This is a genomic window from Streptomyces radiopugnans (assembly GCF_900110735.1).
GTDB classification, from domain to species: domain Bacteria; phylum Actinomycetota; class Actinomycetes; order Streptomycetales; family Streptomycetaceae; genus Streptomyces; species Streptomyces radiopugnans.
Window position 1 is genome coordinate 799,129 of the sequence record NZ_FOET01000001.1, and the last position, 230,686, is coordinate 1,029,814.

At 73.4% G+C, this 230,686-nt stretch carries 194 protein-coding genes, 1 tRNA gene, 3 pseudogenes and 1 riboswitch (2 of these 199 running past the window's edge); of the genes and pseudogenes, 129 read left to right on the forward strand and 69 right to left on the reverse strand.

Annotated elements, in window-relative coordinates:
* From macS to BMY40_RS03500, 3 genes and pseudogenes are all read left to right on the forward strand, one after another.
* Positions 1–446: pseudogene (gene macS, locus BMY40_RS28400) on the forward strand (MacS family sensor histidine kinase); it begins 785 nt to the left of the window's first position.
* A complete protein-coding gene (locus BMY40_RS03495) occupies positions 427–1,140 on the forward strand; it encodes a response regulator (RefSeq protein ID WP_093655163.1) in 714 nt (237 codons plus the stop codon). The pseudogene macS and the gene BMY40_RS03495 overlap by 20 nt, the downstream one beginning before the upstream one ends.
* Positions 1,141–1,305: 165 nt before the next feature.
* Positions 1,306–2,343 carry a 6-phosphofructokinase gene (locus tag BMY40_RS03500; RefSeq protein WP_093655165.1) on the forward strand — a complete coding sequence of 346 codons (1,038 nt, stop codon included), beginning with the start codon at positions 1,306–1,308 and terminating at the stop codon, positions 2,341–2,343.
* Between the two features lie 58 nt (positions 2,344–2,401).
* On the opposite strand, the gene BMY40_RS03505 is transcribed toward BMY40_RS03500, so the two are convergent.
* Positions 2,402–4,384 carry an anthranilate synthase family protein gene (locus tag BMY40_RS03505; protein WP_177213849.1) on the reverse strand — a complete coding sequence of 661 codons (1,983 nt, stop codon included), beginning with the start codon at positions 4,382–4,384 and terminating at the stop codon, positions 2,402–2,404.
* Between the two features lie 288 nt (positions 4,385–4,672).
* On the opposite strand from BMY40_RS03505, the gene BMY40_RS03510 reads away from it, so the two are divergent.
* Both BMY40_RS03510 and BMY40_RS03515 read left to right on the forward strand, forming a co-directional pair.
* Positions 4,673–6,022, forward strand: coding sequence for a class II 3-deoxy-7-phosphoheptulonate synthase (locus tag BMY40_RS03510; protein WP_093655167.1), 1,350 nt, complete (start codon positions 4,673–4,675; stop codon positions 6,020–6,022).
* Positions 6,023–6,241: 219 nt separating this feature from the next.
* A complete protein-coding gene (locus BMY40_RS03515; RefSeq protein WP_245769809.1) occupies positions 6,242–6,496 on the forward strand; it encodes a (2Fe-2S)-binding protein in 255 nt (84 codons plus the stop codon).
* 39 nt (positions 6,497–6,535) lie between these two features.
* Here BMY40_RS03515 and bfr read toward each other — a convergent pair whose 3' ends face one another.
* Positions 6,536–7,054 carry a bacterioferritin gene (gene bfr / locus BMY40_RS03520; RefSeq protein ID WP_093655171.1) on the reverse strand — a complete coding sequence of 173 codons (519 nt, stop codon included), beginning with the start codon at positions 7,052–7,054 and terminating at the stop codon, positions 6,536–6,538.
* A gap of 170 nt (positions 7,055–7,224) precedes the next feature.
* Here bfr and BMY40_RS03525 point away from each other — a divergent pair, with 170 nt between their 5' ends.
* A complete protein-coding gene (locus BMY40_RS03525) occupies positions 7,225–7,848 on the forward strand; it encodes a sulfite oxidase-like oxidoreductase (protein ID WP_093655173.1) in 624 nt (207 codons plus the stop codon).
* 74 nt (positions 7,849–7,922) lie between these two features.
* On the opposite strand, the gene BMY40_RS03530 is transcribed toward BMY40_RS03525, so the two are convergent.
* From BMY40_RS03530 to thiO, 6 genes are all read right to left on the reverse strand, one after another.
* Positions 7,923–8,855 carry a deoxyribonuclease IV gene (locus BMY40_RS03530; RefSeq protein WP_093655175.1) on the reverse strand — a complete coding sequence of 311 codons (933 nt, stop codon included), beginning with the start codon at positions 8,853–8,855 and terminating at the stop codon, positions 7,923–7,925.
* Positions 8,856–8,954: 99 nt separating this feature from the next.
* A complete protein-coding gene (locus BMY40_RS03535) occupies positions 8,955–9,794 on the reverse strand; it encodes a transglycosylase SLT domain-containing protein (protein WP_245769810.1) in 840 nt (279 codons plus the stop codon).
* Between the two features lie 354 nt (positions 9,795–10,148).
* Complete coding sequence (pknB, locus tag BMY40_RS03540) at positions 10,149–12,131, reverse strand: Stk1 family PASTA domain-containing Ser/Thr kinase (protein ID WP_177213850.1); 1,983 nt, start codon at positions 12,129–12,131, stop codon at positions 10,149–10,151.
* A gap of 153 nt (positions 12,132–12,284) precedes the next feature.
* Positions 12,285–13,082 (reverse strand): thiazole synthase, encoded by a 798-nt coding sequence (locus tag BMY40_RS03545; protein WP_093655177.1) that lies wholly within the window; start codon positions 13,080–13,082, stop codon positions 12,285–12,287.
* A gap of 8 nt (positions 13,083–13,090) precedes the next feature.
* Positions 13,091–13,324, reverse strand: a complete 234-nt coding sequence (thiS, locus tag BMY40_RS03550; protein WP_093655179.1) for a sulfur carrier protein ThiS — start codon at positions 13,322–13,324, stop codon at positions 13,091–13,093.
* On the reverse strand, positions 13,321–14,466 hold the full coding sequence (thiO, locus tag BMY40_RS03555) for a glycine oxidase ThiO (protein ID WP_093655181.1): 1,146 nt from the start codon (positions 14,464–14,466) through the stop codon (positions 13,321–13,323). The genes thiS and thiO overlap by 4 nt, the downstream gene beginning before the upstream one ends.
* Positions 14,463–14,575, reverse strand: a riboswitch (TPP riboswitch). It overlaps the preceding gene by 4 nt.
* 244 nt (positions 14,576–14,819) lie before the next feature.
* Here thiO and BMY40_RS03560 point away from each other — a divergent pair.
* The 5 genes from BMY40_RS03560 (at position 14,820) to BMY40_RS03580 (ending at position 19,295) form a co-directional block, all read left to right on the forward strand.
* The gene (locus tag BMY40_RS03560) at positions 14,820–16,013 is read left to right on the forward strand and encodes an NAD(P)/FAD-dependent oxidoreductase (RefSeq protein ID WP_245769857.1); all 1,194 of its coding nucleotides are present in this window, start codon (positions 14,820–14,822) and stop codon (positions 16,011–16,013) included.
* Positions 16,014–16,046: 33 nt separating this feature from the next.
* Positions 16,047–16,412, forward strand: coding sequence for an Rv2175c family DNA-binding protein (locus BMY40_RS03565; RefSeq protein WP_093655183.1), 366 nt, complete (start codon positions 16,047–16,049; stop codon positions 16,410–16,412).
* Between the two features lie 136 nt (positions 16,413–16,548).
* Positions 16,549–17,196 (forward strand): thiamine phosphate synthase, encoded by a 648-nt coding sequence (thiE, locus tag BMY40_RS03570; protein ID WP_093655185.1) that lies wholly within the window; start codon positions 16,549–16,551, stop codon positions 17,194–17,196.
* Positions 17,197–17,305: 109 nt separating this feature from the next.
* Positions 17,306–18,223 (forward strand): methylenetetrahydrofolate reductase [NAD(P)H], encoded by a 918-nt coding sequence (gene metF / locus BMY40_RS03575; RefSeq protein ID WP_093655187.1) that lies wholly within the window; start codon positions 17,306–17,308, stop codon positions 18,221–18,223.
* Positions 18,224–18,245: 22 nt separating this feature from the next.
* A complete protein-coding gene (locus BMY40_RS03580; RefSeq protein ID WP_245769811.1) occupies positions 18,246–19,295 on the forward strand; it encodes a hypothetical protein in 1,050 nt (349 codons plus the stop codon).
* Positions 19,296–19,353: 58 nt separating this feature from the next.
* On the opposite strand, the gene BMY40_RS03585 is transcribed toward BMY40_RS03580, so the two are convergent.
* Positions 19,354–20,865, reverse strand: a complete 1,512-nt coding sequence (locus tag BMY40_RS03585) for a phytoene desaturase family protein (protein WP_093655189.1) — start codon at positions 20,863–20,865, stop codon at positions 19,354–19,356.
* Between the two features lie 246 nt (positions 20,866–21,111).
* A complete protein-coding gene (locus BMY40_RS03590; RefSeq protein WP_093655191.1) occupies positions 21,112–21,762 on the reverse strand; it encodes a TetR/AcrR family transcriptional regulator in 651 nt (216 codons plus the stop codon).
* Positions 21,763–22,092: 330 nt separating this feature from the next.
* Here BMY40_RS03590 and BMY40_RS03595 point away from each other — a divergent pair, with 330 nt between their 5' ends.
* From BMY40_RS03595 to BMY40_RS03605, 3 genes are all read left to right on the forward strand, one after another.
* A complete protein-coding gene (locus tag BMY40_RS03595; protein WP_245769812.1) occupies positions 22,093–22,602 on the forward strand; it encodes an SAV_6107 family HEPN domain-containing protein in 510 nt (169 codons plus the stop codon).
* A gap of 103 nt (positions 22,603–22,705) precedes the next feature.
* Positions 22,706–23,488 carry a methyltransferase gene (locus tag BMY40_RS03600; RefSeq protein ID WP_093655193.1) on the forward strand — a complete coding sequence of 261 codons (783 nt, stop codon included), beginning with the start codon at positions 22,706–22,708 and terminating at the stop codon, positions 23,486–23,488.
* Positions 23,489–23,710: 222 nt separating this feature from the next.
* Positions 23,711–24,121, forward strand: a complete 411-nt coding sequence (locus tag BMY40_RS03605; protein WP_093655195.1) for a DUF3040 domain-containing protein — start codon at positions 23,711–23,713, stop codon at positions 24,119–24,121.
* A 258-nt stretch (positions 24,122–24,379) separates the two neighbouring features.
* On the opposite strand, the gene BMY40_RS03610 is transcribed toward BMY40_RS03605, so the two are convergent.
* The 4 genes from BMY40_RS03610 to BMY40_RS03625 all read right to left on the reverse strand — a co-directional run bounded on the left by BMY40_RS03610 (position 24,380) and on the right by BMY40_RS03625 (position 29,816).
* Entirely contained in the window at positions 24,380–26,749 is a 2,370-nt protein-coding gene (locus tag BMY40_RS03610; RefSeq protein ID WP_093655778.1) for a transglutaminaseTgpA domain-containing protein, read from the reverse strand.
* On the reverse strand, positions 26,749–28,119 hold the full coding sequence (locus tag BMY40_RS03615; RefSeq protein WP_093655197.1) for a DUF58 domain-containing protein: 1,371 nt from the start codon (positions 28,117–28,119) through the stop codon (positions 26,749–26,751). Before BMY40_RS03615 ends, BMY40_RS03610 begins: the two co-directional genes overlap by 1 nt.
* Entirely contained in the window at positions 28,119–29,144 is a 1,026-nt protein-coding gene (locus BMY40_RS03620; protein ID WP_093655780.1) for an AAA family ATPase, read from the reverse strand. Before BMY40_RS03620 ends, BMY40_RS03615 begins: the two co-directional genes overlap by 1 nt.
* Before the next feature lie 141 nt (positions 29,145–29,285).
* Positions 29,286–29,816, reverse strand: coding sequence for a beta-class carbonic anhydrase (locus BMY40_RS03625; protein WP_093655199.1), 531 nt, complete (start codon positions 29,814–29,816; stop codon positions 29,286–29,288).
* A gap of 420 nt (positions 29,817–30,236) precedes the next feature.
* Between BMY40_RS03625 and rsmH the strand changes: the two genes are divergently transcribed.
* From rsmH to BMY40_RS03705, 16 genes are all read left to right on the forward strand, one after another.
* Positions 30,237–31,193, forward strand: a complete 957-nt coding sequence (gene rsmH, locus BMY40_RS03630; RefSeq protein WP_093655201.1) for a 16S rRNA (cytosine(1402)-N(4))-methyltransferase RsmH — start codon at positions 30,237–30,239, stop codon at positions 31,191–31,193.
* A gap of 74 nt (positions 31,194–31,267) precedes the next feature.
* Positions 31,268–31,624 (forward strand): cell division protein FtsL, encoded by a 357-nt coding sequence (gene ftsL, locus BMY40_RS03635; RefSeq protein ID WP_245769813.1) that lies wholly within the window; start codon positions 31,268–31,270, stop codon positions 31,622–31,624.
* Positions 31,621–33,564 (forward strand): peptidoglycan D,D-transpeptidase FtsI family protein, encoded by a 1,944-nt coding sequence (locus BMY40_RS03640; RefSeq protein ID WP_093655205.1) that lies wholly within the window; start codon positions 31,621–31,623, stop codon positions 33,562–33,564. Before ftsL ends, BMY40_RS03640 begins: the two co-directional genes overlap by 4 nt.
* A 34-nt stretch (positions 33,565–33,598) precedes the next feature.
* Entirely contained in the window at positions 33,599–35,332 is a 1,734-nt protein-coding gene (locus tag BMY40_RS03645) for a UDP-N-acetylmuramoyl-L-alanyl-D-glutamate--2,6-diaminopimelate ligase (RefSeq protein ID WP_093655782.1), read from the forward strand.
* Complete coding sequence (locus tag BMY40_RS03650; protein WP_093655207.1) at positions 35,329–36,732, forward strand: UDP-N-acetylmuramoyl-tripeptide--D-alanyl-D-alanine ligase; 1,404 nt, start codon at positions 35,329–35,331, stop codon at positions 36,730–36,732. The genes BMY40_RS03645 and BMY40_RS03650 overlap by 4 nt, the downstream gene beginning before the upstream one ends.
* A complete protein-coding gene (gene mraY, locus BMY40_RS03655) occupies positions 36,732–37,790 on the forward strand; it encodes a phospho-N-acetylmuramoyl-pentapeptide-transferase (protein WP_093655209.1) in 1,059 nt (352 codons plus the stop codon). Before BMY40_RS03650 ends, mraY begins: the two co-directional genes overlap by 1 nt.
* Positions 37,787–39,232, forward strand: a complete 1,446-nt coding sequence (gene murD, locus BMY40_RS03660) for a UDP-N-acetylmuramoyl-L-alanine--D-glutamate ligase (RefSeq protein WP_093655211.1) — start codon at positions 37,787–37,789, stop codon at positions 39,230–39,232. Before mraY ends, murD begins: the two co-directional genes overlap by 4 nt.
* Positions 39,233–39,284: 52 nt before the next feature.
* Positions 39,285–40,883 carry a putative lipid II flippase FtsW gene (gene ftsW, locus BMY40_RS03665; protein WP_245769815.1) on the forward strand — a complete coding sequence of 533 codons (1,599 nt, stop codon included), beginning with the start codon at positions 39,285–39,287 and terminating at the stop codon, positions 40,881–40,883.
* A 6-nt stretch (positions 40,884–40,889) separates the two neighbouring features.
* Positions 40,890–41,984, forward strand: a complete 1,095-nt coding sequence (murG, locus tag BMY40_RS03670; protein WP_093655213.1) for an undecaprenyldiphospho-muramoylpentapeptide beta-N-acetylglucosaminyltransferase — start codon at positions 40,890–40,892, stop codon at positions 41,982–41,984.
* Between the two features lie 32 nt (positions 41,985–42,016).
* On the forward strand, positions 42,017–42,913 hold the full coding sequence (locus BMY40_RS03675; protein ID WP_093655215.1) for a cell division protein FtsQ/DivIB: 897 nt from the start codon (positions 42,017–42,019) through the stop codon (positions 42,911–42,913).
* Positions 42,914–43,189: 276 nt separating this feature from the next.
* Positions 43,190–44,449, forward strand: a complete 1,260-nt coding sequence (gene ftsZ, locus BMY40_RS03680) for a cell division protein FtsZ (protein ID WP_093655217.1) — start codon at positions 43,190–43,192, stop codon at positions 44,447–44,449.
* A gap of 11 nt (positions 44,450–44,460) precedes the next feature.
* A complete protein-coding gene (gene pgeF, locus BMY40_RS03685) occupies positions 44,461–45,234 on the forward strand; it encodes a peptidoglycan editing factor PgeF (protein ID WP_093655219.1) in 774 nt (257 codons plus the stop codon).
* Positions 45,231–45,977, forward strand: a complete 747-nt coding sequence (locus BMY40_RS03690; RefSeq protein WP_093655221.1) for a YggS family pyridoxal phosphate-dependent enzyme — start codon at positions 45,231–45,233, stop codon at positions 45,975–45,977. The genes pgeF and BMY40_RS03690 overlap by 4 nt, the downstream gene beginning before the upstream one ends.
* A 213-nt stretch (positions 45,978–46,190) precedes the next feature.
* A complete protein-coding gene (locus tag BMY40_RS03695) occupies positions 46,191–46,835 on the forward strand; it encodes a cell division protein SepF (protein ID WP_093655223.1) in 645 nt (214 codons plus the stop codon).
* Positions 46,836–46,902: 67 nt separating this feature from the next.
* On the forward strand, positions 46,903–47,187 hold the full coding sequence (locus BMY40_RS03700; protein WP_093655225.1) for a YggT family protein: 285 nt from the start codon (positions 46,903–46,905) through the stop codon (positions 47,185–47,187).
* A gap of 48 nt (positions 47,188–47,235) precedes the next feature.
* On the forward strand, positions 47,236–48,345 hold the full coding sequence (locus BMY40_RS03705; RefSeq protein ID WP_093655227.1) for a DivIVA domain-containing protein: 1,110 nt from the start codon (positions 47,236–47,238) through the stop codon (positions 48,343–48,345).
* Between the two features lie 183 nt (positions 48,346–48,528).
* Here the strand turns inward: BMY40_RS03705 and ileS are convergent, their stop codons facing one another.
* On the reverse strand, positions 48,529–51,678 hold the full coding sequence (gene ileS / locus BMY40_RS03710) for an isoleucine--tRNA ligase (RefSeq protein ID WP_093655229.1): 3,150 nt from the start codon (positions 51,676–51,678) through the stop codon (positions 48,529–48,531).
* A gap of 525 nt (positions 51,679–52,203) precedes the next feature.
* On the opposite strand from ileS, the gene BMY40_RS03715 reads away from it, so the two are divergent.
* The 3 genes from BMY40_RS03715 to BMY40_RS03725 all read left to right on the forward strand — a co-directional run bounded on the left by BMY40_RS03715 (position 52,204) and on the right by BMY40_RS03725 (position 54,651).
* A complete protein-coding gene (locus tag BMY40_RS03715; RefSeq protein WP_093655231.1) occupies positions 52,204–52,926 on the forward strand; it encodes a TraR/DksA family transcriptional regulator in 723 nt (240 codons plus the stop codon).
* Positions 52,927–52,975: 49 nt separating this feature from the next.
* Entirely contained in the window at positions 52,976–53,596 is a 621-nt protein-coding gene (gene lspA, locus BMY40_RS03720) for a signal peptidase II (protein ID WP_425443065.1), read from the forward strand.
* Positions 53,597–53,709: 113 nt separating this feature from the next.
* A complete protein-coding gene (locus BMY40_RS03725; protein ID WP_093655233.1) occupies positions 53,710–54,651 on the forward strand; it encodes an RluA family pseudouridine synthase in 942 nt (313 codons plus the stop codon).
* Positions 54,652–54,733: 82 nt separating this feature from the next.
* Here BMY40_RS03725 and BMY40_RS03730 read toward each other — a convergent pair whose 3' ends face one another.
* On the reverse strand, positions 54,734–55,876 hold the full coding sequence (locus BMY40_RS03730) for a mechanosensitive ion channel family protein (RefSeq protein ID WP_093655235.1): 1,143 nt from the start codon (positions 55,874–55,876) through the stop codon (positions 54,734–54,736).
* 139 nt (positions 55,877–56,015) lie between these two features.
* Here BMY40_RS03730 and BMY40_RS03735 point away from each other — a divergent pair, with 139 nt between their 5' ends.
* Entirely contained in the window at positions 56,016–56,606 is a 591-nt protein-coding gene (locus tag BMY40_RS03735) for a dienelactone hydrolase family protein (RefSeq protein ID WP_281250720.1), read from the forward strand.
* 52 nt (positions 56,607–56,658) lie between these two features.
* On the opposite strand, the gene BMY40_RS03740 is transcribed toward BMY40_RS03735, so the two are convergent.
* The 3 genes from BMY40_RS03740 to BMY40_RS03750 form a co-directional block, all read right to left on the reverse strand.
* Entirely contained in the window at positions 56,659–58,317 is a 1,659-nt protein-coding gene (locus BMY40_RS03740; RefSeq protein WP_093655239.1) for an alkaline phosphatase D family protein, read from the reverse strand.
* A gap of 217 nt (positions 58,318–58,534) precedes the next feature.
* Positions 58,535–59,326 carry a DsbA family protein gene (locus tag BMY40_RS03745; protein WP_093655241.1) on the reverse strand — a complete coding sequence of 264 codons (792 nt, stop codon included), beginning with the start codon at positions 59,324–59,326 and terminating at the stop codon, positions 58,535–58,537.
* 49 nt (positions 59,327–59,375) lie between these two features.
* Entirely contained in the window at positions 59,376–60,068 is a 693-nt protein-coding gene (locus tag BMY40_RS03750; RefSeq protein ID WP_177213851.1) for a hypothetical protein, read from the reverse strand.
* A gap of 306 nt (positions 60,069–60,374) precedes the next feature.
* On the opposite strand from BMY40_RS03750, the gene dnaE reads away from it, so the two are divergent.
* Complete coding sequence (gene dnaE, locus BMY40_RS03755; protein ID WP_093655243.1) at positions 60,375–63,917, forward strand: DNA polymerase III subunit alpha; 3,543 nt, start codon at positions 60,375–60,377, stop codon at positions 63,915–63,917.
* Positions 63,918–64,003: 86 nt separating this feature from the next.
* On the opposite strand, the gene BMY40_RS27895 is transcribed toward dnaE, so the two are convergent.
* A complete protein-coding gene (locus tag BMY40_RS27895) occupies positions 64,004–64,177 on the reverse strand; it encodes a hypothetical protein (protein ID WP_177213852.1) in 174 nt (57 codons plus the stop codon).
* Positions 64,178–64,484: 307 nt separating this feature from the next.
* Here BMY40_RS27895 and BMY40_RS03760 point away from each other — a divergent pair, with 307 nt between their 5' ends.
* The 4 genes from BMY40_RS03760 to BMY40_RS03775 all read left to right on the forward strand — a co-directional run bounded on the left by BMY40_RS03760 (position 64,485) and on the right by BMY40_RS03775 (position 68,597).
* Entirely contained in the window at positions 64,485–65,873 is a 1,389-nt protein-coding gene (locus tag BMY40_RS03760; protein ID WP_093655245.1) for an NYN domain-containing protein, read from the forward strand.
* 30 nt (positions 65,874–65,903) lie between these two features.
* Positions 65,904–66,941 (forward strand): ABC transporter ATP-binding protein, encoded by a 1,038-nt coding sequence (locus BMY40_RS03765; RefSeq protein ID WP_412698413.1) that lies wholly within the window; start codon positions 65,904–65,906, stop codon positions 66,939–66,941.
* An 8-nt stretch (positions 66,942–66,949) separates the two neighbouring features.
* Positions 66,950–67,795 carry an ABC transporter permease gene (locus tag BMY40_RS03770; RefSeq protein ID WP_093655791.1) on the forward strand — a complete coding sequence of 282 codons (846 nt, stop codon included), beginning with the start codon at positions 66,950–66,952 and terminating at the stop codon, positions 67,793–67,795.
* Positions 67,796–67,919: 124 nt separating this feature from the next.
* Positions 67,920–68,597 carry a DUF2567 domain-containing protein gene (locus BMY40_RS03775; protein WP_177213853.1) on the forward strand — a complete coding sequence of 226 codons (678 nt, stop codon included), beginning with the start codon at positions 67,920–67,922 and terminating at the stop codon, positions 68,595–68,597.
* Positions 68,598–68,660: 63 nt separating this feature from the next.
* Here the strand turns inward: BMY40_RS03775 and ybaK are convergent, their stop codons facing one another.
* From ybaK to BMY40_RS03790, 3 genes are all read right to left on the reverse strand, one after another.
* Positions 68,661–69,164 (reverse strand): Cys-tRNA(Pro) deacylase, encoded by a 504-nt coding sequence (gene ybaK, locus BMY40_RS03780; protein WP_093655247.1) that lies wholly within the window; start codon positions 69,162–69,164, stop codon positions 68,661–68,663.
* 79 nt (positions 69,165–69,243) lie between these two features.
* A complete protein-coding gene (locus tag BMY40_RS03785; RefSeq protein ID WP_093655249.1) occupies positions 69,244–70,041 on the reverse strand; it encodes an LON peptidase substrate-binding domain-containing protein in 798 nt (265 codons plus the stop codon).
* A gap of 93 nt (positions 70,042–70,134) precedes the next feature.
* Positions 70,135–71,754 (reverse strand): oxidoreductase, encoded by a 1,620-nt coding sequence (locus BMY40_RS03790; RefSeq protein WP_093655251.1) that lies wholly within the window; start codon positions 71,752–71,754, stop codon positions 70,135–70,137.
* Positions 71,755–71,928: 174 nt separating this feature from the next.
* Between BMY40_RS03790 and hisD the strand changes: the two genes are divergently transcribed.
* From hisD to hisF, 8 genes are all read left to right on the forward strand, one after another.
* Positions 71,929–73,263, forward strand: coding sequence for a histidinol dehydrogenase (hisD, locus tag BMY40_RS03795; RefSeq protein WP_093655253.1), 1,335 nt, complete (start codon positions 71,929–71,931; stop codon positions 73,261–73,263).
* Positions 73,260–74,375 (forward strand): histidinol-phosphate transaminase, encoded by a 1,116-nt coding sequence (locus tag BMY40_RS03800; RefSeq protein ID WP_093655255.1) that lies wholly within the window; start codon positions 73,260–73,262, stop codon positions 74,373–74,375. The genes hisD and BMY40_RS03800 overlap by 4 nt, the downstream gene beginning before the upstream one ends.
* On the forward strand, positions 74,372–74,962 hold the full coding sequence (gene hisB, locus BMY40_RS03805; protein ID WP_093655257.1) for an imidazoleglycerol-phosphate dehydratase HisB: 591 nt from the start codon (positions 74,372–74,374) through the stop codon (positions 74,960–74,962). The genes BMY40_RS03800 and hisB overlap by 4 nt, the downstream gene beginning before the upstream one ends.
* Positions 74,963–75,137: 175 nt before the next feature.
* A complete protein-coding gene (locus BMY40_RS27900) occupies positions 75,138–75,302 on the forward strand; it encodes a hypothetical protein (RefSeq protein WP_177213854.1) in 165 nt (54 codons plus the stop codon).
* On the forward strand, positions 75,299–75,940 hold the full coding sequence (gene hisH / locus BMY40_RS03810) for an imidazole glycerol phosphate synthase subunit HisH (protein WP_093655259.1): 642 nt from the start codon (positions 75,299–75,301) through the stop codon (positions 75,938–75,940). Before BMY40_RS27900 ends, hisH begins: the two co-directional genes overlap by 4 nt.
* 45 nt (positions 75,941–75,985) lie before the next feature.
* Entirely contained in the window at positions 75,986–76,717 is a 732-nt protein-coding gene (gene priA / locus BMY40_RS03815) for a bifunctional 1-(5-phosphoribosyl)-5-((5-phosphoribosylamino)methylideneamino)imidazole-4-carboxamide isomerase/phosphoribosylanthranilate isomerase PriA (RefSeq protein ID WP_093655261.1), read from the forward strand.
* Positions 76,714–77,163 carry a RidA family protein gene (locus BMY40_RS03820; RefSeq protein WP_093655263.1) on the forward strand — a complete coding sequence of 150 codons (450 nt, stop codon included), beginning with the start codon at positions 76,714–76,716 and terminating at the stop codon, positions 77,161–77,163. The genes priA and BMY40_RS03820 overlap by 4 nt, the downstream gene beginning before the upstream one ends.
* On the forward strand, positions 77,164–77,934 hold the full coding sequence (hisF, locus tag BMY40_RS03825; RefSeq protein ID WP_093655265.1) for an imidazole glycerol phosphate synthase subunit HisF: 771 nt from the start codon (positions 77,164–77,166) through the stop codon (positions 77,932–77,934). It begins immediately after the preceding gene.
* Between the two features lie 36 nt (positions 77,935–77,970).
* Here the strand turns inward: hisF and BMY40_RS03830 are convergent, their stop codons facing one another.
* The 3 genes from BMY40_RS03830 to BMY40_RS27905 form a co-directional block, all read right to left on the reverse strand.
* Entirely contained in the window at positions 77,971–78,684 is a 714-nt protein-coding gene (locus tag BMY40_RS03830; RefSeq protein WP_177213856.1) for an MBL fold metallo-hydrolase, read from the reverse strand.
* A 93-nt stretch (positions 78,685–78,777) separates the two neighbouring features.
* A complete protein-coding gene (locus BMY40_RS03835; RefSeq protein WP_093655267.1) occupies positions 78,778–79,410 on the reverse strand; it encodes a TIGR03085 family metal-binding protein in 633 nt (210 codons plus the stop codon).
* A 50-nt stretch (positions 79,411–79,460) separates the two neighbouring features.
* The gene (locus tag BMY40_RS27905) at positions 79,461–80,309 is read right to left on the reverse strand and encodes a hypothetical protein (protein ID WP_177213857.1); all 849 of its coding nucleotides are present in this window, start codon (positions 80,307–80,309) and stop codon (positions 79,461–79,463) included.
* A 149-nt stretch (positions 80,310–80,458) separates the two neighbouring features.
* Between BMY40_RS27905 and hisI the strand changes: the two genes are divergently transcribed.
* From hisI to trpA, 8 genes are all read left to right on the forward strand, one after another.
* Complete coding sequence (gene hisI, locus BMY40_RS03845) at positions 80,459–80,842, forward strand: phosphoribosyl-AMP cyclohydrolase (RefSeq protein WP_093655268.1); 384 nt, start codon at positions 80,459–80,461, stop codon at positions 80,840–80,842.
* The gene (locus BMY40_RS03850) at positions 80,839–82,392 is read left to right on the forward strand and encodes an anthranilate synthase component I (RefSeq protein ID WP_093655270.1); all 1,554 of its coding nucleotides are present in this window, start codon (positions 80,839–80,841) and stop codon (positions 82,390–82,392) included. Before hisI ends, BMY40_RS03850 begins: the two co-directional genes overlap by 4 nt.
* Positions 82,389–83,108 carry a TIGR02234 family membrane protein gene (locus BMY40_RS03855; protein WP_425443066.1) on the forward strand — a complete coding sequence of 240 codons (720 nt, stop codon included), beginning with the start codon at positions 82,389–82,391 and terminating at the stop codon, positions 83,106–83,108. The genes BMY40_RS03850 and BMY40_RS03855 overlap by 4 nt, the downstream gene beginning before the upstream one ends.
* A gap of 48 nt (positions 83,109–83,156) precedes the next feature.
* Positions 83,157–83,399 carry an HGxxPAAW family protein gene (locus BMY40_RS03860; protein WP_093655272.1) on the forward strand — a complete coding sequence of 81 codons (243 nt, stop codon included), beginning with the start codon at positions 83,157–83,159 and terminating at the stop codon, positions 83,397–83,399.
* 236 nt (positions 83,400–83,635) lie between these two features.
* Positions 83,636–84,442 carry an indole-3-glycerol phosphate synthase TrpC gene (trpC, locus tag BMY40_RS03865; protein ID WP_093655274.1) on the forward strand — a complete coding sequence of 269 codons (807 nt, stop codon included), beginning with the start codon at positions 83,636–83,638 and terminating at the stop codon, positions 84,440–84,442.
* A 16-nt stretch (positions 84,443–84,458) separates the two neighbouring features.
* Positions 84,459–84,611: a tryptophan biosynthesis modulator TrpM gene (gene trpM / locus BMY40_RS27910; RefSeq protein ID WP_177213858.1), complete on the forward strand. Its 153-nt coding sequence runs from the start codon at positions 84,459–84,461 to the stop codon at positions 84,609–84,611.
* A 163-nt stretch (positions 84,612–84,774) separates the two neighbouring features.
* Positions 84,775–86,025 carry a tryptophan synthase subunit beta gene (gene trpB, locus BMY40_RS03870; protein WP_093655276.1) on the forward strand — a complete coding sequence of 417 codons (1,251 nt, stop codon included), beginning with the start codon at positions 84,775–84,777 and terminating at the stop codon, positions 86,023–86,025.
* Positions 86,025–86,843 (forward strand): tryptophan synthase subunit alpha, encoded by an 819-nt coding sequence (gene trpA, locus BMY40_RS03875; RefSeq protein WP_093655278.1) that lies wholly within the window; start codon positions 86,025–86,027, stop codon positions 86,841–86,843. The genes trpB and trpA overlap by 1 nt, the downstream gene beginning before the upstream one ends.
* 159 nt (positions 86,844–87,002) lie before the next feature.
* Here trpA and BMY40_RS03880 read toward each other — a convergent pair whose 3' ends face one another.
* The 6 genes from BMY40_RS03880 to BMY40_RS03905 all read right to left on the reverse strand — a co-directional run bounded on the left by BMY40_RS03880 (position 87,003) and on the right by BMY40_RS03905 (position 93,051).
* Positions 87,003–88,475 (reverse strand): sodium/solute symporter, encoded by a 1,473-nt coding sequence (locus tag BMY40_RS03880; RefSeq protein ID WP_093655280.1) that lies wholly within the window; start codon positions 88,473–88,475, stop codon positions 87,003–87,005.
* Entirely contained in the window at positions 88,472–88,897 is a 426-nt protein-coding gene (locus BMY40_RS03885; protein ID WP_093655282.1) for a hypothetical protein, read from the reverse strand. Before BMY40_RS03885 ends, BMY40_RS03880 begins: the two co-directional genes overlap by 4 nt.
* Complete coding sequence (locus tag BMY40_RS03890) at positions 88,894–89,679, reverse strand: LytR/AlgR family response regulator transcription factor (RefSeq protein ID WP_093655284.1); 786 nt, start codon at positions 89,677–89,679, stop codon at positions 88,894–88,896. Before BMY40_RS03890 ends, BMY40_RS03885 begins: the two co-directional genes overlap by 4 nt.
* Positions 89,676–90,782 (reverse strand): sensor histidine kinase, encoded by a 1,107-nt coding sequence (locus tag BMY40_RS03895; protein ID WP_245769817.1) that lies wholly within the window; start codon positions 90,780–90,782, stop codon positions 89,676–89,678. The genes BMY40_RS03890 and BMY40_RS03895 overlap by 4 nt, the downstream gene beginning before the upstream one ends.
* Before the next feature lie 182 nt (positions 90,783–90,964).
* Entirely contained in the window at positions 90,965–92,665 is a 1,701-nt protein-coding gene (locus BMY40_RS03900; RefSeq protein WP_218158221.1) for a solute symporter family protein, read from the reverse strand.
* Positions 92,662–93,051: a DUF485 domain-containing protein gene (locus tag BMY40_RS03905; protein WP_245769818.1), complete on the reverse strand. Its 390-nt coding sequence runs from the start codon at positions 93,049–93,051 to the stop codon at positions 92,662–92,664. The genes BMY40_RS03900 and BMY40_RS03905 overlap by 4 nt, the downstream gene beginning before the upstream one ends.
* Positions 93,052–93,477: 426 nt before the next feature.
* Between BMY40_RS03905 and lgt the strand changes: the two genes are divergently transcribed.
* From lgt to BMY40_RS03925, 4 genes are all read left to right on the forward strand, one after another.
* Positions 93,478–94,473: a prolipoprotein diacylglyceryl transferase gene (gene lgt, locus BMY40_RS03910; RefSeq protein ID WP_093655286.1), complete on the forward strand. Its 996-nt coding sequence runs from the start codon at positions 93,478–93,480 to the stop codon at positions 94,471–94,473.
* Between the two features lie 196 nt (positions 94,474–94,669).
* A complete protein-coding gene (locus BMY40_RS03915) occupies positions 94,670–95,416 on the forward strand; it encodes a VIT1/CCC1 transporter family protein (protein ID WP_093655801.1) in 747 nt (248 codons plus the stop codon).
* A gap of 362 nt (positions 95,417–95,778) precedes the next feature.
* Entirely contained in the window at positions 95,779–100,347 is a 4,569-nt protein-coding gene (gltB, locus tag BMY40_RS03920; RefSeq protein ID WP_093655287.1) for a glutamate synthase large subunit, read from the forward strand.
* Positions 100,340–101,803 (forward strand): glutamate synthase subunit beta, encoded by a 1,464-nt coding sequence (locus BMY40_RS03925; RefSeq protein ID WP_093655288.1) that lies wholly within the window; start codon positions 100,340–100,342, stop codon positions 101,801–101,803. Before gltB ends, BMY40_RS03925 begins: the two co-directional genes overlap by 8 nt.
* Before the next feature lie 133 nt (positions 101,804–101,936).
* Here the strand turns inward: BMY40_RS03925 and BMY40_RS03930 are convergent, their stop codons facing one another.
* Positions 101,937–102,407, reverse strand: coding sequence for a PPOX class F420-dependent oxidoreductase (locus BMY40_RS03930; RefSeq protein WP_093655290.1), 471 nt, complete (start codon positions 102,405–102,407; stop codon positions 101,937–101,939).
* Positions 102,408–102,558: 151 nt separating this feature from the next.
* On the opposite strand from BMY40_RS03930, the gene BMY40_RS03935 reads away from it, so the two are divergent.
* Both BMY40_RS03935 and pepN read left to right on the forward strand, forming a co-directional pair.
* On the forward strand, positions 102,559–102,864 hold the full coding sequence (locus tag BMY40_RS03935) for a chorismate mutase (protein ID WP_093655292.1): 306 nt from the start codon (positions 102,559–102,561) through the stop codon (positions 102,862–102,864).
* Positions 102,865–102,984: 120 nt separating this feature from the next.
* On the forward strand, positions 102,985–105,519 hold the full coding sequence (pepN, locus tag BMY40_RS03940; RefSeq protein ID WP_093655294.1) for an aminopeptidase N: 2,535 nt from the start codon (positions 102,985–102,987) through the stop codon (positions 105,517–105,519).
* A gap of 77 nt (positions 105,520–105,596) precedes the next feature.
* Here pepN and BMY40_RS03945 read toward each other — a convergent pair whose 3' ends face one another.
* Together BMY40_RS03945 and BMY40_RS03950 are read right to left on the reverse strand one after the other, a co-directional pair.
* Complete coding sequence (locus BMY40_RS03945) at positions 105,597–106,022, reverse strand: hypothetical protein (RefSeq protein WP_093655296.1); 426 nt, start codon at positions 106,020–106,022, stop codon at positions 105,597–105,599.
* A gap of 302 nt (positions 106,023–106,324) precedes the next feature.
* Positions 106,325–108,130 (reverse strand): bifunctional metallophosphatase/5'-nucleotidase, encoded by a 1,806-nt coding sequence (locus BMY40_RS03950; protein WP_093655298.1) that lies wholly within the window; start codon positions 108,128–108,130, stop codon positions 106,325–106,327.
* A 403-nt stretch (positions 108,131–108,533) separates the two neighbouring features.
* Between BMY40_RS03950 and pyk the strand changes: the two genes are divergently transcribed.
* On the forward strand, positions 108,534–109,967 hold the full coding sequence (gene pyk / locus BMY40_RS03955) for a pyruvate kinase (protein WP_093655300.1): 1,434 nt from the start codon (positions 108,534–108,536) through the stop codon (positions 109,965–109,967).
* Between the two features lie 113 nt (positions 109,968–110,080).
* Here the strand turns inward: pyk and BMY40_RS03960 are convergent, their stop codons facing one another.
* Both BMY40_RS03960 and BMY40_RS03965 read right to left on the reverse strand, forming a co-directional pair.
* Positions 110,081–110,863 (reverse strand): helix-turn-helix domain-containing protein, encoded by a 783-nt coding sequence (locus tag BMY40_RS03960; RefSeq protein WP_093655302.1) that lies wholly within the window; start codon positions 110,861–110,863, stop codon positions 110,081–110,083.
* A gap of 110 nt (positions 110,864–110,973) precedes the next feature.
* Positions 110,974–111,048 (reverse strand) — tRNA-Leu (locus BMY40_RS03965).
* Positions 111,049–111,171: 123 nt separating this feature from the next.
* Between BMY40_RS03965 and BMY40_RS03970 the strand changes: the two genes are divergently transcribed.
* The 6 genes from BMY40_RS03970 (at position 111,172) to BMY40_RS03995 (ending at position 117,694) form a co-directional block, all read left to right on the forward strand.
* A complete protein-coding gene (locus tag BMY40_RS03970; RefSeq protein WP_093655803.1) occupies positions 111,172–111,825 on the forward strand; it encodes an ANTAR domain-containing response regulator in 654 nt (217 codons plus the stop codon).
* Positions 111,826–112,295: 470 nt separating this feature from the next.
* The gene (locus BMY40_RS03975; RefSeq protein WP_093655304.1) at positions 112,296–113,456 is read left to right on the forward strand and encodes a branched-chain amino acid ABC transporter substrate-binding protein; all 1,161 of its coding nucleotides are present in this window, start codon (positions 112,296–112,298) and stop codon (positions 113,454–113,456) included.
* A 176-nt stretch (positions 113,457–113,632) separates the two neighbouring features.
* Positions 113,633–114,556 (forward strand): branched-chain amino acid ABC transporter permease, encoded by a 924-nt coding sequence (locus BMY40_RS03980; RefSeq protein ID WP_093655306.1) that lies wholly within the window; start codon positions 113,633–113,635, stop codon positions 114,554–114,556.
* The gene (locus BMY40_RS03985) at positions 114,553–115,953 is read left to right on the forward strand and encodes a branched-chain amino acid ABC transporter permease (protein WP_245769819.1); all 1,401 of its coding nucleotides are present in this window, start codon (positions 114,553–114,555) and stop codon (positions 115,951–115,953) included. Before BMY40_RS03980 ends, BMY40_RS03985 begins: the two co-directional genes overlap by 4 nt.
* The gene (locus tag BMY40_RS03990) at positions 115,950–116,933 is read left to right on the forward strand and encodes an ABC transporter ATP-binding protein (protein WP_245769820.1); all 984 of its coding nucleotides are present in this window, start codon (positions 115,950–115,952) and stop codon (positions 116,931–116,933) included. The genes BMY40_RS03985 and BMY40_RS03990 overlap by 4 nt, the downstream gene beginning before the upstream one ends.
* On the forward strand, positions 116,930–117,694 hold the full coding sequence (locus BMY40_RS03995) for an ABC transporter ATP-binding protein (RefSeq protein ID WP_093655308.1): 765 nt from the start codon (positions 116,930–116,932) through the stop codon (positions 117,692–117,694). The genes BMY40_RS03990 and BMY40_RS03995 overlap by 4 nt, the downstream gene beginning before the upstream one ends.
* Positions 117,695–117,805: 111 nt before the next feature.
* Here the strand turns inward: BMY40_RS03995 and BMY40_RS04000 are convergent, their stop codons facing one another.
* From BMY40_RS04000 to BMY40_RS04010, 3 genes are all read right to left on the reverse strand, one after another.
* The gene (locus BMY40_RS04000; RefSeq protein WP_245769821.1) at positions 117,806–118,699 is read right to left on the reverse strand and encodes a trypsin-like serine protease; all 894 of its coding nucleotides are present in this window, start codon (positions 118,697–118,699) and stop codon (positions 117,806–117,808) included.
* A 112-nt stretch (positions 118,700–118,811) separates the two neighbouring features.
* Complete coding sequence (locus BMY40_RS04005) at positions 118,812–119,285, reverse strand: PaaI family thioesterase (protein WP_093655310.1); 474 nt, start codon at positions 119,283–119,285, stop codon at positions 118,812–118,814.
* A 79-nt stretch (positions 119,286–119,364) separates the two neighbouring features.
* The gene (locus BMY40_RS04010) at positions 119,365–121,665 is read right to left on the reverse strand and encodes an FdhF/YdeP family oxidoreductase (RefSeq protein ID WP_093655312.1); all 2,301 of its coding nucleotides are present in this window, start codon (positions 121,663–121,665) and stop codon (positions 119,365–119,367) included.
* 92 nt (positions 121,666–121,757) lie between these two features.
* Here BMY40_RS04010 and polA point away from each other — a divergent pair, with 92 nt between their 5' ends.
* Entirely contained in the window at positions 121,758–124,502 is a 2,745-nt protein-coding gene (gene polA / locus BMY40_RS04015; protein ID WP_093655314.1) for a DNA polymerase I, read from the forward strand.
* A 501-nt stretch (positions 124,503–125,003) separates the two neighbouring features.
* Entirely contained in the window at positions 125,004–126,416 is a 1,413-nt protein-coding gene (locus BMY40_RS04020; RefSeq protein ID WP_425443067.1) for a lytic transglycosylase domain-containing protein, read from the forward strand.
* Between the two features lie 49 nt (positions 126,417–126,465).
* On the opposite strand, the gene hrpB is transcribed toward BMY40_RS04020, so the two are convergent.
* Both hrpB and BMY40_RS04030 read right to left on the reverse strand, forming a co-directional pair.
* Positions 126,466–129,045 carry an ATP-dependent helicase HrpB gene (gene hrpB, locus BMY40_RS04025; protein WP_093655318.1) on the reverse strand — a complete coding sequence of 860 codons (2,580 nt, stop codon included), beginning with the start codon at positions 129,043–129,045 and terminating at the stop codon, positions 126,466–126,468.
* An 80-nt stretch (positions 129,046–129,125) separates the two neighbouring features.
* Positions 129,126–129,944 (reverse strand): class I SAM-dependent methyltransferase, encoded by an 819-nt coding sequence (locus BMY40_RS04030; RefSeq protein WP_093655320.1) that lies wholly within the window; start codon positions 129,942–129,944, stop codon positions 129,126–129,128.
* A gap of 430 nt (positions 129,945–130,374) precedes the next feature.
* Between BMY40_RS04030 and rpsA the strand changes: the two genes are divergently transcribed.
* From rpsA to BMY40_RS04050, 4 genes are all read left to right on the forward strand, one after another.
* The gene (rpsA, locus tag BMY40_RS04035; protein ID WP_093655322.1) at positions 130,375–131,880 is read left to right on the forward strand and encodes a 30S ribosomal protein S1; all 1,506 of its coding nucleotides are present in this window, start codon (positions 130,375–130,377) and stop codon (positions 131,878–131,880) included.
* Positions 131,881–132,127: 247 nt separating this feature from the next.
* Entirely contained in the window at positions 132,128–133,105 is a 978-nt protein-coding gene (locus tag BMY40_RS04040; protein ID WP_093655324.1) for a PAC2 family protein, read from the forward strand.
* 124 nt (positions 133,106–133,229) lie between these two features.
* Complete coding sequence (gene coaE / locus BMY40_RS04045) at positions 133,230–133,835, forward strand: dephospho-CoA kinase (protein ID WP_093655326.1); 606 nt, start codon at positions 133,230–133,232, stop codon at positions 133,833–133,835.
* Positions 133,836–134,112: 277 nt separating this feature from the next.
* Positions 134,113–134,484, forward strand: coding sequence for a tetratricopeptide repeat protein (locus BMY40_RS04050; RefSeq protein ID WP_093655328.1), 372 nt, complete (start codon positions 134,113–134,115; stop codon positions 134,482–134,484).
* 102 nt (positions 134,485–134,586) lie between these two features.
* Here BMY40_RS04050 and BMY40_RS04055 read toward each other — a convergent pair whose 3' ends face one another.
* Positions 134,587–135,375, reverse strand: coding sequence for a hypothetical protein (locus BMY40_RS04055; protein ID WP_093655330.1), 789 nt, complete (start codon positions 135,373–135,375; stop codon positions 134,587–134,589).
* Positions 135,376–135,544: 169 nt separating this feature from the next.
* Between BMY40_RS04055 and BMY40_RS04060 the strand changes: the two genes are divergently transcribed.
* The 4 genes from BMY40_RS04060 (at position 135,545) to BMY40_RS04075 (ending at position 139,121) form a co-directional block, all read left to right on the forward strand.
* The gene (locus BMY40_RS04060) at positions 135,545–136,306 is read left to right on the forward strand and encodes an HNH endonuclease family protein (protein WP_245769822.1); all 762 of its coding nucleotides are present in this window, start codon (positions 135,545–135,547) and stop codon (positions 136,304–136,306) included.
* 113 nt (positions 136,307–136,419) lie between these two features.
* Positions 136,420–137,115 carry a S1 family peptidase gene (locus BMY40_RS04065; RefSeq protein ID WP_093655334.1) on the forward strand — a complete coding sequence of 232 codons (696 nt, stop codon included), beginning with the start codon at positions 136,420–136,422 and terminating at the stop codon, positions 137,113–137,115.
* Positions 137,116–137,279: 164 nt separating this feature from the next.
* Positions 137,280–138,536, forward strand: a complete 1,257-nt coding sequence (locus BMY40_RS04070; RefSeq protein WP_218158222.1) for a hypothetical protein — start codon at positions 137,280–137,282, stop codon at positions 138,534–138,536.
* 219 nt (positions 138,537–138,755) lie between these two features.
* Complete coding sequence (locus tag BMY40_RS04075) at positions 138,756–139,121, forward strand: hypothetical protein (protein ID WP_093655336.1); 366 nt, start codon at positions 138,756–138,758, stop codon at positions 139,119–139,121.
* Positions 139,122–139,534: 413 nt separating this feature from the next.
* Here the strand turns inward: BMY40_RS04075 and BMY40_RS04080 are convergent, their stop codons facing one another.
* Positions 139,535–140,212 carry an AIM24 family protein gene (locus BMY40_RS04080; protein WP_093655338.1) on the reverse strand — a complete coding sequence of 226 codons (678 nt, stop codon included), beginning with the start codon at positions 140,210–140,212 and terminating at the stop codon, positions 139,535–139,537.
* Between the two features lie 98 nt (positions 140,213–140,310).
* On the opposite strand from BMY40_RS04080, the gene BMY40_RS04085 reads away from it, so the two are divergent.
* Positions 140,311–140,769, forward strand: a complete 459-nt coding sequence (locus tag BMY40_RS04085) for a type II toxin-antitoxin system PemK/MazF family toxin (RefSeq protein WP_093655813.1) — start codon at positions 140,311–140,313, stop codon at positions 140,767–140,769.
* A 97-nt stretch (positions 140,770–140,866) separates the two neighbouring features.
* Positions 140,867–141,583 carry a PIG-L deacetylase family protein gene (locus BMY40_RS04090; RefSeq protein WP_093655815.1) on the forward strand — a complete coding sequence of 239 codons (717 nt, stop codon included), beginning with the start codon at positions 140,867–140,869 and terminating at the stop codon, positions 141,581–141,583.
* Between the two features lie 36 nt (positions 141,584–141,619).
* On the opposite strand, the gene BMY40_RS04095 is transcribed toward BMY40_RS04090, so the two are convergent.
* From BMY40_RS04095 to BMY40_RS04105, 3 genes are all read right to left on the reverse strand, one after another.
* Positions 141,620–142,918: an MFS transporter gene (locus tag BMY40_RS04095; protein WP_425443075.1), complete on the reverse strand. Its 1,299-nt coding sequence runs from the start codon at positions 142,916–142,918 to the stop codon at positions 141,620–141,622.
* A gap of 180 nt (positions 142,919–143,098) precedes the next feature.
* Positions 143,099–143,668 (reverse strand): methylated-DNA--[protein]-cysteine S-methyltransferase, encoded by a 570-nt coding sequence (locus BMY40_RS04100; protein ID WP_093655340.1) that lies wholly within the window; start codon positions 143,666–143,668, stop codon positions 143,099–143,101.
* A 101-nt stretch (positions 143,669–143,769) separates the two neighbouring features.
* Positions 143,770–144,810: a glycerophosphodiester phosphodiesterase gene (locus BMY40_RS04105; RefSeq protein ID WP_425443068.1), complete on the reverse strand. Its 1,041-nt coding sequence runs from the start codon at positions 144,808–144,810 to the stop codon at positions 143,770–143,772.
* Between the two features lie 227 nt (positions 144,811–145,037).
* Here BMY40_RS04105 and uvrB point away from each other — a divergent pair, with 227 nt between their 5' ends.
* From uvrB to BMY40_RS04125, 4 genes are all read left to right on the forward strand, one after another.
* Complete coding sequence (gene uvrB / locus BMY40_RS04110) at positions 145,038–147,194, forward strand: excinuclease ABC subunit UvrB (protein ID WP_093655819.1); 2,157 nt, start codon at positions 145,038–145,040, stop codon at positions 147,192–147,194.
* Positions 147,195–147,351: 157 nt separating this feature from the next.
* The gene (locus BMY40_RS04115) at positions 147,352–147,930 is read left to right on the forward strand and encodes a TerD family protein (RefSeq protein WP_093655344.1); all 579 of its coding nucleotides are present in this window, start codon (positions 147,352–147,354) and stop codon (positions 147,928–147,930) included.
* Positions 147,931–148,047: 117 nt separating this feature from the next.
* Positions 148,048–150,027 carry a TerD family protein gene (locus BMY40_RS04120; RefSeq protein WP_093655346.1) on the forward strand — a complete coding sequence of 660 codons (1,980 nt, stop codon included), beginning with the start codon at positions 148,048–148,050 and terminating at the stop codon, positions 150,025–150,027.
* 196 nt (positions 150,028–150,223) lie between these two features.
* Complete coding sequence (locus tag BMY40_RS04125; protein ID WP_093655348.1) at positions 150,224–151,210, forward strand: TerC family protein; 987 nt, start codon at positions 150,224–150,226, stop codon at positions 151,208–151,210.
* 62 nt (positions 151,211–151,272) lie between these two features.
* Here the strand turns inward: BMY40_RS04125 and BMY40_RS04130 are convergent, their stop codons facing one another.
* From BMY40_RS04130 to uvrA, 3 genes and pseudogenes are all read right to left on the reverse strand, one after another.
* Positions 151,273–154,542, reverse strand: coding sequence for a phosphodiester glycosidase family protein (locus BMY40_RS04130; protein ID WP_093655350.1), 3,270 nt, complete (start codon positions 154,540–154,542; stop codon positions 151,273–151,275).
* A gap of 387 nt (positions 154,543–154,929) precedes the next feature.
* Positions 154,930–155,361, reverse strand: a complete 432-nt coding sequence (locus tag BMY40_RS04140) for a Rieske (2Fe-2S) protein (RefSeq protein WP_093655352.1) — start codon at positions 155,359–155,361, stop codon at positions 154,930–154,932.
* Positions 155,362–155,399: 38 nt separating this feature from the next.
* A pseudogene (gene uvrA, locus BMY40_RS04145) lies at positions 155,400–158,231 on the reverse strand (excinuclease ABC subunit UvrA); the annotation flags it as partial.
* Between the two features lie 189 nt (positions 158,232–158,420).
* Here uvrA and BMY40_RS04150 point away from each other — a divergent pair.
* The 12 genes from BMY40_RS04150 to pgi all read left to right on the forward strand — a co-directional run bounded on the left by BMY40_RS04150 (position 158,421) and on the right by pgi (position 171,245).
* The gene (locus BMY40_RS04150) at positions 158,421–159,155 is read left to right on the forward strand and encodes a maleylpyruvate isomerase family mycothiol-dependent enzyme (protein WP_093655356.1); all 735 of its coding nucleotides are present in this window, start codon (positions 158,421–158,423) and stop codon (positions 159,153–159,155) included.
* A 48-nt stretch (positions 159,156–159,203) separates the two neighbouring features.
* Positions 159,204–159,860, forward strand: coding sequence for an MBL fold metallo-hydrolase (locus tag BMY40_RS04155; RefSeq protein WP_093655358.1), 657 nt, complete (start codon positions 159,204–159,206; stop codon positions 159,858–159,860).
* Positions 159,861–159,939: 79 nt separating this feature from the next.
* On the forward strand, positions 159,940–161,997 hold the full coding sequence (gene uvrC / locus BMY40_RS04160) for an excinuclease ABC subunit UvrC (RefSeq protein WP_093655360.1): 2,058 nt from the start codon (positions 159,940–159,942) through the stop codon (positions 161,995–161,997).
* A 51-nt stretch (positions 161,998–162,048) separates the two neighbouring features.
* Positions 162,049–162,999, forward strand: a complete 951-nt coding sequence (gene rapZ / locus BMY40_RS04165; RefSeq protein WP_093655362.1) for an RNase adapter RapZ — start codon at positions 162,049–162,051, stop codon at positions 162,997–162,999.
* Entirely contained in the window at positions 162,996–164,015 is a 1,020-nt protein-coding gene (locus tag BMY40_RS04170; protein WP_093655364.1) for a gluconeogenesis factor YvcK family protein, read from the forward strand. The genes rapZ and BMY40_RS04170 overlap by 4 nt, the downstream gene beginning before the upstream one ends.
* Positions 164,006–164,983 (forward strand): DNA-binding protein WhiA, encoded by a 978-nt coding sequence (gene whiA / locus BMY40_RS04175; protein WP_093655366.1) that lies wholly within the window; start codon positions 164,006–164,008, stop codon positions 164,981–164,983. The genes BMY40_RS04170 and whiA overlap by 10 nt, the downstream gene beginning before the upstream one ends.
* 256 nt (positions 164,984–165,239) lie before the next feature.
* Positions 165,240–166,244, forward strand: coding sequence for a type I glyceraldehyde-3-phosphate dehydrogenase (gene gap, locus BMY40_RS04180; RefSeq protein ID WP_093655368.1), 1,005 nt, complete (start codon positions 165,240–165,242; stop codon positions 166,242–166,244).
* 145 nt (positions 166,245–166,389) lie between these two features.
* Complete coding sequence (locus BMY40_RS04185) at positions 166,390–167,592, forward strand: phosphoglycerate kinase (protein WP_093655369.1); 1,203 nt, start codon at positions 166,390–166,392, stop codon at positions 167,590–167,592.
* A gap of 144 nt (positions 167,593–167,736) precedes the next feature.
* A complete protein-coding gene (gene tpiA / locus BMY40_RS04190) occupies positions 167,737–168,513 on the forward strand; it encodes a triose-phosphate isomerase (RefSeq protein WP_093655371.1) in 777 nt (258 codons plus the stop codon).
* A 150-nt stretch (positions 168,514–168,663) separates the two neighbouring features.
* On the forward strand, positions 168,664–168,900 hold the full coding sequence (gene secG, locus BMY40_RS04195) for a preprotein translocase subunit SecG (protein ID WP_093655373.1): 237 nt from the start codon (positions 168,664–168,666) through the stop codon (positions 168,898–168,900).
* Positions 168,901–169,110: 210 nt separating this feature from the next.
* Entirely contained in the window at positions 169,111–169,446 is a 336-nt protein-coding gene (locus BMY40_RS04200; RefSeq protein ID WP_076971064.1) for an RNA polymerase-binding protein RbpA, read from the forward strand.
* Between the two features lie 134 nt (positions 169,447–169,580).
* The gene (gene pgi / locus BMY40_RS04205) at positions 169,581–171,245 is read left to right on the forward strand and encodes a glucose-6-phosphate isomerase (protein WP_093655375.1); all 1,665 of its coding nucleotides are present in this window, start codon (positions 169,581–169,583) and stop codon (positions 171,243–171,245) included.
* 205 nt (positions 171,246–171,450) lie between these two features.
* On the opposite strand, the gene opcA is transcribed toward pgi, so the two are convergent.
* From opcA to tkt, 4 genes are read right to left on the reverse strand one after another with little or no spacing between them, the layout of a single operon-like run.
* Entirely contained in the window at positions 171,451–173,241 is a 1,791-nt protein-coding gene (gene opcA / locus BMY40_RS29115) for a glucose-6-phosphate dehydrogenase assembly protein OpcA (RefSeq protein ID WP_093655376.1), read from the reverse strand.
* The gene (gene zwf / locus BMY40_RS04215; RefSeq protein WP_093655378.1) at positions 173,238–174,764 is read right to left on the reverse strand and encodes a glucose-6-phosphate dehydrogenase; all 1,527 of its coding nucleotides are present in this window, start codon (positions 174,762–174,764) and stop codon (positions 173,238–173,240) included. The genes opcA and zwf overlap by 4 nt, the downstream gene beginning before the upstream one ends.
* Positions 174,765–174,769: 5 nt before the next feature.
* On the reverse strand, positions 174,770–175,888 hold the full coding sequence (tal, locus tag BMY40_RS04220; protein ID WP_093655380.1) for a transaldolase: 1,119 nt from the start codon (positions 175,886–175,888) through the stop codon (positions 174,770–174,772).
* A 36-nt stretch (positions 175,889–175,924) separates the two neighbouring features.
* Entirely contained in the window at positions 175,925–178,018 is a 2,094-nt protein-coding gene (tkt, locus tag BMY40_RS04225) for a transketolase (RefSeq protein WP_093655382.1), read from the reverse strand.
* A 422-nt stretch (positions 178,019–178,440) separates the two neighbouring features.
* On the opposite strand from tkt, the gene BMY40_RS04230 reads away from it, so the two are divergent.
* Positions 178,441–179,415, forward strand: coding sequence for a heme o synthase (locus BMY40_RS04230; RefSeq protein WP_093655821.1), 975 nt, complete (start codon positions 178,441–178,443; stop codon positions 179,413–179,415).
* Positions 179,416–179,533: 118 nt separating this feature from the next.
* The gene (locus tag BMY40_RS04235; RefSeq protein WP_093655384.1) at positions 179,534–179,884 is read left to right on the forward strand and encodes a hypothetical protein; all 351 of its coding nucleotides are present in this window, start codon (positions 179,534–179,536) and stop codon (positions 179,882–179,884) included.
* Between the two features lie 269 nt (positions 179,885–180,153).
* On the opposite strand, the gene BMY40_RS04240 is transcribed toward BMY40_RS04235, so the two are convergent.
* The 3 genes from BMY40_RS04240 to BMY40_RS04250 form a co-directional block, all read right to left on the reverse strand.
* The gene (locus tag BMY40_RS04240) at positions 180,154–181,164 is read right to left on the reverse strand and encodes a COX15/CtaA family protein (protein ID WP_093655386.1); all 1,011 of its coding nucleotides are present in this window, start codon (positions 181,162–181,164) and stop codon (positions 180,154–180,156) included.
* Positions 181,165–181,263: 99 nt separating this feature from the next.
* Positions 181,264–181,995 carry an ABC transporter permease gene (locus BMY40_RS04245; protein ID WP_093655823.1) on the reverse strand — a complete coding sequence of 244 codons (732 nt, stop codon included), beginning with the start codon at positions 181,993–181,995 and terminating at the stop codon, positions 181,264–181,266.
* 151 nt (positions 181,996–182,146) lie between these two features.
* On the reverse strand, positions 182,147–183,073 hold the full coding sequence (locus BMY40_RS04250; protein WP_093655388.1) for an ABC transporter ATP-binding protein: 927 nt from the start codon (positions 183,071–183,073) through the stop codon (positions 182,147–182,149).
* A 259-nt stretch (positions 183,074–183,332) separates the two neighbouring features.
* On the opposite strand from BMY40_RS04250, the gene BMY40_RS04255 reads away from it, so the two are divergent.
* From BMY40_RS04255 to BMY40_RS04310, 12 genes are all read left to right on the forward strand, one after another.
* Positions 183,333–184,124, forward strand: coding sequence for a helix-turn-helix transcriptional regulator (locus BMY40_RS04255; RefSeq protein WP_093655390.1), 792 nt, complete (start codon positions 183,333–183,335; stop codon positions 184,122–184,124).
* On the forward strand, positions 184,121–185,542 hold the full coding sequence (sufB, locus tag BMY40_RS04260; RefSeq protein ID WP_093655392.1) for a Fe-S cluster assembly protein SufB: 1,422 nt from the start codon (positions 184,121–184,123) through the stop codon (positions 185,540–185,542). Before BMY40_RS04255 ends, sufB begins: the two co-directional genes overlap by 4 nt.
* A 111-nt stretch (positions 185,543–185,653) precedes the next feature.
* Complete coding sequence (sufD, locus tag BMY40_RS04265; RefSeq protein ID WP_093655395.1) at positions 185,654–186,835, forward strand: Fe-S cluster assembly protein SufD; 1,182 nt, start codon at positions 185,654–185,656, stop codon at positions 186,833–186,835.
* Positions 186,832–187,191 (forward strand): non-heme iron oxygenase ferredoxin subunit, encoded by a 360-nt coding sequence (locus BMY40_RS04270; protein WP_093655397.1) that lies wholly within the window; start codon positions 186,832–186,834, stop codon positions 187,189–187,191. Before sufD ends, BMY40_RS04270 begins: the two co-directional genes overlap by 4 nt.
* 6 nt (positions 187,192–187,197) lie before the next feature.
* Positions 187,198–187,962, forward strand: coding sequence for a Fe-S cluster assembly ATPase SufC (sufC, locus tag BMY40_RS04275; protein WP_093655399.1), 765 nt, complete (start codon positions 187,198–187,200; stop codon positions 187,960–187,962).
* A 124-nt stretch (positions 187,963–188,086) separates the two neighbouring features.
* A complete protein-coding gene (locus tag BMY40_RS04280; RefSeq protein WP_093655401.1) occupies positions 188,087–189,343 on the forward strand; it encodes a cysteine desulfurase in 1,257 nt (418 codons plus the stop codon).
* 46 nt (positions 189,344–189,389) lie between these two features.
* Positions 189,390–189,881 (forward strand): Fe-S cluster assembly sulfur transfer protein SufU, encoded by a 492-nt coding sequence (gene sufU, locus BMY40_RS04285; RefSeq protein WP_093655403.1) that lies wholly within the window; start codon positions 189,390–189,392, stop codon positions 189,879–189,881.
* Positions 189,878–190,213, forward strand: a complete 336-nt coding sequence (locus tag BMY40_RS04290) for a metal-sulfur cluster assembly factor (protein WP_093655405.1) — start codon at positions 189,878–189,880, stop codon at positions 190,211–190,213. Before sufU ends, BMY40_RS04290 begins: the two co-directional genes overlap by 4 nt.
* A gap of 145 nt (positions 190,214–190,358) precedes the next feature.
* Positions 190,359–190,682 (forward strand): DMT family transporter, encoded by a 324-nt coding sequence (locus BMY40_RS04295; RefSeq protein WP_093655407.1) that lies wholly within the window; start codon positions 190,359–190,361, stop codon positions 190,680–190,682.
* A 92-nt stretch (positions 190,683–190,774) separates the two neighbouring features.
* Positions 190,775–191,158, forward strand: coding sequence for a hypothetical protein (locus BMY40_RS29120; protein ID WP_425443069.1), 384 nt, complete (start codon positions 190,775–190,777; stop codon positions 191,156–191,158).
* Positions 191,159–191,356: 198 nt separating this feature from the next.
* The gene (dapD, locus tag BMY40_RS04305) at positions 191,357–192,355 is read left to right on the forward strand and encodes a 2,3,4,5-tetrahydropyridine-2,6-dicarboxylate N-succinyltransferase (protein WP_093655409.1); all 999 of its coding nucleotides are present in this window, start codon (positions 191,357–191,359) and stop codon (positions 192,353–192,355) included.
* Between the two features lie 84 nt (positions 192,356–192,439).
* The gene (locus BMY40_RS04310; RefSeq protein ID WP_093655411.1) at positions 192,440–193,279 is read left to right on the forward strand and encodes an EI24 domain-containing protein; all 840 of its coding nucleotides are present in this window, start codon (positions 192,440–192,442) and stop codon (positions 193,277–193,279) included.
* 58 nt (positions 193,280–193,337) lie between these two features.
* On the opposite strand, the gene dapA is transcribed toward BMY40_RS04310, so the two are convergent.
* Complete coding sequence (dapA, locus tag BMY40_RS04315) at positions 193,338–194,231, reverse strand: 4-hydroxy-tetrahydrodipicolinate synthase (protein WP_093655825.1); 894 nt, start codon at positions 194,229–194,231, stop codon at positions 193,338–193,340.
* Positions 194,232–194,581: 350 nt separating this feature from the next.
* Positions 194,582–196,408 carry an endonuclease/exonuclease/phosphatase family protein gene (locus BMY40_RS04320; RefSeq protein ID WP_093655413.1) on the reverse strand — a complete coding sequence of 609 codons (1,827 nt, stop codon included), beginning with the start codon at positions 196,406–196,408 and terminating at the stop codon, positions 194,582–194,584.
* A gap of 270 nt (positions 196,409–196,678) precedes the next feature.
* Between BMY40_RS04320 and BMY40_RS04325 the strand changes: the two genes are divergently transcribed.
* Together BMY40_RS04325 and BMY40_RS04330 are read left to right on the forward strand one after the other, a co-directional pair.
* Positions 196,679–198,241 carry a hypothetical protein gene (locus tag BMY40_RS04325; protein WP_093655415.1) on the forward strand — a complete coding sequence of 521 codons (1,563 nt, stop codon included), beginning with the start codon at positions 196,679–196,681 and terminating at the stop codon, positions 198,239–198,241.
* Between the two features lie 93 nt (positions 198,242–198,334).
* Positions 198,335–199,819 (forward strand): alkaline phosphatase PhoX, encoded by a 1,485-nt coding sequence (locus BMY40_RS04330; RefSeq protein ID WP_093655417.1) that lies wholly within the window; start codon positions 198,335–198,337, stop codon positions 199,817–199,819.
* 237 nt (positions 199,820–200,056) lie between these two features.
* On the opposite strand, the gene BMY40_RS04335 is transcribed toward BMY40_RS04330, so the two are convergent.
* From BMY40_RS04335 to BMY40_RS04345, 3 genes are all read right to left on the reverse strand, one after another.
* On the reverse strand, positions 200,057–200,248 hold the full coding sequence (locus BMY40_RS04335) for a hypothetical protein (RefSeq protein ID WP_093655419.1): 192 nt from the start codon (positions 200,246–200,248) through the stop codon (positions 200,057–200,059).
* A 308-nt stretch (positions 200,249–200,556) separates the two neighbouring features.
* On the reverse strand, positions 200,557–201,750 hold the full coding sequence (locus tag BMY40_RS04340; protein ID WP_093655421.1) for a TerD family protein: 1,194 nt from the start codon (positions 201,748–201,750) through the stop codon (positions 200,557–200,559).
* Between the two features lie 105 nt (positions 201,751–201,855).
* Positions 201,856–202,128, reverse strand: a complete 273-nt coding sequence (locus BMY40_RS04345; RefSeq protein WP_093655423.1) for a GlsB/YeaQ/YmgE family stress response membrane protein — start codon at positions 202,126–202,128, stop codon at positions 201,856–201,858.
* A 539-nt stretch (positions 202,129–202,667) separates the two neighbouring features.
* On the opposite strand from BMY40_RS04345, the gene BMY40_RS04350 reads away from it, so the two are divergent.
* The 13 genes from BMY40_RS04350 to BMY40_RS04410 all read left to right on the forward strand — a co-directional run bounded on the left by BMY40_RS04350 (position 202,668) and on the right by BMY40_RS04410 (position 218,231).
* Positions 202,668–203,897, forward strand: coding sequence for a hypothetical protein (locus BMY40_RS04350; RefSeq protein ID WP_093655425.1), 1,230 nt, complete (start codon positions 202,668–202,670; stop codon positions 203,895–203,897).
* A gap of 284 nt (positions 203,898–204,181) precedes the next feature.
* Positions 204,182–204,859 carry a GntR family transcriptional regulator gene (locus BMY40_RS04355; protein WP_093655827.1) on the forward strand — a complete coding sequence of 226 codons (678 nt, stop codon included), beginning with the start codon at positions 204,182–204,184 and terminating at the stop codon, positions 204,857–204,859.
* Positions 204,856–205,773 carry a dihydrodipicolinate synthase family protein gene (locus BMY40_RS04360; protein WP_093655427.1) on the forward strand — a complete coding sequence of 306 codons (918 nt, stop codon included), beginning with the start codon at positions 204,856–204,858 and terminating at the stop codon, positions 205,771–205,773. Before BMY40_RS04355 ends, BMY40_RS04360 begins: the two co-directional genes overlap by 4 nt.
* Positions 205,770–207,542 (forward strand): L-arabinonate dehydratase, encoded by a 1,773-nt coding sequence (gene araD, locus BMY40_RS04365; protein WP_093655829.1) that lies wholly within the window; start codon positions 205,770–205,772, stop codon positions 207,540–207,542. The genes BMY40_RS04360 and araD overlap by 4 nt, the downstream gene beginning before the upstream one ends.
* Before the next feature lie 113 nt (positions 207,543–207,655).
* On the forward strand, positions 207,656–208,630 hold the full coding sequence (locus BMY40_RS04370) for a carbohydrate ABC transporter permease (RefSeq protein ID WP_245769823.1): 975 nt from the start codon (positions 207,656–207,658) through the stop codon (positions 208,628–208,630).
* Positions 208,627–209,535 carry a carbohydrate ABC transporter permease gene (locus BMY40_RS04375; protein ID WP_093655429.1) on the forward strand — a complete coding sequence of 303 codons (909 nt, stop codon included), beginning with the start codon at positions 208,627–208,629 and terminating at the stop codon, positions 209,533–209,535. The genes BMY40_RS04370 and BMY40_RS04375 overlap by 4 nt, the downstream gene beginning before the upstream one ends.
* Positions 209,535–210,818, forward strand: coding sequence for a Gfo/Idh/MocA family protein (locus BMY40_RS04380; protein ID WP_093655431.1), 1,284 nt, complete (start codon positions 209,535–209,537; stop codon positions 210,816–210,818). The genes BMY40_RS04375 and BMY40_RS04380 overlap by 1 nt, the downstream gene beginning before the upstream one ends.
* A 62-nt stretch (positions 210,819–210,880) precedes the next feature.
* Positions 210,881–211,714 carry a DUF6807 domain-containing protein gene (locus tag BMY40_RS04385; protein ID WP_093655833.1) on the forward strand — a complete coding sequence of 278 codons (834 nt, stop codon included), beginning with the start codon at positions 210,881–210,883 and terminating at the stop codon, positions 211,712–211,714.
* On the forward strand, positions 211,711–213,261 hold the full coding sequence (locus BMY40_RS04390) for a glycoside hydrolase family 43 protein (RefSeq protein ID WP_093655433.1): 1,551 nt from the start codon (positions 211,711–211,713) through the stop codon (positions 213,259–213,261). The genes BMY40_RS04385 and BMY40_RS04390 overlap by 4 nt, the downstream gene beginning before the upstream one ends.
* Positions 213,262–213,405: 144 nt before the next feature.
* Positions 213,406–214,752 carry an ABC transporter substrate-binding protein gene (locus BMY40_RS04395; protein WP_093655435.1) on the forward strand — a complete coding sequence of 449 codons (1,347 nt, stop codon included), beginning with the start codon at positions 213,406–213,408 and terminating at the stop codon, positions 214,750–214,752.
* Between the two features lie 99 nt (positions 214,753–214,851).
* Complete coding sequence (locus tag BMY40_RS04400; RefSeq protein WP_093655437.1) at positions 214,852–215,691, forward strand: rhamnogalacturonan acetylesterase; 840 nt, start codon at positions 214,852–214,854, stop codon at positions 215,689–215,691.
* 147 nt (positions 215,692–215,838) lie between these two features.
* Entirely contained in the window at positions 215,839–217,155 is a 1,317-nt protein-coding gene (locus BMY40_RS04405; protein ID WP_093655439.1) for a pectate lyase family protein, read from the forward strand.
* Positions 217,152–218,231: a pectinesterase family protein gene (locus BMY40_RS04410; RefSeq protein ID WP_093655440.1), complete on the forward strand. Its 1,080-nt coding sequence runs from the start codon at positions 217,152–217,154 to the stop codon at positions 218,229–218,231. The genes BMY40_RS04405 and BMY40_RS04410 overlap by 4 nt, the downstream gene beginning before the upstream one ends.
* Before the next feature lie 82 nt (positions 218,232–218,313).
* Here the strand turns inward: BMY40_RS04410 and BMY40_RS04415 are convergent.
* Together BMY40_RS04415 and BMY40_RS04420 are read right to left on the reverse strand one after the other, a co-directional pair.
* A pseudogene (locus tag BMY40_RS04415) lies at positions 218,314–218,520 on the reverse strand (response regulator transcription factor); the annotation flags it as partial.
* Positions 218,521–218,807: 287 nt separating this feature from the next.
* Positions 218,808–219,605 (reverse strand): IclR family transcriptional regulator, encoded by a 798-nt coding sequence (locus tag BMY40_RS04420; RefSeq protein WP_093655442.1) that lies wholly within the window; start codon positions 219,603–219,605, stop codon positions 218,808–218,810.
* A 194-nt stretch (positions 219,606–219,799) separates the two neighbouring features.
* On the opposite strand from BMY40_RS04420, the gene BMY40_RS04425 reads away from it, so the two are divergent.
* Together BMY40_RS04425 and BMY40_RS04430 are read left to right on the forward strand one after the other, a co-directional pair.
* On the forward strand, positions 219,800–221,329 hold the full coding sequence (locus BMY40_RS04425) for an aldehyde dehydrogenase (NADP(+)) (protein WP_245769824.1): 1,530 nt from the start codon (positions 219,800–219,802) through the stop codon (positions 221,327–221,329).
* Between the two features lie 267 nt (positions 221,330–221,596).
* Entirely contained in the window at positions 221,597–222,631 is a 1,035-nt protein-coding gene (locus BMY40_RS04430) for an aminotransferase class V-fold PLP-dependent enzyme (RefSeq protein WP_093655834.1), read from the forward strand.
* Between the two features lie 89 nt (positions 222,632–222,720).
* Here the strand turns inward: BMY40_RS04430 and BMY40_RS04435 are convergent, their stop codons facing one another.
* The 4 genes from BMY40_RS04435 to BMY40_RS04450 all read right to left on the reverse strand — a co-directional run bounded on the left by BMY40_RS04435 (position 222,721) and on the right by BMY40_RS04450 (position 227,026).
* Complete coding sequence (locus BMY40_RS04435) at positions 222,721–223,752, reverse strand: LacI family DNA-binding transcriptional regulator (protein ID WP_093655446.1); 1,032 nt, start codon at positions 223,750–223,752, stop codon at positions 222,721–222,723.
* A gap of 81 nt (positions 223,753–223,833) precedes the next feature.
* Positions 223,834–224,721 (reverse strand): carbohydrate ABC transporter permease, encoded by an 888-nt coding sequence (locus BMY40_RS04440; RefSeq protein WP_093655448.1) that lies wholly within the window; start codon positions 224,719–224,721, stop codon positions 223,834–223,836.
* On the reverse strand, positions 224,718–225,587 hold the full coding sequence (locus tag BMY40_RS04445; protein ID WP_245769864.1) for a carbohydrate ABC transporter permease: 870 nt from the start codon (positions 225,585–225,587) through the stop codon (positions 224,718–224,720). Before BMY40_RS04445 ends, BMY40_RS04440 begins: the two co-directional genes overlap by 4 nt.
* Positions 225,588–225,730: 143 nt before the next feature.
* Positions 225,731–227,026, reverse strand: a complete 1,296-nt coding sequence (locus tag BMY40_RS04450) for an extracellular solute-binding protein (protein WP_093655452.1) — start codon at positions 227,024–227,026, stop codon at positions 225,731–225,733.
* A gap of 186 nt (positions 227,027–227,212) precedes the next feature.
* On the opposite strand from BMY40_RS04450, the gene BMY40_RS04455 reads away from it, so the two are divergent.
* Both BMY40_RS04455 and BMY40_RS04460 read left to right on the forward strand, forming a co-directional pair.
* Positions 227,213–229,219 (forward strand): beta-galactosidase, encoded by a 2,007-nt coding sequence (locus BMY40_RS04455; protein WP_093655454.1) that lies wholly within the window; start codon positions 227,213–227,215, stop codon positions 229,217–229,219.
* 135 nt (positions 229,220–229,354) lie between these two features.
* Positions 229,355–230,476 (forward strand): glycoside hydrolase family 53 protein, encoded by a 1,122-nt coding sequence (locus tag BMY40_RS04460; RefSeq protein ID WP_093655456.1) that lies wholly within the window; start codon positions 229,355–229,357, stop codon positions 230,474–230,476.
* 158 nt (positions 230,477–230,634) lie between these two features.
* Here the strand turns inward: BMY40_RS04460 and thpD are convergent, their stop codons facing one another.
* Positions 230,635–230,686, reverse strand: the 3' portion of a protein-coding gene (gene thpD / locus BMY40_RS04465; protein ID WP_093655457.1) for an ectoine hydroxylase. It continues 848 nt past the right edge of the window; the window shows 52 of its 900 coding nt (coding positions 849–900); its start codon lies off the right edge, out of view — the gene reads right to left on this strand; it ends in the stop codon at positions 230,635–230,637.

The following is a 230,686-nucleotide window of genomic DNA, read 5'->3' on the forward strand; positions in this document are numbered from 1 at the left end:
GGAGGGGCGGAGAGGACGGGGAGGGCGGGGAGGTCTGCGATGTGCGCGCGCTGCTGTCCGCGTACGCCGGGAGCAGGGTCTCCTTCGCCGAGCCCGGCGCCCCGGTGCCGCTGCCCTCGGCGGCGGCCGGGGAACTGGCGGCGGCGGTCGGCGCGGCCCTGGACAATGTGCGCAGGCACGCGCGGGGACCGTCGGGCGAGGAGGCGCAGGCGTGGATCCTGCTGGAGGACGAGCCGGACGCCGTGGTGGTGACCGTCCGGGACGACGGGCCCGGCATCCCGCCGGGGCGCCTGGAGGACGCGGAGGCCGAGGGCCGCATGGGCGTGGCGCTCTCCATCCGCGGGCGCCTGCGCGATCTGGGCGGCAGCGCGGAGCTGCTGTCGGTGCCGGGGCAGGGAACGGAAGTCGAGCTGAGGGTGCCCAAGGATGACCAGCACAACAGGTGAGAGCGGCGCGGGGAGCGGCGGGGCCGTACGGGTGATGGTCGTCGACGACCACCCGATGTGGCGGGACGCGGTCGCCCGGGACCTCGCCGAGGCGGGCTTCGACGTGGTGGCCACCGCCGGGGACGGGCCCCAGGCGGTGCGCCGGGCCAGGGCCGTCGAGCCGGACGTACTCGTCCTCGACCTCAACCTGCCCGGACTGCCGGGCGTCGAGGTGTGCCGGCAGCTCGTCGGCTCCGGTCCCGGCGGCGGGCCCACCGGCCCCCGGGTACTGGTGCTCTCCGCGAGCGGCGAGCACGCGGACGTGCTGGAGGCGGTGAAGTCCGGGGCGACGGGCTATCTGGTGAAGTCGGCGAGCACGCAGGAGCTGCTGGAGGCCGTGCGCCGCACCGCGGAGGGGGATCCGGTGTTCACGCCGGGGCTGGCCGGGCTGGTGCTCGGCGAGTACCGGCGGCTGGCCGGCGACCCCGCGCCGCGCAGGCCCGATGAGCCCGGCGCGCCCCGGCTGACCGAGCGGGAGACCGAGGTGCTGCGGCTGGTGGCCAAGGGGCTGTCGTACAAGCAGATCGCCGAGCGGCTGGTCATCTCGCACCGCACCGTGCAGAACCACGTGCAGAACACGCTCGGCAAGCTCCAGCTCCACAACCGGGTGGAGCTGGTGCGCTACGCGATCGAACGCGGCCTGGACGACGCCTGAGTCATCCGCCGCCCCGCCGTCCACCGCCCGCCGCGGTGTTCCGCCGCACCCGCCGCCCGTACCGCCGCTAGCGTGGCCGGGGCGGGCGGCCGGTGGTTCCGCCGGATCGGGGGAACCCGCCGAAGGAGGCCGGAAACCGGGAAACCGGGCGGAGAAGGGAGACTCATGCGGGTCGGAGTGCTGACCGGCGGCAGCGACTGCCCCGGACTCAACGCGGTGCTGCGCGCGATCGTCCGCAAGGGGGTGCAGGAGTACGGCGACGAGTTCACCGGGTTCCGCGACGGCTGGCGCGGTGTGCTGCGGGACGAGACCGTGCCGCTCGACATCCGGGCCGTGCGCGGCACCCTGCCGCGCGGCGGCACCATCCTCGGCTCCTCGCGCACCAACCCCCTGGCGGAGGACGACGGGACCGACAGGGTGCTGGGCACCCTCGCCCGCCACCGGCTGGACGCCCTGATCGTGGTCGGCGGGACCGCCACGCTCGGCATCGCGGCCCGGCTCGCCGAGGACCACGGCGTCCCCCTGGTGGGCGTGCCCAAGACCATCGACAACGACATCCCCCTCACCGACTACACCGTCGGTTTCGACACCGCCGTCGGCGTCGCCACCGCGGCCATCGACCGGCTGCACACCACCGCCGAGTCCCACAAGCGGGTGCTGGTGGTGGAGGTGATGGGGCGCAGCGCCGGGTGGATCGCCCTCCACTCGGGCCTGGCGGGCGGGGCCAACTGCATCCTCATCCCCGAGCAGCCCTTCGACGTGGACCAGGTGTGCGGGTGGGTCGAGTCCCGCTTCCGGGCCACCTACGCCCCGATCGTCGTCATCGCCGACAGCGCCCTGCCCGAGTCGGGCGAGGTCACCCTGCGCCGCGGCACCACGCCGCTGCCGGGCGCGGACCCCCGCGCCCGCCTCTCCGGAGTGGGCGAGTGGCTGGGCAGGGAGATCGAGCGGCGCACCGGCAAGGAGTCCCGCACCACCGTGCTCGGCCACCTCCAGCGCGGTGGCGCACCCAGTCCGTTCGACCGCTGGCTGGCCACCCGCTTCGGCCTGCACGCGATCGACGCGGTGCACCAGGGCGACTGGGGGGCGATGACGGCATTGCAGGGCACCCGGATCACCCGCGTACGGCTGGCGGAGGCGTCCTCCACGCTGAAGACGGTCGATCCCTCGCTGTACGAGGAGGCGGGCGTCTTCTTCGGCTGACCTTCCGTCCGGGGCGCCGCCGGGCCGGCCCCGGACGGAAGGCCGGCCCGGCGGGCCCTCAGACCAGGACGGCGGCCAGCAGATCGGCCGTGATCCGCGCCCCCTCCAGCGTCAGCACCGACTCGGGGTGGAACTGCACCCCGGCGAAGTGCGGCCCGCGCAGCGCGTGGACGTCCCCGCGGACCGGGTCGCGGCTCAGCTCCACCCCGTCCGCGGCCAGCTCCCGCTCCCGCGCCGCGTCGCAGCGGGCGGTGTAGGAGTTGTAGAAGCCGACGGTCCGCTCGGTGCCGAACAGGTCGATCCGCTCCTGCGCGCCCTGGTACGGCTCGTCCTTGCGGACCAGCTCCAGGCCCAGCGCGGCGGCGATCAGCTCGTGCCCCAGGCAGACCCCCAGCAGCCCGTGCCGGTGGCCGTGCAGCAGTTCGGCGGCGAGCGGGCGCAGCACCCGCATCTTCGGGTCGGCGGCGTCGCGCGGATCGCCCGGGCCGGGGCCGAGCACCACCGGGCCCGGATGCGCGAGCGCCGCCTCGCGCAGACCCGGCTCGTCGTACCGCCGCACCGCCACCTCCAGCCCGGTGGAGCGCAGCAGGTGGGCCAGCATCGCGGTGAAGGAATCCTCGCCGTCCACCACCAGCGCCCGGCCGCGCACCGGGCCGGTGCCGGTGCCGGGGGAGGGCGTCCGCATCCGCAGCCAGAACGGGGCCAGGTCCGCGCGCCGCGCGTCGAGCGCGGCCCGCACCCGCGGGTCGTCCGCCAGGCGCGGCCGTACGGCCTCCCCGGCCGCGCCCCCGGCTGTGATCCCAGCCTCCCCCTCCGGACCCGCGGTCCCGGCAGTCCCGGCCGGTCCGGTCCGCACACCCAGCGCGGCCAGCACCCCGGCGGCCTTGGCATGGGTCTCGGCGACCTCGCCCGCCGGGTCCGAGGCGCGCACCAGCGTGGCGCCCACCGGGACCCGCACCTCGCCGGTGGCCGCGTCGATGTCGGCGGTGCGGATGAGGATGGGGGAGTCCAGCGTCTGGGCGCCGCCGCCGTCCCGGCCGATCAGCGCCAGCGCGCCCGCGTAGTAGCCGCGCCCGCCCTCCTCGTGGCGCCGGATCACCCGGCAGGCGTTCTCCACCGGGCTGCCGGTGACGGTCGCGGCGAACATCGTCTCGCGCAGCACCTCGCGGACGTCCCAGGTGCTGCGGCCGCGCAGCTCGTACTCGGTGTGCGCCAGGTGGGCCATCTCCCGCAGCCGCGGCCCGACCACCACGCCGCCCATGTCGCCGACGGCGCACATCATCTTCAGCTCCTCGTCGACCACCATCGACAGCTCCTCGGTCTCCTTGCGGTCGCCGAGGAACTCCAGCAGGCCCTCCGCGGACGGGCCGCCGGCCGGATAGCGGTAGGTGCCGCTGATCGGGTTCATCACCACCGTCCCGCCGCTCATCCGGACGTGGACCTCGGGGCTGGCCCCCACCAGGGTGCGCTCGCCGGTGTGCACGGCGTACGTCCAGTACGCGCCGCGCTCCCCGGCCAGCAGCCGCCGGAACAGCGCCAGCGCGTCGGCCCTGCCGTAGCCCTCGATCACGCCCCGGTAGGTGCGGCGGACGACGAAGTTGGCGCCCTCGCCGGCGCCGATCTCGTCCTCGACCACCCGGCGCACGATCTCCTCGTACGCGCCGTCGCTCACGTCGAAGCCCCCGCCGGTGACGTGGACCGCGTGGCCGGGCAGCGCGGCCGCCAGCGCGTCCAGGGGCACCTCGTGGATCTCGTCGGGGACGAGCACCGACAGCGGAGTGCCGTCGTCGGCCGCCTCGAAGCCGCGCTCGCGGATCTGCCGGAACGGCACCAGGGCGAGGGTGCCCGGCCCGTCGGCGGGGATGTCGGCCAGCCGCTCCGCCTCGCCGACCTGTCCGAGCAGCACCTCGACGGTGCGCCCGTCCCGGCCGGGGGTGCGGCGCAGCAGCAGGGCGAAGGGCGGGCAGTCGTCGGCCAGCAGGCGCTCCACCAGGGCGCTCGCGGTGACGCCGGCGCCGGGGGCGTTCGTGCGGTCTCTCACAGCGGGTCGTTCCTTCCTGTCGGGGGAGGGAACGGCCCGCGCGCCGGCTGCCGGCGAAAACGGTGAAGGCCGCCCCCTCGGGCGGCCTTCGCGTCGTACGGATCAGTGCGCGCGTCGGTGGGCCGCCGGAGAGGCGGGCCACCACCAGGCTGCGGCCGTCACGGCCGGCACTGTCGTCTGCGCGGACATGCTCCGCACTCTATCCCCGCCCGGCCCGCCCCCGCAGACTCCGTCTCACCCATCGGTCAGGAACGGGGAGGGGCGGAGCCCACCCCGTAATCTGGACGCGTGACCGTGAACGCCAAACCCGACGCCGGTGCCCGCACCTGGCGAGACCTACCCGCGGCGCAGCAGCCCGACTGGCCGGACTCCGAGGCTCTGCGCGATGTGATCGCCGAGCTCGAGTCCTATCCGCCGCTCGTCTTCGCCGGCGAGTGCGACCAGCTGCGCGCCCGCCTGGCGTCCGTCGCCAAGGGCGAGGCGTTCCTGCTCCAGGGGGGCGACTGCGCCGAGGCCTTCGACGCCGTCTCCGCCGAGCAGATCAGGAACAAGCTCAAGACGCTGCTCCAGATGGGGGCCGTGCTCACCTACGCCGGGTCCGTCCCGGTGGTGAAGGTGGGCCGGATCGCCGGGCAGTACAGCAAGCCGCGCTCGAAGCCGACCGAGACCCGCGACGGGGTGACCCTGCCCTCCTACCGGGGCGACTCGGTCAACGGCTTCGAGTTCACCCCCGAGGCCCGCACCCCGGACCCGCAGCGGCTCAAGCGGATGTACCACGCCTCCTCGGCGACGCTGAACCTGGTGCGCGCCTTCACCACCGGCGGCTACGCCGACCTGCGCCAGGTGCACGCCTGGAACCAGGACTTCGTGAAGAACTCCCCCTCCGGCCAGCGCTACGAGGCGCTGGCCCGGGAGATCGACCGGGCGCTGAACTTCATGAACGCCTGCGGGGTGGACCCGGAGGAGTTCAAGACGGTGGAGTTCTACGCCTCGCACGAGGCGCTGATCCTCGACTACGAGTCCGCGCTGACCCGGGTGGACTCCCGCACGGGGGACCTGTACGACGTCTCCGGCCACATGGTGTGGATCGGCGAGCGGACCCGCCAGCTGGACGGCGCGCACATCGAGTTCGCCTCCCGCATCCGCAACCCGATCGGGGTCAAGCTCGGGCCCGCCACCACGCCCGAGGACGCCCTGACGCTGATCGACCGGCTGGACCCGGACCGCGAGCCGGGCCGGCTGACCTTCATCACCCGGATGGGGGCCGACAAGATCCGCGACAGGCTCCCCACCCTGGTGGAGAAGGTCACGGCCTCCGGCGCGCAGCCGGTGTGGGTGTGCGACCCGATGCACGGCAACACCTTCGAGGCGGCCAGTGGGCACAAGACGCGGCGCTTCGACGACGTGCTGGACGAGGTCAAGGGCTTCTTCGAGGTCCACAAGAGCCTGGGCACCCACCCTGGCGGCATCCATGTGGAGCTGACCGGCGACGACGTCACCGAGTGCGTGGGCGGCGGCGACGAGATCTTCGTCGACGACCTGCACCAGCGCTACGAGACCGCCTGCGACCCGCGGCTGAACCGCAGTCAGTCGCTGGACCTGGCGTTCCTGGTGGCGGAGATGTACCGCGACCAGTGAGCGGCGGGCACCGGGCGCACCGGTAGGCACCAGCCGGTAGGCACCGGAACGCGCCGAGGCGCACCGAAACACAGCAGTGCCGTGGGGCGCGGATCACAGCGATCCGCGCCCCACGGCACTGTCGTGCCGGCGACCCGCAGGTTAGGTTAGGGTTACCTCACCCTCCCGGCCGGGATGTCCGGCCGGGGCGTTCGACCCGTCTTCCGTGGAGGTGACCGCGTGTACGTCTGCTCGTGCTTCGGTGTCACTGAGGAGCAGATCCGCGAACACGCGGCCTCCGGGGCCTGCACCCCGCGCCAGATAGCCTCCGCCAGCAGGGCGGGCACCGACTGCGGCTCGTGCGTGCGCCGCATCCAGGGGCTGCTGGGCCGCGGCGGGTGCCCGCGGCGCGAGGCGGCCGGCGCCTCCTCCCGCGCCGGAGCCGCGCTCTCCGCCGTACCGGCCGCGCCCGAGCGGGCCGCGGCCGCGGCCTGAGGCCGCACGGAAGGCGCGAGCAGGTCGCGCGGGGAGCCGTCAGTACGAGCTCGCCGCCGAGCCCGCGCCCGTGTGCGAGTCCGGGTCCGGCTGCTCGATCTGCTGGGCGAGGTACAGCGGCTCGCCGAGCTTCTCGACGAGCTGGAGCTGGGTGTCGAGGTAGTCGACGTGCTCCTCCTCGTCCGCCAGGATGTCCTCGAAGATGTTGGCCGAGGTGATGTCGTCCTTGGCCCGCATCACCTGGATCCCGCGCCGGAGCCGGTCGATCGCCTCGACCTCGATCTGGCGGTCGGCCTGGAACATCTCGGTGACGGTCTGGCCCACCCGCACGTGGAAGAGCCGCTGGTAGTTGGGCAGCGCCTCCAGGAAGACGATGCGGTCGGTCAGCCGCTCCGCGTGCCGCATCTCGTCGAAGGACTCGGCCCGGGTGTACCTGGCGAGCCTCGTCCACCCGTTGTGCTCCTGCAGCTTGGCGTGGAGGAAGTACTGGTTGATCGCGGTCAGTTCGGCGGTGAGCTGCTCGTTGAGGAACTCGATGATCTCGGGGTCGCCCTGCATGCCGACGTGTCCTTACCTAGAGGTCCCGGCCGGATGGGCGCATCCTCGCACTATCGACCGTTTTGATCCAGTAGGCGGGCATTCGCCGATATCGTAACGGTTCGCCCCCTTGCCGGGTCGCGGTGCGGGCGCGGTCACGGGCATCCCCGGCGGTCTGTCACCATGGAGGCATGGTTCAGCCGGAAAGCCGCGAAGGGGAGCGTGTCCAGCTTCCGCCGGGGCAGCGGGTCCAGCGCGGCTGGCCGGTGACGCACTACGGCCCGGTCCCCAGGTTCCGGCCCGAGCGCTGGGAGTTCCGTGTCTTCGGGGCCACCGCCGACGGGGGCACGTACCGCTGGAGGCACGAGGAGTTCTCCGCGCTGCCCCATGAGACCGTGGTCGCCGACCTGCACTGCGTCACCCGGTTCAGCATGCTGGGCGTCGAGTGGGGCGGGGTGCGCACCCGCACGCTCCTCGGCCTCGCGCCGCCCGCGCCGGAGGTCACCCATGTGATGGTGTGGGCCGAGTACGGCTACAGCGCCAACCTTCGGCTGGCGGACTTCACCGCCGACCACACGCTCTTCGCCACCCACCGCGCCGGTGAGCCGCTCACGGCCGAGCACGGCTTCCCGCTGCGGCTGGTCGTACCCCATCTGTACGCCTGGAAGGGCCCCAAGTGGGTGCGGGGCGTGGAGTACATGACCACCGACCGCCGGGGCTTCTGGGAGGAGCGCGGCTACCACAACATCGGCGACCCCTGGCGCGAGCAGCGCTACTCGTACCAGGAGGAGCCGGGCGACGGCCCAGAGCCGTAGCCGTCCGCCACCCGTCCCCGCGGCCCTCTTCCGCGCCCTCCCCGCGGCCCTCCTCCCGCCCTCCGGGCGCCGCGTCAGCCCCTGAGTTCCTTCAGCCGGGCCACGTCCGCCGCGTGCCCCTCCCTGCCGCCCGGGGTCTCGATGACCAGGGGCACGCCCTCGGTCGCCGGATGGCGGAACAGCTCGCGGAAGGGCTCGGCGCCGATGTGGCCCGCGCCGATGTTCGCGTGGCGGTCCTTGCGGGCGCCGGCGACGTCCTTGGAGTCGTTGGCGTGGATCAGCCGCAGCCGCCCCTCGCCTGCCACCGCCACCACCTCGTCCAGCAGCGCCTTCATGCCGCCCCCGGCCGCCGTGTCGTGCCCGGCGGCGAAGGCGTGGCAGGTGTCCAGGCAGACCCCGAGCCGGGGGTGCCGCTCCAGGGCGTCGAAATAGGGGCCCAGGTCCTCGGCCCGCGCGCACAGCGAGGCGCCCTGGCCCGCCGTCGGCTCCAGCAGCAGCCACGGGTCCTGCGAGTCCTCGCCCGGATCCAGCTCCTCCAGCAGCGGCAGCATCCGCTCGCGCACCTGGGCCAGCGCCGTGGCGCGGTCGCGTCCGCCGGTGGCCGAGCCGGTGTGGACGACCACGCCCAGGGCGCCGATCCGCCGGGCGCGCCGCAGCGAGTGGCGCAGGGAGGTCGCGGACAGCTCGGCCGTGGCCTCGGTGTGCGAACCGAAGTTGATCAGGTAGGGCGCGTGGACGTAGGCCGGGATCCCCTCGTCCGCGCAGGCCGTGCGGAAGGCCTCGTCCTGCCGCGGGTCGCCTGCCGGGGTGGCCCAGCCGCGCGGGTTGGCGACGAAGACCTGCACGGTCTCGGCGCTGATCTCACGGGCGTACGCCAGGCCCTTGGCGGCGAGTCCGCCGGCGACGGCGACATGGCTGCCGACGGGGTTGCGGGCGCGGCGGGACGCGGGGGCGGGCGTGGAGGAGGGGGAGGGGAGGGCGTCGTGCGGGGAAGGTGCGGTGCTCACACATCGAGGGTGCCAGGCCCCCGCGGCGGACGGCCCGGCGGCCCGCTCGTGGTGAGCGGGCCGCCGGGCCGTCCGCGAAGGCCCTCGGCCGGCAGCCGGTCAGTAGGCCGAGTCGACGTTGTCCATGGAGCCGTACCGGTCGGCGGCGTAGTTGCACGCGGCGACGATGTTGGCCACCGGGTCGTACAGGTCGTACTTGGTGCCCTCGACGTGGTAGGCGTCGAAGGTGGGCTGGATCACCTGGAGCAGTCCCTTGGAGGGCACGCCGTTGCGGGCGTTGACGTCCCAGTTGTTGATGGCCCGCGGGTTGCCGCTGGACTCGCGCATGATGTTGCGGTGGATGCCCTCGTAGGTGCCGGGGATGCCCTCGCGCTCCATGATGGCCAGGGCCTCGCGGATCCAGCCGTCCAGGTTGTCCGGGTAGGAGGCGGCGCCGCGCTGCTCGCGCTCGTACGCCCGCTCCAGGGACTTCCTGTCGCGCTCGCCCCAGTTGCCGCCGTCGCCCCAGCCGCCGCGGTCGTGCGAGCGGTCGGCGGCCCTCTCGCGGGTGGAGTCGCGGTCGGCGGCGGCCTCGCGCTCGGCCTTCTCCTCGGCCCGGGCGGCCTTCTCCCCGGCTCGGCGCTCCTTCTCGGCGGCGGCCTCGCGGGCCTCGGCCTGGGCCTGCTGGTAGGAGCCGGAGAACTGCGCCCGCAGGCCGCCCTGCCCGGTGGCGAGCTCCTCGGCCTGGGCGGCCTGCTCCCCCGGGAGCGATACCGGCGCGGACGCGGGCTTCCCGCCGGGCGAGGGGGTGGCCTGCTCGGCGCCCGCCGGGGCGAGGCCGAGCGCCAGGGTGGCGGCGCCGGTGGCCGCGGCGACGCCGATGGCGGAGAACCTGTGGGTGCCGGTCATGCGGGCGGCGCCGGACACGCGGAACTGTTCGAGAACGCGGAACACGGACATGGGGGAGGAGGACCTCTTCCGATCGCTTGCGTCGCGGAGCCGGATCAGCCGGGCCGGCCATGGGGCCGAGCGGGGTTGCGCCGGGTTGCTCCCTCGGCGCTGGCGACCGTTGCATTGTTAGCGGCCGGAACTTATGAGGACAAAAACGCGAAGTACTACCCGGAGTCGTGGATATCCGGCGGAACGGGCCCGCGAGGGCCGATCTCGGCAGTTCAGGCGGTCGCAGTGTCCACTATGCGGCTTCGTAAGTGATCTGGGTCCTATGGGACGGTTCACAACGGCTGCCCGTTCAAGCAACCCTCCGTGCCCGGACGGCTGCGCTCGGGTCGGCCCGGCCGGGCCGGTGCGCTCCGCTCAGCGCACCCAGACGGTGATCTCCGAGCCGCGCGGGGCCCGCTCGCCGGCGGCGACGGACTGGTCGAAGACGGTGCCGGTGAAGAAGACCCTGCGGACCCTCACCTCGAAGCCCGCCTTCTCCAGGGACCGCCGGGCCTCGTCCTCCTCCAGCCCCTCCACGTCCGGGACCTCGATCATCTCCGGCCCCTTGGAGACGGTCAGCGTCACGGTGTCGCCCTCGGCCGCGACCGCGCCCTCGCGGGGCGACTGCCGGGCGACCGTGCCCTCGTCCTCCTCGGAGAACACCCGTTCCGGGGCCGTCCGCACCTTCAGCCCGGCCTCCTCCAGCCGCTGCCGGGCCGTGCCCTCGTCCTCGCCGACGACGCCGGGCACCTCGACCCGCGCGCCCTTGGAGAGGACGAGCGCCACGGCCGTGCCCGGACGGCGCACACTGCCCGCCCCGGGATCGGTGCGGGCCACCGAGCCCCGCTCCACCTTCCCGGAGAACTCCCTGGTCACCATGCCGGGCTCCAGCCCGGCGGCCTTGATCTTCCGGCGCGCCTCGTCCGGCGTGTCGCCCGTCACATCGGGGACCTCGACCCGTTCCGGGCCCTGGGAGACGGTGATGGTCACCGTGCCGTTCCCGCGGATGCGCTCACCGCGGCCGGGATCGGTGCCGATGACATGGCCCCGCTCCACGGTGTCGCTGTAGTCCCGGACGATCCGCCACTCCAGCCCGGCCTCCTCGACCGTCCGCTTGGCCTGGGCCTCGGTCATGTCGAGCACCCCGGGAGTCCTGGTGAACTGCCCGGAGTTGATGTACCAGACGCCCAGCACCGCGCCGACGACCAGCAGGACGGCGGTGACCAGCGCGGGCACCGAACGTCCGGATCCGCGGCCCGCACCCCGCCGGCGGCGCGCGCCCGGTCCGGGCCCCCCGGGCTCCCCCGGCTCCGTCCGTACGGCGGCCGGCCGGGGCAGGACGGCGGTGCGGTTCAGCGCCTCCCCGGCGCCCCCGGTCTCCTCCGGACCGGCGCCGGCGGCGGCCTCCGGCGCGCGGCGCGGGAGGACGGCGGTGCTGTCCTCGGAGCCGGCGGGAGGGCGGGAGCCGCCCCGGCCGGCGGCGGCCGGGGGCAGCGCGTCCAGCTCCTCGCCGGTCAGCGCCTCCTTCACGGCCCCGACCTCGGCGAGCAGCTCCACGGCGTCGGCCGGCCGCCGCCCGGGGTCGCGGGCGGTGGTACGGGCCACCAGGCCGTCCAGGGCGGGGGCGAGGCCGGGCACGGCGGCCGAGGGGGCCGGGACGTCCTCCTGGAGGTGCTGGTAGAGCACCTGGGCCGGAGTGCCGCCGGCGTGCGGCTTGGAGCCGGTCAGCATCTCGTACAGCACCACGCCGCAGGCGTAGACGTCCGCGCGGGCGTCGGCGGTGCCGTTCTCGATCTGCTCGGGCGCCAGGTAGGAGACGGTGCCCAGCACCGAGCCGGTGGAGGCGGACGTCTGGGAGCCCACGGCCCGCACCAGGCCGAAGTCGGCGACCTTCACCCGCCCGTCGTCCCCTATCAGGACGTTCTCCGGCTTCACGTCGCGGTGCACCAGGCCGGCCAGATGGGCGGCGCCCAGCGCGGCGAGCACGGCCTCCAGGACGTCCAGGGCGGCGCGCGGCTGGAGCGCCCCGCGCTCGCGCAGCACGTCGCGCAGCGTGCAGCCCTGGACGTACTCCATGGCCAGGTAGACGTAGCCCCCGTCCTCGCCCTGGTCGAAGACCCCCACCACGTTGGGGTGGGCCAGACGGGCCGCGGACTTGGCCTCCTGGATGAACCGGCCGACGAACGAGGCGTCGGCCGCGAGGGAGGGGTGCATCACCTTCAGGGCGAGCACCCGGTCCAGCCGGGTGTCCACCGCCCGGTAGACCGTGGCCATGCCGCCGACGGCGATCCGCGCCTCCACGCGGTACCGGCCGTCGAGCACGTGCCCGATCAACGGGTCCCGAAGGGTCGTGTCCACGGCGCAGAGTCTACGAGCCGCCGCCCGCACGGCCGACCGAACCGGCGCAGGCGCACCGGAGTGCGGCGGAACGGTGACGAAACCGCCGCCGCGCCGCGATGTCGGGAGGGGAACCGCGGACGGCCGCCCGCGGGCCGGTCAGCCGAAGACCGGTCACCCGAAGGCCGGCCGCTCCGGATCGAGGTCCGCCATCCCCTCCGCCGGCGAGGACGCCAGCGCGAAGTGGCGGCGCGGGATCCGGCCCGCCCGGTACGCCAGCCGCCCCGCCTCCACCGCGTGCCGCATCGCCTCGGCCATCAGCACCGGCTCCTGGGCGCGGGTGACGGCGGAGGCCAGCATCACCGCCGCGCAGCCCAGCTCCATGGCGAGGGCGGCGTCCGAGGCGGTGCCCGCGCCCGCGTCCAGGATGACCGGCACGGACGCCCGCTCGGTGATGAGCCGGAAGTTGTGCGGGTTGCGGATGCCCAGACCGGAGCCGATGGGCGAGCCCAGCGGCATGACCGCCGCACAGCCCACGTCCTCCAGCCGCCGCGCCAGCACCGGATCGTCGCTGGTGTACGGCAGGACGGTGAAGCCGTCGTCGACCAGCGTCTCGGCGGCCTCCAGCAGCTCCACCGGGTCGGGCAGCAGGGTGCGCTCGTCGGCGACGACCTCCAGCTTGACCCAGTCGGTGCCCAGCGCCTCGCGGGCCAGCCGGGCGGTGAGCACGGCCTCCCCGGCGGTGAAGCAGCCGGCGGTGTTGGGCAGCACGCGGATGCCGTGCCGCTTGAGCACCGACAGCACCGAGCCGGAGACGGTCGGGTCCAGGCGCCGCATCGCCACGGTGGTCAGCTCGGTGCCCGAGGCGAGCAGCGCCCGCTCCAGCACGTCCAGGCTGGGCGCGCCGCCCGTGCCCATGATGAGGCGGGAGGTGAAGGCGGTGCCGCCGATGGTGAGGATGTCGTCCGCCATGGTTCTCCTCAGCCTCCCTGCACAGCGGTCAGGACCTCGACCCGGTCGCCCTCGCCCAGCGGGGTCGACGGCCACTGCCCGCGCGGCACGACGGTCTCGTTGACGGCCGCGGCGACGCCTGCGGACGCGGTGGTCAGGGACGCCACGACCGCGTCGAGGGCGAGACCGGCCGCGATCTCGCGCGGCTCGCCGTTGACGGTGACGGTGACGGTGGCGGCGGTACGGGGTGCGCCGGTGTTCATACGGGGCTCTCCTGAAGCGTGCGGTCGAAGCGCCGGGGGGTGAACGGGCGTGCCTCCTCGGGGAGTTCGCCGGTGGTCAGGACCTGGGCCAGGGCGTCGCCGGTGACCGGGGCGAGCAGCACCCCGTTGCGGTGGTGGCCGGTGGCCAGGTGCAGGCCGGGCAGGGCGGTCGGGCCGAGCAGCGGGGCGTTGTCGGGGGAGCCGGGGCGCAGCCCCGCGCGGGTCTCCACCAGTGGCAGCTCGGTGATGCCGGGCACCAGCTCGTGCGCGTCGCGCAGCAGCTCGTAGACGCCGCCGGCCGTCACGGTGGTGTCCCAGCCCTGCTCCTCGCTGGTCGCGCCCAGCACCAGCTCGCCGTCGGCCCGCGGCACCAGGTAGACGTGCCCGCCGCGCACCAGGGCCCGCACGGTGCGCGAGAGGAAGGGGGCGTACGGACCGGGGATCCGCAGCCGCAGGACCTGGCCCTTGACCGGGCGCACCGGCGGCAGCACCTCCCGGGGCACCCCCGCCAGCCGGCCGCTTTCGCTGCCCGCCGCCAGTACCACCTGGTCGGCCTCCAGCGCGGTGCCGTCGGCCAGCACCACCCCGGCCGCCCGGTCGCCGGACAGGGACAGCCGCTCGGCCCGCTGCCGCACGAAACGGACCCCGGCCCGCTCGCAGGCGGCCAGCAGGGCGGCCGTCAGCCGGCGCGGATCGGTCTGGTGGTCGCCGTCCACGCGCAGCCCGCCGCGCACACCGGGAGCGAGCATCGGCTCCAGACGGCGGCACTCGCGGCCGGTCAGCCACGCCGACTCCAGCCCGCAGCGCCGGTGCAGCGCGTGCAGCTCCCGCAGATGGGCCCGGTCGTCGGCGTCCAGGGCGACGGCCAGCGTGCCGCAGGCGCGGTAGCCGGTCCCCAGGCCCGAGGCATCCTCCAACTCGGCGGTGAAGGCCGGATAGCGGCGCGCCGAGGCCAGGTTGAGGGCGAGCAGGGACTCCTCGCCGTAGTGCAGCTCGGTGACGGCCGCCAGCATCCCGGCCGCCACCTGGGCGGCGCCGCCGCCCGGCGCCGGGTCGACGACCGCGACCCGCGCCCCCCGCAGGGCGGTCCGCCAGGCCGTGGCCAGCCCGATGACGCCACCGCCGATGATCAGCACGTGCATGGTGCAGTGCCCCTCCCTTCGCCGGAATGACCCGGATCAGGTTCGTACGGTCGGAGGCCGCGCAAGCCTCCCTCTCAGCCCGGTGCGCCGGGCTCCCGCGCTTCTTCTGGTTCGCCGGTCCGCTGGTTCGGTCCGGGGGCCTTCCCGTCTCCCCGGACGCCGGCCACCCTATCCGCGCGCCCGCCGGGGCTGAAGGGCGGTACGGGCGCCGGCGGCGCGGCGGCTGTGGCAGGGGTCTCACCGGGCCCCGCCGCGCGGCTGCCCGGCGGCCCGCCCCGACCTCCTACAGTGATCGCGTGAGCGTGCGAACCGAGCAGCAGAGCAGGCAGCGGATCCTCGTCGTCGGCGCCGGGATGGCCGGGGTGCAGACCGCCGTACAGCTGCGTGAGCAGGGCTGGCCGGGAGGGATCACCCTGGTCGGCGCCGAGCCCCACCGGCCGTACGACCGGCCGCCGCTGTCCAAGGCCGTGCTGCTGGGCAGGGCGCCCGGGTCCGCCTTCGACGTCGACTTCGGCGCGCTGGAGGTGGATCTGCGCCTGGGCACGGCCGTCACCGGGCTGCGCACCGGCGACCGGGAGGCGGACACCGACGCCGGCCCGGTGCCCTACGACGGCCTGGTCGTCGCCACCGGCGCCGAGCCGATCCCCCTGCCCGGCGCCGAGGGCGTCCCCGGGGTGTACCTGCTGCGCACCCTCGACGACGCCGAGCGGCTGCGGCCGGTGCTCGCCGGGCGCCGGGAGGTGGTGGTCGTCGGGGCCGGCTGGATCGGCGCCGAGTTCGCCACCGCGGCCCGCGAGGCCGGCTGCCGGGTGACCGTGGTGGAGGCCGCGGACCAGCCGCTGGCCGGGGCGCTGCCGCCGCCCGTCGCGGCCCGGATGCGCGCCTGGTACGGCGAGGCGGGTGCCGAACTGCGCACCGGGTGCGCCGTCACCGGCGTCGCCGCGTCCGGCACGCCGGACGACCCGGTGTGCGAGGTGGAGCTGTCCGACGGCTCGGTGCTGACCGCGGGCGCGGTCGTCGTCGGGATCGGCGCGCGCCCGGCCACCGGCTGGCTGGCGGGTTCCGGCGTGGCGCTGGGCGAGGACGGCTCGGTCCTCGCCGACGAGCGGCTGCGCGCCTCCGCCCCCGGCGTCCACGCCGTCGGGGACTGCGCCTCCTACCCGTCGGCCCGCTACGGCCGCCGCCTGCTGGTCCACCACTGGGACAACGCGCTCCAGGGGCCGCGCACGGTCGCCTCGGGCCTGGTCTCCGGACAGGCCGAGACGCCGGTGTACGACCCGGTGCCGTACTTCTGGTCCGAGCAGTTCGGCCGCTTCGTCCAGTACGCGGGCCACCACACCGGCGACGACGAGATGCTGTGGCGCGGCGATCCGGCGGACGCGGCCTGGTCGGTGTGCTGGCTGCGCGGCGGTGTGCTGCGCGCCCTGCTGGCCGTGGGCCGCCCGCGCGACCTGGCCCAGGGGCGGAAGCTGATCGAACGCGGCACAGCCCTGGACCCGGTGCGGGCCGCCGACCCGTCCGTCCCCCTTAAGAGCGCGGCCCGCTAGTGGCTGTCGGTGGCAGATGGCAGGCTGGTTCTCGTGAACGAGATTGACGCGAAGACCGATGCTCTCGTCCCGGCCTGGCTCACCCTCCCCGACGTCGCCGAGAGGCTCGGCGTCGAGGTGACGCGCGTGCGGCAGCTGGTCAGGGAGGGCCAGCTCATCGCGGTGCGCCGCGGTGAGAACCGGGTGCTCCAGGTGCCCGCCGACTTCATCGGCGAGGGCCGGGTGGTGAAGGGCCTGACCGGGACCATCACGCTGCTCAGGGACGACGGCTTCAGTGACGAGGAGATGCTGGAGTGGCTGTTCACGCCCGATGACACCCTGCCCGGCACCCCGGCGCAGGCCCTGCGCGAGAATCGCGGCACCGAGGTGAAGCGGCGCGCCCAGGCGCTGGCCGTCTGAGCGGCGCGGCCACCGCGGACGACCCGGCCCGGCAGGGCCGGACACGGCGAACCGTACGACCGATCACCGGCGTGCGGGTCCCGGCGCCCACCCGGGCGCCGAGGCCCGCACGCCTCGTTCCGGGGGGGATTCCCGCATGGCAGCGACCGCACGCGAGCGGCTCGGCGACGCCCGTCTGTACCTGTGCACGGACGCGCGCAGGGAGCGCGGCGACCTGGCTGAGTTCCTGGACGCCGCGCTCTCCGGCGGCGTCGACATCGTGCAGCTGCGCGACAAGTCCCTGGAGGCCGCCGAGGAGCTGGAGCACCTGGCCGTCCTCGCCGAGGCCTGCCGCCGCCACGGGAAGCTGATGGCGGTCAACGACCGGGCGGACGTCGCCCACGCCGCCGGCCCGGACGTGCTGCACCTGGGGCAGGGCGACCTGCCGGTGCCGGCCGCCCGCGCGATCCTGGGCGACGGCGTCCTGATCGGCCGCTCCACCCACGCCGAGGCCGAGGTGGACGCGGCGCTGTCCGAGTCGGGCGTGGACTACTTCTGCACCGGCCCCTGCTGGCCCACCCCCACCAAGCCCGGCCGCCCCGCCCCGGGGCTCTCCCTGGTGCGGTACACCGCGCGGCTGCGGCCGGAGCGGCCCTGGTTCGCCATCGGCGGGATCGACGCCTCCAACCTGGACCGGGTGCTGGAGGCCGGGGCGCGGCGGGTGGTGGTGGTCCGCGCGATCACCGAGGCGGACGACCCGGGAGCCGCCGCCGCGGACCTCGCCGCGCGGCTGCGGTCGGCCTGAGGCGGCCCCGCCCGGGGCGGGTGTCCACCCACTGGACGGCAAGCGGGCCAAAAAGACATATCGCCCCGGGGATGCGGTGTGCGGCCGGGGCGCCGGTTAGCCTGCCGACATGGCCCTCGGTACCCCTTCCACCAGGACGGATCGCGCGCGAACCGTCCGCGAGCTGCTCGCCTCCGGTGAGCGCTCGTACTCCTTCGAGTTCTACGCGCCCAAGACGGAGAAGGGCGAGCGCACCCTCTGGAACGCCATCCGCCGTGTCGAGGCCGTCGCCCCCACCTTCGTGTCGGTGACCTACGGCGCCGGAGGCTCCTCCCGGGAGGGCACGGTGCGGGCCACCGAGCGGATCGCCACCGAGACGACCCTCACCCCGGTCGCCCACCTCACCGCGGTGGACCACTCGGTGGCCGAGCTGCGCAACGTCATCGGCCAGTACGCGGACGCCGGCATCCGCAACATGTTCGCCGTCCGCGGCGACCCGCCCGGCGACCCCACCGGCGAGTGGGTACCGCATCCGCAGGGCATCACCTACGCCGCCGAGCTCGTCCGGCTCATCAAGGAGTCGGGGGACTTCTGCGTCGGTGTGGCAGCCTTCCCCGAGATGCACCCGCGCTCGGCGGACTGGGACAGTGACATCCGCCACTTCGTGGCCAAGTGCCGGGCCGGCGCCGACTACGCCATCACGCAGATGTTCTTCTACGCGGACGACTACCTGCGGCTGCGCGACCGGGTGGCCGCCGCGGGTTGCGACGTCCCGATCATTCCGGAGATCATGCCCGTCACGAGCGTGCGGCAGATCGAGCGGTTCGCGAAGCTGAGCAACGCCGCCTTCCCTCCGGACCTGGCCGAACGCATCCTCGCGGTGGAGCACGATCCGGCCGCTGTACGCTCGTTGGGAATCGAGTACGCCACGGAGCTGTGCGCGAGGCTGATGTCCGAGGACGTCCCCGGACTCCACTTCATCACGCTCAACCACTCCACGGCGACGCTGGAGATCTACGAGAATCTGGGCCTGCACCGGCGGGGCTAGAAGACGGGGTGGGAGGACGCACATGGGGTGGACGCTCCTCTACATCGCGTTCGGCATCGTCGCGGTCTGGCTGCTGGCCGAGGTGCTGCTGCAGTACAAGGCGAGGCTGCGCTGGCGGCTGCTGGCCTTCGGCGGCTTCTCGCTGGTGGTGCTGGGGGTGGTGGCGATCTCCTCGGTGCCGGTGTCGCTGACGGTCATCTCGCTCGGCGGAGCGGCCTTCGCCGTCGGCCAGACCTTCGTCACCCTCTCCTACCGGCGCGGCTTCACCGCGGGCTGGGCGCTGGGCGGCATGCCCGGCACCAGCAGGCGCCGCCGCGAGGTGCGGCCCATGCCGCCCCAGGACGCCGACCCGCACCTGGAGGTCTCCGGACTGGAGGTCCACGAGCCGAAGCCCCCCGCGTACAGCCCGGAGCCGCTGCCCGACGACACCGGCGGCTACGGCGTCTACGAGCGGGACGCCTCCTCCGGGCAGCCGGGGGAGCGGTACGAGGAGCAGGAGCGGTACGGCGGGCAGGAGCAGTACGGCGGGCAGGAGCAGTACGGGGAGCAGGAGCGGTACGGCGGGCAGGAGCAGTACGGGGAGCAGGAGCGGTACGGCGGGCAGGAGCAGTACGGGGGTCAGGAGCAGTACGAGGCCCCGTACACGACCGGTGACTACACGGGCCACCCCGGCTACGACCAGGGCGGCCAGTACGCCGGGTCGTACGACTACGGCTACGGCGCGGGCGGCGAGCAGCAGCAGTACGCCGCCTACTCCGACCCGTACGCCGACGCCTCCGGCCGGCCCGCCTACGACACGCAGAGCGACCAGGCCGCCCAGGGCTCCCAGGGTTACGCCTTCGACTCCTCCTACGACTCCTACGGCGGCGGATACGGCACCGGCCACCCCGCCGACCCGTACGCCGGCCAGACCCCGCCCGGCGGGGTCTGGGTGCCGCAGCAGCGCGGTTCCGAGCCGCAGCCCGGCCAGTACGGCGAGGACGGCGGGTACGGAGGGTACGGATACGGCGAGGGCGGCCACGACCCGGCCCCGGGAGCCGCCCACCCCTACGGCGAGCAGCCCCGCTACTGAGCCGCGCGGCCGCCCGTCCCGCCCCGGCGGCACCCCGCTCCGGCCTCGCCCGGCCCGGTCACCGGGAGCCGCGCCAGTCGTCGCCCTCGACGATCAGCCCGGCGGCCAGCGCCCCCGACATCCCGGCGTGCGCCAGCCCGCCACCGGGGTGGGCCGAACCGCCCACCCGGTACAGCCCGGCCGTACCCGTCGAGTTGGCCGCACGCAGAAAGGCTCCGTCCGCCCCCGCCAGAGCGGGGGCGGGCACCGCGCCACCGGGGGCCCCGGTCTCCCGCTCGGTGTCGGCGGGGGTGCGCACCTCGCGCCACAGCACCCGCCCGCCCAGGCCGAGCCCGGCGGCGTCCGCGGCGGCCAGTGCCTCGTCCGCGGCCCGCTCGGCCGCGCCCGGCGCCGTCCAGTCCACGGCCCCGCCGTCCTCGCCCCCGGCGCCGGTCCGGCCGGCCGGCGGTCCGGCCGCCCCCGCGCGGTGCGGCGGCACGGTCACCGACAGCACCGCCGACTCGTGCTCCGCGTCGGGAACCAGTGCCGGATCGCCGGGCCGCAGCACGGTGACGACGCGCGTCGTGCCGCCCGGCCCCCCGGTGTGCACCACCGTGCGGTGGACGGTGCCCTCGGGCCGGGCGCCGCGCAGCGCGAGCAGCACGGTGAGCCGTCCCGTCGCGTAGCCGGGGCCGCCGTCCGCCGCGCTGGCCCGGCCGCCGTACATCGGCCGGGGATCGATTCCGCAGACCACGGCGTCGGCCTCCGCCCGCCTGCCGTCGGCCAGCTCCACCCCGGTGGCCCGGCCGCCCTCCACGGTGATCCCGGACACCGCCGTGCCGAACCGGAACTCCACCCCGCGCGCCAGGCAGCGCTCGTACACCGCGTCCGCCAGCGCGCGCATCCCGCCGCCGACGTACCAGGTGCCGAAGGTCTGCTCCAGATACGGCAGGACGGCGGCGCTCGCCGGGGTGCGGCGCGGGTCGAGGCCGTGGGCGAGCGCATGGCTCTCCAGCAGTGCCACCAGCCGCGGGTCGCGCAGCTCGGAGCGGGCGATCTCGGACAGGAAGGGGGCGCGGCGGCGCAGCAGCCCGCGCCGCGGCGCCGGATACGGATCGCGGCCGAGCGGCGCGCGGTCGCCGGCGGCTGTCAGCGGCTCCTCCAGCAGCGGGCGCCGGGTGGCCTCCCACGTCCGGCGGCCCCTGCCCAGCAGCTCGCTCCACCGCTCTCCCGCCCCCGCGCCGATGGCCGCGTCCAGGGCGTCGACCGTACCCGCCCGGGACCCGCCGGGCAGGCGGACGGACGTGCCGTCGGCGAAGACGTGGCGGACGGCCGGGTCCACCTCGGTCAGCGCGACGCACTCCTCCAGCGGCTCGCGGCCGGTCTTGACGAAGAGGTCCCGCCAGACGGCGGGCAGGTACAGCAGTCCGGGACCGGTGTCGAAACCGAATCCGTCCCGCTCCAGGCGGCGCACCGCGCCGCCGTGGGTCCCCGCCCGCTCGTACACCGTCACCCGGTGGCCCGCCACGGCCAGCCGGGCGGCGGCGGCCATGGCGCCCATACCGGCGCCGATCACCACAGTCCGTGCCATGACCAGGCACTCTAACCGGGGCGCGGTAACACCTTCGAAGGGCCGTACGCAGTAGATGAGTAGAAGTACCTGAGTCCGGTTCTGAGTAGCCGTACGGATGGGCTTCACCAGGCGTGGACGGCAGAGTCGGAGACGACGGGAAACGCGGCGTCGCACCGCCGGCACGGGGCGGCGGAACGGCGCGGCGGCCGTCTGTAGGGGGAACGCTCGGGGGACACGGGGGACGGGAGCGGGCGGTACGGCCGATCAGCCGGACCGCCCGCTCCCGCCGATCCGGCCCCGCAGCAGCCGCGACAGCGCGCCGTGCACCTCCTCCAGCGGCCGCTCCGGCTGGAACGCCTTCCAGTCCAGCGCCGTCGTCAGCAGCGTCCCGACCACGGCCGAGGCCGTCAGGGACACGTCCGCGTCCTCGTCCGGCCAGCCGGATCCCGGCCCGCCGGGCCACTCGGGGCCGCCGGGGCCCGCCCCGCCGCGCAGCGCCTCCTCCACCACGGCCACGACCTGCCGCCGCACGGCCGTCAGGGTGGCGTGCCAGGGTCGGCTGGTGCGCCACAGCTCGGCGACGTAGAGCTGGGCGAAGGCCGGGCAGCGGTCGGCGAAGACCAGACCGGCCCGGATCATCGCGTCCAGGACCTCCGGGCGCCCGCCACCGCGTCCGGCCGCGTCGGCGGCGGCCTGCTCCAGCGAGGCGGACAGCAGCCCGACGCCGTGCCGCAGCAGGGCCTCCAGCAGTCCGGTCTTGCTGCTGAAGTTGTAGTAGACCGTGCCCTTGGCGACTCCGGCGCGCTCGGCGATCTCCTCCACCGTGGTGGCGGAGAAGCCCTGCTCGGCCATGAGCGACACGGCCGCGTCGTAGAGCCTCTGCCGGGTGGCGTTCCATCGCGTGCCGCTGTCCATGGGCCGAATTTTCACAGAAACCGGGCAGAGGGGCGGGAGGGGAGGCGCGGGCGGAGGGGGAGGAGCGGCGCGGGCGGAGGCGGGGACCGGACCGGGCCCCGGGGAGCAGCCGGTCCGCCACCGGTCCGCGCGGCTCGCCGGACACTGTCCCCGTACGCCGGACGAGCCCGGACAGGGGGCGTTTGCCCAGGTCGGGGCCGATTGTCAGTGGCATGCGCAACGATGTTCCCATCGCGATCGCCGGTCGCGATCCGCGCGTGCGGACAGCACGGCGGAGAGCACGCGAACAGCACAGCCGTGACGGTCATGACGATGACAGGAGGTTCGCAGATGAACGGGCCCCCGGAGGATGTCCACCCCGTGCTGCGCAGGGCGTCGGCCCCGCCCGCCGCACTCGACCTGCTCGCCCAGGCGCGGCGCGGCCTCGAGGAGGCGGCGGAGCTGGAGCACCCCAACGACCGGTACGCCACCGCACACCTCGCCGCCCTGCGCACCGCCGCCGCGGTGCTCGCGGTGCGCGGCCGCCCCGAGTCCACCGCACGCGCCAGACGGCGCATACGCAGCGCCTGGGAGGTGCTGCCCGAGGTGGCGCCCGAGCTGGACGAGTGGTGCAGGCTGTTCGCCGCCGGGGCGGCCAAGCGCGCCCGTGCCGAGGCCGGCATCGCCGGCGCGGCCTGCCGGCGCGACAGTGACGACCTGATACGCGACGCGGGGATGTTCCTGCGCATCGTCGAGCAGATGCTGGTGCGGCAGCCCGTGCTGCCGCTCCCCAGGGCCACCGAGGAGCCGGGGGAGCGCGGCCGCCCGGGGGGTGAGGGCCCGCGGCTGCGAGCGGGCTGAGGCCGGGGCGCGGGGCGTCTCCCGGCCGCCCGGCCGGCCGTGCCGCCGCGGCGACGCAATAGGCTTGGGCCAGCCACGTCCGAGCCGCCTAGGAGCGTCCGCCATGTCCCGCCCCCACGCACACTTCCGCACCGCCGTGGTCTGGGAGGTCCTGCGGGAAGCACTCGACGACCGGGCCAAGGCCGCGGGCCGGGAGACGCTCGACGTCCTGGACACCGGCGGCGGCACCGGCAACTTCGCCGTGCCCGTCGCCCGGCTCGGCCACCGGGTCACCGTGGTGGATCCCAGCCCCGACGCGCTGTTCGCCCTGGAGCGCCGCGCGACCGAGGAGGGCGTGGCCGGCCGGGTGCGGGGTGTCCAGGGCGACGCGCACGGGCTGTTCGACGTGGCCGAGCGCGGCGGCTACGACGTGGTGCTCTGCCACGGGGTCCTGGAGTACGTCGACGACCCGGCGGAGGGGCTGCGCAACGTCGCGGCCGCGCTGCGCCCCGGGGGCGGCACCCTGAGCGTGCTCACCGCCGGGCTGGGCGGCGCGGTGCTCTCCCGCGCCCTGGCGGGGCACTTCACCGAGGCCCGCCGGGCGCTGACCGACCCCGACGGCCGGTGGGGCGGCGGGGACCCGGTGCCCCGGCGCTTCACCCCCGAGCGGCTCGCGTCCCTGGTCGCCGCCAACGGGCTGGAGGTCGGCGCGGTCCACGGCGTGCGGGTCTTCGCTGACCTGGTGCCCGGTGCGCTGGTGGACGCCGAGCCCGGCGCCACCGAGGCCCTGGCCCGGCTGGAGGAGGCGGTGGCGGAGCTGCCCGCCTTCCAGTCCGTCGCGGCGCACCTCCACGTACTCGCGCGTACCCGGGAGGGCTCCGCGCCGTTCGCCGACGAGGTGCGGTAGGCCACAGGCGACCCGAACGGCGGCTACCCGCCGTATGATCGAAGCACACCGATCGGCATGACGGTGCGGCGGCGGGGGAATGAGAAGCCCGACACCGCCGCCCGGCTCCCGGTCCCGGTGGCAGAACTGGCGTAGAGGGGCGGGTTTCACGGGGGCGAATCCCTGCCTATCCTTGAAGGGTCGCATCCGGTCGCCCCCGCGACCGACGAGTAGGAGGACTCCGTGCCGCTCTCTGAGCACGAGCAGCGGATGCTCGAGCAGATGGAGCGAGCGCTGTACGCCGAAGACCCCAAGTTCGCGACAGCGCTCGAGGGAAGCGAGCTGCGCACGTACACCCGGCGACGGGTCTACCAGGCGGTCGCGGGCTTTCTGGTGGGCGTCGCGCTCCTCATGGCCGGGATGGTCGCGAAGCTGGTCATCGTCAGTGTGCTGGGCTTCCTGGTGATGCTCGGCTGCGCCGTCCTCGCGGTGACGGGCTGGCGCAAGGCGCCCAAGCCCGGTGAGCAGCCCCCCGCCGGCCAGGGCCACGACGGAGGGGGCCGTCCGCACTCGCGAAGGCAGGGCAGGCCGCGCCGCTCGATGATGAACCGCATCGAGGACCGCTGGCAGCGCCGCCGGGACGAACAGCAGTAACGGTCCGCTCGCGCACCGCCACGGCCGACCGCCGCCGGTGGGCGGCGCGTACGGCCACCGCGACCCGATGACGCCGTCGCACCGTCCTCGTGCGGCCGGCGAGTCAGGACCGACGACAGCGGACGGCTGGGGACCCGGAGGATTTCCGGGTCCCCAGCCGTCCGCTGTCGCGTCTCCCTCGGCCATCTTCCCCGGCCCGGCCCGCCGGGCCGGAGGGCGCCGTTCCCCCCGGCCCCCTGGCTCCCGTTCCCCCGGCCCTCAGGCCCGCTGCCCCGACGGCCTGATCCGCGCGCGCACCCGCCGTACCGCGCCGCTCCACCGCCCGGCCACCGCCGACCAGCGCTCCGAGACGGCCCACACCGCGCGTACGGCCGACCGCGGCAGCAGCAGGGCCCGCAGCCGCGCGCCGCGCCCGGCGGCCGCCCGCAGCCCGGCCCGCACCCGCCGCACGTCCTCGGCCAGCCCCTGCGCCGGCCGCGGCCGGGGTGCGTAGAGCGCCTCCTCGACCGCCGTGGCCAACCGGTGCACGGCCTCGGCGGCCTCGCCCTCCAGCCTTCCCAGCCGTACGACGCGCGCAGCGGCCGTCCGCGGCGTGGCGGACTCCTGGGGGGAGATGCCCAGGTCCCAGGCGGAGTCGGTCGTCTCCCGCCATGCGGCGAACGCGAGGGCGCCGGGGTCGCCGCCGCCCGCCAGCCGCCGGGACCGGGCCCTGCCGCGCCACAGGGCCGGCAGCGCCAGGATCCCCGCGGCGAGCAGCACCGGCGCCGCCACCAGCAGCGCCCTGCCCACCGGGAAGCCGCCGGCGGCCCCGTCGTCCTGCGGGACGGCCGCCGCGCCGCAGTCCTCCGTGCCCTGCCCCGGAACGCACTCCTCGGAATCCGAAGGCTCCGGAAGCGGCTGCGCGCTGTCGTCCGGCCGTGGCTCGGGGACGTCCGGCTGCTCGGGGGAGGGCAGGTCGGGCCGGGTGTACTCCGGCACGCTGCCCCGGCTCGGGGTGGGCTCGAAGCGGGTCCAGCCCACGCCCTCGAAGTACAGCTCGGGCCAGGCGTGCGCGTCCTGCAGGCCCACCGCCATCCCGCCGCCGCCGTCGGAGGCCCCGGCCGTGAAGCCCACCGCGACCCGCGCCGGGATGTCCAGGGTGCGGGCCATGGCGGCCATGGAGAAGGCGAAGTGGACGCAGAAGCCCTCCCGGTCCTCCAGGAAGCGGGCGATGGCCGCGCTGCCGCTGCCGGCCTTCACCTGGGTGTCGTATCGGAAGCCGCCCTGGGAGGAGAACCAGTCCTGGAGCCTCACGGCCCGCTCGTAGTCGCTGGAGGCCCCCTCGGTGACGTTCCGCGCCGTCTCGGCCACCACGGACGGCAGCGACTCCGGTACGCCGGTGTACTCCTCGATGATCTGCGGTGAGGGCGCCGGGGCGTCCGACAGCTGCCGTGCGGTCGGCCGCACCAGCAGGCTGTCCACCTCGTACCGCACGCCCCGGGTGGTCTGCCCGCGGTCGCCGACGAGCGTGCGGCCCTCCGGCTCGAAGCGCCACCGGCCGTCGATGCGCACCTCGGCGGCCGGATACGGCATGGGCAGCCAGTTCTGGGCGTACCAGCCGGCGGCCCGGAAGGAGGTGGTGACGCGCTCGGTGCCGACGGACGGCGACAGCCCGGGCACCGGCGGGAGCGGACGCGGCAGATCGGTGATCCGGCGCTCCGACGGCCGCCAGGACGTGCCGTCGAACCGGTCCAGCGCCACGATCCGCAGATACATGTCCGAGGTGCTCTCGGCGTCGGTGGTGTACGTCAGCACCGTGCGGTTGTCCGGCTGGTTCAGGCTGTCCTGGAGCGCGACCAGCGGATTGACCGCCGAGACCGTGCCGCCGCCGCCCCCCGTGCCCCGCCCCTGGCGCGCGGCGTCCAGCAGCCCGCCGCCCAGTGACGGCAGCACCGCGGGCACCACCAGGGCGATGCCCAGCGCCACCGCGCCGATCCGCCGTCCGTTGCGCACCGGCGGCGGGGCCGCACCGCCGGACCGCGCGGTACCGGGCCCGCCGCCGAACACCCGGCCCCACCGCGACAGCCGGTCCCGGCCCTCCGCCAGGAGCAGCAGCAGGTAGCCGCCCGCCGCGCACAGGAACCACAGCCGGCTGCCCCCTTCCGGGGACAGTCCGGCCGCGACCGAGTACAGAGCCAGCAGCGGCAGCCCGGCGGGGGCCGCGGCACGGTACGTCACCGCCAGCACGTCCACCAGCAGGCCGATGACGACCACACCGCCGACCAGCAGCAGCCGGATGCCGTCGGTGACGGGTGCCGGGATGGAGAACCGGCCGACGTCCGCGGTGCCCTGTGCCAGCAGCGCGCCGAAGGCCTCGACGGCGTCCGGGCCCGGCAGCACACCGAGCACGGCGTGGCCGCGGACGAAGACGAAGGTCAGCAGCAGCAGCGACACCACCGCCTGCGCCGCCACCGCCGGCGGTCCGGCCGGTGTCATCCGCCGCACCACCGCGCCCACCGCGCTCTGGACGCCCAGCAGCAGGGCGGCCTGGAACAGCCAGCCCGCCGGGGCGACCAGCGGCAGCAGCGCGCACGCCGCCGCCAGGGTGGCCGCCCAGGCGCAGAACGCCAGCCGGGCCTGTCCGCTCATCACCGTCCACTCCTCGCCGTCCGCCCGGGCACCCCGCCCGCGGACCGGTCCGCCTGCCGCCACAGATCGGGCAGCGCCTCCCCGGGCGCGTACGGCAGCACCGTCCAGCCCGCCTCGCGCAGCGGCCGTTCCCTCTCCTCCTGCGCGGCCGGCTCGCGGAACCCGCGGGGCAGGAGGGCCACCGCGCCCCCCGCGCGCTGCCGCATCCGGCCGGCCAGCACCGTCTGCTCGTCGTCCAGCGAGCCGAGGAAGGCCACCAGCAGCCCCTCCTGCCCGCCACCGCCGCTGCCGCCGCTGCCGCCGCGCAGCGCCTCGTACGCCCGCGCCAGGCCCGGCTCGCCGGAGTGCTCCACCACCGCGAGGGTGTCCAGGATCAGCCCGGCGGTGTCGGCGGCGGCGGTGTCCGTACCGCCGCCGTCCGGCCCGGGCACCGGCGCGCCGGCGTCGGTCAGCAGCCGTACCGCGTAGCCGCGCTCCAGCAGGTGCAAGGCGACCGAGGCGGCCCCCGAGACCGCCCACTCGAACGCCGACTCCGGACCGGAGCCGGCCCAGGCCGCCCGGCGGGTGTCCAGCAGCACGGTGCAGCGCGGCCGCTGCGGCTGCTCCTCGCGGCGCACCATCAGCTCCCCGTGGCGCGCGGTGGAGCGCCAGTGCACCCGGCGCAGGTCGTCACCGTGGCGGTAGCCGCGCGGGATCACGTCGTCGTCGCCGGCCATGGCCGGGGAGCGGTGCCGTCCCTCGCCCAGGCCGGCCGCCTCCCCGGCCAGCCGTACGGGGGGCAGCTCCTCGGTCCGCGGCACGACGGTGAGGGTGTCGTGGGAGCTGAAGGACCGGGTCAGCTCCACCATGCCGAACGGGTCCGTCAGCCGCAGTTGCAGCGGGCCTATCGGATAGCGCCCCCGCAGGTCGGAGCGGACCCGGTAGGAGACCTCGCGCCGGCCGCCCGGCTCCACCCGCTCCAGGACGAAGCGCGGGCGCGGGCCCAGGACGTAGGGGACCTGGTCCTGGAGCATCAGCAGGGAGGTCGGCAGCCGCGAGACGTTGTCCAGCCGCAGGTGCACGCGGGCCTCCTCCCGGGCGGGCACGCGGACGGGGGACAGCCGCCGGGAGGCCGCCACGCGGTGGCGGGTGCGGTGCAGCACGACCACGCAGACCAGGGGCAGCGCGGCCAGCAGCACCCCCACCCGCAGCAGGTCGCCCTGGCCCAGCACGTAGGCGCACACCATCGCGGCCGCCCCCGCGGCCAGGAACGAGCGCCCCCGGGTGGTGAGCCCGGCGAGGGCGGCGCGCAGCGAACCCCGGCGCTCCTCCGTCCGAACGCTCCCGTCCGCGCCGCCGGTGTCCCGGACGGCTGTGCCGGGGCCGTCCATCACAGCCCCCGGTGGGAGGGCCGGCCGTACAGCGGGGGCTGCGAGGTCGCCTCCCGGTAGTTGGACGCGGGCACGGGAACGCGCCGCACGATGTCGAGGACGATCTGCTCGGAGGTGCGCCCGCCGAGCTGGACCTGGGCGGTGGGCAGCAGCCGGTGCGCCAGCACGGGCACGGCCAGCGCCTGCACGTCGTCGGGCAGCACGAAGTTCCGGCCGGCCAGGGCCGCCGCCGCCTTCGACGCCCGCAGCAGGTGCAGGGTGGCCCGGGGCGAGGCGCCCAGGCGCAGCTCGGGATGGCTGCGGGTGCCGGCGACCAGGTCGACGGCGTACCGGCGGACCGGCTCGGAGACGTGTACGCCGCGCACCGCCTCCACCAGCTTGGCGATCTCGTGGGCGTGGGCGACCGGCTGGAGGTCGTCCAGCGGCGAGGGCCCGCCGTGCACGTCGAGCATCCGCAGTTCGGCCTCGGGGCTGGGGTAGCCGATCGACACCCGCACCATGAAGCGGTCGCGCTGCGCCTCGGGCAGCGGGTAGGTGCCCTCCATCTCGACCGGGTTCTGGGTGGCCACCACCATGAACGGGTCGGGCAGTTCGTAGCTGCGCCCGTCGACGGTGACCTGCCGCTCCTCCATCGACTCCAGCAGGGCCGACTGGGTCTTGGGGGATGCGCGGTTGATCTCGTCGCCGATCACGACCTGGGCGAAGATGGCGCCCGGCTTGAACTCGAACTCCTGGTGCTGCTGGTCGTAGACGCTCACCCCCGTGATGTCGGAGGGCAGCAGATCGGGGGTGAACTGGATTCTGCGCACCGAGCAGTCCACGGATCTGGCCAGCGCCTTGGCGAGCATGGTCTTCCCCACGCCCGGCACGTCCTCGATCAGCAGGTGCCCCTCGGCCAGCAGCACGGTCAGCGAGAGCCGTACGACCTCCGGCTTGCCCTCGATCACGCTCTCCACCGACCGGCGCACCCGGTCCGCCGTGGCGGTCAGATCGCTGAGATCAGCTCGTTCGTCATAGGTCGTCACCCGGCCCTCCTCGGCCCGCTCACGGGCCGGTCCGCCCCGCGGCGGGCCGGCCATCCCCGAACAACCGGCGCCTCCCCCGCAGCAGGTACCCGCGAGGGAGGGCCGTCACTCAGGCATTCTTCACTTACACAGCCTCACGCGTCACGATTCCGGGCCGTTCGCCGGATCGATCTCCCGGAGCAGACCGGTGGTGACGTCGAAGACGAAGCCGCGTACGTCGTCGGTGTGCAGCAGGAACGGTGAGGTACGTACCCGCTCCATCGACTGCCGCACGTCCTGGTCGGCGTCCTTGAAGGACTCGACGGCCCACGACGGCCGCTGGCCGACCTCCATCTCCAGCTCGTGCCGGAAGTCCTCGGTCAGGTTCAGCAGGCCGCACCCGGTGTGGTGGATCAGCACGACGGAGCGCGTGCCCAGGGCGCGCTGGCTGATGGTCAGCGAGCGGATGACGTCGTCGGTGACCACGCCGCCGGCGTTGCGGATGGTGTGGCAGTCGCCGAGTTCGAGGCCGAGGGCGGCGTGGAGGTCCAGCCGGGCGTCCATACAGGCGACGACGGCGACCTTCAGCACCGGCCGGGCGTCCATCCCCGGGTCGGTGAACTCGGCTGCGTAACGCTGGTTGGCTGCGACGAGGCGGTCGATGACCGGCCCCTCGGATGAAGACGATGACATGCCTACGACCGTAACCGTCCCGTCTCCGCCCGGCTCGGCGCGGGGCGGGGCAAAGCCGGTCAACGCGCATGGCGTGTGAGGTAACCCACACCGGTGACGCGCGGTCCTCCGCGCGGGTGGAACCGGCCGCGGGGTTCCGGGGCGAACCCGCGCGGGCAAGCGGCCGTGACGCGCCTGACCAGTTGGTTGACCGGGGGGACGAGTGGACTAAAGTGACGCGAAGCGGGAGCCGGGCGAGCGCCGGGCTCCCTCTGCCGAATCCCGAGATCCCCATGTGCGCGGGCGCGCGTACGGCCGCGTGCGGCCCGGCCTCCTCCCGCTCCCGGCCGGCCGGTGCCCCTTCCCCGGTGCCGACCGCCGCTCTTCCCCTTCGCGAGCGGGCGGGGACCAGGCCGTACGGGCCCGCTCAAGGAGAGTCCAGTGAGCACCAACGAGCGGCACGTCCCGGTCATGCTCCGGCGCTGCCTGGACCTGCTCGCCCCCGCCCTGGGCGAGCCCGGCGCCACCGTCGTGGACTGCACCCTCGGGCTGGGCGGCCACAGTGAGGCGATGCTGTCGGAGTTCCCGGACGTCCGGCTGATCGGCCTGGACCGCGACCCGGCCGCGCTGGAACTGGCCGGCGAGCGCCTGGCCCGCTTCGGCGACCGCGCCACCCTGGTGCACGCCGTCTACGACGAACTGCCCGAGGTGCTGGAGCGGCTCGGCGTGCCGCGCGTCCGGGGAGTCCTGTTCGACCTCGGCGTGTCCTCCATGCAGCTCGACGAGGCCGAGCGCGGCTTCGCGTACTCCAGGGACGCGCCGCTGGACATGCGCATGGACCAGAGCAGGGGGGTCAGCGCCGCGGAGGTCCTCAACACCTACCCGCCCGGTGAACTGGTGCGCATCCTGCGCGCCTACGGCGAGGAGAAGCAGGCCAGGCGGATCGTCTCCGCGATCGTGCGCGAGCGCGAGAAGGAGCCCTTCACCGGCAGCGCCCGGCTGGTCGAGCTGATCCGCGAGGCGCTGCCGCAGGCCGCCAAGCGGACCGGAGGCAACCCCGCCAAGCGCACCTTCCAGGCGCTGCGCATCGAGGTCAACGGCGAACTGGCCGTGCTGGAGCGGGCGTTGCCGGCCGCCGTCGCCGCGCTGGAGGTGGGCGGCCGGATCGCGGTCCTGTCCTACCACTCGCTGGAGGACCGCCTGGTCAAGCAGGTCCTGGCCGCGGGCGCCACCAGCACCGCGCCGCCGGGGCTGCCGGTGGTCCCCGAGCGCTACCAGCCCCGGCTGAGGCTGCTGACCCGGGGGGCGGAACTGCCCACCGAGGAAGAGGTCGCCGAGAACCGCCGTGCCGCCCCCGCCCGGCTGCGCGGCGCCGAGCGCATCCGGGAGGAGCCCTGAAGGACGCACCGAAGGCCGCACCCGGGACCGCCGGGAAACCGGCCTCACCGACGCCCCAGCAGCGGCTGGCCAGATTGGCGCGGCTGGTTCCCGCAGGCGCCCCCTCCGCACCGGCCCGCGCCCCCTTCGTGCTGCTGGTGGTCCTGCTGCTCGGTTCCGGGCTGCTGGCCCTGCTGCTGCTCAACGCGGCCGTCAACCAGGGATCCTTCGAACTTCGGGAGCTGGAGAAGCGGGCCGGGGAACTGGCGGACGAGGAGCAGGCGCTCCAGCAGGAGCTGGACTCCTTCTCCGCTCCGGACGCGCTGGCCGAACGGGCCGGTGAGCTGGGCATGGTGCCCGGCGGGAACCCCGCGTTCATCCTCCCGGACGGCACCGTCCGGGGCGTGCCCGAACCGGCCCCCGCCGCGCCCGGGGGGGAGGAGGCCCCGTGAGCGAGCGCCCCCAGCGCCCCCAGCGGCCCCGCCGTACGCAGCCCGCCCCGCGTTCCGCCGCGTCCCGTTCCGCCCGTGCCCCCCGGCCCGCCGCCCGCGCGCCCCGCCCGGGGCCGGGCACCGTACGGCTGGGCAACCCCCGGCCCCGGCTGAGGCTGTTCGGCGTCCTGCTGACCCTGGTGATGCTGGCCTTCACCGTGCGCCTGCTCCAGGTGCAGGCCGTGGACGCGAGCACCTACGCCGCCAAGGCCGACGTCAACCGCTACATCACCGTCCCGCTCGCCGCCGAGCGCGGCACCGTCACCGACCGCGACGGCGTCGCCCTGGCCACCACGGTCGACGCGTACGACATCACGGCCGACCCCTATCTGTTCACCCCCGACCAGACGAAGGTCCCCGACGCGCCCGCCCAGGCGGCCGAACTGCTCGCCCCCATCCTCGGGGTGGACGAGGAGACGCTCACCGAGCGGCTCTCCCGCAAGGAGACCCGCTACGTCCTCCTGGCCCGGCAGCAGTCCCCGCAGGTCTGGAGGCAGATCACCGACCTCAAGCGCGTGCTGGCCGGCCGGCAGCGCGCCGGCGGGGGCCACCACGTGCTGGCCGGGGTGTACTCCGAGGAGCACGCCAAACGGGTCTACCCGGGAGGGGACCTCGCGGCCGCCGTGCTCGGCTTCGTCAACTCCGAGGGCAAGGGCAGCGGCGGCCTGGAGGCGAAGTTCGACAAGGTGCTGGCCGGGAAGGACGGCAAGATCACCTACGCCCAGTCCGGCGGCCGCCAGGTGCCCACCGCGGGCGAGCACGAACAGCCCGCGCGCCCCGGTTCCGACGTGGAGCTGACCCTCGACCGCGACATCCAGTGGGCCGCGCAGAGCGCCATCGAGGAGCGGGTCGAGAAGTCCGACGCCGACAGCGGCTACGTGATCGTCCAGGACGTCCGCACCGGCGAGATCCTCGCCATGGCCAACGCGCCCGGTTACGACCCCGGCGACCTGTCCACGGCGAGCGCCTCCGCACTGCGCAACGGCGCCGTGGAGGACGCCTACGAGCCGGGCTCCACCAGCAAGGTGATGTCCATGGCCGCGGTCCTGGAGGAAGGCGTGGCCACTCCGGGCACCCATGTCGTGGTGCCCAACCGGCTGCCGCGCGCGGACCGCAGCTTCGCCGACGACATCGACCACCCCACCTGGCACCTCACCCTCAACGGGGTGCTCGCCAAGTCCAGCAACATCGGCACCATCCTGGCCGTCGAGCAGCTCGGCGACACCCAGACGGAGGCCAACCGGGTGCTCCACTCCTACCTGCGCAAGTTCGGCCTCGGGCAGAGGAGCGGGCTGGACTTCCCCGGCGAGACCCCCGGCATCCTCGCCGACCCCGGGGACTGGAACGCCTCGCAGCAGTACACCATCCCCTTCGGCCAGGGCCTGTCGATCAACGCCGTCCAGGCGGCCTCGGTCTACTCCACCATCGCCAACGGGGGCGTGCGCGTCGAACCGTCCCTGGTGCGCGGCACCACCGGGCCCGACGGGGAGTGGAAGCCCGCGCCGGAGCCGCAGCGCACCCGCGTCGTCGGCGAGAAGACCGCCACGACGCTCGCCGCCATGCTGGAGTCGGTGGTGGCGGACATGGAGGGCACCGGCACCACCGCGCGGATCCCCGGCTACCGGGTGGCGGGCAAGACCGGTACGGCCAACCGGGTGGACCCCGAGACGGGCCGCTACAACGGCTACACCTCCTCCTTCGCCGGGTTCGCCCCCGCCGACGAGCCCCGCGTCACCGTCTACTGCGCCGTGCAGAACCCCAAGAAGGGCAGCTACTTCGGCAGCGAGGTGTGCGGCCCGGTGTACCAGCAGGTCATGAAGTACGCGCTCAAGGCCCTGCGGATCCCCCCGACCGGCGCCGAGCCCCCGCGTCTGCCCGTCACCTTCGACCCCGGGGACTGACCCGGGAACCGACCGGAAAGCGACCGTGAGAACCATCGACGACCTCCCCCGCAACAGCCCCGGCGCCACCGGCGGCGCGCCCGGCACACCCGGCCCCTCGCTTCGCGGCGGGCCCGGCACGGCGGGTACGCTCACCGCCGTGCCACACGCTGATCAGACCCCATCCCTGCCCCCGGCCCCGCCCCGCCCGGAGCGGGTCCGTCCCGTGCCGCTGGCGGAGCTGGCCCGGCGGCTGGGGGTCGCGGCCCCCGAGGGCGACGCGGCCGTCACCGGCATCACCCACGACTCGCGCGCCGTACGTCCCGGCGACGTCTACATCGCACGTCCGGGGGCCCGCTTCCACGGCGCGGACTTCGCCGTCCAGGCGGCCCGTCTGGGCGCCGTCGCGGTGCTCACCGACCCCACGGGCACCGAGCGGGCCGCCGCCACCGGTCTGCCGGTGCTGACGGTGACCGAGCCGCGCGAGGTGACGGGCGACCTGGCCGCCGCCATCTACGGCGACCCGGGCCGGGACCTGCTGCAGATCGGCATCACCGGCACCTCCGGCAAGACCACCACCGCCTACCTCGTCGAGGGCGGGCTGCGGGCCGCGGCGAAGGAGGGGGAGCAGACCGGGCTGATCGGCACGGTCGAGTCCCGCATCGGCGACGAGCGGATCAAGTCCGAGCGCACCACCCCCGAGGCCACCGAGCTCCAGGCGCTGTTCGCGGTGATGCGCGAGCGCGGGGTGCGCTCCGTGGCCATGGAGGTCTCCAGCCACGCGCTGGTGCTGGGCCGGGTGGACGGCTGCGTCTTCGACGTCGCGGTCTTCAACAACCTCAGCCCCGAGCACCTGGACTTCCACCCGGACATGGAGGACTACTTCCGGGCCAAGGCGCAGCTGTTCACGAAGGCCCGCTCCCGCACCGGAGTGGTCAACATCGACGACGAGTACGGGCAGCGGCTGGCCGCCGGGGTCAGCGAGGTCCCCGTCACCACCTTCTCCGCCGAGGGCCACCCGGACGCCGACTGGCGCGCGAGCGACGTGGAGATCGGCCCGCTCGGCTCCACCTTCACCGTCATCGGCCCGGACGGCGAGACGGTGCGCGCCGCCGCCCCCCTGCCCGGCCCGTTCAACGTCGCCAACGCACTCGCGGCCATCACCGCCCTGGTCACCGCCGGGATCGATCTGAAGACCGCGGCCGAGGGCGTCGCCGCCGTGCCCGGCGTACCGGGCCGCCTGGAGCGCGTGGACGCCGGCCAGCCGTACCTGGCGGTCGTGGACTACGCGCACAAGCCCGACGCCGTCGACTCCGTGCTGCGCGCCCTGCGCAAGGTCACCGAGGGCCGGGTGCACGCGGTGCTCGGCTGCGGCGGCGACCGCGACCCGCACAAGCGCCCCGCCATGGGCGCCGCGCTGGCCCGGCTGGCCGACACCGCCGTCCTGACCTCCGACAACCCGCGCTCGGAGGACCCGCTGGCCATTCTCGCCTCCATGCTCGCGGGCGCGGCCGAGGTCCCGATCCACGAGCGCGGCACCGTGCTGGTGGAGGAGGACCGGGCCGCCGCCATCGCGGCGGCCGTCGCCCGGGCCGAGCCCGGGGACACGGTGCTGGTGGCCGGCAAGGGCCACGAGCTGGGCCAGGACATCGCCGGGGTGGTCCGCCCCTTCGACGACCGCGAGGTGCTGCGCGAGGCCGTCGAGCGCGCCATGGCCGCCCGGCGGGACGCGGGACGGCACGCCGCGGGCGCCGCGGGCGACGGGGACACCGGGGAGAGCGCGTCGTGATCCCGCTGACCCTCGCAGAGATCGCCGACGTCGTCTCCGGCCGGGTCCACGACATACCGGACCCGGAGTCGACCGTCACCGGCCCCGTGGTCAAGGACTCCCGGGAGGTGCGCCCCGGCGCGCTCTTCGTCGCCTTCGCCGGGGCCCGGGTGGACGGCCACGACTTCGCCGCCCGCGCCGTCGCCGACGGCGCGACGGCCGTGCTGGCCGCCCGGCCCGTCGGCGTGCCCGCGATCGTCGTCGACGACGTGGAGGCCGCCCTGGGAGCCCTGGCCCGCCATGTGGTGCGGCGGCTGGGCACCACCGTCGTCGCCCTCACCGGCTCCGCCGGCAAGACCAGCACCAAGGACCTGATCGCCCAGCTCCTGCGGCGGCTGGGCCCGACCGTCTTCACCCCCGGCTCGCTCAACAACGAGATCGGTCTGCCGCTGACCGCGCTGAGCGCCGAGGAGGGCACCCGCCACCTCGTGCTGGAGATGGGCGCCCGCGGCATCGGCCACATCCGCTACCTGACCGAGCTGACCCCGCCGCGCATCGGCGTGGTCCTCAACGTCGGGTCCGCGCACATCGGCGAGTTCGGCGGCCGGGAGCAGATCGCCCTGGCCAAGGGCGAGCTGGTGGAGTCCCTCCCCCCGGCGGACGAGGGCGGCGTCGCCGTCCTCAACGCCGACGACCCCCTGGTGCGCGACATGCGCGCCCGCACCGAGGCACGCGTCCTCTTCTTCGGCGAGGCCGAGGAGGCGGACATCCGTGCCGAGAATGTCCGTCTCACCCCGAAGGGGCAGCCCGCCTTCACCCTCCACACCCCCACCGGGTGCAGCGATGTGACCATGCGCCTGTACGGTGAGCACCACGTGTCGAACGCGCTCGCCGCGGCCGCCGTAGCCCACGAGTTGGGCATGCCCGCCGAAGGGATCGCCACCGCGCTCTCCGAGGCCGGCACGCTCTCCCGCTGGCGGATGGAGGTCACCGAGCGCTCGGACGGCGTGACCGTCGTCAACGACGCCTACAACGCGAACCCCGAGTCCGTGCGGGCCGCTCTCCGCGCGCTCGCCGCCATGGGCAAGGGGCGTCGCACGTGGGCGGTGCTCGGCGAGATGGCCGAGCTCGGCGAGGAGTCGCTCGCCGAGCACGACGCGGTCGGACGGATGGCCGTCCGGCTCAACGTCAGCAAGCTCGTGGCGGTCGGCGGCCGGGAGGCCCGCTGGATCGACATGGGCGCCAAGAACGAGGGTTCGTGGGGTGAGGAGTCGGTGCACGTGTCCGACGCGCAGGCGGCAATCGACCTGTTGCGCGACGATCTGCGGCCGGGGGATGTCGTGCTGGTGAAGGCCTCCAGGTCGGCCGGCCTGGAGAAGGTGGCGCTCGCGCTGGTCGAGGGCGAGGTCGCCGGCCGATGATGAGGCAGATCCTCTTCTCCGGGGTCATCGGGCTCTTCCTGACCCTGATCGGCACTCCGCTGCTGATCAAACTGCTGGCCCGCAAGGGCTACGGGCAGTACATCCGCGACGACGGCCCGCGGGACCACCACAGCAAGCGCGGCACCCCCACCATGGGCGGCATCGCCTTCATCCTGGCGACGCTGATCGCCTACGCGCTCACCAAGGTCATCACCGGCGAGCAGCCGTCGTTCTCCGGCGTGCTGGTGCTCTTCCTGATGGCGGGCATGGGCCTGGTCGGCTTCCTCGACGACTACATCAAGATCGTCAAGCAGCGCAGCCTGGGCCTGCGGGCCAAGGCCAAGATGCTCGGCCAGCTCATCGTCGGCATCGCCTTCGCGGTCCTGTCTCTCAACTTCGCCGACTCCCGCGGTCAGACCCCGGCCTCCACCAAGCTCTCCTTCACCCAGGACTTCGGCTGGTCGATCGGCCCGGTGCTCTTCGTGATCTGGGCGCTGTTCATGATCCTGGCGATGTCCAACGGCGTGAACCTCACCGACGGCCTCGACGGCCTGGCCACCGGCGCCTCGGTGATGGTCTTCGGCGCCTACACCTTCATCGGGGTGTGGCAGTACCAGGACTCCTGCGCCCTCACCGGCAGTCCGAGCTGCTTCGAGGTGCGCGATCCGCTGGACCTCGCGGTCGTCGCCTCGGCCCTGATGGGGGCCTGCTTCGGCTTCCTGTGGTGGAACACCTCGCCCGCCAAGATCTTCATGGGTGACACCGGCTCGCTGGCCCTGGGCGGCGCGCTGGCCGGCCTGGCCATCGTCTCCCGCACCGAGCTGCTGCTCGCCCTGCTCGGCGGCCTGTTCGTCCTCATCACCATGTCCGTCGTCATCCAGGTCGGCTCGTTCCGGCTGACGGGCAAGCGGGTCTTCAGAATGGCGCCGCTCCAGCACCACTTCGAGCTCAAGGGCTGGAGCGAGGTGCTGGTCGTGGTCCGCTTCTGGATCATCCAGGGCATGTGCGTGATCGTCGGAATCGGCCTGTTCTACGCCGGTTGGGCGGCCGGGAAATGACGCGCGGCCCCGTCGGCGAGGAGTTCGCCGGGAAGCGCGTCACCGTCGCCGGCCTCGGCGTCTCCGGGATCCCCGCCGCGCGCGTGCTGCGGTCCCTGGGTGCCCGGGTGACGGTCGTCAACGACGGCGACGACGAGCGCGCCCGGCGGCAGGCCGCCGAACTGGAGGAGCTGGGGGCCGCGGTGCGCCTCGGCGACGGGGCCACCCTGCCCGAGGGCACCGAACTGGTCGTCACCACGCCCGGCTGGCGGCCGGACAAGCCGCTGTTCGCGGCGGCCGCGGCCGCCGGGGTGCCGGTGTGGGGCGATGTCGAGCTGGCCTGGCGGCTGCGCGGCCCCGGCGCCGCACCCTGGCTGGCCGTCACCGGCACCAACGGCAAGACCACCACCGTGCGGATGCTCGCCTCCGTCCTGGAGGCCGCCGGGCTGCGCACCGCGGCGGTCGGCAACATCGGCGTCTCGCTGCTGGACGCGGTCCTGGGCGGCGAACCGTACGACGTGCTCGCGGTGGAGCTGTCCAGCTACCAGCTCCACTGGTCCTCCTCGGTGCGCCCCCACTCGGCCGCGGTGCTCAACCTGGCGCCCGACCACCTCGACTGGCACGGTTCGATGGAGGCGTACGCCGCCGACAAGGGCCGGATCTACGAGGGCAACCAGGTCGCCTGTGTCTACAACACGGCCGACCCCCTCACCGAGGAACTGGTGCGCCGCGCCGACGTGGTGGAGGGCTGCCGGGCGATCGGCTTCACCCTCGGCACCCCCGCACCGTCCCAACTCGGCGTCGTGGACGGCGTACTGGTGGACCGGGCCTTCGTCCCCGACAGGCGGAGGCAGGCGCAGGAGCTTGCCGAGGTGGCGGACGTCGACCCGCCCGCCCCGCACAACATCGCCAACGCCCTGGCCGCCGCGGCCCTGGCCCGCGCCTTCGGCGTGGAGCCGGGAGCGGTGCGCGACGGCCTGCGCGCCTTCCGGCCCGACCCGCACCGCATCGAGCACGTCGCCGACGTGGGCGAGGTGGCCTACGTCGACGACTCCAAGGCCACCAACACCCATGCCGCCGAGGCTTCCCTGAAGGCCTACGACCCGGTGGTGTGGATCGCCGGAGGACTGGCCAAGGGGGCCGTCTTCGACGAGCTGGTCGCCGGGGCCGCCAAGCGGCTGCGCGCGGCGGTCCTGATCGGCGCGGACCGCTGGCTGATCCGTGAAGCGCTGGCGCGACACGCCCCGGATGTCCCGGTCGTCGACCTCGACCGGACCGACACTGGGGCGATGGCGGCGGCGGTCGGCGAGGCCGCCCGGCTGGCCCGCCCCGGGGACACCGTCCTGCTGGCTCCGGCCTGCGCCTCGATGGACATGTTCACCGACTACCACGCGCGCGGGGAGGCCTTCGCCGCCGCGGTCCGCGACCTGGCCGCGGACCGTCCCGCGGCGCGGGAGCGATAACCCGCCGGTCCCCGCGCCGCGGACCGGCGGCCGGGGAGACAGGAGGGGACGGATGACGGCCGAGCGACCCGTACCGCCCGCGGCGGTGGCCGCAGCCGGTCTGGCGGGCCGCGTCCTGGCGGCCGTCGCCGCGGCAGTACCGGGCTTGTCGGCCGCGCCCGCCCGGCCCGTCCCGGCGGCGGGTACGGCCGGGCCGGTGCCGCCGGTGCCGCCGGTGCGCCCCGGGCGCGGCACCGTGCTGCGCGAGACCCAGCGCTCCCGTCCCGGCCCCCGCACGGCGCGTCCGGGCACTGTGCGCGCCCCGCGTCCCGCCGCCGCGCCCCGGGCGTCCGGCGCCGGACGGCCCGCGCCCGGGAGCGCCCCCAAGCGCCCCCCGCGAGGCCCGCGCCGTGCCGTGGACGGGGTCCGCGGGCTCTACCTGAGGGCGAAGCGCGCCTGGGACCGGCCGCTGACCGCCTACTACCTGATCCTCGGCGGCAGCCTGATGATCCTCGGCCTCGGCCTGGTGATGGTCTTCTCCGCCTCGCAGATCGAGGCGCTGGGCTCCGGGCTGCCCTCCGCCTACTACTTCCGCAAACAGCTGCTGGCCGCCGTCCTGGGCGGCGTTCTGCTGGTGGCGGCCGCCCGGATGCCGGTGGCCCTCCAGCGCGGCCTGGCGTACCCGCTGCTGGCCGTCTCCGTCTTCCTGCTCTGCCTGGTCCAGGTGCCGGGGATCGGGCAGGAGGTCAAGGGCAACCAGAACTGGATCCAGCTCGGCGGCCCCTTCCAGTTCCAGCCCAGCGAGTTCGCCAAGCTCGCCCTGGTGCTGTGGGGGGCGGACCTGCTGGCGCGCAAGGGCGACAGGCGGCTGCTGAACCAGTGGAAGCACATGCTGGTGCCGCTCGTCCCGGTGACCTTCCTGCTGCTCGGCCTGATCATGCTGGGCCGGGACATGGGCACCTCGCTCATCCTCGCCGCGATCCTCGTCGGACTGCTCTGGCTGGCCGGTGCGCCGGTGCGGCTGTTCGCCGGGGTCCTCGCCGTCGCCGGGGTGCTGGGAGCCCTTCTGATCGCGACCAGCGGCAACCGGATGGCCCGGTTCGCCTGCCTGGGCGCCACCGACCCCGGCCCGAACGACCAGTGCTGGCAGGCCGTCCACGGCATCTACGCCCTGGCGTCGGGCGGATGGTTCGGTTCCGGACTGGGCGACAGCATGGAGAAATGGGGACAACTGCCCGAACCGCACACCGACTTCATCTTCGCCGTGACCGGGGAGGAACTCGGCCTGGCGGGGACGCTGCCGGTGCTCGCCCTTTTCGCCGCTCTAGGCTATGCGGGTATCCGCGTGGCAGGACGCACGGAGGACCCCTTCGTCAGGTACGCCGCGGGAGGTGTGACCACCTGGATCACGGCCCAGGCCGTGGTCAACATCGGTGCGGTGCTCGGCCTGCTGCCGATCGCCGGTGTCCCGCTCCCGCTGTTCTCCTACGGAGGTTCCGCCCTGCTGCCGACGATGTTCGCCGTCGGGCTGCTGATCTCCGCCGCGAGATCGGAACCCGCCGCGAAGGCGGCACTGGCCATGCGGCAGCCTGCTGTGAGAAAGAAGCTGGCTGGGGTGAGACGGAAGACGATGGGACGGAGTGCCGTACGGCGCCCGTCCGGAGAGCGGTGAAATTCGGTGCATGTCGTACTCGCCGGTGGGGGGACCGCCGGCCACATCGAGCCCGCGCTCGCCCTCGCGGACGCCCTGCGCAGGCAGGACCCGACCGTGGGGATCACGGCACTCGGCACGGAGCGCGGACTCGAGACCCGGCTCGTCCCGGAGAGGGGCTACGACCTGGAGCTGATCCCGGCCGTGCCCCTGCCGCGCAAACCCACTCCCGAGCTGATCACCGTGCCGGGAAGGCTGCGCGGCACCATCAAGGCCGCGGAGCAGGTCCTGGAGCGGACCAAGGCCGACTGCGTGGTCGGCTTCGGCGGCTATGTGGCGCTGCCCGGCTACCTCGCGGCCAAGCGGCTCGGGGTGCCGATCGTCATCCACGAGGCCAACGCCCGCCCGGGCCTGGCCAACAAGATCGGCTCCCGTTACACCGACTACGTCGCGGTCTCCACCCCGGACAGCAAGCTGCGGCACGCCCGCTACGTCGGCATCCCGCTGCGCCGCTCGATCGCCACCCTGGACCGGGCGGCGATGCGCACCGAGGGGCGGGCCGCCTTCGGCCTCGACCCGGGTCTGCCCACCCTGCTGGTCACCGGCGGCTCCCAGGGGGCCCGGCGGCTCAACGAGGTCGTCCAGGCCGTCGCCCCCGGCCTCCAGCGCTCCGGCGTCCAGATCCTGCACGCGGTCGGCCCGAAGAACGAGCTGCCGCAGGTGGACAACATGCCCGGGATGCCGCCCTACGTCCCGGTGTCGTACCTGGACCGGATGGACCTGGCGTACGCCGCGGCCGACATGATGCTCTGCCGCGCGGGCGCGATGACGGTCGCCGAACTGTCCGCCGTCGGACTGCCGGCCGCCTACGTCCCGCTGCCGATCGGCAACGGCGAACAGCGGCTGAACGCCCAGCCGGTGGTCAAGGCGGGCGGCGGACTCCTCGTCGACGACGCCGAACTGTCGCCGGAGTGGATCCAGTCCAACGTCCTGCCGGTGCTCACCGATCCGCACCGGCTGTACGACATGTCGCGGGCCGCCGCCGAGTTCGGACGCAGGGACGCCGACGAACTGCTGGTCGGCATGGTGTACGAGGCGATCGCGGCACACCGCCGGGGCTGAGGCCGCAGGCGGGGCGCGGGAGAGCAGGGAGCGTGGCCGGACGGACGGCGGCCGCCGGGCGAGGCGGCCGCGACCAGCGTGACCCCCGCGGGCCGGGTGCGGGCTCGGGGACGCCCCCGGCCCCGCCGCCGGACCGGTGGCTCCGGCGTCGCCGCGCGCCCCGCCTTCCGGAGGGCCGCGGACGCCGCCGGCTGCTGCTCGCCCTCGCCCTCGGCCCGGCGCTGCTGATCGGCGGCCTGGCCCTGTGGCTGCTCTACGGCTCCGCGTGGCTGCGGGTGGAGAGCGTCACGGTCACCGGCCAGAGGGTCCTGACGGAGCGGCAGGTCCTCGACGCCGCCGACGTCCCCCTCGGCGAGCCCCTCGTCTCGGTCGATCCCGGCGAGGTGGAGCGGCGGCTGCTGGAGGCGCTGCCGCGGATCGGCTCGGTGGAGGCGGCCCGCTCCTGGCCGCACGGCGTGGAGTTGACGGTCACGGAGAGAAAAGCCGTGGTCGTGATGGTGCAGGACGCGGAGAACGGGGAAGGCGGGGGAGACGAGGACGGCACGAGGGGGCGGCGCTATGCCGAGGTGGACGGTGAGGGGGTGCTGTTCGGCACGGTCGCCGAACGGCCCGCGGGCGTCCCCCTCCTCGCCCTGGACCTCGCCGGATCCCCCAGCGGGCACCGTTTCGGACCCGAGACGATGCGCGAGGAGGCGGTCGGGGTCGCCGCGGCCCTCCCCGAGCGGGTGCGCCGCGACACCCGGACCATCCGGGTCCGCTCCTACGACTCCATCACCCTGGAGATGAGCGGCGGGCGCACGGTGGTGTGGGGGAGCGGCGAGGACAGCGACGCGAAGGCCAGATCGCTCACCCTGCTGATGAAAGCCGCCGACGGTGCGGAGAGATTCGACGTGAGCGTCCCCGGCACACCGGCGGCGTCGGGGAGTTGACGTACGTACGTGCAGGCCAGCACCCTGGCTGGCTACCGCGTTGCCTGATCACATAGGGTGAGAAGAAAAACGGGAGGTTCGGCGTGTTCATTGAACGCGAACCGCTTGTCGACCTAGTGTCCGTTCCAAAGAATCCGAGGAACGACAGACATTGGTAACCCTAAACTTGAACGTTAGGGTTCGGGTCGGCGTCCGGACCGTCCCACTCGGCATAGGTCGGCGCACCGCAACCATCGTGGGGCGGCGACACGTAACTCGAGGCGAGAGGCCTTCGACGTGGCAGCACCGCAGAACTACCTCGCAGTCATCAAGGTCGTCGGTATCGGCGGCGGTGGCGTCAACGCCATCAACAGGATGATCGAGGTCGGTCTCAAGGGCGTCGAGTTCATCGCGATCAACACCGACGCACAGGCCCTGCTGATGAGCGACGCCGACGTCAAGCTCGACGTCGGCCGCGAGCTCACCCGCGGCCTCGGCGCCGGCGCCAACCCCGATGTCGGCCGCAAGGCAGCCGAGGACCACCGGGAGGAGATCGAGGAGGTCCTCAAGGGGGCCGACATGGTCTTCGTCACCGCCGGCGAGGGCGGCGGCACCGGCACCGGGGGCGCGCCCGTCGTCGCGAACATCGCACGTTCTCTCGGCGCCCTCACCATCGGCGTCGTCACCCGCCCGTTCACCTTCGAGGGCCGCCGCCGGGCCAACCAGGCCGAGGACGGCATCGCGGCCCTGCGCGACGAGGTCGACACCCTCATCGTCATCCCCAACGACCGGCTGCTTTCCATCTCGGACCGTCAGGTGAGCGTGCTCGACGCGTTCAAGTCCGCGGACCAGGTGCTGCTGTCGGGTGTCCAGGGCATCACCGACCTCATCACCACCCCCGGCCTGATCAACCTGGACTTCGCGGACGTCAAGTCCGTGATGTCCGAGGCCGGCTCGGCGCTCATGGGCATCGGCTCGGCGCGCGGCGACGACCGCGCGGTGGCCGCGGCCGAGATGGCGATCTCCTCGCCGCTGCTGGAGGCGTCCATCGACGGCGCCCGCGGTGTGCTGCTCTCCATCTCCGGCGGCTCCGACCTCGGCCTGTTCGAGATCAACGAGGCCGCCCAGCTGGTGAGCGAGGCCGCGCATCCGGAGGCGAACATCATCTTCGGCGCGGTCATCGACGACGCCCTCGGCGACGAGGTCCGGGTCACCGTCATCGCGGCGGGCTTCGACGGCGGGCAGCCGCCGGCCAAGAACCGCGACAAGGTGCTCGGTTCGTACGCCGGCGGCAAGGAGGAGGCGCCGGCCGCCCCGCGCCCGGTGCCCTCCGAGCCCGACCGCCCGTCCTTCGGCGGGCTCGGCTCGGTCACCCCGCGCGAGGACGAGCCGTCCCCGGCCGTCCCGCTGGCGGACTCCCCGTCCGCCTACGGCGCGGGCTCCTCCTCGCCGCGGTCCGGCGAGACCGGCCCGTCCCCGGCCCCGCAGGTCCCGCCGGCCCGTCCCTACCAGGACGGTTCGGCCGAGGAACTCGACGTGCCCGACTTCCTCAAGTAGGCACCACGAGCGTGATAGCACAGCACGACATCGTGAGCGGCGCGCACTTCGCCACCACCGACAGGTGGGGCGGGGTGAGCGCCGCTCCGTATGACGAACTCAACCTCGGCGGCGCGGTCGGGGACGACCCCGGCGCCGTGAGGGCCAACCGGGAGCTGGCGGCGAGGGCGCTCGGCCTGGACCCGGCCGCGGTGGTCTGGATGAACCAGGTGCACGGGCGCGACGCGGCCGTCGTCACCGGGCCGTGGCGCGACGGCCACGTGCCGTGCGTGGACGCGGTCGTGACCGCCCGTCGGGGCCTGGCGCTGGCCGTGCTGACCGCCGACTGCGTCCCCGTCCTCCTCGCCGACCCCGTCGCCGGGGTGGCCGGAGCCGCGCACGCCGGGCGGCCCGGACTGGTCGCCGGGGTGGTCCCGGCGGTGGTCGAGGCCATGGGATCCCTCGGCGCGGACCCGGCCCGCACGGTCGTCCGCATCGGCCCCTCGGTGTGCGGGGGCTGCTACGAGGTGCCGGAGCGGATGCGCGAGGAGGTCGCGGCCGCGGTGCCCGAGGCGTACGCCACCACCAGGCGGGGCACCCCGGCGGTCGACGTCGCGGCCGGGGTGCGCGCCCAACTGGTCCGGCTCGGAGTGCCGGAGCCGCCGGAGCCGCCGGTCTGCACGATGGAGTCCCCGGACCACTACTCCTACCGCCGGGAGAGGACCACCGGACGGCTGGCCGGCTACGTATGGCTGGAGGCTCCCGCCGACGGTGCGGGAGAGGCTGACGGGGAGGCCGCCGCATGACCGACCGCAGTGCTGCCGACCGCAGTGCCGGCCGCAGAGCCGAACTGGCCGCGAACCTCGCCCGGGTGGAGGAGCGCATCACCCGCGCTTGTGTCACCGCGGGGCGCGCGCGGGAGGACGTGACCCTGGTCGTCGTCACCAAGACCCGCCCCGCCGACGATGTGCGGCTGCTGGCCGGACTCGGGGTGCGGCACGTGGCGGAGAACCGGGACCAGGAGGCGGCGCCCAAGGCCGGCGCCTGCGCGGATCTCCCCCTCACCTGGCACTTCGTGGGGCAGTTGCAGACCAACAAGGTGCGGTCCGTGGCCCGCTACGCCGACTTCGTGCACTCGGTCGACCGGCCCCGGCTGGTCGGCGCGCTCTCCTCGGCGGCCGAACGCGAGGGCCGGCGGATCGGCTGCCTGCTGCAGGTCGCGCTCGACCGGGAGGCGGGCGCGGCCGGCGGACGCGGCGGCGCGGCGCCGGAGGAGGTGGGGGAGTTGGCCGACGAGGTGGCCGCAGCCCCGGGCCTCCGGCTCGCGGGCGTGATGACGGTCGCACCCCTTTCAGGACCGTACGCCGGTAGGCCGGGAGCCGCTTTCGAGCGGCTGGTGGAAATCTCAACCGCCCTACGGGCCGACCATCCTGCTGCGACCATGGTCTCGGCGGGGATGAGCGGGGACCTCGAAGAGGCGGTGGCGGCCGGTGCGACACATGTGCGCATCGGCAGTGCGGTACTCGGAGTACGACCCGGGCTCCGGTAACGTCGCCAAGCAAGTCGGACCACAGCAGAAAATATGGTCATTCCCGCCCAGTGTGGATGACCGCGTGGATCCAGGGGCACCGGTGACGGAGTCTTGGGTCTTGGGGCCTCCCTTCGGAGGCACCGGAGGCAGAATGGGGTCCCCGCCGCAGGCAGGGGACGGGGCCTCCCCGCCGAAGGCCGGGGAACCACCACAGAGCGGAGGACGCAGAGAATGGCCGGCGCGATGCGCAAGATGGCGGTCTACCTCGGCCTCGTGGAGGACGATGGGTACGACGGCCCGGGGTTCGACCCCGACGACGAGTTCGAGCCCGAGCCGGAGCCCGACAGGGACCGGCGGCACCAGGCGCACCAGCCTCTGGGGGCCCCCGCGGTGAAGTCCGACGGGGAGCAGGAGGCCGACGAGCCGGTGCGGGTCGTCCATCCCCCCGCCCACCGGGAACGGGAGCAGGCTCCTGCGATCGCCGCCGAAAACGGACGGCACGGGAGGATTGCCCCCGTGTCATCCATCACACCCGAACGCCAGAACCTGGAGAAGAACGCACCGGTGATCATGCCCAAGGTCGTGTCCGAGCGGGAGCCCTACCGGATCACCACGCTGCACCCCCGGACGTACAACGAAGCCCGTACCATCGGGGAACACTTCCGAGAGGGCACCCCGGTGATCATGAATCTGACCGAGATGGACGACACGGACGCGAAGCGTCTGGTCGACTTCGCGGCGGGTTTGGTGTTCGGTCTCCATGGGAGTATCGAGCGGGTGACACAGAAGGTCTTCCTCCTGTCTCCTGCTAACGTCGATGTCACGGCGGAGGACAAGGCCCGCATCGCAGAGGGCGGGTTCTTCAACCAGAGCTGAGAGTCAGTGCAACCGGACGGGCCGGCCGACGGGCCGGACGCGACCAAAGGGGAGAGGGAAGCGCACGATGGGCGTCGTACAGCAGGTGGTCCTCATTGTGCTGCAGGTCTTCCTGGTCGTGCTGATCTTCCGCCTGGTGATGGACTACGTCTTCATGTTCGCCCGCTCATGGCAGCCCGGCAAGGCGATGGTGGTCGTCCTGGAGGCCACCTACACTGTCACTGATCCGCCACTCAAGCTGCTGCGGAGGTTCATACCGCCGCTGCGCTTCGGGGGCGTGGCGCTCGACCTGTCCTTCTTCGTACTGATGATCATCGTCTACATCCTGATCAGTGTCGTGGCCAGGCTGTGAGCGATACGGTCTTGCCGATATGCCGATGACTTACGTTGAGGTGAAGAGATGCCGCTGACCCCCGAGGACGTGCGGAACAAGCAGTTCACAACCGTCCGCCTGCGAGAGGGCTACGACGAGGACGAGGTCGATGCCTTCCTCGACGAGGTCGAGGCCGAACTGACGCGTCTACTCCGGGAGAACGAGGATCTGCGCGCCAAGCTGGCCGCCGCGACGCGGGCCGCCGCGCAGAACCAGCAGCAGGGCATGCGCAAACCCGAGCCCCAGCAGCAGCAGGAACGGCCGGGTCCCGTACCCGCCGCCATATCGGGACCGCAGCCGGTCCCGCCGGGGCAGATGGGCGGTCCGCCCCAGTTGCCCGGCGGTGCGCCGCAGCTGCCTGCAGGCCCCGGCGGGCACGGCCCGCAGGGCGGTCCGATGGGCCCCGGCCCGATGGGTGGTCACGGCGGTCCGGGCGGTCCCGGCCCGATGGGCGGCCACGGCGGTCCCGGTGGTCCGGGCATGCACCAGCAGGGTCAGGGACCGGGCGGCGACAGCGCGGCCCGCGTGCTGTCGCTGGCGCAGCAGACCGCGGACCAGGCGATCGCGGAGGCCCGTTCCGAGGCCAACAAGATCGTCGGTGAGGCGCGCAGCCGCGCCGAGGGCCTGGAGCGGGACGCCCGTGCCAAGGCCGACGCGCTGGAGCGGGACGCGCAGGAGAAGCACCGCGTCGCGATGGGCTCGCTGGAGTCCGCCCGCGCCACGCTGGAGCGCAAGGTCGAGGACCTGCGCGGCTTCGAGCGCGAGTACCGCACCCGCCTGAAGTCCTACCTGGAGAGCCAGCTCCGTCAGCTGGAGAACCAGGCCGACGACTCCCTGGCCCCGCCGCGCACCCCGGCCACGGCCTCGCTGCCGCCGTCCCCCTCGATGGCATCGGCGGGCGCACCGGGCGGCGGCGCCATGGGCGGTCACCAGTCCATGGGCGGCGGCCAGTCGATGGGCGGCCCGGGCGGTCACGGCGGTCACAACCAGGGCGGCGGTCAGACCTACGGCGGACAGCAGCAGATGTCCCCGGCGATGACCCAGCCGATGGCCCCGGTGCGGCCGCAGGGTCCGCAGCCGATGCAGCAGGCACCCTCGCCGATGCGCGGCTTCCTCATCGACGAGGACGACAACTGACGCAGCCGCCGTAGGCGGCGGGCGAATCGGATCGGCATATCGCAGAGGGCCGGGCCCGGGATCGAAGATCCCGGGCCCGGCCCTCTGGTGTGCCCGTTCCGTCCGGCCTCTCCGGCCGGGCCGCACCCCGGCGCACCGGTGCCCGGGCCGACGGGCGGCCCGGGCACCGGTGGCGGCCGCCGGTCAGACGCGGCGCAGCCGGAAGACCAGGGACAGCGACTCGTCCTCGAACGGCTCGCCGAAGGAGTCGTCGCCCTCGCCCTCCGCGTAGTCCGTCGCCAGGACCTCGTCCGCGATCAGGGTCCGGTGCTCGGCCAGCGCCCGGGCGACCTCCTCGTCGTCCGACCGCCACCGCAGGGCGATCCGGTCGGCGACGTCCAGGCCGCTGTTCTTGCGCGCCTCCTGGATCAGCCGGATCGCGTCACGGGCGAGCCCCGCCCGCCGCAGCTCCGGGGTGATCTCCAGGTCCAGGGCGACCGTGGCGCCGGCGTCGGAGGCCACCGACCAGCCCTCGCGCGGGGTCTCGGTGATGATGACCTCCTCCGGGGAGAGCGCGATGGTCTCGCCGTCGACCTCCACCGCCGCCGTGCCGGCGCGCAGCGCCGCCGACAGCGCCGCCGCGTCCGCCTCGGCGATGGCCTTGGCGACCGGCTGGGTGCGCTTGCCGAACCGGCGGCCCAGCGCCCGGAAGTTGGCCTTGGCGGTGGTGTCCACCAGGGAGCCGCCGACCTCGGACAGGGAGGCGAGCGAGGTGACGTTCAGCTCCTCGGCGATCTGCTCGCGCAGGTCGTCGCTGAGCAGTTCGAAGCCCTGCGCCGCCAGCAGTGCGCGGGACAGCGGCTGCCGGGTCTTGACCCCCGACTCCGCGCGCGTGGCCCGGCCCAGCTCCACCAGCCGCCGCACCAGCAGCATGTCGCGGGACAGGTCCGGGTCGACGGCCGACAGATCGGCCTCGGGCCAGGTGGCCAGGTGCACGGAGTCCGGCGCGCCGGGGGTGACGGGGACGACCAGGTCCTGCCAGACCCGCTCGGTGATGAACGGCACCAGCGGGGCCATCAGCCGGGTGACGGTCTCCAGCACGTCGTGCAGGGTGCGCAGCGCCGCCGCGTCACCCTGCCAGAAGCGGCGCCGGGAGCGGCGCACGTACCAGTTGGACAGGTCGTCCACGAAGGTGGACAGCAGCTTGCCGGTGCGCTGGGTGTCGTAGGCCTCCATGGCCTGGGTGCACTGGTCGACCAGGGCGTGCAGCTCGCTGAGCAGCCAGCGGTCCAGCAGCGGGCGCGTCTGCGGGGCCGGGTCCGACTCCGAGGGCGCCCAGCCGGAGGTGCGGGCGTACAGCGCCTGGAAGGCGACGGTGTTCCAGTAGGTCAGCAGGGTCTTGCGGACGACCTCCTGGATCGTGCCGTGCCCGACGCGCCGCGCGCTCCACGGGGAGCCGCCCGCGGCCATGAACCAGCGCACCGCGTCCGCGCCGTGCCGGTCCATCAGCGGGATGGGCTCCAGGATGTTGCCCAGGTGCTTGGACATCTTCCGGCCGTCCTCGGCGAGGATGTGGCCCAGGCAGACCACGTTCTCGTAGGAGGAGCGGTCGAAGACGAGCGTGCCGACCGCCATCAGCGTGTAGAACCAGCCGCGGGTCTGGTCGATGGCCTCGGAGATGAACTGCGCCGGGTAGCGCTTCTCGAAGACGTCCTTGTTGCGGTACGGGTAGCCCCACTGGGCGAAGGGCATCGAGCCCGAGTCGTACCAGGCGTCGATGACCTCCGGGACGCGGACGGCCGTCAGCGAGCAGCCCTCGGCGGTGCAGCCGAAGACGACGTCGTCGATGTACGGGCGGTGCGGGTCCAGGCCCGACTGGTCGGTGCCGGTCAGCTCCGACAGCTCCGCCAGCGACCCGACGCAGGTGAGGTGGCCCTCCTCGCAGCGCCAGATGGGCAGCGGGGTGCCCCAGTAGCGGTTGCGGGACAGGGCCCAGTCGATGTTGTTGTCCAGCCAGTCGCCGTAGCGGCCGTGCTTGACCGACTCCGGGAACCAGTTGGTCCGCTCGTTCTCCCGCAGCAGGGCGTCCTTGATCGCGGTGGTGCGGATGTACCAGGACGGCTGCGCGTAGTAGAGCAGCGCGGTGTGGCAGCGCCAGCAGTGCGGGTAGCTGTGCTCGTAGGGCAGGTGGCGGAAGAGCAGGCCGCGGGCGTCGAGGTCGGCGACCAGAGCCTCGTCGGCCTTCTTGAAGAACTGCCCGCCGACCAGTCCCAGGCCCTCCTCGAAGGTGCCGTCGGGCCGGACGGGATTGACCACCGGCAGCCCGTAGGCACGGCAGGTGAGCAGGTCGTCCTCGCCGAAGGCGGGGGACTGGTGGACCAGACCGGTGCCGTCCTCGGTGGTGACGTACTCGGCGTTGAGGACGAAGTGGGCGCCCTCGATCTCCACCAGGTCGAACGGGCGGCGGTAGGCCCAGCGCTCCATCTCGCGGCCGGTGAAGGTCTGCCCGGTGGCGCTCCAGCCCTCGCCCAGCGCCTTGGCCAGCAGCGGCTCGGCCACCACCAGCTTCTCGGCGCCGTCGGTGGCCACCGCGTAGGTGACGTCGGGGTGGGCGGCCACGGCGGTGTTGGACACCAGCGTCCAGGGCGTGGTCGTCCACACCAGCAGCGAGGCCTCGCCGGCCAGCGGGCCGGAGGTCAGCGGGAAGCGGACGTAGACCGAGGGGTCCACGACCGTCTCGTAGCCCTGCGCCAGCTCGTGGTCGGACAGGCCGGTGCCGCAGCGCGGGCACCAGGGCGCCACACGGTGGTCCTGGACGAGCAGGCCCTTGCCGAAGATCTCCTTCAGCGACCACCACACGGACTCGATGTAGTCCGGGTCCATCGTCCGGTAGGCGTCGTCCATGTCGACCCAGTAGCCCATCCGGGTCGTCAGCTCGGCGAAGGCGTCGGTGTGCCGGGTCACCGACTCGCGGCACCTGGCGTTGAACTCCGCGATGCCGTAGGCCTCGATGTCCTGCTTGCCGTTGAAGCCCAGCTCCTTCTCCACCGCCAGCTCCACCGGCAGGCCGTGGCAGTCCCAGCCGGCCTTGCGCGCCACGTGGTAGCCGCGCATGGTGCGGAAGCGGGGGAAGACGTCCTTGAAGACGCGGGCCTCGATGTGGTGGGCGCCGGGCATGCCGTTCGCGGTCGGCGGGCCCTCGTAGAACACCCACTCGGGACGGCCCTCGGACTGCTCCAGGCTGCGGGCGAAGACCTTGTTCTCGCGCCAGAAGTCCAGCACGGCGCGCTCCAGGGCGGGGAGATCCACCTGGGCGGGCACCGGACGGTACTGGGGCGGGGGCTGCGGGCTCATGGTGAGCTTCCTCCAACGGACGTGGTGACTTCCGCCGGAGGGACGAGACCGCCGCCAGTCGGCGCCGGTGCCCGCGGTACCACCCTCCTTGGCGCCGGACGCGTACGCGGGTACGTGTCCACCGCCCTCTCATTGGTGCGGCGATGCCGGTTCTACTCACCGTCCGTCGCACCGCGTGCTGTCGCCGCACGTGCGCGGGGGTTTTCTTCCGGCGGCTCCGGGGTGATCTTCACGCCGCGCTCGCCCCCGGGCTCACACCGTCCCCGGGTCGCTCGTGGCCGCATACGGACGCTACTCGTCCCCTTCGACGCCTCTCGCTCAGCCCAAGTGTAAGGGTGCCTCCCAATGGGGGCTGACCGGTTTTCGGCCCGCGGTGCCGGGCAGAACGCTTCGCGAGGGCACGGGTTCCGCCTACCGGGGAAGCGGGAGCGGAACGGCGTGCCCTGTTGCCGCACGATCGGTGCCGATTTATCGTTCCGGTCACGATTCATACACAAGATAACAATATGTGAAGGGGTCGCGGCCATGGTGGCGAGGGAGTCCGCAGCGAGGAGGGCGCGAGCCGCGCGGGAGCCCGCCGGGGAGAAGGACGCCGGGAGTTCCGCGAGTGCCGGGAATCCCGGGGGCCCCGAAGACGCCGAGGAACCCGCGAGCGCCGGGAGCGCGGGGAAGAAGCCATCCGGAGGGAAGTCCGCTGCGAAGAGGGCAGCGGCGAGCACGGGCGCCGGAAAGGCGGCCGACGGGAAGACAGGAGCCGAGACGGTGGTTGCCAAGAAGTCCACGACGGGAGCGCGGGCCGCCGGGCACGCCGCCCCGGTCCCCCCGGCTCGTACGGCCGCGGCCACCGCCGCCCCCGACGAGCTGGCCGTACGGCCCGGAGAGGAGCCCTGGACCGCGCAGGAGGTGGAGGAGGCGCGCGCTGAGCTGTCCTCGGAGTCCGAGCGGCTGCGCGTGGAGATCCACGCCGCGGAGGAGGCCCTCAACGGCCTGATGCGGGACTCGGCCGACGGCGCCGGGGACGACCAGGCCGACACGGGGACGAAGAACATCACGCGCGAGCACGAGATGGCCCTGGCGGAGAACGCCCGCGAGATGCTCTACCAGACCGAGCGCGCCCTGGACCGCCTGGAGGCCGGGACGTACGGCGTCTGCGAGAACTGCGGCAAGCCGATCGGCAAGGCGCGGATGCAGGCGTTCCCCCGGGCCACTCTCTGCGTCGAGTGCAAGCAGCGGCAGGAGCGCCGCTGACCGCCGCCGCCCGCCCGCCGCCGCCCGGGTGTGACGTACCCTGCATCACGTGACAGAGGTGGAACGGGCCGGCGAGCAGCCGGGCGAGGCGCAGACCGAGACCGAGACCGTGGACACAGCCGCCGGCCGGGCCGCGACCGAGGCCGGCGGCGGGCCCGGGAGTACCGCCGGGCCCGCCCCCCGCGGACGCCGGCGGATCGTGGAACTCGCCATCGTGGCGGCCGTCGCCTACGCCCTGGACCTGATCAGCAAGATCATCGTGGTCGAGAAGCTGGAGGGCCACGACCCGATCGAGGTGATCGGCACCTGGCTGCGGTTCCAGGCCGTGCGCAACCCGGGCGCGGCCTTCGGCATCGGCGAGGCCCTCACCATCGTCTTCACCGTCATCGCGGCGGCCGTGATCGTGGTGATCGTGCGGATCGCCCGCAAGCTCTACAGCACGCCCTGGGCCATCGCGCTCGGACTGCTGCTGGGCGGGGCCCTGGGCAACCTCACCGACCGGGTCTTCCGCTCGCCCGGGGTCTTCCAGGGGCATGTGGTGGACTTCATCGCGCCCGCCCACTTCGCCGTCTTCAACCTGGCCGACTCGGCGATCGTCTGCGGCGGGGTGCTGATCGTGCTGCTGTCCTTCCGGGGCCTGGACCCCGACGGCACCGTCCACCGGGACTGACCGGAGCCGGCCGCGGCCGGTCCGCGGGGGACGGTGCGCGGGGACCGGCCCGCACCGGGTGTGCGCCCGCCCGCCGAACGAGGGCACCGCCCGCTTCCGGCATACTCGATCGGGTGAGCCAGCTTCCCGAGATCCGCACCCTGCCCGTACCCGACGGCCTGGAGGGCGAGCGCATAGACGCGGCCCTGGCCAGGATGTTCGGCTTCTCCCGCACGAAGGCGGCCGAGCTGGCCGCCACGGGAAAGGTCCGGCTCGACGGCGGTGAGGTCGGCAAGTCCGAGCGGGTGCGCGGTGGGGCCTGGATCGAGGTCGAGATGCCCGCACCGCCCGCGCCGGTGCAGGTGGTGGCCGAGCCCGTGGAGGGCATGGAGATCGTGCACGACGACGACGACATCGTGATCGTCGCCAAGCCGATCGGCGTGGCCGCCCACCCCAGCCCCGGCTGGAGCGGCCCCACCGTGATCGGCGGGCTGGCCGCCGCCGGCTTCCGCGTCTCCACCTCGGGCGCGGCCGAGCGGCAGGGCATCGTGCACCGGCTGGACGTGGGAACGTCCGGACTGATGGTGGTCGCCAAGTCCGAGCGCGCCTACACCCTGCTCAAGCAGCAGTTCCGCGAGCGCACGGTCGACAAGCGCTACCACGCGCTCGTCCAGGGCCACCCCGACCCGCTCAGCGGCACGATCGACGCCCCCATCGGGCGGCACCCCGTGCACGACTACAAGTGGGCCGTCACCGCCGACGGCAAGCCGTCGGTCACCCACTACGACCTCATCGAGGCGTTCCGGGCGGCCAGTCTGCTCGACATCAAGCTGGAGACCGGCCGCACCCACCAGATCCGCGTCCACATGGCCGCCCACCGGCACCCGTGCGTCGGCGACACCACCTACGGCGCCGATCCGACGCTGGCCAGGCGCCTAGGACTGACCCGGCAGTGGCTGCACGCGGTACGGCTGGGCTTCGAGCACCCGGCGGACGGCCGCTGGACGGAGTTCTCCAGCGACTACCCCGACGACCTCCAGACCGCTCTGGACAGGATCCGGGCCGAGAGCGCGTAGGACGGCCGCGGGGCTCCGGCGGACGCCCGAGGCGCCGCCGGAGCCCCGCGAGGCCGTCCGCCCGGTGTGCCCGGCCGTCCGCTCAGCTCGGCTTCCGCGCGTCCGGTATGCCCGGCCGCCCGCCCCCGGCCCGTCCGTCCGCGCCCGTCTCCTCCCGCTCCGGTGCTCGCTCCGCCCCCCGCGCGAAGGCCGGCGCCGGGGCCGCCTGCGCGGTGGTGACGCGGGGCAGGGCGTAGGGGTGCTCCCGGTGAAGCCAGGTGATGAGCCCCTCGCGGACCTCGCAGCGCAGGGTCCAGATGTCGTCGGGGCTGCGCGCCGTCATCGTCGCGCGGACCTCGATCGTGGTGGGCGTGGAGTCGGTCACGACCAGGCCCCAGCTGCGGCCGTCCCAGGCGTCGCTGGCGCGCACGATCTCCTCGGTCCTGCGCCGGATCTCGGCGATCGGCGCCGAGTGGTCCAGGTGGAGGTAGACGGTGCCGGTCATCTGCGGGTTGCCGCGGGTCCAGTTCTCGAAGGGCTTGCTGGTGAAGTAGGACACCGGCATGGTGATCCGGCGCTCGTCCCAGGTGAGGACCACCAGATAGGAGGTGGTGATCTCCTCGACCGTCCCCCACTCGCCGTCCACGATCACCGTGTCGCCGATGCGCACCATGTCGCCGAAGGCGATCTGCAGGCCGGCGAAGAGGTTGCCCAGCGTGGACTGGGCGGCGATGCCGGCGACGATGCCGAGCACACCGGCGGAGGCCAGCATGGAGGTGCCCAGCTTCTCCATCGCGGGGAACTGCAGCAGCATCGCCGCACCGGCGATCACCGTGACCACCGCCGTGGCCAGGCGCTTGATCAGCGTCAGCTGGGTGCGCACCCGCCGCACCCGCGCCGCGTCGTGGGCGATCCCGGCGTACCGGGAGTAGGCCGTCTCCACCACGGCGGTCAGCACCCGCAGCATCAGCCACGCGGCGGCCCCGATCAGTATCAGGTTCAGCCACAGGTCGACGGTCCTCTGGTGGTCCCTGGCCAGGTGGGTCTCGTCGGAGAAGGCGTTGAGCAGTCCGACGAAGACCACCGCCCGGAGCGGAACCCTGCCGCTGCGCAGCAGACCCCACAGCGGGGTCTCCGGATGCCGGGCGTCCATGCGCCGCAGCGCGCGGTCCACCGCCCAGCCGACGGCGAACGCCAGGAAGATGGCGCCGCCGAAGACGATCAGCGGCCGCAGCACGTTCTCCATGGTGGTGTGAACTCCTCGGAAGACTCCAGGGGGCGGAAGAAGGACCCCACCGACCGTACCTGGCACCATGGGAGGACTCCGCCCCCGGCACGGCGCCGTGAGACGGATCATGAGGCTGACCTGCTGAGGAAGTGACACCGTGCCCACCGTTGTGATGTTCCACTCCGCCTACGGGCCGCGCCCCGCCGTCGAGGAGGCGGCCGGGAGACTGCGGGAGGCCGGGCACGAGGTCCACACCCCCGACCTGTACGGCGGGCGGACGGCCGGGACGGTCGAGGAGGGCATGGCGATCAAGGACGAGATCGGCCGCGACGAACTGCTGAGGAGGGCCGTCGCCGCCACCGCTCCGCTCTCGGAGCGCGGGGTGGTGTACGCCGGGTTCTCCCTGGGCGGGGCGATCGCCCAGAACCTCGCGCTCGCCGACACCCGCGCCCGCGGGCTGCTGCTCCTCCACGGCACCTCCGACATCCCCGAGGACGCGGCCGTGGACGACCTGCCCGTGCAGCTCCACGTCGCCGACCCCGACCCCTTCGAGCCGCACGACTGGCTGAACGCCTGGTACCTGCGGATGCGGCGGGCGGGCGCGGACGTCGAGGTGCACCGCTACCCCGGGGCCGGGCACCTGTTCACCGACCCGGGCCTGCCGGACCACGACAAGGACGCGGCCGAGCGGACCTGGCGGACCGCGCTCGCCTTCCTGGCCGAGCTGGAGGAGCCGGCGGACCGCTGACCCCGCGTACGGGAGGCCCGTGGCCCCGGGCCTCCCGTACGGTGGCGCGGTCTCAGCGCACGGGACCGTCCGCGCGCTCCACCCGCTGCGTGCCCGAGCGGGTGCGGTAGGAGCGCACGTGGACGGCGGACGCCCGCGGGTCGGTCTTGTCCGACAGCGCGTAGTAGTCCATCTGGGTCCGCTCGGCGTCCGCGTCGAGGACGCCGTAGCCGTGCGAGTCCATGTCGAGCCACCTGGTGTGCCGGTTGGCGGCGCGTATGGCGGTCTCCGCGACGGAGGAGACGGTGTGCGGCGGCACCTTCAGGATGTCGTCGATGTTGTCGGAGGTGACGGAGGTGACCACGAACTCCGTGGCGACCGGGGGCTGGAGCGGGTACGTCGCGGCCCGCACGGGGACGTCGTTGGCGAAGGCCATGTGGATGTCGCCGGTGAGGAAGACGGTGTTGCCGATGCCGCGGTCGCGCAGGTGCGTCAGCAGCTCGCGCCGGTCGTCGGTGTAGCCGTCCCACTGGTCGACGTTGACGGCCAGGCCCTCGCGGGGCACGCCGAGCAGTTCGGCCAGCGGCCCGAGCAGGTACGCCGGCACGGAGCCGAAGGCCATCGGCGAGATCATCACCGAGGTGCCCACCAGGTGCCACCGGGCGCCGGAGGACGCCAGGGAGGACTTCAGCCAGTCCAGCTGCGCGCGACCGGTGATGGTGCGGTCGGGGTCGTCCACGTCGCCGCTGCCGACGCCCGCCTGGCGGTCGCGGAAGGAGCGCAGGTCGAGCAGGTGGAGGTCGGCGAGGTCGCCGAAGCGCAGCCGCCGGTAGACGGTGCCCTCGACCGAAGGGCGGACCGGCATCCATTCGAAGTACGCCCGGCGCGCGGCTCTGGCGCGCGCCTCCCAGTCGCCCTCCGTGCCGGGGGTGTGGTTCTCCGCGCCGCCGGACCAGGCGTCGTTGGCGGTCTCGTGGTCGTCCCAGATCGCGATCACCGGGTGCGCGGCGTGCAGCGCCTGGAGGTCGGCGTCGCTCTTGTAGTGGGCGTGGCGCTGCCGGTAGTCGGCCAGGGTGACCGTCTCGTGGACGGGGCGCATCTCGCGGACGACCCCGTCCTTGAGCGGGTACTCGCCCTTTCCGTACTCGTAGATGTAGTCGCCCAGGTGGAGGACGGCGTCGAGGTCGGCACGGGCGGCGAGGTGACGGTAGGCGGAGAAGAAGCCGCTCTCGTAGTGGGAGCAGGAGACCACCCCGAAGCGGACGCGGTCCGCGGCCGCGCCGTCGGCGGGCGCGGTGCGGGTGCGCCCGGCGGGGGAGAGCACGCCCCCCGCGGAGAAGCGGTAGTGGTACTCCGCGGCCGGCCGCAGCCCGCGCACGTCGGCCTTGACGGTGTGGTCGGCCTCCGCGGTGGCGGTGGTGCGGCCGGAGGCGACGACGCGGGTGAAGGCGCGGTCCTCGGCGACCTCCCAGGAGACCTCCACGGGCGCGCCCAGACCCGAACCGGGCGTCGCGTCGGGGGTGGGGGTGACCCGGGTCCACAGCAGGACGCCGTCGGGCAGCGGGTCCCCGGAGGCGACTCCGTGGGCGAAGGCCGGGCCCTGCGCGGCTCGGGCGTGCCGCGGGGCGGCCAGCGGCAGCAGCGCGGCGCCGGCGGCGGTCGCGGCGGTGGCCGCGACGACCGTGCGCCGCGTGGGGGCAGGGGTGTGGGATGCGGTGTGGGTGTCGGTCACGGCCGCAGATGCTACGTGCCGGTAGAGCGACGGGACAGGGCGCCGGAAAGAGTTCGCCCACTCGTCGAACGACGTTGTCCTGAAAGCGCTGGGAGCAGCACCGGGCCGCACCCGGACCGCACCGCACCGGGGCCGCGCCGGACGGGACCGGCCCGCCGGTACGCCGCTTCAGAGGCGTACCGGCGGGCCGGTGCGGCACCGCCGGGTCATCGGCCGGTCACTTGACGCCGAGCTTCTCCAGTTCGGCGGGCAGCGCGCTGACCTCGACGTCCTTGCCGTCGATCCGTACGGTCGGGGTGCCCTGGACACCGGCCTCGTTGAAGCTGTCGATCATCTCGAGCGCCCACTTGTCGTAGGTGCCCTTCTCGACGGCGGCCTCGAACTCCTTGTTGTCCTTGAGGGCGTCGACGTTCTCCGCGACCTTCAGCAGGTAGTCGTTGTCGGCGAACTTGTCCTCGTTCTCCGGCGGGTGGTGCTCGGCCGAGTACAGCAGGGAGTGGTACTCGCTGAAGGCCTCGGTGCTCACGTCGAGCGCGGCGCCCAGGGCGCTGGCGGCGTTCTTGGAGCCGTCACCGCCGAAGTTGCCGTCGATGATGCTGCCGAGGTGGATCTGCAGCTTGTACTTGCCGTCCTCCGCGCCCTTCTTGACCGTCTCGCCGAGGGCCTGCTCGAAGTTGGCGCAGGCGGGGCAGCGCATGTCCTCGTAGACGTCGATCGTCTTCTTGGCGTCCTCGTCGCCGATGAGCACGATCGTGCCGTTCTTCCCGGCGGCGTTGGCCGGCTTCACCAGCTTCTTGTCCGCCGCGTCGGCCCAGGACTTGTCGCTGCCGCCGTCGTCCATGTTGGCGACGGCGAAGCCGACGCCGCCCGCGACCGCGAGGATCGCCAGCACCGAGCCGCCGACGACGGCCTGGCGGCGGATCCTGTCCTTCCTGGCCTGCCTCTCGCGCTCGATCTTCAGCCGCTCGCGGGCGGCGCGCTTGGCTTCCTGGCTGTTGCGCTTGCTCATGGGGGTGTGTTCTCCGTGTCCGGTTCGTGATGGGTGGGGACGGTGGTGCTCAGGCGGCGAGGGCCGCGGAGCACGGAGGTCCGCGCCGTACGACGGAGTGGGTCAGCAACGGGAGCGCGTGGCGCGCGCGGGCGTGCTGGGCGGGGCGGAGCGGGCGGCCGGGAGTCCTGCCGGCCGCGCGCCGGGCGCCGACGGCCAGCAGCAGCGGCCGGAAGACGGCCGCCGCGGCGGCGCGCAGCAGCCGGGCGAGCGCCGCGTCGCCCCGGTGCAGCCACACGGCCGCCGTCAGGCCGACGGCCACGTGCGCGGCCAGCAGCAGCCACGGGGCGGCCGGATGGGCGGCCACGGGCAGCGGGGACGCGGCGGAGGCGGTCATCCGCGCCAGCGGGGTGCCGAAGTCGCCCCCCGCGCACAGAAGGTCCAGGCCGACCGCGCGCAGCGGCCCGGCCACCGGGCCGCCGGCCTGCCCGTAGCAGGCGTGCTGGCCGGTGGTGAAGACGGTGTCGGCGGCCAGCTCCAGCGGCACCAGCAGCGCGGCGATCGCCCGGAAGCCCCGCTCGCGCCCGGCGAAGGCGAAGGCGATCGCGAACACCGCCGCGCCGACCGCCAGGAGCGGCGGGTACGGCAGGGGGCCGGCCGAGAGCAGCACATGGGCGCCCGCGGACAGCGCGAGGCACACCGCGGTGAAGACCGCGGCGCGCACCGCCCGGATGCCTGTGTCGGGAAAGCCGGTCCTGCCCATCGCAGCCGAGTGTGCCACGGGCTCCGCTAAGAAGTGCCTAAAGGGCGTGGACCGAGTGAGGATCGCAACACGGCCGATGCCCGCGGCCGCGGGTGCGAGCGGTGTGACCTGTGCGGTGCCGGGGATTTGCCGAGGGGGGCGCACGGGATCCCGCGGGGGCTCCCGGGGGGTGTGGCGGCGGCCGGCGCGGGGACACGCGGGAACGAGCCGCCGCACCCGCCGGGCGGCGGGTCCCCGCCGGCCCCGGGACTAGACTTCGGAGCCGTCCGGAAGCGCCGCAAGCCCGCTCGTTGGAGGTCCTCCGCCGTGGCCAAACCGCCGTTCACACACCTGCACGTGCACACGCAGTACTCCCTGCTGGACGGTGCGGCGCGGCTGAAGGACATGTTCGAGGCGTGTCAGGAGATGGGCATGACGCACATCGCCATGACCGACCACGGCAACCTCCACGGGGCCTACGACTTCTTCCAGCACGCCACCAAGGCGGGCGTCACGCCGATCATCGGCATCGAGGCGTACGTCGCCCCGCAGTCGAGGCGGTACAAGCGGCGTGTCCAGTGGGGCCAGCCGCACCAGAAGCGCGACGACGTCTCCGGCTCCGGCGGTTACACCCACAAGACGATCTGGGCCTCGAACAAGGCCGGCCTGCACAACCTCTTCCGGCTCTCCTCGGACGCCTACATGGAGGGCTTCTTCGTCAAGTGGCCCAGGACCGACCGGGAGATGATCGCCGAGTTCTCCGAGGGCCTGATCGCCTCCACCGGCTGCCCCTCGGGCGAGGTGCAGACCAGGCTGCGGCTCGGCCAGTTCGACGAGGCGCTCAAGGCGGCCTCCGACTACCAGGACATCTTCGGCAAGGGCCGCTACTTCCTGGAGCTGATGGACCACGGCATCGAGATCGAGCGCCGGGTCCGCGACGGGCTGCTGGAGATCGGCAAGAAGCTGGGCATCCCCCCGCTGGTCACCAACGACAGCCACTACACCTACTCCCACGAGGCCGAGGCGCACGACGCGCTGCTGTGCATCCAGACCGGCAAGAACCTCTCCGACCCGGACCGCTTCCGGTTCGACGGCTCGGGCTACTACCTGAAGTCCACGGAGGAGATGTACGCCATCGACTCCTCCGACGCCTGGCAGGAGGGCTGCCGCAACACCCTCCTGGTCGCCGAGCAGATCGACACCACCGGGTGGTTCGAGAAGCAGGACCTGATGCCCCGCTTCCCCGTGCCCGAGGGCCACACCGAGGAGTCCTGGTTCCGTGAGGAGGTCCGCCGCGGCATGGCCCGCCGCTACCCCGGCGGCGTCCCCGAGGACCGGCAGAAGCAGGCCGACTACGAGATGGACGTCATCGTCCAGATGGGGTTCCCCGGCTACTTCCTGGTCGTCGCCGACTTCATCATGTGGGCCAAGAACAACGGCATCGCCGTCGGCCCCGGCCGCGGCTCCGCGGCCGGCTCGATCGTGGCGTACGCCATGGGCATCACCGACCTCGACCCGATCGAGCACGGGCTGATCTTCGAGCGGTTCCTCAACCCCGAGCGCGTCTCCATGCCCGACGTCGACATCGACTTCGACGAGCGCAGGCGCGGTGAGGTCATCCGCTACGTGACCGAGAAGTACGGCGCCGACAAGGTGGCCCAGATCGGCACCTACGGCACCATCAAGGCGAAGGCCGCGATCAAGGACTCCGCCCGTGTGCTCGGCTACCCGTACGCCATGGGCGACCGCATCACCAAGGCGATGCCCGCCGACGTCCTGGGCAAGGGCATCCCCCTGTCGGGCATCACCGACCCCAAGCACCCCCGCTACAACGAGGCGGGCGAGATCCGGGGGATGTACGAGAACGAGCCGGACGTGAAGAAGGTCATCGACGCCGCGCGCGGCATCGAGGGACTGGTGCGGCAGATGGGCGTGCACGCCGCGGGCGTGATCATGTCGAGCGAGCCGCTGATCGACCACGTGCCGGTCTTCAGCCCCAAGAACGACGGCGCGGTGGTCACCCAGTGGGACTATCCCACCTGCGAGTCGCTCGGCCTGCTGAAGATGGACTTCCTGGGCCTGCGCAACCTCACGATCATGGACGACGCCGTCAAGCTGGTGAAGGCCAACAAGGGCGTCGACATCACCCTGCTCGACCTCACGCTGGACGACCCCAAGACCTTCGAGCTGCTCCAGCGCGGCGACACCCTGGGCGTCTTCCAGTTCGACGGCGGCCCCATGCGCTCCCTGCTGCGCATGATGAAGCCCGACAACTTCGAGGACATCTCCGCGGTCTCGGCCCTGTACCGGCCCGGCCCGATGGGCATGAACTCCCACATCAACTACGCGCTGCGCAAGAACGGGCAGCAGGAGATCACCCCGATCCACCCGGAGCTGGAGGAGCCTCTCAAGGAGGTCCTCGACATCACCTACGGCCTGATCGTCTACCAGGAGCAGGTGCAGAAGGCCGCCCAGGTGCTCGCCGGGTACAGCCTCGGACAGGCCGACCTGCTGCGCCGGGCGATGGGCAAGAAGAAGAAGGAGGTCCTGGACGCCGAGTTCGTCAACTTCCAGAAGGGCGCCCGGGAGAAGGGCTACTCCGACGAGGCCATCCAGGCCGTGTGGGACGTGCTGGTGCCCTTCGCCGGATACGCCTTCAACAAGGCGCACTCCTCGGCGTACGGACTGGTCTCCTACTGGACGGCCTACCTCAAGGCGAACTACCCGGCCGAGTACATGGCCGCCCTGCTGACCTCCGTCCGCGACGACAAGGACAAGTCGGCGGTCTACCTCAACGAGTGCCGCCGCATGGGCATCAAGGTGCTGCCGCCGGACGTCAACGAGTCCGAGGCGAACTTCACCCCGCGCGGAGACGACACGATCGTCTTCGGGCTGACCGCCGTGCGCAACGTCGGCCAGAACGTGGTGGACTCGATCGTCGCCTGCCGCAAGGCCAAGGGGAAGTACACCTCCTTCCCCGACTTCCTGGACAAGGTCGACGCGGTGGTGTGCAACAAGCGCACCGTCGAGTCGCTGATCAAGGCCGGCGCGTTCGACGAGCTGGGCCACACCCGCAAGGGCCTGACCGCGCACTTCGAGACCATGATCGACAACGTGGTGCAGGTCAAGCGGAAGGAGGCCGAGGGGCAGTTCGACCTCTTCGGCGGGATGGGCGAGGAGTCCTCCGACAGCGGCCCCGGCTTCGGCATGGACGTGGAGTTCTCCCCCGAGGAGTGGGACAAGAGCTACCTGCTCGCCCAGGAGCGGGAGATGCTCGGCCTCTACGTCTCCGACCACCCGCTGTTCGGTCTGGAACACGTGCTGTCCGACAAGACGGACGCGGCGATCTCCCAGCTCACCGGCGGTGACTTCTCCGACGGCTCGATCGTCACCATCGGCGGGATCATCTCCGGGCTCCAGCGGAAGATGACCAAGCAGGGCAACGCCTGGGCGATCGCCACCGTGGAGGACCTGGCGGGCTCGATCGACTGCATGTTCTTCCCCGCCACCTACCAGCTCGTCTCCACCCAGCTCGTGGAGGACGCGGTGGTCTTCGTCAAGGGGCGTCTGGACAAGCGCGAGGACATCCCCCGCCTGGTCGCCATGGAGCTGATGGTCCCCGACCTGTCGGACGCCGCCTCCGACGCGCCCGTCACCATCACCATCCCCACCGTCAAGGTCACCCCGCCGCTGGTGGAGAAGCTGGGGGAGGTCCTCACCCACCACCGCGGCTCCACCGAGGTGCGGGTCAGGCTGCAGGGCAGCCGCAAGACGACGGTGCTGCGTCTGGACCGGCACCGGGTCACCGCCGACCCCGCGCTCTTCGGCGATCTCAAGGCGCTGCTCGGCCCCTCCTGCCTGGCCGGCTGAGGCGGGCCGTACGCGCGACGGGGCGCCCCGGTCCTCCCGGGGCGCCCCGTGCGGTGACCGCCGCTGTGCCGTGCGCGGTGGTGGTGTCAGTTGTGGCCGAAGCGCCTGCGGTGCTTGCGCGCCACGTCGGCGGGGGTGCCCTGCGCGGCCGGCTGCGTCCGCGCCATCCGCTCGGCGGTGGCCTTCGACTGCTCCTGCGTCTCCTCGGCGACGGTGCGCCCGCCGCGCTGCTCGCGGCCTTCCTTCTTGCGCTTGCCCATGATCTCCTCCTGTGCGGATCTCGGAACGATGGGCCGTGCCCAGCGTCGCACGCCTCCGCACGGTGCGCATGTCGGGCGATAGCCCTCGGTAGCCGCCCCTTCCGCCCGGAAGGGGCGGCCGCACGGTGGACACCGGCGTCCCGCCACGCCGAAGATCGAGCCGGAACCTATAAGCCCTGTACGGTCGGGCAGACTCGAAACAGGTTCGAAGGAGCGGGGCCGGGGCGGACACGCCGCGGCCGCGCGAGGTGTCACCGGCCCCGGCGGCCGTACCGGGCGTGCCGGTCGTACCGAGAGTGGGTGGAGCGTGGACCGCTGCGTCGTCCTGGTGGACGCCGGATATCTCCTGGGCGCCGCCGCGAGCCTCCTGGCGGGCGAGCCCGCGCGCTCCCGGATCACCGTGGACCACTCCGTGCTCATCCAGGGGCTGCGCGAGCGCGCCGAGCAGGACACCGGCTGCCGGCTGCTGCGCATCTACTGGTTCGACGGCGCCCCCGACCGGGTGCCCCAGCCCGAGCACCGGCGGCTGCGGGTGATGCCGCGTGTGACGGTGCGGCTCGGCGCCCTCACCCGCAGTGAGGGGCGGTGGGCGCAGAAGGGTGTGGACGCCGCCATGCACGCCGAGCTGACGGAGCTGGCCCGCAACCGCGCCTGCTCCGACATCGTGCTGGTCACCGGGGACGGCGATCTGCTGCCCGGGCTGATGTCCGCCAAGGAGCACGGCGTCGCCGTCCACCTGTGGGCGGTCCAGGCCGCCGACGGCGACTACAACCAGTCCGAGGACTTGGTCGCCGAGGCCGACGAGCGGCGCGTCCTGGACCGCGCCTGGATCACCCGCGCCGTACGGGCCAGGGACATCACCGGGATCTGCCCGCCCCAGCAGCCCGAGATCGCCGCCATCCTCTCCGCCCCGCTGCCCGAACCCGCCCCTTCCGGCGGGAGTGCCCCGGCCACCGCCTCCGGCGGTACGGGGATCCCCGCGGCGGGCACCGCGAGCACCGCGGGCACCGCCGACGCGGCGGGCACCGGGAACACCACCGTTCCGGTCCCGGCCCCCGGCGGGAACGGCGTCGCGGCCCCCGTCCCCGGGGAGTTCGCACAGGAGAGGGCCCAGGAGCCCGAGGGAGGGCTCGCGGACGGCCTCGCGGAAGAGGGCGCGGGAGGGGGAGGCCGGTCCGCCGACACCGGCCACGGCCGGGGTGTGCCCACCCCCAAGGACCTCGCCGGACTCGGCCGGCCCGCCGCGCACCAGAACAACGCCTCCTCCGCCCCCGCCTCCGCCACCCTGCGCTGGTCCTCCGACAAGGGGTGGATCGACCGGGGCGCCGCCCCCGAGTCCCCCGAGGCCGCCGCCCTGCCGATGCTGGCCCAGCTCACCACCGCCGAGCAGCGGTGGGCCGACCGCGAGGAGGACATCACCACCGTCAGCGGCGACCCCTTCGAGGTCGGCCAGGTCTTCGCCCGCCGCTGGATCGAACGGCTGGCCACCACCGCCCATCTGCGGACGCTGTCGGGGGAGTACCCCCGCATCCCGCACCGCATCGACGGCGAGCTGCTGCGCTACGCCGCCCGCTTCGGCCTGCTCGCGCACAAGGACGACCAGATCGACGAGCACGACCGCTACGCGATCCGTGCGGGCTTCTGGCGCGAGGTCGACGCCCGCACCGCAGGCGAACGCGCACCCGCCGCGGAGTGAGCCCGCGCCGGGCGCGTACCCTCGTAGCTCGTGAGCACGGGCACTCGGCAGGCGGTGGGCGACGCGGTGGACGGCGTGGAGATGCCGGAGCCGGCCGCCGTACGCGTCCATGACCTGGTCAAGACCTACCCCGCCCGGCGCGGCCGCCGCGGCGCCCCGGCCACCCCCGCCGTACGGGCCAGCGACGGCGTCAGCCTGACCGTCCGGCACGGCGAGGTCTTCGGCCTGCTCGGCCCGAACGGTGCCGGGAAGACCACCCTGGTGCGCCAGCTCACCGGGCTGCTGCGCCCCGACTCCGGGCGCGTCGACGTCCTCGGCCACGACCTGGTCCGCCATCCGCGGAGGGCCGCGCGGCTGCTGGCCTACCTCGGCCAGGAGTCCACCGCGCTGGACGAGCTGACCGTGGCGCTGGCCGCCGAGACCACCGGGCGGCTGCGCGGCCTGGACGCGGCGGCCGCGCGCCGCGAGAGCGGCGAGGTCCTGGAGGAACTGGGGCTCGGCGCGATCGCCTCACGCCCCCTGAAACGGCTCTCCGGCGGCCAGCGGCGGCTGGCCTGTGTGGCGGCGGCGCTGGTGGGGGAGCGGCCCCTGCTGGTGCTGGACGAGCCGACGGCCGGCATGGACCCCGTCGCGCGGCGCGCGGTGTGGGCGGCGGTCGACCGGCGGCGGGCCGAGCGCGGGGCCACGGTCATCCTGGTGACCCACAACGTCATCGAGGCCGAGCTGGTCCTGGACCGGGTCGCGGTGATGGACCGCGGCCGGGCGGTCGCCTGCGGCACCCCCGCCGGCCTGAAGGCCATGGTCGGCGAGGACGTACGGCTGGAGCTGGTGTGGCGCGACCGGCCGCCGCTGGAGGTTCCCGAGGTCGCCGCGCTGCGCCCGGACGCCGCGGAGACGGGCCGCCGCTGGACGCTGCGGCTGCCCCCGGAGGAGGCGCGTGCGGCGGTCGCCGCCGTCACCGGCGGCCCGGCGTTCGCCGCGCTGGACGACTTCACCCTCGCCATGCCGAGCCTGGAGGACGTCTACCTGGCGCTGGGAGGACACACGGAAGGTCTGGTGAAGGTGTGAGCACGGCCGTGGCGAGGACCCGGCAGGAGACCGCGGAGGCCGTCGGAGCAGCCGAGGCCGCGGGAGCCGGCGAGGAGGCGCAGGAGACGGGTGCCGCTCCGCTCGCTCCGGGCGCGCGGCTGTGGCCCGCCCTGGGCGCCGTCTACCGGGCGCAGCTCTCCCGGGCACGGGTGGCCCGCATCCCGCTGCTGTTCGTGGCGACCTTCCAGTCGGTCGGGATCATGGTCCTGATGCGCGGGGTCGTCGACGGCGGCCCCGGGGAGGAGGCACGGGCGGTGGTGGCCGGCTCCAGCGTGCTGGTGGTCGCCTTCGTCGCGCTCAACCTCCTCGCCCAGTACTTCGGCCAGCTGCGCGCCTCCGGGGGCCTGGACCACTACGCCACCCTGCCGGTGCCGCCCGCCGCGGTGGTGCTGGGCACGGCGGGCGCGTACGCCTCCTTCACGGTGCCCGGAACGGCGGTCACCGCGGTGACCGGCTGCCTGCTCTACGGGCTTCCGCTGGACGGCCTGTGGCTCCTGGCGGCGGTGGTGCCGCTGGCCGGCGCGGCGCTCGCCGGACTCGGCGCGGCCCTCGGCCTGCTCGCGCCGCGCCAGGAACTGGCCACGCTCTGCGGGCAGTTGGGCATGTCCGCGGCCCTGCTGCTGGGTGTGCTGCCGGCCGGGGGCCTGCCGGAACCGGTCCGGCTGCTGCGGGACCTGCTGCCCTCGACATACGGCGTGGAGGCGCTGGCCGCCGTCCTCGGGCCCCGGCCGTACTGGGACCGGGTGGCCCTCGACCTCGGGGTGTGCGCGGCGGTCGGGGCCGTGGCGCTGGCAGCCGCGGCCTGGGCGTACCGCCGGGCGGCGGTGCGCTGACCACCGCCGCCGGCCGCCGCCGTCCTCCCGCGGCGCCCCGATGCCCGGCCGCCGCTCCGGGCGGGTGGCCGCCGAGTGCGGTACCGCCGGGCGGGCCCGGGGCCGGACCTGGCACGATGGCAGGGTGACCGCACCGACGCCTCCCTCCCCGAACCACGGCCCGTCCCGGTCGGCCCCGTCCTACGACCCGTGGGGGAGCGCCCCGCACGGCAAGGACCCCGCTGAGGAGGGGTACGCCCGTGCCTCGGCCGGCCGGGAGGCCCTCGAGGCCGCGGTGGTGGCGGCGGCCGTGGCGGTCCTGGGCGTGGCGCTCGGGCTGCTGTGGCTGTGGCTGGCCCCCAGGGTTCCGCTGATCTCCGACGGCACGGCCGTCTACCTCAAGGACTCCGAGGGCGAGGAGACGATCGGCGCCGACGGCACGTTCGTCCTGCTGGCCCTGGGCGCCGGCGCGCTGAGCGGGGCCGCTGTCTTCCTCGCGCGGCGCCGCGGCGGCGTCGGCGTGGTGATCGGCCTGGCGGCCGGCGCGCTGGCCGGCTCGCTGCTGGCCTGGTGGCTGGGCGTGCAGCTCGGCCCGGAGCAGGACGTGGCCGCCCAGGCCAGGGCCGTGGGCGAGGGCAGGGTCTTCGACGCCCCGCTGGAGCTCCACGCCAAGGGGGCGCTGCTGGCGTGGCCGCTGGCCGCGCTGGGTGTCCACCTGGCGCTCACGTCCCTGTTCGGCCCCCGGGACCCGGAGCCCGCGCACCCGCTCCACCCCGGGTGGGGCCCGCCGCAGGGCGGCGCGGAGGACCGGCCGGGGGCGTGAGCCCCGCCGGCGGCCGCTCCTTTGCCCGCTTCCGGCAGCCGCTGCGGCCGGGAGCGGGAGCGGCTACCGGGGGCGGGCGATCGGCGCCGTCACCGCGCCGGTGAGCTTGACCAGGTCGGCGGGGGCCAGTTCGATCTCCAGCCCCCGGCGCCCGGCCGAGACGCAGACGGTGGCGTGCCCCTCGGCCGAGGCGTCCACCACCGTCGGCAGCGCCTTGCGCTGTCCCAGCGGGGAGATCCCGCCGCGCACGTAGCCGGTGGCGCGCTCGGCCGCGGCCGGGTCCGCCATCGCGGCCCGCTTGCCGCCGGCCGCCGCCGCCAGCGCCTTGAGGTCCAGCGAGCCGGAGACGGGGACGACCGCGACGGTCAGCGCGCCGTCGACGTCCGCGACGAGCGTCTTGAACACCTGCCCCGGGTCGAGCCCGAGCGCCTCGGCGGCCTCCTCCCCGTAGGAGGGTGCGGCCGGGTCGTGCTCGTAGGAGTGGAGGGTGAAGTCCACGCCGGCCTTCGTGGCGGCCACCGTCGCCGGGGTGCCTCCGGAACCCGCCTTCTGCTTCTTCCTGGCCATGTTCGCCGTGCCTCGCGTCGGTCGGTGCTGGTGTGCGGTCGCCGTTCCCCGGCTGCGGTGCGCCGGTTTCCGGAGGGTGTCAGTTCGGGCTGGTCGGCACGCGGGTCAGGTCCGCCGCGGGAACGGACGGGAGCCTGCCGATCAGCGCCGTCTCGCGCCTGAGGATCCTCAGCTCCTCGGCCAGCCGGGTGGCGGTGTCCGGAGCCTGCAGGAGCCGCTGCTTGGCCGGGGTGTCCAGGACGGTGGCGGCGGCCACCAGATACGACACCACCGACGGCTCGTCCGGCAGCTCCTGCCCGCCCGCCAGGGTCCTCTCCCGTGCGCCGGCGAGCTGCTTCTGGTAGGCGCGGAAGGCCCGCAGCACTCCGGAGGCGAGCGCACCCGCCCCCTCGCCGCCGTCCTCCGCAAGTTCCTCGACCTCGCCGACCAGATACGGCCCGGAGGCGTCGACGGACAGCAGCCGGAAGCGGGTGGTGCCGGTGGCGAGCACCTCGTAGCCGCCCCCGGTCCCGCCGTCCTCACCGTCTCCGCCGCCGTCCCCGTCGCCCTCCTCACCGCCGCCGGAGCGCTCACGGATGGACGTGGCGTCGGCGACGCAGCCCACCGTGTGGAAGGCACGCATCGGATCGGGACCGAAGCCCGCGGCCGGCCCGGCGGCGGCCTGTGCCGTGGGATCCGGCATCCCGGCCGCGGTGGGGGCGACCTCGCGGCCGTCCCTGATGGCGACCACCCCGAAGCGGCGCGGTGCGTCCTCGGGAATCTCCAGCAGGTCGCGCATCAGGGCGCGGTACCGCTGCTCGAAGACGTTCAGCGGCAGCACCAGCCCCGGGAACAGCACGGTGTTGAGGGGGAAGATCGGTAGGCGCGTGGTGGTCACAGCCGCAGCCTAAGGCCTCTCCGCGGCAGGACACCCCCGTCACCCGCCACCCGCCCGCCGCGCGGGCCCGCCGCATCCGCCCGCCGGGCACGCTCACTGGCGCCTCAGCAGCCGGGTGGCCCCGGCCGCGACCGTGGTGGCCAGCACCCAGCCGAGCATGATCAGCGCCGCGGCCGTCCACTGGTAGGCCCCCGCGGGCTTCCAGCGGCTGTCCTGGCCCAGGTCGATCACCGGCAGCAGCAGGTCCAGGACGTACAGCGGGGCGTTCCAGTGCGGCGACTCCCCCGGTTTGAGCGGGTCCGGCGGCTGCCGGGCGAACAGCACCGCGCCCGAGGCCCACAGCACCGCCATCCACAGGGCGGCCTGGCCCGGCCGGTAGCCGTAGGCGACCGTCCAGTCCTGCAGATAACCCCACAGCTTGGCGGCCAGCGGCAGCGTCTCGCGGCGCCGGCGCTGCTTGGCCAGCAGCACCGCGCGCGCGTCCGCGTCCTCCCCGCTGTTGCGCATCACCGCCGCGAGCTGCTCGTACGGCTCCGGGGCGTACTCCGGCGTCGCCGTCTCCAGCCACCTCAGCCGCTGGGCGAGGGTGAACGGGCCGCGCGGGATCAGGTTCTGGTAGGTGAACCCGGCCATCCACAGCCCCTCGTCCACCGGCCAGCTCTCCACCCTGTCCACCAGGTTGTCCACCGTCGCTCCGGCGAGCACCACCCGGCCGCCGCCCGGCCGCTCGGGCGTGAAGCACAGCTCCGGGGTCTGGACGCGGCGCAGCGACAGCTCCTGGTCGCGCTGGAGGTTGAAGCGCGCGTCGTCCAGCACCAGCGAGTCCCCGAACCTCCCGTCGTCCAGCTTCACCCCGCCGGTGCACTCGAAGCGCTTGACGCGCCGCACCATGTGGCTGTGCTCGTCCGGAGGCGGCCAGGATGTGCCGCCCGGCGGGGTCGTGCCGTGGACGACCGGCAGCTGGCGCGGGCCGGAGGAGGCGAAGTGGGCGAAGTGCTCCACCGTCATCTGCGGCGCGTACAGCGCGTACTGCCCGTTGCAGCCGCGCAGGACGCTGCCGTACATGAACAGCGAGCCGCCGATCTCCGCGCCGCGCAGGCTCACCTCCCCCTGGGCGAGCATCAGGCTGGCCTGGAGGTCCTGGGCGACCTGGATCCCGTCGGCGGACAGCGACCGCACCCGCTCCCCGCGGCCGACCGTCATCTCGTTGAGCATCAGGTCCGTGCCTATGGAGGCGTCGGTGAGCCGGACGCCGCCGGGGATGGTGCAGCGCGGCAGGTGGAGATCGCCCTCGGTGCTCATCCGGGCGGCCTCCAGCCGGGGTATGTGGCAGTCGATCATGCGGGCGGTCACCAGCCGGCACTCGTGCAGCAGCACCTCCTGCTCGAAGCGGCACTGCCGGAACTCGAAGTACGGCTCGACCGTCCCGCCGGACAGGTCCAGTCGCCCCGTTATGTACACACCGGTCAGCTGCAGGGACGCGACACGCCCGAGCAGCGGCGGCGGGCCGTGCAGCAGGAGCAGGGCGACGACGCGGGCCCGCACCGTGCGCTGCGGCCCCCACTCGTGGTCGCCGTTCGGGTCGTCCAGCTCCGCCTCGCCCGAGCGCAGATCGTGCTCGCTGCCGTTGCGGAAGGCCTGCCACATGCCCCACTCCGCGGTGGTCAGCCGGATCCCGGGCGGCGGATCCCCGTTGTTCGGAACCTCACTCACGACGTGTCCCCCAAGTCACAGATGGCACTGCGTGACGATCACAACGCTATCGGTCAGCACTGACATCTGAATGCCCCCTCGGAGCCCACCCGTACCGCGTATCACGCACTGATACGGAGCGCCGGGCACCGGATCGCGTCTGAGACACTGGGACACGTGCTTCGATCCGTATCCATGACCCGACTCGACCTGCGCGGACGCGACCTCGCCGCCGACGGGGTCGAGCGGGAGCTGCTGCCCCGAGCCGAACTCGACGTCGAGGCCGCCCTGGAGAAGGTGCGGCCGATCTGCGACGCGGTGCACCATCGCGGCACGGCTGCGGTGATCGAGTACAACGAGCGCTTCGACGGCGTGCGGCTGGAGCGCGTACGGGTCCCGGCCGAGGCCCTGGACAAGGCCCTGGCCGACCTCGACCCGGCGGTGCGGGCGGCGCTGGAGGAGTCCATCCGCCGCGCCCGGATCGTCCACCGCGACCAGCGGCGCACCGACTCCACCGTCCGCGTCGTCCCCGGCGGCACCGTCACCGAGCGGTGGGTGCCGGTCGAGCGGGTGGGTCTGTACGTGCCGGGCGGACGGGCGGTCTACCCGTCGTCCGTGGTGATGAACGTCGTGCCCGCGCAGGAGGCCGAGGTCGGCTCGCTGGCCGTCGCCTCGCCGCCGCAGAAGGGCGTCCCCGGACACTGGGCGGCGGGGCTGCCGCACCCCACGATCCTGGCCGCCTGCGCGCTGCTGGGCGTCGACGAGGTGTACGCCGCCGGCGGCGCACAGGCCGTCGCCATGTTCGCCTACGGCACCGAGGAGTGCGCGCCCGTCCAGCTGGTCACCGGCCCCGGCAACATCTGGGTCGCCGCGGCCAAGCGCCTGCTCAAGGGCCGCATCGGCATCGACTCCGAGGCCGGCCCCACCGAGATCGCCATCCTCGCCGACGACACCGCCGACGCCCGCCACGTCGCCGCCGACCTGATCAGCCAGGCCGAGCACGACACCCTGGCCGCCGCCGTCCTGGTCACCCCCTCCGAGGCGCTGGCCGACGCCGTCGACTCCGAGCTGACCTCCCAGGTGGCCTCCACCAAGCACGCCGAGCGCATCGCCGAGGCGCTGGCCGGACGGCAGTCCGGCACCATCCTGGTGGACGACCTGGACCAGGGCCTGGCGGTGGTGGACGCCTACGCCGCCGAGCACCTGGAGATCCAGACCGAGAACGCCGCCGAGGTCGCCGCCCGGGTCCGCAACGCGGGCGCGGTCTTCGTCGGCCCCTGGGCCCCGGTCTCGCTGGGCGACTACTGCGCCGGCTCCAACCACGTGCTGCCCACCGGCGGCTGCGCCTGCCACTCCTCCGGGCTGTCCGTGCAGTCCTTCCTGCGCGGCATCCACGTCGTGGACTACACCCGCGACGCGCTGGCCGACGTGGCCCACCACGTGGTCACCCTGGCGGAGGCCGAGGACCTGCCCGCACACGGGGCGGCCCTCAAGGCGAGGTTCGACTGGAAGGTGCCCCCGGGGAAGTGACCGGAATCGACGACCTGCCCATCCGGGACGAACTGCGCGGCAAGTCCCCCTACGGGGCGCCGCAGCTGGACGTGCCCGTACGGCTGAACACCAACGAGAACCCCCACCCGCTGCCCGAGGCGCTGGTGGCCCGCATCGCCGAGCGCGTCACCGAGGCCGCCCGGAACCTCAACCGCTACCCCGACCGCGACGCGGTGGAGCTGCGCGGCGAGCTGGCCCGCTACCTCACCCGCACCGCCGGGCACGAGGTCACCGCGGAGAACGTCTGGGCCGCCAACGGCTCCAACGAGGTGCTCCAGCAGCTCCTCCAGGCGTTCGGCGGCCCGGGGCGCACCGCGATCGGCTTCGAGCCCTCGTACTCGATGCACGCCCTGATCGCCCGCGGCACCGGCACCGGCTGGATCTCCGGGCCGCGCAACGACGACTTCACCATCGACGTGGAGGCGGCCAAGGCGGTCATCGCCGAGCGCCGGCCGCACGTGGTCTTCGTCTGCTCGCCCAACAACCCCACCGGCACGGCCGTCGACGCCGACACCGTGCTGGCCCTGTACGCCGCCGCCCAGGCCGCCCGGCCCGCCATGGTGATCGTCGACGAGGCGTACGGCGAGTTCAGCCACCGGCCCTCGCTGCTGCCGCTGATCGACGGCCGCCCGAACCTGGTGGTCTCGCGCACCATGTCCAAGGCGTTCGGCGCCGCCGGACTGCGGCTGGGCTACCTCGCCGCCCACCCGGCCGTCGTCGACGCCGTCCAGCTGGTGCGCCTGCCCTACCACCTGTCCGCCGTCACCCAGGCCACCGCGCTCGCCGCGCTGGAGCACACCGACACCCTCCTCGGCTATGTCCGGCAGCTCAAGGAGGAGCGGGACCGGCTGGTGACCGAACTGCGGGCGATGGGCTGCGAGGTCACCGAGTCCGACGCCAACTTCGTGCAGTTCGGGAACTTCGACGGCCCCGGCGGCGCCCACGCGGTGTGGCAGGCGCTGCTGGAGCGGGGCGTGCTGGTCCGGGACAACGGAGTGCCGGGCCGGCTGCGGGTCACCGCCGGCACCCCGGCCGAGAACGACGCGTTCCTCGACGCGGTACGCGCAGTACTGAAGGAGAACAACCGATGAGCCGTGTGGGTCGCGTCGAGCGCACCACCAAGGAGACCTCCGTCGTCGTCGAGATCGACCTCGACGGCACCGGAAAGGTCGACGTGTCGACCGGGGTCGGCTTCTACGACCACATGCTCGACCAGCTCGGCCGCCACGGGCTGTTCGACCTCACGGTCAAGACCGAGGGCGACCTGCACATCGACAGCCACCACACCATCGAGGACAGCTCGCTGGCGCTCGGCGCCGCCTTCCGGCAGGCGCTGGGCGACAAGCGCGGCATCGTCCGCTTCGCCAACGCCTCGGTGCCGCTGGACGAGTCCCTCGCCCAGGTGACCGTGGACCTGTCGGGGCGGCCGTACCTGGTGCACAGCGAGCCGGAGAACATGGCGCCGATGATCGGCAGCTACGACACCACGATGACCCGGCACATCCTGGAGTCCTTCGTCGCCCAGGCGCAGATCGCCCTGCACGTCCACGTCCCCTACGGGCGCAACGCGCACCACATCGTGGAGTGCCAGTTCAAGGCGCTGGCCCGCGCGCTGCGCTACGCCAGCGAGATCGACCCGCGCCAGACGGGCATCCCCTCCACCAAGGGCGCCCTGTGAGCGTCGCGCGCGCGGCTGCCGGGCCGCTGTCGGTGACGGTGCCCGTGTCGTGCCGCGCGGGCGGAGAAGCTCACGGAAGGGACGCTGTGAGCGTCGCGCGCGCGGCCGCCGGGCCGCTGTCGGTGACGGTGCCCGTGCTGTGCCGCGCGGGCGGAGAAGCTCACGGAGGAAGGCCGTGAACGGTGTCTCCACCCTGCTGCTCTTCGTGGGGCTCTTCCTCCTCGGCGGCGCCATCTCCTTCTGGAAGCAGCAGATGCCCAAGGGGGTCGTCGCCCTGCTCGGCATCGGCTCCGCCCTGTCCCTGATCGCCGGAATCCTGCGCCTGGAGGTGTGGTCATGACGGAGAGGAAGAAGGTCGTCGTCTTCGACTACGGCTTCGGCAACGTGCGTTCCGCCGAGCGCGCCCTGGCCAGGGCCGGCGCGGAGGTGGAGATCACCCGCGACTACGACACCGCGATGAACGCCGACGGGCTGCTGGTGCCCGGCGTCGGCGCCTTCGCAGCCTGCATGACGGGTCTGCGCAAGGCCCGCGGCGACTGGGTCGTCGAGCGCCGGCTCGCCGGCGGGCGCCCGGTGATGGGCATCTGCGTCGGCATGCAGATCCTGTTCGGCCGGGGCATCGAGCACGGTGTCGAGGCCGAGGGCCTGGACGAGTGGCCCGGCACGGTCGGCCCGCTCAGGGCGGACGTCGTACCGCACATGGGCTGGAACACCGTCGAGGCGCCCGGGGACTCCAGGCTGTTCGCGGGCCTGCCCGCCGACGCCCGCTACTACTTCGTGCACTCCTACGCCGTGCACGACTGGGAGCTGGAGACCGCCAACCCCGCCATGGCGCCCCCCAAGGTCACCTGGGCCACCCACGGCGAGCGGTTCGTCGCCGCAGTGGAGAACGGCCCGCTGTGGGCCACCCAGTTCCACCCCGAGAAGTCCGGCGACGCCGGCGCGCAACTCCTGACCAACTGGATCAGCACCCTCTAGCCCCACCGCCACCACCGACCCCCAGGACCTTAGGACCGCCAGCTGATGAGCACCCACCGTCTCGAACTCCTCCCCGCCGTCGACGTCCGCGACGGGCAGGCCGTCCGCCTCGTCCACGGCGAGTCCGGCACCGAGACCTCCTACGGCGACCCGCTGGAGGCCGCCCTGGCCTGGCAGCGGGCGGGAGCGGAGTGGCTGCACCTGGTGGACCTCGACGCCGCGTTCGGCACCGGTGACAACCGCGAGCGGATCGCCGAGGTCGTCCGCACCATGGACATCAAGGTCGAGCTCTCCGGCGGCATCCGCGACGACGCGTCCCTGGCCGCCGCGCTGGCCACCGGCTGCACCCGGGTGAACCTGGGCACCGCGGCCCTGGAGAGCCCCGAGTGGGTCGCCAAGGTGATCGCCGAGCACGGCGAGAAGATCGCCGTCGGCCTCGACGTGCGCGGCACCACCCTGCGCGGGCGGGGCTGGACCCGCGACGGCGGCGACCTCTACGAGACGCTGGAGCGCCTGAACTCCGAGGGCTGCGCCCGCTACGTCGTCACCGACATCGCCAAGGACGGGACCCTCAAGGGCCCCAACCTCCAGCTGCTGAAGGACGTCTGCGCCGCCACCGACCGCCCGGTCGTCGCCTCCGGCGGCGTCTCCTCCCTTGACGACCTGCGCGCGATCGCCACCCTGGTACCCGAGGGCGTCGAGGGAGCCATCGTGGGCAAGGCCCTCTACGCCAAGGCGTTCACCCTGGAAGAGGCCCTGGAGGCAGTGTCCCGATGACGGAGTCCGCGGCGGTGGGACGGGAGAGCGAAGCAGACGGGGACGGCCGGCGGCTCCGGCGCGTCGGCAGCGACAGCCCCTGGGAGGAGACCATCGGCTTCGCCCGGGCCGTCGAGATCGGCGACCGTATCCTCGTCGCGGGCACGATGCCCCTGGTCGACGGGACGATCCAGGGCGAGGGCGACCCGTACGTCCAGGCCAGGACCGCCTTCGAGCGCGCCGTGGCGGCGCTGGAGCCGTTCGGCCTGGACGTCCGGTCCGTCGTGCGCACCCGCATGTACATAACCCACGCGCGCGACGTGGACGACGTGGGCCGCGCGCACCGCGAGGTCTTCGGCTCCGTCCGCCCCGTCGCGACGCTCGTGGTCGTCTCCGGCTTCGTCGACTCGCGCGTGCTGGTCGAGGTGGAGATCGAAGCCTTCCGCACCCCGAAGGAGCGCCCCTAAGTGTCCCTGGCCGTACGAGTCATCCCCTGCCTGGACGTGGACGGCGGCCGGGTCGTCAAGGGGGTCAACTTCCAGAACCTGCGCGACGCCGGCGATCCGGTCGAGATGGCCAAGGTGTACGACGCGGAGGGCGCCGACGAGCTGACCTTCCTCGACATCACCGCCTCCTCCGGCGACCGCGAGACCACCTACGACGTGGTGCGCCGCACCGCCGAGCAGGTCTTCATCCCGCTGACGGTGGGCGGCGGCGTGCGCACCACCGAGGACGTGGACAGGCTGCTGCGCGCGGGCGCCGACAAGGTGGGCGTCAACACCGCGGCCATCGCCCGCCCGGAGCTGATCCGGGAGATCGCCGAGCGCTTCGGCAGCCAGGTGCTGGTGCTGTCGGTGGACGCCCGCCGCTGCCCGGAGGGGACGGTGACGCCGTCCGGCTTCGAGGTCACCACGCACGGCGGCCGGCGCGGCACCGGTATCGACGCGGTGGAGTGGGCGCACCGGGCCGCCGAGCTGGGGGCCGGGGAGATCCTGCTCAACTCCATGGACGCCGACGGCACCAAGGACGGCTACGACATCGCCATGGTCGGCGCCGTCCGCAAGCACGTCACCATCCCCGTCATCGCCTCCGGCGGAGCGGGGAAGCTCGCCGACTTCGCCCCGGCGGTGGAGGCGGGCGCGGACGCGGTGCTCGCCGCGAGCGTCTTCCACTTCGGAGACCTGCGCATCGGGCAGGTCAAGGACGCCCTGCGCGAGGCCGGCCACCCGGTGCGCTGACCGGCCGCCGCGTCCGCCCGGCCCGCCGTACCGGCGTCAGGCGCCGGTACGGTCGGCGGCCTCCGCGGCCCTGCGCAGGGCCGCGCCCGCGTCCCGGGCGATCGGGTCGCCGTGCCCGAAGCAGGCGGTCTCCGTCTCCAGGGCGGCCAGCCGGCGGAACGACTCCAGGGCGCGGGCACGGTCGAGGTTGAACACCCCCAGGATGGTGCGGCCCTCCACGTTCGCGATCGTGTCCCCCGTGAACACCACGCCGTGCGCGGGCAGATGGAGCGCGATGCTGCCGTCGGTGTGCCCCGGCGCGGCCACCACCCGGGCCCCGCCGCCGAAGTCGACCACCTCGCCGTCCTCCAGCTCGCGGTCCACGCGGCACGGTGGGGCCGCGGGCAGCGGGGGCAGGTTCTCGTACAGCTCGCGCTCCCAGCCGGGCGCCCCGGTGAAGTCCGGCGGCGGACCGGGCGCCTCGCCCCGGACGAACGGCGCGTCCAGCCGGTGCGCCATGACGGTCGCGCCGGTCAGCTCCGCGAGCTCGGCGGCGCCGCCGGCGTGGTCCTCGTGGAAGTGGGTCAGGACGATGCGGTCGATGTCCCCCGGATCGTGGCCCAGCTCCCGGACGGCCTCGGCGACGGCGGCCCCGGATCCGGCGGTCCCGGTGTCCACCAGGGTCAGCGAACCGGGGTCGTGCCACAGGTAGGCCTGGCCGACGGCGAAGGCGAGCATGTGCAGTCCGGGCAGCACTCGGGTGGTCTCCACGAAGCACACCCAAGCACGCGGACGGCCGCCGCACCGCGCCGTTCGCCGTCGGCTTGAAGGCGGGCGCGCGGGGCGGGGCCGTGCCGCGGGGCGTCAGAGGCCGAGCTTCGCCTCGCGTACGCGCGCCACGGACTTCTCGTCGCCCTCCAGCTCCACCCGTGCCGCGTCCTGCCGGCCGGAGACGAAGAGCAGCAGCTCACCGGGCTCGCCCGTGACGGTGACCACCGGGGTGCCCTTGCGGGCCACCGCCACCTGGCCGTTGGGACGGCGCAGCACCAGGCCGACCGGGCACCGGCGGCCGTAGGCGCGGGCGGTGGTCTCCAGCCGCCGCCACAGGGCGTCGGCGAGGACCGGGTCGATCTCACGAGGTGTCCAGTCCGGCCGGGCCCGCCGGACGTCCTCACCGTGGACGAAGAACTCCACGGTGTTGGCCGCCTCGTCGACCTGCTTGAGGGAGAAGGGCGACATCCGCGGCGGCCCGGTGCGGATGAGCTGGATCAGTTCCTCGTACGGCTTGGCCGCGAACTCCTGCTGCACACGCTCCAGCCGTGGTTGCAGCGCCTTGATGAGTATCCCGCCGGCGGCGTCGGCGCGGCGCTCGCGCACCACGACGTGAGCCGCCAGCTCCCTGGTCCGCCACCCCTCGCACAGGGTGGGCGCCTCGGGTCCGTAGGTTTCCAACAGATCGGCCAGCAGAAGGCGTTCGCGCCGGGCGTGGGTCGACATACGGCCACCCTACGACCGTGTGCCGACCCGTGCCACGCACCGCGCCCGGGTCAGCCCGGCAGCGGGGCGTCCAGCTCCGGGCCGTCCACCTCGTTGCTGAGCGTCAGGGAGCAGGTGACCTGGTCCTCACCGCGGTTGTACGTCAGGAGCGTCGGATAGATGGCGTAGTAGTAGTAGGTCCTGTCCTGCGGCATTCGGGCCAGCCGCTTCTCCACGTCCGCCTTGCACAGCGACATGACCTCCTTCTGCAGCTCCGCCTGGGTGTCGAAGTCACCGGTGATCGTCTGGTTGGCTATCACCTCGCCGTCGTGGGGGCCGTCGCAGGGCCGCTCCTCGACCTCGGTGACGTCGCTGCTCAGCGACGGGTGGTCGAAGCAGGTGCCCGGGTCGAGCACCACGTACAGCACGAGGTCGCTGGGCATCGCCGTCACGTCGGGCGTGGGGACGGCCGTGGCGGGCGGGTCCGCCGGCCCGTCGCTCGGCTCCGGGGAGGCGGTGGAGGGATCGGCGGAGGCCGGGGCGCTGGGAGTGGCGGTCGGCTCCGCCCGGTCCTCACCGCTCCCGCCGTCGGCCGCCAGCAGCACGCCTCCGACGATCAGCCCGGCGACGAGCACCGCGGCGATGATGATCGCGGCGACCTTCCCGCCGTTGCCCCCGCCCCCGCCCGGCGGGGGCGGGTAGGGGCCGGGCGCGCCGGGACCGCCGGGCGAGCCGGGGTAGCCGTACCCGCCGGGCCCTCCCGGGACTCCGGGCGCCCCGGGAGGGCCCACCGGGGCGGGGTAGCCGTAGCCGCCCGCGGGCGGACCGGGCTGCTCGGGCGGACCGAAGCCCTGCGGCGGACCGAAACCGCCGCCTGGGCCGGGGTTGTGTGCGCCGTTGGGCGGCGGTGGATAGCTCATGCCGGAAGGATGCCGTACCGCACGGACATGCCAAATCCCGGGTGCGTCACAGCATTGCCACAGCAGGACGGCGCGCCCGGCGGACCGCGGCCGTTCCGGCCCTCGGGCGGGGTTCGCGGTGCGCGCCGCGGCGGCGGCACAATGACCCCATGCCCCGATCCCCACTCGACCCCGCCGTCGCCGCCCGTCTCAAGCGCAACGCCGACGGCCTGGTGCCCGCCATCGCCCAGCAGTACGACACCGGTGAGGTGCTGATGCTCGGCTGGATGGACGACGAGGCCCTGCACCGCACCCTCACCACCGGCCGCTGCACCTACTGGAGCCGCAGCCGCGGCGAGTACTGGGCCAAGGGCGACACCTCCGGGCACGTCCAGCACGTGAAGTCCGTGGCCCTGGACTGCGACGGCGACACCGTGCTGGTGAAGGTCGACCAGGTGGGCGCCGCCTGCCACACCGGGGACCGCACCTGCTTCGACGCCTGCGAGCTGCCCCTGGACGGCCCCGCGGCCGGCGGAGAGGGGGAGCGGGCATGAACGCCCCAGGCCCCGCGGGCCCCGCCGGCACCGTCCCGGCCGCCAGCCCCGGCCCGGAGACCTTCCGCACGCTCGCCAAGGACCGCCGCGTCATCCCGGTCACCCGGCGCCTGCTCGCCGACGGCGACACCCCCATCGCGCTGTACCGCAAACTCGCCGCCGAACGCCCCGGGACCTTCCTGCTGGAGTCCGCGGAGAACGGCCGCACCTGGTCGCGCTACTCCTTCGTCGGCGTGCGCACCTCCGCCACGCTCACCGTCCGCGACGGCAGGGCCCACTGGCTGGGCGCCCCGCCGGTCGGCGTCCCCGCCGACGGGGATCCGCTGGACGTCCTGCGCGCCACAGTCGAGGCCCTGCACACCCCGCGCGACCTGCACCGCGACGCGGACCTGCCGCCCTTCACCGGCGGCATGGTCGGCTACCTCGGCTACGACATCGTGCGGCGCCTGGAGCGCATCGGCGACAGCACCCGCGACGATCTGGGGCTGCCCGAGCTGACCATGATGCTCACCTCCGACCTCGCGGTCCTCGACCACCGCGACGGCACGGTGCTGCTGATCGCCAACGCCATCAACCACAACGACCTCGACACCGGAGTGGACGAGGCCTACGCCGACGCCGTGCGCCGCCTGGACACCATGGCCGCCGACCTGGCCCGGCCCGCGCCCGCCAGGGCCGCCCCGCTGCCGGCGCCCGAGCTGCCCGAGTACACGGCCCTGTGGGGCGGGGCGGCCTACCGGGAGGCCGTGGAGGTGGTCAAGGAGCGCATCCGCGCGGGCGAGGCGTTCCAGGTGGTGCCCTCGCAGCGCTTCCAGGCGCCCTGCCCGGCGAGCGCGCTGGACGTCTACCGAGTGCTGCGCGCCACCAACCCCAGCCCGTACATGTACCTGCTGCGCCTGGACGGCTTCGACGTCGTCGGCTCCAGCCCCGAGGCCCTGGTGAAGGTCGAGGACGGGCACGCGATGATGCACCCCATCGCCGGGACCCGCCCGCGCGGCGCGACCCCGCAGGAGGACGCGGCCCTGGCCGAGGAGCTGCTGGCCGACCCCAAGGAGCGCGCCGAGCACCTGATGCTCGTCGACCTGGGCCGCAACGACCTGGGCCGGGTCTGCGAGCCCGGCAGCGTCGAGGTCGTGGACTTCATGTCCGTCGAGCGCTACAGCCATGTGATGCACATCGTCTCCACGGTCACCGGGCGGCTGGCGAAGGACCGCACCGCCTTCGACGCGCTCACCGCCTGCTTCCCGGCCGGCACGCTCTCCGGCGCGCCCAAGCCGCGCGCGATGCAGATCATCGAGGAACTGGAGCCGACCCGGCGCGGTCTGTACGGCGGCTGCGTGGGCTATCTGGACTTCGCGGGAGACGCCGACACCGCCATCGCCATCCGCACCGCGCTGCTGCGCGACGGGACGGCGTACGTCCAGGCGGGCGCCGGGGTGGTGGCCGACTCCGACCCGGCGGCGGAGGACGCCGAGTGCCGCAACAAGGCCGCGGCGGTGCTCAGGGCGGTGCACACCGCCGGGCGGCTCGGCGGTAGCGTGGTGGAGTGATTTCCCCGCACACGCCCCCTTCCTCCCCCGAACCCGCCCCCCGCTCCGCGGAGTCCCGGGAGGCCGGCGCCTCCCGGGAGGCCGAGGCCCCCGAGGTGCCCGCCGCCCCGGGGGCGCGGCGCGCGCTGGGCGCCGCGCTGACCGTCGGCGCGCTGGGCGCAGCCGCGGTGCTCGTGGCCGCCGGGCAGGTCTGGGGCGAGGGCACCGCGGTCCTGGCCCGGGGCGAGGTGCCGGTCCGGGTCGAGGGCGGCGAGGTGACCGGACTGCCCAGCGCCCTGGCGCTGGTCGGCCTGGCCGCGCTGGTCGCCGTCTTCGCCGTGCGCCGCACCGGCCGCACGCTGGTCGCCGCTCTGCTGGCCCTGTGCGGCGCGGGCACCGTCGCCGCCGCCCTCGGGGGAGCGGGCGACCGGAGCGCGCTGGAGGCGAAGGCGGCCGAGGCCAGCGGACTGACCCGGGGCGCGGTCGAGGCCGTCTCCTTCGGCCCGTGGCCCTACGTCGCGGCCCTGGGCGGCGCGGCGCTGCTGGCCGCCGGGCTGCTGGCGCTGCGCCACGGGAGCCGCTGGCCCGCGATGTCGGGCCGCCACGAGCGCGCGGACGGCGCCGCAGCGGCCCGGGGCCGTCGCGCCGCCCCCGACCCGGACCGCCCCGAGGAGCTGTGGAAGGCCCTGGACCGCGGAGAGGACCCCACCACCGGGAGCGGCGGAAACCGGTCCTGACACAATGGCTGGTGAGCGAGCCCAGATCGGACCTACGAGGAGCACTCAATGGCGGGCAACAACCACGGACACACCCCTGCCGCCTGGACCGGCGTCACCATCGCGTTCATCGGCTTCTGCGTGGCCTCGGCCTTCACCGTGATGGCCGAACCGGTGGGGTTCTGGATCGGTGTGGCCATCACCCTCCTCGGCGGCGTCGTCGGCCTGGTCATGCGCTCGATGGGCATGGGCCAGCCCGAGGAGTCGCAGGGCCGCCGTCTGGACCAGTCCAAGGAGCGGGTGGGGGCCTGACGGGGCCGCCCCGGGCGGCTCACCCCGGCGCGGTGCCGGCGAGGCGGCACCGCGCTCTTCCGCGTCCGGGCCCCTCCGGGACACGGCACGGCGATACCGCCCGGTATATGGGACCGGGCCGCCCGGATGCGGGTTCCGCCTCCCGGGCCGGATACCATCGCAGTGCGCGACCGCGTGTCCAGACAAGCCCCGCGCCCGCCGCAGGGCCCGAGCCAGCCAGGAAGGGGGCCGCTCGCGTGAGTGTGCTCGACGAGATCATCGACGGGGTCCGCGCCGACCTCGCCGAGCGGCAGGCGCGTGTGGGCCTCGACGAGCTCAAGGAGCGCGCGGCCCGCGCGCCGCGCCCGCGCGACGGCGTGGCGGCCCTCAAGGGCGAGAGCGTCAAGGTCATCTGCGAGGTCAAGCGGTCCAGCCCCTCCAAGGGGGCGCTGGCGGCCATCGCCGACCCGGCCGGCCTCGCCGCCGACTACGAGGCCGGCGGCGCCGCGGTCATCTCGGTGCTGACCGAGCAGCGGCGCTTCGGAGGCTCGCTGGCCGATCTGGAGGCGGTACGCGGGCGGGTGGACATCCCCGTACTGCGCAAGGACTTCATCGTCACCTCCTACCAGCTGTGGGAGGCCCGGGCCCACGGCGCCGACCTCGCCCTGCTGATCGTCGCCGCGCTCGACCAGGACGCGCTGGTGTCCCTGGTGGAGCGGGCCGAGTCCATCGGGCTGACCCCGCTGGTCGAGGTGCACGACGAGGAGGAGGTCGAGCGCGCGGTGGACGCCGGGGCCAAGGTCATCGGAGTGAACGCGCGCAACCTCAAGACCCTGGAGGTCGACCGCGGCACCTTCGCCCGGGTCGCCCCCGAGATCCCCGAGGGCGTGGTGAGGATCGCCGAGTCGGGCGTGCGCGGCCCGCACGACCTGATCGCCTACGCCAACGAGGGCGCCGACGCGGTGCTCGTCGGCGAGTCCCTGGTCACCGGCAAGGACCCGAGGACGGCCGTCGCCGACCTGGTCGCCGCCGGCGCCCACCCCGCCCTGCGGCACGGGAACTGAGACGGGAACGACCGCGATGGCCCTGTCCGCCCGTCTCGCCCCCGGCTGCCGCCCCCGCGGCTGCCGCGCGCCCGCGCGCCGGGTGCTGGGGCGGCGGGTGCGCTACCACATCGGCTGCGAGCCGGGTCAGATCAACGGCAGGCGATGGCCTGACCGGGCCGGGGGCTGAACGGGCGCAGGCCCGCCCCGGCCGCGCCCCGCCGGGCCGCCGACGGCCGCAGGCCGCGCGCCCGCCCCGGCCACCCGCCGCACCCGCCCTCCGGGCCGGTGCGGTCCGCCGTTCCCTCTGACCACCCTTCCTGGGGCATGCGCCCCGACAAGGAGCACGTCGGATGTCTACCGACTTCTTCGTTCCCGACCCCGAGGGCCGGGTGCCGACCGCCGAGGGCTACTTCGGCGCATTCGGCGGCAAGTTCATCCCGGAGGCGCTCGTCGCCGCCGTGGACGAGGTGGCCGCCGAGTACGAGAAGGCCAAGGCCGATCCCGCCTTCGCCGCCGAACTCGAGGACCTGCTCGTCAACTACACCGGCCGGCCCAGCGCGCTGACCGAGGTGCGGCGGTTCGCCGAGCACGCCGGCGGCGCCCGGGTCTTCCTCAAGCGCGAGGACCTCAACCACACCGGCTCGCACAAGATCAACAACGTGCTGGGGCAGGCGCTGCTGACCCGGCGCATGGGCAAGACCCGCGTCATCGCCGAGACCGGCGCGGGCCAGCACGGCGTCGCCACCGCGACCGCCTGCGCCCTGTTCGGCCTGGAGTGCACCATCTACATGGGGGAGATCGACACCCAGCGCCAGGCGCTCAACGTCGCCCGGATGCGGATGCTGGGCGCCGAGGTCGTCCCCGTCACCTCCGGCAGCCGCACCCTGAAGGACGCCATCAACGAGGCGTTCCGCGACTGGGTCGCCAACGTCGACCGCACCCACTACCTCTTCGGCACCGTCGCCGGCCCCCACCCCTTCCCGGCGCTGGTGCGCGACTTCCACCGCGTCATCGGGGTCGAGGCCAGGCGGCAGATCCTGGAGCGCACCGGGCGCCTGCCGGACGCCGCGCTGGCCTGTGTCGGCGGCGGCTCCAACGCCATCGGCCTGTTCCACGCCTTCATCCCCGACACCTCCGTGCGCCTGATCGGCCTGGAGGCCGCCGGGCACGGCGTGGCCTCCGGCGAGCACGCGGCCACCCTGACGGCGGGCGAGCCGGGCATCCTGCACGGTTCGCGCTCCTACGTCCTGCAGGACGACGAGGGCCAGATCATCGAGCCGTACTCCATCTCCGCCGGGCTGGACTACCCCGGCATCGGCCCCGAGCACTCCTATCTCAAGGACATCGGGCGCGGCGAGTACCGCCCGGTCACCGACGACGAGGCGATGCGGGCGCTGCGCCTGCTGTCGGAGACCGAGGGCATCATCCCGGCCATCGAGAGCGCGCACGCGCTGGCCGGCGCGCTGGAGGTCGGCCGCGAGCTCGGCCCGGAGGCGCTGCTGCTGGTGAACCTCTCCGGCCGCGGCGACAAGGACATGGACACCGCCGCCCGCTACTTCGGGCTGTACGACGGTGCGGACACCGCGAGGGGGATCGAGTGATGGCGGGCCGTGCGGAACTGCTGGGACGCGTCCTGGCACAGGCCAAGGACGAGGGACGGGCCGCGCTGGTGGGCTACCTGCCCGCGGGCTTCCCCACCGTGGACGGCGGCATCGCCGCCTGCACCGCCCTGCTGGAGGGCGGCTGCGACATCGTCGAGGTCGGGCTGCCGCACAGCGACCCGGTGCTGGACGGGCCGGTCATCCAGACCGCCGACGACATCGCCCTGCGCGGCGGGGTGCGCATCGCGGACGTGCTGCGCACCGTGCGCGAGACGCACACCGCCACCGGTGCGCCGGTGCTGTGCATGACGTACTGGAACCCCGTCGACCGCTACGGCGCCGAGCGCTTCGCCGCCGAGCTGGCCGAGGCGGGCGGCGCCGGCTGCATCCTGCCCGACCTGCCGGTCGAGGAGTCCGAGGCGTGGCGCAAGGCCGCCGAGCAGCACGGCCTGGCGACCGTCTTCGTGGTGGCCCCCAGCAGCCGCGACGAACGGCTGGCCAGGATCACCGAGGCCGGCAGCGGCTTCGTCTACGCGGCCTCCCTGATGGGCGTCACCGGCACCCGCGAGTCGGTGGGGCGGGAGGCGGAGGAGCTGGTGCGCCGCACCCGCGCCACCACCGACCTGCCGGTCTGCGTCGGGCTGGGCGTCTCGAACGCGGGGCAGGCCGCTGAGGTGGCCGCCTTCGCGGACGGCGTCATCGTCGGCTCGGCCTTCGTCAAGCGGCTGCTGGACCACGAGGGCGACCCGGAGGCCGGCCTGGCCGCGGTCCGCGAACTCGCCGGCGAACTGGCCGAGGGCGTACGGCACCGCGGCTGAGCGGGGCCGAAGGCGAAGGGCACGAACACGGGCCCGGGGGCGTACGGCGAACGGCCGTGCGTCTCCGGGCCCGCGGCGTACGGGACACCGGTGCTCCAGCGCCCGCGCGCCCCGTGCCCGCGGCGCCCGCGTGTCCCGTCCTCAGGCCCGTCAGGCCCGTCAGGGAGCGTGCAGCCGCAGCACGGCACGCTCGGACCAGTCGGCCGGAACGCCGCGCAGCGAGACCGCGATCATCGTGAGGAACGCCAGCGGAACGGTCCAGGCGGCGGGCTGGGCCAGCAGTACGGTCAGCCAGGCCGACGACGGCTGCATGACGGCGGACAGCACCGCGGCCCCCGTCGCCGTGACCACCCCGGTGGCCAGCCCGGCCGCCGCGCCCGCGACCGTCAGCCTCGTCCACCAGATGCCCAGCACCAGCAGCGGGCAGAACGTGGACGCCGCCACCGCGAACGCCCAGCCGACCACCACGTTGATGTCCAGGTGCGCGGCCGGCAGCGACAGCAGCACCGCCACGAGCGCCCCCGCCGCCACCGCCAGCCGCAGCCTGGTCACCCCGCCGCCGAACAGGTCGTGGGAGAGCCCGCCGGCCAGGGCCAGCAGCAGCCCGGAGGAGGTGGACAGGAACGCGGCGAACGCGCCGGTGGCCACCAGCGCCGTCAGCACGCTCCCCAGTGTCCCCGGCACGGCCGCCCCCGGCAGGACGACGGAGACGGTGTCGGTGGCGTTGCTGTGCACCAGGTGCGGGGTCAGCACCCGCCCCAGCAGCCCGTAGACCGCCGGGAACAGGTAGAACAGGCCCAGCAGGCCGATCACCAGCACGGCCACCCGCCGGGCGGCCCGGGCGGTGGGGCTGGTGTGGAAGCGCATGATCACGTGGGGCAGTCCGATGGCGCCCAGCGTGGTGGCCAGCAGCACCGACCAGGTGGACAGCAGCGGCAGCCCCGCCCCCTGGATGTCGATCAGCGGGCGGGTCCAATCCTCGGCGGCCGCTCCCGTCTCCCGGACCGGGCGCAGCGCGTCGGCCCGCGTCTCCGCGCCGACGTGCACGATCAGGTAGATCGCCGGCACGGCGATGAAGGCCAGCTTGACCAGGTAGTGGAACGCCTGGACGTAGGTGGCCGACCGCATGCCGCCCACCGCGATCGACGCGCTCACCACCAGCCCGGCCAGCACCACGCCCACCCAGTAGGGAGTGCCGCTGACCAGGCTCAGGACCACCCCGGCGCCCTTGAACTGCGGCACCAGGTAGAGCCACATGATCACCAGCACGATCACCCCGCACAGCTTGCGGATCGCGGGCGAGCCCAGCCGGTACTCGGCGAAGTCGGGCACGGTGAACGCCCCCGAGCGCCGCATCGGCCCGGCCACCAGCGCCACCACCGCGACGTACCCGGCGGTGAAGCCGACGGCGTACCACATCGCCCCGATGCCGTCCTTGAGCATCAGCCCGGCCAGACCGAGCACCGAGGCGGCCGACACGTACTCCCCGGCGATCGCCATGGCGTTCCAGCCGGGGGCGATACGGCGGGAGGCGACGAGGAAGTCCGGGCTGGTGCGGGCCGCGTGGACGCCGTACAGGCCGATGACCAGGCTGGCGGTCAGCACCAGGCCGATCGCGGTCACGGCGGTCACGGGCCGCCCCCGGCGCCCTCACCGGCCTCCGCGTCCGTACCCGCGCCCGCGGGGCTCTCCGCCCGCTCGGCGCGGCGCACATGGCACAGGGCGAGCAGCAGCAGCACCGGGTAGGTGGCCACCACCAGCACCAGCCACGACACCGGCACGCCCGCCACGGCGAGCCGGTCCAGCACCGGCAGCGCCGCGATCGTCCCGCTGGAACCGAACAGCACCGCCCCCAGCAGGGCCACGGTCCGCAGCGCGGTGCGGCGCTGCGCGGCGAACACGGCACGGGCGGCCTCGGCGTCGGCCGGCGCGGGCAGCGGCAGCAGCTGCGGATGGCGGCGGTGCCCGCGCGCCAGGGCGATACGGGTCTGCGGGCTGGTGACCTTCACCCGGCGCGGACCGCCGAGCTGGTTCCCCTTGACCGGGCTCTTCACCGGGCCGCCCTGCCCAGCCGGCCGCTGCGCGCCGCCTCCAGCAACTGCTCCTTCAGGCTCCGGGCATGGCGGCGGCTGACCGGCACGTCACCGGCCGGAGTGCACGCCACCAGCCCCGACGAACTGGTGACACGCAGGTCGTGGACCCAGCCGACGGCCACCAGATAGCCGCGGTGCACCCGCACGAAGCCCGCCGGAGCCCATATCTCCTCCAGATACGACAGCGACAGCCGGATCAGGTGCGTGCCCTGCTCGGTGTGCAGCCGTATGTAGTCGCCGTGGGCCTCGACGAACTGGACTTCGTCGCGCCGTACGAACACCGTCCGGCGGCCGTGGTCGATCTGGACGACCGCCAGCTCGTCGCGCGGCTCCCGGGTGTCCGTGCCGCCGGACGACGCGGCCCGCCGCGTGGTGCCGATCCGGGCCACCGACTCGGCCAGCCGCTCGGGCCGGACGGGCTTGAGCAGGTAGTCCACGGCCCCGATGCCGAACGCCTCGATGGCGTGGGACTCCGAGGCGGTGACGAAGACGATGGAGGGCGGCGCCGAGAGCCGGCTGATGACCCGGGCCACGTCCATGCCGTCCAGACCCGGCATGGAGATGTCCAGGAAGACGGCGTCGAAGGCGGTCGCCCCCATGAGCTGCACCGCCCGGGCGCCGCTCTCGGCGGCGTACACCTCGCCGACCTCGGGGATGTCCGAGAGGAGGTCGGCGAGCTCCTCGCGGGTGGAGGCCTCGTCCTCGACGACGAGGACCTGAAGGGCCCGCGGCGCGCTGCTCATTCCGTAACCACTCCTCGCATGAATCGCGGCACCCTGATCGTCACCTTGGTGCCGTTGCCGGGCGCGGTCTCGATGACGAGGCCGTACTCCGGGCCGTACACGGTGCGCAGCCGCCGGTCCACGTTGGCCAGACCGACGTTCTTCGCGGGAGGGCCGACTCCGGCGAGGATCGCCCGTGCGAGTTCCGGCTCCATGCCCACGCCGTCGTCCTCGATCTCGATGACGCACAGCGGGCCCTCGCCGAACCCCGAGACGCCGATGTGTCCGGGTCCGGCCTTCTTCTCCAGACCGTGGCGCACGGCATTTTCCACTATGGGCTGGACGACGAGGAAGGGGATGGCGACGGGAAGAATCTCCGGCGCCATCCGGACGGTGATCTCCATCCGGTCGTCGAACCGGGCGCGCTGCAGCTCCAGGTAGGTCTGGGTGGCCTGGAGCTCGTCGGCGACCGTCACATAGTCGCCGGCCGTGGAGAAGCTGTAGCGCAGGTAGTCGGCGAAGTCGGTGAGCAGACGGCGGGCGCGGCCGGGATCGGTGCGGATGTGCGCGGCGATGACGGCCAGGGAGTTGTGGACGAAGTGCGGGGATATCTGGGCCCGCAGGGTGCGCAGGTCCGCCGCCGCGATCCGGGCGCGGGCGCTGCGCAGCGCGGTGTGGTCCAGCGCCTGCGACACCAGCTCGGCCACCTCGGCGGCCTCCGCCTCGTCCAGCGCCCGCCCGTCCGCGGAACCGCTGACCACCAGGCAGCCCGTCAGCTCGTCCGCCACCAGCAGCGGGGCCGCGCACAGCGGGGGCTTGCGGAAGACGGTGCCGTGCTCGTACACCTGGGCGAGCACCGCGTCCAGGTCGGTGCCCTGCGGCAGCGCGCCGTGCCGGGCGACGGGCCCGTCGAGATCGGCGAGCACCACGGCGTCGGCGCCCACCAGCCGCCGGATGCGGCGGGTCGCGGCCAGGGTCCGGCTGCCGTGCAGACCGTCCTGGAGGTCCGCGCCGATCAGCCGCACCTCCCGCAGGACGCCCATGGTCTCGGGCAGGCCGGATCCGGCCGGGCCTCCCCGGCCCGCCCGCCCGCGGCGGGCGCCGATCCACGATCTCCTGGCCACGGTGCGACCGTATAACGAGACAAAAGGACCTGGGGAGTCCTTCGAACGCGGTTCGAAGGACTCCGCAGGGGCCCGGTGGCGGGACCGGCGCCATACGTGGGGGGTCACGCCGGAGAGAAGCACCCGCCACCGGGGGCCCGGGGGCCCGCCCGGGGGGTCGGCGGGCCCGGTCCGGGGCGCGGTCAGTGCCTGGCCGCGCCCTCGGCGCCGGCCCCGGTCAGGGCCCGCACCTGGAGCTGGGCGAAGCGCCGCGGGTTGCTCTCGCCCGAGGACAGCGTGCCGACGATCGCGCACAGCAGGCCGAGCGGGATGGAGACCAGGCCCGGGTTGGTCAGCGGGAACCAGGCGATGTCGATGCCCGGGATCAGCGCCTTCTCGGTCCCGGAGAACACCGGCGAGAAGATCACCAGGCCGACCGCGCTGATCAGACCGCCGTAGATGCCCGCGACCGCACCCCGGGTGTTGAACCGCTTCCAGAACAGGCTCAGCAGCAGGGTCGGCAGGTTGGCCGAGGCGGCGATGGCGAAGGCCAGACCGACCAGGAAGGCCACGTTGAGGCTCTGGGCGAAGATCGCCAGGATGATCGACGCGGCGCCGATGCCGAAGGCCGACAGGCGCGCGACCTTGATCTCCTCGTGCTCGGACGCCTGGCCCCTGCGCATCACGCTGTTGTAGAAGTCGTGCGCCAGGGACGAGGAGGAGGCGATGACCAGGCCGGCCACCGTGGACAGGATCGCCGCGAAGGCGACGGCCGCGATGACCGCCAGCATCACCGAGCCGAAGAACTCGCCGCCGAAGTGCTCCCCGACCTGCCGGGCGAGCTGTGGCGCGGCGGTGTTGCCCGCGGCGTCCTGGGCGGTGATGGCCTCCTTGCCCACCAGGGCCGCGGCGCCGAAGCCCAGGATCAGGGTCATCAGGTAGAACGAGCCGATCAGGCCGATGCCCCAGTTGACGGACTTGCGGGCGGCCTTGGAGTCCGGGACGGTGTAGAAGCGGATCAGGATGTGCGGCAGACCCGCGGTGCCCAGCACCAGGGCCAGGCCGAGGCTGATCAGGTCGAGCTTGTTCCACATCGTCTGCAGGGCGTCACCGGGCACCTCGACGCCGTACCGAAGCCCCGGCTCCAGGAAGGACTGCCCGGCGCCGCTGGCGTTGGCGGCGTCGCTCATCAGCTCGCCGAAGTCGAAGCCGTAGACGGCCATCACCAGGGCGGCCAGGATGATGGTGCCGCCCATCAGCATGCCGGCCTTGATGATCTGCACCCAGGTGGTGCCCTTCATGCCGCCGAAGGTCACGTACAGGGTCATCAGGATGCCGACGACGACGATGCCCACGATCTTGGCGGTGTCGGCGTCCATGCCCAGATACGTCTCGCCCGGCCGGATGCCCAGCAGGAGGGCGACGACCGCGCCGGCGCCGACCATCTGGGCCAGCAGGTAGAAGATCGACACGGTGATGGTGGACACGGCCGCGGCGGTGCGCACCGGGCGCTGCTGCATCCGGTACGACAGCACGTCGGCCATGGTGAAGCGGCCGGAGTTCCTCAGCAGCTCGGCGACCAGCAGCAGGGCCACCAGCCAGGCGACGAGGAAGCCGATGGAGTAGAGGAAGCCGTCGTAGCCGAACAGCGAGATCATGCCCGCGATGCCCAGGAAGGACGCGGCGGACATGTAGTCGCTGCCGATGGCGAAGCCGTTCTGCATACCGGTGAACTCGCGTCCGCCGGAGTGGAAGTCGGCCGCCGACTTCGTCTGGCGGCCCGCCCACACCGTGACGCCGAGCGTCACGGCGATCATGACGACGAACACCAGGATGGTGAGGGTGCGGCTGCTGGAGCTGACCTCTTCGGCCGCCAGGAGCACGCCGGAAGCGGTGTTCGTCATGCCCGTCCTCCCATCCGGCCGGCGGAGGAGCCCGCGGGCGCACCGGCCAGTTCGGCCCTCAGGTCGTCCGCGAGCGGGTCGACCTTCCGGTCGGCGTAGCGCGCGTACATGATCGCGATGCCGAAGGTGCTGACGAACTGGAGGATCCCGAACACCAGGGCCACGTTGACATCGCCGAAGAGGACCGTGGACATCACGTCACGGGCGTAGGCGGACATCAGCACGTACAGCAGGTACCAGGCGAGGAAGCCGACGCTCACCGGGAGCACGAACCTCATCAGGCTCCGCCTGAGCTGGTCGAAACGCGGATCGCTGTGCATGGCCACCATGCGGTCCTCCGCGTCCCCGGCGGGGTCCAGGGTTTGTTGTGGACGGTCTGCGGACACTGCCGCCTCCTTCATCGACACGACGCGATACGACACGACGTACGGGAGCGGAAAAGGAATGCGGGGAACGTAAGGTGCGTCACACCCGGGGTGAAGAAGCTGATCGCGGCGTGCGGCGAACGCCGGATGCGTGCGCCGAACGGTAGACCGTCGTGCGCCGAACGGTCGCTTTTCCGCGCCGAGCGGTCACCCTCGCGGGGGAAACGGCTGCGGAGCGCGCACGCGGGCGCGGCGACGGGCCGTCCCGCGCCCGGGGAGGCCGGAGAAGACCGGAAAGGGGGCCGGGGAGGGGTGCTCCCGTGCCGTGACCGGGCCGCGGTCGCGCACGCGTCGCGCGGGCTCCACCCCGCCCCCGCGCGCGTTACGCACCCGTTGCCGGGGTGAAGCGGCGCCTTCGGGGCCCGGCACGGTAGCGTTCGTGGGGTCATGGAAACCCTTGCCTTCATCCCCAGCCCGTCGTCGGGCGAGATCGTCATCGGACCGATCCCGCTGCGGGGCTACGCGTTCTGCATCATCGTCGGCGTCTTCATCGCGGTCTGGCTCGGCGGGAAGCGCTGGGTCGCCCGTGGCGGACAGCCCGGCACGGTCGCCGACATCGCCGTGTGGGCGGTCCCGTTCGGCCTGGTCGGCGGCCGCCTCTACCACGTCGTCACCGACTACCAGCTCTACTTCGGCGAGGGCCGCGACTGGATCGACGCCTTCAAGATCTGGGAGGGCGGACTCGGCATCTGGGGAGCGATCGCGCTGGGCGCGGTGGGCGCCTGGATCGGCTGCCGCAGGCGGGGCATCCCGCTGCCCGCCTACGCGGACGCCATCGCCCCCGGCATCGCGCTCGCCCAGGCCGTCGGCCGCTGGGGCAACTGGTTCAACCAGGAGCTGTACGGGCGCCCCACGGACCTGCCGTGGGCGGTGAGGATCGACAACGGCGTCGACACGGGCACCTTCCACCCCACCTTCCTGTACGAGTCGCTGTGGTGCGTGGGCGTCGCCCTGCTGGTGATCTGGGCCGACCGCCGCTTCCGCCTCGGCCACGGCCGCGCCTTCGCGCTGTATGTCGCGGCCTACACGGTGGGCCGCTTCTGGATCGAGTACCTGCGCATCGACGAGGCCCACGAGATCTGGGGACTGCGTCTGAACAACTGGACCTCGATCGTCGTCTTCCTGGCGGCGGTGGCCTACATCGTGCTCTCGGCCAGGCTCCGCCCGGGACGTGAGGACGTGGTGGAGCCGGTGGCGGAGAAGGCCGATGACGCCGGTGGCGCCGACGGCACCGGCACCGGCACCGGCACCGGCACCGGTACCGAAGGCGACGCGAGGGCGAAGGGCTCCGCCGAGGACGAGGGCAAGGCCGCGGAGGACCGGGCCGACGGACCGGAGCGCGCCGAGTCCGCCGGCGGGACGTCCGCCTCCACCGCGGGCTGACCCGGCGGCGGGAACCGCACCGGCCCCGGCCGCGCCCCTCCGGCGCGGCCGGGGCCTTCTCCGTGCCACGGCGAAACCCCAGGTCAGCGAGGTAAGTTCGGCCTGCCTTGCTGGAATCGCACCCGGGGGTGGACGTACGGTCGAGGCGTCGGGCACCGGACGGGGGAACTTCAGGAGGAGCAGGCGGATGTCGTCCATGGCCGGAGACGGAAGCGAGATCACCCTGCGGCCCGGAGCGCCGAACTCCGCGCACCGTGACAACCACACCCACCGCGATGTGACCGGCGGCTGGCTGCGCCCGGCCGTCTTCGGGGCGATGGACGGGCTGGTTTCCAACCTCGCCCTGATGACGGGTGTCGCGGGCGGCAACGTGGACCGCACCGTGATCATCATCAGCGGTCTGGCGGGACTGGCCGCCGGAGCCTTCTCCATGGCCGCCGGCGAGTACACCTCGGTGGCCTCCCAGCGCGAGCTGGTCCTGGCCGAGCTGGACGTGGAGCGGCGCGAACTGCGCCGCAACCCCGAGGACGAGCAGCGGGAGCTGGCCGAGCTGTACGTGGGCCGGGGCGTGGAACCCCAGCTGGCCGTGAAGGTCGCCGAGCAGCTGTCCAGGGACCCCGACCAGGCGCTGGAGATCCACGCGCGCGAGGAGCTGGGCGTGGACCCGGGCGACCTGCCCTCGCCCGTGGTCGCCGCCGTCTCCTCCTTCGGCGCCTTCGCGGTGGGCGCGCTGATACCCGTGCTGCCCTATCTGCTGGGAGCGGTCGCGCTGTGGCCCGCCGTGCTGGTGGCGCTGCTGGGCCTGTTCCTGTGCGGCGTGCTGGTCTCCAAGATCACCGTACGCCCGTGGTGGTACAGCGGGCTGCGGCAGCTCACCCTGGGCGGCGCGGCGGCCGCGGTCACCTACGGGCTCGGTACCCTGTTCGGAGTAGCCGTGGGCTGAGGTGGGCCGAGCGGGGCCGCGAGGACGCGGTCCCGGCCCGGTGTGACCTGTTCAACTCCTGAAACGTCCGCTCGTCTGTTACCCGCCGGTTTCAGCTGTGTCACCGTTGGGAATGAACAACGAGCGCTTCTGGCAGTGTCGCCGACGCAGTCCGGATCCACGCGGCGGTTGTGTGCCGTATGCCCGATTCGACCCCCATCGCAGGTCCGCATGATGGACCGAGGTGTCCGCCCCTCGGGAGAAAGCTCATCATGTAACCTGCACGAAAATTTGTTCCGCAGAGGGCCAACGTCGTCCCTCGGTGCCTTCCGGACCAGCTCCGCAAGGCGCCACCAAGCCCCACCATGACGACGGGAGAGCCGATGCGTGCTGCGCCCCTGACGGCCTACCCTGCCAAGCAGGGAATGTACGACCCGCGCGACGAGCACGACGCCTGCGGCGTCGGCTTCGTGGCCACCCTCACCGGTGAGGCGAGCCACGCGCTGGTCGACCAGGCGCTGACCGTCCTGCGGAACCTGGAACACCGCGGCGCCACCGGCGCCGAGGCCGACTCCGGCGACGGTGCGGGCATCCTGGTCCAGGTCCCCGACGCCTTCCTGCGCGAGACCGCCGGCTTCGAGCTGCCCGAGGCCGGCTCGTACGCCGTGGGCATCGCCTTCCTCCCCACCGGCGAGGCCGACAGCGCCGAGGCCGTCACGCGCATCGAGGCGATCGCCGCCGAGGAGGGCCTGAACGTCCTGGGCTGGCGCGAGGTCCCCGTCGCCCCGCAGCTGCTGGGCAGCGGCGCCCGCGCCACCATGCCCGCCTTCCGCCAGCTCTTCGTCGCCGACGGCGTGAACACCGGCCTGGCCCTGGACCGCAAGGCCTTCGTGCTGCGCAAGCGCGCCGAACGCGAGGCCGGCACCTACTTCCCGTCGCTGTCCGCGCGGACGATCGTCTACAAGGGCATGCTGACCACCGGGCAGCTCGAACCCTTCTTCCCCGACCTGTCCGACCGCCGCTTCGCCAGCGCCATCGCCCTGGTCCACTCGCGGTTCTCCACCAACACCTTCCCCAGCTGGCCGCTGGCCCACCCCTACCGCTTCGTCGCCCACAACGGCGAGATCAACACCGTCCGCGGCAACCGCAACTGGATGCGCGCCCGCGAGTCCCAGCTGGTCTCCGACCTCTTCGGCGGCAAGGACGCCGGGGACCTGGAGCGGATCTTCCCCGTCTGCACCCCGGACGCCTCCGACTCCGCCTCCTTCGACGAGGTCCTGGAACTGCTCCACCTCGGCGGCCGCTCCCTGCCCCACGCGGTGCTGATGATGGTCCCCGAGGCGTGGGAGAACCACCCCTCCATGGACCCCGCCCGGCGCGCCTTCTACCAGTACCACTCCACGATGATGGAGCCCTGGGACGGACCGGCCTGCGTCACCTTCACCGACGGCACCCAGGTCGGCGCCGTCCTGGACCGCAACGGACTGCGCCCGGGACGCTACTGGGTCACCGACGACGGCCTGGTCGTCCTCTCCTCCGAGGTCGGCGTCCTGGACATCGACCAGGACAAGGTCGTCCGCAAGGGCCGCCTCCAGCCCGGCCGCATGTTCCTGGTGGACACCGCCGAGCACCGCATCATCGAGGACGACGAGATCAAGGCCTCCCTCGCCGCCGAGCACCCCTACCAGGAGTGGCTCGAGGCCGGGATCATCGAGCTGGAGGACCTGCCCGAGCGCGAGCACATCGTCCACACCCACGCCTCGGTCACCCGCCGCCAGCAGACCTTCGGCTACACCGAGGAGGAACTGCGCGTCCTGCTCGCCCCGATGGCCCGCACCGGCGCCGAGCCGATCGGCTCGATGGGCACCGACTCGCCCATCGCCGCGCTCTCGACGCGCCCGAGGCTGATCTTCGACTACTTCACCCAGCTGTTCGCCCAGGTCACCAACCCGCCGCTGGACGCCATCCGCGAGGAACTCGTCACCTCGCTGATCTCCTCCCTCGGCTCCCAGGGCAACCTGCTGGAGCCCACCGCGGCCTCCTGCCGCAGCGTCACCCTGCCCTTCCCGGTCATCGACAACGACGAGCTCGCCAAGCTCGTCCACATCAACGCCGACGGCGACATGCCGGGGATGAAGGCCGTCACCCTCTCCGGCCTCTACCGCGTCGGCGGCGGGGGAGCGGCCCTGGCCGAGCGGATCGAGGAGATCTGCGCCGAGGCCGAGGCCGCCATCACCGACGGCGCCCGCCTGGTCGTCCTGTCCGACCGCCACAGCGACGCCGAGCACGCGCCGATCCCGTCGCTGCTGCTCACCTCCGCCGTCCACCACCACCTCATCCGCACCAAGCAGCGCACCCAGGTGGGCCTGCTGGTCGAGGCCGGAGACGTCCGCGAGGTCCACCACGTCGCCCTGCTCATCGGCTACGGCGCCGCCGCGGTCAACCCCTACCTGGCCATGGAGACCGTCGAGGACCTCGTCCGCGCCGGCACCTTCCTGCCCGGCGACACCGACCCCGAGACCGCCATCCGCAACCTGATCAAGGCGCTCGGCAAGGGCGTGCTGAAGGTCATGTCCAAGATGGGCATCTCCACCGTCGCCTCCTACCGCGGCGCCCAGGTCTTCGAGGCCGTCGGCCTGGAGCAGGACTTCGTCGACACCTACTTCCACGGCACCGCCACCAAGATCGGCGGCGCGGGCCTGGACGTCATCGCCAAGGAGGTCGCCGCCCGCCACGCCAAGGCCTACCCGGCCTCCGGCATCGCACCGGCCCACCGCAACCTGGAGATCGGCGGCGAGTACCAGTGGCGCCGCGAGGGCGAGCCGCACCTGTTCGACCCGGAGACGGTCTTCCGCCTCCAGCACGCCACCCGCACCCGCCGCTACGACATCTTCAAGCAGTACACCCGGCGCGTGGACGAGCAGTCCGAACGCCTGATGACGCTGCGCGGCCTGTTCGGCCTGAAGTCCGAGCGGCCCTCGATCCCCCTCGAGGAGGTCGAGCCCGTCTCCGAGATCGTCAAGCGGTTCTCCACCGGCGCCATGTCCTACGGCTCCATCTCCCAGGAGGCCCACGAGACCCTCGCCATCGCCATGAACCGGCTGGGTGCCAAGTCCAACACCGGCGAGGGCGGCGAGGACCCCGAGCGGCTGTACGACCCGGCCCGCCGCTCGGCCATCAAGCAGGTCGCCTCCGGCCGCTTCGGCGTCACGTCCGAGTACCTGGTCAACTCCGACGACATCCAGATCAAGATGGCCCAGGGCGCCAAGCCCGGCGAGGGCGGCCAGCTGCCCGGCCACAAGGTCTACCCGTGGGTGGCCAAGACCCGGCACTCCACGCCGGGCGTGGGACTCATCTCCCCGCCGCCGCACCACGACATCTACTCCATCGAAGACCTCGCCCAGCTCATCCACGACCTGAAGAACGCCAACCCCGCCGCCCGCATCCACGTGAAGCTGGTCTCCGAGGTCGGCGTCGGCACGGTCGCGGCGGGCGTCTCCAAGGCCCACGCCGACGTCGTGCTGATCTCCGGCCACGACGGCGGCACCGGCGCGTCCCCCCTCACCTCCCTCAAGCACGCGGGCGGCCCCTGGGAGCTGGGCCTGGCCGAGACCCAGCAGACCCTGCTGCTCAACGGCCTGCGCGACCGCATCGTCGTCCAGACCGACGGCCAGCTCAAGACCGGCCGCGACGTGGTCATCGCCGCCCTCCTGGGCGCCGAGGAGTACGGCTTCGCCACCGCCCCGCTGGTCGTCTCCGGCTGCGTGATGATGCGCGTGTGCCACCTGGACACCTGCCCCGTCGGCATCGCCACCCAGAACCCGGTGCTGCGCAGCCGCTACAGCGGCAAGGCCGACCACGTGGTGAACTTCTTCGAGTTCATCGCCGAGGAGGTCCGCGAACTCCTGGCCGAACTGGGCTTCCGCAGCCTGGACGAGGCCATCGGCCACGCCGAGGTCCTCGACGTCAGCCGCGCGGTCGACCACTGGAAGGCCCAGGGACTGGACCTGGCCCCGCTGCTGCACGTCCCCGAACTGCCCGAGGGCGCCGCCCGCCACCAGGTCGTCCCCCAGGACCACGGCCTGGCCAAGGCCCTGGACAACCAGCTCATCAAGCTCGCCGCCGACGCCCTGTCGGCCGACACCGCCGAGGACGCCCGGCCGGTACGCGCCCAGGTGCCCATCCGCAACATCAACCGGACGGTCGGCACCATGCTCGGCCACGAGGTGACCAAGAAGTTCGGCGGCGCCGGCCTGCCCGACGACACCATCGACATCACCTTCACCGGCTCCGCCGGCCAGTCCTTCGGCGCCTTCCTGCCGCGCGGCATCACCCTCCGCCTGGAGGGCGACGCCAACGACTACGTCGGCAAGGGCCTGTCGGGCGGACGCGTCGTCGTCCGCCCCGACCGGAGCGCCTCCCACCTGGCCGAGTACTCCACCATCGCCGGCAACACCCTCGCCTACGGCGCCACCGGCGGCGAGATGTTCCTGCGCGGCAGCGTCGGCGAGCGCTTCTGCGTCCGCAACTCCGGCGCGCTGGTCGTCTCCGAGGGCGTGGGCGACCACGGCTGCGAGTACATGACCGGCGGCACGGCCGTCATCCTGGGCCGCACCGGCCGCAACTTCGGAGCCGGCATGTCCGGCGGCACCGCGTACGTCATCGACCTCGACGCCGACGACGTCAACCCCGACATCGCCGGAGCCGTCGAACCCCTCGACGACACCGACCGGCAGTGGCTGCACGACGTGGTGCGCCGCCACCACGAGGAGACCGGTTCCACCGTCGCGGAGAAGCTGCTCGCCGACTGGGAGAGGGCCGCAGGCCGCTTCAGCAAGATCATGCCCCGTACCTACAAGGCAGTGCTCGCCGCCAAGGACGCCGCCGAGCGAGCCGGACTGTCCCAGGACCAGATCCACGAGAAGATGATGGAGGCGGCGACCAATGGCTGATCCCAAGGGCTTCCTGAACACCGACCGCGAGGTCGCCCGGACCCGCCCCGTACCCGAGCGCGTCAAGGACTGGAACGAGGTCTACGTCCCCGGCTCCCTGCTGCCGATCATCGGCAAGCAGGCCGGCCGGTGCATGGACTGCGGCATCCCGTTCTGCCACAACGGCTGCCCGCTGGGCAACCTCATCCCCGAGTGGAACGACTACGCCTGGCGCGGGGACTGGCAGGCCGCCGGAGAGCGGCTGCACGCGACCAACAACTTCCCGGAGTTCACCGGGCGGCTGTGCCCGGCCCCCTGCGAGTCCGCCTGCGTACTGGGCATCAACCAGCCCCCGGTGACCATCAAGAACGTCGAGGTCACCATCATCGACAAGGCGTGGGAGGCCGGCGGCGTCACCCCGCAGCCGCCCGAGCGCCTGTCGGGCAAGACCGTCGCCGTCATCGGCTCCGGCCCCGCGGGCCTGGCCGCCGCCCAGCAGCTCACCCGCGCCGGCCACACGGTCGCCGTCTACGAGCGCGCCGACCGCATCGGCGGGCTGCTGCGCTACGGCATCCCCGAGTTCAAGATGGAGAAGCGCCACATCAACCGCCGCATCGAGCAGATGCGCGCGGAGGGCACCAAGTTCCGCACCGGAGTGGAGATCGGCCGCGACATCGACGCCGCCGACCTGCGCAAGCGCTACGACGCCGTCGTCATCGCCGCCGGCTCCACCACCGCCCGCGACCTGCCCGTGCCCGGTCGCGAACTGCGCGGCATCCACCAGGCGATGGAGTACCTGCCCCTGGCCAACAAGGTCCAGGAAGGCGACTACGTCGCCCCGCCGATCACCGCTGAGGGCAAGCACGTCGTCGTCATCGGCGGCGGCGACACCGGCGCCGACTGCGTCGGCACCGCCCACCGCCAGGGCGCGGCCTCCGTCACCCAGCTGGAGATCATGCCCCGGCCCAACGACGAGCGGGACCCGGTGAGCCAGCCCTGGCCCACCTTCCCCATGCTCTACAAGGTCACCTCCGCCCACGAGGAGGGCGGCGAGAGGATCTACTCCGTCTCCACCACCCACTTCGAGGGCGACGAGGACGGCAACGTCCAGGCCCTGCACCTGGTCGAGGTCGAGTTCAAGCAGGGCAGGCTCGAGCCCAAGCCGGGCACCGAGAAGCGCATCCCGGCCCAGCTCGTCACCCTGGCCATGGGCTTCACCGGCATCGACAGGACCAACGGCCTGGTCGAGCAGTTCGGCCTGGAACTGGACGAGCGCGGCAACGTCGCCCGCGACGCCGACTACGCCACCAACGTCGACGGCGTCTACGTCGCCGGCGACGCCGGCCGCGGCCAGTCCCTGATCGTGTGGGCCATCGCCGAAGGCCGCTCGGCGGCCAGGGCCGTGGACCGCTACCTGACCGGCACCAGCTCCCTGCCGGCCCCGATCAGGCCGACCGACCGCGCACTGACCGTCTGACGCACCCCGGCCGTCCGCGCGGTGCGGGCGGCAGGCCGCCTCGGACGGCCGCCCGCACCGCGCGGACGCACAGACCGCGGCGCCGACCCCCTCCCCGACCGGGGGCCGGCGCCGCGCCGCGTCCGCGGACGGGTCAGGACCCCTGGGCCAGCCGGGCCGGGAAACCGCCCGTGGCCACCGGACCCCAGCGCACCGGAGTGATCCGCAGCAGCGACTTGCCCTGCCGCACCATCGCCTCGCGGTACTCGTCCCAGTCCGGGTGCTCACCCGCGATCGCCCGGTAGTACTCCACCAGCGGCTCCACCGCCTCGGGCACGTCCAGCACCTCGGCGGTGCCGTCCACCTGCACCCACGGACCGTCGAAGTCCTCCGACAGCACGATCACGCTCACGGCCGGATCACGGCGGGCGTTGCGCGCCTTGGCGCGCTCGGGATACGTCGAGACCACGATCCGCCCCGCGCCGTCCACCCCGCACGACACCGGCGACCCCTGCGGGGAGCCGTCGGCACGGCGGGTGAGCAGCACCGCCCGGTGGCGGGGGCGCACGAAGTCCAGCAGCTCGTCGAGACCGACACGGGTGTTGGTGGCGATGGAAGGGCTCATGATCCGAGCCTATGCCGCCCCCGCCCGGGCGCCGCACCCAGCACGCCGCGGCCCGCCCACCGTCCCGCACGTCCCGCACCCCGCCCACCGTCGCCGTCCCGCCGGACCGGGATCGGGAGGGGAAGACCCCGAACGCATAGGGTCGGTGACCATGACGAACAGCGAGATCGACCCGTCGGTGCAGGCAGAACTCGACCGGCTGCGCGACAGCATCGACAACATCGACGCCGCCGTGGTGCACATGCTCGCCGAACGCTTCAAGTGCACCCAGCAGGTCGGCCGCCTCAAGGCCGAACACCGGCTGCCCCCCGCCGACCCCGCCCGCGAGGCCCAGCAGATCGCCCGGCTGCGCTCCCTCGCCGAGAACGCCAAACTCGACCCGGCCTTCGCCGAGAAGCTCCTGAACTTCATCATCGCCGAGGTCATCCGCCACCACGAGACCATCGCCCGCTCCTGACGAGCCCCCGCCGCCCCGGCCGCACGGCCCCGGTCCCGCGGCCCCGCCCACCACCGGCCGGAGGGCACGGCGCGGGACACCCGGTGCGCCCCGCCCGGCCGATACGGCAGCATGAGCGCCATGCCCGCACTGACCCGCGAAGAGGCGCGGAGCCGAGCCCGGCTCATCGACGTCCAGCACTACGCCATCGACCTCGACCTGACCCGGGGCGAGGAGGCCTTCGGCTCCGCCACCACCGTCCGCTTCACCACCCGCGAAGCGGGCGACACCTTCGTCGAGGTACGGCCCCGCACCCTCCACCGGGCCGTCCTCGACGGACACCGCCTCGACACCGCCTCCCTCGCCGACGGGCGCCTGCCGCTGACCGGGCTGAGCGCGGGCGAGCACGAACTGCGCATCGAGGCCGACATGGCCTACTCGCGCACCGGCGAGGGCATGCACCGCTTCACCGACCCCGCCGACGGCCGCACCTACCTCTACACCATGTGCTTCCAGACCGAGGCCCCCCGCGTCTTCGCAGCCTTCGACCAGCCCGACCTCAAGGCCCCCTTCACCGTCACCGCCACCGCACCCCAGGAGTGGACCGTCCTCGGCAACGGCACCGCCCGCCGCGTCGAAGGGCAGCCCGGCCGCTGGGAGTGCGCCCCCACCCCGCCACTGAGCACCTACTTCGTGGCACTGGCCGCCGGCCCCTGGCACTCGGTGCGCACCGAGCACGCCGGCATCCCCTTCGGCCTCCACGTACGCCAGTCCCTGGGCAGCCACCTCGACGACGACGCGCAGGAACTGCTCGACATCACCCGCGCCTGCTTCGACCGCTACCACGAGATCTTCGACGAGCCCTACCCCTTCGACTCCTACGACCAGGCGTTCGTCCCCGAGTTCAACGCCGGCGCCATGGAGAACCCCGGACTGGTCACCTTCCGCGACGAGTACATTCACCGCTCCGCCGTCACCGACACCCAGCTCCAGAGCCGGGCCGTGACCATCGCCCACGAGATGGCCCACATGTGGTTCGGCGACCTGGTCACCCTGCGCTGGTGGGACGACATCTGGCTCAACGAGTCCTTCGCCGAGTACATGGGCTACCAGGTCGTCGCCGAGGCCACCCGCTTCACCGGCACCTGGACCGAGTTCGCCGTCGACCGCAAGTCCTGGGGCTACGACGCCGACCAGCGCCCCTCCACCCACCCCGTCGCCCCCGAGCCCGAGGCGGTGCCCGACACCGCCACCGCCCTGCTCAACTTCGACGGCATCTCCTACGCCAAGGGCGCCTCCGCACTGCGCCAGCTGGTCACCTGGCTCGGCGAGAAACCCTTCCTCGCCGGAATCAACGACCACTTCGCCCGCCACCGGTTCGGCAACGCCACCCTCGCCGACCTCCTCGACTCCCTCGCCCGCGCCTCCGGCCGCGACGTCCACACCTGGGCCGAACGCTGGCTGCGCACCAGCGGCGCCGACACCCTCACCCCCCGCGTCACCACCGACACCACCCCCGGACGGGACGGCCGGCGCTGGCACCTGGAGATCGCCCACACCGGCAACCGCCCCCACCGCGTCACCGTCGGCCTGTACGACCTGGACGGCGGAACCGGAAACGAACGCCTGGCACCGCGCGAACCACTCACAGCCGACATCCCCGCCGACGGCGGCCGCACCCTCACCGCCGACGGCCCCCGCCCCGACCTCGTCCTCCTCAACGACCGCGACCTCACCTACGCCAAGGTCCGCCTGGACACCGGCTCCTGGCACACCGTGCGACGCGCCCTGGCCCAACTGCCCGACCCGCTCACCCGCGCCACCGTCTGGAACGCGGCCCGCGACATGGTCCGCGACGGCCAACTGCCGCCCGCCGACTACCTGGACACCGCACGCGCCCACCTGCCCCACGAGAGGGACGACGCCGTCGTCGCCGGCGTACTGGACTTCGCCCGCCACGAGATCGCCGACCGCTACCTGCCGCCCGGGCAGCGCACCGCCGCCCTGGAGGCCCTCACCGACCTCGCCCTCACCCTGCTGGAACGCGAACCGGCCGGCGGCGGACGCGACGGGGGGATCCACCTGACCGCCGTACGTGCCGCCATCGACAGCGCCACCACCCCCGGCGGCCTCCACCACTGGTGGACCACCGGCACCCTCCCCGGCGGGCGCCCCCTCGACCACGAACTGCGCTGGCGGCTACTGCACCGCCTTGCCGTCCTCGGCGCCGTGAACACCTCCGACATCGGCGCCGCACTCGACGCCGACCCCAGTGCCACCGGCACCGAGGGCGCCGCACGCTGCCGCGCGGCCCTGCCCGACGCCACCGCCAAGGAAGCCGCCTGGCAGGCCCTGTTCGACGAGTCCGACACCCTCTCCAACTACCTGCTCAAAGCCACCTTCCAGGGCTTCTGGCACACAGAGCAGCACGACCTGCTGCGCGACTACGTACCCCGCTACTTCGACCGGGCCCCCGCCCTCGCCGCCCGCCGCGGCCCCGCCATCGCCCAGGCACTGGGACGGCACGGCTTCCCCCGCCCCTTCACCGACGCCGACACCCTGGCCCTGGGGCAGCGGTGCCTGGCCGACGACCTGCTCACCCCCGCCCTGCGCCGCCCCCTCGCCGACGAACTCGACGACCTCGCCCGCGCCCTGCGCGTACGCGCGGCACACTGACGCCCCGGGGTGCCGGGCCCCGTCCGCGGACGGGGCCCGGCACCCACGCGCTCACTGGTCGGCGCACGGATCGCTTCTCAGGAACTCATCGCGGTACGCGACGATGAACTTCTCCATGGCATCGGCATCTGGTACCCCGCCGTTCCTTGCCCTGGCCGTGAGGAAGATGTCCCGTCTCTCCCCTGTTCCGTGCATCGCACCACGGCCACCGCGTCTTCATCGGAGTACACGTAATTCCCGTCGGCGGATTTCCTGTCCGGGTCCGCGTAGGCTTGCCGGAGTGCGAAGCGCTCCGCTGACCAGCCGGGCTCCCACCATTCCCAAGCCATGATGAAGACGTTGTCTCCATCGAATGAAATCTCGCAGGACCAGTCGGCCTCGTCGAAGTCCTTGGCGGCCGCCGTGTTGTAGTCGTGAACGGCGTCGGTGCGGGCATCGCTCATGATGCCCGCCATCACGGCGCCGGGAGCGACCGCACTGCTCACCTTCTGCTCCAGGGACACCTCCGACTTGTCCTTTGTTTCGCCGGAGGTCCCGGGACAGCGCCAGCCGCTCCTTGTTCTCCTCGGCCTTGGCGGCCGTACCGGTGCGGGCGTCCTCCGCCGCCTCCGGGGCCGGCCTCGTTCGGCCGCGTTCCGGTACCGCTCCGCTCCGAGGCCTTCGCCACCGGAGCGGCCCACTGCTCGTCGAACGACACACGCCCTCCCCCGAGTCGGCGAATCCCCCGTGTCACCGGCCATAACAGTGCGGATTCAACGCGCGCGGGCGGTCCGGACCGCCCGCGCGGAAAGCCGGCCACCGACCCTCAGAAGACCTGGACCCCCTCGCGCACCAGCCGCCAGTCCACCGAGGCGAACCGCGCCGGGTCGATCTCCCCGTTCTCCCGCACCCACGTGATGATCGTGTTGCGGATCTCCTCCGAGTTCGCCCACACCTGGCGGGCCGACGCCACATGCGGGAAGTTCCCGCCCCCGTTCGCCCGGTAGTTGTTCACCGCCAGCACGAACCGGTCGCCGTCCGCCACCGCACGGCCCCCGAACGCCAGGCCCACGATCCGCGCCCCCGGCTCCCGCGCGATGTCGATGTCGTACGAGACACCGCTCACCGCGTCGTAGTTGTAGTCCGGGATGCCGCCCGCGTTCGTCAGCTCCTCCCGGACCACCTCCGCGCCCGCCGGAACCGTCGCGTAGTAGCGCGCCGAGAACTCCAGGTACTCCCGCAACTGCGCGCCCGTGATCAGCCGCGCCTCCAGGGTGTTCTCGAACACGTACAGCCCCGCCACGTCCCGGATCGTCACCTCGCCCGCCGGGATCGCCGCCGTCCGCGAGAAGCACGCCGCCTGCGACAGCACCGGCAGCCCCGCGTGCTCCGTGCCCGCCAGCGCCTCGCGCACCGTCTCGGCCTGCACGAAGTTGACGAAGTCGATGACCGGGGTGTCCCGGTACGGCGCCTCGGCCGCCGACATCGCCTCCACCGAGGTCCCGACCACCTGGTTGACGTACGCCACGACCTCCGCGTGCTCGTCCCCCAGCAGCCGCGTGATCGCCGGATCCTCCTCCACCGTGCTCGAATCGAGCACCTCCGCCGAGACCGACTCCACCTCCCAGCGCCCCCGGTCCCACACCAGCTCGAAGTCGAAGACCGACAGCCGCTGCCCCCACTTCAGCGGCTCCGACAGCACCACCTCGCGCCCGGTCTCCGCGTTCACCACCCGGCGCTCGGCGATCTCGGCGTGCGCGTGGCCCACCAGGATCGCGTCGATGCCCGGAACCCGCTCGGCCACCAGCGCCGCCGCGTTCTCCACATGCGGCAGCCGGTCCCCGTAGGAGGACGTGCCGCTGGTGCCCGAGTGCGCCGAGACGACCACCACGTCCGCGCCCATCGACCGCAGCCGGGGCACCCAGAACGCCGCCTGCTCCTCCAGACCGGGAAAGGTCATCTTCCCCTGCACATGAGCCTTGTCCCAGACGGCGATCCCCGGGTTGGTCAGCCCCAGCACCGCCACCCTCACGTCCCGCCCGTGCGGTGTGCGCAGCCTCCCCATCCAGTACGGCGGGAAGGCGGGGCGGCCGGTTGCCGCGTCCAGCGCGTTGGCGCCCAGCAGCGGGAAGTCGCACTGCTCCTCGAACTTCCGCAGCAGCGGAATACCGTAGTTGAACTCGTGGTTGCCCAGCGCCGCCGCGTCGTAGCCGATGGCGTTCATCGCCTGCGCCATCGGATGCACCGGGCCGTTCCCACCGGTGATCGGATCGACCTTGGCGTAGTAGTAGGACAGCTGGGTGCCCTGGATGGTGTCGCCCGCGTCGATCAGCAGGGTGCTGCCGCGGCCCCGCTCGGCGCGGATCCGGTTCACCAGGGTCGATATCTTGGCGAGCCCGATGTCGTTGTGGCGGCTGTCGTCGTACTCGGCATCGGTGAAGTAGTCCCAGTTGAAGACGTTGCCGTGCAGATCCGTCGTCCCCAGCACGGTGAACGAGTGGCGCTTCGCCGCACCCCGCCGCCCTCGGCCGTCCTCCCGGGCCTCGGCGGGTGCCGCGGCCGCGCCCGCCAGGGCGACACCCGCCCCGGTCGCTGCGGTACGGCCCAGAAAGCCTCTGCGGTCGAGCGGCATGCTGCTGTTCTCCTCGCGATCGTGCGCCTCGCGCCTTCGGGCGGCGCGTACGGCCGCCTCCGTGGCGACGCGCGTAGACTCCGTCGCGGGCAGTGTCCCTGTCAACAGCGGGCGGGCGGGGCGGGTCCTTGGGCCGGCGCCGGCGGAGCCCGGAAGGGGCAGCGGAGGCGGGAAGCGGGGGAATGAGGCGTTCCGCGATTTCCGGGCGGTTGTCCGACGACTCCCGCGCAGCCGGGAAAGAAAGCCCGCAGCCGCCGTCATATGCCGCCGGAGAAAACGGGAATGCTCATCCGAGCGGCCTCGTGCCCATTTCACAAGTTGTTAACGGCCCTATATGGAACGGCCGTTGAACAGTTCCCTCTCCACAGTTCCCTACCGGCGGGTAAGTCGTAGGGTCGCCACCATGCGCCGCGCGAAAATCGTCTGCACCCTGGGCCCCGCCACCGACTCGTACGAGCAGATCAAAGCGCTCGTCGAAGCCGGGATGGACGTCGCCCGCCTCAACCTCAGCCACGGCGCCCACGCCGAGCACGAGGAGCGCTACCACCGCGTGCGCCGGGCGTCCGAGGCGACCGGCCGCAGCGTCGGCATCCTCGCCGACCTTCAAGGCCCGAAGATCCGGCTCGGACGATTCCGCGAAGGCCCCGTACTCCTCGAACGCGGCGAGGAGTTCACCATCACCACCGAGGACGTCGAGGGCGACCGCGAACAGTGCGGCACCACCTACGAGGGACTCGCCGACGACGTCACACCCGGCGAACTCGTCCTCGTCGACGACGGCCGCGTCGCCCTGAAGGTCACCGCCGTCGACGGCTCCCGCATCCGCACCGAGGTCACCGAGGGCGGCATGGTCTCCGACCACAAGGGCCTCAACCTCCCCGGCGTCGCCGTCTCCGTACCCGCCCTCTCCGACAAGGACGTCGACGACCTGCGCTGGGCACTGCGCACCGGCGTGGACGTCATAGCCCTCTCCTTCGTCCGCAGCGCACGCGACATAGCCGACGTCCACCGCGTCATGAAGGAGGAGGGCCGCCACCTCCCCGTCATCGCCAAGATCGAGAAACCCCAGGCGGTGGAGAACCTCGCCGAGATCGTCGCCGCCTTCGACGGCCTCATGGTCGCCCGCGGCGACCTCGGCGTCGAGATGCCCCTGGAGACCGTCCCCCTGGTGCAGAAACGCGCCGTCGCCCTCGCCCGGCGCAACGCCAAGCCGGTCATCGTCGCCACCCAGATGCTCGACTCGATGATCGACTCCTCCCGGCCCACCCGCGCCGAGGCCTCCGACGTCGCCAACGCCGTCATGGACGGCACCGACGCCGTGATGCTCTCCGGCGAGACCAGCGTCGGCAAGTACCCGGTCGAGACGGTCAGGACCATGGGCCGCATCGTCGCCGCGGCCGAGGAGGACATGCTCTCCCAGGGCCTCCGCCCCCTCACCGAGAGCGCCAAGCCCCGCACCCAGGGCGGCGCCGTGGCCCGCGCCGCGGCCGAGATGGGCGACTTCCTCGGAGCCAAGTTCCTCGTCGCCTTCACCCAGTCCGGCGACACCGTCCGCCGCCTGTCCCGCTACCGCTCACCGGTCCCCGTCCTCGCCTTCACCCCCGACCCGGCCACCCGCGCCCAGCTCAACCTCACCTGGGGCGTGGAGACCTTCCTCGGGCCCACCGCGCGCAGCACCGACGAGATGGTGGAGCAGGTCGACCGGCGGCTGCTGGAGATGGGGCGCTGCGAGAGGGGCGACAAGGTGATCATCACCGCCGGCTCGCCGCCCGGCGTCCCCGGTACCACCAACATGGTCCGCGTCCACCGCATCGGCGAGGAGCACCCCGTCCGCTGACCCGGCCCCGTACGGCCCGACCGGCAGCCCCGTGAACCGGGAAGCCCCGGCCGCCGCCCCGCGCCAGCGGCGGCCGGGGCTTCCCCCGTCCCCGCGCACCCGCCCGCCCCCCTTCAGTGCTTGGGGCCGATGTGCGCGTCCATCAGCGCCACGGACGCCCGGCGGGCGACGGAGACGTTGTACGCCCCGGTGGGGCGGCGTACGGCCCGCCACTCGACTCCCAGCCGGTCCAGGGTCTCTCCGTAGATGCGCACGATGTCCTCGGAGGTGTTGGTGAAGAAGTACCGCGGGTACTCGTAGCGCTTGCGCACGCCGCCGACGGGACGTGTCGTCCAGTTGGTGATCCGGCAGCCGTCGGAGTGGACGAGCCCCCGGACCAGCTCCCAGGGGTGCTCGTCGGTGATCTCCTGCTGCCAGGACTCCAGGGCGATGCGCCGCCCGTGCTTCCTGCCCGGCCCGTGCTGGGGAAACAGACAGGTCCAGTGACGGCCGTAGGAGGTGACCATGACGCACCCCTGCGTCTGTACGAGGTAGGCGTTCCGGTCCGGCAGGACGGCGGTGATCGCCTCGCGGCACGCGGTGATCAGACCGGGCCAGGCGTCCGCGCAGGTGATCCGCAGGTAGTGGCCGTCACGCCGGGGGTGCGCGCTGAGGCAGCCGTCGCCCAGGTAGAGGCCGAGCAGGTATGCGTAGGCGGGCCTGTCGGCGGGGAGGGACGGCTCGGGTCCGCACCGGAAGCAGTCCTCCTCCCGTGAGGCGTTCGGGAGCGGCCGGACGCGGATCTGCCAGGCGCGGATCGCGGAGCGGGATATCCCGGTCTGTCTGCTGACGGAATTGAGGCTGCGGCCCTGGTCGACGAGGGCGAGGACACGCTTCCGCGTGGCGAGGTCGTACATGCTCGCGAGCGTGTACGAGAGACTGTTCCCCGGGGGCGGATCCGAGGGGTGTTCCCTCTGATCAGTGAAGTTTTCCCGCTTTGCTTGCAACCTTGGAAATGAAGGTAAAGTGCCCCGGGTCGGATTCGAACCGACACTGTATGGGTTTTGAATCCATTGCCTGCTGCCAATTGGGCTACCGGGGCCATGTGAATCGAAGGCTGGGGCCTCCCGACGTAGGTACACCTTACAGGAACTAGGTAGGCTCTTGTGGTCCACCTGGCCGGAAAACGAGGAGCCCAGTGAGCACCGCGGACATCCCCGAGCCCATCAGCACCGACGCCGGCGCCGACAGCGGAGCCGGCGCGGCCGGCGAGCGGGCGCACGTGCCTCCGGAGACGACGCGGGTCGTCATCGCCGAGGACGAGGCGCTGATCCGCCTGGACCTCAAGGAGATGCTGGAGGAGGAGGGCTACGACGTCGTCGGCGAGGCCGGGGACGGGCAGCGGGCCGTGGACCTGGCGCGGGAGCACCGGCCGGATCTGGTGATCATGGACGTGAAGATGCCCGTGCTCGACGGGATCTCGGCGGCCGAGAAGATCGCCGAGGAGTCGATCGCCCCGGTGCTGATGCTGACCGCCTTCTCGCAGCGCGAGCTGGTGGAGCGGGCGCGGGACGCGGGCGCGATGGCGTACCTGGTGAAGCCGTTCAGCAAGAGCGACGTGGTGCCCGCCATCGAGATGGCGGTGTCGCGGTTCAACGAGATGAAGGTGCTGAGCCGGGAGGTCGCCGACCTCGCGCAGCGGCTGGAGACGCGGAAGCTGGTGGACCGGGCCAAGGGGGTGCTGCAGACGCAGTACGGGCTGACCGAGCCGGCCGCGTTCCGGTGGATCCAGAAGACTTCGATGGACCGCCGGCTGTCGATGAGGCAGGTGGCCGAGGCCGTGATCCAGGACGCGGAGGAGAAGAAGCAGCAGCGGTGACGCCGCGCGGGGGTGTGCGGGGCCGTTCGGTGCCGTCCGGGGGTGCGGCCCGGGTGCGGCGGAGGGCGTTGCCGGTGCCGGGCCGCAAAGAGCGGGTCGCGTTCGCCTTCGGCGGCGCCGGCCCCGTGTGAGCTGGGGGTGTCGGAGGGGGAGGGGGGATTCCGGATCTTCGTGTGGGCCGTGTGCGGTCGCAAGTGGGTTGCGGCGGACGGGTTTTGTGACCGGCGGTTGGGAATTCGCCGGGTCCGACCCCTGATGATCTTTCCCTTTCTGTCCGTTCTCCGGTAAGGAGTGTTCTGTTTCCGGCGCATGGCGCAGGTCACAGGGAGATCACATCTGCCGCTCTCACCTATCTGGTCTGCTTCTGGGGCAATAGATTCCGGGCCACACCGCACGTACGTACGTGCGGACCGCGACGCCGGAACGGTACGGCGGTCGTCGTGATCTGAGCAGGCTCCAGGGGGTTCCACGTGCTCAACAAGACCATCGTCAAGCTGGCCATTCCCATGGCCGTCGGCGCGCTCGCGCTGACCGGTTGCGGCGGAGGGGACAGCGGCAGCGGCGACGCGTACAAGATCGCCTTCCAGGGCCCGCTCTCCGGCGACAACGTGCAGCTCGGCCAGAACATGGAGAACGGCATCAAGCTGGCGATCGACCAGGCGAACGCCGAGGGCGACCTCGGGTTCAAGGTCGAGTACGTCCCGGTCGACGACCAGGGTCTGCCGGACAAGGCGACGGCGGCCGCGCAGAAGGCGATCGACGACGAGGACGTCGTCGCGGTGATCGGCCCGGCGTTCTCGGGTCCGGCGGACACGGCCGCCGAGGTGTACGGGGCCGCGGGCCTGGTGGCGCTGTCGTCGTCGGCGACGCGCCCGGACCTGACGACCAAGGGCTACGAGACGTTCCTGCGCGCGGTGCCGAACGACAGCGCCCAGGGCGCGGGGATGGCGAAGTACCTGTCGGGCAAGGTCAAGGCCGAGAAGGTCGTGGTGGTCGACGACAAGACCGACTACGGCATCGGCCTGGCGGACGTCGCCGAGAAGGACCTGAAGGCCGCCGGTGTGGACGTGGTGCGCCAGAGCGTGCCGCAGAAGACGCCGGACTACAGCGCCGCGGCGAAGAACGTCACCAAGAACAAGCCGGACGCGCTGATCTACGCGGGCTACTACCAGGACGCCGGCCCGTTCGCCAAGAAGCTCAAGGAGGCGGGCTTCGACGGTGTGGCGATGTCGGGTGACGGCACCAACGACGCGCAGTTCATAGAGCTGGCGGGCGACGCCTCGGACGGCTGGCTGCTGACCTGCCCGTGCACGGACGCCACCAAGGAGGACGCGACGAAGAAGTTCGCCGCGGACTACGAGAAGGAGTTCAAGCAGGCTCCGGGCACGTACTCGGCCGAGTCGTACGACGCCGCGATGATGATCATCGAGGAGATCAAGAAGCTCCACGAGGACGGCGGCGTCGAGCGCCAGGCGCTGGTGGACGCTCTGCGCGGGGCGAAGTACAAGGGTCTGACGAAGGAGTTCTCCTTCGACGACAAGGGTGAGTTCACCAACCAGACCATCTACCTGTACCAGGTCAAGGGCGAGGGCATCGAGTACCAGGGCAGCGTCGACGAGCTGGCCGGCTGAGCAGGCCGACGCTTCCGGCCGGCCGGCGCGGTGGGTTCGCTCCCGCGCCGGCCGGCGTGACACCCGGTGGACACCGCCTTCGTGCCGGGCGTCCGCCTCCGTGATCCTCGCGCCGCCCGCTCCCCGAGTGCTGAACGCACGGCCGGGCGGCACATTCCCACAAGGAAGACAGTTCGATGTCCCTCAGTGAGTTCTGGGACTTCCTCGTCCTAGGGGTGGTGCTCGGCAGTCTCTACGCCGTCATCGCCATCGGCTACACGCTGGTGTACGGCGTGCTCCAGCTTCTGAACTTCGCGCACAGCGAGGTCTTCATGTTCGGCGGTTACGGGGGCCTGCTGGCCCTGACCGCCCTGATTCCCGAGTCGACGCCCTCCGGCATGGGCTCGGTCGCCTACGTCCTGATCGGCATGCTGGCCGGTGCCGCGCTGGGCGGCGCGGTGGCCTTCGGTCTGGAACGTGTGGCGTACCGGCCGTTGCGCAGACACCACGCGCCGCGCCTGGTGTTCCTGATCACCGCGATCGGCGCCTCGTTCTTCCTGTACAACCTGGCGGGCAAGCTGTTCGGCCGCAATCCGCTGCCGATGCCGTCGATGTACGAGAACAAGAAGGTGCTGAGCGTCTTCGGCGCCGAGCTGACGATCACGCAGGTGCTGATCCTGGTGTCGGCGGTGGCGATGATGGTCGGCCTGGACTACGTGGTGAACCGCACGAAGATGGGTTCGGGCATCCGCGCGGTGGCGCAGGACCCGGAGGTCGCGTCGCTGATGGGCGTGGACATCGACAAGGTGGTGTCCCGGACGTTCGTGCTCGGCGGTCTGCTGGGCGGTGCGGCCGGCTTCCTGTTCGGCACCAACAGCCAGGTCTGGTACACGATGGGCTTCCTGCCCGGTATCACGGCCTTCGCGGCGGCGGTGCTGGGCGGTATCGGCAATGTGCGCGGCGCGATGCTGGGCGGTCTGGTGCTGGGCGTGGTGGAGACCATGACGGTGGGCCTGTGGGGTGACGACTGGCGTTACGTCGGTGCCTTCGTGGTGTTGGTGCTGGTGCTGATGGTCCGTCCGACCGGCATTCTCGGCGAGCGTGTGGGGAGGACGGCGTGAGCATCAAGACCTCGACTGCGCAGGGGGCCGGGCAGGACTCGCCGAAGAGCGCCACGGCGCCGCTGTCGGCGGCGGCCCGGCTACGGAGGGTGCACTGGTACCAGGAGCCGCGCTGGCGGCGGCTGGGCGCCCTGCTGGCGCTGGCGGTGACGCTCAGGCTGATGACGGGCGAGGAGGGCACCACCCAGGATCTGTTCCTGGCGCTGCGTGAGGACTTCACCGGTGTCGGTCTGTGGGTCTGGCTGGCGATCGCGGTGGCGGTCTGGGCGGTGCGGGAGTTCCTGGCCGACCAGACCTCGCGTGCGGTCAAGGGCACGAAGAAGGTCTCCTCCGGCCCGCTGGAGCGGGTCCGTCAGGTGTGGTCGGCCGGCAAGCGGGTGCGCATGGGCGTGCTGACGGCCGTGCTGGCGCTGGTGGTGTTCGGGCCGCTGGGGGTCGAGCGGTACTGGCAGCAGGTGCTGGTGGACCAGATCGCGATCTTCGTGCTGCTGGCGATCGGCCTGAACGTGGTGATCGGCTGGGCGGGTCTGCTGGACCTGGGCTTCATCGCGTTCTTCGCGATCGGCGCGTACAGCGCGGCGTACTGGACGGGCGCGCTGCCGGTCCAGCCGCCGGTGGCGCTGAACAACTTCCTGGTGCTGCCGATCGCGGTGCTGACGTGTCTGGTGGCGGGGGTGATCCTGGGCGCTCCGACGCTGCGGCTGCGGGGCGACTACCTGGCGATCGTGACGCTGGGCTTCCACGAGATCGTCTACCTGGTGGCGAAGAACGCCGACGGGGTGACGGAGGGCGCGCGCGGTGTGAAGGTCGAGCGGTTCAGCGTCGACCTGGGCTTCTTCTCCTACGAGTGGAAGCTGGACCCGATGCCGTACTACTGGCTGCTGGTCGCCTTCGTGGTGCTGGCCATCTTCCTGTTCCTGCGGCTGGAGCACTCCAAGGTGGGCCGGGCGTGGACCGCGATCCGGGAGGACGAGGTGGCCGCGGCGGCCACGGGTGTGCCCACGGTGCGGTACAAGCTGATGGCGTTCGCGATCGGTGCGTCGACCTCGGGTGTGGCCGGGGTGGCGTACGCGAGCAAGGTCGGGTACTTCAACCCGGAGAACTTCGCGATCCTGCTGTCGATCCTGGTGCTGGCCTATGTCATCTTCGGCGGCATGGGGTCGATCCCCGGGGTGCTGTTCGGCGCCGCGTTCCTGGTGTGGCTGCCCGAGTACCTGCGCGAGTGGGTGGATCCCAAGGACCGCTACATGTACCTGGGCGCTCTCCTCGTCATCATGATGATCTACCGGCCGCAGGGCGTGCTGCCCTCCCGCCGCCGCAAGCGTGAGCTGCAGATGGCGGAGGCGGGGATCGGCGGAGCCGACGCGACCGGCCCGGCGGAAGGCAGGCAGCCGTGACCACCGAGACGGTGAAGAAGGAGCAGGGGCCGGCGGACGGTTCGGCCGGCGCCGGTGAGCTGGTGCTGGAGACGTCGGGCGTGACGCTGCGGTTCGGCGGTCTGACCAGTCTGGACGACGTCGCGCTGCGGATGCGGCGCGGTGAGGTGCTGGCGGTCATCGGGCCCAACGGTGCGGGCAAGACGTCGCTGTTCAACTCGCTGACGGGCGCGTACGTGCCGCAGGAGGGGCGGATCGTCTTCCGTCCGCGTGCGGGCGGCGAGCACTCGCTGCTGGGCGCCAAGCCGCATGTGGTCAGCCAGTGGGGTCTGGCGCGCACGTTCCAGAACATCCGGCTGTTCGGGGCGCTGACCGCGCTGGAGAACGTCAAGATCGCGGCGGAGACCCGGCTGAAGGCCGGTCCGGTGTCGATCATGCTGGGGCTGCCGAACGCGCGGAAGGCCGAGCGGGCCAGCGACCGCCGGGCGCACGAGGTGCTGTCGTACGTCGGCCTGCTGGAGAAGATGAACGAGCTGGCGGGGTCGCTGAGTTACGGCGACCAGCGGCGGCTGGAGATCGCGCGGGCGCTGGCGACGGATCCGGAGGTGCTGCTGCTGGACGAGCCGGCGGCGGGCACCAACCCGACGGAGAAGCTGGAGCTGGAGGAGCTGATCCGGCGGATCAACACCGAGCTGGGCGTGAGCGTGCTGCTGATCGAGCACGACATGCGGCTGGTGATGTCGGTGGCCGACCGGGTGATGGTGCTCAACTTCGGCAAGAAGATCGCCGAGGGCTCCCCGTCGCAGGTGCAGCAGGACCCGGCTGTGATCGAGGCGTACCTGGGCTCGGTGGCCGAGGAGGACGAGGCCGCGGTGGCGGAGATCGTCACCGAGGGCGGTGCCGAGGACGGGGCCGAGGGCGCGGGCGCGGAGGAAGAAGCCGGGGCCGGGGCCGAATCCGGTGCCGAGGCGCCGCAGCGGGACACCAAGGAGCACGAGTGAGCGTCACCACGGATCTGAAGAAGGAGCCGCAGGGCGGCGAGCCGGCCGCCCCGGTGGTGCTGGAGCTGCGGGATCTGCGGGTGTTCTACGGCGCCATCGAGGCGCTCAAGGGCGTCAACCTGACGGTCCGCCGCGGTGAGGTGGTCGCGCTGCTCGGCGCCAACGGCGCGGGCAAGACGACCACGCTGCGGACGGCGTCGGGGATGATCGCGCCGCGCGAGGGGCAGGTGCTGCTGCACGGGGAGCGGATCGACGGCATCAAGTCGCACGATCTGGTCCGGTTCGGCATCGGCCATGTCCCCGAGGGGCGCGGGGTGTTCCCGCGGATGACGGTCCGGGAGAACCTCCAGATGGGGGCTTACCGGTTCAAGTCGGTGGACAAGGCCGACATGGACCGGGTGTTCACGCTGTTCCCGCGGCTGGGTGAGCGCAAGAGCCAGCTGGGCGGGACGCTGTCGGGCGGTGAGCAGCAGATGCTGGCGATCGGCCGCGCCCTGATGGGCAAGCCGGAGGTGCTGCTGCTGGACGAGCCGTCGATGGGTCTGGCGCCGCTGATCGTTCAGCAGATCTTCGAGATCGTCAAGGAGATCAACGAGCAGGGCACCACGGTGCTGCTGGTGGAGCAGAACGCCGCCCAGGCGCTCCGGATGGCCGACCGCGGGTACGTGCTGGAGACCGGCGCGGTGGCGATGGAGGGCGAGGCGTCCGAGCTGCTGTCCGACCCGCGGGTGCGGGCGGCCTATCTGGGCGAGGGCGCCTGACGGCTCCCCCTCGTCGGGTACGGCGGCGGTGCCGCGGCGGCCTCCCGGCCGTCGCGGCACCGCCGTCCGCGCGTCCGGCCGGACGCGCGGACGGTCCGGCGGGTGCGCGGGTCAGGGCAGGTCGGTGTAGGGGGCGAGGAAGGCGCGGGCGCCGGGCGCGTCGAGGCGGTAGGCCACGTTCGTGGCGTAGCAGGGGGCGTCGCCGGTGATGGTGGTGCCGACCAGGACGCGCTCGCCGTCGATCTCGGCGAAGTTGGGGCCGCCGGAGTCGCCGTAGCAGGCGCCGCCGTTGCCCTGCGGGGCGGTCATGGCCACGCGCACCCACGCCTTGTTGAGGGCGTTGAAGGAGGTGGGGGCCTTCATCCGCACGCCGCCGCCGGGGTGGGTGTGGCCGCCGGGGCCGCGCTGGGCCTCCTGGGTGCCGTAGCCGGCGACGGTGAAGCCGGCGCCGTCCAGTGCCTTGGGGCCCAGGGCGTCGAGCTGCCCGGCGGTGGGCAGGGCGGCCGGGGTGAAGTCCCAGCGGTCGGCCATCCGGCCGGCGGGGACCTCCACGACGGAGATGTCGCGGGTGTCGGTGGCGGGGCCGGGGTACTCCGGGTGGTTGTGCGCGGTGCCCTCGACGGCGACGGCCGCGGCGACGGCGGCCGGGTCGCCGGGGTGCTCCCGCGCGGCCGCGTCGAGGGCGGCCTGTACGTCCTGCTCCAGGGAGACGTGGAAGCGGGCGCCGGCCGGCCAGTCGGTGGTGCAGTGGGCGGCGGTGAGGAAGGTGTCGCGGTCGATCATGGTGCCCGAGCAGAACCAGTCGACGCGGTCGGGGGTGGTGGCGTCCTCGTCGTGGTCGTAGGTGACGACCAGGGCCCCGACCTCGGTCCGTTCGGGGGCGGGGGAGGAGTTGTAGGTGCTGATGGCCGCGGCGGGGAGGGCTGCGGCCACCGTGAGCGCGGCGGCGGCCGTGGTGACGGCCGCGGCGCGCTTGCGGGGGGATGTCAGGCGTGTGGCCCGCACGATCGGTGTCCTTTCGGTCCCGGCCGCCCCGGTGGCGGCCCGGACCGGTATCGAAGCGCATCGGACCGGGTGCGGAGAACCCTTTGACCTGTGCTTTTTCGGTGAGGGTCGGTCAGTTGCGGTAGGCGTCCCCGGGTGCGTCGCGCAGCATGCAGGTGAGCCGGGCGCTGCACACGCGGCGGTCCTGCTCGTCGGTGACGGAGATCTCGTAGGTGGTGGTGGACCGGCCGCGGTGCACGGGGGTGGCGGTGCCGGTGACGGTGCCGGAGGTCAGTCCGCGGTGGTGGGTGCAGTTGAGGTCCACGCCGACGGCGAGCTTGGTGGGGCCGCCGTGGAGCATGGCGCCCACGGAGCCGAGGGTCTCGGCCAGCACGGCGGAGGCGCCGCCGTGCAGCAGCCCGTAGGGCTGGGTGTTGCCCTCGACGGGGAGGGTGCCGACGACCTTCTCGGGCGCGGCGTGGGTGATGACCAGGCCCATGCGCTCGCCGAGGCGTCCGGCGGAGAACAGGGCGGGCAGGTCGATGCCGAGCCCGGCCCACTGGTCGAGGATCTCCTGGGGGAAGACGGTGCTGGTCGGCTCGCCCATGGGCGCGTGGCTCCGATCGTCGTGCCGGGGCCGGTGGGGCACGGCCCTGCGGCGGGTGATGGATGTGCTCTACACCGTCTTACTTATCAGAGGAGTCGGCGGGCCCCCGGGCGGGGGTGAGGCGGATCACCACGGACTTGCTGGCGGGGGTGTTGCTGGTCTCGGCGGTGGCGTCGAGGGGGACCAGGACGTTGGTCTCGGGGAAGTAGGCGGCCGCGCAGCCGCGGGCGGTGGGGTAGTGGACGACGCGGAAGCCGGGCGCGGTGCGCTCGCGGCCGTCCTCCCACTCGCTGGTGAGGTCGGCGTAGGAGCCGTCGGGCAGGCCGAGCGCGGCGGCGTCGCCGGGGTGGACGAGGACCACGCGGCGGCCCCCCTTGATGCCGCGGTAGCGGTCGTCGAGGCCGTAGACGGTGGTGTTGTACTGGTCGTGGGAGCGCAGGGTCTGCAGCAGCAGGCGGCCGGGCGGGAGGTGCGGCCAGGACAGCGGCGCGGCGGTGAAGTTGGCCTTTCCGGTGGCGGTGGGGAAGCGGCGCTCGTCGCGCGGGGCGTGGGGCAGGGCGAAGCCGCCGGGGCGGGCGACGCGGGCGTTGAAGTCGGCGAAGCCGGGGATGGTGCGGGCGATGCGGTCGCGGATCGCGGCGTAGTCGGCCTCGAACTCCTCCCAGGGCACGGGGTGGCCGGGGCCCAGGACGCGGCGGGCCAGCCGGCAGACGATGGCGGGCTCGGACAGCAGGTGTTCGCCGGCGGGGGCGAGGCGCCCGCGGGAGGCGTGGACGACGCCCATGGAGTCCTCGACGGTGACGAACTGCTCCCCGGAGGCCTGGACGTCGCGCTCGGTGCGGCCGAGGGTGGGCAGGATCAGGGCGCGGGCGCCGGTGACGCAGTGGGAGCGGTTGAGCTTGGTGGACACGTGCACGGTCAGCCGGGCCCGCCGCACGGCCGCCTCGGTCACCTCGGTGTCGGGCGAGGCGGCGACGAAGTTGCCGCCGAGGGCGAAGAACACCTTCGCCCGCCCGTCGCGCAGGGCACGGATGGCGTTCACCACGTCCAGGCCGTGCTCGCGCGGCATGGGGAGGCCGAACTCCGCCTCCAGGGCGTCCAGCAGGGCGCCGGAGGGCTTCTCGACGATGCCCATGGTGCGGTCGCCCTGGACGTTGCTGTGGCCGCGCACCGGGCAGACCCCGGCGCCGGGGCGGCCGACGGCGCCGCGCAGCAGCAGGAGGTTGACGATCTCGCGGATGGTGGGCACGGCGTGCCGGTGCTGGGTCAGGCCCATGGCCCAGCACACCACGGTGCGCTCCGAGGCCAGCACCAGTTCGGCGGCGCGGTCGATGTCGGCCGGGGCCAGCCCGGTGGCGCGCAGCACGTCGGCGGGGTCGGTGGCGCGGGCCGCGGCGGCGAACTCCTCGTACCCGTGGGTGTGTTCGCGGACGAAGGCCTCGTCGACCCCGCCGTCGGCCTCCAGCACCCGGCGGCACAGCTCGCGGAAGAGGGCCTGGTCGCCGCCGATGCGGATCTGCAGGAACAGGTCGGTCAGCTGCGTGCCGGAGCCGGCCAGGCCGCGCAGGGTCTGCGGGTTGTCGAACCGCTCCAGGCCGGCCTCGGGCAGCGGGTTGACGGTGATGATCCGCGCGCCGCCCTTCTTGGCCCTCTCCAGCGCGGAGAGCATCCTCGGGTGGTTGGTGCCCGGGTTCTGGCCGGCGACGATGATCAGGTCGGCGCGGTGGAGGTCCTCCAGGAGCACGCTGCCCTTGCCGACGCCGAGGGTCTCGGTCAGCGCGGCGCCGGAGGACTCGTGGCACAGGTTGGAGCAGTCGGGAAGGTTGTTGGTGCCCAGGCAGCGGGCCAGGAGCTGGTAGAGGAAGGCGGCCTCGTTGCTCGTGCGGCCGGAGGTGTAGAAGACGGCCTCGTCGGGGGAGTCCAGGGCGCGCAGTTCGCCGGCGACGATCTCGAAGGCATCGTCCCAGCCGATCGGCTCGTAGCGGCCGGATCCCTCGGCCAGGTACATCGGGTGGGTGAGGCGGCCCTGCTGCCCCAGCCAGTACCCGGAGCGCGCCGCCAGGTCGGCCACGGGGTGCTCGGCGAAGAAGGCGGGGGTCACCCGCCGCAGCGTGGCCTCCTCGGCGACGGCCTTGGCGCCGTTCTCGCAGAACTCCGCGGTGTGCCGCCGTTCCGGCTCGGGCCAGGCGCAGCCGGGGCAGTCGAAGCCGTCTTCCTGGTTGACCCTCAGCAGGGTCAGCGCGGTGCGCCGCACCCCCATCTGCTCCCCGGCCACGCGCAGGGACCGGGCGACGGCGGGCAGCCCGGCGGCGCTTCGGCGCGGGGGGCCTACCCGGGGGGCGTCCTGGACGGGGTCGGTGGCGGGCGGCCTGCGTCTCATGACCGGTGATCCTGCCACGCGCCACCGGCGCGCGACAGTGGCTCCAGGGCGGCCCGTGAACCGGTGTCGGTGGTGCGTGGCAGGATCGGGGCGTGGCCAACAAAGCATCGAAAGCGACCGCAGCGAACTCCTCCGATCCGTCCGAGTCCCAGGACAGGCGCCTGCTCCTGCTGGACGGGCACTCCCTCGCCTACCGGGCGTTCTTCGCGCTGCCCGAGGAGAACTTCTCCACCACCACGGGGCAGCCGACGAACGCGATCTACGGTTTCGCCTCGATGCTGGCGAACACGCTGCGCGACGAGGACCCCACCCATCTGGCGGTCGCCTTCGACGTGTCGCGCACGACCTGGCGCACCGAGGAGTTCGCCGACTACAAGGCGAACCGCTCCAAGTCGCCGGACGGCTTCAAGGGGCAGGTGGAGCTGATCGGCGAACTGCTGGACGCGATGGGCATCCGGCGGTTCGCGGTGGAGGGCTTCGAGGCGGACGACATCATCGCCACCCTGGCCACGCAGGCGGTGGCCGAGGGCTTCCACGTCTCGATCGTCACCGGCGACCGGGACTCCTTCCAGCTCGTGAACGACGCGACGACGGTGCTGTACCCCACCAGGGGGGTGTCGGAGCTGACCCGCTTCACTCCTTCGATGGTGGAGGAGAAGTACGGCCTGACCCCCGAGCAGTACCCGGACTTCGCGGCCCTGCGCGGCGACCCGTCGGACAACCTGCCCGGCATCCCCGGGGTGGGCGAGAAGACCGCCGCGAAGTGGATCAGGCAGTTCGGCTCCCTCGCCGAGCTGCTGGAGCGCGCCGACGAGGTCAAGGGCAAAGTCGGGGAGAAGCTGCGCGAGCACCTGGACAGCGTCCGGCTCAACCGGCGGCTGACGGCGCTGGTGTGCGACGTGGAGCTGCCGGCCGGCCCGGCGGACCTGGTGCGGGTGCCGTACGACCGGGGGGCGCTGGAGGTGGTGCTGGACGCGCTGGAGTTCCGCAACGCCGGTTTCCGCGACCGGCTGTACGCGGTCGACCCGGGCGCGTCCGGCCAGGAGGAGGCGGCCCCGGCGGACGGTGTGGAGGTCGACGGGGTGGTCGCCGGCGCGGGTGAGCTGGCCCCCTGGCTGGCCGAGCACGCCGCCTCCGGCTCCGATCCGCTGGGTGTGGCCACCGTCGACAGCTGGAAGCTGGGCTCGGGCAGCGTCGCCGAGATCGCCCTGGCCACCGGGCGTGGTCCGGCCGTGTGGTTCGACCCGTCCCAGCTGGACGAGGCCGACGAGCGGGCGTTCGCGGCGTGGATCGCCGACGGGGCCCGGCCGAAGGTGATGCACGACGCCAAGGCGGTGATGCGGGTCTTCGCCGAGCACGGCTGGAGCGTGGCGGGCGTCACGATGGACACCGCGCTGGCCGCCTACCTGGTGCAGCCGGGCCGCCGCTCGTTCGCCCTGGAGGCGCTGTCGGTGGAGTTCCTGGGCCGGGAGCCGGCCCGGCCCGCCGAGAGCAGCGGGCAGCTGGCGCTGGGCGCGGACGAGGAGGCCGAGGCGGACGCGCTGATGGCCCGGGCCCGCACCGTCCTGGATCTGGGCGGGGCGCTGACCGGGCGGCTGAAGGAGGTCGGCGCCTCCGGTCTGCTCCAGGACATCGAGCTGCCGACCTCGGGCCTGCTGGCGCGGATGGAGCGGGCGGGCATCGCCGCGGACCGCGAGTGGCTGGGCCGTATGGAGCAGCAGTTCGCCGCGGCCGTCCAGCAGGCGGTGCGCGAGGCGCACACCGCGGTGGGCCACGAGTTCAACCTCGGCTCGCCGAAGCAGCTGCAGGAGGTGCTCTTCGGCGAGCTGGGCCTGCCCAAGACCAAGCGGACCAAGACCGGTTACACCACGGACGCCGACGCGCTGACCTGGCTGGCGACGCAGACCGAGCACGAGCTGCCGGTGATCATGCTGCGCTACCGCGAGCAGTCCAAACTGCGCACCACCGTCGAGGGCCTGATCAAGACGATCGCCGCCGACGGCCGCATCCACACCACCTTCAACCAGACGGTCGCCGCCACCGGCCGGCTGTCCTCCACCGACCCCAACCTGCAGAACATCCCGGTGCGCACCGACGAGGGCCGGGCCATCCGCCGGGGCTTCGTGGTCGGCGAGGGGTACGAGTCGCTGCTGACGGCCGACTACAGCCAGATCGAACTGCGGGTGATGGCGCACCTGTCGGAGGACGAGGGCCTGATCGAGGCGTTCACCTCCGGCGAGGACCTGCACACCACCGCCGCCTCCCAGGTCTTCGAGGTCCCCAAGGACCGGGTGGACCCGGAGATGCGCCGCAAGATCAAGGCCATGTCGTACGGGCTGGCCTACGGGCTGTCGGCCTTCGGCCTGTCGCAGCAGCTCGGCATCACCGCGGACGAGGCGCACAGGCTGATGGACGCCTACTTCGAACGCTTCGGCGGGGTGCGCGACTACCTGCACCGGGTGGTGGAGGACGCCCGGGCCACCGGCTACACCTCCACCATCCTGGGCCGCCGCCGCTATCTGCCCGACCTCAACAGCGACAACCGCCAGCGCCGCGAGATGGCCGAGCGGATGGCGCTCAACGCCCCGATCCAGGGCACCGCCGCGGACATCGTGAAGATCGCGATGCTGAAGGTGGACCGGGCGCTGGGCGAGGCGGGGCTGCGCTCGCGCATGCTGCTCCAGGTGCACGACGAGATCGTGCTGGAGGTCGCTCCGGGTGAGCGGTCCCGGGTGGAGGAGCTGGTGCGCCGCGAGATGGCCGGGGCCGTCCGGTTGAGGGCGCCGCTGGACGTCTCCGTGGGCTCCGGCGAGAACTGGGAGGACGCCGCCCACTGAGGCGGCCGCGGAAGGCCGTGTGCCGCCCGGGGGCCGGAGACGGCCCGCCCGGGGCGGCACACGGCGGTCCTCCGCGCGGGGAAGCGGGCGGAGACGGCCCGCGGCCGGTCCCGGGAGCCCGGATCCGGTCCAAGGCGACCGCGAGCGCCGCGAGCGCTCGCGGAACGGTCGGCCGCGGAAGACGGCGAACGGCGGTGAACGTCCGGTGGAACGGTCGTGTGCGTTGCCGCGTCGTCCTCGAGTGTGGTGGATCGGGTGCCGAACTTGCCGTAGTGTCCCGCTCGTTACCGTTCGCGGGGAGGCGGCGCGCTCGGAGCGCGAGCACACCGCGCGCGCCGGGCGAACCGGGCACACAGGACGTACACAACCGTACAGGGCGTCTGGGACGCGCCGCATCCGGCGGATGCGGCGCGGCAGCGCGGGACAACAGCGTGGAGGGTCTGGCAGATGGCGGCTCGGCGGCTCGTGGGCAGGGTCCGAAGGGGCGTTACCAGCACCGCGGTGGCGGCGGCGGCGATGGCCGCGCTCACCGCGTCGCAGGGACCCGGCCTGGAACTGGTGCAACCCGGCGGCCGGGAGGCGGCCGGCTCCCCGGAGGCGTCCGACCTTCCCGCCGACGGCAACTCCCCCTACCACACCGAGCTTCCGCCGCTGGTGAAGCCGGACAAGCCCGGATCCTCCAGCGACCTGCCGGAGGCCACCGGCCCCGCCGAGTCCGGCATACCCGCCACCGTTCTGGCCGCCTACAAGCGGGCGGAGCGGACCCTCGGCGAGGAGCGGCCCGGCTGCAACCTCCCCTGGCAACTCCTGGCCGCGATAGGCAAGGTGGAGTCCGGGCAGGCACGCGGCGGAGCCGTGGACGCCCAGGGCACCACCCACAAGCCGATCCTGGGGCCCGCGCTCAACGGCGTGGGCTTCGCGCACATCTCGGACACCGACGGCGGCGCGTACGACGGCGACACCCGCTACGACCGGGCCGTCGGGCCGATGCAGTTCATCCCGTCCACCTGGGCCAACTGGGGCGCGGACGGCAACGGCGACGGCCGCAAGGACCCGAACAACATCTACGACGCCGCCCTCGCCGCCGGGCGCTACCTGTGCGCGGGCGGCAGGAACCTGTCGGACCCGGCCGACCTGGAACGGGCCATCCTCAGCTACAACCAGTCGCGGGAGTACCTGCGCACGGTGCTGTCCTGGCTGGACTTCTACCGCAAGGGCGCCCACGAGGTCCCCGACGGCGAGGGAGTGCTGCCCGACAGCCCCGGGGCGGGCAACGAGTCGCGGCCCGCGCGGCCGGGCGGAAAGCCGGCCGCCGGCTCCACCGAGCGTCCGGGGGAGAAGGCCGGCGACCGGAAGAACGAAGGCGGCGGCGGGAAGGACGGGGACGACGCGAAGCCCTCGCCGAAGCCGCCCGTCTCCAAGGACGGAACGATCGCCCCCCTCCCGCCGGCCGACTCCGAGGAGCCCGAGGCGCCGGGCGAGGAGCCGGAGGAGCCCGGGAACCCCGAGGAGCCGGGGGAGGAGCCGGAGCAGCCGGGGGAGGAGCCCGAGACCCCCGAAGAGCCCGGCGAGGAGCCCGAAGAGCCCGGGGAGGAGCCGGAGGAGCCCGGCGAGGACCCCGACTGCCCGGTGGACCCGGAGGACCCCGAGAACCCGGAGGAGCCCGGCGAGAGCACCGAGGAGCCCGCCGGCTCGCCCTCCCCGACCCCGAGCGGGGAACCGGGCGAGGACTCCGGGGACCCGGAGCAGCCCGGGGACGACCCGGAGGACCCCGAGGACCCCTGCGGGGACGAGGACACCGAGAACCCGGACGAGCCCGGGCAGGACGAGGGCGGCAGCGGTCCGCAGGACGACGGGGAGCAGACTCCCGCCCCGACCGCCGGCGCCACCGTCCAGGCCCGCCAGGAGGACTGAACCGCCGCGCTGCGGGGCCCGGCAGCCGCCGGGCCCCGCAGCGCACCGCTCAGCGCCCCCGCCCGGCCGCCCCCCGCGCCGCGGCGGCCGTACGCCCGGTCGGCTCCGCGGTCGCCGGATCCTCGGGCCAGGGGTGCTTGGGGTAGCGGCCGCGCAGCTCGGCCCGCACCGAGCGGTATCCGTCGCGCCAGAACGACGCCAGGTCCGCGGTAACGGCCGCCGGCCGCCCCGCCGGCGACAGCAGGTGCACCAGCAGCGGCACCCGGCCGCCCGCCAGCCGGGGAGCCTCCTGCCAGCCGAACAGCTCCTGGAGCTTGACCGCGAGCACCGGCCGCTCCCCGCCGTAGTCCACCCGTATCCGCGAGCCCGAGGGCACCTCGATCCGCTCCGGCGCCAGTTCCTCCAGCCGGGCGGCGTCCCCGGAGGCCCACGGCAGCAGGGCGCCCAGCAGGCGGCCCGCGTCCGCGCGCTCCAGGTCGGCCCGCTGCCGCGCCGAGCCCAGTACCCCCTCCAGCCACTCGTCCGCCCGCGCCAGCAGCGCCTCCTGTGACACGTCCGGCCACGGCTCGCCCAGTTCCCGGTGGAGGAAGGCCAGCCGCTGCCGCAGCGACTCGCCCTCCCGCGTCCAGCGCAGCAGCCCCACGCCCTCGCGCCGCAGCCCCTCCAGCAGGGCCGCCCGCACCGGTGCGGGGTCCGGGTCGCGCAGCGGGCCGGAGGACAGCTCGATCGAGCCCAGCCGCTCCACGCGCCGGGCCACCACATCGCGCCGCCCTGCGGACCAGCCGACCTCCTCGGCCTTCGCGTACAGCGCCCCGGCCGCCTCCCGCGCCGTGTCCTCGTCGACCGCCGCGGCCAGCCGTATCCGCGCGGAGGCGGCCCCCACGGGCCGGTCCGCGACGGCGACCGCCAGCCAGGGCGCGTCGCCCAGCCCGGACCCCGGGGCGAGCTCGGCACGGGTGCCGGAGGCCATCAGATAGGCCCGCCCGCCGCGCGAGCGCGCCACCCGCTCGGGGAAGGCCAGCGCCACCACCAGCCCGGCGGCCGCGTCGTCGGCCGCTCCCGCGGAGCCCTGCCCGCCGGTCCCGCCGGGCAGGGCTCCCTCCAGCCGGCGCGCCTCCCGGCGCCAGCGGGCGGCGTACGCGTCCCGGCCCCGGCGCGCGGTGCGCCACACCGCCGCCACCTCGTCCCCGTACTCCCGGGGCGGCTCCTCGCTCAGCAGCGCCACCACCTCGGCCGCCCGCCGAACCCCCACCAGGGGAGCGGCGTCCAGCAGGGCGCGCGCCAGCCGGGGGTGCAGGCCCAGCGAGGCCATCGCCTTCCCGCGCTCCGTGGCCCGCCCGTCCCCGTCCACGGCGCCGATCGCCCGCAGCACCTCGCGGGCCGCCGCCATCGCGCCCTGCGGAGGGGCGTCGGGCAGCGCCAGTCCGCGCGCGTCCGGATCGCCCCAGCAGGCCGCCCGCAGCGCGAAGGCGGTGAGGTCCGCGACGGTGATCTCGGGGGAGGGGAAGCGCGGCAGCCGGTCGTGCTCGGCCTCCGGCCAGCAGCGGTAGACCACTCCCGGCGCCTCGCGCCCGGCCCGTCCCGCGCGCTGCCGGGCCGACGCCCGGGAGGCCCGCACCGTCGCCAGCGCGCCCAGCCCCCGGGCGTGGTCGGTGCGCGGCTCGCGGGACAGCCCCGCGTCCACCACCACCCGCACCCCGGGCACCGTCAGGCTGGACTCGGCGACCGCCGTGGCCAGCACCACCCGCCGCCGCCCGGCCGAACCGGCCAGCACCGCGTCCTGGACGGCGGCCGGGGCCCGCCCGTGCACCCGGAGCACCTCGGCGCCGGCCGCGTCGCCCAGCATGGCGGACACCCGGGCGATCTCCCCGGCCCCCGGCAGGAAGCACAGCACGTCGCCCTCCTCCTCCCGCAGCGCCCGGCGCACCACGTCCGCCACGTGCTCCAGCAGGACCGGATCCACCCATGTGCCGTGCGCGGGGCGCACCGGACGGGGCCCGGCGGGAGGCGCCCACACCACCCGCACCGGGTGGGAGGCGCCGGGCGCCTCCACCACGGGGGCGTCCAGCAGCCGGGACCAGGCCCCGGCGTCGGTGGTGGCCGAGGCGGCCACCAGCCGCAGCTCCGGCCGCAGCGCGGCGCGCACGTCCAGCAGGAAGGCGGCGGCGGTGTCCGCGTCCAGATGCCGCTCGTGGCACTCGTCCAGCACCACCGTGTCCACCCCGGGCAGTTCCGGGTCCCGCTGGAGCCGCTGGAGCAGCACCCCGGTGGTCACCACCTCCACCAGGCATCCGGGGCCGACCGCCCGCTCCCCGCGCACGGTGAACCCGACCCGCCCTCCGGCGTCCGGCCCGGCCCCTCCGCCGACGGTCTCGCCCAGCAGCCAGGCCATCCGCCGCGCCGCGGCCCGCACCGCGATCCGGCGCGGCTCGGCGACCAGCACACGCCGCACCGAAGCCCCCTCCCGAGGGCCGGCGAGCCCGGCCAGGGCGAGCGGCACCAAGGTGGTCTTGCCCGTGCCCGGCGGGGCGCACAGGACGGCCGCCCCGCGGGTGCCGAGGGCCTCCTCCAGCGCGGGCAGGACGGTGCGTACGGGCAGCTGGCGCAGGGCGTCGGTCCGCAGGGGCATGCCCCCATCCTCGCAGCGCCCGGAAGGCGCCCGGAGGGTCCCCGGTCCCGCTCGCCAGCCCTGCTCGCCGGCCCCGCTCGCTAGTCCCGCTCGCAGACGAAGATCGCGGTGCCCGGGATCAGCCGGCCGCGCAGCGGCGACCAGCCGCCCCACTCCTGCCGGTTCCACCCGGGCCACTCCGGCTCCACCAGGTCCACCAGGCGGAACCCGGCGGCGACGAGGTCGCGCACCCGGTCGCCGAGGGTGCGGTGGTGCTCGACGTAGACGGCGCGCCCCCGCTCGTCCTGCTCCACGTAGGGCGTGCGGTCGAAGTAGGAGGCGGCGACCGTCAGCCCCTCGGTCCCCGGCTCGTCGGGGAAGGCCCAGCGGATCGGGTGCGTCACGGAGAACACCCACCGGCCGCCCGGCCGCAGGACGCGGCGCACCTCGCGCAGCACCCGCACCGGGTCGGCGACGAAGGGCAGCGCCCCGTAGGCGGAGCAGGCCAGGTCGAAGGAGCCGTCGGCGAAGGGCAGCGCCCCGGCGTCGGCCTGCACCAGGGGGAACGCGGGGACGGTTCCGTCGATGCGCAGCGCGTGCTGGAGCTGCCGGTGCGAGATGTCCAGGGCCACCGGGCGCGCCCCGCGCGCGGCCAGCCAGCGCGAGCACTGGGCCGCCCCCGCGCCGACCTCCAGCACCGAGCGGCCGGCCAGCCCCTCGGCCGGGCCCAGCAGGCCGGCCTCCTCCTCGTCCAGGCCCTCCGGGCCCCACACGAAGCGGTCGTCCCCGAGGAAGCCGCCGTGCTCGCGCTGGTACTCGTCGGCGTTCCGGTCCCACCAGCCGCGGCTGGCCCGGCTGCTCTCGGCGGCGTCCGCGTCGCGGCGGGCCGCCTCCGGCTCTTGTCCGCTGTCTTGGTTCATCTCGCCCGTCGTCGTAGCCTTCGGTTCCGGCGCGCGGCCGGGGGGAAACGCCGGATGCGGCGGCGGCGGGGGGCCCGGGGCCCGGGGCCCGCTCTCCGGGGTCCGGCGGGCCCCGCGGAGGCGGGGACGGGACGAGGATCCGGCGACTTGTGCCGGATATGGGGGCAAAGTCCCGTGTGTCCTCGTTCGCGCATTGACCCTGCCCGGCTGCCCCCGTATGCTACAAGTTGCGCTGCGGGCCTGCGCGCCTCAGACGGAGCAGGTCGCGCTCGCATCTGTTGTATGTCCCCTCGGTTGTCGAGGTGCTCGTGGTTTCCTCGGAGATCTTCGGTGAAGCACCTCTCAGGCTGTCCGGCTTCGGCAGTGCGATACGGGCTCTCGGCGTAGCAGTACCTACGACTTCAATGTCCGTACCGGAGCCCTTTTCCACATGACGAGCAGCACCGAGACCACCGTGACCACCCCGCAGGTTGCGGTTAACGACATCGGTTCCGAGGAAGCCTTCCTCGCCGCGATCGACGAGACGATCAAGTACTTCAACGACGGCGACATCGTCGACGGCGTCATCGTGAAGGTCGACCGGGACGAGGTCCTGCTCGACATCGGCTACAAGACCGAAGGCGTCATCCCTTCCCGAGAGCTGTCGATCAAGCACGATGTCGACCCGAACGAGGTCGTCGCCGTCGGTGACGAGATCGAGGCCCTGGTCCTCCAGAAGGAGGACAAGGAGGGCCGCTTGATCCTCTCGAAGAAGCGTGCCCAGTACGAGCGGGCCTGGGGCACCATCGAGAAGATCAAGGAAGAGGACGGCATCGTCACCGGTACCGTCATCGAGGTCGTCAAGGGTGGTCTCATCCTCGACATCGGCCTCCGCGGCTTCCTTCCCGCCTCCCTGGTCGAGATGCGTCGCGTCCGCGACCTCCAGCCGTACGTCGGCAAGGAGCTCGAGGCCAAGATCATCGAGCTGGACAAGAACCGCAACAACGTGGTCCTCTCCCGCCGCGCCTGGCTGGAGCAGACCCAGTCCGAGGTCCGCCAGACCTTCCTCACCACCCTCCAGAAGGGCCAGGTGCGGTCCGGCGTCGTCTCCTCGATCGTCAACTTCGGCGCCTTCGTGGACCTGGGCGGCGTGGACGGTCTGGTCCACGTCTCCGAGCTGTCCTGGAAGCACATCGACCACCCCTCCGAGGTCGTCGAGGTCGGCCAGGAGGTCACGGTCGAGGTCCTGGACGTCGACATGGACCGCGAGCGCGTCTCCCTGTCGCTCAAGGCGACCCAGGAAGACCCGTGGCAGCAGTTCGCCCGGACCCACCAGATCGGCCAGGTCGTGCCCGGCAAGGTCACCAAGCTGGTGCCGTTCGGTGCGTTCGTCCGCGTCGACGAGGGCATCGAGGGCCTGGTCCACATCTCCGAGCTGGCCGAGCGCCACGTGGAGATCCCGGAGCAGGTCGTCCAGGTCAACGACGAGATCTTCGTCAAGGTCATCGACATCGACCTGGAGCGCCGTCGCATCAGCCTCTCGCTGAAGCAGGCCAACGAGTCCTTCGGCGCCGACCCGATGGCGGTCGAGTTCGACCCGACCCTGTACGGCATGGCCGCGTCCTACGACGACCAGGGCAACTACATCTACCCCGAGGGCTTCGACCCGGAGGCCAACGACTGGCTGCCGGGATACGAGAAGCAGCGCGAGGAGTGGGAGCGCCAGTACGCCGAGGCGCAGCAGCGCTTCGAGCAGCACCAGGCGCAGGTGCTCAAGTCCCGCGAGGCCGACGCCCAGGCGGAGGCCGAGGGCGCCGGCGGCGGTGCCCCGCAGGGCGGCGGCGCCGGTGGCGGCGGCGGTTCGTACTCCTCGGAGTCGGGTGACAACTCCGGCGCCCTGGCGTCGGACGAGGCCCTGGCGGCCCTCCGCGAGAAGCTCGCGGGCGGTCAGAGCTGACCCGTCGGTCCACCGCGGCCGACACGCGGTGACCCGCGGTAGTGCATGAAGCAGGGCCCCCTTCCCGCTCGGGGAGGGGGCCCTGCGGCGTCCCCGCCCGGGGACGCCGCAGGCCCCCGCTGCCGGAGACCGTGCCGGAGATGGCACGATGCTTGCCGGAGAGGTCTTCCGGTCACCCGATCAGGGGAATGCGCATGCGGCGGCGGATGTTGCCGACAGACGGAAGCGACACGGAGGAGCGGCGAAGGTGCTGGACCCGCAGGGTTTGTACTCATGGGATCCGACCGGCCTGGCGGAGGCCGAGGCGGCCGTCGGCGAGCAGGGCGGTGCCGGGCCCGTCATGCTCTACCACTTCGAGGGGTTCATCGACGCCGGCGAGACCGGCGGGCAGATCGTCGAGGGACTGCTGGACCGCGGCCCGCGCACGACCGTCGCCCGCTTCGACGCGGACCGCCTCGTCGACTACCGCGCCCGCCGCCCGGTGATGACCTTCCGGCGCGATCACTGGGCGTCCTACGACACCCCCCGGCTGGAACTGCGGCTGCTGCGGGACGACACCGGCACCCCCTTCCTGCTGCTGTCCGGCCCCGAGCCGGACGTCGAGTGGGAGCGGTTCACGGCCGCCGTGCGCGAGATCGTCGAGCGGCTCGGCGTGAGGCTGTCCATCGGCTTCCACGGCATCCCCATGGGCGTGCCCCACACCCGCCCCGTCGGCCTCACCCCGCACGGCAACCGCCTGGACCTCACCCCCGCGCGGCAGACCCCCTTCGACGAGGCGCAGGTCCCCGGCAGCGCCGCCTCGCTGCTGGAACTGCGGCTGGCCGAGTCCGGCCACGACGTACTGGGCTTCGCCGCGCACGTCCCGCACTACGTGGCCCGCTCCACCTACCCCGAGGCCGCCCTGACCGTGATCGAGTCGATCACCGCGGCCACCGGGCTGGTGCTGCCGGAGATCACCCATGCGCTGCGCACGGACGCGCAGCGCGTGCGGGAGGAGATCGAGCGGCAGCTCGCGGAGGGGGATGGCGAACTGGTCGCGGTCGTCCGCGGACTGGAGCAGCAGTACGACGCCGTGGCCGGGGCCGAGACCCGCGGCAGCCTGGTCGCCGAGCCCGCCGAACTGCCCTCCGCCGAGGAGCTGGGAGAGGTCTTCGAGCGTTTCCTGGCCGAGCGCGAGAGCGGGGGCGAAACCGGGGACGGGGACACCGGCGGCCCCCGGCCCTGACCGGGGCCCGCCCGCGCTTGGGTAGGGTGACGGCAGCCGCCGCGGGCGACCCCGCGCGCGGCACACGGCCCCGCCTCCTGACGCGGGGCGCGGCGCGGGTACGGACACATGTGGAGGCGCGGCCATGCTCTCCGTGGGGCTGACGGGCGGAATCGGCGCGGGCAAGAGCGAGGTCTCGCGGCTGCTCGGCGAGTACGGCGCCGTTATCGTCGACGCCGACCGGATCGCCCGCGAGGTCGTCGAGCCGGGCACCGAGGGGCTCGCCGCGGTGGTCGCCGAGTTCGGCGAGGAGGTCCTCGCCCCGGACGGCACCCTGGACCGGCCCCGGCTCGGCTCGATCGTCTTCGGCGACCCGGAGAGGCTGAAGGCGCTCAACGCCATCGTCCATCCGCTGGTCGGGGCGCGCTCGGCCGAACTCCAGCGCGCGGCCGGCGAGGACGCGGTGGTCGTACACGACGTACCGCTGCTGACGGAGAACGGTCTGGCGCCCCTGTACGACCTGGTGGTCGTCGTCGACGCCTCCCCGGCCACCCAGCTCGACCGCCTGGTGCGGCTGCGCGGCATGGACGAGCAGGACGCCCGGGGCCGGATGGCCGCCCAGGCGACGCGCGAGCAGCGGCTGGCGGTCGCGGACATCGTCATCGACAACGACGGCCCCCTGGAGAAGCTGGAGCCCCAGGTCGCCGAGGTCTGGCGGCGGCTGGGGGAACGCGCCGGCGGGCGGGCCTGAGCGGCGAGCACGGGCACGGCGGGCACGGGCGCGGGCACGGCCGGCTGCCCGCGGCCGCGGCGGTGCGCTTGACCGGCCCCGGCGCCGGGAAGAATCCCCCCGCCAGGGCGGACGGGAATACGCCCGTGCGGCGGCGCGTTGCCGTGGCGGTACACCACGACGTCAAGGGACGTCCCCGGACGTTCCGTGACGCCCCCGGAACCACCATCCGTACCCGAAGGACCCGTGATCCCGCGGCCGGTGCGACGCGGCCGATCCCGGTCGAGGAGGCGTCGACGTGCACGAGACCACGCCCGAGACCCACGTCATCCAGTACCGCGCCGCGGAGCAGCTGCTGGCCGCCCGCGACCCCAGGGGTGCGCTGAAGCTCCTGGAGTCCGTCGTCACGGCCTTCCCGGAGAAGACCTCCGTCCGCCTGCTGCGCGCCCGCGCCTTCTTCCTCAGCGCCCAGCTGCGCGCCGCCGAGGAGGAGTTCCAGGTCGTCCTGGAGCGCGAGCCGGACAACTCCTTCGCGCACTTCGCCCTCGGCCGCACCCTGGAGCGCGCCGGCCGCGACGACGAGGCGCTGCGCCACTTCCGCCTGGCGGCGGCGCTGGACCCCCGGCCGGACTTCTGGGAGGCGGCCCGCTTCGGCGACCGCGCCGTCTGACCGCCGCCCGAGGCCTCCCGGACGCCCTTTCGCCGTTCGCCGGCCGCACGAGCCCGCCCGCCGCGACACCCACGGATGCCGCGGCGGGCGGTTCGCGTTCCCTCACCGGTCCGCGCCCCGGGGCATCCCCAGCCCCAGCGAGCCGGTCATGAAGAAGGCCCCCTCCACCCAGCGGCCGGCCCACCGGTCCGGCGCCGGTGCGTGCGGGAGCTGGGCACCGGCGGCGGCGACGTCCACCTCGATCCCGCCGAGCGTCCGCACCCTCAGACGGTGGAAGACCTCGCCGCTGATCTCGCTCTCGGTGCGCTCGGCGGCCACCACGCCGCCCGCGAACAGGGCGTGTGCCACAGGAGCCCACTCCCGGCCCGCGTCGTCGGGGCGGAACAGCCCGGAGGGGATGAGGTACTCCGGCGCGAACCCCGGCTCGCGCTCCCGCTGCGCCGCGTCGTACGCGGCCCGGTCCGAGTACAGGCCGATCCGCTCGGCGAGCGCGCTCAGCCGCACCAGCCCCTCGGTGGGCGCGCCGCCCTCCTCCCGTCCCAGCGCACGCAGCTCCGCGCGGTCGGTCAGCTCCACCGGCAGCGGGCACAGCATCCGCCCGTCCTCGCCGTCCAGCAGCTCCATGTGCGCGACCCCGTCCGGGGCCAGGGCGATGCCGCGCACCGGCACCGGCGCTCCCCGCGGCACCAGGGCGGGCAGGACGTACGCCAGCGAACCCTCGCCGTCGATCTCCAGTTCGACACGCGCGCCGCCCGCGCCGGTCCACACCACCCGCACCGCACCCCCGCCGACGGGCTCAGCGCGGCCGAGGGCGTACAGTCGCCGCAGCAGTTCGCCGTACTCCTGCCTGTCGCCCACCTCGAGGCCGATGGCTCCGAAGTGACTGGTCATGAGGTACCCCCGTGGGATCGATCGGCTTCGACAGCCCCCTACCGTCCTCCGCCCGCCGGGGGAGGGCAATCGGATTTCGCCCGGGGCGCCGGGGAAGGATGGACGGTGGGCCGGCGCCGTCCGCGGCGGCGGGCCCGTCGCGTACACCCACCCGACCCCTGGACAGCCCGTGCCGATACGAGACCTCCGCCCGCTTCCCGCCGCCGCCCTCGCGCTGAGCGCCGCCCTGTTCCTGGCCGGCTGCGAGTCGATCGACCTCGAAGGCCCGTCCCCGGGACCGGAGTCCGGCGCGTCCGCCGGACGCGCCGTCAGCCCGCTGGAGAACGAGGACGGCACCGGGCCGGGACTGGCACCCGTCTCCTCCGCGGACCGGGCCAGGGCCCGCGAGATCGTGTCGGAGTTGGAGGCCAAGGGGCGCGGGCCCAGGACGGGTTACGACCGGGACGAGTTCGGCTACGCGTGGATGGACACGGCCGACGGGGTGCCGCTGGCGCGCAACGGCTGCGACACCCGCAACGACCTGCTCGCCCGCGACGGCGAGGAGTTGCGGTTCCGCTCCGGCTCCGACTGCGTGGTCGTCTCCATGACGCTGGCCGACCCGTACACGGGCAAGGAGATCGCCTGGAAGAAACAGGACGCCGCCGAGGTGCAGGTCGACCATGTGGTGCCGCTGTCGTACGCCTGGCAGATGGGCGCCGCGCGCTGGCCGGAGGACAAGCGCGAGCGGCTCGCCAACGACCCGCTGAACCTGCTGCCGGTCGAGGGCCGCGCCAACTCGGCCAAGGGCGACTCCGGTCCGGCCTCCTGGCTGCCGCCCAGCAAGGCGATCCGCTGCGCCTACGCGGTGCGCTTCGCGCAGGTCGCCCTGGAGTACGAGATGCCGGTGACGGCCGCGGACAAGGAGACGATGCTGCGGCAGTGCGGGGGCTGAGGTCCGCGGCGCGGGACGGGTGACCGGGGCGGGCGGTCTGGCGGGAGCGGCCGGCCTTCCCCAGCATGGGGTGACGACAGCATCCACCGGCACCGCCCGCACCGGGAGGAACCATGAGACGCCCGCCCGTTCCCGTGACCGTCCTGACGGCACTGGCCGCCCTCGCCGCCGTGCTCCTCGCCGCCCCCGCGGCCCTGGCCGCCCCCGCCCCGGCCGTCCCGTCGGCACCGACCGCCGTGCGCGGCGGCGACGTGCTGTACGGCGGCGACGGCCGCCGCTGCACGGTGGCCTTCAACGCCCGCGGCGGTGACGCGTACTACGGCCTCGTCGCGGGCCACTGCGCGGGCGGGGCGACCACCTGGTACGCCGACGCGGCGCGGACCGTGCCGGTCGGCACCACCGCGGGCAGCAGCTTTCCCGGCGACGACCACGGAATCGTCCGCTACACCAACACCTCCCTGTCCTACCCTCCGGAGGTGAACCTGGGCGGCGGGGCCGTCCGGAGCATCACCGGGGCCGCCACCCCCCGCGTGGGCCAGTCCGTCTGCCATGCGGGCCGGACCAGCGGGCTGCGCTGCGGCACGGTCACCGCGGTCAACATCACGGTCAACTACGGCGGCGGCGCCGTTCACGGGCTGTTCAGGTCGAACGCCTGCTCGGAACCGGGCGACGCCGGCGGCCCCGCCTTCTCGGGCGGCACGGCCCTCGGCATCATCGTGGGCGGCAGCGGCAACTGCGCCTACGGCGGCGGCACGTACTACCAGCCCGTCGTCGAGGTCCTGGCCGCGTACGGGCTGAGCCTGCGCTGAACGCCGGCGGAGGGCTCCTGCGGAAGGCCCCGCGGCGCCGGCGGACCGGCAGGATTTCTCCGAGGCGTACTTGGCAGAGGTCGCGACGCCTTCTAACTTGACGGTGTCCATTCAAATCGGGGGTGTCGTCACGAGCGGTGCCTCCGGCTGCCGAGGAGGACCACGTGTTCGGCTACCGCATGTTCGGCTGGAGAAGACCCGGAGCCCGGCGGACCGCCGGCATCACCACCGCTGTGCTGACCCTGGCGGGAGCGCTGTCCATGGCCGCCCCGGCGGGGGCCGCCTCCGCCGACCGGCGGGACGCCGGCCCGGAGGCGGCCGTCGCCGAGCGCCTCGCCGAACGCGGGCGCGCCGAGATCGGAGCCGCGGCCGCGCACGACACTACGCGCGTCAACGTCACCCGCGACGCGGGAGGATGGGCCTTCGGCACAGCCGTGCTGGCGACCGAGCCCGGCTCGGAGCGGATGCCCATGGGCTGGCTGTTCCACGCCGAGCGGGAGGGCGGGACATGGCGGGTCGCTCTCGAGGGCGAGGAGCGGTTCGCCGAGCTCTCCCGGCGCTCCCCGCTGGTCAAAGCCGAGGAGAAACCCCTGTTCGCCCGGCTCGACGGCAGGCGGGCGAAGCCCTCCGAGGAGGCCGGCCGGGACGGCGGCGGGGCGGTCGTGTACGGCGCCGGCGACTACCGCACCGGCATGGCGCTGCCGACGACCGTCGGCGCCGGCACGGTCATGACCAGCGGCCCGCACGGCTGGAGCGGCAGCGCGGCGCCGTGGAGTTCGCTCGACTTCGCCGGCGGCGACGAGGTGGTGCGCGCAGCCCGGCAGGGCACGGCCTACACCATGTGCCGGGGCTGGATCAGGGTCGTCCACGACCGCGGCTACGCCACGGACTACTACCACCTGTGGAACAACATCAACACCAACGGCGGCTGGGTCGGCGCCGGAGCCTTCCTCGGCTACACGGGCACGGACGTCACCTGCGGCGGCGCCGCCTACGGCCGCCACGTCCACTTCGGCCTGATCCAGAACGGCTCGTACATCCCGGTGGCGGGCCACAACCTGGGCAAGTGGGTGATCTACAACGGCTCCGCCGCCTACCAGGGCTCGGCGATGCACGGCAGCCGGCTGGTGAACGCCGGCGGGACCCTGTACAACTACGGCGCGCTGGGTCTGAACCAGGCCGTGGTCGACGCCAACGGGGGCACATACGTCAACAAGCGCACCGGCCCCGGGACCGGTTACGCGGTCTCGGGATCGGCCGCGGACGGAGCCACGGTCACCGTCTCCTGTTCCGCCAACGGCACCGCGCACACCGGCCGCTACGGCACCACGAGCCTGTGGAACAGGCTGAGCGACGGCACCTGGATCAGCGACGCCTATGTGTGGTCGGGCGTCAACGGCCCGGTCAGCGGGTGGTGCTGAGGCCCCCCGCCCGCCGCACCGCCGCAGGGGGTGCCTCGTCGCGGTCGTAGACGGCGTACGCCGACAGACGCCCGGACGGGGAGACGAACTGACCGACTTTCCCGGAGGGGCGGCCGTATCCCCGCACACCGCCATCGCCGCAGTGACGGCGAGGGTACCGTGCGTCGCCGAACGAGCGGACTGGAGGCGGGGGTCGTGGGCACGACACGGCGAACGGTTGTGACCGCACTGGCGGCGGCCGGTGTGCTGCTGCTGGGCGGCTGCGGTCAGACGGACGGCACCGGGGGACCGGGCGGCGCCGCCGCCGGGGAGGCCGGTGCCGCCGGCCGGTCCGTCCCCCCGGAACTGGTGGGCAGTTGGAGCACCGACCGGTCCGTCAACTTCGACACCACCGTCTTCAGCTTCTACGAGGACGGCGTCTTCACCCAGGAGGTCGGGACGGCCAGGGTCACGGGCCGCTACGAGGTCAGGGACAGCACGCTCGTGACCTTCCCCGAGGAGGGGAAACCGAAGGCGTACACCTGGCGGACGGGAGAGGGCGGCTGCCTGTACCTCGACGGCGTCCGGCACTGCCCGTACTCCTGAGCCGCGCCCCCGGAGGCGGCCCGGCACGGCCCGGCGGGGCACCGCACGTGCGGCGCCCCGCCGGGCCGTCGCACGCGGCGGTCAGTGGGCCGCCGGCGGCGGAGGCGGCAGGTGGCCGCACAGCCGCGGGCAGAGGACCGTCCGCCCGGATTCCGCCCCGGCCCTGACCGGCGGGCGCCCGGCGTGCTCCCTCCCGGCAGCCGGACGGCACCGCGCCCGGAGGGGGCGCCGGTGGAGGGACCCGTTGAAACAGCAGAGCCTGTGCGGGGACGGGGACGGAAAGCGGGGGGAAGACAACACACCCACACCGTATCGGCCCCGGCCCTTTTCCGGGCGTGCCGTGTGAGTACCGGCACACCCGCCGCGGCGCACGGGACCGCCGCCGCGTCAGCAGGTCGCGGGGGAAGGCCGCGTCAGCCGGACGCCTGGCCGCCCGGACGCGACTCGCTCGGCCGCACGATCACGAACCCGTCGCCCTCCAGCCTGAGTTGGACCGCCTCGCCGGAACCGCCGCGGATCATCGAGCCGAAGCTCTGCGAGCGGTGCAGCGAGGTGCTCAGCCGGGCGCTCCAGCCGACGACCGCGTCGGTGTCCACGAAGACCGGGGCGCCGGGGGAGACGGGGATGACGATGGGGGTGCCCTCGCACACCACGCCCAGCCTGCCCTCCCCGGTGAAGACGCTGTTGAACAGGCCGCCGCCGGCCATGCCGGCGCCCTTGACCATCCTCACGTCGTACCGGAGGGTCGCGTCGAAGCAGAGGACGTTGCGCCCGTTGACGGTGAGGCTGTCGCCGGGGTCGATGTCGACGAGGAAGCAGTTGGCGGAGTCGTGGGCGAACCAGGCCTCGCCCCGGCCGCGGACGGACATCAGGGCGAGCCCCTCGCCGGTGACGGAGCGTTTGAGGAAGTTCCCCACCCCCTGCCCCTTCCTCTCGAACCTCAGATCCCCCCGGAAGGCGATCATCGCGCCCTGCCGGGCGTAGCACTCGCCGTCCACCACGTACCGGATCGACTGCGGATTCTGCAGGGACATGCCGGGGGCGGTGGCCGGCCGGACCATGTTCTCGGAGGCGAAGAGATCGCTGCGCATGGACGCATGCTCCCCAAAACCCCGCAGTCCGCCAAGGCGCCGCGCTCGGCCCGGCCGGCCGGCGACGGCGGCGGTGCCGATAGCGTGTGCCCATGGCGATGGACGAGGTGAGGGCGGCCGACGGGCCCGGGCCCACCCCGGGGAGCCGGGGGCCGACCGCGACGACACAGGCGCGGGCGGAGGAGGTGGGCGCCGTGCGGACGGTCTACGCGCCCGATCCGGACGGCGACCCCGACCCCGGTGAGATCGTCTGGACCTGGGTGCCGTACGAGGAGATGGACGGACGGGGCAAGGACCGGCCCGTCCTGGTCGTGGCGCGCGAGGCGGCCGGCACCCTGCTGGCCGTCCAGCTCTCCAGCAGGCGGCGGGACGGCGAGCACGACTGGGTGCCGCTCGGCTCCGGCCCCTGGGACCGCTCCGGGCGCGACTCGTGGGTGGACCTGGACCGGGTGCTGCGCGTCCACCCGCAGGGGATGCGGCGCGAGGCGTGCGCGCTGGACCGGGCGAGGTTCGACCGGGTCGTGCACAGCCTCCAGCGGCGGTACGGCTGGCGCTGACCCGGGCGCATACTGGCCCGGTACGGCACAACCGACTCACAGCGCTGCCGCGAAGGAGGCCACCGTGGACGCCACCGTGGACGGTCGGCTCAGCCCCATGCCCGAGGACTGGAACCGCGCGCTCGCGATCGTCGCGCACCCCGACGACCTGGAGTACGGCGCCGCCGCCGCGATCGCGCGGTGGACCGCCGCCGGGCGGGAGGTCGCCTACCTGCTGGTGACCCGGGGCGAGGCCGGGATCGACACCATGGAGCCCGAGCGGGCGGCCCGGGTGCGGGAGGAGGAGCAGCGGGCGAGCGCGGCCGTGGTCGGGGTGGAGAGGGTGGAGTTCCTGGACCACCGGGACGGGGTCATCGAGGAGGGTGTCGCCCTGCGCCGCGACCTGACCGCCGCGATCCGCCGCCACCGGCCCGAGCTGGTCGTCACCCTCAACCACCACGAGACCTGGGGCGGCGTCAACTGGAACACCCCCGACCACCGGGCCGTCGGCCGCGCGGCGCTGGACGCGGCCGGGGACGCCGGCAACCGCTGGATCTTCACCGACCTGGCCGGCCAGGGCCTGGAGCCCTGGGACGGCGTGCGCTGGGTGGCGGTCGCGGGGTCGCCGCAGCCGACGCACGCCGTGGAGGTGACGGAGGAGGACGTGGACCGGGCCGTCGCCTCGCTCGCCGAGCACCGCGCGTACATCGGGGCGCTCAGCGACCGGGAACCCGCCGAGTACGCCCGTGAGTTCGTCACCGGCGTGATGGGCATGTCCGCCGAACGCACCGGCGGACGGCGGGCCGTGGCCTTCCAGGTGTACCCGAGGGGATGACCTCCGCGTCCGGCCCGCGCGCCGCGGCGGGGCCCGTCACCGGCCGTCCGGGGCCGGAGGGCGCAGGCTCTGGCGCAGGGCGAGCGCGGCGACGGGCAGGAGCAGGGCCGCGCCCATCGCGTTGAGCCAGCCGTAGCCCGCCTGTGCGACGACCAGGCCGGCGAGCGCGCCGCCCGCGCCCGCCGCGGCGTTCATCGACAGGTCGGACAGCCCCTGGACGGCCGGGCGGGCGGCCTGCGGCACCGAGTCGGTGAGCAGGGTGGAACCGCCCACCAGCCCCGCCGACCAGCCCAGCCCCAGGAGGAACAGGCCCGCGGCGCTCCGGACGTGGTCGCCGTCGGCCGTGCCGGCGACCAGCGCCGCGCACGCCAGCAGCGCGACGCCGACGGAGATCACGGATATGCGGCCGATGCGGTCGCACAGCCGGCCCATCAGCGGGGAGAAGGCGTACATGCCCGCGATGTGGACGCTGATCACCAGGCCGATCAGCTCGATGCCGGCGCCGTGGTGACCGAGGTCGACCGGGGTCATCACCATGATCGAGACCATGGTGGTGTGGGAGCCCGCGACGGCCACCAGGGCCAGCCGGGCCCTCGGCGAGGCCGCCACGGCAAGGAGTCCGGCGCGCAGCGAGCGGCTCTCGGCGGACGCCGGGGCGTCCCGGTCGGCGGCGGCCAGCGCGCGGGCGGTGAGCAGGGGATCGGGCCGCAGCAGGACGAACACCAGCGCCGCGGCCAGCAGGAAGACGCCCGCGCCCCACAGGAACGGGCCCGCCGCCTCGGGAACGCCGAGACCCCTGACGCTCCGCCCGGCCGGGGCGGCGATGTTCGGACCGAGGACCGCGCCGATGGTCGTGGCCCACACCACCGTGGAGATGGCCCGCCCGCGGTGGGCGGGCTCGGCGAGGTCGGCGGCGGCGAAACGGGCCTGGAGATTGGCTGCGGAGCCCGCGCCGAAGGCCGCCGTGCCCAGCAGCAGGAGGGGGAAGCTGCCCAGGACGGCGGCGAGCACCACCACACCTCCGCCCACCGCGCCGACCAGATAGCCCAGGGTGAGGCCCGCGCGGCGGCCGCGCGCCGCCGTCAGGGCGGCGAACGGCAGGGACAGCACGGCCGTGCCCAGCACCGACGACGTCATCGCCAGGCCGGACAGCCCCTCGGAACCGCTGACCTCCTCGGCCAGCACGGCGGCCAGCGCGATGCCCGTGGCCACGCCCAGCCCGCCCAGGATCTGGCCGGCCACGAGCACGGCGGTGGTGCGGCGGCGCAGCGCGGTCAGGTCGTCCCCGCGGGGGACCGCGGCGGTGCCGCGGGGGGCGGCGGGAGGACCGGGTATGCCCGAGGGCCCGTCGGCGGCGTCGGCGGTTTGGGAGGTGTCCTTCACGAGGGGAAGTCTGCCAGCCGGAGGCGGCCGGGGAGCCGGGCGGGAGCTGCGCGGGAGGCGAGGTTCGCCACAGGGGGAACCGGGGGAGGGGCCCGCGCTCCAGGTCCCGCGGACGGGCCCGGAGCGCAGTGCTCAGAACAGCGGTGCCGGAAGGACCCCCTCCAGCGCGAGCAGGGCCCGCTTGGTCTCCAGCCCGCCGCCGAAACCGCCGAGTCCCCCGCCGCTCTCCACCACCCGGTGGCAGGGGACCACGACCGGCAGCGGATTGGACCCCATGGCGACGCCCACCGCGCGGGCCGCGCCCGGCTCGCCGACGCGGTCGGCCAGCGTCTGGTAGCCGACGGTGCTGCCGTACGGCACGGAGGCGGCCAGCGTCCGCAGCACCCGCCCGTTGAACCCGGAGGTCAGGGACCAGTCCAGGGGCAGGGAGAACTCCCGCAGCCCGCCGCGGAAGTACGCGTCCAGTTCCCGGGCCGCCTCGGCCAGGACCGGGTCGTCCCCGCCGTCCCCGCCGGGAGCCGGCTCGGTGCCCAGCCGCGCCGTGAGCCGGGCCAGGGACCGGCGCACCGTCCGCTCCCCGGCGTGGAAGACGACGCTCACCAGCCCCCGGCCGGTCGCCGCGAGCAGCAGTGGGCCGACCGGGGTGTCCCGTACGGTCCAGACCGGGGCCGCGGTGGCGCCCTCGGCCGATGTCTCGGTCATGGGGCGAGTCTACGGAGGCCGCCTCCCGCCGCGGGCCGCTGTGCGCACATCGGCCCGCGGCGGGTACGGCGGCCGGGGTGGCAGGCCGGGTGGGCGGCAGGTCAGGAGGCCCCCGCTTCCCGGGCCGCCTCCCGCGCTTCCTCCCGGGCTTCCTCCAGCGCCTCCTCGCGGGCCGCCTCCGGCGAGTCCTCCCGCCCGCCGTCCCGGACTGCGTCCCGGGCGGCGTTCCCGGTGCCGGCCCGGGTGGCGTCCCGGACGACGTCCGGGTAGTTGGAGATGATCCCGTCCACGCCCATGGCGGCGACCCGGCGGGCCGCCGCCGCGCTGTTCACCGTCCAGGTGAAGACCTCCAGCGGCTTGCCGTGGGGGCCCTTCAGGGCGTGGACCTGCCGCACGTACTCCTCGGTCAGGGTGGTGTGGGGCGGGTTGATCTGGTCGCTGAAGCGCGCGTACCGCGGCAGCTCCTCGACGGCGGGGGTGCCCAGGAAGCCGGTCCTGACGGCCGGTGCCTGGTCGTGCACGGCCCGCACCGAGTCGGCCCCGAAGCTCTGGATAACCAGCTTGCTCCGCACGTGCCGCCGGTCCAGCCAGCCCTCGCTGCGCAGCTCGCCAAGGATGTCGGCCTCGATGCCCGGGTAGAGCTCGGGCCGCTTGATCTCCAGCAGCAGGTTCTGGCCGGTGCGGTCCAGGTGCCGCAGGTACTGCTCCAGGGTGGGCACCCGCTCGCCCGCGTACAGCGGGTCGAACCAGCTTCCCGCGTCCAGCTGGGCGATCTCGGCGGCGGTGAAGTCGGCGACCCTCCAGGGCGCGCGGTCGGGGAAGACCTCCTCGACGTCCGTGGTGCGGCTCAGGGTGGCGTCGTGCATCACGACGAGTTCGCCGTCCCTGGTGCGCTGCACGTCGTTCTCCACCCATCTGATGTCCAGGGCGCGGGCGGCGTCGACGGCGGCCAGGGTGTTCTCGGGCGCGTAGCCGGAGGCCCCGCGGTGCGCGATCGGGACGGGAGCCCCTGCCGCCGGTGCGGCCTTCGGCGCGGCTTCCGGTGCGGTCTGCGGGGCGGCCTGGGCGGGAACGGCCGTCAGGACGAGCGCGCACAGGCCTGCGAGTGAACCGGTGACGGTGGCAGCGGGGCGTAGGGACACGGGGGACTCCTCACGTCTTCGATGCGCTGACTCCAGAAGCATTCCGGCATCGGTGGCCGGTTACGTGGGCGGGAAGTGGACAGAACCTGAACGCTTCACGGAAAGCCCTCCCGCCGGTGGCGGGCCGGGCCGTGTCCGGGCCGGGGTCCGGTCGCGCCCGGGTCGCGTTCCGGCCGGGGTCCGGAAGCCGGCCCCGGTTGTCAGCGGGGGGACGTAACGTGGTGGACATGCGGCCCCAGACCCAGATCGAACGCAGGACGGCGCCCTTCGAGGTCGTCAGCCCCTACCGGCCCAGCGGCGACCAGCCGGCGGCCATCGACGAGCTGGCCAGGCGCGTCACGGCAGGCGAGAAGGACGTCGTCCTGCTGGGTGCGACCGGCACCGGCAAGTCGGCGACCACCGCGTGGATGATCGAGAGGCTCCAGCGGCCGACTCTGGTGATGGCGCCGAACAAGACGCTCGCCGCCCAGCTCGCCAACGAGTTCCGCGAGCTCCTGCCGAACAACGCCGTCGAGTACTTCGTGTCGTACTACGACTACTACCAGCCCGAGGCGTACGTCCCGCAGACGGACACCTACATCGAGAAGGACTCCTCCATCAACGAGGAGGTCGAGCGGCTGCGCCACAGCGCGACGAACTCGCTGCTCACCCGGCGCGACGTCGTCGTGGTCGCCTCCGTCTCGTGCATCTACGGCCTGGGCACGCCGCAGGAGTACGTCGACCGGATGGTGCCGCTGAGGGTCGGCGAGGAGATCGACCGGGACGCGCTGCTGCGCCGCTTCGTCGACATCCAGTACACCCGCAACGACATGGCGTTCACCCGCGGCACCTTCCGGGTGCGCGGCGACACGATCGAGATCTTCCCGGTGTACGAGGAGCTGGCCGTCCGCATCGAGATGTTCGGCGACGAGATCGAGGCCCTCTCCACGCTCCACCCCCTCACCGGCGAGGTCGTCTCCGAGGACCGGGAGCTGTTCGTCTTCCCCGCCTCGCACTACGTCGCGGGCCCCGAGCGCATGGAGCGGGCCATCGCGGGGATCGAGGCGGAGCTGGAGGAGACCCTCGCCCGCATGGAGAAGCAGGGCAAGCTGCTGGAGGCGCAGCGGCTGCGGATGCGGACGACGTACGACATCGAGATGATGCGGCAGATCGGCACCTGCTCCGGCATCGAGAACTACTCGCTGCACATCGACGGCCGCGAGAAGGGCTCCCCGCCGCACACCCTGCTCGACTACTTCCCCGACGACTTCCTGCTGGTCATCGACGAGTCCCACGTCACCGTCCCGCAGATCGGCGCCATGTACGAGGGCGACGCCTCACGGAAGCGGACCCTGGTCGACCACGGTTTCCGGCTGCCGTCCGCGATGGACAACCGTCCGCTGAAGTGGGAGGAGTTCCTGGAGCGCATCGGGCAGACGGTCTACCTGTCGGCGACACCCGGGCAGTACGAGCTGTCGCGCTCCGACGGCGTGGTGGAGCAGATCATCCGCCCCACCGGCCTGGTCGACCCGGAGGTCGTGGTCAAGCCCACCGAGGGCCAGATCGACGACCTGGTGCACGAGATCCGCACCCGCACCGAGAGGGACGAGCGCGTCCTGGTCACCACGCTGACCAAGAAGATGGCCGAGGACCTGACCGACTACTTCCTGGAACTGGGCATCCAGGTCCGCTACCTGCACAGCGACGTGGACACCCTGCGCCGGGTGGAGCTGCTGCGCGAGCTGCGCGCCGGCGAGTACGACGTGCTGGTCGGCATCAACCTGCTGCGCGAGGGCCTGGACCTGCCGGAGGTCTCGCTGGTCGCCATCCTCGACGCCGACAAGGAGGGCTTCCTGCGCTCGGGCACCTCCCTGATCCAGACCATCGGCCGTGCGGCGCGCAACGTCTCGGGCCAGGTGCACATGTACGCCGACAAGATCACCCCGGCGATGGCCAAGGCCATCGACGAGACCAACCGGCGCCGGGCCAAGCAGATCGCCTACAACGAGGCGAACGGCATCGACCCCCAGCCCCTGCGCAAGAAGATCGGCGACATCGTGGCGACGATCGCGCGCGAGGAGGTCGACACCCGGGAGCTGCTGGACAGCGGCTACCGCAAGGCGGGCGCGGGAGAGGAGCGCCGGGCCAAGGCACCGGTGCCCGACCTCGGCCGCGCGGCCGGCGGGGACGGCGACGGCGCACGGGGCGGAGGCGGCAGGGGCCGCGGGGCCGCCCGGCCCACCGACCGGCCCGCCGCCGAACTGGCCGAGCTCATCGAGGAGATGACCGAGCGCATGCGGGCCGCGGCGGCCGAGCTGAAGTTCGAGGTGGCCGCCCGGCTGCGCGACGAGGTCGGCGAACTGAAGAAGGAGCTGCGGCAGATGAAGGAGGCGGGCCTGCGGTGATGTGAGGCGATGCGGGGCGGCAGGACCGTGCGGAAGTGTTGCAGGAACGACACAAAGCCCGCCCGCCCCGTCCGCGCCGTCGACGGCGGTGCGTAGGGTTCGTGGCAGTCGCCGGAGACGGCGGCCGATCGCAATGGTTGGAAAGAGGGGAACGCACGTGACGGTCAACTTGTCCAAGGGACAGGCGATCAGCCTGCAGAAGTCCGACGGGGGCACCCTGACCGCGGTGCGGATGGGGCTCGGCTGGCAGGCGGCTCCCCGCCGCGGCCTGTTCGGCCGGCGCACCCAGGAGATCGACCTGGACGCCTCGGCCGTGCTCTTCGCCGGGCAGCAGCCCGTGGACGTCGTCTTCTTCCGCCACCTGGTGAGCGACGACGGCTCCGTGCGCCACACCGGCGACAACCTCGTCGGCGGCGCCGGGCAGGGGGGCGACGACGAGGCGATCCTGGTGGACCTCCAGCGGGTCCCGGTCCACATCGACCAGATCGTCTTCACCGTGAACTCCTTCACCGGCCAGACCTTCGCCGAGGTGCAGAACGCCTTCTGCCGGCTGGTGGACGAGACCAACGGCCAGGAACTGGCGCGCTACACCCTCACCGGCGGCGGCCAGTACACCGCGCAGATCATGGCCAAGGTCCACCGCCAGGGCGACGGCTGGCAGATGACCGCCCTGGGCACCGCGGCCAACGGCCGCACCTTCCAGGACCTGATGCCCTCGATCACCCCCCTGCTGTAGCAGGCGGCGGACGGCCGCGGGGAGGCCGCAGGGGGCGGGCCCGCGGGCACCGCGTCCGGCCGGGGGCGCCGGGCCGCGGTGGAGCACGGCAGAACACACGCAGGAGGGGGCGCGGCGATGGCGGCCGAACTGGTCCGGGGGCAGAACCATCCACTGCCCGGGAGCCGTCTGGAGATCCGGGTGTCCGCGGGAGGGCCGGTCATGGCCGGGGCCACGCTGGGCGACGAGGACGGACGGCTGCGCGAACCCGGCTGGATCGCCCACCCCGCCTCCCCCCGCCTGCCCGGACTGGAGGTCTCGCGGCAGGCCGCCGCCGACCACCGGATCGCGGTGGACCTGGAGGCGCTCCCCGAGGCCGTACACCGGGTCAACGTGCTGCTCGCCCTGCCCACCGGTGCCGGCGGGCCGCTCTCCTTCGGAGCGACGGCCGCCCCCGTCGTGGCCGTCACCGGCCCGGACGGCACCGGGATCGCCGGCTACACCATCACCGGGCTCGGCACCGAGTCCGCCGTCGTCGCGGTGGAGCTCTACCGCCGGCTGGGCGCCTGGAAGGTACGCGCGGTAGGCCAGGGCTACGCGGGCGGGCTCGCCGCCATGCTGGAGGACCAGGGGCTGCCCCGGGCGCGCGAGCTGGCCGCCGCCGTCGAGGAGGCCATCGCCTCGGGGGCGGCCCGCTCCGTGGCACCGCCTCCGGCCCGTACCGGGGGCGAGGACCGCGGCCGGCGCACCGCGCCGGCCGGCGGACCGCCCGCCGCGCCGGGCACCGCACCGGACGCGCTCCCGTACGCGCCGCCGGACACCGCCGCGGCGCTCCGGCCCGCCTCCCGGGGACCGACCGCGCCGACCGCGCCGCCTCCGCCCGCCGCGGGCCCCGTGGACTACCGCCACCCCCGCCGTGCGGCCCGTACGGCGGCCGCGCCGCCGCCCCCACCGCCTGCTCAACCCGGCCCGCCCGGTCGGCCCGCCCGGCCCGTCGCGGGCGACGCCGCGGGCTGGAGCATGGAGGAGCGGCTCTACAACCAGGTCTGGGGCATGTTCGAGGATCTGGCCCGCACCACCGCCGCCTACCGCAGCGCGGTCGACTTCGCCGACTCCCGCATGGAGCAGGAACTGGACAAGGCGCTGGCCGACCCGCGCTCGCGGATCGGCGCCGCCGCGGACACGGCCCGCGCCCGGGCCCGGGAACGCCACGCCCAGCTCGCCGACCGGGCCCGGGCCGCCTTCGAGCGCGATCTCGCCCAGCTCACCGCCGAGTCCGAGGTCGTCGAGCCGGCCCTGCCGCCCGCCTTCGCCCGCTGGGACAGCCCCGTCTGGCACGCCTACCAGGTGCCCGTGGAGACACCGATGGCGGTGCGCCTGGGCGACCTCGGCCTTCCCGAGCACAGCGGCCTGCGCATCCCCATGCTGATGCGGCTGCCGCTGGAGCGGGGGCTGTGGATCGACGCCGGGCGCACCCGTTCGGCGGCCTCCCTCACGGCCGACCCGCACGAGACGCGCCGCCTGGCGGGCGAGCTGGCCACCGCCGTCGCCGGCCGGCTGCTCGCCGTCCACCCGGTCGGCGACTTCACCGTGCACGCGCTCGACCCCACCGGCGCCGCCGCGCCCACCCTGGCCCCGCTGTCGGAGTCCGGAGCGCTGCGCGAGCCGCCCGCCACGGGCCCGCAGGGCGTCGCCTCGGTACTCGCCGGGCTGACCCGCCGCGTCGACCTGGTGCAGATGGCGGTGCGCACCGGCGCCACCGACGCGCTCCCGCCGGACGTGGACCCCGCCGAGCAGTTGCTGATCGTCCACGACTTCCCGCACGGCTTCGACGACCGCGCCGTCACCCGGCTGCGCTACCTCGCGGACGAGGGGCCGTCCGTCGGGGTCCACCTGATGATGGTCGCCGACCGGGAGGAGGCGCGGGAGTACGGCCCCGTGCTCGATCCGCTGTGGCGGTCGCTGCTGAGGATCACCCCCGTGCCCGACGACCACCTCGCCGACCCCTGGGTCGGCCACGCGTGGACGTACGAGCCGCCCCTGGTGCCCGGGGGCAGCCGGGTCCTGTCCAGGGCGCTGGGGCAGGTGGCCGAGGCCCGCCGCAGGTACGGCCGCTGACGAGGCGGGCTTCGGACCCCCGGCTTTGCCTTTCCTTGGCTCTGCTTTACCCTGCCTTGAGCGGAGGGGAGTACTCCCGTGTGCGGCGTTCCCGTCAGTACGGGCCGGGTGTGACCGGCCCCGGGGCGTCGGCCCGCGGACCGATCGGGTCCCGGGCGGAGGAGACCTCCGGCAACCGGAGCCGGAGGATTCCCGTATGGACGTTTCCACGACCACCTGGGCGCTGACCATCGTCGGTCTGTGCGCCCTCATCGCCGTCGACTTCTTCATCGGCGGACGCAAGCCGCACGAGGTCTCCATCAAGGAGGCCGGCATCTGGACGATCGTCTGGGTCGTCCTGGCGATCCTGTTCGGCATCGGGCTGTACGCCGTCGGAGAGGGGCGGGCGGCGAGCGAGTTCGCCGCGGGCTACATCACCGAGAAGTCGCTCAGCGTCGACAACCTCTTCGTCTTCGTGCTGATCATGGCGAAGTTCGCGGTGCCCACCATCTACCAGCAGCGCGTGCTGATGATCGGAGTGCTCATCGCACTGGTGATGCGCGCGATCTTCATCGCGGCGGGCGCCGCGCTGATCTCCGCCTTCTCCTGGGTCTTCTTCATCTTCGGCGGCTTCCTCATCTGGACGGCCTGGAAGCTGGTGCGCGAGGCCCGCGCCGAGGCCGCGGGGCACGAGGAGGAGGCGTACGAGGAGAACCGCCTGCTGAAGATGGTCGAGCGGCGCTTCCCCTCCACCTCCCAGTACCACGGCACCAAGCTGTTCGTCGTCGAGAACGGCAAGCGGCTGATGACGCCGATGCTGATCGTCATGCTGGCCATCGGCAGCACGGACCTGCTGTTCGCCCTGGACTCCATCCCGGCGATCTTCGGCCTGACCCAGGACCCGTACATCGTCTTCACCGCCAACGCCTTCGCCCTGATGGGCCTGCGCCAGCTCTACTTCCTCATCGGCGGACTGCTCAAGAGGCTGGTGCACCTGTCCTACGGGCTGTCGATCATCCTCGGCTTCATCGGCGTCAAGCTGGTGCTGCACGCCCTCCACGAGCAGGGCGTGCACGTCCCGGAGATCTCCACCCCGGTGTCGCTGGCCGTCATCTGCGGTGTTCTGGTCGTCACGACGATCACCAGCCTGCGTGCGTCCCGGAAGCTGCTGCGCGAGGAGGAGCAGGCCGCGCCGCGCGACTGAGCCGGCCCCTCCCGAAGCGGCGGTACGGCCGGCCTCACGCCCGGCCGTACCGCCGCCGCGCGTCACCGCACCACCGCGACCCGCTGCTCCCGCCGCTCACCGCTCACGGCCACCGCCACGGTCACCGTTCCCGGCCGCAGCCCCGTCAGGGTGCCCGCCACCGGGTCGAGGAAGGCGACGCAGCCCGCCCGTGCCCGCGCCCGCTCCGCGTCCCCGGTGCACAGACCCCGCGAGCCGGTCCAGTCCGCGCTCAGCGGCCAGCCCACCGGCACCGTACGCGCCGAGCTCCCGCCGCCCTGGACGACCGCCGCGGAGACCCTCCCCGGCGCACCGCCCGCCGCCACGGAATCGGGCGCGGTCAGCGAGAGCCCGTCCACATGGGCGCGGGTCTGGACCGAGATCCAGTCCCGGCCGGAGCCCTTGTCCACCCCCACCAGCGACCAGCCGCTGAAGCCGCCCTCGTCCGCGGGCGCGGCCGGTGCCTTGCCCGCGTTGCCGTTGACCAGGTACGGCACGCCGTCCACCCGGGAGGCGTGGAAGACGCCGACGTGCGCCCCGATGAACGCCGCCCCCTTGCCGGTGCGGTGGCGGAAGTCGCCGAGCCAGTCCTCCAGGAGGTCCGCCTCCAGCCGGTCGGTCAGCCGGCTGCCCTGCTGCGGGGTCGGATCGCGCGGCGGTACGTGCGCCAGCACCACGACCGAGCCGATCCCCTCGTCCCGCGCGGCGGCGTCCAGGCGCTCCCGCAGCATCCGGATCTGCTCCCAGCCTCCGCCGCGCAGGGTCAGCGAGGAGGTGTCGAGGGTGATGAAGCGAGTGCCCTCGTGGTCGAAGGAGCGGTGTGCGTCGCCGAACTCCGCGCGGAAGTTCCCGATGGAGCCGCCCATCACCTCGTGGTTGCCCGGCACGTAGTACCAGGGCACCTCGTCGCCCAGCTCCTCGTCGAGCACCCGGCGGGCGAAGGCGAGGTCCCCGGGTGAGCCCTCGTCCACCCAGTCCCCGTTCACCACGGCGAAGTCGGGCCGGGCCGCCCTCACCTCCCGCAGGGTGCGCCGGGCCTTGCGCACCGCCTCGCCGTCCGGATCGCGGGCGACGAACTGGGCGTCGGAGACCACCGCGAACCGCCAGTCGCGGGCGGCCGTGCCGGCGGCCGTCGAGATCAGCGGGTCCCGGTGGGGGCCGGAGGCAGGCAGGGCGACGTCCGGCGGGGTCCGGGCGGTCAGCCCGTCCAGGACGACCTCGCCGCGGTACAGCTCGCCGGGCCGGGTCTCGGCCAGGTAGAACCGCCGGACCTTCAGCGGATGGGCGACGCCCTCGGGCACCTCGAAGGTGATCTGCCGCCAGCCGGTCCAGGTGACGTGCGGGCCGCGCAGTATCTGCGAGGTGCCGGCGGCGTCGGTGAGGTGGAGCGAGGGCCAGGCGCCGTGTCCGTCGCCCCTGAGCCACAGGGTGAAGCTCTGCGGCTGGCCGGGGACGGGGATCTGCAGCGGGGGGTTGGCGTAGGCCGCGCGGGTCGCGGTGGACTGCGTGAAGTCGTACTCCATCCGCAGCCCGGTGCCGTCGTGCCCGGCGGGATCGGCGCTCAGGGAGCCGGAGGCGCGTGCGGCGCTGAAGGTCCACTGCCCGGCGTCGTCGAAGTGCGCCACCTCGCGGTCCGTCAGGCCCACGGTGACGGCCAGGACCGTCTTCTTCCCCGCGACGGTCGCCCTGACCAGCCCGGAGGCGGACTCGGTGCCGTCGGTGGCGGCGACGGTGAATCCGCCGCGCGCCGGGTCGGGGTCGATGCGGAAGAGCGAGCGGTCGTAGTCGAGCGCCACGTCCGACGGCTCCACGGGGGCGCTGCGTCCCTCGGCGTCGAAGCCGGTGAACCCGAAGTGCGCCTCGACGCCGGGCCCGGGGAGCCCGACCCGTTCCCGGGAGGGGGCGATCCGCTCCAGCGCGCCCAGCACCGTCAGGGTGGTGGAGCCGCGGGCGTGACCGCGGCGCGCGACGACATCGGCCGTACCGGACGCGCGGGCGTGGAAGACACCGTCGCCGTCCACCCGGCCGACCTCGGGGCGGGAGCTGTGCCAGCGCGCGGCCGTCTGTGCCGGGCGTGCCGCCGGACCGTCGGCAGGGCCGTACGTCTCGTCGTGCCCCGCCGCGGTGAGCGCGCGGGTCAGACCGGGGAAGACCCGTTCCGGATGGCCGCCGGGCACATTGTCCGCCGAGGGGGCCTCGGTCGGCTCCGCGACCGTCTCCACCCAGAAGCCCTCCAGGCCTCCGCTGCCGTCGGGGGCGGTGACGGCCAGCCCGTTGGGGACCTCACGCTCGGAGCCGTCGGAAGGGCTGTTCTCCACCTGCGGGGTGTCCGAGCCGGGCTCGCGGGCGATCAGCGTCGAGGAGCCGCCGCCGTCGAGGTTGAGCGCGTTGTGGGCGCCCAGCTCGTCCATCATCAGGGCCAGTTCGGTGAGGGTGACGCCGCCGGACGCGGCCTGGCGGCCGTCCACGGTCAGTACGTGCATCGTGGAGCCGTCCCGGGAGAAGCCCACGGCGGTGCGGGGCGCGGCGGTGTTGTTGGGCCGTCCGTCCCAGTTCCGCGGTTCGCCGTCCTCGACCAGCACGCCGCGGCCGCCGACCGCGGTGCGGGGCATCTCGCCCCCGTCGGTACGCAGCCCGTACTCCCAGCTCACCGCGTCCCCCGGAGCCAGCGCGGCCAGGGCCTTCGCACCCGCGTCCCGGCCGAGCAGCACGGTCGTGCCCTCGGGGACCGGTCCGCTTCCGGGGGAGTCGTCCACGCCGGTGACCCGGCCGTCGGCGACGGTGACCTCGGCGACCTGCGACGCGCCGTCCACTGCCAGGGCGCGGTCTGCCGGGCCCCACCGGGTGTTGTAGGCGCCGATGCCGTCGGCGGGGACGTTCGCGGCGTTGTACGCGGCCAGCGGCTCGGTCCCGCCGGGCAGGGTGAGGGTGCCCTCGAAGTACAGGCCGAGGACACGGCCCGCGCCGTCCGCGCCGAAACCGGCCGCCTCATGGACGCCGGGGACGGGCGAGTGGGTGATCTCGCCGTCGTCCAGGCCCGGGCCGAGCGGGGCGCCGGTTTCGTTGATGTCGAAGAAGTCGGCGTTGAAGGCGGCCACGGTGCGGCGCCCGGGGCCGGGGTCGTGCGCGGTGGCCAGTTCGGAGACGGTGGCGCGGTCGGAGACGGTGCCCGCCGACAGGTAGTCGACCTCCGCGCCGCCGCCGAGATCGACGCTGAGGGCGTCGGCGCGCAGCCACTTGTCCGGCTCCAGCCGGTCGAACGAGGTCAGTGTGGTGCCGGGTGCCACGGGCCGTACGGTGCGGGACAGCTCCATGCCGTCGTCGGCGGTGGAGGCGACGGAGGCGGTGCGTACGGGTGGGGAGGGCGAGGCGGGGGCGGAGGCTACGGGGACGGCGGCGACCGGTGGCGCCGACCCCAGCCCGAACGCGAGGAGGACGGCGAGGCCCACCGAGGCCCGACCGGAGGATCTTCTGCTCTGCGACCTTCGTGACACGACATCACCCACAGACGCTGCGAGAGAGCGCGCTTTTGCGCGTCCAGCGCCACAGGGTGGCAAGGCCGACCGGTCTACACCAGAGGGCGTGCGCGAACACCGCCGGAACAACACGCGTTCCCCGTGCGTCCGTTGGACCGAACGGACGCACGGGGAACGCGCGGAAGCGGAGCGGAGTACGCAGCCGGCCGACGGGGCCGGCCGTGCTCAGTCGCCGGGGCCGGCGACGAGTCTGCCGCCCTCCACCCTGACCGGGACCGAGGGAAGAGGCGCGCCCGCCGGACCGGCCAGCACCTCGCCGCTGGTGGTGTCGAAGAGGCTGCCGTGACAGGTGCAGTCGGCCTCCAGCTCCTTGACCGAGGTCAGCACGCAGCCCGCGTGGGTGCACACCGCGCTGAACGCCCTGTACTCGCCTTCGGAGGGCTGCGAGACCACCAGTCTCTTCTCGCGGTACAGCCGGGCGCCGCCCACCGGTACGGCGTCGGCCGCGCCGAGGTCCACGGGTGCGGTCGGGACCGCCGGGGCCCGCCCGCCGCCCCCGCCGGAGCAGGCGGTCAGGCCGAGACCCGCGGCTCCGGTGAGGGCCACGCCGCACAGCACGGTACGGCGGGCGGGGGAGCCGGGAGAGCTGTCGCTCATGGTCGTGTTCTCCTCTCGGCCGCTCACGGCCTCAGCGGCAGGACGTCCTGGAGGAACTTGCCGGTGTGGCTCTCCGGCACCACCGCGACCTGCTCCGGGGTGCCCTGGGCGACGACCGTGCCGCCGCCGCTGCCGCCCTCCGGGCCCATGTCCACGACCCAGTCCGCCGTCTTGACCACATCGAGGTTGTGCTCGATGACGATCACCGTGTTGCCCTTGTCCACCAGCCCGGACAGCACCTCGATCAGCTTGCTGATGTCCTCGAAGTGCAGACCGGTGGTCGGCTCGTCCAGGACGTAGACGGTACGGCCGGTGGAACGCTTCTGGAGTTCCGAGGCGAGCTTCACGCGCTGCGCCTCGCCGCCGGAGAGCGTGGTGGCGGGCTGGCCGAGCCGCACGTAGCCCAGACCGACGTCGTTGAGGGTGCGCAGGTGGCGGGCGATGGCGGGCACCGCCTCGAAGAACCCCAGCGCCTCCTCGATCGGCATGTCCAGCACCTCGGCGATGGACTTGCCCTTGTAGTGCACCTCCAGGGTCTCCCGGTTGTAGCGCGCGCCGTGGCAGACCTCGCACGGCACGTACACGTCCGGCAGGAAGTTCATCTCGATCTTGATCGTGCCGTCGCCGGAGCAGTTCTCGCAGCGGCCGCCCTTGACGTTGAAGGAGAAGCGCCCCGGCAGGTAGCCGCGGACCTTCGCCTCCGTCGTCTCCGCGAACAGCCGGCGCACATGGTCGAAGACGCCCGTGTACGTGGCCGGATTGGAGCGGGGGGTACGGCCGATGGGGGACTGGTCGACGTGCACGACCTTGTCCACGTTCTCGTCGCCCTCCACCCGCACATGCCGCCCCGGCACCGACTTCGCGCCGTTCAGCTCGCGGGCCAGGTGGGTGTAGAGGATGTCGTTGACCAGGGTGGACTTGCCCGAGCCGGAGACGCCCGTGACCGCGGTGAACACCCCCAGCGGGAACGACACGTCGATGTTGCGCAGGTTGTTCTCCTTGGCGCCGCGGACGGTCAGCATCCGCTTGCGGTCCACCGGGCGGCGCTTCTCCGGGGTCGGGATGGCCCTCCGCCCCGACAGGTACTGCCCGGTCACCGACTCCTCGTTGGCCAGCAGTTCCTTCAGCGGACCGCTGTGCACCACCTTGCCGCCGTGCTCGCCCGCGCCCGGACCGATGTCCACCACCCAGTCGGAGGTCTTGATGGTGTCCTCGTCGTGCTCGACGACGATCAGGGTGTTGCCCATGTCCCGCAGCCGCACCAGGGTCTCGATCAGCCGGTGGTTGTCGCGCTGGTGCAGGCCGATGGACGGCTCGTCCAGCACGTAGAGCACGCCCACCAGGCCGGAGCCGATCTGGGTCGCCAGCCGGATGCGCTGCGCCTCGCCGCCCGAGAGCGTCCCGGCGGCGCGGTTGAGGGAGAGGTAGTCCAGGCCGACGTCGACCAGGAACCGCAGCCGCTCGTTGACCTCCTTCAGGACCCGCTCGGCGATGGCCTTCTCGCGCTCGCTGAGCTCCATGGCGCTCAGGAAGTCGGCGCACTCGCTGATCGACATCGCGGAGATCTCGGCGATCGACTTCCCCTGCACCGTCACGGCCAGGACGATCGGCTTGAGCCGCGTGCCCTCGCAGGAGGGGCAGGGCACCTCGCGCATGTAGCCCTCGAAGCGCTCCCGGCTGGAGTCCGTCTCCGCCTCCGAGTGCCGCCGCCTGACGAACGGGACCGCGCCCTCGAAGGCCGTGGTGTACGACCGCTCCCGCCCGTAGCGGTTGCGGTAGCGGACCTCGATCTGCGTCCGGTGGCCGTTGAGCAGGGCCTTCCTCGCGCGCTGCGGCAGGCCGCTGAAGGGGATGTCGGTGCGGAACCCGAGCGCGTCGGCCAGGGCACCGATCAGCCGCCCGAAGTACTCCTTGCTGTGCCCGTGAGACCAGGGGTGGATCGCGCCCTCGTCCAGCGACTTGTCCGGGTCGGGGACGACCAGCTCCGGATCCACCTCCATGCGGGTGCCGATGCCGCTGCACTCCGGGCAGGCGCCGAAGGGGGAGTTGAAGGAGAACGAGCGCGGCTCCAGCTCCTCGAACGACAGGTCGTCGTAGGGGCAGTACAGGTGCTCGGAGTACATCCGCTCGCGCTGCGGGTCGTCCTCGTCCAGGTCGACGAAGTCGAGGACCACCATGCCGCCGGAGAGGCCGAGCGCGGTCTCGACGGAGTCGGTCAGCCGCCGCTTGGCGCTCTCCTTGACCGTCAGGCGGTCGACGACCACCTCGATGGTGTGCTTCTCCTGCTTCTTCAGCTTCGGCGGGTCGGAGAGCTGGACCGTGGTGCCGTCCACCCGGGCGCGGCTGTAGCCCTTGGTCTGCAGCTCGGCGAAGAGGTCGGTGAACTCGCCCTTGCGCTGGCGCACCAGCGGGGAGAGGACCTGGAAGCGGCTGCCCTCCGTCAGCGAGAGCACCTTGTCCACGATCGCCTGCGGGGACTGCCGGGCGATCGGGCGCCCGCACTCGGGGCAGTGCGGCTTGCCGACCCGCGCGAACAGCAGCCGCAGGTAGTCGTAGACCTCCGTGATGGTGCCGACCGTCGAGCGGGGGTTGCGGGAGGTGGACTTCTGGTCGATGGAGACCGCCGGGGACAGTCCCTCGATGAAGTCCACGTCCGGCTTGTCCATCTGTCCCAGGAACTGCCGGGCGTAGGAGGACAGCGACTCCACGTAGCGACGCTGCCCCTCGGCGAAGATGGTGTCGAAGGCGAGCGAGGACTTGCCCGACCCCGACAGCCCGGTGAAGACGATGAGGGAGTCGCGGGGGAGGTCGAGCGAGACGTTCTTGAGATTGTGCTCGCGAGCCCCACGGACGATGAGACGGTCGGCCACGCCGATTGGCACCTTTCGTGTGGGATGTAGGGGGCCGGACGCCTGCCCGGAGCCCCTGCCCAAGGGTATGGGGTAGCGCCGCCGTGGTGTCGTGCCCGGGGCGCATCGCGAGCCTATAGCACGTGCATTCGATTTACGGGTCTTCCTCTTCTCCTTCACCCGAAGGAGTGGTGGGGATAGCTTTGGATCATGACTGTGCCTGCCGCCGGCTCCGCCGGCCCCACCGCCGATCCGGTCGCCGACACCGCCGCCCTGCGGGAGTCCACCGACCGTCTCCTGACCGCCCTGCGGAAGCTGGACGACGCCGCCCTGGCCGCCCCCTCGAAGCTGCCGGGCTGGACCCGCGGCCATGTCCTCGCCCACCTCGCCCGCAACGCCGACGCCCTGGTCAACGTGCTGGCCGGCCGCCCCATGTACCTCAGCGCCGAGGCCCGCGAGGCCGACATCGAGCGCGACGCCCCCCGCCCCCTGGCGGCCCAGCTGGAGGACCTGCGCACCAGCGCCGCCCGCCTGGACGAGGCGATGGCCCGGCTCACCGGCGAGCAGTGGGGCGCCACCGTCGAACTGCGCAACGGCGTCACCGACCTCGCCTCCTCCCTCCCCTTCCGCCGCCGGATCGAGGTCGAGCTGCACCACGTCGACCTCGGCATCGGCTACGGCCTGGAGGACATGCCCGCCTCCTTCACCGACCGCGAGCTGGAGAACATGGCCAGGCGGTTCGCGGGGCACCCCGGGGTGGAACCCGTGGAGATGAGGGTGGAGGACGGCCGGGTCCTGCGCACGGGCCGCGAGGCCGGGCAGGAGGAGAGGGCGGTGACCGTCGCCGGCTCGCCCACCGCGCTCGTCGGCTGGCTCACGGGCCGCACCGACGGCACCGGACTCACCGCCTCCGGGGCAGTCCTGCCCGCGCTGCCGCCCCTCTGACACACTGATCGCCGCCCGCGCCCCCTCCCGGAAGGAGCCGCAGAACCCATGCCGTACACAGGAAAAGTCGCGGTCGGCGGTCCGCCGGACGTCCACGAGCTGACCGACCTGGTGATCTCCAAGGTGGCGGTCGGCCCCATGGAGAACAACGCCTACCTGCTGCGCTGCCGCGCCACCGGCGAACAGCTCATGATCGACGCGGCCAACGAACCCGACACCCTGCTGAGCCTCATCGGCGAGGACGGCATCGGCGCCGTCGTCACCACCCACCGGCACGGCGACCACTGGCAGGCGCTCGACACCGTCGTCCAGGCCACCGACGCGCGCACCTACGCCGGACGCTACGACGCCGAGGGCATCCCGGTGCCCACCGACGTGCCCCTGGAGGACGGCGATGCCGTGACCGTCGGCCGCATCACGCTCACCGCCCGCCACCTGCGGGGCCACACCCCCGGCTCCATCGCCCTGGTCTACGACGACCCCCACGGCCATCCGCACCTGTTCACCGGCGACTGCCTCTTCCCCGGCGGCGTCGGCAACACCCACGGCGACGCCGAGGCGTTCACCGCCCTGCTGAACGACGTGGAGGCCAAGCTCTTCGGCGAGCTCCCCGACGAGACCTGGGTCTACCCCGGCCACGGCGCCGACACCACCCTGGGCGCCGAGCGCCCGCACCTGGCGGAGTGGCGCGAGCGCGGCTGGTGACGGGCCCCGCGCGGCGTGCGGCGGCGGGGCGCGCCGCCGGCGGCCCTGCGTGTCGTACGCCGCCAGTAAGGTGGGCGCCATGGCAGACCCCTCCAGCTACCGCCCCAGGCCTGGAGAGATCCCCGACTCCCCGGGGGTCTACAAGTTCCGCGACGAACACGGCCGGGTGATCTACGTCGGGAAGGCGAAGAGCCTGCGCCAGCGCCTGGCCAACTACTTCCAGGACCTGGCGGGCCTCCACCCGCGCACCCGCACCATGGTCACCACGGCCGCCTCCGTGGAGTGGACGGTGGTCTCCACCGAGGTCGAGGCGCTCCAGCTGGAGTACTCCTGGATCAAGGAGTTCGACCCGCGCTTCAACGTCAAGTACCGCGACGACAAGAGCTACCCCTCCCTCGCGGTGACGATGAACGAGGAGTTCCCGCGCGTGCAGGTGATGCGCGGGCCCAGGAAGAAGGGCGTGCGCTACTTCGGGCCGTACGCGCACGCCTGGGCGATCCGCGAGACCGTCGACCTGATGCTGCGCGTCTTCCCGGTGCGCACCTGCTCGGCCGGGGTCTTCAGGCGTTCCGCCCAGATCGGCCGCCCCTGCCTGCTCGGCTACATCGGCAAGTGCTCGGCGCCCTGCGTCGGCCGGGTCGACGCCGAGGAGCACCGGCGGCTGGCCGAGGAGTTCTGCGACTTCATGGCCGGGCGCACGGGCGCCCACCTGCGCCGCCTGGAGCAGGAGATGCACCGGGCCGCCGAGGAGATGGAGTACGAGAGGGCCGCACGGCTGCGCGACGACATGGAGGCGCTGAAGCGGGCGATGGAGAAGAACGCCGTCGTCCTGACCGACGCCACCGACGCCGACCTGGTCGCGGTCGCCGAGGACGAACTGGAGGCGGCCGTCCAGATCTTCCACGTCCGCGGCGGCCGGGTGCGCGGCCAGCGCGGCTGGGTCACCGACAAGGTGGAGGAGGTCACCACCGCCGGCCTGGTCGAGCACGCCCTCCAGCAGCTCTACGGAGAGGAGAGCGGCGACGCCGTTCCCAGGGAGGTCCTGGTCCCCGCCCTGCCCGACCCGGTGGAGCCGCTCGCGGAGTGGCTGGCGGGCCGGCGCGGCGCGGCCGTGGACCTGCGCGTGCCGCAGCGCGGAGACAAGCGCGCCCTGATGGAGACGGTGCGGCGCAACGCCCAGCAGGCCCTGGCCCTGCACAAGACCAAGCGCGCCTCCGACCTGACCACCCGCTCCCGCGCGCTGGAGGAGATCGCCGAGGCCCTCGGACTGGACTCGGCCCCGCTGCGCATCGAGTGCTTCGACATCTCCCACCTCCAGGGCGAGGACGTGGTGGCCTCGATGGTGGTCTTCGAGGACGGCCTGGCCCGCAAGAGCGAGTACCGCCGCTTCCAGATCAGGGGCTTCGCCGGCCAGGACGACGTCCGCTCCATGCACGAGGTGGTCTCGCGCCGCTTCCGCCGCTACCTCCAGGAGAGGCAGCGCACGGGCGAGTGGGCCACCGGGGAGGACCCCGGAGCGGAGGACCCCGGAGCGGAGGGCCCCGGAACAGGGGACCCCGGAACCGGGGAACCGGGGGGCGGACCGGACGGGCCTGCCCCCGCCGAGGAGCGGGGCGGGAACCGGCCGCCGAAGTTCGCCTACCCGCCGCAGCTGGTCGTGGTCGACGGCGGGCAGCCGCAGGTCGCCGCCGCGCGGCGGGCCCTGGACGAGCTGGGGATCGACGACGTGGCCGTGTGCGGGCTGGCCAAGCGCCTTGAGGAGGTGTGGCTGCCGGGCGAGGACGACCCGGTGGTCCTGCCCCGGACCAGCGAGGGCCTGTACATGCTCCAGCGGGTCCGCGACGAGGCGCACCGCTTCGCCATCCGCTACCAGCGCGGCAAGCGGTCGCGGGCGATGAAGGCGAGCCCGCTGGACGCCGTCCACGGCCTCGGGGAGGCCCGCAAGCAGGCCCTGGTCAAGCACTTCGGCTCGGTCAAGCGGCTGCGCGCCGCCACCGTCGAGCAGATCTGCGAGGTCCCGGGCGTCGGACGCAAGACCGCCGAGGCCGTCGCCGCGGCCCTGGCGCAGGCGGCCCCGGCCGCCCCGGCGGTGAACACCGCCACGGGTGAGATCCTGGAAGACCGGGAAGACCGGTAGGACACCGGCGATCGACAGGCGGAACGCCACAGGTGGGCGGGGGAGAGCACGATGAACGAGCACACGGGAGACGGAGCGCAGGTGGGCACGGGTACGGGCGCGGTGGCGGACACCGCGGGGAACGGAGGCGACGGCGTCGCCGCCATCCCCGAACTGGTGATCATCTCCGGCATGTCCGGCGCAGGCCGCAGCACCGCCGCCAAGTGCCTGGAGGATCTCGGCTGGTTCGTGGTGGACAACCTGCCGCCCGCCCTGATCCCGACCATGGTCGACCTCGGCGCCCGCTCGCAGGGCAACGTGGCGAAGATCGCCGTCGTCGTCGACGTCCGCGGCCGCCGCTTCTTCGACAACCTGCGCGAGTCCCTGGCCGACCTCGACGCCAAGAACGTCACCCGCCGGATCGTCTTCCTGGAGGCGTCCGACGACGCCCTGGTGCGCCGCTTCGAGTCGGTGCGCCGTCCCCACCCGCTCCAGGGCGACGGGCGCATCGTGGACGGCATCGCCGCCGAGCGCGACCTGCTGCGCGAACTGCGCGGCGACGCCGACCTGGTCATCGACACCTCCGCCCTCAACGTCCACGAGCTGCGGGCCAAGCTCGACGCCCAGTTCGCCGGCGAGGAGGAGCCCGAGCTGCGGGCGACGGTGATGTCCTTCGGCTACAAGTACGGCCTCCCCGTGGACGCCGATCTCGTCGTCGACTGCCGCTTCCTGCCCAACCCGCACTGGGTGCCGGGGCTGCGGCCGTACACCGGCCTCAACGAGGAGGTCGCCCAGTACATCTTCAACCAGCCCGGCGCCAAGGAGTTCCTGGACCGCTACGCCGAACTGCTCCAGCTCATCGCCGCCGGCTACCGCCGCGAGGGCAAGCGCTACGTGACCGTCGCGGTCGGCTGCACCGGCGGCAAGCACCGCAGCGTGGCGATGTCCGAGAAGCTGGCCGGCCGGCTGGCCGCCGAGGGCGTCGAGACCGTCGTCGTACACCGGGACATGGGACGCGAGTGACCGTCCGCACCCGCAGACTGCGGCGCCTGGGCACCACCCGCAGGGCCCGCGGAGGGACCCCGAAGGTGGTGGCCCTCGGCGGCGGCATGGGCCTGTCCGCCTCGCTGGCCGCGCTGCGCCGGATCACCCGCGATCTGACCGCCGTGGTCACCGTCGCCGACGACGGGGGCTCCAGCGGGCGGCTCCGCGACGAGCTGGGCGTCCTGCCCCCCGGCGACCTGCGCAAGGCCCTGGCCGCGCTGTGCGGCGACGACGAGTGGGGCCAGACCTGGGCCCGGGTCATCCAGCACCGCTTCGTCAGCAGGGGCGACCTGCACGAGCACGCGGTGGGCAACCTGCTGATCGTCGCCCTGTGGGAGCAGCTCGGCGACCACGTCCAGGCGCTGGACCTGGTGGGCAAGCTGCTGGGCGCGCACGGCCGGGTGCTGCCGATGTCCGCCGTCCCGCTGGAGCTGCGGGCCCTGGTGCGGGGCCACGACCCGGCACGCCCGCAGGAGGTCACCACCGTCCGGGGCCAGGCCACCGTCGCCCTCACCCCCGGCGAGGTGCAGCAGGTGCACCTCGTCCCGCACGACCCGCCCGCCGTCCCCGAGGCCGTCGAGGCGGTCCTCGACGCGGACTGGGTGGTGCTCGGCCCCGGTTCGTGGTTCTCCTCGGTCATCCCCCACCTGCTGGTCCCCGAACTCCTCCAGGCGCTCACCGAGACCAGGGCGCGCCGTGTGCTCTCGCTCAACCTCGCGCCGCAGCCGGGAGAGACCGACGGCTTCTCCCCGCAGCGTCATTTGGAGGTTTTGGCCCGACACGCCCCTAAACTCGCCTTCGACGTGGTGCTGGCCGACCGGGCCGCCGTGCCCGACGAGGAGGGCCTCCGCGACGCCGCCCGGCGCCTCGGCGGCACGGTCGAGCTGGCGCCGGTGGCCGCCTCGGGAGGAGCCCCCCGGCACGACCCGGAGCTGCTGGCCGCCGCGTACGACCGGATTTTTCGAATGCATGGAAGGATCGGCCCATGGCGATGACGGCAGCGGTGAAGGACGAGATCTCCCGGCTACCCGTCACCCGGACCTGCTGCCGGAAGTCGGAGGTCTCCTCCATCCTGCGGTTCGCCGGCGGACTGCACCTGGTGAGCGGCCGCATCGTGATCGAGGCCGAGCTGGACACCGGCATCGCGGCCCGCAGACTCCGCAAGGACATCCTGGAGATCTTCGGCCACGCCTCCGACCTGGTGGTCATGGCCCCCGGCGGGCTGCGCCGCGGCAGCCGCTACGTCGTACGGGTGGTGGCGGGCGGTGACCAGCTCGCCCGGCAGACGGGGCTGGTCGACGGCCGCGGCCGCCCGGTGCGCGGCCTGCCGCCGCAGGTGGTCTCCGGGGCCACCTGCGACGCCGAGGCCGCCTGGCGCGGCGCCTTCCTGGCGCACGGCTCGCTCACCGAGCCCGGACGCTCCTCCTCCCTGGAGGTCACCTGCCCCGGCCCCGAGGCCGCCCTCGCCCTCGTCGGCGCCGCCCGCCGCCTGCAGATCGCGGCCAAGGCGCGCGAGGTACGCGGTGTGGACCGGGTCGTCGTCCGCGACGGCGACGCCATCGGCGCGCTGCTGACCCGGCTGGGCGCCCACGAGTCCGTACTGGCGTGGGAGGAGCGGCGGATGCGCCGCGAGGTGCGCGCCACCGCCAACCGCCTGGCCAACTTCGACGACGCCAACCTGCGCCGCTCGGCCCGGGCCGCCGTCGCCGCCGGGGCCCGGGTGCAGCGCGCGCTGGAGATCCTGGGCGACGAGGTGCCCGAGCACCTGGCCGCGGCCGGCCGGCTGCGCATGGAGCACAAGCAGGCGTCCCTGGAGGAGCTGGGAGCGCTGGCCGACCCGCCGCTGACCAAGGACGCCGTCGCCGGGCGCATCCGGCGGCTGCTGGCCATGGCCGACAAGCGCGCCGCCGACCTGGGGATCCCGGGCACCGAGTCGAACCTGACGGAGGAGATGGTCGGCTGACCGGGCCCCGGCCGCCCCTCCGTTCCACCCCCCGCGCGCCGCGCTCGCCGCGGGCCGCGGCCGTGGACCGGGGCGTCTGGGATGTCTGCCCGGCGCCCTCGCGGGTACGTCCTGCCACCGGTGCGCCACACCGCACACGGCGGGTGGCCGATGTCACTTGCGAGCACCCGGCGCGGTAGGGTCGGAGATGGTCGGGGACATCCCAAACAGCTTTCGCCGGTGTCCGCACCGGCGTACCTAGCGAGGAGATCGGTTCGTGACGATCCGCGTAGGCATCAACGGCTTCGGCCGCATCGGACGGAACTACTTCCGCGCTCTCCTGGAGCAGGGCGCGGACGTCGAGATCGTCGGTGTCAACGACCTGACCGACAACGCGACCCTTGTCCACCTGCTGAAGTACGACAGCATCCTGGGCCGTCTGAAGCAGGAGGTCAGCCACACCGCCGACACCATCACGGTGGGCGGACAGACCTTCAGGACGATGGCCGAGCGCGACCCGGCCGCCCTTCCGTGGGGCGAGCTGGGCGCCGACATCGTCATCGAGTCCACCGGCATCTTCACCAAGCGCGAGGACGCCGCCAAGCACCTGGCGGCGGGCGCGAAGAAGGTCCTCATCTCGGCCCCGGCCAAGAACGAGGACATCACCGTCGTCATGGGCGTCAACCACGAGTCCTACGACGCCGAGAAGCACCACGTCGTCTCCAACGCCTCCTGCACCACCAACTGCGTGGCGCCGATGGCCATGGTGATGGACGAGAACTTCGGCATCGTCAAGGGCATGATGACGACCGTCCACGCGTACACCAACGACCAGCGCATCCTGGACTTCCCGCACAAGGACCTGCGCCGCGCCCGTGCGGCGGCCGAGAACATCATCCCGACCTCGACCGGCGCCGCCAAGGCGACCGCGCTCGTCCTGCCCCAGCTCAAGGGCAAGCTGGACGGCATCGCCATGCGCGTCCCGGTCCCGACCGGCTCGGTCACCGACCTCGTGCTGGAGCTCGACCGCGAGGTCGGCAAGGACGAGGTCAACGCCGCCTTCCAGAAGGCCGCCGAGGGCCGGCTGAAGGGCGTCCTGGAGTACACCGAGGACCCGATCGTCTCCTCGGACATCGTCAACTGGCCGGCCTCCTGCACCTTCGACTCCTCCCTGACCATGGTCCAGGGCAAGCAGGTCAAGGTCGTCGGCTGGTACGACAACGAGTGGGGCTACTCCAACCGCCTCGTGGACCTGACGGTCTACGTCGGCGAGCGGCTCTGACACGCTGCCGGGCAGCAGCGTCGAGACGTGACGCGGCGGGGTTCGCGGGGCGCGATGACGCGCCCCGCGGGCCCCGCCTCGCGATGACCGGCCGCAGGGCCGGCGACCGTGCAAACCACCGAGCAGACCACCACGGAGCCACACCATGAAGACGATCGACGACCTCGGCGTCGCGGGCAGGCGGGTCTTCGTCCGCGCCGATCTGAACGTGCCGCTCGAGGGCGGGACCATCACCGACGACGGCCGCATCCGTGCCGCCGTCCCGACGATCGGCAGGCTTGCCGAGGCCGGCGCCAAGGTGATCGTCGCCTCCCACCTGGGCCGCCCCAAGGGCGCCCCGGACCCGCAGTTCTCCCTCGCCCCCGTGGCCGGGCGGCTGGGCGAACTGCTGGGCAGGGACGTCGCGTTCGCCACCGACACCGTCGGCGAGTCGGCGAAGTCCACCGTCGGGGCCCTCGCCGACGGACAGGTCGCGGTGCTGGAGAACCTGCGCTTCAACGCCGGCGAGACCAGCAAGGACGACGCCGAGCGCGGCGCCTTCGCCGACAGCCTGGCGGCCCTCGCCGACGTCTACGTCGGCGACGGCTTCGGCGCGGTGCACCGCCGCCACGCCTCCGTCTACGACCTCCCGGCGCGGCTGCCGCACGCCGCCGGCGGCCTGATCGCCACCGAGGTCGGCGTCCTGCGCAAGCTCACCGAAGACGTCGAACGCCCCTACGCCGTGGTCCTGGGCGGCGCGAAGGTCTCCGACAAGCTCGGCGTCATCGACCACCTGCTGGAGCGCGCCGACCGCATCCTCGTCGGCGGCGGCATGGCGTACACCTTCCTGAAGGCCCAGGGGCACGAGATCGGAGCCTCGCTGCTCCAGGAGGACCAGATCCCGGCCGTCCAGGGCTACCTCAAGCGCGCCGAGGAGCGCGGCGTGGAGTTCGTCCTCCCCGTCGACGTGGTGGCCGCCGCCGGTTTCCCGGACCTGAGGACCAAGGCGCCCTCCGAGCCCGTCACCGTGGCCGCGAACGCCATCCCGGCCGGTCTGATGGGGCTGGACATCGGCCCCCGCAGCCAGGAGCTGTACGCCGCCAAGCTCGCCGACGCGGCCACCGTCTTCTGGAACGGCCCGATGGGCGTCTTCGAGCACCCGGACTACGCCGAGGGCACCCGGGCCGTGGCCCAGGCGCTGATCGACAGCCCGGCCTTCACCGTGGTCGGCGGCGGGGACTCCGCCGCAGCCGTCCGCATCCTGGGCTTCGACGAGGAGGCCTTCGGCCACATCTCCACCGGGGGCGGCGCCAGCCTGGAGTACCTCGAGGGCAAGACGCTCCCCGGCCTGGCCGCGCTGGAGGACTGATCCGGTGCGCCGGGCCGCCCGGCGCACCGGGGGAGCACACGCGGCCGCCGGGCCGCAGGCGATCACGATGCCCGCGCCTCCGCGCCGCGCGGGCGACAGCGAAACGCTCCGCCGCGGCGGAGCGAACCGAAAGGCAGCCTACCGATGGCAAACCGCACCCCGCTGATGGCGGGCAACTGGAAGATGAACCTCAACCACCTGGAGGCCATCGCCCACGTCCAGAAGCTCGCCTTCGCCCTGAACGACAAGGACTACGAGGCCGTCGAGGTCGCCGTCCTGCCGCCCTTCACCGACCTGCGCTCGGTGCAGACCCTGGTGGACGGCGACAAACTGAAGATCCGCTACGGCGCCCAGGACCTGTCGGCGCACGTCTCCGGCGCGTACACCGGTGAGATCTCCGGGGCGATGCTGGCGAAGCTCAACTGCACCTACGTCGCCGTCGGCCACTCCGAGCGGCGCCAGTACCACGGCGAGACCGACGAACTGTGCAACGCCAAGGTCAAGGCGGCCTACCTGCACGACCTCACCCCGATCCTGTGCGTCGGCGAGGGCCTGGAGGTCCGCAGGGCCGGCGACCAGGTCGCCCACACCCTCGCCCAGGTGGACGGCGCGCTCAAGGACATCCCCGCCGAGCAGGCCGCCCGCATCGTGATCGCCTACGAGCCGGTGTGGGCCATCGGCACCGGCGAGGTCGCCACCCCCGAGGACGCCCAGGAGGTGTGCGGCGCGATCCGCGGCCGCCTGGCCGAGCTGTACGACCGCGAGCTGGCCGACGCGGTCCGCATCCAGTACGGCGGCTCGGTGAAGTCCGGGAACGTCGCCGCGATCATGGCGCAGCCGGACGTGGACGGCGCCCTGGTCGGCGGGGCCGCGCTGGACGTGGACGAGTTCGTGAAGATCGTCCGGTTCCGCGACCAGTAGGGCCGCCGGCGACCGCCGCCGGCGAGTGACGGCGGGCCGCCCACGTCGTACCCTGTCGGGGCCGGGAGCGAGCACGCGCAGCGCCTCCCGGCCCCGTACCCTGCAAGTCCCGACAGTTCCCGTCATCCGTCCGAGAGAGTTGGTCCAGCCGTGATCCTGGGGTTCTCCATCGCCCTCATCGTCTTCAGCCTGCTGCTGATGCTGCTCGTGCTGATGCACAAGGGGAAGGGCGGCGGCCTCTCCGACATGTTCGGCGGCGGCATGCAGTCCTCCGTCGGCGGCTCCTCGGTCGCCGAGCGCAACCTCGACCGCATCACGGTCGTGGTGGGTCTGATCTGGTTCGCCATCATCGTGGCGCTCGGCATCCTGATGAAGCTCGACGGCTGACGCCCGCCGACGCCTGCCACGCGACGGCGGCCGCCGCGCTCTGACGCCGTGTCGCGTTCCCGGCCTATCATGAGGCTCGCGCCCACGGTGCCCGAAGGGGGCCGCAACTCGGGTCTGTGGACGCGCGTTGGGCCCTACGTACACTGGGGCACCCGCAGCGGAGCGGCCTGTCGATGCTCCGCGGCACCGTGAAGGCAGGGAGTTACGACCGTGGCAAGTGGCAACGCGATCCGGGGAAGCCGGGTCGGAGCGGGGCCGATGGGGGAGGCCGAGCGAGGCGAGTCCGCGCCGCGCCTGCGCATCTCCTTCTGGTGCTCCAACGGGCACGAGACCCAACCCAGCTTCGCCAGCGACGCGCAGATCCCGGACACCTGGGACTGCCCGCGCTGTGGCTTCCCGGCCGGCAAGGACCGGGACAACCCGCCGGACCCGCCGCGCACCGAGCCGTACAAGACCCACCTCGCGTACGTGCGCGAGCGGCGCAGCGACGCCGACGGCGAGGCGATCCTCGCCGAGGCGCTGGCCAAGCTCCGCGGGGAGATCTGAACGCCGGTCGACCCGCCGGGCAACGGCGCACGACGGCCCGGCCGTACGCCCCCACGGGGCGCGCGGCCGGGCCGTCGTTCCATTAGGTTGGGACGCGGCGGGGTCCGTACGACAGGAATGGACTGATTTCCCAGATGAACGCTGAAGGCCGCGGCAGGCTCGACCGGATGCCGCAGTGGCAGGCGCTGGCCAGGCACCGCGAGGAGCTGGGGGAGGTGCACCTGCGCGAGCTGTTCGCCGCCGATCCGCGGCGCGGCGAGCGCTACGGCGTGCGGGTCGGCGACCTGTACCTGGACTACTCCAAGAACCTCGTCACGGACGAGACCCTGCGGCTGCTGCGCGAGCTGGCCGAGGCGGCCGGGGTGGCGCGGCTGCGGGAGGCGATGTTCCGCGGTGAGCGGATCAACACCACCGAGGACCGGGCCGTCCTCCACACCGCCCTGCGCGCCCCGCGCGACGCGGTGGTCGAGGTGGAGGGGGAGAGCGGGGAGAACGTCGTCCCCGCCGTGCACGCCGTGCTCGACCGGATGTCCGCCTTCGCCGAGGCGGTGCGGGCCGGGAAGTGGGCCGGGCACACCGGCCTGCCCGTCAGGAGCGTCGTCAACATCGGCATCGGCGGCTCCGACCTGGGGCCGGCGATGGCCTACGAGGCGCTGCGCGCCTACACCGACCGGGAGCTGGACGTCCGCTTCGTCTCCAACGTGGACGGCGCGGACCTGCACGAGGCGCTGCAGGGCCTGGACCCGGCCCGGACGCTGTTCGTCGTCGCCTCCAAGACCTTCACCACGATCGAGACCATCACCAACGCCACCTCCGCCAGGAACTGGCTGCTGGCCGGTCTGGGCGCGGGGAGGGAGGCGGTGGCCAAGCACTTCGTGGCGCTGTCGACGAACGCCGAGGCGGTCGCGGAGTTCGGCATCGACACCACGAACATGTTCGAGTTCTGGGACTGGGTCGGCGGGCGCTACTCGTACGACTCGGCCATCGGCCTCTCCCTCATGATCGCCATCGGCCCGGACCGCTTCCGCGAGATGCTCGACGGCTTCCGCACCGTCGACGAGCACTTCCGCACCGCGCCGCCCGAGGAGAACGCCCCGCTGCTGCTGGGCCTGCTGGGCATCTGGTACGGGGGCTTCTGGGACGCGCAGTCGCACGCGGTGCTGCCCTACAGCCACTACCTGTCGAAGTTCACCGCCTACCTCCAGCAGCTCGACATGGAGTCCAACGGCAAGTCCGTGGACCGGCAGGGCGAGCCGGTGAGCTGGCAGACCGGCCCGGTGGTGTGGGGCACGCCCGGCACCAACGGCCAGCACGCCTACTTCCAGCTCCTGCACCAGGGCACCAAGCTGATCCCGGCGGACCTGATCGGCTTCGCCCGGCCCGTGGCCGGCCTGGAGCCCGCCCTGGCGGCCCAGCACGACCTGCTGATGGCCAACCTCTTCGCCCAGGGCCAGGCGCTCGCCTTCGGCAAGACGGAGGACGAGGTCCGCGCCGAGGGCGTCGCCGAGGAGCAGGTCCCGCACCGCACGTTCCGCGGCAACCGCCCGACGACGACGATCCTGGCCTCCGAGCTGACCCCGTCGGTGCTGGGGCAGCTTGTCGCCCTCTACGAGCACAAGGTGTTCGTCCAGGGCGCGGTGTGGGACATCGACTCCTTCGACCAGTGGGGCGTGGAACTCGGCAAGGTGCTCGCCAAGCGCATCGAGCCCGCGCTGACCGAGGGCGCCGAGGTGGAGGGCCTGGACGCCTCCACGGCGGCCCTGGTGGCCCGCTACCGCTCGCTGCGCGGCCGGGACTGACGAGCCGGACCGAGCCGGACCGAGCCGGACCGAGGCGGCCCAGACGGACCCCGACGGGATCCCGCGCCTCCAGGGCGCCCGTACGCCGTGCGGGCGCCTCTGCGGGCCCCGGGGCCTTCCCACGACGGCGGCGGCCCCGCTCCCTTCCGGGGAGCGGGGCCGCCGCGTTCCGCGCGGTGCCGGCGCGGTGTCCGTCCGGCGCGGGTCAGCCCCGGGCCGACTCGGACAGGAGGGCCGCCGCCTTCTCGTCGAGGATCCACAGGGTCCGCTCGCGCCCCCGGGCGCCCGCCGCGGGGGTCCGCGCCGGGTCGCCGGCGGCCAGCGCACCGGCCGCGGCCCCGGCCTTGTCCTCGCCCGCCGCCAGCAGCCAGACCTCCCGGGCCGCACGGATGGCCGGAAGGGTGAGGGAGATCCGGGTCGGCGGCGGCTTCGGAGCCTGCCGTACGCCGACGACCGTGCGTCCGGTCTCCTTCGCGGCCGGATGGCCGGGGAAGAGGGAGGCCACATGGGTGTCCGGGCCCAGCCCCAGCAGCAGCACGTCGAAGGCGGGCACCGCCCCGCCCGGACCGCCGCCGGGGCCGCCGTCACCGGAGCCGCCGTCCGCGGCCGCGGCCAGCTCCGCCGCGTACGCCTCGGCGGCCGCGTCCACGTCGTCGCCGTGCGGACCGTCGGAGGCGGGCATCGGGTGGACGCGCGACGGGTCCAGGGCGAGCGCGTCCAGGAGCGCCTCGCGGGCCTGGGTGTGGTTGCGGTCCGGATCGCCGTCGGGCAGGAAGCGCTCGTCGCCCCACCACAGGTCCACGCGGGACCAGTCCACCGCGTCCCGCCCCGGAGCCTGCGCCAGGGCGGCCAGCAGGGCGTTGCCGTTGCGGCCGCCGGTCAGGGCGACATGGGCCCGGCCGCGGGCGGTCTGCGCGTCCGCGATCACGGTGATCAGGCGCGCGGCCGTGGCCCGGGCCATGCGCTCACTGTCCGGGTGGACGACGACCTGCGCAGGGGCCTGCTCCCCGCCCGGGGCCCGTGCCGCCTCCGCCTGCGCGGCCTCGGCCGCCTCCACCTCCGCGACCTGCCCGCGCACCAGGCGGTCGAGGCCGAAGCGGACGGCGCGTGCGTAGGTCTCGTCCGGGTCCAGGCGCCGCAGCTCCTCGGCGATCAGCTCGGCCGTGGAGCGCCGGTGCAGGGCCACGCTCCGGTCCGGCTGGCCCGGTACCGAGAGCGTCGCCAGCGAACCGTCGCCGCGGTCCAGGCAGATGTCGCCCTCGTCCGTGGCCAGCCGCACCGCCGTGATGCCGGGGCCGCCGGAGAGCACGCGCTCGACGGGGACGCCCAGGCGGTCGGCCAGCCACAGCGCCAGCAGCTCCGAGCTGGGGTTGTACTCCTCGCCCTCGACCACCGCCCGGGTGACGCGGGTCTGCTTCTGGTCCAGGGCGGCGGCCAGCACGCTGCGCCACAGGGTGACGCGGGTCCAGGCGAGGTCGGTGTCGCCCGGCGCGTAGGCGGCGGCGCGCCCCCTGAGCGCCGCGACCGGGTCCTCGGTCTCCGCCGCGTCGGTGATGCGGCGCTGCGCCAGGGCGCCCAGCGGGTCCTTCGAGGGGTACTCGGGCGGATCGGCCGGCCACCACAGGACGACCGGCGCGTCCGGCAGCAGCAGGGGCAGGACGACACTGTGGGCGTGGTTGGCCAGCTCGCCGTGGAGACGCAGCAGGACCGTCTCCCCGGTGCCGGTCTCGCCGCCCACCCGCACCTCGGCGTCGAGCCGGGCCGTGGCCCGGTCACGGGGCGAGCGGCCGGGGCGCCGTACGACGACGAGGATGCGCGAGGGATGCTCCTTCGACGCGTCGCTGGCCGCCTTCAGCGCGTCGTAGTGGCTGCCCTCGTCCGTCACGATGACGAGCGTGAGCACCATCCCGACGGCCGGGCTGCCCATCGCCCGCCGCGCTCGCACCAGAGCCGCGTTGATCCGGCCGGACGTGGTGTCCGTGAGGTCGATGTTCATGGCCGCCGCCAGCTCCGTCCGTCACGTGCGAGCATCTCGTCGGCCGCCTGGGGACCCCAGGTCCCGGCGGTGTACGGCTCGGGCCTGCCGTGCGCGTCCCAGTACTCCTCGATCGGGTCCAGGATCTCCCAGGAGCGCTCGACCTCCTGGTGCCGGGGGAAGAGGTTGGCGTCGCCCAGCAGCACGTCCAGGATGAGCCGTTCGTACGCCTCGGGGCTGGACTCGGTGAAGGACTCCCCGTAGGCGAAGTCCATCGTCACGTCGCGGATCTCCATCGAGGTGCCCGGCACCTTGGAGCCGAACCGGATCATGACGCCCTCGTCCGGCTGCACCCGGATGACCAGGGCGTTCTGGCCCAGTTCCTGTGTGTCGGTGGCGTCGAAGGGGGAGTAGGGGGCGCGCTGGAAGACCACCGCGATCTCGGTGACCCGGCGGCCCAGCCGCTTGCCCGTGCGCAGGTAGAAGGGGACCCCCGCCCAGCGGCGGTTGTCGATCTCCAGCTTGATGGCGGCGTAGGTGTCCGTCCGGGAGGCCGGGTCGATGCCCTCCTCCTCCAGATAGCCGGGCACCTTCTCGCCGCCCTGCCAGCCCGCCCGGTACTGGCCGCGCACGGTGTGCCGGCCCAGGTCCTTCGGCAGCCGCACCGCGTTGAGCACCTTCAGCTTCTCGGTGACCAGCGCCTTGGCGTCGAAGGAGACGGGCTCCTCCATCGCCGTCAGGGCCAGCAGCTGGAGCAGGTGGTTCTGGATGACGTCGCGCGCGGCGCCGATGCCGTCGTAGTAGCCCGCGCGACCGCCGATGCCGATGTCCTCGGCCATCGTGATCTGCACGTGGTCCACGTAGGAGCGGTTCCACAGGGGCTCGAACATCGTGTTGGCGAAGCGCAGCGCCAGGATGTTCTGGACGGTCTCCTTGCCCAGGTAGTGGTCGATCCGGAAGACGTCGGACTGGCGGAAGACCCGGTGGACGACCCGGTTCAGCTCCTGGGCACTGGCCAGGTCGTGGCCGAAGGGCTTCTCGATGACCGCGCGGCGCCAGGACCCGTCGGGGGCGTCGGACAGCCCGTGCTCCTTGAGCTGCTCCAGGACGGTGGGGAAGAACTTCGGCGGCACCGAGAGGTAGAACGCGAAGTTGCCCCCGGTGCCGCGGGACTTGTCCAGTTCCTCGATGGTGGACTTCAGCCGGGCGAACGCGTCGTCGTCGTCGAAGACGCCGGGGACGAAGCGCATCCCCTCGCCGAGCTGCCGCCAGACCTCCTCGCGGAAGGGGGTGCGGGCGTACTGTTTGACCGAGTCGTGCACGACCTGGCAGAAGTCCTGGTCCTCCCACTCGCGGCGGGCGAAGCCGACGAGGGAGAAGCCCGGTGGGAGCAGGCCCCGGTTCGCCAGGTCGTAGACGGCGGGCATCAGCTTTTTTCGTGACAAATCGCCTGTGACGCCGAAGATCACCAGTCCCGACGGCCCCGCGATGCGCGGGAGCCGCCGGTCCTGTGCGTCACGCAGCGGGTTGGCTGCGCTGCTCACCTGCTCTATGCCTCCTTCGGGGCGAGGCGCTTCAGCTCGGCCTCGGTGGAGGCCAGCAGGTCGTTCCAGGCCTGCTCGAACTTCTCCACGCCCTCGACCTCGAGCTGCTCGACGACCTCGTCGTACCCGATACCGAGCTTCGCGATCGCGTCGAGGTCGGCGCGGGCCTGCTCGTAGGTGCCGCGCACGGTGTCGCCGGTGATCTCACCGTGGTCGCCGACGGCCTCCAGGGTGGCCTCCGGCATGGTGTTCACCGTGTTCGGGGCGACCAGCCCGGTGACGTAGAGGGTGTCGGGGTAGCTGGGGTCCTTCACGCCGGTGGAGGCCCACAGCGGACGCTGCCGGTTGGCGCCCGCGGACTCCAGGGCCGTCCAGCGGTCGGAGGCGACGACCTCCTCGTACGCCTGGTAGGCCAGCCGGGCGTTGGCCAGCGCGGCCTTGCCGCGCAGCGCCAGCGCCTCGTCGGTGCCCAGGGCCGTCAGCCGCTTGTCGATCTCGGTGTCCACCCGGGAGACGAAGAACGACGCCACGGAGTGGATCTCCGACAGGTCCAGGCCCTTGGCCTTCGCCTGCTCCAGACCCTCCATGTAGGCGTCCATCACCATCCGGTAGCGCTCCAGCGAGAAGATCAGCGTGACGTTGACGCTGATGCCCGCGGCGATGGTCTCCGTGATCGCCGGGAGCCCGGCGGTGGTGGCGGGGATCTTGATGAGGGTGTTGGGGCGGTCCACCAGCCAGGCGAGCTGCTTGGCCTCGGCGACCGTGGGCCGCGTGGCGTGGGCCAGCCGCGGGTCCACCTCGATGGAGACCCGGCCGTCCTGCCCGCCGGTGGCGTCGAAGACCGGGCGCAGGATGTCGGCGGCGTCGCGGACGTCGGCGGTGGTGATCATCCGGATCGCCTCCTCCACCGTCACACGGCGGGAGGCGAGGTCGGTGAGCTGGCGGTCGTAGCCGTGCCCCTCGGAGATCGCCTTCTGGAAGATCGACGGGTTGGTGGTGACACCCACGACGTGCTGCTCGTTCAGCAGCTCGGCGAGGTTGCCGGACGTGATGCGGTGGCGGGACAGGTCGTCCAGCCAGATCGCCACGCCTTCGTCGCTCAGGCGCTTGAGTGCGTCTGTCATGAGGAATGCATCTCCTGATCTCGTTGCCTGTGGGCGTCAGCGTGCGGCGGCGGCGATGGATTCCCGGGCGGCGGCGGCGACCGCCTCGCCGGTCAGGCCGAACTCGCGGTACAGCACCTTGTAGTCGGCCGAGGCGCCGAAGTGCTCCAGGGAGACGATCCGGCCTGCGTCGCCGACGTACCGGTGCCAGGTCAGGCCGACACCGGCCTCGACGGCCACGCGCGCCCGCACCGACGGCGGCAGCACGCGCTCGCGCCAGGCCTGGTCCTGCTCCTCGAACCACTCCAGGCACGGCATCGACACCACCCGGGCGGGCACGCCCTCGGCCTGGAGCGACTCGCGCGCGGCGACGGCGAGCTGCACCTCCGAGCCGGTGGCGATGAGGACGACCTGCGGCTCGCACTCCCGCCCCTCGGAGTCCGCGGCCTCGAACATCACGTACCCGCCGCGGGCGGCGTCCTCGTTGGGCTCGTAGGTCGGCACGTTCTGGCGGGTCAGCGCGATGCCGTGCGGGGCCGGGCGGTCGCCGTGGCGGCGCATGATCTCGCGCCAGGCGATCGCGGTCTCGTTGGCGTCGGCCGGGCGGACCATGTTCAGGCCCGGGATGGCGCGCAGCGCGGCCAGGTGCTCGACCGGCTGGTGGGTCGGGCCGTCCTCGCCCAGGCCGATGGAGTCGTGCGTCCACACGTAGGTGACCGGCAGCCTCATCAGGGCCGCCAGCCGCACCGCCGGCCGCATGTAGTCGGAGAACACCAGGAAGGTGCCGCCGTAGATCCGGGTGTTGCCGTGCAGCGCGATGCCGTTCATGGTCGAGCCCATGGCGTGCTCGCGGATGCCGAAGTGCACCGTGCGGCCGTACGGGTCCGCCTCCGGCAGCGGGTTGTCCGCCGGGAGGAAGGACGAGGAGGCGTCGATGGTGGTGTTGTTGGAGCCCGCGAGGTCGGCGGAGCCGCCCCACAGCTCGGGGATCACGCCGCCCAGCTCCTTGAGCACCGCGCCGGAGGCCTTGCGGGTGGCCATGTCCTTGCCGGCTGGGAAGGAGGGCAGCGCCTTCTCCCAGCCCTCGGGCAGCTTCCCGGCGCTGATCCGGTCGAACTCGGCGGCGCGGTCGGGGTTGGCCTCGCGCCACTTGGCGAGCCCGTCCTCCCAGGCCCGGCGCGCCTCGCGGCCGCGGTCCACGACCTTGCGGGCGTGCTCGAGGACCTCGTCGGCCACCTCGAAGTGCTTCTCCGGGTCGAAGCCCAGCACCCGCTTGGTGGCCGCGACCTCCTCCTCGCCCAGCGCGGAGCCGTGCGAGGCCTCGGTGTTCTGGGCGTTCGGCGCGGGCCAGGCGATGATCGTGCGGGCGGCGATGATCGAGGGGCGCTCGGTCTCCTCCTGCGCCGCCCGCAGCGCCGCGTACAGGGTCCGGACGTCGAAGTCGCCGCTGGGCGCCTGCTCGATGCGCTGGACGTGCCAGCCGTACGCCTCGTAGCGCTTCAGGACGTCCTCGGACAGCGCGGTCGCGGTGTCGCCCTCGATGGAGATGTGGTTGTCGTCGTACAGGGCGACGATGTTGCCCAGCTTCTGGTGGCCGGCGAGCGAGGACGCCTCGGCCGAGACCCCCTCCTCCAGGTCGCCGTCGGAGACGATGGTCCAGATGGTGTGGTCGAAGGGGGAGGCGCCGGGGGCGGCGTCCGGATCGAACAGACCGCGCTCGTAGCGGGCGGCCATCGCCATGCCCACGGCGTTGGCGATGCCCTGGCCCAGCGGGCCGGTGGTGGTCTCGACCCCGGTGGTGTGGCCGTACTCCGGGTGGCCGGGGGTCCTGCTGTCCCAGGTGCGGAAGGCCTTCAGGTCCTCCAGCTCCAGTCCGTAGCCGGACAGGTACAGCTGGATGTACAGCGTCAGGCTGGTGTGGCCGGGGGAGAGGACGAACCGGTCCCGGCCCGCCCACCGCGCGTCGGACGGGTCGTGCCGCATCAGCTTCTGGAAGAGCAGGTACGCCGCCGGAGCGAGGCTCATGGCGGTACCGGGGTGTCCGTTACCGACTTTCTGTACGGCGTCCATCGCCAGGACCCGTACGGTGTCGACAGCCCGCTGATCCAGTTCGGTCCACTCGAGATCTGTGGTGGTCGGCTTGGTGCTCACCCTGCGTCAGGGCTCCTCTCCACATGTCGAAGGCCGGTGTCTGTCAGGTCACACCGGGCGGTGTCGAGCGTACCCTCGCCGGTGTTCCCCCTTTCGGGCCGCTCATCCTTTGGGAAGCCGGGAGAACGAACCGCTTCAAACCGGGCGCGCAACGGGCCTCACCTGGGCATCTGTGGAACACCGGGCGCACATGAGCGCCGCCTTCCGGTGCCCCGGGAGGCCCTGTGCACCTCGTACCCGCACCCCGCCGGGGCACCCCCTTGCGGGGTACACCGACACGGGCGACCCCCGGGGCGAGCGGCGTATGGCCAGCGTCTACAGTGGCGTGGTAGGTGCGAGCCGTGACGGGACCCCGGAGGTCCGGGCTCGCTTGTTCCCACGCGGCGCGAGCCGCGCATGTCGCATCGTGATCAGGGGTGTCCGTGACGGCCGTCGAATCCCGTCCCGCGGGTGGGGATACCGCCCACACCCGAGGGGTTGTGGGGGAGCTCGATCAGAGCCCAGCACACCGGCCGCTCGGGGCCCGTATCAAGGGCTATGTGGCACTGACCAAGCCGCGGATCATCGAACTGCTGCTGATCACCACCATTCCGGTGATGTTCCTCGCCGAACAGGGCGTCCCCGACCTGTGGCTGGTCCTGGCCACCTGCCTGGGCGGCTATCTGTCGGCGGGCGGCGCCAACGCGCTGAACATGTACATCGACCGGGACATCGACGCGCTGATGCACCGCACCGAGAAGCGTCCCCTGGTCACCGGTGTGCTGACCCCGCGCGAGGCCCTGGTCTTCGGCGTCACGCTGGCCGTGGTCTCCACGCTGTGGTTCGGCTGGACGGTCAACTGGCTCTCGGCGGCCCTGTCCCTGGGCGCGCTGCTGTTCTACGTCGTCGTCTACACGATGATCCTCAAACGGCGCACCGCCCAGAACATCGTCTGGGGCGGCATCGCCGGCTGCATGCCCGTGCTCATCGGCTGGTCGTCGGTGAAGAACGAGGTGAGCTGGGCCGCCGTCGTCCTCTTCCTGGTCATCTTCTTCTGGACGCCCCCGCACTACTGGCCGCTGTCGATGAAGGTCAAGGACGACTACGCCCGGGTCGGGGTCCCGATGCTCCCGGTCGTCGCGGGCAACCGCGCGGTGGCCCGGCAGATCGTGGTCTACAGCTGGGTCATGGTGGCCGTCTCGCTGGCCCTGTGGCCGCTGGGGTACGTCGGCTGGTTCTACCCGCTGGTCGCGCTCGCCGCGGGCGGCTGGTGGCTGTGGGAGGCGCACGCCCTCCAGGCCAGGGCCAAGGCCGGGGTCACGGGCGCGAAGCTCAAGGAGATGCGGCTGTTCCACTGGTCCATCACCTATGTGTCGCTGCTGTTCGTGGCCGTGGCGGTGGACCCCTTCCTGCGCTGACCGCACGCCGGCCCGGCACCGACTCGTAACGGCCCGGCGCCGGGCCGGCGCCGGGCGTGGCGCAGGCCACCCGGAGCAGCGGTCGCCAGGTGATCTACCCATCGGTAGCATCCTGTCCATGGACAGCACACAGCAGGCGGAAGAGACCGGGCCCGACGCCAAGGCCCAGCGCTGGGTGACCAAGCTTGCCAAGGAGATCACCGCGTTCGCCAAGGAGCGCGGCGGCAGTGCCGACGCCCAAATCTCCTACATCGGCGAGCGCGGCGTGCGGATCGTCCTCGTCGGCGAGGACGGCGGCTGGGGCGACCTGGTGGCCCCGTCCCGCGAGGTCGCGCAGAAGGCCGCCGAGAAGGCGGGGGTCACCGTCCACGAGAGCCTCGACGGGGACCTCGCCGCCCGGATCCGTACCGGCCCCTACGAGTGGGAGCGGATGGCGGGCATCCAGGTCGGAGGGCCCAAGGACCGCTGACGCGGAAGTGCTGTGCGCGGCGGGGCGCCGCGAGGGCCGGCCGACCGCCCGCCGGCCGCCGTACCCCGCCGCCGGACCCGTGCTCGTCCGCCGCCCGCCGCAGGGCGCGCGAGGCCCCGGTGCGGCCGTGCCGCACCGGGGCCTCTCCGTGTCCGCCCCGCTTCCCCGGGCCCCGCGGCCCGCGCACCCGGCCGGGCGGGCGGGGAAACGCGCGGGAGGGCCGGCCGGACGGGGACTCCCCGTCCGGCCGGCCCTCCCGCGCAGGGGTCCTACAGGCCGGACGCGGCCGGGGCCGGGGCCGGCCTGCCGGCGGACACGGGTGCCTCGGCGGCCACCGGCGGCAGACCGCGCTCGCGCAGCGACAGCAGCACCCGCAGGACGGCGACCCACACCAGGCAGGAGCCCAGCAGGTGCGCCGCGACCAGCACCTCGGGCAGCTCGGTGAAGTACTGGACGTAGCCGATGACGCCCTGCGCCAGCAGGACCAGGAAGAGGTCCCGGGTGCGGACGACCGGGGCCCGGGGGGCGTCCACGGCGCGCAGCGCCAGCCACAGCAGCACGGTCAGGGCCACCACGGCCCAGGCCAGCAGGGCGTGCACCCGGGCGGTCGTCTCCCAGTCCACGCCCATCCGCGGCACGTCGCTGCTGTCGCCCGCGTGAGGGCCCGCGCCCGTCACCATGGTGCCGACGACGATCAGCACCACGGACACGGCGGTCAGCGCCGCCGCGAGCTGCCGGGCCCGCGCCCCGGCCAGCGGGCGCGGCGCGTCGTCGCCCTCGCGGGCGCGCAGCCAGGTGACGGTGGTGACCGTGATGAGCACGCTGGCGAGCAGGAAGTGCGCGGCGACGGTGTACGGGTTCAGCCGCAGCAGCACCGTCACGCCGCCCAGCAGGCCGTTGGCGACGACCAGCCAGAACTGCGACCAGGCCAGCCGCGACAGGCCGCGGCGGCGCGGCTTCGCCGAGCGGACCGCGACGATCGCCCAGCCGACGGCGGCGCACAGCACGTACGTCAGCAGCCGGTTGCCGAACTCGATGGCGCCGTGCAGCCCCATCTCGGGGGTGGCGACCAGGCTGTCCCCGCTGCACTTGGGCCAGGTGTCGCACCCCAGTCCCGAGCCGGTCAGCCGCACCACCCCGCCGGTGACCACGATGAGCACGCTCAGGACGAGCGCGGTCAGGGTGGCGCGCTCCACGGTGCGCTGGGCGGGGGTCCAGCGCCTGGCGACGTACGCGACGGGGTTTCGCGCGAATTCGAGCAGATTGGGCACGGACACCATGGTAGGCGGGGGCTTGTGCAAGCTTTCACGAGGGGGCGCGGGGAGGGGGCGCTCCCCGCGCCCCCTCCCGGGCGCTGCCCGCGCGGGCGCCGGAGGTGCTCACTCCCAGCGGAAGAAGCGGGCCGCGGCGGCCAGGCCCGCCACCGCCCACACGCCCAGGACCGCCAGGTTCCCCCAGGGCATCCCGGCACCGTCCCGCAGCACCTCGCGCAGCCCCTCGGAGAGCGCGGAGATCGGCAGCAGCTCCAGCACCCCGCGCACCGGCTCGGGGAACTTCTCCAGCGGCACCACCACCCCGCCGCCGACCAGCAGCAGGACGAAGACGAGGTTGGCCGCCGCCAGCGTCGCCTCGGCCCGCAGCGTCCCGGCCATCAGCAGTCCGAGACCGGAGAACGCCGCCGTACCGGCTACCAGCAGCAGCGCCACGGCGAGCGGACTGCCGTGCGGCGACCACCCCAGCGCCAGGGCCACCGACGTCAGCAGCACCACCTGCAGCACCTCGGTGACCAGCACCGCGCACGTCTTGGCGGCCATCAGCCCCCAGCGGGGCAGCGGCGAGGCGCCCAGCCGCTTGAGGACGCCGTAGCGCCGCTCGAAACCGGTGGAGATCGCCTGGCCGGTGAACGCGGTCGAGAGCACGGCCAGCGCCAGCACGCCCGGCGCCAGGAAGTCCACGCGCCCGCCTCCGCCGTCTCCCTCCCCGGCCAGGTCCACGATGTCCACGGCGCTGAACAGCACCAGCAGCAGGGCCGGGATGACGATCGTCAGCAGCAGCTGCTCGCCGTGCCGCAGCAGCAGCCGCGTCTCCAGCGCTGCCTGTGCGGCGATCATCCGCGGCAGCGGGGCCGCGCCGGGGGCGGGGGCGTACGTGCCCCGCCCGGTGTTCTGAGCGCTCACGACCGCGGCTCCCCGCCCGTCAGCTCCAGGCTGTGTTCTCCCGCGGGGCGGCCCCCGCGCCCCCGGCAGGTGTGTGCGTACCGCCTCACGACCGCAGCTCCTTGCCCGTCAGTTCCAGGAAGACGTCCTCCAGCGTGTGCCGCTCCACCGCGATGCCGTCCGGCATCACCCCGTTCTGCGCGCACCAGGACGTCACCGTGGCCAGGAGCTGGGGGTCGACGGTGCCGGTCAGGCGGTACGAGCCCGGGGCCGTCTCGGCGGCCGCGGTGTCCGGCGGCAGCGCCTTGAGCAGCGAGGCCAGGTCCAGGCCGGGGCGCCCGGTGAAGCTCAGGGTGTTCTCGGCGCCGCCGCGGCACAGCTCCTCGGGGCTGCCCCGCGCGATCACCCGGCCCTCGTCGATGATCGCGACGTCGTCGGCGAGGGTCTCGGCCTCGTCCATGAAGTGGGTGCTCAGCACCACCGTCACGCCGTCCGCGCGCAGCTCCCGCACCAGGTCCCAGGCGGAGCGGCGGGCCTGCGGATCCAGGCCGGCGGTCGGCTCGTCGAGGAAGACCAGCTCGGGCCGCCCGACGACGGCCATGGCCAGGGAGAGCCGCTGCTGCTGGCCGCCGGACAGCCGCCGGTAGGGGGTGCGGCCGCAGCCGGCCAGCCCCAGCCGTTCGACCAGCGCGCCGGTGTCCAGCGGGTGGGCGTGCAGCGCGGCCATGTGGCGCAGCATCTCCGCGGCGCGGACGGTGGGGTAGACCCCGCCGCTCTGGAGCATTACGCCGATCCGGGGCCGCAGCGCGGCGGCGTCGGCGACCGGGTCCAGTCCCAGGACGCGGACCGTGCCCGCGTCCGGACGGCGGTAGCCTTCGCAGGTCTCGATGGTGGTGGTCTTGCCGGCTCCGTTGGGGCCGAGGACGGCGGTGACCGTGCCGCGCCCGACGGTGAGGTCCAGCCCGTCCACCGCCGTCCTGCTCCCGTACCGCTTCACCAGTCCCGCGACCTCGACGGCCGCCGTGTCTCGCATACGGGCGAGTCTAGGAGCCCGCGGGCGGATCGCCCCCGCCGGGCCGCGCCGCCCGCCGGGCCGCGCCACCGGGGCGCGTCGCCGGCGTCCCGGGTAAGGCACGCCTTACGTGACGCATCCCATCCGGGCCGGTCAGGGCGCGGCTTGCCCGCCTCCCCGGAATTACGCAACAATGGCGTTGTGAAAAAGCGCACCCGCTCCGGCCACGGCGGGCGGGGGTGCTGCGGACCCGGGGTGGAGTGAGGAGGCGCGAGAGCACATGGCGGCCCAACACGGCGGCGGTGACACCCGCACCCACGGCCACCCGGCCCCGGACGAGCACCACGGCACCCGCAACAAGGTCGCGCGCTCCATCCTCGACCACGGCCCGTCCACCGCGGCCGAACTGGCCCAGCGGCTGGAGCTCACCCAGGCGGCGGTCCGCCGCCACCTGGACGCACTCGTCTCCGAGGGCGTCGTCGAGCCCCGTGAGAAGCGGGTCTACGGCTCGCGCGGCAGGGGCCGTCCCGCCAGGGCCTTCGCGCTCACCGACTACGGCCGCAGCGCCTTCGACCAGGCCTACGACCAGCTCGCCGTCGACGCCATGCGCTGGATAGCCCAGGCCGCGGGCGGCGGTGAGAAGGGACGGGCCGCGGTCGCGGCCTTCGCCCGCGCCCGGGTCGCCGCCCAGGCGGAGCGGTACCGCGCCGAGCTGGAACGGGCCGCACCCGGGGAGAGGGCCAGGGTTCTGGCCGAGGCGCTGTCCAGGGACGGGTACGCTGCCACCGCGCGCGGCGCGCCCGCCTCCAGCGGAGAGCAGCTCTGCCAGCACCACTGCCCGGTGGCCCACGCCGCCGAGCAGTTCCCGCAGCTGTGCGAGGCGGAGACGGAGGTCTTCTCCCGCCTGCTCGGCACCCATGTGCAGCGTCTGGCCACCATCGCCCACGGCGACGGGGTGTGCACGACGTTCATCCCCGGAGCGGCTTCCGGGGCCGCACCCGGGACACCCAAGACATCCAAGACCACCGCAGCGACAGCATCTGCAAGCACAGCCGGGAGGAACCCCGCATGACTCTCCCCACGGAGACTGCCCACCCTGAGCTGGAGGGCCTGGGCAAGTACGAGTACGGCTGGGCCGACCCGGACGCCGCCGGCGCCTCGGCCAAGCGCGGCCTCTCCGAGGAGGTCGTCCGCGACATCTCGGGCAAGAAGTCCGAGCCGGAGTGGATGCTGAAGCTCCGCATGAAGGGCCTGAAGCTCTTCGAGAAGAAGCCCATGCCGAACTGGGGCTCGGACCTGAGCGGCATCGACTTCGACAACATCAAGTACTTCGTGCGGTCCACCGAGAAGCAGGCCCAGACCTGGGAGGACCTGCCGGAGGACATCAAGAACACCTACGACAAGCTGGGCATCCCCGAGGCCGAGAAGCAGCGCCTGGTCGCCGGTGTCGCCGCCCAGTACGAGTCCGAGGTGGTCTACCACCAGATCCGTGAGGACCTGGAGAAGCAGGGCGTCATCTTCCTGGACACCGACACCGCCCTCAAGGAGCACCCGGAGCTGTTCCAGGAGTACTTCGGCACCGTCATCCCGGCCGGCGACAACAAGTTCGCCGCGCTGAACACCGCGGTGTGGTCCGGCGGCTCGTTCATCTACGTGCCCAAGGGCGTCCACGTGGACATCCCGCTCCAGGCCTACTTCCGGATCAACACCGAGAACATGGGCCAGTTCGAGCGGACGCTGATCATCGTGGACGAGGACGCCTACGTCCACTACGTCGAGGGCTGCACCGCGCCGATCTACCAGTCCGACTCGCTGCACTCGGCGGTCGTGGAGATCATCGTCAAGAAGGGCGCCCGCTGCCGCTACACGACCATCCAGAACTGGTCGAACAACGTGTACAACCTGGTCACCAAGCGCGCCGTGGCCTACGAGGGCGCGACGATGGAGTGGGTCGACGGCAACATCGGCTCCAAGGTGACCATGAAGTACCCGGCCGTCTACCTGATGGGCGAGCACGCCAAGGGCGAGACCCTCTCGATCGCCTTCGCGGGCGAGGGCCAGCACCAGGACGCCGGCGCCAAGATGGTGCACATGGCGCCCAACACCTCCTCCAACATCGTCTCCAAGTCGGTGGCGCGGGGCGGCGGCCGCACCTCCTACCGCGGTCTGATCGAGATCGGCGAGGGCGCGGAGAACTCCAAGTCCAACGTGCTGTGCGACGCGCTGCTGGTGGACACCATCTCGCGCTCGGACACCTACCCCTACGTCGACGTCCGCGAGGACGACGTGACGATGGGCCACGAGGCGACGGTCTCCAAGGTCAGCGACGACCAGCTGTTCTACCTGATGCAGCGCGGTCTGTCCGAGGACGAGGCGATGGCGATGATCGTGCGCGGCTTCGTCGAGCCGATCGCCAAGGAACTGCCCATGGAGTACGCCCTGGAGCTCAACCGGCTGATCGAGCTGCAGATGGAGGGCGCGGTCGGCTGACCGCCCGGCCACCCGTCCTCCCCACCTCCGTGACCGTGAGCCGGTCTCCGGGCGCCGATGGGCCCGGAGACCGGCGAACACAGAAGACAGAGAGCGAGCAACACGACAGCCATGGCTGAGGCTCAGAACATCCCGGCCGGGTCCACGACCGCCGGATCGATCGCGGTGGCGGCCGAGTCCACCGTCGCCACCCGGATGAGCGCCCCGCCGTCCTTCGACGTGGCGGACTTCCCGGTGCCGCACGGCCGTGAGGAGGAGTGGCGCTTCACCCCGCTGGAGCGCCTGAGGGGCCTGCACGACGGCACCGCCGAGGCCGGCGGCGGCGTCAAGGTCGACGTCTCCGCGCCCGACGGCGTGACGGTGGAGACCGTCGGCCGCGACGACGCCCGTCTGGGCCGGGCCGGCAAGCCCGTGGACCGGGTCGCCGCCCAGGCCTACAGCGCCTTCGAGAAGGCCGCCGTCGTCACCGTGCCCAAGGAGACCGCGCTCACCGAGCCGATCCGGGTGAACATCCAGGGCCAGGGCGGCGTCTCCTTCGGGCACACCGTCTTCGAGCTGGGCGCCTTCGCCGAGGCCGTCATCGTCATCGACCACACCGGCGACGGCGTGCGCGCCGCCAACGTCGAGTACGTGCTGGGCGACGGCGCCAAGCTGACGGTCGTCTCCGTGCAGGACTGGGACGACACGGCCGTGCACTGCTCCCAGCACAACGCGCTGGTCGGCCGCGACGCCACCTTCAAGTCCGTGGTCGTCACCTTCGGCGGCGACGTGGTGCGCCTCCACCCGCGCGTCAACTACGCGGGCCCCGGCGGCGAGGCCGAGCTGTACGGCCTGTACTTCACCGACGACGGCCAGCACCAGGAGCACCGCCTCTTCGTCGACCACGAGGCGTCGAACTGCCGCAGCAACGTCGTCTACAAGGGCGCCCTCCAGGGCCAGGACGCGCACGCCGTGTGGATCGGCGACGTGCTGATCCGCGCCTCGGCCACCGGCACCGACACCTACGAGCTCAACCGCAACCTCGTCCTCACCGACGGCGCGCGGGTGGACTCGGTGCCCAACCTGGAGATCGAGACCGGCGAGATCGTCGGAGCCGGCCACGCCTCGGCCACCGGCCGCTTCGACGACGAGCAGCTGTTCTACCTGATGGCGCGCGGCATCCCGGAGAAGGACGCCCGCCGCCTGGTGGTGCGGGGCTTCTTCGCCGAACTGGTCCAGCAGATCGGCCTGCCCGACCTGCAGGACCGCCTCATCGCCAGGATCGAGGAGGAGCTGGAGGAGTCGGTCGCATGAGCACCGGCGAAAGCACGGTGGGCAGCGCGGGCTTCGTCCGCGTCGCCTCGCTCGGCGAGCTGGAGGAGGACACTCCCAAACGGGTGGAGGTCGAGGGCGTCCCGGTCTCGCTCGTCCGCACGGGGGGAGAGGTCTTCGCGATCAACGACATCTGCTCGCACGCGAACGTCTCGCTCTCCGAGGGCGAGGTGGAGGACTGCCACATCGAGTGCTGGCTGCACGGGTCCAGCTTCGACCTGCGCACCGGCAAGCCCGACGGACCGCCCGCCACGCGCCCCGTCCCCGTATACCCCGTCAAGATCGAAGGAGACGGCCCCGACGCGGCCGTGCTCGTCTCCACCACCCAGGAGTCCTGAAGCCCCATGGCAACGCTTGAGATCCACGACCTGCACGTCTCCGTCGAGGCCGAGAACGGCCCCCGGGAGATCCTGCGCGGCGTCGACCTGACCGTGAAGCAGGGCGAGACGCACGCCATCATGGGCCCCAACGGCTCCGGCAAGTCCACCCTCGCCTACTCGCTGGCGGGTCACCCGAAGTACACGATCACCGGCGGCACCGTCACCCTGGACGGCGAGGACGTCCTGGAGATGAGCGTCGACGAGCGCGCCCGCGCCGGCGTCTTCCTCGCCATGCAGTACCCGGTCGAGGTGCCCGGCGTGTCCGTCTCCAACTTCCTGCGCACCGCCGCCACCGCCATCCGCGGCGAGGCCCCCAAGCTGCGCACCTGGGTGAAGGAGGTCAAGGAGGCCATGGAGCGCCTCTCCATCGACCCCGCCTTCGCCGAGCGCAACGTCAACGAGGGCTTCTCCGGCGGTGAGAAGAAGCGCCACGAGATCCTCCAGCTGGAGCTGCTCCGGCCGAAGATCGCGATTCTGGACGAGACCGACTCCGGTCTGGACGTCGACGCGCTGCGCGTCGTCTCCGAGGGCGTCAACCGCGTCCGCGAGACCGGCGAGGTCGGCACCCTGCTGATCACCCACTACACGCGCATCCTGCGCTACATCAAGCCCGACCACGTCCACGTCTTCGCGGCCGGCCGGATCGCCGAGTCCGGCGGCCCGGAGCTGGCGGACAAGCTGGAGGAAGAGGGCTACGAGGCCTACGTCAAGGCCGACCGGACGGCGTGAGCCGTATCCGCGGGGCCGCTTCGGCGGCCCCGCGCACCGACGGCGCCCCCGGTCCGGCCGGACGGGCGCGCAATGGGGTACCCACGGGGCGTGGGGTCCCGGGGGAGAACGGAGAAACACGAGCGTGACACAGCTGCCGGGCCTTCTCGACACGGACGCGATCCGCAAGGACTTCCCGCTGCTGGACCGCACGGTCCACGACGGGAAGAAGGTCGTGTACCTGGACAACGCGGCGACCTCCCAGAAGCCGAACCAGGTGCTCGACGCGCTGAACGACTACTACGCGCGGCACAACGCCAACGTCCACCGCGGCGTGCACGTGCTCGCCGAGGAGGCCACGGCGCTGTACGAGGGAGCGCGCGACAAGGTCGCCGCCTTCGTCAACGCCCCGAGCCGCGACGAGGTGATCTTCACCAAGAACGCCTCGGAGTCGCTCAACCTCGTGGCGAACATGCTCGGCTGGGCCGACGAGCCCTACCGCGTCGACGACCGGACCGAGATCGTCATCACGGAGATGGAGCACCACTCCAACATCGTGCCCTGGCAGCTGCTGGCGCAGCGCACGGGCGCGAAGCTGAAGTGGTTCGGCCTCACCGACGACGGCCGCCTGGACCTGTCGAACATCGACGAGGTCATCACCGAGCGGACCAAGGTCGTCTCCTTCGTGCTGGTCTCCAACATCCTGGGCACGGTCAACCCGGTCGAGACGATCGTCCGCCGCGCCCAGGAGGTCGGCGCGCTGGTGGTGGTCGACGCCTCCCAGGCCGCCCCGCACATGGCGGTGGACGTCCAGGCGCTCCAGGCCGACTTCGTGGCCTTCACCGGCCACAAGATGTGCGGGCCGACCGGCATCGGCGTGCTGTGGGGCCGCCAGGAGCTGCTGGAGGACCTGCCGCCGTTCCTCGGCGGCGGCGAGATGATCGAGACCGTCTCGATGCACTCCTCCACCTACGCCCCCGCGCCCCACAAGTTCGAGGCGGGCACGCCGCCGATCGCGCAGGCCGTCGGCCTGGGCGCCGCCGTGGACTACCTCTCGGCGATCGGCATGGACCGCATCGCGGCCCACGAGCACGCGATCACCGAGTACGCGGTGCGCAGGCTCCAGGAGGTGCCCGAGCTGAGGATCATCGGCCCGTCCACGGCCGAGGACCGCGGCGCCGCGATCTCCTTCACGCTCGGCGACATCCACCCCCACGACGTGGGCCAGGTCCTCGACGAGCAGGGCATCGCCGTCCGGGTCGGCCACCACTGCGCCAGGCCCGTCTGCCTGAGGTACGGAATTCCCGCGACCACCCGGGCGTCGTTCTATCTGTACTCCACTCCGGCGGAGGTCGACGCACTGGTGGAGGGACTGGAACACGTACGGAACTTCTTCGGTTGATGTTCCGTGACCGACGACGGACGACCGCAGTGGCTGAAGGTGACTCGTGAAGCTTGACTCCATGTACCAGGACGTGATCCTGGACCACTACAAGCACCCGCACGGACGGGGGTTGCGCGACGGCGACGCCGAGGTGCACCACGTCAACCCGACGTGCGGCGACGAGATCACCCTGCGGGTGAGGATGGACGGCTCCACCGTCGCGGACGTCAGCTACGAGGGACAGGGCTGCTCCATCAGCCAGGCCAGCGCCTCGGTGCTGAACGAACTGCTGGTCGGCAAGGAACTGGCCGAGGCGCGAAGGGTCCAGGAGACCTTCCTGGAGCTGATGCAGTCCAAGGGCCGGATCGAGCCGGACGACGCGATGGAGGAGGTCCTGGAGGACGCCGTCGCGTTCGCCGGGGTCTCCAAGTACCCGGCACGCGTGAAGTGTGCCCTGCTGAGCTGGATGGCATGGAAGGACGCCACCGCCCAGGCCCTGGGCGACGGCTCCGCCGAGGAGAAGGCCGGGCAGAAGGCCGAGGAGAGGACCGCATGAGCGAGACGCCGACCACGACGAAGCCGGCGAGCGAGGACGAGGTCCGCGAGGCCCTGTACGACGTGGTGGACCCCGAGCTGGGCATCGACGTCGTCAACCTGGGCCTGGTCTACGGCATCCACGTCGACGACGACAACACCGCCACGCTGGACATGACGCTGACGTCCGCGGCCTGCCCGCTGACCGACGTGATCGAGGACCAGGCGAAGTCGGCGACCGACGGCATCGTCAACGAGCTGCGCATCAACTGGGTCTGGATGCCGCCGTGGGGCCCGGACAAGATCACCGACGAGGGCCGCGAGCAGCTCCGCGCGCTCGGCTTCAACGTCTGAGGCACCCGGACGCCCGGACGCCCGGGCACCCAGCGCCTTCCCCGCCGGCCGGGGCCCCTCGCGGGCCCCGGCCGGCGGCGTGCGCGCCCACGGGCGCGCACGGGGCGGTCGGCGGCCCCGCCGCACCGCTGCGTAGCCTCGGCGCATGGCGTATCTGATGCTGGCCTGCGCGATCCTGGCCGAGGTACTGGCGACCACCTCGATGAAGTACAGCGACGGTTTCACCCGGCTGTGGCCCACCCTGGGGACCGCCGCCGGGTACCTCGTCGCGTTCGTCCTGCTCGCGCAGACGTTGAAGACCATGTCCGTGGGCACCGCGTACGCGATCTGGTCGGGTGTGGGAACCGCCGCCATCGCCGTGATCGGCATGGTCTTCATCGGCGAGGCGGTCAACGCCGCCAGAATCATCGGAATCCTCCTGGTCATCGCCGGTGTGGTGGTGCTCAACCTGGGCGGCGGCGGCCACTGACGGCGCCGCCGCGAGGCCGCCGTGAACCCCCTCGCCCCCATCGGGCAACAACGGGTGAACCGACCACCCACAGGGCAGAGACGGGGAACCACGTGGCCGATCCACCGGCGGACGACGCCGCCATCATCAAGGACTCCAGAGAGCGGCCCGAGGTCTTCGCGCGCCTGTACGACCGGCACGCCGCCGACATCCACCGCTATGTGGCACGGCGGCTGGGCGACGGCATGGCGGACGACCCGGAGCTGGCAAGGATCCGCTGGTTCTACCCGTCCGACGGAGGCGGCGAGCCCTCCGGCGACACCCTGCGGGAGTCCAGGGACGCGCACCACTACCGTGCGGCCGGCGTGCTGATCAAGTCCTACCCGATGGCGCACCAGGGGCTGGCCAGGCTCTACCGGGCCCTGGCGACGGTGGACGGGGTGGAGGTGGTGGACCACCTGGTGAAGGACGCGGCCGGACGGGACGCCATCGGCTGAGGAAGGGACAGGTCCTCTGGGATACCGCCGTCCTGCGCACCGCCCTCGTCGACGCCGAGGGGCGGCGCCCCTGAGGCGGGGCGGTGCGCGCCGGGCCGGGGGAGCGCGCGGGGGCGGGCAGCACGGGGGAGAGGCCGTGCGCGTCCGGCCGATGGGACCGGTTCGCGCTCGCGGAAGGTGTCCGGTTAGCGTTTGGCCATGACCGAAGCACCCGCATCCGCACCCCGTACGACCGGCGCAGCCGCCGCCGGACTGGCCACCGTCGCGCTCGACGGGGGCGCCGTACTCGACACCTGGTTCCCCGCGCCCGAACTGGCCGACGCGCCCGGCCCCTCCGGCACCGAGCGGCTGAGCGCCGAGCGCGCCGCCGAGCTGCTGGGCGACGCCGCGCCGCAGGCCCTGGGCCCGGACCCGGTCCGCGGTGTCGAGGTCATCGCCGTCCGCACCGTCATCGCCTCGCTGGACGACAAGCCCCTGGACGCGCACGACGCCTACCTGCGGCTGCACCTGCTCAGCCACCGCCTGGTGAGGCCGCACGGCCAGAACCTGGACGGGATCTTCGGCCTGCTCGCCAACGTGGCCTGGACCAACCTCGGTCCCGTCCCCGTCGAGAGGGTCGAGCAGGTCCGCCTCGCCGCCCGCGCCGAGGGCAGGCAGCTCACGGTCACCAGTGTCGACAAGTTCCCCCGGATGACCGACTACGTCATCCCCAAGGGCGTGCGCATCGGCGACGCCGACCGTGTGCGCCTGGGCGCCCACCTCGCCTCCGGCACCACCGTGATGCACGAGGGCTTCGTCAACTTCAACGCCGGGACACTGGGCACCTCCATGGTCGAGGGCCGCATCAGCGCGGGCGTCGTCGTCGGAGACGGCTCCGACATCGGCGGCGGCGCCTCGATCATGGGCACCCTCTCCGGCGGCGGCAAGCAGACCATCTCCATCGGCGAGCGGTGCCTGCTGGGCGCCGAGGCCGGCATCGGCATCTCCCTCGGCGACGACTGCGTCGTGGAGGCGGGCCTCTACCTGACGGCCGGCACCCGCGTCGCCCTGCCCGACGGCAAGGTCGTCAAGGCGCTGGAGATGTCCGGCGCGAACAACCTCCTCTTCCGCCGCAACTCCACCACCGGAGCCGTCGAGGCCCTCCAGCGCTCCGGCTCCTGGGGCGGTCTGAACGAGGCCCTGCACAGCCACAACTGACGCCGCGCCGGGTACCCCCGGCACCGGGCATCCGTCCGGGCCCGCCGCCCCCACCGGGCGGCGGGCCCGTTACGCTGTGCGGCCATGGGCGATCTCATGACCGGGGTGCGGTACCTGGGGCAGGGCCAGAAGTGGGTCCTGCGCAACGGACGGTGGTTCGGCTTCGGGCTGCTGCCCGCGCTCATCACCCTGGTGCTCTACACGGCGGCCCTGGTCGCCCTCGGCTTCTGGGCCGACGACCTGGCCGCCTGGGCCACTCCCTTCGCCGACGACTGGTCCTCGCCCTGGGCCGGGCTGCTGCGCGGCACGTTCACCGTGCTGCTGTTCGCCGGCGGCCTGCTGATGGCGGTGCTCACCTTCACCGCCGTCACCCTGCTGGTCGGCGACCCCTTCTACGAGTCCCTGTCGGAGAAGGTGGAGGAGTCCGAGGGCGGTTGCCCCGAGGGGCCCGGCATCCCGCTGTGGCGAGGGCTGTGGATCTCCCTGTGCGACAGCCTCTACGTCCTGGTGCGGGCCCTGGCCTTCGGCGTGGTGCTGTTCCTGCTCGGCTTCGTCCCCGTCGCCGGCCAGACCGTCGTCCCCGTCGTCGCCCTCGCCGTCTCCGGGTTCTTCCTCACCCTGGAGCTCGCCTCGGTAGCCATGCAGCGCCGTGACATCCCGGTCCGCGAGCGGCTGCGGCTGCTGCGCGGGCGCAAGGCGCTGGCGGTCGGTTTCGGGGCGCCGCTGGCGCTGTGCTTCCTGGTGCCGCTGGCCGCGGTCCTCCTGATGCCGGGCGCGGTCGCGGGCGCCGCCCTCCTGGTGCGGGACCTGGCCGGTGCGCCCGCGGACGGAGAACCGGCCGCGCGGGAGCCGGGGCAACCGCAGGGACCGCACGGACCGCAGGGGATGTGGACCAAGCCGGGCCGCCCGGACGGGACCGCCTGAGGAGCCTGAGGAGCCCGAGGCGTCCGGGCCCCGCAGGGCCCGGGAGGACCGGCGGGGCCTAGGAGGACAGCGTCTTCCTGAGGGCGTCGGCCAGCCGCGCGGTCAGCTCCTCGTCGGCCGCGAGCAGCGGCGGACGCACCGGGCCGCCCGGCAGCCCGGCCGCCGCGAACAGCGCCTTGACCGAAACCGCGCCGGGCACCTGGGACATCATCGCGTCGACCAGCGGCACCAGGGCCTGGTGGCGCCGGGCGGCCTCGGTGTGGTCGCCGGCGTCGAAGGCGTCCAGGACGCCGCGTACGGCCGGGCCCGCCACGTTGGCGACCGTGCTCACGCAGCCGTGGGCGCCGATCGCGCGCAGCGGCAGGTTCATCTCGTCGCAGCCGGAGTAGTAGACCAGCCCGGTGGAGCCCAGCACCTTCGCCGTCTTCATCAGGTCGTAGGCGCAGTCCTTGACCGCGCGGATGCGCGGGTGCTCGGCGAGCCGGGTCAGCGTCCGCGCCGTCAGCGCGGTGCCCGCCCCGGTGCGGGCGGGGATGTCGTAGAGCATCACCGGCAGGGCGGTGGCGTCGGCGACGGTGGCCAGATGGCGGGCGATGGCCTCCTGGGTGGGGCGCGAGTAGTACGGCGTGACGACCAGCAGGCCGTGGGCGCCCGCCTCCTCGGCAGCCCGGGCCAGTTCCGCCGAGTGCCGGGTGTCGCCGGACCCGACGCCGGCGACGATCCGGGCCCGGTCGCCGACCTCCTCGGTCACGGCCCGTACCAGCGCGGTCTTCTCGTCGTCGGAGGTGGTCGGGGACTCACCGGTGGTGCCGCTCAGCACCAGGGCGTCGCAGCCGCCCCGGTCCACCAGATGGGCGGCCAGCCGCCGGGCGCCGGGGAGGTCCAGGGCGCCGGAGGAGTCGAACGGGGTGATCATGGCGGCGGCGACGCGGCCGAAGGGGGAGTCGGGCATGCGCGCGAGTCTGGCCCATACGGAAGCGGCCGGTCCAACCGGTTCCGTCAGCGGTCGCCCCGGCCCGAGGCGCGTTCCCGGGGGTGCAGCCCCGGGGACGGGCGCCCGCTCCGGCGGCTCGAACGGTTCGTCCGGGCCGGGTCCGCCGCCGTCGGCCGTCCCGGCCTCGATCCCGTCGGTGAGTTCGGCGGTCATCGGCGCGCCGCTCCTGCCCACCGCGCCGGGCGGCGCAGCCGCACGGCCCAACGGTACGAGGATCATGGCGGTTACGCCCCGCGCCGCGGAACGCGCCGGCCGTGCCGCCTCCCCGGAGGGGGCGGCACGGCCGGCGCTCGACGGAGTGCCCCGCGTCAGGGACGGAAGCGGATCACCTGGGGGTCGTGGTCGCTCGCCTGGTCGGCGAACTCCGCGTTGACGTGCACGATGTCGTAGTCGAAGCGGCCGACGCCCGGGGAGACCAGGGTCTGGTCCAGCACCTGGGCGTTGCCGTCGTAGACGTAGGTGTAGCGCTCCTCCTCGGGCAGCGAGAGCACCGCGCTGCGCAGCGCGCCGCCCGCGGTCAGCTCGCGGGTGGTGGCGGAGAACTCGAAGTCGTTGATGTCGCCGAGGACGACGACGTTCGCCTTCCTCTCCACCGCCAGCACCTGCCGCACGAAGTGGTTGACCACCCTCGCCTGCGCGGTGCGCTGGACCTCGGAGGAGCGGTTGGGCGGCTGGACGGCCGCGTGCAGGGACTGGTCGCCGCCCTTGGAGGCGAAGTGGTTGGCGACCACGATGACGGTGCGCCCGCGGAAGCGGAACTCGCCGGCCAGCGGCTTGCGGCTGTCCTCCCAGGCCGTGTCGTTCGGCGCGACGCGGGCGGGGGAGTGGGTCAGCACGGCCCGGCCGCGCTCGCGCTCCACGCCGACCGCGGTGGTGGCACCGCCGCCGGGGCGGTCCACGAAGGAGACCCGCTCGGGGTTGAAGAGGAAGACGTTGCGGATGTTGCCGCCGGGCTGGCCGCCGTCGGCGTCGTCGACCGGGTCGACGGCGCGCCACTCGTAGCGCGGGCCGCCCGCGGCCGCGATGGCTTCGGTGAACTTCGCGAGCGTGGCGTCGGCGGAGACCACCTCGTCGTTCACCGGGCCGTTGTCGTCCTGGATCTCCTCCAGGGCGAGGATGTCGGGGGAGGCGAGGTTCTCCACCACGCCCCGGGCCAGCCGGTCGAACTTCTCCTGGTCGTTGCCGGGGTGGAGGTTCTCGACGTTGTAGGTGGCCACGGCCAGTTCGCCGCGGCGCTGGGCGCGGGTGCGCTCGCGCTCCAGGCCGCGGTCCTCGACCTCGCCCAGCTCGCGGGCCACCACGTGGTAGCCGCCGTACTGCTCGTAGTCCAGCGGGCCGGTGGTGGCGCCGGCCAGCACGTCGCCGGTGTTCGCGGTGGGGAAGGGCTCCTGGGACAGCGGGGTGAGCGACTCGACCTTGAGGCGGCCGGAGTTCTGCTCGTCGTAGCCGCCGTAGACGGTGCCGCCGCGCGCCGAGGGGTTCTGCTCCGGCCTGACGGTCACCCACAGTTCGGCGTACCGGGTGCTGGGGCCGACCACGCGGGCGTCGCGGATGCGTACGTCCATGCCCTCCAGGGACTCGTACAGGTCCAGGGCGTAGGCCTGCGGGCGCAGTTCGAGCCCCTCGATGCTCCCGCCCGCGGCCGGGTCGCCCTGGGGCGCGTACGCCTCGGGGACGGAGGCGGAGTCCAGGGTCACCGGGGCCGGCAGGGGGTTGCCGGAGGAGACGACGGTCACCTGGGGACGGGATATCTGGGTGAGGGTCTGGTTGCCCGACGAGTTGCCGCCGGGGCGGTACTCGGTGACCGTGCCCGAGACCTGCACCAGGTCCCCGACGGCCACCCTGGGAACCGAGCCGGTGAAGACGAAGAGGCCCTCGCTGGTGGCCGGGTCCCCGTCGGGGGCGGTGTCCTGCATCCAGAAGCCGCGCGAGCCGTAGGTGCGCACGCCGGTGACGACGCCGGACACCTGTGACACCTGCTCGCCCGCCAGCGGCGAGACGCGGGTGGTGCCCTGGATGTCGTGGATGCGGACCGTGTCGGCCGGTTCCGCCGCCGAGGCGGGGGCGGCCAGCAGCGTCGAGGTCAGGGCTGCGACGGTGAGTGCGGCGGTACGGGCCGCCTGGGATCTGCTCAAGGGGTCCCTCCGGGACGGTGCTGTGAGTGCCGGACGTGCTGGACGTGCCGGATGTGCTGAGGGAGAAAGCCGGAGTGCGGTGACGCTGCCCGTGGATCGCACTGTGCGGTTTCTACGCGCGTAACGTGCCGCTCTGGTCAGGTGCTTGTCAAGCGGTTGCCGGTGTACGCGGGCGGAAGGGCCGGTGAACCGGACGGTGGGGACGGAAGCCGTCTACGCTGGGGCAGCGATCACAACGCCCGCCTCATCGAATCGAGGAGCGCCTCCCCCATGACCGGTGACGACCGCCCCACCGTGCCGCCCGTACGGCTGCCCGCCGAAGCCGAACTGGCGCGGGACGCGCTGGCCTCGCCGCTGCTGTCCCGGGCCGCCCGGCTCGCGCGCTGGGCCGGGGAGGGGATCCGGGTGGGAGCCGGGGGCGAGCTGTCCGACGAGTCGCTGGCGCTGGCCGCCGCCCACCTCGGCCTCGACGGGGAGGAGGACGGGCTCGCGCACGCCGAGCGGGCGTGGGACGCGGCCCTGGACACCGGCCTGCTGGAGATCCGAGAGGACGACGGACACGGCGGAAGCGACGCCGACGACGCCGGGAGCGGCGGGGACGGCGAGGACGGAGGGGAGGGCACGGCGGTCCCCGGCGAGGAGCTGTCCCTGCTCACCGGGGGCGCCCCCGCCGATGTACTGGACATCTGGCGCGACGGCCTGGAGGCGGCCCTCGCGGACGCCGCCGCCCCCGCCCTGGAGGACCTGCTCGGCGAACCGGGCGCCGATGGCGAGGACGGCCGGTTCGACCCCGGATCCCTCGACCTCGACGCGCTCGACTGGGACCCGGAGGAGGAGGCCGACTTCCTCGACGGAGCCCTGGGCAACCTCTATGTCCTGACCGCGACCGACCCCGCCGTGACGGCCGGGGCCATGGTGCCGCTGCCGGTGCTCGCCGCCTCGATGGTCGCCCCCGAGGACATGGAAAACCCCACCGACTCCGTCCTGGAGGACGTCTCGGTGGCGATGGTGAGGCTGGACGAGCAGTTCCGGATGCTGGAGCCGGCCGGGATCGTCGACTACCGGCCCGTGGACGCGGCCCTGATCGAGGAGGCCGACGGCGGTGAACCCGGCGAACCCGCCGGCCTCGACGAACCCGACGGCCCCGCGGTCCCGGACGAGGAGGACGTGGCCCGCTACGGCATGGTCCGCCTGACCCCGCTCGGCCTGTACGGCGTACGGCAGCGGCTGCTGGAGGCGGGAGTCCACGCCCCGGTCGTGGGCGATCTGGCGGAGGAGGGCGCCGAGGCGCTGCTGGCCGCCCTGCCCGGCCACGGCGAGGAGGCCGCCCGCCACGAGATCGAACTGTGGCTCGCCCGGCGCGCCCCCCTGGAGGCCGCCCGCGAACTCCTGGCCGCCGCCCGCGGCGACGACCGGGACGCGCCGCGCCGCCGCCTGGCCTGCCAGCAGGCGCTCTCGCTCACCGGCGCGGAGGCCGAGCCCGCCCTGCGGGAGATCCTCGACGACGGCCACCTGGGCGGACTGGCCCGGGTGTGGCTCTCCGAGCGCGGCTTCGCCGACGTGCCGGCGCCGTCGGAGGAGATGGTGTTCTGGCTGACCGTGGACACCCTGGCCGCCCAGCTGGCCACCGAGGGGGACGGGGGCGGATCGGAGGAACTGCGCGAACTGGTGCGCGGCCTGGTCGACCAGCACAGCGGCTTCTTCGACAAGGCCTGGCGCGTCGACCACCCGGCGACCGGGGAGGTGCTGGAGGCGATGAGCCGTGTGCACCCCGACCGCAAGGCGGCCAAGGACGCCCGCAAGGCGGCGTACAGGGCGCGGTCGCGCGGCTGAGCCGACCGGTTCGGCCCGCGTTCAACCCGCGTTCGCCGGAGGGCGGGATCGTGGTCGGCGCCGTGCCATCGCGCGAAGCCGACGGGAGAGACGATGCCGACCAGCAGCGAAGTCAGTCGCCCAGACCTCACCAGGCGGTCGGTCGTGGCCGGGGCCGGGATCGCCCTCACGGGCAGTGCGGGCATCCTGGCCGGCACCTCGGGCGCGTTCGGCGCCCCGGGCCACGACGACCACGACGACCGCGGGGAGCGCGACGGGCACCGCGGGCGGCGGGAGAGCGACGGACCGCGGGGCTACGGTCCGCTGGTGCCCGACCCCGAAGGGGTGCTCGCCCTGCCCGCGGGCTTCTCGTACCGCATCCTCACGCACTGCGGCGTCACCCGGCTGGAGACCGGCGAGTACACCCCCGCCAGGCACGACGGCACCGCCGCCTTCGAAGGGCCCAGGGGCAGGACGCTGCTGGTCAACAACCACGAGCTGAAGGGCCCCCGCGGCGACTGGGAGCACCCGGTGCCGCTCGCCGAGGGGCTGGTCTACGATCCGGCCGCCGCCGGGGGCTGCACGGTCGTGGAGGTCTCGCACGACGGGGAGAAGCTCGCCGAGTGGGTGGGCATCGCCGGCACCTCCACCAACTGCGCGGGCGGGGTGACCCCCTGGGGCACCTGGCTGACCTGCGAGGAGAACTCCGACCGGGCCGGTGAGAGGGGTATGACCCGCGACCACGGCTACGTCTTCGAGGTCGACCCGCGCGACCGGCGCGCCAACCGCGACCCGAAGCCGATCAAGGCGCTGGGCCGCTTCGACCACGAGGCCGTCGTCGTGGACCCGCGGCGCGGCCACATGTACCTGACCGAGGACGACTCCGACCCCAACGGCCTGTTCTTCCGGTGGGTGCCGCCGCAGGGCTTCCGGCACGGACGGGGGAGGCTGCGCTCGCTGGCCGACGACGCGGGCGTCCTCCAGGCGTTCCGTTGCTTCGACTCCGGCGGCCGGTTCGTCGACGACCTCTCCCGCGCGGTGCGCCCCGGCACGGTCTACGGGGTGGACTGGGTGGACGTCCCCGACCGCGACGCCCGCGAGGTGCCCGTCCGCAGGCAGTTCGGCGGGAACGAGGTCACCCGCGCCCGCAAGCTGGAGGGCATGTGGTGGGCCGACGGCGGCGCGTACGTGGTCGCCTCCTACGCCCGCGACGAGGACAGCCCCGGCGAACCGCACGACGGCCAGGTCTGGTTCTACGACCCCCGGCGCCGCACCCTCACCCTCAGGCTGCGCTTCGGGGTCAACCGCGACCCGTACGAGCCCGGCGGCCTCGACGGCCCGGACAACATCACGGTCTCGCCGTACGGCGGGGTGATCATCGCCGAGGACGGCGAGGGGCTCCAGCACCTGATGGCCGCGGACGACCGCGGCCGGGCGTTCCCGATCGCGCGCAACGAGGTGAACATCGGCACGGAGGAGGAGCCGGAGTACAGCGAGTTCGCCGGGGTCTGCTTCTCGGGGGACGGCCGGACGCTGTTCGCCGGGATCCAGGAGCCCGGCATTCTGCTGGCGATCACCGGTCCCTGGCGGCGCCGCTGAACGGCCGCCGGAAAGCCGCCGAACAGCGACCGAGCCGCCACCGAGCAGCGGCAGGGCAGTGGCCGACCCGGCGCCGGGCCGCTTTCGGCGGCGGCTCGGGACGAGGCGGTGACCGTACGGAAGGGCCCGCGGGAGGTCGTCTCCCGCGGGCCCTTCCGTGTCGCCCGGCGCCGTGCCGACACCGTACCGGCGCCGTGCCGACACCGTACCGGCGCCGGGTCGGCGCTGCGCGCGGCTTCAGGCCGCGGCGGTCATCCCCTGCCGCTCGGCCGCCCGCCACAGGCTCCGCAGCCGGTCCAGCTCGGCGAGCTCCGCCCGGGACCAGGGACGGTCTCCGTGTGCGCGTACGAAGGCGCGCAGCGCCTCGTTCGCCTGGGCGGGCGTCTGGGGCCCGGGGGCGCGGGATCCTTGCTCGGGAGTGGTGGACATATGACCAGCGTAGGGGCTGGGTATGACAGCGGCAGGTCCCGCCGATTTCCCTTCCGTCGCGTAGTTCAAACCTCAATCGCTCCGCAAATGCCCGAAATCGCCGCTGACCTGCGAATATGGCTCCCGGTGCGGGGAGTTGGGCCTGCCGGGGCAGTCGGCGGGTGCGACGGATATCACTTCCGCCGGCCCTCCAGCGGTACGGCCGGAGCCCCGTGGCAAGCCTCTTCACGACTCCTGCGCGACTCCTCCTCCAGTCCTCTCCGAGCCCCGGCGGCCGCCCCCGCCGCCGACCTTCCCCGCCGGCTCTCCTACAGGGCCGCGCCGCCCGGCTTCACCATGCCGCGGACGGTGCGGGAGTCCACGTAGTCACCCAGCGCCGTCATCTCCCACTCGCCCGAGAACTGGCGGATCAACTTGCACATCAGCACGCCCGTGCGCGGCTCGGAGCCGGTCAGGTCGAAGCGGACCAGCTCCTCGCCGGTGGCGGCGTCCAGCAGGCGGCAGTACGCCTTGGCGACCTCGGTGAACTTCTGCCCGGAGAAGGAGTTGACCGTGAAGACCAGACCCGTCACCTGCGGCGGCAGGCCGCCCAGGTGGACGGTGATGGCCTCGTCGTCGCCCGCGCCCTCGCCGGTGAGGTTGTCGCCGGAGTGCTGGATCGTCCCGTTCAGGATGGCGAGCTTGCCGAAGTAGCAGTTGTCGATCTTCTTGCGGTTGGCGTCGTAGGCGATGACCGATGCGTCGAGGTCGACGTTCTTGCCGCGGAAGGCGGGCTCCCAGCCCAGACCCATCCGGACCGAGGTCAGCAGCGGTTTGCCGCCCTTGACCAGGGAGACGGTCTGGTGTTTCCGCAGGTCGACCCGGCCCTTGTCCAGGTTGATCCGCCCGGTGGCGGCGGCAGCGGGAGCAGGGGCGGGAGGGGCTGCGGGCGGCGCGGCCGGCATGGCGGGAGCGGCGGGCGCTGCCGGCGCCGAGGGAGCGACGGCGGGGGCCGAGGGCGTGGTGGGCGCCGCGGGCTCCTCCACCGTCACGCCGAAGTCCGTGGCGATGCCCGCCAGCCCGTTCGCGTACCCCTGGCCGACCGCGCGGACCTTCCAGGCGCCGCCCCTGCGGTACACCTCGACCACCACCAGCGCCGTCTCCGGACCCAGCCTGGGCGGGGTGAAGGTGGCCACCACCGCGCCGCTCGCCGCGTCCCGCACGGTCGCGGTGGGCTCGGTGCCGGCGAAGGTCGCGCCCGGTGCGTCGAGGCTGGCCGTCACCACGACCTTCTCGATGTCGGCGGGCACCGCGGCGGTGTCCACCGTGATGGTGTCGAGGCCGCCTGCGGAACTGTGGGCCACCCCCGGGGCGGAGGGCTGGTTGTAGAAGACGAAGTCGTCGTCGGAGCGCACCTTCCCGTCGGCGGCGATCAGCAGGCCGGAGACGTCGAGCCGCGCCGGCGCGGTGACGTCCACCGCCACACGCGCGGTGGGCAGCGGAAGGTTCGAACCGGGAGTCATTGCAGTCATGGTCCGGATAACGGACGACGCCGGTTTACGGTTCCATTACCCTCCCCCGCCCGGGGCGCACTCCGTACCCGGGCCGGAGCCGGGGCGGACCGGGCCTCAGCGGGGCGGGCGCGAGTGGCCGAAGAGCAGACGGTAGGCGATCAGCAGCACCAGGGAACCCCCGACCGCCGAGACCCACAGGGCCGGGTCGTAGAAGTCCCGCTCCACCGGGCGGTCCAGATAGGTCGCCGACAGCCAGCCGCCCACGAACGCCCCGACGATGCCGATGAGCGTGGTGCCCACCAGCCCGCCCGGGTCGCGGCCCGGCAGCAGGATCTTGGCGACGACCCCCGTGACCAGTCCGAGCACCAGCCAGCTCACGATGTCCACGATCGAACCCCTCCCCGCCGCGGGCTCCGCCCGCGGTCCGTGATCTTCGCGGGCCATCATGCCCGAACGGGTGCGCCCCCGAACACCTTCCGGGCGGGCGGCGGAAGGGGCAGAGGTGCGGAACGCGCCGCCCGGACAGGCGCGCCCGGGGCCGCGTCACGGCCCGTCTCCCAGGGCCCGCACCGGGTTCGCGGCCGCGTGGCGGCACCGGTGGGCGGGCCGCACGGGGACGGACGCCACGGTCCCCGTCGCTGAATGCCGTTCACATCCATGGCGGAGCAAGGGGGTTCGGCCGGGCCCCGCCGGGAACGCCGTAGCGCGGGAGTACTGGTCAGTCCGTGGGACCCGGTAACCGGGCGGGCCCCGTGCGCTGTTCAGATATGCGCACATGCGGCACCATCATGGGCGGCCGTCCAGGGGGTGGGCGAGGCTGTCGCGGTCCGGTCCTGTGATCCGGTCTCCGCCCGTCCCGCCCCCGGCCGTCCACCCCGGCCCGGCCGTCCGAACCCGTCCGACCATCTCACACCAAGGAGCCGCCGATGCGCGCTTCCGCGTTCGTCTACCCCTGGGACGTCGTCGGCGACCCGGCCGCCGCCCGCCGGATCGCCGACCTCGGCGTCGAGCAGGTCACCCTCGCCTCCGCCTACCACTCCACCAGGGCGCTCACCCCCCGCCACCCGCGCCACCGCGTCGTCGCCGCCCGGCACTCCGCCGTCTACCACCCGGTGGACCCGGCCCGCTGGGAGGGCCTGCGGCTGCGTCCGTACGCGCAGGACTGGGTCGCGGGCGAGGACCCGTACGGCGAGGCCGCGGCCGCTCTGGCCGACGCCGGTCTGGAGGTGCACTCCTGGGTGATCCTCGCCCACAACACCCGGCTCGGCGGCGAGCACCCGGACCTGACCGTGCGCAACGCCTACGGTGACCGCTACCCCTGGGCGCCGTGCATCGCGCGGGAGGAGGTGCGCGCCTACGCCGCCGCCCTGGCCGCCGAGGCCGCCGTACGGCCCGGCGCGCGCGGGGTGGAGCTGGAGTCCTGCGGCTGGTACGGGCTGGGGCACCTGAGCGCCCATGACAAGACCGGCGGGGTGCGGCTGGACGGGGCCGGCCAGTACCTGATGTCGCTGTGCTTCTGCCCGGAGTGCGAGGCGGGGTACGCCGCGCACGGCGCCGACCCCGAGCGGCTGCGGCGCGCCGTAGCCGGAGCGCTGGAGCCGCTGTGGCGCGGGGAGCGCGGCGAGGGCGGGGAGCGCGAGAAGGCGGCCGGCGGACGCGAACAGGAGTGGGAGGAGGTGGGGAAACTGCTGGGACAGGAACTCGCCGAGGCCGCGGCGGGCTGGCGCGACCAGGTAGCGAGCGCTTTCCAAACCCAGGTCGTGACAGCCGTGCGGAAGGCCGCCGAGGCCCGGCGGACGGAAGGATTCCGGGTGCTGCTGCACGCCGATCCGGCACCCCACCGCTGCGGCGCCAACGTCGGTGTGGACCCCGCCGGCGTCCTCGCCCTGGCCGACGGGGTGGTGCTGCCGTGCACCGGGGACGGCGCCGAACGCGAGGCCGTCCTGGCGCCCTTCGGCCCGCACCGGACCCCCTCCACCGTGCTCGCCGCCAACCTCACAGTGGTCGGGGGGATGGGCGGGCGCCCGGCGGAGCTGGCCGAGGACGCCGCGCACGCCCGGGAGCTGGGGGCGGACGAGCTGCGGCTGTACCACGCCGGTCTGGCCTCCGACGCGGACCTGGCCGCCGTGCGCGCCGCGCTGTCCCGGCTGGACTGAGCGGCGCGAGCGCGGCGCGCGACAGCTCCGCGTGATCGTCGGCGCACCCGTCGTCGCGTACGGTAAGCGCTTTCAGGGCGGTCTCCGAAAGTTCTGTCAGAACCGTTGACGGAGCCCGGGGGCCGCCCTACTTTCGTCCCACCGCACGTCGTACGCGATACGTCATACGCCATATCTCGTGCGTCATATACGAGATGCCGTATACGGGTGTGCGCCGCATCCCGAGCGCCGCGCACACCACCGCCCGTACGCCCGTCGCCACAGCCGACCTGAGAGCCGACCGCATGAGAGCCCCCCTGACCGGTCTCGCACCGGTACCCGTCCCCTCCAGGACGCAGTACGTCATGGAGCATCTGACCCACGCCATCCTCACCGGGCAGCTCCCGCCCGGGCAGCCGCTGGTGGAGACCGAGCTGGCCGCGCGGTTCGGCGTGTCCAAGACCCCGGTCCGCGAGGCGCTGAAGACCCTCGCGGGCCGCGGGCTGGTCGTGATGAGCGAGTACAAGGGCGCCACCGTGCGCACCGTGGACGCCTCGATGGCCCGCTCGGTCTACGACGTGCGGCTGCTGCTGGAACCGGAGGCGCTGCGCCGCACCGTCACGGCGAAGGCGGACCTGGCCGGGGCCCGGGCCGCGCTGGAGCGGGCCGACGCCGCCGCCGACCGGGCCGACCGCTCGCTGGCCAACCGGGACTTCCACCGGGCCCTGTACCTGTCCTGCGGCAACCCGCTGCTGACGCGGATGCTGGACGACCTGCGAGACCAGGCGGCCCTGGTGTCCACCGTCGCCTGGGAGGCCGTGCCCTCCTGGGAGCACGAGGCCGCCGAGCACCGGGAGATCCTCGCCCGGGCCCTGGACGGGGACGCCGACGGCGCGGCCTCGCTGCTGCGCGACCACATCGAGGGATTCGTCCGCCGGGCCTTCCCGGCCGTGGAGAACCAGGAAGGTCAGGTCCAGGCATGACGGACTTCTCCCCCCAGCGGGCCGCACTCGCCGATGTCGTGGCGATCCCGGTCACACCGTTCGACGAGCGGGACCGGCTGGACGCGGACACCTACCGGGCCCTGGTCCGCCGGCTGCTGGACGCCGGAATCCGCACCGTCACCCCCAACGGCAACACCAGCGAGTTCTACTCCCTCACCCCCGAGGAGCGCCGGCTGGAGGTCGAACTGACCATGGCCGAGGTCCGGGAGGCCGGAGGGGGCGCCGAGGTCGTCGTGGGCGTCGGCCACGACCCGGCCACCGCGGTCGCCGCCGCCGAGCAGGCCCGCGACGCCGGGGCGGGCATGGTGATGGTCCACCAGCCCGTCAACCCCTATGTCTCGCAGGCCGGCTGGGTGGACTACCACCGGGCCGTCGCCGAGGCCGTCCCGGAGGTGGGCGTCGTCCCCTACCTGCGCAACCCCCTCATCGAGGGCTCGGCCCTCGCCCGGCTCGGCGAGGCGTGCCCCAACGTCATCGGCGTCAAGTACGCCGTCCCCGACGCCGCGCGCTTCGCCGCCTTCGCCCGCGACGCCGGCCCGGAGCGCTTCGTGTGGGTGGCCGGACTCGCCGAGCTGTACGCGCCGGCCTACTTCGCCTGCGGCGCCACCGGCTTCACCTCCGGCCTGGTCAACGTGGCCCCGCGGATCTCGCTGGAGATGCTCCGCGCCCTGCGGGCGGGGGACTTCGGCGCCGCGATGCGGGTGTGGGAGAGCATCCGCGTCTTCGAGGACCTGCGCGCCGCGCAGCAGTCGGCCAACAACGTCTCCGTCGTCAAGGAGGCCCTGGCCCACCTCGGCCTGTGCCGCCGCGACGTCCGCCCGCCGAGCCGGACGCTGCCCGAGGAGCAGCGCGCCGAGATCGCCGGAATCGTCAAGGGATGGGAGGCGGCATGACCGGCCGGAACGACCAGCACGACCAGCACGGCGGGAGCGGCTCCCGCACCCGCCGCGCCCCCGAGGAGCTGCGCAGCCACCAGTGGTACGGCACCGACGGACTGCGCTCCTTCAGCCACCGCGCCCGCACCCGGCAGCTCGGTTACCTCCCCGAGGAGCACCTGGGCAAGCCGGTCATCGCGATCCTCAACACCTGGTCCGACATCAACCCCTGCCACCAGCACCTGCGCGAGCGCGCCGAGGCGGTCAAGCGGGGGGTGTGGCAGGCCGGCGGTTTCCCCCTGGAGTTCCCCGTCTCCACCCTCTCGGAGACCTTCCAGAAGCCCACCCCCATGCTCTACCGCAACCTGCTCTCCCTGGAGACCGAGGAGCTGCTGCGCTCCTACCCGGTGGACGGCGCGGTGCTGATGGGCGGCTGCGACAAGACCACCCCCGCCCTGCTGATGGGCGCGGCCAGCGCCGACCTGCCCACCGTCTTCGTCCCCGCCGGGCCCATGCTGCGCGGCCACTGGCGCGGCGAGACCCTCGGCTCGGGCACCGACATGTGGAAGTACTGGGACGACAAGCGCGCCGGCCTCATCGGCGACTGCGAGATGGCCGAGCTGGAGTGCGGCCTGGCCCGCTCGCCCGGCCACTGCATGACCATGGGCACCGCCTCCACGATGACCGGCGCGGCCGAGGTACTGGGCGTGACCATGCCCGGAGCGTCGTCCATCCCCGCCGTCGACTCCGGTCACTCCCGGATGGCCGCCGCGGCCGGGCGCCGGATCGTGGAGATGGCGTGGGAGGACCGCAGGCTCTCCGCCATCCTGACCCGCGAGGCGTACGAGGACGCCGTCGCCGCCGTGTGCGCGCTGGGCGGCTCCACCAACGCCGTCATCCACCTGATCGCCATGGCCGGGCGGTCGGGCGTCGGCCTCACCCTGGACGACTTCGACCGGATCGCCCGCACCACCCCGGTGCTGGCCAACCTCAGGCCCGGCGGGAAGTACCTGATGGAGGACTTCCACTACGCGGGCGGCATGCCCGGCTTCCTCTCCCGGCTGCAGGACCACCTCCACCTGGAACGGCCCACCGTCGCCCACGACACGCTGCGCGAGCAGATCGCCGGCGCCCTCGTCCACGACGACGACGTCATCCGCACCACCGGCAACCCGCTCGCGGCCGAGGGAGGCGTGGCCGTGCTGCGCGGCAACCTCGCCCCGGACGGCGCGGTCATCAAGCACATCGCCGCCGAGCAGCACCTGCTGAAGCACACCGGTCCGGCGGTCGTCTTCGACGACTACCGCACCATGCAGGCCACCATCAACGACCCGGACCTGGGCATCACCGCCGAGAGCGTGCTGGTGCTGCGCGGCTCGGGGCCGCTGGGCGGGCCGGGCATGCCGGAGTACGGGATGCTGCCGATCCCCGACCACCTGCTCAAGCAGGGCGTGCGCGACATGGTCCGCCTCTCCGACGCCCGGATGAGCGGCACCAGTTACGGCGCCTGCGTCCTGCACATCGCCCCCGAGTCCCACGTGGGCGGACCGCTGGCCCTGGTGGAGACCGGCGACCTGGTCACCCTCGACGTGGCCGCGCGCACCCTGCGCCTGGAGGTCGACGACGCCGAGCTGGAACGCCGGCGCGCCGCCTGGCGCCCGCCCGAGCGGCGCTACGGGCGCGGCTACGGGGCGCTGTACGAGGAGCACATCACCCAGGCCGACACCGGCTGCGACTTCGCCTTCCTCGCCCGCCCCGGCGAGGTCCCCGAACCCTACGCGGGCTGAGCGTCCGCGCCGCACCACCGCACCGCCGCACCACAGACCGTCCGAACCACCCGCCGACACGACATCTCGAACGACGTTCGACAGTCATTCGACGACAGAACGGAGCACCGGCAATGGCCCTCACCGCCGTGCCGAAGAAGCGCGCCCTGCCAGGGAGGCCGGGGAAACCTGGTGAACCCGGGAAATCCGGAAAAGGGGGCAAGCCCGGGCTCACCGGGAAGCGCGGCCTGCCGTACGTACTGATCGCGCCCGCCGGGCTGCTGATGCTGGGCTTCATCGCCTACCCGATGCTCAGCGTCCTCTACTACAGCCTCCAGCACTACAACGTCACCAAGCCCTGGCGGAACGGCTTCGCGGGTCTGGACAACTTCCGCGAGATCTTCTTCGAGGACCCGCTGTTCTGGCAGACCCTCGCCTTCAGCGCCAAGTGGGTCGTCGCCGAGGTCGGCCTCCAGCTCCTCTTCGGCCTGGCGCTCGCGCTGATCGTCAACCAGACGTTCGTCGGCCGCGGCATCGCCCGGGCCCTGGTCTTCTCGCCCTGGGCCGTCTCCGGTGTGCTCACCACCACCATCTGGATCCTGCTGTACAACCCCTCCACGGGCCTGAGCCGCTACCTGGCGGACGCCGGCATCGGCGAGTACGGCACCTCGGTCCTCTCCGACACCGGCACCGTCTTCTGGGCCGCCGTCCTGGCCGAACTGTGGCGCGGCGTCCCCTTCTTCGCGATCCTCATCCTCGCCGACCTGCAGTCCATCTCCAAGGACCTGTACGAGGCGGCCTCGGTGGACGGCGCGAGCCGCTTCCGGCAGTTCTGGCACATCACCCTGCCGCACCTGAAGGACGCGATCATCCTCTCCACCCTGCTGCGCGCGGTGTGGGAGTTCAACAACGTCGACCTGCTCTACACCCTCACCGGCGGCGGACCGGCCGGCGTGACCACCACGCTCCCGCTCTACGTCGCCAACACCGGCATCGACGGCCACGACTTCGGCTACGCCTCCGCGCTGACCACCGTGGCCTTCGTGATCCTGCTCTTCTGCTCGATCCTCTACCTGCGCCTGAGCAAGTTCGGAGGCGACGACAAGTGACCGCAGCAATCGCGGAGAAGGGCGCCCAGGTGCCCGCCCCGGCCGACGGAGAGACTCCGCCCCCGGCCCGGAGGAAGGCACGGCAGCGCAAACTCGACGACGGGCCGCCGCGCTGGCAGATCTACGTGCCCCTGGGCATCTACCTGCTCTTCACCCTCATCCCCTTCTACTGGATGCTGCTGTTCGCGCTCCGCCCCTCCGGCTCCACCTCGCTGGTGCCCTGGCCGATGACCGGCGAGCACTTCGAGAAGGTCTGGAACGAGCGCAGCTTCGGCACCTACTTCCTCAACAGCACCCAGGTCGGCATCGCCTCGATGGTGATGACGATGGCGGTGGCCCTGGCCGGCGGGTACGCCCTGGCGCGCTTCCGGTTCCGGCTGAAGAACGCCTTCATGCTGGCGCTGCTGTGCTCGCAGTTCATCCCCGGCGCGCTGATGCTGGTCCCGCTGTTCGAGACCTTCCGCAACCTCCAGCTCATCAACTCCATGTGGAGCGTGATCATCGCGGAGACGGTCTTCCAGCTGCCGCTGTCGATGATCCTGATCAGCGGCTTCATCAAGAACGTCCCCGAGTCGCTGGAGGAGGCCGCCTGGGTGGACGGCTGCTCCCGGCTGCGGGCGTTCATGGCCATCGTGCTGCCGATGCTGCGGCCGGGGCTGATCGCGGTGGGCTCCTTCGCCTTCGTGCACAGCTGGAACCACTTCCTGTTCGCCCTGATGTTCCTCTCCTCGCAGGAGAAGCAGACGATCCCGGTGGGCCTGAACACCCTCATCGGCTCGGACAGCGTGGACCTGGGCGCGCTCGCGGCGGGCGGCGTGGTCGCCGCCGTGCCCGTGGTGATCATCTTCGCCTTCATCCAGAAGTGGCTGATCACCGGCTTCAGCGCGGGGGCGGTGAAGGGCTGATGGCTTCCGCCTCCACCCCGGCCGCCGCATCCGCGTCCGCCGCGCACGCCCTGCCGGTCGTGCTGGCCGGCGCCCGCGGCCACGGCCGCTGGCACCTGGCCAACATCCGCCGCCTGGCGCAGGAGGGCCTGGTCCGCCTGGCCGGGGTCTGCGAACTGACGCCGCTGGACGAGAACGAGCTGGACGGCCTCGGCGCCCCCGAGCAGTCGGCCGACTTCGCCGCGCTGCTGGAGAGCACCGGCGCGCGGATCGCCGTGGTGTGCACCCCGATCCACACCCACACCGACCTGGCGCTGGCCGCCGCCGAGCGGGGCGTGCACCTGCTGCTGGAGAAGCCGCCCGCGCCCTCGTACGCGGAGTTCGAGCGGATGGTGCGGGGGGTGCGGGCCGCGGGCGTCGCCTGCCAGATCGGCTTCCAGTCGCTGGGCTCGCACGCCGTCACCTCCGTGCGCGACCTGATCGCCGACGGCGCGATCGGCACGGTGCGCGGCATCGGCGCGGCCGGCGCCTGGAGCCGCGACCTGGCCTACTGGGAGCGTGCCCCCTGGGCCGGCCGGCGCAGGCTGGAGGGCCGGGACGTGGTGGACGGGGTCCTCACCAACCCCCTGGCCCACGCGGTGGCCACCGCGCTGCGCATCGACGGCGGCGACCGCGCCGAGGACGTCGCCGGCATCGAACTGGAGCTGTACCGCGCCAACGCCATCGAATCCGACGACACCTCCTGCGTCCGGCTGCGCACCGCGCACGGCGACGGGACGACGGGCGAGATCACCGCGGCCGTGACACTGTGCGCCGAGCGGCCCGGCGAGCCCTACGTCGTCGTCCACGGCACCGGCGGCCGGATCACCTTCTGGTACAAGCAGGACCGCCTGCTGCTGGAGCGCGACGGGCACGCCGCCGAGACCACCGAGCACGCCCGCACCGACCTGCTGCGCAACCTCGTGGCCCACCTCGCCGGCGGAGAGGAGCTGCTGGTGCCGCCCGAGCGCACCGGCGCCTTCATGCGGCTGGTGGAGGCCGTGCGCACCGCGCCCGAACCGCGCCCGCTGCCCGGCAGCGCCTGGCGCACCGAGCCCGGCACCGGCGGCGACGGCTCCGCCCGGCGGATCGTCACCGGCATCGACGACCTGGTCGCGGCGGGGGCCCGGGAGCTGGCCCTGTACTCCGAGCTGTCCGACGGCTCCGGCCCGCGCGCCCCCTGGGCCGTCCCCGCGGCGGAGCCCGGGCGGAAGCCCGAGCAAGAGCCCGAGCCGAAGCCCGAGCGGAAGGGAGCCGTGGCGTGAGCGCACCGCACCCGCACACCGCCGGAGCCCCGGACGTCCCCGGCACCGCCGGCGCCGTCGAACTGCGCTGCGGCGGGCGGGCCGTGGCCCGCTACGAGTACCGTCCGCAGCTGGCCCGGCGGGAGTCGCCGCGCCCCTACCTGCACCCCGTCCGGACCCTGGGCGGCACCGCCGTCACCGAGCTGCGGCCCGCCGACCACGTGCACCACCTCGGGGTGAGCATGGCCGTCCCCGACGTCGGCGGCGCCAACTTCTGGGGCGGGCGCACCTTCGTCCGCGACCGGGGACCGGTCGAGCTGGACAACCACGGGCACCAGAGCCACCTGGGCTGGCCGGAACTGCGCGAGGACGGCTTCACCGAGGAGATCGCCTGGCAGCGGGACGGACGGCGGCTGCTGACCGAGCGCCGCACCGTCACCGCCCGGGCGCTGGAGGCGGACCGCTGGGCGCTGGACTTCACCACCGAGCTCACCAACGTCTGCGGCGAGGAGCTGTCGGTGGGCAGCCCGGCCACCAACGGCCGCCCCGGCGCCGGCTACGGCGGCTTCTTCTGGCGCCCGCCCGTCGGCCCCCGCCCGCCGGAGGTGTTCACCGAGGACGCCGAGGGCGAGGAGGCGGTGCACGGCTCGCGGGCGCCCTGGCTGGCCATGGCGACCGACGCCTGGACGCTGGTGTTCGCCGGGGCCACCGAGGACACCCGCCGCGACCGGTGGTTCGTACGCGCCGCCGAGTACCCGGGCGTGGGCTCCGCACTGGCCTGGGACCGCAGACTGCCGCTGCCCGCCGGGCGGCCGGTGGTGCGGCGGGTGGTCACCGGTGTCGCCGACGGGCGGCTGGAGAGGGCCGCCGCCGCCGAGGTCGCCGCCCGGCTCACCGGGAAGGAGGCGGCCCGATGACGGCCCTCCCGGCGACCGCGCCACCCACCGCCCCGGCCGGCACGTACCGCAACCCGGTGCTGGACGCCGACTGGTCCGACCCCGACGCCATCCGCGTCGGCGACGACTACTACCTGACCGCCTCCAGCTTCGGCCGTGCCCCCGGCCTGCCGATCCTCCACTCCCGCGACCTGGTCAACTGGCGGATCATCGGCCACGCCCTCCAGCGGCTGGAGCCGGAGCAGGCGTTCACCGCCCCGCGCCACGACTGCGGGGTGTGGGCGCCGTCCATCCGCCACCACGCCGGCCGCTTCTGGATCTTCTGGGGCGACCCCGACCACGGCATCTACCAGATCAGCGCCGAGGACGTGCGGGGCCCGTGGAGCAGACCGCACCTGCTGAAGGCCGGCCGCGGACTGATCGACCCCTGCCCGCTGTGGGACGACGACGGCCGCGCCTATCTGGTGCACGCCTGGGCGAAGTCCCGCTCCGGGATCAAGAACCGGCTCACCGGCCACCGGATGAGCCCCGACGGCCGCGAACTGCTCGACCAGGGCCGCACGGTCGTCGACGGCGACGCGCTGCCCGGCTGGTTCACCCTGGAGGGCCCCAAGCTCTACCGGCACGGCGGCTGGTACTGGATCTTCGCCCCGGCCGGGGGAGTGGAGACCGGCTGGCAGGGCGCGTTCCGCTCCCGGGACGTCTTCGGCCCCTACGAGGAGCGCATCGTGCTCGCCCAGGGCCGCACCGGCGTCAACGGCCCGCACCAGGGGGCGTGGGTGCGGGCGGCCGACGGATCCGACTGGTTCCTCCACTTCCAGCAGCGCGGCGCGTACGGGCGGGTGGTGCACCTGCAGCCGATGCGCTGGAGCGGCGAGGGCCGGGGCGAGGAAGCCGGCTGGCCGGTGATCGGCGACGAGGGCGAACCCGTCGCCGCCCACCGACCGCCCGTCCCCGCCGAGAGCCCGGCGGCCCCCGCCACCGACGACGACTTCCCCGGCGGCCGTTTCGGCCACCAGTGGTCCTGGACCGCCAATCCGGGGCAGGGCTGGACGGTCGCCCACGGCGGCGACGGACTGCGGCTGGCCTGCCGCCGCACCGCCGACGCCCACGACCTGCGCCGGCTGCCGAACGTACTGGTCCAGCGCATGCCCGGCCGCCCGTGCACGGTCGAGGTCGAGCTGCGGCTGGACGGCGCGGGCGCCGGGGCCAGGGCCGGACTGGCCGTCCTGGGCGACGCGTTCGCCTGGATCGGCCTGGAGCGGGACGCCCTCGGGACCCGTCTGGTGCACCGCTTCGCCGAGCCCGCCGCCGAACACGAGCGGGACGCCGCGCACTCCCGGCCCGCGCCGGAAGGCCGAGCGCACCTGCGCGTCGAACTCCTCCCCGGCGCCCGCTGCCTGTTCTCGGCGCGCACCGGGGACGACACCGCCTTCCGCCCCTCCGGCCCGCCCTTCGCCGCGACCCCATGGCGCTGGGTGGGCGCCCAGCTCGGCCTGTTCGCCGCCGCCCCCGAGGGCGGCGGGCCGGCCGGGACCGCGGCCTTCACACGGTTCCGCGTCACCTGACCCGGTCCGCCGGACACCCCGCACCCGGACACCACCGCACGATCCGTCCCCCGGGACACCCCGCACCCCGCACGCCCCCGTACCGCACACCGCACACCCACGAACACCCACGCGGAAACGCACGACCAGGAAAGAGACTCGACGATGAGTGGAAACATCAGCCGCAGACCTCGTGCCCGTACCCTGCTGGCCCTGGGCGTCAGCGCCTCCCTCGCACTGACCGCCACCGCCTGCGGGAGCTCGGGGACCGAGACGGGCAGCGAGGGCGAGGGCAAGGGCAAGATCGTCTTCTGGGACAACAACGGCGGTGTGCGCACCGAGGTCTGGAAGAAGATCATCACCGAGTTCGAGAAGAAGAACCCGGACATCGACGTGGAGTACGTCGGCATACCCATCGCCGACGTGCAGTCCAAGTACGACACCGCCATCCAGGGCGGCGGCGACAGCCTGCCGGACGTGGGCATGGTCAGCACCGCCTACCTCGCCAACATGGTCGCCCAGGGGGCCCTGGACCCGGTCACCGACCGGATCGAGGACAGCCCGCTGAAGGGCAAGCTGGTCAACGGCATGGTCGAGAGCGTCAAGGCCGCCGGCGGCGAGAAGGACGAGATGTTCACCGTCCCGACCTCCGCCAACCAGGGCGTGCTGTGGTACCGCAAGGACATGTTCGACAAGGCGGACCTGCCGGCCCCCACCACCTGGGAGAACTTCTACCAGGCGGCCGAGGAGCTGACCGAGAGGAAGAACAACCGGTTCGGCTTCACCATCCGCGGCGGCGCGGGCTCCATCGCCCAGGCGCTGGAGATGATGTACGCCCAGTCCGGCATCGACAGCTTCTGGAACGGCGACAAGACCACCGTCAACGACCCGAAGAACGTCGAGGCGCTGGAGAGGTACGTCGGCCTCTACAACCGGTACACGCCCAAGGCCGACCTGAACAACGACTTCACCAAGATGGTCGCCACCTTCACCGGCGGCGAGGTCGGCATGCTCCAGCACAACCTGGGCTCCTACACCGACCACGTGAAGGCCTTCGGCGAGGAGAAGATCGGCGGGCTGCCGATGCCGCCCTCCTCCGAGGGCGGCCCGCGCACCCTGGTCTCCAACCCGGTCGACGGGCTCGGGCTGTTCAAGTCCAGCGGGAACAAGGCGGCGGCCTGGAAGTTCATCGAGTTCGCCGCGTCGGCGGAGATGGTCAGCCTCTGGAACGAGTCGGCGGGCTCGATCCCGGCCAACACCGGCGCCGCCGACGACGAGTGGCTCAACGACGCCGAACCCACCAAGACGGCCATGGAGTCCCTCGACGACCCGAACACCAAGATCGTCCAGCTCCCGTACTACCTGCCGGACTGGAACACCATCAGCAAGGCCGACACCGAGCCCAACTTCCAGAAGCTGCTGCTGGGCCAGATGACGGCCAAGGAGTTCGCCGACGACCTGGCGAAGCGGCTCAACGAGGCCCAGGCCGAGTGGAGCGAGCAGAAGGGCTGACCGCCCCGCCGCGGCGGGGCGGCACCGCAACGGACCGCCCCGCCGCGCCCCCCACACACACAGCCCGTACCAGGCACACCGAGCCGAGGGGGTACCTCCATGCCCGTCTCCCGCCGACACGCCGCCGCGGCGCTCGCCGCGCTTCCTCTCACCCTCGCCGCCGCCGGCGCCGCACAGGCCGCCGCGCCCGCCCACGGTCCCGGCCGCCCCCGGCGCGAGGGCACGGTCTTCATCGCCGGCGACTCCACCGCGGCCCCCAAGACCGCCGCCGCCGCGCCCGAGGCGGGCTGGGGCATGGCCCTGCCGGTCTTCCTGGGCCACGGCTGGACGGTCGCCAACCACGCGGTCAACGGCCGCAGTTCCAAGAGCTTCCACGACGAGGGGCGGCTGGCCCCGATCCTGGAGGCGATCCGCCCCGGTGACCTGCTGCTGGTCCAGTTCGGCCACAACGACGAGAAGACCGGCGACCCGGCCCGCGGCACCGACCCCTACACGACCTACCAGGACTACCTGCGCCGCTACCTCGACGGCGCCCGCGCCCGCGGTGCGCGCCCGGTACTGATCACCCCCGTCGAGCGCCGCCGCTTCGACGCGGACGGACGTGCCAGACCCACCCACGGCGAGTACCCCGAGGCGATGCGCGCACTGGCCGCCGCCGAGGACGTCCCCCTCGTGGACGTCCAGGCCGCGAGCCTTGCCGAGTGGGACCGGCTGGGCCCCGGCGGCACGCTGGAGGTCTTCCTCCACCTCGCCCCGGGCGAGCACCCCAACCACCCCGAAGGCAAGCAGGACAACACCCACTTCCGGCCGCACGGCGCCGTCGAGGTCGCCCGGATGGTCGCCCGGGGCCTGAAGGAGCGGCGCCTGCCGCACCCGGGCGCGCTCCGGCGGCTGGACGACGCCGTCCCGGAGAGCGTGGTCACCTGGCCGGCCGGCTGATCCGCCGCGCCGTCCGCGACCACCGGGCGCCTCCGGACGCCCGGAGCGGCCCGGCGTCCCGGCCCCCCGAAGACCCTTGAAGACCCCCGAACGACCCGCACGACCGAAGGAGTCGCAGTGCAAAGAAAAGTGTGCCAAGCGCGTGTCATGGCCCTGGCAGGATGCGCCTCGCTCGCCCTGGCGGCCCTGGCCGTACCCGCCCAGGCCGCACCGCGCCACGGCGGTGACCCGGCCCGCGCCGTCCTGCCGGAGAACGACGGCTGGGCCTCGGCCGAGGGCGGCACCACCGGCGGCGCCGCCGCCGACGCCGACCACGTCTTCACCGTCACCAACCGCGCCGAGCTGGCCGCGGCGCTGAACGACGGCGACGACACCCCGAAGATCATCAAGGTCAAGGGAACGATCCACGGCAACGCCGACGACCAGGGTGCGCCGCTGACCTGCGAGGACTACCAGCGCGACGGCTACACCCTGGAGAAGTACCTCCAGGCGTACGACCCCGCAGTCTGGGGCGACGCCGACCCCTCGGGACCGATGGAGGACGCCCGCGCCGCCTCGGCCGCCGAGCAGAACAAGCGGGTCAAGCTCAACGTCGGTTCCAACACCACCCTGATCGGGGTGGGCGACGACGCCACCATCCTCGGCGCCAGCCTCCAGATCCGGGGGGTGGAGAACGTCATCGTCCGCAACATCACCTTCGAGGACACCTACGACTGCTTCCCGCAGTGGGACCCCACCGACGGTGAGAACGGAGCCTGGAACTCCGAGTACGACAACGTCGTCGTCTACGGCTCCCGCCACGTCTGGATCGACCACAACACCTTCACCGACGGCCGCCGCCCCGACAGCGAGCAGCCGCGCTACTTCGGGCAGCTCTTCCAGCAGCACGACGGCCTGCTCGACATCGTGCGCGGCGCCGACCTGGTGACCGTGAGCTGGAACGTCTTCACCGAGCACGACAAGACCATCCTGCTGGGCAACAGCGACGGCGCCACCGCCGACGACCGTGGCAAGCTGCGCACCACCTTCCACCACAACCTCTTCGAGGACGTCAACGAGCGGGCCCCGCGCGTGCGCTTCGGCCAGGTGGACTCCTACAACAACCACTTCAAGCAGAACGAGGGCGCCAAGTACGGCTACACCTGGGGCATCGGCAAGGAGGCCGCGCTCGTCGCCGAGCACAACGCCTTCACCCTCCACAAGGGCCTGGCCCCGGCCGACACCATCCGCCAGTGGACCCCCGGCACCTCCATGACCGAGCGGAACAACTGGGTCAACGGCCGGTACGTGGACCTGCTGGCCGCCCACAACGCCGCCAACCCCGACCGCCTCCTGGGTGACGACGCGGGCTGGACCCCGGTCCTGCGCACCCGTGTCCACCACCCGCTGGCCGTCCCCTACCTGGTGGGCCGGCACGCCGGGGCCGGAGAGCTGAAGGCCGGGAACGGAAAGGACCGCAGGTGAGCACCACCCGACGCGGCGCACTGACGGCCGGAGCCGGCGCCGCCCTCCTCCTGGCCCTGGCGGGCCGGGCCCACGCGGGCCCCGCGGACCGGTCCGCCGGTCCGCGGCTGAGGGTCGCGCCGGACGGCAGCGGTGACTTCGCCACCGTGCAGGAGGCCGTCGACGCCACCCCCGACCGTCCCGCGACGCCCTGGACCATCGCCCTGGCCCCCGGCGTCTACCGCGAGACGGTGCAGATCCCGGAGAGCAAGACCGGGCTGACCCTGCTGGGCGGCACCGGTGATCCCCGCGACACCGTCATCGTCCACGACAACGCGGCGGGCACGCCCAGGCCCGACGGTTCCGGCACCTACGGGACCTCCGGCAGTGCCACGGTCACCGCGCGGCCCGACGGTTTCACCGCGCGGCGGATCACCTTCGCCAACGACTGGCTGCGCGCCGACCACCCGGAGATCACCGGCGGCACCCAGGCGGTGGCGATCAAGGTGATGGGGGACCGCTCGCTGTTCGACCGCTGCCGCTTCCTCGGCCACCAGGACACCCTGTACGCCGACACGCGGCACGTCTCGCTCACCGCGCGGCAGTTCTTCCACCGCTGCTATGCGGAAGGTGACGTGGACTTCGTCTTCGGCCGGGCCACGGCGGTCTTCAACGGCTGTGAACTGCGCACCCTGGACCGGGATGTGGACTTCACCCCGTACGGGTTCGTCTTCGCGCCGTCGACGGCCGCCGGCACCCGGTACGGCTATCTGGCACGTCGCTGCCGCGTCACCACCACCGCGCCGGCCGGTGCGTACAAGCTGGCCCGGCCCTGGGTGCCCAGCAGCGATCCGGGGGCCCGGCCGAGTTTGGTGGTGCGCGAGAGCCTGCTCGGCGACGGGATCGACGCGGCCCGGCCGTACGCGAACATGCGCGAGCAGTACCCGTGGCAGGGGTTCTTCTTCCGGGAGCACGCGAACCGGGGGCCGGGCGCGGCCGTCGCCGACCCGGCCGAGCGTCCGCGGCTGACGGCGGCCGAGGCCGCCGAGCACACGCCGGCGGCCTACCTGGGCGACTGGCGTCCCGCGGTGGACTGATCCTGCCCGCGGCACGGCGCCGTGCCCGGCCCGCGCCGGCCGGGTACGGCGTCCGCCGGTCGGCCGGGGCCGGTCCCGCCGGTCAGCCGGGGGTGACGAAGCCGCTCTCGTAGGCGGTGATGACCGCCTGGGTGCGGTCGCGTGCGCCGAGTTTGGCGAGGACTGCGGCCACATGGGTCTTGACCGTGGACGCTCCCACCGCCATCCGGTCCGCGATCTCGGCGTTGGACAGGCCGCGTGCCATCAGCCGCAGCACCTCCGCCTCGCGCCCGGTCAGCCGGGTGCGCAGGCTCCGGCCGCCGAGGGCGAGGACGACGACCGCGGCGTCCATCGCCACGGTCAGGGAGTTGGCGAGCGTCAGTGAGGCGGCGTTCTCGGGGGCGCGCAGCAGCCGGCGCAGGGGGCCGGTGCGGGCGGCGCGGGGTGCTGTGGGTGCGGCGCTCTTCGGGGCCGTGGTGGTGTGCGTGGGTGTCATGGCTCCACGTTCCCCTTCCGGACTCCTGTGCCGCTTCCTGCGTGAAGGGGAACCGCCTCCCCCGTGCGGGGGAGGCGGTCTGCGACTTCGGTCGGGGCCGGCTACAGGTGGCGGGTGGCCAGGGCCAGCCGGTCGCGTGCGTCGAACAGGGCGTCCTTGATGGTCTGTTCGTGGGCGGGGGTCAGCCGGGCCACCGGGACCGAGCAGCTGATGGCGTCCCGTGCGGGGGTGCGGTAGGGGATGGCGACGCCGAAGCAGCTCAGTCCCAGGGTGTTCTCCTCGCGGTCGACCGCGTAGCCCTGTTCGCGGATCTGGTGCAGTTCCCCGATGAGCTTGTCGCGGTCGGTGATGGTGTGCTCGGTCAGCGGGGCCAGGGTCTCGGGGAGCATCGCGCGGACCTGGTCGTCGTCGTAGGTGGCCAGCAGCGCCTTGCCCAGGGAGGTGGAGTGCGCGGGCAGGCGCCGTCCCACGCGGGTGAAGGGGCGCAGGTAGTGCTGCGACTGGCGGGTGGCGAGGTAGACGACGTTGGTGCCGTCCAGCCGGGCGAGGTGGATGGTCTCGGTGGTGTCGTCGGAGAGCCGGTCCAGGGTGGGGCGGGCGGCGGCCACGACCTCGTCGCCGTCGATGTAGGAGGTGCCCACCAGCAGGGCGCGTACCCCGATGCCGTAGCGGGTGCCGGTGGCGTCGGTCTCGATCCAGCCCAGTTCCACGAGTGTGCGCAGCAGCATGTACAGGCTGGACTTGGGGTAGCCGACGGCCTCCTGGACGGCGGCGAGGGTGTGCATGCCGGGCTGTCCGGCGAAGAACTCCAGCAGTTCCACGGTGCGCACCGCCGATTTGACCTGTGCCCCGCCCGCCTCCGGTTTCCTGCCGGGGGCGCCCCCGTGCGCAGAAGGCATCGACCTTGACCCTTTCGCTCGACCGGTCATAGAGTCCCATATGGTTATTCACACATAGGGACGGCGTTCAGTATATCGAACAAGGTCTCCGGGGGGACAGTCTTCGGCGTCCGGGACCCCGGACGCGCCCCCGCCGGTCCCGTCGCCCCCTGCCGTCGTCAGGTCGGCGGTCGTTTCGAAGGAGGAGTTCAGCGGTGGCAGTACCAGTGTGGAGCGTCGACCCCAGGACGGGGAAGCAGCGTGAACAGGTCGCGGTCGAGGCCACGGCAGCCGATGTCGACGCGGCCGTGCGCGCCGCCCACGCCGCCCGCGGGGAGCTGGCGGGCCGCACCGCGCGGATCGCCCTGCTGCGGGCGGCCGCCGAGGAGCTGGAGGCCGCCCGCGAGGAGATCGTCGCCGCCGCGGACGCCGAGACCGCGCTGGGCGAGGTCCGGCTGAACGGTGAACTGGGCCGCACCACCTACCAGTTGCTCGCCTTCGCCGACGAAGTCGCCGACGGCGCGTACCTGGACGTCGTCATCGACCACGCCGACGCCTCGCTCACCCCGCCCCGGCCCGACCTGCGCCGTTACAAGATCCCCCTGGGCGTCGTGGCGGTCTACGCGGCCTCCAACTTCCCGCTCGCCTTCTCCGTCCCCGGCGGCGACACCGCCAGCGCGCTCGCGGCGGGCTGCCCGGTGGTGGTCAAGGCGCACCCCGACCATCCGGCCACCTCCGAGCTGTGCGCGGCCGCGCTGCGCCGGGCGGCCGCCCGCGCGGGTCTGCCCGAGGACGTCGTCCGTGTGGTGCACGGCTTCGACGCGGGTGTGGAGCTGGTCAAGCACCCGCTGGTCGCCGCGGCCGGGTTCACCGGCTCGATCCGGGGCGGCCGGGCCCTGTTCGACGCCGCCGCCGCCCGTCCGGTCCCGATCCCCTTCCACGGCGAGCTGGGCAGCCTCAACCCGGTGGTGGTCACCGAGGCGGCGGCGAAGGAGCGCGCCGAGGGGATCGGCGGCGGGCTGGCCGGTTCGATGACGATGGGTTCCGGGCAGTTCTGCACCAAGCCGGGGCTGGTCCTCGCCCCCGAGGGCGAGTCCGGCGACCGGCTGCTGGAGGCGCTGGCCGACTCTGTCGCCGAGGCCGCCGGGGGGCCGCTGCTGGACACCCGGATGCGTGAGGCGTTCCTGGCCGGGGTGAGGGCCCGGGCGGAGCTGGAGGACGTGACGGCGCCGGTCGCCGCCGCCGAGGGCGAGGACCAGACCGTGCGCGCGGGCTTCCTCACCGTTCCGGCGGAGCGGCTGGCCGGCTCCGAGCGGCACGGGCTGCTGCTGGAGGAGTGCTTCGGGCCCGTCACCGTCGTCGCCCGCTACCGGGACGTCGGCGAGGTCAGCGCCGTGCTGGCCAAGCTGCCCGGCAACCTGACCGCCACCCTCCACATCGCCGAGGAGGAGGCGGGGGAGGAGGGCGGCGCCGCGGCCCGGCTGCTGGCCGAGCTGACGCCGCTGGCCGGGCGGGTCCTGGTCAACGGCTGGCCCACCGGTGTCGCGGTCGCCCCCGCCCAGCACCACGGCGGCCCCTACCCGGCCACCACCTCCACCTCCACCTCGGTCGGCGCCACGGCCATCGAGCGCTGGCTGCGCCCGGTCGTCTACCAGGACACCCCGCCGGCGCTGCTGCCCGAGGAGCTGCGCGACGACAACCCGCTCGGCCTGCCGCGCCGGGTGGACGGGCGGCGCGAGGGCTGAACGCCTCCGGGTCCCCGGACCACGCCTGCGGCCGCTCTCCGAGGAGGGCGGCCGCAGGCGCTCGCATGGAAGGCGGGAAGGGGAAGGGCCGCCTCCCATAAGGGAGGCTTTGATATCGCCCAAGACAATTCACCATGGACAGCGGCGAACCGGGGCGACACAGTGGTGCTCGTGGAGACCTCACTGCCGGGAGCACCGGACCTGCCGGAAACGCCGACCCCGCCGACCCCGCCGGGCCTGCCGGGCCTGCCGGGCCTGCGCGACCTCATGCGCGCCGAGTTCGCGCCGACGACCGTCTACCTGAACACCGCCTCGCACGGTCTGACACCCGCCCGTACCGCCGACGCACTGCGCGAGGCGGTACAGGAGACGGTGGAAGGGCGCATCGACCTGACGCGCTGGTTCGCCGTGATCGAACGGGCACGCGCCCGCTTCGCCCGGCTGGTCGGACTGGACCCGGACAGGGTGGCGCTCGGAGCGGCCGTCTCCGCGCACGTCTCGCTGGTCGCGGGCTCGCTGCCGCCCGGCGCCGAGGTGCTGGTGGCCGACGGCGACTTCAGCTCCCTGGTCAACCCGTTCGCGATGCGCGCCGACCTCAAGCTGCGCACCGCCCCGCAGGCGGAGCTGGCGGACGCCGTCCGGCCCGGCACCGCGCTGGTGGCCGTCAGCGCCGTGCAGTCGGCCGACGGCCGCATCGCGGACCTCGCCGCCGTCGCCGGGGCCGCACGGGCCCACGGCGCCCGCACCCTGGTGGACACCACCCAGGCCGCCGGCTGGCTGCCGCTGGACGCGGGCGCCTTCGACTACACCGTGTGCGGCGCCTACAAGTGGCTGCTGTGCCCGCGCGGCACCTCCTTCCTCACCGTGCCCGGGGACGGCGGGGACCTGGTGGCCGCGCAGGCCGGATGGGTCGCGGGGGAGCGGCCCTGGGAGAGCTGCTACGGGACGGTCGAGGAGCTTGCCCGTTCCGCCCGCCGCTTCGACGTCTCCCCGGCCTTCCTCCCCTACCTGGGCGCCGAGCGCTCCCTGAGTCTGGTCGAGGAGGCCGGGCCGGAGGCGATCGGCGCCCACGACCGGGTCCTGGCCGCCCGTTTCCGGGCCGGCGCCGCCGAGCTGGGCCACCGCCCGGTGCCCGGCGACTCGGCCATCGTCGCGGTGCCCGGGCTGGGCGGCGCCTCCGAGGCGCTGAAGGAGGCGGGGGTGGAGGTGTCCGTCCGGGCGGGGAACCTGCGCGCGGCCTTCCACCTGTACAACACGGCCGAGGACGTGGAGCGGCTGCTGGCGGCGCTGCCCCGGGCGTGACGCCCGGGCGTCCCCCCCGGCGTGGCCCCGAGCGGCCGAAGGACCCGGGCCGCGGGACCCCGGGGCACGCGGGCCCCGGGGTCCCGCGGTCACGCCGACTGCCTGCGCACCAGCTCGGTCGGCAGGATCACCGCCGACGGCTCCTCACCGCCGATCAGGCCCAGCAGCACCCGCACCATCTCCGTGCTGATCCGGTCCCACGGCTGGCGGACGGTGGTCAGCTCCGGGAGACCGGCGACGGCGGCGGGGGAGTCGTCGAAGCCGCCGACGGCGACGTCGTCCGGCACCCGCCGCCCGGCCTGCTCCAGGGCGGTCAGCGCGCCGCGCGCCATCAGGTCGGAGGCGACGAACAGCGCGTCCACGTCCGGCGCCCGCTCGAGCAGTTCGGCGGCGGCCCGCCGGCCGCTGTCGCGGCTGTAGTCGCCGTGGGCGACCAGGTCGTCGCCGGCGGGGAGCCCGGCCTCGGCCAGCACCTCGCGCCAGCCCGCCAGCCGGTCCACACCGCCGGGGGTGTCCGGCGGCCCGGCGACCGTGGCGATGCGGCGGCGCCCGAGCGAGACCAGGTGCCGCACGATGTCGCGGGCGCCCTCCCGGTCGTCGGCCGCCACATGGGCGATCCTGGCGGTACGCCCGCTGCGGTCGATCGGCTTGCCGCTGGCGACCACCGGTATGCCGGCCTTCGTCAGCTGCTCGGCCATCGGGTCGCCGGTGTGGCTGGAGACCAGCAGGACGCCGTCGACATGGCCCGCGGTGACGTAGCGGATGACGCGGCGCCGCTCGGCGGGCGTACCGGCGATCATCAGCAGCAGCGGGATGTCGTGCGCGGCCAGCGCCTGGGTGCAGCCGCGCAGCAGCACGTTGAAGTTGGGGTCCTCGAACAGCTTCTCCTGCGGCTCGGTGAGCAGGAAGGCCACCGAGTCGGAGCGGCCGGTGATCAGGCTGCGGGCGTGCCGGTTGACGACGTAGCCCGTCCTGCGGATCGCGGCCCTGACCGCGTCCGCCGCGGCCGGGCTGACGTTGTGCCCGCCGTTGAGGAACCGCGAGACCGTGCCGCGGGAGACCCCGGCCTCCCGCGCCACGTCGTGGATCGTCGGCGGGCGCCGCCGCTCACTGCCGCTCATGCGGTACCCATCCTCGTGTCTCTCCCCCGTCTCCCCGTCCCACGTGCAATTCTCCGTGATCCTCGCGCACCCGCCGGTTTTTCAGGACTTCACCGCTCCGGACAGCAGGTCCAGGCTCCAGAACCGCTGGACCACCAGGAACAGGGCGATCAGCGGCAGGACGGCCAGCAGGGCCCCGGCGATGACCAGGGTGTACAGGGCCGGGGTGCTGGACCCCTGCTGGAGCAGGGTGAACAGCCCGAGCGTGACGGGGAACTTCTCGTCGTCGCCGAGCATGATGTACGGCAGCAGGAAGTTGTTCCAGATCGCGACGAACTGGAAGAGGAAGACCGTCACCAGGCCCGGCAGCATCATAGGCAGCGCCAGGGAGCGGAAGATCCGCCACTCGCCGGAGCCGTCCGTCCGCCCCGCCTCCACCACGTCCGCCGGCACGGCGGCGGAGGCGTAGATCCGGGCCAGGTAGACGCCGTAGGGGGAGAGGACCGACGGCAGCAGCACCGACAGGTGGGTGTCGGTCAGGTTCACCTCGGCCAGCAGCAGGTACTGCGGCACGGCCAGGATGACCGGGGGCATCAGCACCCCGGTGAGCAGCACGTTGAAGACGGCCTCCCGGCCGCGGAAGCGGTAGACGGCCAGGGCGTAGCCGGCCAGCGCGGACACCGCGGTGGACAGCAGGGCCCCGAGCCCGGCGTAGAGCGCGGAGTTGGCCATCCACTGCCAGTAGACGCCGTCGCGGTAAGCCGACAGGTCCGCCAGGTTCTCCGCGAAGCCGGTGCCGGGCAGGAAGGTGAAGGTGGAGAACAGCTCCCGGCCGGACTTGGTCGAGGCGACCACCACCCAGGCGACCGGCAGCAGGCAGTAGAGCGCGCCCAGCAGCAGCGCGGCGGTGGGCAGCAGCGCGGTGCGCCGCGGCGCCCGCGCGGTGGCGGGAGCGGGAGCGGGAGCGGGAGCGGTGGAGGCTGCGGTCATCGGGAGTCCCCCTGCCGGGTGCGGGAGTTCGCGATCCTGAGGAAGCCGAAGGAGAGCACGAGCGTCACCGCGGCGACGACCACCGCGGTGGCGGCGGCCGAGTGGATGTCGCCGCGGACGAAGGCGTCCTCGTAGACCTTCATCAGCGGACTCCAGGTGGTGGGCACGGAGTTGGTCAGCGGTTTGAGCGTGGTGGGCTCGCTGAACACCTGGAGCGTGGCGATGACGGAGAAGAAGAAGGTCAGCACCAGCGAGGGCGCCACCATCGGGATCTTGATCCGCAGCGCGATCTGCAGCTGCGAGCAGCCGTCGAGCCGGGCGGCCTCGTAGACCTCGGCGGGGATCGCGCGCAGCGCCGTGTAGATGACGATCATGTTGAAGCCGGTGCCGCCCCACACCGCGATGTTGGCCAGCGCGGCGTAGAGCGCCCCGCCGTCGAGCAGGTCCGGCGCGGGCAGGCCGAGTTCACCGAGCACGAAGTGGAACGGGCTGACGTCGGGCAGGTAGAGGAAGCCCCACAGCAGCGCCGCGATCACCCCGGGGACGGCGTACGGCAGGAAGATCGCCAGCCGGGTGAAGGAGCGGCCCCGGACCCGGTCGGCGTCCAGCATCAGGGCGAAGACCAGGGCGAGCCCGAGCATCACGGGCACCACGATCAGGCCGTACCCCAACACCCGCAGCGCGCCGGCGGCCAGTTCGGGGTCGGTGAGGGCGTCGGTGTAGTTGGACAGGCCGGCCCACACCTCCCGGCGCGCCCCCTCGCCCAGGCCGAGCCCTTCGACCTCGACCCGGCGCAGGCTCAGATGGAGGGCGTAGCCGACGGGGAGCGCGAAGAACAGGAGGAACAGGACGGCGGCGGGCAGCAGGAAGAGGTACGGCGCCCGCCGCGCGCCGCGCCCCCGCGCACCGCGGCGGCCCGGCCGCGACCCCGCACCCCCGAGGGGGAGCGGGCGGGCCCCGCCGGCGGGCTCCGCGGACGGCGCCGTGCGCGTCACTGGCGTCACCGGTGTCACTCGGCGACTCCGAAGCCCTGCTTCCTCAGGTCCGCCACGGTCGCCTCGTGCATGGTCCGCAGCGCCGAGTCGAAACCGGACCGGTTCTTGGCGGCCTTGCTGAAGGCGTCCTTGAAGGTGCTGTAGGCGACATTGACGTTCGGGCCCCAGGCCGCGGGGGCGGTGCCCTGGGCGATCTCGGCGGCCTGCTCGTAGAAGTCGGGCTGGTTGGGGAAGAATTCCGGGGCCCGGCTGAGGGCCCCGCCGCTCTGGGCCGCCTTGGCGGCCGGGTAGACGCCGCTCTCCCGCACCAGGGCGGCCAGCGCCTCGGGGTCGGTGTTCAGCCAGGTGGCGAACCGCGCGGCGGCCTCCTTGTGCTCGGAGTCGCCGGTGACCGCGGTGGTCGAGCCGCCCCAGCTGCCGGTGGCGTTCGCGCCCTTCTCCCACTGGGGCAGCGGCGCCATCGCCCACTTGCCCCGGGTGTCGGGGGCGGCGGTGGTGAGCGTACCGGGGGCCCACACGGCGCTGACCCAGGCGATCTGCTTGCCGGTGTTGAGGGCCTTGTTCCAGGCGGGGGTGTACATCGGCTGGTTGTCGATCGCGCCCTCCCGGACCAGGGAGCCCCAGAAGTCGGCGACCTTCCGGGTGGCCGCGTCGTCGATCGCGACCTTCCACTTCCGGCCCTCGGTGGTCCACCAGCGCGCGCCGGCCTGCTGCGCGAGACCGGCGAAGAGACCGGCGTCGTTGCTGGAGAAGGTGGTGAGGTCCTTCTCCGGTGCCTTCTCCTTGAGCGCACGGGCGGTGTCGGCGAACTCCTCCCAGGTGGTGGGCACCGTCAGCCCGTACTCCTCGAACAGGTCGTGGCGGTAGTAGAACATCATGGGCCCCGAGTCCTGCGGGAGGGCGTAGACCGCGTCGCCGCCCAGGGTGACCTGCTGCCACACCCCCGGGGCGAACTCCTTCTCCGCGCCGGCCACCTCGCCCGATATGTCGGCCAGCACGTCGTTGCCGACCAGGGTGGGCAGCGCCTGGTACTCGGCCTGCACCAGGTCGGGGGCCTCACCAGCCTTGGCCGCGGTGATGGTCTTGGTCACCAGGTCGTCCCCGCTGGCCTGCTTCTTGACCACCACCTTGACGTCCGGGTTCTCCTCGTTCCAGAGGGCGACGACCTTGTCCATGCCGGGCGCCCAGGCCCAGTAGGTCAGTTCCGCCGGGCCGGAGGCGGCGGAGTCGTCGCCCGAGGAGCCGCAGCCGGTGAGGACGGCTGCCGCCAGAGCGGCCGCGGTGCACGCCGCGACGGTGCGGTGGTTCATGTTTCCTCCCTGACAAGGCGCTGTGAACGTGCACAGTAGAGAAACCCGACTGACTCTTGTCAATGGTTCGGGGCTTGATGTTTTCTAGGTGATGCAGTCGACGTGCGGCTGTGAACGTTCCCAGTTCTTTCCCAGTTCCTTCCCGGTCCGGCTCACTCGGGCCGGGACTTCGACCCAGGAGGTCGTATGGTGCGCCTCGCCTACGGCGGCGACTACAACCCCGAGCAGTGGCCCGAGGAGGTCTGGCACGAGGACGTCGCGCTGATGCGTGAGGCCGGTGTGACCACGGTCAGCGTCGGTATCTTCTCCTGGGCGATGATCGAGCCCGCCGAGGGCGTCTTCGACTTCGGACGGCTCGACCGGATCATCGAGCTGCTGCACGGGGCCGGCATCGGCGTCGACCTGGCCACCCCCACCGTGGTGCCGCCCGCCTGGTTCTACCGCGCCCACCCCGAGGCGCTGCCCGTCAGCCGGGAGGGCGTGCGCTGGGAGTTCGGCTCGCGCGGCGCGATCTGCCACAACTCGCCCGCCTACCAGCAGGCCTCCGCCCGGATCGCCCGCGCGCTGGGCGAGCGCTACGGAAGGCATCCCGCGGTCGTGATGTGGCACGTCCACAACGAGTACGGCGTACCCGTCCTGGAGTGCTACTGCGAGACCTCCGCCGCCGCCTTCCGCACCTGGCTGCGGGAGCGCTACACCACCCTGGAGAGGCTCAACGCCGCCTGGGGCACCGCCTTCTGGGGCCAGACCTACGGCGACTGGGAGGAGATCGCCCCGCCCCGGGCGACCCCCACCGTCTGCAACCCCGCCCAGCGCCTGGACTACGCCCGGTTCGCGAGCGACAGCGCCCTGGCGAACTTCCGCCGCGAGCGCGACCTGCTGCACGAGCTGTCCCCGGGCGTCCCGGTCACCACCAACTTCATGGTCTCGCCCACCCAGTGCGACACCATCGACTACTGGGCCTGGGGCCGCGAGGTCGACATCGTCACCAACGACCACTACCTGGTGGCCGAGGACGAGCGCAACCACGTCAATCTGTCGATGGCCGCCGACCTGACCCGCTCGGTCGCCGGCGGCGAGCCGTGGCTGCTGCTGGAGCACTCCACCAGCGGCGTCAACTGGCAGCCGCGCGGCATCGCCAAGCGCCCCGGCGAGATGGCCCGCAACTCACTGGCCCACATCGCACGCGGCTCGGAGGGGGCGATGTTCTTCCAGTGGCGCGCCTCCCGCTCCGGCGCGGAGAAGTTCCACTCGGCGATGGTGCCGCACGCCGGCACCGACAGCCGGATCTGGCGCGAGGTGGTCTCGCTCGGCGCGGACGTCGCCGCGCTGGAGGAGATCCGCGGCACCCGCACGGTCGCGGACGTGGCGGTCGTGTGGGACTGGCAGTCGTGGTGGGCGCAGAAGCTTGAGTGGCGCCCCAGCCAGGACCTCGACGCCCGCGAGCGCGCCGAGGCCTGGTACGCCGCGCTCTTCGACCGCCATCTGACCGCCGACTTCGTCCCCCCTCGGACCGATCCGGCGAAGCTGGCCGCGTACCCGCTGGTGGTGGTCCCCGCCCTCTACCTGGCCTCGGCGGAGGCCGGTGAGGACCTGCGCGCCTACGTCGCCGGCGGCGGCACCCTGGTGGTCTCCTACTTCTCCGGCATCGTCGACGAACACGACGCCGTCCACCCCGGCCCCCACCCGGGCGCGCTGCGGGAGGTGCTCGGGCTGACGGTCGAGGAGTTCCAGCCGCTGCGGGCGGGCCGGACGGTGACCGTCCTCGGGTCCGGGGTCCCCTCGCTGGAGGCCGACGTGTGGGCCGAGACCGTCGTGGCGCGGGGCGCCGAGACGGTGTGGTCCTACGGCGGCGGCCCGGCCGCGGGCGGTCCCGCCGTCACCCGGAACCGGCTGGGCGAGGGCACCGCGTGGTACGTCTCGACGCGCCTGGGCCCGGGTGGGCTCGACGCCGTGCTGGCCGCCGCCTGCGCGGACGCGGGCATCGCCCCGCGCGAGGAGATCCCCCGCGACGTGGAGGTGGTGCGCCGCTCCGGACAGTCCGGCACCTACCTCTTCGTCCTCAACCACACCGGCGCCGACGCCAAGGTGCCGCTGGAGGCGTCCGGCACCGAACTGCTCGGCGGCGCCCGCGTGGCCGGCCGGCTCGCGGTGCCAGCCGGTGGGGTCCGCGTGGTCCGCCTCGACGGCTGAGCCCCGGCGCTCCGGTACGGCCGGGCCGGTCGCCGAGGGCCGGCGGAGGGTCGGTGGGTGCCGGCGGAGGACACCGCAAGAGCAGTGAGAACACCACGAGAACACCACGAGAGAACCGGAAGGAAGGGCACAGCCATGCGCAGACGCACCGTCCTGCGGCTGGGAGCAGTCGCTCTCGCCGCCCCCGCCCTGGCCACCGCCGCCCCCGGCACGGCCGCAGCCGCTCCGCGCCTGCGCGTCCGCGGCGCCGACGTCTCCTCCCTCGCCAAGGGCGAGGACCTCGGCGGCGTCTACCACCACGCCGACGGCCGCAGGGACGACGCGGTACGGATCCTGGCGGGAGCCGGGGTCAACTGGGGCCGTCTGAAGGTCTGGGTGGATCCGGCCGACGGCTACCACACCAGGCCCCACATCCTGCGGACGGCCCGGCGGCTGCACGCGGCGGGCATGAAGCTCCTGGTCGACTTCCACTACTCCGACACCTGGGCCGACCCCGGCAAGCAGTTCAAGCCCGCGGCCTGGGAGGACCTCCACGGAGCCGCGCTGGAGCGGGCGGTGCGCGACCACACCGCCGACATCCTGGGCGCGCTGCGGGCGCAGGGCACACCGGCGGCCATGGTCCAGATCGGCAACGAGATCAACGGCGGCATGCTGTGGCCCGACGGCTCGACCGACGACTGGCCCCGCCTGGCCGGCCTGCTCACAGCCGGGGCCGAGGCCGCCCGCGCCGCCTCGCCCGGCATCCGGGTCGCCCTCCACCTGGCCGAGGGCGGGCGGGGCGCCGACACCCGCTGGTGGTTCGACAACGCGGTGGCGCACGGCGTGCCCTTCGACGCCATCGGCCTGTCCTTCTACGGTTACTGGCACGGCACGCTGGCCGATCTCCAGGCCAACCTGAACGACGTCTCGGCCCGCTACCGCAGGGACGTCTTCGTCGCGGAGACCGCCTATCCGTTCCGGCTGGACAGCGAGGACTTCCTGGAGAACATCATCGACCGGCCCTCCGAGCTGGTTCCCGGCTACCCCGCGACCCCCGAGGGGCAGGCCGCCTGGCTGCGCGACATCACGGCGGTCGTGGCCGCCGTACCGGGCGGGCGGGGACTGGGGCTGTTCTGGTGGGAGCCGACCTGGACCGCCGTGCCCGGCAACGGCTGGGACCCGGCCGACCCGGCCTCCGGCAACGGCTGGGAGAACCAGGCGCTCTTCGACTACGACAGCCGCGCCCTCCCGGCGCTGGAGGTCCTGGGCCGCGGCTGACCCGTACCCGCCGCCCGAGGGATCCGCGGGCGGGTACGGCGAAGGGGCGGGGCCGCCGTGGCGGCCCCGCCCCTTGCTCCGCGTTCCTCGCGTCCCGCCGACCGCGCACCGTGCGGTCCGGCGGTCGGCGGCACGCTCCCCACCCCGCGGGGCGGTGGTCACCTCACGGGGGTGAAGTCCCGTGCGCCGAGGAACTCCGGGCGCGGGATG

Excerpts from the sequence above, each read along its gene's own strand:
- BMY40_RS03495 (WP_093655163.1), top strand. The coding sequence starts at position 427 with ATGACCAGCACAACAGGTGAGAGCGGCGCGGGGAGCGGCGGGGCCGTA.
- BMY40_RS03500 (WP_093655165.1), top strand. The coding sequence starts at position 1,306 with ATGCGGGTCGGAGTGCTGACCGGCGGCAGCGACTGCCCCGGACTCAAC.
- bfr (WP_093655171.1), bottom strand. The coding sequence starts at position 7,054 with ATGCAGGGCGACCCCGAGATCATCGAGTTCCTCAACGAGCAGCTCACC.
- BMY40_RS03525 (WP_093655173.1), top strand. The coding sequence starts at position 7,225 with ATGGTTCAGCCGGAAAGCCGCGAAGGGGAGCGTGTCCAGCTTCCGCCG.
- BMY40_RS03535 (WP_245769810.1), bottom strand. The coding sequence starts at position 9,794 with ATGTCCGTGTTCCGCGTTCTCGAACAGTTCCGCGTGTCCGGCGCCGCC.
- BMY40_RS03545 (WP_093655177.1), bottom strand. The coding sequence starts at position 13,082 with ATGGCGGACGACATCCTCACCATCGGCGGCACCGCCTTCACCTCCCGC.
- thiS (WP_093655179.1), bottom strand. The coding sequence starts at position 13,324 with ATGAACACCGGCGCACCCCGTACCGCCGCCACCGTCACCGTCACCGTC.
- thiO (WP_093655181.1), bottom strand. The coding sequence starts at position 14,466 with ATGCACGTGCTGATCATCGGCGGTGGCGTCATCGGGCTGGCCACGGCC.
- BMY40_RS03560 (WP_245769857.1), top strand. The coding sequence starts at position 14,820 with ATGGCCGGGGTGCAGACCGCCGTACAGCTGCGTGAGCAGGGCTGGCCG.
- thiE (WP_093655185.1), top strand. The coding sequence starts at position 16,549 with ATGGCAGCGACCGCACGCGAGCGGCTCGGCGACGCCCGTCTGTACCTG.
- metF (WP_093655187.1), top strand. The coding sequence starts at position 17,306 with ATGGCCCTCGGTACCCCTTCCACCAGGACGGATCGCGCGCGAACCGTC.
- BMY40_RS03580 (WP_245769811.1), top strand. The coding sequence starts at position 18,246 with ATGGGGTGGACGCTCCTCTACATCGCGTTCGGCATCGTCGCGGTCTGG.
- BMY40_RS03585 (WP_093655189.1), bottom strand. The coding sequence starts at position 20,865 with ATGGCACGGACTGTGGTGATCGGCGCCGGTATGGGCGCCATGGCCGCC.
- BMY40_RS03590 (WP_093655191.1), bottom strand. The coding sequence starts at position 21,762 with ATGGACAGCGGCACGCGATGGAACGCCACCCGGCAGAGGCTCTACGAC.
- BMY40_RS03595 (WP_245769812.1), top strand. The coding sequence starts at position 22,093 with ATGAACGGGCCCCCGGAGGATGTCCACCCCGTGCTGCGCAGGGCGTCG.
- BMY40_RS03600 (WP_093655193.1), top strand. The coding sequence starts at position 22,706 with ATGTCCCGCCCCCACGCACACTTCCGCACCGCCGTGGTCTGGGAGGTC.
- BMY40_RS03610 (WP_093655778.1), bottom strand. The coding sequence starts at position 26,749 with ATGAGCGGACAGGCCCGGCTGGCGTTCTGCGCCTGGGCGGCCACCCTG.
- BMY40_RS03615 (WP_093655197.1), bottom strand. The coding sequence starts at position 28,119 with ATGGACGGCCCCGGCACAGCCGTCCGGGACACCGGCGGCGCGGACGGG.
- BMY40_RS03625 (WP_093655199.1), bottom strand. The coding sequence starts at position 29,816 with ATGTCATCGTCTTCATCCGAGGGGCCGGTCATCGACCGCCTCGTCGCA.
- mraY (WP_093655209.1), top strand. The coding sequence starts at position 36,732 with ATGAGGCAGATCCTCTTCTCCGGGGTCATCGGGCTCTTCCTGACCCTG.
- murD (WP_093655211.1), top strand. The coding sequence starts at position 37,787 with ATGACGCGCGGCCCCGTCGGCGAGGAGTTCGCCGGGAAGCGCGTCACC.
- ftsW (WP_245769815.1), top strand. The coding sequence starts at position 39,285 with ATGACGGCCGAGCGACCCGTACCGCCCGCGGCGGTGGCCGCAGCCGGT.
- BMY40_RS03690 (WP_093655221.1), top strand. The coding sequence starts at position 45,231 with ATGACCGACCGCAGTGCTGCCGACCGCAGTGCCGGCCGCAGAGCCGAA.
- BMY40_RS03695 (WP_093655223.1), top strand. The coding sequence starts at position 46,191 with ATGGCCGGCGCGATGCGCAAGATGGCGGTCTACCTCGGCCTCGTGGAG.
- BMY40_RS03700 (WP_093655225.1), top strand. The coding sequence starts at position 46,903 with ATGGGCGTCGTACAGCAGGTGGTCCTCATTGTGCTGCAGGTCTTCCTG.
- BMY40_RS03705 (WP_093655227.1), top strand. The coding sequence starts at position 47,236 with ATGCCGCTGACCCCCGAGGACGTGCGGAACAAGCAGTTCACAACCGTC.
- ileS (WP_093655229.1), bottom strand. The coding sequence starts at position 51,678 with ATGAGCCCGCAGCCCCCGCCCCAGTACCGTCCGGTGCCCGCCCAGGTG.
- BMY40_RS03715 (WP_093655231.1), top strand. The coding sequence starts at position 52,204 with ATGGTGGCGAGGGAGTCCGCAGCGAGGAGGGCGCGAGCCGCGCGGGAG.
- BMY40_RS03730 (WP_093655235.1), bottom strand. The coding sequence starts at position 55,876 with ATGGAGAACGTGCTGCGGCCGCTGATCGTCTTCGGCGGCGCCATCTTC.
- BMY40_RS03745 (WP_093655241.1), bottom strand. The coding sequence starts at position 59,326 with ATGAGCAAGCGCAACAGCCAGGAAGCCAAGCGCGCCGCCCGCGAGCGG.
- BMY40_RS03750 (WP_177213851.1), bottom strand. The coding sequence starts at position 60,068 with ATGGGCAGGACCGGCTTTCCCGACACAGGCATCCGGGCGGTGCGCGCC.
- BMY40_RS27895 (WP_177213852.1), bottom strand. The coding sequence starts at position 64,177 with ATGGGCAAGCGCAAGAAGGAAGGCCGCGAGCAGCGCGGCGGGCGCACC.
- ybaK (WP_093655247.1), bottom strand. The coding sequence starts at position 69,164 with ATGGCCAGGAAGAAGCAGAAGGCGGGTTCCGGAGGCACCCCGGCGACG.
- hisD (WP_093655253.1), top strand. The coding sequence starts at position 71,929 with ATGACCCGACTCGACCTGCGCGGACGCGACCTCGCCGCCGACGGGGTC.
- hisB (WP_093655257.1), top strand. The coding sequence starts at position 74,372 with ATGAGCCGTGTGGGTCGCGTCGAGCGCACCACCAAGGAGACCTCCGTC.
- hisH (WP_093655259.1), top strand. The coding sequence starts at position 75,299 with ATGACGGAGAGGAAGAAGGTCGTCGTCTTCGACTACGGCTTCGGCAAC.
- priA (WP_093655261.1), top strand. The coding sequence starts at position 75,986 with ATGAGCACCCACCGTCTCGAACTCCTCCCCGCCGTCGACGTCCGCGAC.
- BMY40_RS03820 (WP_093655263.1), top strand. The coding sequence starts at position 76,714 with ATGACGGAGTCCGCGGCGGTGGGACGGGAGAGCGAAGCAGACGGGGAC.
- BMY40_RS03835 (WP_093655267.1), bottom strand. The coding sequence starts at position 79,410 with ATGTCGACCCACGCCCGGCGCGAACGCCTTCTGCTGGCCGATCTGTTG.
- BMY40_RS27905 (WP_177213857.1), bottom strand. The coding sequence starts at position 80,309 with ATGAGCTATCCACCGCCGCCCAACGGCGCACACAACCCCGGCCCAGGC.
- hisI (WP_093655268.1), top strand. The coding sequence starts at position 80,459 with ATGCCCCGATCCCCACTCGACCCCGCCGTCGCCGCCCGTCTCAAGCGC.
- BMY40_RS03850 (WP_093655270.1), top strand. The coding sequence starts at position 80,839 with ATGAACGCCCCAGGCCCCGCGGGCCCCGCCGGCACCGTCCCGGCCGCC.
- BMY40_RS03860 (WP_093655272.1), top strand. The coding sequence starts at position 83,157 with ATGGCGGGCAACAACCACGGACACACCCCTGCCGCCTGGACCGGCGTC.
- trpM (WP_177213858.1), top strand. The coding sequence starts at position 84,459 with ATGGCCCTGTCCGCCCGTCTCGCCCCCGGCTGCCGCCCCCGCGGCTGC.
- trpB (WP_093655276.1), top strand. The coding sequence starts at position 84,775 with ATGTCTACCGACTTCTTCGTTCCCGACCCCGAGGGCCGGGTGCCGACC.
- trpA (WP_093655278.1), top strand. The coding sequence starts at position 86,025 with ATGGCGGGCCGTGCGGAACTGCTGGGACGCGTCCTGGCACAGGCCAAG.
- BMY40_RS03890 (WP_093655284.1), bottom strand. The coding sequence starts at position 89,679 with ATGAGCAGCGCGCCGCGGGCCCTTCAGGTCCTCGTCGTCGAGGACGAG.
- BMY40_RS03900 (WP_218158221.1), bottom strand. The coding sequence starts at position 92,665 with ATGACGAACACCGCTTCCGGCGTGCTCCTGGCGGCCGAAGAGGTCAGC.
- lgt (WP_093655286.1), top strand. The coding sequence starts at position 93,478 with ATGGAAACCCTTGCCTTCATCCCCAGCCCGTCGTCGGGCGAGATCGTC.
- BMY40_RS03915 (WP_093655801.1), top strand. The coding sequence starts at position 94,670 with ATGGCCGGAGACGGAAGCGAGATCACCCTGCGGCCCGGAGCGCCGAAC.
- gltB (WP_093655287.1), top strand. The coding sequence starts at position 95,779 with ATGCGTGCTGCGCCCCTGACGGCCTACCCTGCCAAGCAGGGAATGTAC.
- BMY40_RS03925 (WP_093655288.1), top strand. The coding sequence starts at position 100,340 with ATGGCTGATCCCAAGGGCTTCCTGAACACCGACCGCGAGGTCGCCCGG.
- BMY40_RS03930 (WP_093655290.1), bottom strand. The coding sequence starts at position 102,407 with ATGAGCCCTTCCATCGCCACCAACACCCGTGTCGGTCTCGACGAGCTG.
- BMY40_RS03935 (WP_093655292.1), top strand. The coding sequence starts at position 102,559 with ATGACGAACAGCGAGATCGACCCGTCGGTGCAGGCAGAACTCGACCGG.
- pepN (WP_093655294.1), top strand. The coding sequence starts at position 102,985 with ATGCCCGCACTGACCCGCGAAGAGGCGCGGAGCCGAGCCCGGCTCATC.
- BMY40_RS03950 (WP_093655298.1), bottom strand. The coding sequence starts at position 108,130 with ATGCCGCTCGACCGCAGAGGCTTTCTGGGCCGTACCGCAGCGACCGGG.
- pyk (WP_093655300.1), top strand. The coding sequence starts at position 108,534 with ATGCGCCGCGCGAAAATCGTCTGCACCCTGGGCCCCGCCACCGACTCG.
- BMY40_RS03960 (WP_093655302.1), bottom strand. The coding sequence starts at position 110,863 with ATGTACGACCTCGCCACGCGGAAGCGTGTCCTCGCCCTCGTCGACCAG.
- BMY40_RS03980 (WP_093655306.1), top strand. The coding sequence starts at position 113,633 with ATGTCCCTCAGTGAGTTCTGGGACTTCCTCGTCCTAGGGGTGGTGCTC.
- BMY40_RS04005 (WP_093655310.1), bottom strand. The coding sequence starts at position 119,285 with ATGGGCGAGCCGACCAGCACCGTCTTCCCCCAGGAGATCCTCGACCAG.
- BMY40_RS04010 (WP_093655312.1), bottom strand. The coding sequence starts at position 121,665 with ATGAGACGCAGGCCGCCCGCCACCGACCCCGTCCAGGACGCCCCCCGG.
- hrpB (WP_093655318.1), bottom strand. The coding sequence starts at position 129,045 with ATGCCCCTGCGGACCGACGCCCTGCGCCAGCTGCCCGTACGCACCGTC.
- BMY40_RS04030 (WP_093655320.1), bottom strand. The coding sequence starts at position 129,944 with ATGAACCAAGACAGCGGACAAGAGCCGGAGGCGGCCCGCCGCGACGCG.
- rpsA (WP_093655322.1), top strand. The coding sequence starts at position 130,375 with ATGACGAGCAGCACCGAGACCACCGTGACCACCCCGCAGGTTGCGGTT.
- coaE (WP_093655326.1), top strand. The coding sequence starts at position 133,230 with ATGCTCTCCGTGGGGCTGACGGGCGGAATCGGCGCGGGCAAGAGCGAG.
- BMY40_RS04055 (WP_093655330.1), bottom strand. The coding sequence starts at position 135,375 with ATGACCAGTCACTTCGGAGCCATCGGCCTCGAGGTGGGCGACAGGCAG.
- BMY40_RS04065 (WP_093655334.1), top strand. The coding sequence starts at position 136,420 with ATGAGACGCCCGCCCGTTCCCGTGACCGTCCTGACGGCACTGGCCGCC.
- BMY40_RS04080 (WP_093655338.1), bottom strand. The coding sequence starts at position 140,212 with ATGCGCAGCGATCTCTTCGCCTCCGAGAACATGGTCCGGCCGGCCACC.
- BMY40_RS04085 (WP_093655813.1), top strand. The coding sequence starts at position 140,311 with ATGGACGAGGTGAGGGCGGCCGACGGGCCCGGGCCCACCCCGGGGAGC.
- BMY40_RS04090 (WP_093655815.1), top strand. The coding sequence starts at position 140,867 with ATGCCCGAGGACTGGAACCGCGCGCTCGCGATCGTCGCGCACCCCGAC.
- BMY40_RS04100 (WP_093655340.1), bottom strand. The coding sequence starts at position 143,668 with ATGACCGAGACATCGGCCGAGGGCGCCACCGCGGCCCCGGTCTGGACC.
- uvrB (WP_093655819.1), top strand. The coding sequence starts at position 145,038 with ATGCGGCCCCAGACCCAGATCGAACGCAGGACGGCGCCCTTCGAGGTC.
- BMY40_RS04120 (WP_093655346.1), top strand. The coding sequence starts at position 148,048 with ATGGCGGCCGAACTGGTCCGGGGGCAGAACCATCCACTGCCCGGGAGC.
- BMY40_RS04125 (WP_093655348.1), top strand. The coding sequence starts at position 150,224 with ATGGACGTTTCCACGACCACCTGGGCGCTGACCATCGTCGGTCTGTGC.
- BMY40_RS04130 (WP_093655350.1), bottom strand. The coding sequence starts at position 154,542 with ATGGAGCTGTCCCGCACCGTACGGCCCGTGGCACCCGGCACCACACTG.
- BMY40_RS04140 (WP_093655352.1), bottom strand. The coding sequence starts at position 155,361 with ATGAGCGACAGCTCTCCCGGCTCCCCCGCCCGCCGTACCGTGCTGTGC.
- BMY40_RS04150 (WP_093655356.1), top strand. The coding sequence starts at position 158,421 with ATGACTGTGCCTGCCGCCGGCTCCGCCGGCCCCACCGCCGATCCGGTC.
- BMY40_RS04155 (WP_093655358.1), top strand. The coding sequence starts at position 159,204 with ATGCCGTACACAGGAAAAGTCGCGGTCGGCGGTCCGCCGGACGTCCAC.
- uvrC (WP_093655360.1), top strand. The coding sequence starts at position 159,940 with ATGGCAGACCCCTCCAGCTACCGCCCCAGGCCTGGAGAGATCCCCGAC.
- rapZ (WP_093655362.1), top strand. The coding sequence starts at position 162,049 with ATGAACGAGCACACGGGAGACGGAGCGCAGGTGGGCACGGGTACGGGC.
- whiA (WP_093655366.1), top strand. The coding sequence starts at position 164,006 with ATGGCGATGACGGCAGCGGTGAAGGACGAGATCTCCCGGCTACCCGTC.
- BMY40_RS04185 (WP_093655369.1), top strand. The coding sequence starts at position 166,390 with ATGAAGACGATCGACGACCTCGGCGTCGCGGGCAGGCGGGTCTTCGTC.
- tpiA (WP_093655371.1), top strand. The coding sequence starts at position 167,737 with ATGGCAAACCGCACCCCGCTGATGGCGGGCAACTGGAAGATGAACCTC.
- pgi (WP_093655375.1), top strand. The coding sequence starts at position 169,581 with ATGAACGCTGAAGGCCGCGGCAGGCTCGACCGGATGCCGCAGTGGCAG.
- opcA (WP_093655376.1), bottom strand. The coding sequence starts at position 173,241 with ATGAACATCGACCTCACGGACACCACGTCCGGCCGGATCAACGCGGCT.
- tal (WP_093655380.1), bottom strand. The coding sequence starts at position 175,888 with ATGACAGACGCACTCAAGCGCCTGAGCGACGAAGGCGTGGCGATCTGG.
- BMY40_RS04235 (WP_093655384.1), top strand. The coding sequence starts at position 179,534 with ATGGACAGCACACAGCAGGCGGAAGAGACCGGGCCCGACGCCAAGGCC.
- BMY40_RS04240 (WP_093655386.1), bottom strand. The coding sequence starts at position 181,164 with ATGGTGTCCGTGCCCAATCTGCTCGAATTCGCGCGAAACCCCGTCGCG.
- BMY40_RS04245 (WP_093655823.1), bottom strand. The coding sequence starts at position 181,995 with ATGATCGCCGCACAGGCAGCGCTGGAGACGCGGCTGCTGCTGCGGCAC.
- BMY40_RS04250 (WP_093655388.1), bottom strand. The coding sequence starts at position 183,073 with ATGCGAGACACGGCGGCCGTCGAGGTCGCGGGACTGGTGAAGCGGTAC.
- BMY40_RS04255 (WP_093655390.1), top strand. The coding sequence starts at position 183,333 with ATGGCGGCCCAACACGGCGGCGGTGACACCCGCACCCACGGCCACCCG.
- sufB (WP_093655392.1), top strand. The coding sequence starts at position 184,121 with ATGACTCTCCCCACGGAGACTGCCCACCCTGAGCTGGAGGGCCTGGGC.
- sufD (WP_093655395.1), top strand. The coding sequence starts at position 185,654 with ATGGCTGAGGCTCAGAACATCCCGGCCGGGTCCACGACCGCCGGATCG.
- BMY40_RS04270 (WP_093655397.1), top strand. The coding sequence starts at position 186,832 with ATGAGCACCGGCGAAAGCACGGTGGGCAGCGCGGGCTTCGTCCGCGTC.
- sufC (WP_093655399.1), top strand. The coding sequence starts at position 187,198 with ATGGCAACGCTTGAGATCCACGACCTGCACGTCTCCGTCGAGGCCGAG.
- BMY40_RS04290 (WP_093655405.1), top strand. The coding sequence starts at position 189,878 with ATGAGCGAGACGCCGACCACGACGAAGCCGGCGAGCGAGGACGAGGTC.
- BMY40_RS04295 (WP_093655407.1), top strand. The coding sequence starts at position 190,359 with ATGGCGTATCTGATGCTGGCCTGCGCGATCCTGGCCGAGGTACTGGCG.
- dapD (WP_093655409.1), top strand. The coding sequence starts at position 191,357 with ATGACCGAAGCACCCGCATCCGCACCCCGTACGACCGGCGCAGCCGCC.
- BMY40_RS04310 (WP_093655411.1), top strand. The coding sequence starts at position 192,440 with ATGGGCGATCTCATGACCGGGGTGCGGTACCTGGGGCAGGGCCAGAAG.
- dapA (WP_093655825.1), bottom strand. The coding sequence starts at position 194,231 with ATGCCCGACTCCCCCTTCGGCCGCGTCGCCGCCGCCATGATCACCCCG.
- BMY40_RS04325 (WP_093655415.1), top strand. The coding sequence starts at position 196,679 with ATGACCGGTGACGACCGCCCCACCGTGCCGCCCGTACGGCTGCCCGCC.
- BMY40_RS04330 (WP_093655417.1), top strand. The coding sequence starts at position 198,335 with ATGCCGACCAGCAGCGAAGTCAGTCGCCCAGACCTCACCAGGCGGTCG.
- BMY40_RS04335 (WP_093655419.1), bottom strand. The coding sequence starts at position 200,248 with ATGTCCACCACTCCCGAGCAAGGATCCCGCGCCCCCGGGCCCCAGACG.
- BMY40_RS04340 (WP_093655421.1), bottom strand. The coding sequence starts at position 201,750 with ATGACTCCCGGTTCGAACCTTCCGCTGCCCACCGCGCGTGTGGCGGTG.
- BMY40_RS04350 (WP_093655425.1), top strand. The coding sequence starts at position 202,668 with ATGCGCGCTTCCGCGTTCGTCTACCCCTGGGACGTCGTCGGCGACCCG.
- BMY40_RS04355 (WP_093655827.1), top strand. The coding sequence starts at position 204,182 with ATGAGAGCCCCCCTGACCGGTCTCGCACCGGTACCCGTCCCCTCCAGG.
- BMY40_RS04360 (WP_093655427.1), top strand. The coding sequence starts at position 204,856 with ATGACGGACTTCTCCCCCCAGCGGGCCGCACTCGCCGATGTCGTGGCG.
- araD (WP_093655829.1), top strand. The coding sequence starts at position 205,770 with ATGACCGGCCGGAACGACCAGCACGACCAGCACGGCGGGAGCGGCTCC.
- BMY40_RS04370 (WP_245769823.1), top strand. The coding sequence starts at position 207,656 with ATGGCCCTCACCGCCGTGCCGAAGAAGCGCGCCCTGCCAGGGAGGCCG.
- BMY40_RS04380 (WP_093655431.1), top strand. The coding sequence starts at position 209,535 with ATGGCTTCCGCCTCCACCCCGGCCGCCGCATCCGCGTCCGCCGCGCAC.
- BMY40_RS04390 (WP_093655433.1), top strand. The coding sequence starts at position 211,711 with ATGACGGCCCTCCCGGCGACCGCGCCACCCACCGCCCCGGCCGGCACG.
- BMY40_RS04395 (WP_093655435.1), top strand. The coding sequence starts at position 213,406 with ATGAGTGGAAACATCAGCCGCAGACCTCGTGCCCGTACCCTGCTGGCC.
- BMY40_RS04400 (WP_093655437.1), top strand. The coding sequence starts at position 214,852 with ATGCCCGTCTCCCGCCGACACGCCGCCGCGGCGCTCGCCGCGCTTCCT.
- BMY40_RS04405 (WP_093655439.1), top strand. The coding sequence starts at position 215,839 with ATGGCCCTGGCAGGATGCGCCTCGCTCGCCCTGGCGGCCCTGGCCGTA.
- BMY40_RS04420 (WP_093655442.1), bottom strand. The coding sequence starts at position 219,605 with ATGCCTTCTGCGCACGGGGGCGCCCCCGGCAGGAAACCGGAGGCGGGC.
- BMY40_RS04430 (WP_093655834.1), top strand. The coding sequence starts at position 221,597 with ATGCGCGCCGAGTTCGCGCCGACGACCGTCTACCTGAACACCGCCTCG.
- BMY40_RS04435 (WP_093655446.1), bottom strand. The coding sequence starts at position 223,752 with ATGAGCGGCAGTGAGCGGCGGCGCCCGCCGACGATCCACGACGTGGCG.
- BMY40_RS04440 (WP_093655448.1), bottom strand. The coding sequence starts at position 224,721 with ATGACCGCAGCCTCCACCGCTCCCGCTCCCGCTCCCGCTCCCGCCACC.
- BMY40_RS04450 (WP_093655452.1), bottom strand. The coding sequence starts at position 227,026 with ATGAACCACCGCACCGTCGCGGCGTGCACCGCGGCCGCTCTGGCGGCA.
- BMY40_RS04455 (WP_093655454.1), top strand. The coding sequence starts at position 227,213 with ATGGTGCGCCTCGCCTACGGCGGCGACTACAACCCCGAGCAGTGGCCC.
- BMY40_RS04460 (WP_093655456.1), top strand. The coding sequence starts at position 229,355 with ATGCGCAGACGCACCGTCCTGCGGCTGGGAGCAGTCGCTCTCGCCGCC.